Genomic DNA, 221830 nt, shown 5'->3' with positions numbered 1-221830 from the left:
TTCAGCTTGTCGAACAGCACCACCTTCTGGGCATTGTTGCGCGCCTCGACCGAGTGCAGCAGCACCGGCTCGAAACCGACATCGCCGGCGGTGCGGATCAGTGCCCGCACATCCTTGGGGAAACACGAGCCGCCATAACCCAGCCCGGGATAGATGAAGTGGTAGCCGATACGCGGGTCCGAGCCGATGCCCTTGCGCACCTCCTCGATATCGGCGCCGAGCAGTTCGGCCAGGTTCGCCATCTCGTTCATGAAGCTGATCTTGGTCGCCAGCATGCAGTTGGCGGCGTATTTGGTGAACTCGGCCGAGCGCACGTCCATCACGATCATCTTCTCGTGGTTGCGGTTGAACGGTGCATAGAGCTCGCGCATCACCTCCTCGGCCGCTTCGCTGTCGGTGCCGACGATGATGCGGTCGGGCTTCATGCAGTCGGCGACCGCCGAACCTTCCTTCAAAAACTCCGGGTTGGAGACGACGTCGAAGCTTAGCTCCTCCCGGCCTCTCTGTTTCAAGGCCACCGCAATCGTCTCGCGCACCTTGTCGGCGGTGCCGACCGGCACCGTCGACTTGGTCACCACGATCTTGGCACCCGCCATCTCGCGGCCGATGGCATCGGCCACCGACAGCACATATTTGAGGTCGGCCGAGCCGTCCTCGCCCTGCGGCGTGCCGACCGCAATCATCTGGATCGCGCCATGGCGCACGGCCATCGAAGCGTCCGTCGTGAAGACGATACGCCCCGCCGCGTGGTTCTCGCGCACCAGCGCCTCCAGCCCCGGCTCGAAGATCGGGATGAAACCCTGGTTCAGCCGCTCGACCTTGGCCGCATCGACGTCGACACAGACGACATCATGACCGACCTCGGCCAGAACAGCCGCCTGAACAAGACCGACATAGCCAATCCCAAATACCGTGAGGTTCATCCAGTCCGTTCCTGTCTGTTGATGATGTCGAAGCGCGGCTGAACCGCGCCTGGGTATCTGCCCGTCATTTCAGGGTGCACGCGACCGAGCCCTCGAACTGGCAAGCTTCGCCCGGGGCGGTGAAGGCGACGCGATCGACCGCCATGCTCACCGGCTTGCCGGGATCGGTGAACTCGCCCATCCATTCGCGCAGCGTGCCGGTGCCCCACAAGCTGAAGAATATCTTCTGCGGGTTGCTCGGCAGCTGGGTAGGATCGGTCACCTCATGCACCAGCTGGCCGTTGACATACCAGCGCAGCCGCTCCTTCTCCCAGACGAAGGCATAGTCGTTGAAACCCTGGTCGGCGCCGCCGGGCACGTCGACAAGCTTCTCGTCATTGGACTTGCCGCCGACATAGGCGTTGACCTGCACCTTCGAGGGATCCTTGGTCAGGACCTCGAAGTCGATCTCGTCATGCGGCTTTTTGTGCACCGGGCCGATATAGGTGAAAAAGGCGGCATTCAGGCCCGAGCCGGTACCTGTCTTCATCCGCGCCTCATAGGTGCCGTAGCCGAAACGTTCCTTGGTCTGCACCTCGCCGCAGGAATAGTCGCGGTTCTTCAATGGCTTCTTCTCGAAGCTCAGGACCAGATTGCCGTCGGCAACCTTGACCTGGTTCTTCGACCAGGTGCAGTTCTGGTGCTTGCCGTTGTTCCAGCCGTCCGAGATGAACCAGCGCGAAGCGGTCAGCGTGTCGAAGGTCTCAACGAAGGACTTGCCGGTGGCCTCCTGCGCCACGGCACCACCCGACATACCCAGCAGGCCGGCAAGTGTGACCGACACTGCCAACGCAGCGGTACTGCCGAGAGGTCGGCACGCGCTGTAGTCCCTAACGTTCGCGTTCATAGGTCATCCTTGTGTCTTCGCGCCTCCCGCCCGGAAACCGCATTGCCACACCGGCCGGAGATGCTCCCAGCCGGACGAAATCCTCCCATCCTCCCTGATGTCAGGCCCTGTCGCCTCGGGCCTAGAACTGGCGCAGGGCCTCCCCTTGCGCCAAACGTGCCGATGATTCCTCGTCGGTCTCGCGACCTTCATCGGCAAAAATGTCCAGCGAATGACGAAGCCCAGCGACGAAATCCTTTTGCCGTCCGAGCGCCTCGATCCGTCTCAGACAGGCCTTGAGCGATTCTGTCATCTGGTCCATCTCACGCGCCCGCAGCACGGAAACCGCTGAATTTTCCATGGCTTCGACAAGGAAAGCAGCATTGGCCGAGACCGCCTCGTAGCGGTTGCGGATGCCGGTTCGTTCCGCCTCGATGCCGGCGGCGAGTTCGTCCAGCGCCCGCGACAGCTGGCCGAAGCGCGCCTCGTCGGTCTGCCGGTCGCGGTCGGGGCTGCGGGTGCGGAATGCAAAGATCGATGCCATGCGCCCTACCCCGCCTTCGCGGCCGAGCCGGCCATCAGGTAGCGTGGACGTGCAGCGCCACTTTCCATCGCCGACGGATTGCGACGGCGCAGCAGCTCGAGCTTGTCGAATGCCGCCCCTTTGGTCACGGCCGACAGGTTCGTCGGCGAGGCGAAGGCAAAGCCCATCGCACCGGAAAGCCCGCCACTGGCCTTGAGATCGAGGAAATGTCGCAGCCGATATTTGTCGCGCACATGCCGCTCATGGCGGCGCAGGACACGTCGCTGTCCGGCTGTCAGACCGGCAAGCGCCAGAAGATCGAGATCGGCATCGGCCAGCCGCCTCAGGTCCTCGGTACGATGCTGGCCGCTCAGCGAATTGGACCGGACCACCGCGCAATAGCCGCAGGAGCGGATCAGCTTGAAGCAGGCACCGAAAGCCAGGGCCCGGGCATAGAGCGCATAATCCTCGCCGAGGCGCAGCTGCTCGTCATAATGCAGGCCGTGCTCTGTGAGCATGGCGCGCCGCATCACCGGCTTGAGAAAACCCAGCTCGCCGCGCCGGGCGCCGCGCCGGGAAATGTTGCCGGCGACGAAGCCGACAAGGTCGAGCTCGGTCGGATCGGCTGCGAACTGCTCGATGCTGCCCGACAGCACGTCGCGCACCGAGGCGTGTTCGGCAAAGACGATGTTGTCGGCGACGAGATCCCAGTCATCGCCGTCCACGAGCTTCGCGAACCGTCCCGGCAGGAAGAAGTCGTCGGCGTCGAGAATGCTGATCAGCGGCGCCCTGGAGTGGCGTATTGCCATGTTACGGGCAAAGGACGGGCCGCGATTGACGTCGAGCCGCAGCACCAGAAGCCTGCCGCTGCCGTCATCGGCGGCGCGCGCCACCGCCTCGGTCGCATCGGTCGAAGCGTCGTCCACGACGACCACCTCGGCCACCTCCGGCTCCAGCAGAGCGGAGGCAATGGCCGTCGTGATCGTTTCGGCTGCGTTGCGCGCAGCAATGATGACACAGACGTCGGTTCCGCTCACGTCGGTTGCCTTTCGTCATAGCCCGCCGACGCAAGAGCTATATTGCACCTGCTAACAAGGGAACCCCAACTTTTGTTACGGCGATTCACGGGAGGCGCTACGGGCACCGGCAACCGCCATCGGCAAGCCGCGGCTTTCCAAGGGCTGCAGGCAGCTTCGTCCGATCACATATGACGGTTTCATCACACCGAGACCGCCAAGGCCGCCTTCGGATTGGCAGCGTCGCGTCTTGCTTACATATACGGGCAGGACGGCAGCGATTCTGCCGGAACAGGCGGCCGCTCACGCCGATCTTGTCGGTCTAGTGAGCGCTGCCTTTCGGGGTCAGGTCGTCGGCTGGAACAGTGGCGGTACCTTCAGCCGCGGTCTTCGACTTGCCGGTTTCCACCGGTTTCGGCCCGGCGCGCGCCACCATTGCCAGCACGACGAGAAAGTATCCGACCTGAAGAACAACCGCGCATATCACCGCGCGCAGCAAGATCGTGCCCCAGCCGGCAGCATCCATGTAGGACCACAACGCCACGACAGCGATGACCATCGCCATGCCGAACACGAATTTGGGTAAAGTCATGTCAGCTGATCGTCAGGCCGGAGGCATCGGCACTGATTTCGTCGCCATGTTGCTTGCAACTCCCCTTGCCCTGAAAGCTTCCGCCCGTGTCCGTTCCTTCGTTTTATTTTGATGCCGGCGCGGCCCCAGCCGGTCGGCGCGAAGAACGTCATTCCACTATATTGACCCGCCCAACTGTCAGCAAGCGGAGCCTCTTGGAGAGCGAGTCTAGACGGCAAAGATGAATGCTGCATTGCACCGTCCGGCGATGCCCCAAGTCGAAACGATTTTTGCCTTTGATGGCGTTATTTCAGAAATTTCTGCGATATCAGCCGCCTGTAACAATATGCTCGTATCTCTTGACGCACTTTGTTCGACTAAACAGCAGCATGACGAAGATATAATTCCAGGCATTTCCACCTGATGGACTGGATTGATTCTGCATACGCATTAATCTTGAGGACACAAAACTGTCGCAATGGACTCTTTTTGTGCAGGCCATGCACGGTTCTTGGACATCTACTGGCGCAAATATTTCACGCGTCAAAAAAACGTGTGTTGCGGCGCAGCATACCAATCCTATCCTGACACGGGGCGATTCTGGGGCGATTTATCGACCAATTGGAGTTGCAGCATGAGGGATCTAGCCAAGTCGAGCAGCTTGGAGTTTCCACATATGGCCGCCGACCTTCCTCCGCTCGGTGGCGTGGCCAAGCGCGGATTCGACATCGTCGGTGCCGGTCTCGGCATCGTCGCGCTGAGCCCGTTGTTCCTGCTCATCGCACTACTGGTGAAAGTCTCCGACGGCGGCTCGGTCTTCTACGGCCATCGCCGCATCGGCCGCGGCGGCCGTATCTTCCAGTGCCTCAAGTTTCGCACCATGGTTCGAGACGGCGATGCAGTTCTGGCCGCTCATCTGCGCAACGATCCTGAGGCGCGGGCCGAGTGGGAGGCAACGCGCAAACTCAAGGACGATCCGCGCGTGACCCGCGTCGGCACCGTGCTGCGCAAGCTCAGCCTCGACGAGCTGCCGCAGATCATCAACATCCTGCTCGGCGACATGAGCATCGTCGGCCCGCGCCCGGTGGTCCGCGACGAGCTCGAATACTACGGCAAGGCCGTCGTCTTCTACCTCAAGTCCCGGCCGGGTCTCACAGGACTGTGGCAGGTCAGCGGCCGCAACGACGTCTCTTACGACAGCCGCGTGGCCTTCGATCGTCACTATGTCGAGAACTGGTCGCTCGTCGAAGATATCCGCATCATCCTGAAGACGGTTCCGGCCGTCTGCATGTCGCGCGGCAGCTACTGATCCTGCCGCAATCGGGCTGCGCCGGCGCGCGCGGCCACTCCCAGCCGCGCATCCCCGGAGATGTCGCGGCACAGGAATGGACGATACCGTTGAACACCATCAGCACTCCCAAGCGCGCAAAGCGCCTGCTCGGCATGGGCGCCGCGCTCTGTCTTGCCCTCGCTTTCGCGACAACCCTGGCCGCAGCCGAGGACTACAAGCTCGGCACCCAGGACAAGCTGACAATCCGCGTCGTCGAATGGCAGACCGTCGAAGGCGCCTTCCGCGACTGGTCCTCGGTCAGCGGCGACTACACGGTCGGCCCCTCCGGCAAGCTGTCGCTGCCGTTCGTCGGTGAGACCGAAGCCGCGGGCAAGACGACGGCCGAGATCGCCGAGACCATCGGCAAGACCCTGCAGGACAAGTTCGGCCTGTCCGATCGCCCCGAGGCTTCGGTCGAGGTCGCGCAGTTTCGCCCGTTCTACATCTCCGGCGACATCCAGAGCCCCGGTCAATATGCCTATGCGCCCGACCTCACCGTGCTCAAGGCGGTCAGCATCGCCGGCGGCATGCGTCGCGGCGCCGACGGCGCCCGCACCGAGCGCGACCTCATCAACGCCGAAGGCAGCCACGCCGTGCTGTCCGACGAGCAGCTCCGCCTGATTGTGACGCAGGCGCGCATCGACGCCGAACTCACCGGCAAGACCGAATTCGCCGCCCCAAAGGACATCGCCTCCTTGCCTGGGGTGGACGGCATGGTCGCCAACGAGACCGCCATCATGGCCTCGCGCCAGAAGAAGCTCACGCTCCGGCTGCAGGCGCTCGACAACCTCAAGGGCCTGCTCGAAAGCGAGATCGTCTCGCTCGGCCAGAAGGCCGAGACGCAGAAACGCCAGGTCGAACTCGCCAGAAAGGAACTCAGCGGCATCGACACGCTGGCGCAGAAGGGGCTCGTCGTGAACACACGCGTGCTGTCGACCGAACGTTCGATCGCCGAGATGGAAGGCAAGATCCTCGACCTCGAGACCGCCACGCTGCGTGCCAAGCAGGACGTCAGCAAGGCCGAGCAGGAAGCGATCGATCTCAGGAACAACGCCGAATCCGAACTCGCCGTCGAGCGCCAGAAGACTGTCGGCGAGCTCAATGCGGTGACGCTCAAGCTCGGCATGCAGAAGGGACTGATCGCCGAAGCCGGCGGCACGGCGTCCGCGGCAGCCGGCATCGAGCAGCCGACGTCCTTTGTCCTCGTCCGCAAGGGCAGCGATGGCAAGAGCAAGGAAATCACGGCTGCCGAGGACACGTCCATCCTGCCCGGCGACGTGATCAAGGTCGTGCGGTCGGGTAGCCCGCTCGTCCAGTAGTTGATCGGGTCAGACGCGATGCGGATCAGCAAGTCGTCACTGGTCGAACCCGGCCGCAACACGCTCTACGGCGCGTTCGCGGTCGCCGTCTCGTTCTTCGTCTTCGCCTATTCCTTCCGCATCGGCCAGATCTCGATCCTGATGTATTACGCGGTGTGGCTGCCGCTGGTGCTGGTCGACTACCGTTTCACGCTCGGCCGCCTTGCCCGGTCGCCGCAACTCCTGGCCTTCGCGTTCTTGGCATGCCTGTCCTATTTTTGGTCAGACGCGCCTGACGTCACCTTGCGCGCAGCCCTCCAGTACCTCACACATGTCGTCTGCGCCGTTATCGCCGCCCGTGTCATCGATGCGCGCACCTTGTGCATCGGCGCCATCGCAGGCATCGCCGTCATTCTCGGTTATTCGATGCTGCAGGGCGGCTATGTCTACGACGCGCTCGACGGCAGCTACAGCTTCGTCGGCGCCTTCGGCTCCAAGAACCAGCTCGGCTTCTACGCCTCGCTGGGCGTGCTGCTGGGCTGCTATTTCGCGCTGTTCCTGACCCGCAGCCGCATCGCTCGCCTCCTTGCGCTCGGCGTCGTCGCCCTTTCGGCCGCGTCGCTGGTGCTGTCGCAATCGGCGACATCGATGCTCGCCACGCCCGCGGCCATAGCCATGGTCGTCGCCATCGCCGGACTGGAGGCATTCTCGCCGATACATCGCCGGATCTTCTTCGCCGCCGGCCTCGCGCTTGCCGGCACGGCAGTGCTGGCCGCCCTCAATTTCGGCGCGGCCGACATGGTGCTCGGCGCCTTCGGCAAGGATTCGACGCTGACTGGCCGCACCTATCTCTGGCAGCAGGGCATCGATGCGGCGGCCAACACGCCGCTGCTCGGCGTCGGCTATGCCGCCTACTGGGTGCAGGGCTTTTCCGAGGCCGAGCGGCTGTGGAACGAGTTCTACATCCCCGCCCGCACCGGCTTCCACTTCCACAACACCTATATCGAGGCGCTGGTAGAAACAGGCTATGTTGGCGCGGTCATGATCGTGCTGCCGCTGCTCGCCATCCTCAGGCTCTGCATCGCGCGCCTTTTGTCCGACGGCGACTGGACCGAAGCCCTGCTGCAGACCGGCCTGCTCGCGCTCTTGGTCATTCGCTCGTTCTTCGAGGTGGATATCCTCCAGCCCTACGTCATCGGCTCGTTCCTGCTCTACTACTGCTGGGCCCGCGCCAAGGAGCCGGCGGCGCTGCGACGGCCCGCTTCGGCAGCGGACTGGCGCCCGCCGTCGCCTTCGATGCCGTCGAACGGCATCGGTCCAGGCATCCAGGCGTAACGCAGCCTGCCCGCACCAGCCTTCTGTCAAATCCTGGTCGACGTCATGGAACTGTCGGTCGTTTCGGGAATTGAATCAGCTGATATCGCTGGAGCCGACATCATGCCGACACCACTTCAACCGCAACGCCCCGAAAAAGGCGAACAGCGCATAGAACTTTATTTCGTCGCGGCCACGATGCTGGCGATGGCAACAACGATGCTCCACACCAACGCCACTGCTTTTGTCCTGGTGCTGCATCTGTTGCAGTGACCAGCGTCCCCAGTTGTCGGCGTCCAGGCACCGAACCGGCCTTGCAATGCAACTGCCGCCCAACAGGCAGTATCGGCGGACGCGGTCGTTGCGTGGCACGCCCTGATCTCAGGAGTCATCGATGGATTGGACAGACTGGTTCTATCTTGCCGTGGTGTTCGGGGCGTCGAGCGCAGTGCTGTGGATGATGGGCGCCTGATCGGCGACACCCGGCTTTACTCTCTGCCAGCACCTGCCGTCCGACGTCACCCGAAACGGCATTTTCGCGGAACCGAAACCGGCCCGGTCGGTTTGTCACCTGGGCGGCGGCCAGAAATTTGAGAGGCCAGGAATTCGAGAGGAAAGAGATGAAACATGCACATGCTATCGCGATCCTGATCGCGTCGGCAACGCTGGCGGTACCCGCCGCCGCCGAGGACGCCGCCAAGCCGGCTGCGCAGCTGGATAGGTCCACGACGGCCAGTACCGGCGCAATGGCCGATCTCGCAACCGTCATGTCGGCCATCGAAGCCAGCCGGAGCACTGCAACCGCGATCCAGGCCATGACGACCGTCGGCAGCGTCCGTGTCGTCAAGGTTTCCGACATCGTCAGCCCCGGCGACAAGCAGGCACTGGACAAGGCCGTGTCGGACAACGAGGCCGATATCACCGGCGTGCAGGCCGCGATCATGGCCAACAGCGCGCTGAAAAAGCAGATCGACGCCAACACGGTCGACACCTCGGCCATCTTGGCCGCCAGAATCGCCGAAGATGGCGCGGTGACGGTCTTCGTCAGGTAGCAAAGCTGGCCGGGACCATGCGGCGTTGGCCCGGTGGCGTGATGTGCCGGGCCACGCTGGCCAGCCGACCCGGAAAATCTTGATCCAGCTGATTTTGTCCGCCCGCCCGTCCGCAAACTGCGCTATGCAGCGCGTGTCGGCTGGCGCGATCCGGACCGGCGCCGCAACAGGTGCATTCGCCCGCCCCGATGACATCCCAGACCGCCACGGCACCTGAACAGCGTTTCGCCGCCTTCCGCCATGGCGCGTTCTCGCGCTACTGGGTGGCTCGCTTCCTGGGTACCTTTTCGACGCAGATCATCTCGGTCGGCGTCGGCTGGCAGGTCTATGACCTGACACGCGACCCTTTCGACCTCGGCCTCGTCGGCATCATCCAGTTTGCCCCAGCGTTGCTGCTCGTGCTTGTCACCGGCGTCGTGGCCGACCGTTTCGGCCGCAGGCTGATCATGGGCCTGTCCGCCCTGGTCGAGGCCGCCTGTGCGGCGGCACTGCTGGCGCTGACCTACCACGGCCTTGCAAGCCCGTTGCCGATCTTCGCCGTGCTCGTCGTTTTCGGCATTGCGCGTGCCTTCTTCGGTCCGGCCTCGGCGTCGTTGGTCGCCAACCTCGTGCCATCAGAGGACTTCGCCAACGCGGTCGCCTGGAACTCGTCGGCCTGGCAGACCGCGACGATCGTCGGCCCGGTCGCCGGCGGCCTGCTCTACGGCCTGTCGCCCGAGATCGCCTATGGTGCGGCCGCCGTCCTGATGCTGGCATCGACGGCGTTGATCTTCTCCATCCCCAGGCCGGTCCAGCGCAGCGAGACCGACAAGCCGTCGGTCGAGACGCTGTTCGCCGGCTTCCGCTATATCTGGGGCGAAAAGGTCGTGCTCGGCGCCATCTCGCTCGACCTCTTCGCCGTGCTCCTGTCCGGCGCCGTGGCGTTGCTGCCGGTCTATGCGCGCGACATTCTCGACCTCGGGCCGTGGGGCCTCGGCCTGCTCCGCGCCGCCCCCGGCGTCGGCGCCATCATCGTCGCCGTCTGGCTCGCCGGGCACCCGATCCGCGACCATGCCGGCAAGGTCATGTTCGTCTTCGTGGCGCTGTTCGGCGTCGCCACGGCGGTCTTCGGCATCTCGACGATCCCCTGGGTCTCCATATCGGCACTTGCGCTGCTCGGCGCCACGGACATGGTCAGCGTCTACATCAGGGAAACGCTGATCCAGCTGTGGACGCCCGACCATGTCCGTGGTCGCGTCAACGCGGTCAACGGCGTCTTCGTCGGCGCCTCCAACGAACTCGGCGAATTCCGCGCCGGCACCATGGCCGCTCTGATCGGCACCGCGCCCGCCGTCGTCTTCGGCGGCATCGGCGCCATTGCCGTTGCCGGCATCTGGGCCTGGACGTTCCCTGCCTTGCGCAAGGTCAGGCACCTCGACCGGCACGTCTGACCTTTCCATTGCCCGGTTGCTTTGCCGGCGTTGCAAACGTCGCAACGTATTCATACATTCTTCTACATCGGTCAGGGGATCGCGATGCTTGCCCCGCCTGATCACCGCAAGAAGAACACTGCGCGAGCCCTCAGAATAGTTCGGAATGACCATGTCCAATGTGAATGACAACGACCTCGCCTTGATCAACAAGCTGATCACCGAAGTCGAGCGCTCGCAGAACGAACGCTCGGCGGACGATTTCCTCGCCCTGTTCCGTCCCGACGCCGTCTGGGTCACCGCCTTTGGTCGGCGGTTCAGCAACAAGGCCGAGATTTCCGACTTCGCCCGCAAGGTGTTGACCCCTGACCTGGGCGACCAGTATGCCCGCTACGACGTCGCTCATGTCACGATGCTGAGCCCCGACGTGGCCGCGGTGAATGTCCGCCAGCGCCCGATCCACAAGGACGGCACGCCTATCGAAGGCGAACTCGAAGGTTCGCCGCTCTATGTGCTGGTCAAGGAGAACGGACGCTGGATGGTCGGCGCCGGACAGAACACCAAGGTACAGGCAGCGGCAATCGACACCCAGCAGAGCGAAATCGACGCCCGCGAGGGCAAGAAGTAAGCCTCAGCCCTTGGCCGGTTCGCCGAAGATCCTGACCAGGAATTCGTCGAGCCAGCGCTTGAGATGCATGTCCCAGATCAGCCGGCCGCCGAGATGGTCGCGGCCGGGCTGGGCGCCTGGCAAGACGAAGCGTTCGGCGCCGCGCACCACCCAGCGCTGCATCATCACCCGCGTCAGTTCGGCATGGAACTGGATGCCCCAGGCATTGTCGCCATAACGGAAGGCCTGATTGGGATAACTCTCCGACGACGCCAGCAGCACGGCATCCCCAGGCAGCGAAAAGCCCTCGCGGTGGAACTGGTAGACCATCTCGGGCCAGTGCATCAGCTTGCGGCCTTCCTCGGTCGCCTTGATCGGATACCAGCCGATCTCGACAAGCCCCTCGCCATGCCCTTCGACCTTGCCGCCGAGATGATTGACCAGCATCTGGGCGCCGAGGCAGATGCCGAGGAACGGACGGTTTTCCTTGAGCGGCACCGCCAGCCAGTCGGTCTCGCGTCGAACGAACTCATCCTGGTCGTTGGCGCTCATCGGGCCGCCGAAGACCACGGCGCCGGCATGCCCGTCGAGCGTGTCGGGCAAGGGATCGCCGAGCGGCGGCCGGCGGATGTCGAGTTCGAAGCCGTTCTCGATCAGCACATGGCCGACGCGGCCGGCACTCGAATGCTCCTGATGCAGCACCACCAGTATCTTGGGTCGCGCCTTGCCCGGCATTTACAGCTACTCGTCCGCTTCGGGTCCGATCTGGCGCTGCGCCTTCTGAGCCGCCTTACGCTTGGCCTCGACGCGGTCGCGGCTTTCCACGCCGATCAGTTCGGCGATGCGCCAGATGGTGTTGTCCTCCATCTCATGCAGCTCGCCGTCGGCATAGACGATTTCCCACATCATGCCGATGAAGTCCTTGCGCGCCTGGTCGTCGAGGTTGCGCTTGAGCACGCTGGTGAAGGCATAGAGATCGATCGCTTCGTTGTCGGCCTGTTCGCCGGCCTTGACCAGCCGGTCGAGCTCGGCGCCCGAAATGCCGTAGCTCTGGCTCAGCAACTGCTTGACCCGCTCCCATTCGACGTCCTGCCGGTCGCCGTCGGCGTCCATGACATGGTACATCAGCGCCGCCGCGGCAACGCGCGGATCGTCCTCGCAGCTCGCCTTGGACCCTGCCGCCGGCAGGTCCTTCAGAAACGAAATCATGCGTTCGAACATCGTCGGTTCCTGTTTGGGCCAAGCCTAGATCTAGGGTCGAGCTGAAATCAAAACAAACGGAACCGCTTCTGGGCGTTTTCCCGCTCCACTTCCGGATCGACGCCGGGGTCGTCGGGCAAGCGGATCGGTTCGGCCATGTCATCCTCGTCGGTCAGGGTCGCGCCGTCGGTCGCCGGCGGCACCGCGCGCGGGGGCACGGGCTGCACTGCCGCAGTCTCCTGCGCCACCTCGTCCTCGACGATCACGTCGACGATGTCGTCGCCGGCGGGCTGCGCTGCCGGAATGCTAGGGATCGACACCCGCTCGTTCGGCTCGTCGTCCTGCTCGATCAGGTGGCCGAGCCGCTCTTCCGGCGCCTTCCATTCGAAAGCGTCGAGCCGGCCGGTGACGGGTGAGAACGGCGCCCAGCGTTCGGAGACCACGCCGTCCGCCACCCAGGCCGGGTCGCGCGGCGCGCGCACGGCCCGCGACAGCCACTGTCGCACCTTGCCCTGGTCGCCACCTTGGGCTTCCTCGATGTCGGCGAGCAAAAGATAGGCACCCTCGCGCGGCTGCATCCGTGCGGCGGCCTCGGCCTCGGAGCGCGCCAGCTTGTAATCCTGTGCTTCCAGTGCCGCCCGCGCCACGGCGAGCGAGGATTCCGGATGGTTCTGCTTCAGCGATTGCAATTTCTTTGCCCGCGCCAGCCGGTCGAGCACGGCATCGCCTGGGCGACCATGGACGTAGAGCTCGGCGATGTCGGGCAGCGGTTCCGCCTTCCACGCCGTCTCCAGCACCTTCGAGCCCTTGCGCACGTCGTTCTGGCGGAACAGCGCCTTTGCGGCAATTGCAGCCGCCGGACCGAAACCGGGCCGCAGCCGATTGGCCTCAAGCGCTGCGGTCCGCGCCGCATTGAAATCGCCTTCGAACAGCGACATCGCCTTGGCGGTCAAAAGCACCGCGCGCTTGTTGTTGGCAACGTCGCGCTCGATCTGGCGCGTCGACTTCTGCGCGTCGATCAGCGCCAGCGCGCCGTCCCAGTCGCCGCGTTCGCACTTTTCCTCGAGCGTCGAATCCGCCGCCCAGCCGAGCTGCGGCGCAAGGCCGGCGGCGCGGCCGGCATAGTGGCGTGCAGCGGCCCGGTCGCCGAGCCGTTCGGCTTCGAGATAGAGCCCGCGCAGGCCGAGCAGCCGCATCTCGGGATCGTCCAGCATCGCCTCGAACTTCTGCCGCGCCGTGTCGTGGTCGCCCTCCAGCAGCGACGCCTGGGCATCAAGCAGCAGGATCAGCGGCTCCTGGTCGGAGTTGATCAGCTTGGCGGCTTCCTTGTTCTTCTTGCGCGCAAGTGCGGCGTCGCCCGCTCCGGCGGCGATCATGCCGGTCGACAGCGCCTGATAGCCGCGGTCGCGCCGGCGGGCGCGAAAATGCCGGGCGATGGTGAAAGGGCTATTCCAAACCGCTTTGGTGAGCCACCAGGTCAACATCGTTGCCGCAACGATCGCGGTGATCGCCACCGCTGCCACCATCAGGCTGACCTTGTACTGGTAGCCGCTGAAGGTCACGACCATGTCGCCGGGACGGTCGGCCAGCCAGGCAAAGCCCAGCCCGAGCGCAAAAACGATGGCCAGATAGAACAGGATACGGATCATCTGGCGTCCCTCATGCCTTCATCGCGCCGGCGACAAGCTTGTCGACCAGCGTTTCGACATCTAGCCGCGCCTTAAGCTTGGCAACGAAGTCGGCGCCCGCAGCCTTCGCCGTCTCGGGCAGCGTGTCATATTCGGCCAGCGCCTTGGCGAAATCGCCCTGGTTGACCGCCACCTCCATGCGCGCCACCGTCTCCGGCACGCCGGTGCCCTCGACCGCCCCGATCGGCCGCACCTGAACCAGTTGCTCGGCGCTCGACACCAGCCGTTCGAGGATGCCGGCATCCTCGTTGACCGGCTTGGCTGCAGCGATCATCGCATTCGCCGCCGCATCGGTTTCGGTCACGATATCGGCGCGTGTCGGCACGCCCTTTTCGGCATGAGCCCTCAGGGCCGCCAGTTCCGGCGCCTCCGGGGAAATCGCGGCGAAAGTTTCGAGCTCGGCGCCGAAGCCCGCGCCCCGGTCGACAGCCGCCTTCAACGCCGAAGCGGCGATCGCCAGCGCGATCTTGGGCTGCGACGCCTGTGCGTCGACCTTCGAAGTGAGCGCGGAGATGGACTGCTCCAGCGTCGCGATCTTGCCGTCATCGACCGTCGCCGCCTCGCCCGCCGACTTCAGCGCCGCGTCAAGGCCGCTGACGCGCTCGGTGAGTGCTGCGATCTCGCTCGAAGCGCCGTTGTTCTGGCTGAGCGAGGCCACGGCAGTTTCAACCTGCGCGATGCGGCCGTCGAGCGTGGCAAGGGCCTCATTCGACCCGGCCTGGCCGGCCGTCGCTTTCAGCGCCTCGATGTCCGACTTCACCTGCTGGACGGCAGCGGCGAGGCCGTCGACGTCACCCTTCAGCGCCGCACCGCCATTGGCGGCAGCACCGAGATCGGCCAGCTGCGACTTCAACGAGGCGATTTCGGCCTGCATCTGTCCATTGTCACCGGTTCCGGTACCCGGCGCACCCAGCACGCCGGCATATTGCAGCCCACCGGCCACCAACAGCGCGATCACGCCGCCGGCCAGGCCCGGCAACAGCCCGGATGCTGATTGACGATTCGATGATGCAGCCGAGGCTGCATCACTTGTAGCCCGCGACCCGGCCGAACTCGACGAAGCAGCACGCGACGGCGCCTCGGCCTTGGGCGTTTCGGCCGGCTTGTCGTTTTCGAAGCTGTAGTCATAGGAGGCATAGGCGCTGTCTGCCTTCGCCGCCGTCTCCTCAGACGGCGTCTCTGCCGAGGTCAGGGCTTCTTCGCCGGCCGTCGCTGCGACCGCCTCCGTCTCAGCGTCAGGCTTGGCGGCCTCTTCTACGCGCGACACCGCGCCCGGCTCCAGTTCGATCGTCACCGGATCGCGATGCGTCTTCGAATGGCGCGTCTTCGGCGTCTTGACCATGCTGGGGGCTCCGCGATTTCGTTGGCATAAATCCCGCGGCAGATGCGGGTTCGAAGATCAAAAACCAGTAACACCCACCGTCCCGCGAAAAAAGGCCGGTTGATGGCAAGTAGCCTTTCCGTCAGTCGGGATCGCCGAGAAGCGCCAGCAGCGCATCCTCATTGGGATCGCGCGCGACCTCGACCCTGATCCCGCCGACCAGCGCCGAAGCGATGCGGCCGGACAGGCAAAGGCAACGCGCGTTGCGCATCAGGAAATCCGCCTCGGCGTGCATTTCCATCAGCGAACCGAAGGCGGCTGCGGCGCGCGCCGAGTAAACGAGCACGGCGTCGATTGGTTGCCCGCCAAGCTGCTGGCGCACGAAGGAAGGGGCCGGATTGAGCGCGACTGTGTCATAAGTTTCGATCGGCACTACCCGCACCCCGTTGATGCCGAGACGACGTTCGAAGTCCGGCATCCGTACCCGGCCGCACAGATAGACAACCGTCGCCTTGCCGAGTTCGATTGCTATCATGTCGGCGAGCGCGGCAGCGTCGCCAGGACCTTCGTTGACGGAGTAGAAGCCGGCTTTGCGCGCGCTTTCCGCGGTCCTTGCGCCAACGGCGTGACAGGGCAGGCCCCGCAGTCGCTCGACAAGCCCGCTCGGCGCGTGTCGCAATGCGTTAGCGCTTGTCACCGCGATCGCCGTCGCGCCGGACGGGACGCTTTCACGCGCCACCGGCAGCGGTCGCGTTTCGGAAAGTGGCAAAAGCACAGGCTCGAAGCCGAGCGCCTCGAGGCGCCGCGCGGTGCGGGTTGCGCCGGGTTCCGGCCTCGTCACCAGCACCCGCTGTGCCATCTAGCTCCATCCCTCGAAGAATGTGGTGCCGGCCCGTGCCCGCACCTCGTCGCCGGCATTCCGGCCGATCTCGGCGGCATCCGCCGCCCGGCCGTCGGCCTTGGCCTCGTGCCACAGCGTACCATCCGGGGTCAGGATAAGCCCGGCGAAAGACAGCCTGTCGCCGTCGATCTCGGCATATCCGGCGATCGGCGTGCGGCAAGAGCCGTCGAGTGCGGCCAGAAACGCCCTTTCGCAGGCCAGAGCCTGCCCGGTCGGCTTGTGATCAATCGCCTGGAGCATGTTGGTGACAGCAGTATCGCCAATGCGGCTCTCGATGCAGATGGCACCCTGCCCGGGGGCCGGCGGGAAGGCGTCGAGCGCCATCAGATCCGTGATGACCTCTTCGAGCCCAAGCCGGCGCAGACCGGCATTGGCGAGGATCGTGCCCTCGGCCACCCCCTCGTCAAGCTTCCTCAGGCGGGTCTGCACGTTGCCGCGGAACATCACCACGTCGAGGTCGGGCCGCATGCGTCGGATCAGCGCCTGTCGCCTGAGCGACGAGGAGCCGACGACGGCACCTTGCGGCAGTTCCATGATGCTGGGTGCCGCGCGGCCGATGAACGCATCCCTTGGGTCCTCGCGCGGCAGGAACGCCGACAATTCGAGCCCGTCGGGCAGCTGCGTCGGCATGTCCTTGGACGAATGCACGGCGATGTCGATCTCGTCGGCATACATCGCCTCTTCCAGTTCCTTGGTGAACAGCCCCTTGCCACCGGCGAGCGACAGTGGCCGGTCCTGGATGCGGTCGCCGCTGGTCGAAATCGTCACGATCTCGAATGCCTCTTCCGGCAGGCCGTGCGCTGCCATCAGCCGCGCACGCGTCTCGTGCGCCTGGGCGAGCGCCAGCAGGCTGCCGCGGGTTCCGATTCTCAAGGCTCTAGTTTGCATAGCGCTTGGTCCGTGATAACCCCGCGCTGGCGGGGCGGTCCCGTACCTCCTATCTAGGAAATTACCACCGGGCAATCATGCAGGGTAGCGACCAATTGATCCGTGTTCTTGGCATCGAGACAAGCTGCGACGAAACCGCGGCCAGCGTCGTTGCGCTCGAATCCGGGCAGCCGCCGCGCATCCTGTCGAACACGGTATTCAGCCAGATCGACGAGCACGCGGCCTTTGGCGGCGTCGTGCCGGAGATCGCCGCGCGCGCCCATGTCGAGGCTCTCGACGGCATCGTCGAGGCGGCGCTCGAGGATTCCGGCGTTGCCCTTGAAGACATCGACGCCATTGCCGCCACGGCCGGTCCCGGCCTCGTCGGCGGGCTGATCGTCGGGCTGATGACGGCCAAGGCGATTGCCGCTTCAGTGGGCAAGCCGCTGATCGCCATCAACCATCTCGAAGGCCACGCGCTGACGGCGCGGCTCACCGACGGCCTCGCATTTCCCTACCTCTTGCTGCTCGTCTCCGGCGGCCACACCCAGATCGTCCTGGTCAAGGGCGTCGGCGACTATCAGCGCTGGGCGACCACCATCGACGACGCGCTCGGCGAAGCCTTCGACAAGACCGCCAAGATGCTGGCCCTGCCTTATCCAGGTGGCCCCAATGTCGAAAATGCAGCCCAGTCGGGCGACGCTTCACGCTTTGTCTTCCCGCGCCCGATGAAGGGTTCGGCCCAGCCTGATTTCTCCTTCTCCGGCCTCAAGACCTCGGTGCGCCAGGCAGCAACATCGGTGGCACCCCTCAGCGACCAGGACGTCGCCGACATCTGCGCCTCCTTTCAGGCAGCCGTCACTGATACGCTCGGCGACCGTGTCAAGCGCGCGCTGGCCCGCTTCCGTGACGAGTTCCCCGACACCGCAGCCCCGGCCCTCGTCGTCGCCGGCGGGGTCGCCGCCAACAAACAGATCCGCGCCATGCTGGAAAAGCTCTGCGCCAAAAACGGCTTTGCCTTCATCGCGCCACCGATGGCGCTGTGCACCGACAATGCTGCAATGATCGCCTGGGCCGGCATCGAGCGCCTGCGCGCCGATCTCGTCGAACCCAACGCATTCGATTTTGTACCGCGCTCGCGCTGGCCGCTGGACAGCGTGTCAGCCCCGGTCGTCGGTTCCGGCAGGCGGGGAGCCAAGGCATGAGCGCATACAAGGTCACGGTTCTCGGCGGCGGCGCCTGGGGCACGGCACTTGCGCTCGCCATGCTGCGCGCCGGCCATGCCGTCACGCTCTGGGCCCGCGACACAGACAGCGTCACGGCGATCGCCAAGGGCACCAACCCACGCTATCTCGCCGGCATCGTCTTCGAGACAGGCATCGCCGCCACAACCGACCTTGCCCAGGCGCTTGCCGGCACCGATTGCGTGCTGGTCGTCACCCCGGCACAGGCCCTGCGCAGCGTGCTGACCGAGGTCAAGCCGCATATCGCCGACGATGTTCCGCTGGTGCTCTGCGCCAAGGGTATCGAGCGCGACACCGGCCGCCTGCTGTCCGACATCTCCAGCGCAATCTTGCCCGACAATCCCGTGGCCGCACTGTCCGGCCCGAGTTTCGCCACCGACGTCTCGCGTGGACTCCCCACCGCCGTCGTCGTCGCTGCCGAAGACGAGGCGCTGGCCTCGGCTCTGGCGGTGCGCTTCTCGGCAGCCAACCTGCGCTGCTATTCCAGCGACGACCTGATCGGTGTCGAAATCGGCGGTGCGCTGAAAAACGTCTTTGCCATCGCCGCCGGTGCCGTCACCGGGGCCGGTCTCGGCGCCTCGGCCCAGGCAGCGCTGGTCACCCGTGGCTTCGTCGAACTGCGCCGCATCGGCGCCGCCTTCGGCGCCCGCCCCGAAACGCTGATGGGCCTGTCCGGCCTCGGCGACCTGATGCTGACCTGCTCGTCGGTGCAATCGCGCAATTTCGCTTATGGCGTGGCACTCGGCAAAGGCGAAGAGCTTGCCGGCCGCCCGCTCGCCGAAGGTGTCGCCACTGCCCACATCGCCGCCCGCATCGCCCGTGAGCGTGGCCTCGACGCGCCGATCATCGAGGCGGTCGCTGCCCTGCTCGACAATGCCATTACCATCAACGAGGCCGTCGCCGGGCTGATGACCCGCCCGCTGCGCGCCGAAGCCGACTGAACGTCCAAATCGAGAGGGACAACATGCTTTTCGCACTGATCTGCAAAGACAAGCCGAACCATCTCCAGGTCCGCCTCGACGCACGGCCCGACCATGTCGCCTTCCTCAACGACCTCAACGCCAAGGGCGCGCTGAAATTCGCCGGCCCCTTCCTTGATGCCGACGGCAAGCCGGATGGTTCGCTCGTCGTCATCGAAGCCGCTGACGCGGAGGCTGCCCAGGCAGTCGCCGGCACCGACCCCTACGCCAAGGCCGGCCTGTTCGAGAGCGTCCAGATCCGGCCGTGGAACTGGGTCTTCAACAACCCGGCCAGCGCCTGACCACAAGCCAAGAGGGGACGAGATGAGCGAGAAGAAATACTGGCTGTTCAAATCCGAGCCGTTCAAATTCTCCTTCGAGATGCTGAAGGCCAAGGGCAAGGAAGGCACGCAGTGGGACGGCGTGCGCAACTACCTCGCCCGCAACAACATGCGCGCCATGCAGATCGGCGACCTCGGCTTTTTCTACCACTCCAATGAGGGGCTCGAAGTCGTCGGCATCGCCGAGGTCTGCGCGCTCGCCCATCATGACACAACGACTGAAGACCCGCGTTGGGAGTGCGTCGACATCCGCTACCACAGCCCGGTCCCCAAGCCGGTGACCCTTGCAGACGTCAAGGCCAATCCGAAGCTCGAAAAGATGGCGCTTGTCACCTCGATGCGCCTGTCGGTCCAGCCGGTGACCGCTGACGAGTGGCAGGAAGTCTGCCGCATGGCCGGGCTCGACAAGGCGCCGTGACGACGGCTTCCCCGACACACCTGACATCAGAGGGTGCCGCAAGCTTCATCCGCGCCAACACGGCGCTGATGCGGCCGCCGCATGTGCCCGAAGTCGCGCTCCATCTCGCCGACGAAGCGCATGACCTCTGGCACCGTACCGAGGAAGAGCTGTCCGAGATCGGCCTGCCGCCGCCCTTCTGGGCCTTCGCCTGGGCAGGCGGCCAGGGTCTGGCGCGCTACGTACTCGATCACCCCAAGACTGTTGCCGGCAAGCGCGTGCTCGACTTTGCCTCCGGCTCGGGTCTCGTCGCCATCGCTGCGATGAAGGCGGGGGCTGCAAACCTTACAGGCGCCGACATCGACCCGTTCTGCGAGACGGCGATCCGGCTGAATGCCGAGGCCAATGCCGTTGAGGTCGGCTTCCTCGGCGCCGACCAGGTCGGGCGCGACGACGGCTGGGATGTCGTCCTCGCCGGCGACGTCTTTTACGAAAAGCCTTTCGCCGACCGGCTCGTGCCGTGGTTCGAAGCGCTTCGGTCCCGCGGCGCCGACGTGCTCGTCGGCGACCCCGGCCGCTCCTACCTACCCAAGGACCGGCTGCAAAAGCTCGCCACCTACGAGGTGCCGGTCACCCGCGCCCTCGAGGACGCCGAGGTCAAGCGCACCACCGTCTGGCGATTTGCCTGAACCGAGCTCCCTGCGATCGTCATCCCGGGCGATCGGGTCCGGATAACCCTACGCTGCGCTCCGGTTTCCGGGATGACGTGAATCGACGCACTCAAATCTCCGTCTTCGCCGCCTCCTCGATGATCCAGTCTCGGAACGCCCCGATGCGCGGGTCGCCCTCCGACGTCTTGGGATAGACCAGGAAATAGGCGAACTCACGCGACACCCGGATGCCCAGGTCGAATGGCCGGACCAGCCGCCCCTCCGACAGGTCGTTGGCGACCATGGCGAAATCGGCAAGCGCCACGACGCTGCCGTCGATCGCCGCCTGTACCGCGTCCGACGAGGTGGTGAAGACGATGGCGCGGCTGTCGTCGAAATCGTCGACGCCGGCAGCTGCCATCCACATCCGCCAGTTCGGCCAGGTCACGCCCTGCTGCGACCACTCGATATGCACCAGTGTGTGGTGGAACAGGTCGCGCGGCACCTTGAGCGGCGGCCCGGATGCCAGGAGCCGCGGGCTGCACACCGGGATGATCATGTTGTCGAACAGCCGGTCGGCGCGCAGGCCGGGATACTTGCCCATGCCGAAGCGGATCGCCACATCGACATCGTCGAGGTCGAAGTCGCGCACCTCGTAGCTGATGTCGAAACGCAGCTCGATGTCGGCATGCAGCTTGCGGAACCCGTCGATGCGTCGCATCAGCCATTTCGAGGCGAATTGCGCGTCGAGCGTCACCTTGAGCAGCGCCGTGCCGCGGCTGAGCTTGCGCGCCCGCGACACCGCGCGGTTGAGCACGTCGAGCGCATCGACCGAAGCGTCGACCAGCGCCGATCCTGCCTCGGTCAGCCTGATGCTCCGACTGGTGCGGGTGAACAGGGTGACGCCGAGCTGGTCCTCGATTTCCTTGATCTGGTGGCTGACCGCAGCCGGCGTCAGGCCGAGCTCGTCGGCGGCGCGGGTGAAATTCAGATGCTTGCCTGCGGCCGCCAGCGTTCGCAAAGCACGTGTCCCAGGTACGAAGCGCATTGCCGGATCTTCAAATTTGGTTTGATGGTCGAGAAAGAACTACTCGTTTCTCTTTTGCCTTTCAGCACTGCATCATGAGCCCAGTTCAACCAATGTCAAACCGGATTTGATGTCCGGACGAAACGGAAATGACCATGTCCACCGCTGTCTTGAGAACCACCTTTGTCCAGCCGTCGCGGCTGCAGCCGGTTTTCGACTGGCTTCGCCAGATGCGGGCAGCACTCAACGTGCCGGCGCCGCAGGATGCGGCCGAGCTGTCGGACCATTATCGCCGCGACACCGGTATCGCCCAAAAGGATATCGCCAGGGCCGTCGATGCGGATCTCGGCCGTCTCGGCCTGCTCGACATCGGCTGGCAGCAGCCCCGCCGCCTGAACCGTCACTGATTCCCATCTCCCAAGCTCACTCTGGGAGCACGCTCGGCCCGAGGATCATGTCTCCCGATCTTCGGGCCGCTTTCTGTGCAGTGACTAGCGCACCACCTTCAGCACGGTCCGGCGCGACAGTTGCGGCAGAAGCCGCGCCATCACCTGCGCCGTGACCGCGACGCAGCCTTGCGTCGGCGTGAAACCCGGCCGCGCCAGGTGGAAGAAGATAGCGCTCCCGCGCCCGCGCCGGCGGGGCCGGATGTTCCAGTCGAGCACCAGGCAAGCATCGTAGAGGTTGTCGTCGCGCTTCATCCGCTCATGGCTGGCGCCGTAAGGTATCTTCACCGGCCTGTTGTAGTTGCGGTTGTCCGGCACCTCGCACCAGCCGAGATCGGCGCCGATCGGGCTCATAGGCAGGCGGCTCTGCCCCGCCACGAACTGGTCGCGGCGGAAATAGCCCATCAACAGCCGCATCGACGCCAGCGGCGTGCCGCCGTCGCCCTCGCGCTTGCTCGCGGTGATGCCGCCGCGCCCCAGCGCGCAGGGAAACACCAGCCCGCCGACCTGCATCAGCCCCTTGGTCGGGTCGCCGGGCTTGGCCCGCACGACGATTGTCGAAATGCCATTTCGCAAAAATGCACCCGCCCCAATTACGCCTTTGATTTTTCTTGTATGATCGCCTTGCGGAACAAATCACTACCGCTGAAAGTTGTGGCGATCAGCTTCCGCATTCGATTGCCGCGGTCAACTGAATACTGATTTTGAAACAACGGATTGATCCATGACCTCACGCACCATCCTCATCGTCGACGATGACGACGATCTGCGCAGCACATTGGTCGAACAGCTGGCGCTTTACGAGGAGTTCGAAGTCCTTGAGGAAGCGACGGCGGCCAAGGGCGTCAACGCGGCGCGCGCCGGCCTCATAGACCTGCTGATCATGGATGTCGGCCTGCCCGACATGGATGGGCGCGAGGCGGTCAAGATCCTGCGCAAGGGCGGCTACAAGGCGCCGATCATCATGCTGACCGGCCACGACACCGATTCCGACACCATCCTCGGCCTCGAAGCCGGCGCCAACGACTATGTCACCAAGCCGTTCCGCTTCGCCGTCCTGCTCGCCCGCATCCGCGCCCAGCTGCGCCAGCACGAGCAAAGTGAGGACGCCACCTTCTCGGTCGGGCCCTACACGTTCAAGCCGAGCCAGAAGCTTCTCATCGACGCCCGCGGCGGCAAGGTCAGGCTGACCGAAAAGGAAGCCTCGATCATCAAATATCTCTACCGTGCCGACCAGAAAGTGGTCACCCGCGACGTCCTTCTCGAGGAAGTCTGGGGCTACAATTCGGGGGTCACGACGCACACGCTGGAAACCCATGTCTACCGGCTGCGCCAGAAGATCGAGCGCGATCCTTCCAATGCTGAAATTCTTGTGACAGAAAGCGGCGGATACAAGCTGGTCCCCTGACTGGTTTGCTGAATCGCCCCAAAATCAGCTTTGGTTTTCGGGGGGATAAGCGGAATATGTTGTTAGTTTGGAACGGGGAACCGGCTAACAACGGGAGGGGAGCCAGTCTGAGAAGTCGGGGACATAATGGCGCTGGATGACGACATCCGCATCCTGTCCGGCGTGAGGCTGTTTGAGGGCTTCACACAAGAACAGCTGCGTTTGCTGGCCTTCGGTGCGGAGAATGTGAACCTCCCCGCCGATCGCAAGCTCTACCGCGAGGACGACGAGGCCGATTCGGCCTATGTCGTGATATCGGGACGTATTGCGCTTTACCGCGAGACCGACGGCGTGCGCGCCGATCTTGGCTCCGCCGGGCCCGGCTCGATGCTTGGCGAGCTCGCCCTCATCGCCGACACCAGGCGCCTGACCAGTGCCGCTGCCGCCATCGATTCGGAAATCATCCGGCTAAACCGCAAAATGTTCCACCGCATCCTCGAGGAATACCCCGAACTCGCAGAGCGGCTGCACCAGCACATCCTCGAAGACCTCCAGGACATGATCGCCCGCATCGAAAGCATGGCGCCGCGATTCGGGAAGTAGTCGGCCAGCCGTCAATTCATTTCGGCCAGCTGGGCACGGCCGGATCGGGCCAGGCCGAGCCGAAAAATGATGTATTTCGAGGACCGGAGCGGAGCGGACATTCAGATCCGTGAGCACCGGAAGCGCAGAAAGCCGCCACTTGCAGGCCGGCCTCACCAGAATCCCTCAGTCGAGGTCGAAGCGCGCTATGACTGGCACATGATCCGACGGCCGTTCCCAGCCGCGGGCGGCGCTCAGGATGTCGATGCCGGCAAGCTTGGGCGCAAGATTGGCCGAGGACCAGACGTGATCGAGCCGTCGGCCGCGGTTGGAGGTCTCCCAGTCCTTCGCCCGATAGCTCCACCAAGTGTAGATCTTCTGGTCGTCGGGCACGTTGAGCCGCATCAGATCGACCCATTCGCCGGCCTTGCGCATCGCCTCGAAACTCTCGGTCTCGACCGGCGTGTGGCTGACGACGTTGAGCAGTTGCTTGTGCGACCAGACGTCGTGCTCCAATGGCGCGATGTTGAGGTCGCCGACCAGCACCGAAGCCGAACCTTCGTCATGGTCGGCGCGGATGGCGTTCATCTCCGAAACGAAGCCGAGCTTGTGGCGGAACTTCGGATTGATCTCGACATCCGGCTCGTCGCCGCCGGCCGGAACGTAGAAATTGTGCAGCGTCACCTTCTTGCCGCCGGCCTCGAAGCGCACCGACAAATGCCGACTGTCGTCGATCTCGCAGAACCGCCGCTTCTCCACGATCTCCAGCGGCCGCCGCGCCACAGTGGCAACGCCGTGGTAGCCCTTCTGGCCATGGAAGGCGATGTGCTCGTAGCCTGCCTTGCGGAACGCCGCCGAGGGAAACTGGTCGTCGGGACACTTGGTTTCCTGCAGGCACAAAACGTCAGGCGCCTGCTCGCTCAGCAGCCGCTCGACCAGCGGCATGCGCAGGCGCACGGAGTTGATGTTCCAGGTGGCGATGGAAAAGGGCATGGCAGGTTCCGGCAACAGGTTGCGGCGGAACCTGCCAGCACGGACCTGCGATGACAAGGCACGATGCCCGATGCGGCGCCCGTGCCGCCGATGTCCACAACTAAGCCGGGCAGTCCAGCGAATGAGGCCGCGCACCTAGCTTGCCGCGCCAGATGGCCGGCAAGGTAGAGTTGGCGGGCAGCCTGTTAGTCGCCCTTCTTCTGCGCGTTCAGCTCGCGATTGAGCTTGTAGTCGATCTTGAACGTATCGCCCGGGAAGGAACCGCCCTGCTTGACGTTGAACACCATGACGGTGGTGTCCTTGCCCTGGGCGTCGGTGATCGTCCACTGGCGCAGTTCGTAGGTCTTGGGGTCGAACATCATGGTGATGGTCGAATTGCCGAAGACCTGCTTGTCCGACAGCTTGATGGTGGTCAGGTCGTCCTCTTCGGTGACGCTCTTGACCTTGTTGCCGCTGAGGTCGATGCGCTCGTCGAGCAAAAGCTTCAGCGGCGTTTTCGACAGCGGATAGAGGTCGGAGGTGCGCATCTTCGAGTTGAGGATGACCACCGACTGGCCGTCGGAAATCACCTTGAAGTTCGACGGTGCCTCGTAGTTGAAGCGGATCTTTCCCGGACGCTGCAGGAAGAACTTGCCGCCGGTCTGTTCGCCGCGCGGACCAAACTGCACGAACTCGCCCGACATCGAGCGCACGCTCGAGAAATGATCGGCGATGCGCTGGGCGGCATCGGAGCCTTGTGCCTGTACCGGGCCATTGAAGGCCACCAGCGGCGTCGCGGTCAGCGCGATCGCGGCCGCGAAGCCGAGCAGGCGTCGGCGGGTCGGAGTGCGGATATCGTTCATGCCGGTTACTCTCTCATTCAAGTTCGACGGTTGTATCGGCACTTAGTAGGGCTGAAGTTTGACATGGTTCACGGCCTCGCGCACTGAACGCGAAAACGTGATCGCCAGTTCCCCGATCCTACATCTTGTCGTCTTCCGTCGGCACCAGAATCTCGCGCTTGCCGGCATGATTTGCCGGACCGACGATGCCCTCCTGCTCCATCCGCTCGATGATCGACGCCGCGCGGTTGTAGCCGATGCCGAGGCGGCGCTGGATGTAGCTGGTCGACGCCTTGCCGTCACGCAGCACCACCGATACCGCCTGGTCGTAGGGATCGTCCGAATCCTCGAAATTGCCGCCACCGCCATTACCGCCGCCCTTGCCCGACGGCTCGTCCTCGTCCTCGCCGTCATCCTCGGTGATGGCGTCGAGATATTCCGGCACGCCCTGCAGCTTGAGATGGGCAACAACCTTCTCGACCTCGTCGTCGGCGACGAACGGGCCATGGACGCGCTGGATGCGGCCGCCGCCGGCCATATAGAGCATGTCGCCCATGCCGAGCAGCTGTTCGGCGCCCTGCTCGCCGAGAATGGTGCGACTGTCGATCTTCGACGTCACCTGGAACGATATGCGGGTCGGGAAGTTGGCCTTGATGGTGCCTGTGATGACGTCGACCGACGGACGCTGGGTCGCCATGATCACGTGGATGCCGGCCGCGCGCGCCATCTGCGCCAGGCGCTGGACCGCACCTTCGATGTCCTTGCCGGCGACCATCATCAGGTCGGCCATTTCGTCGATGATGACTACGATGTAGGGCAGCGGCGCCAGATCGAGATTTTCGGTTTCGTAGATCGCCTCGCCGGTCTGACGGTCGAAGCCGGTCTGCACCGTGCGCGAGATCTGCTCGCCCTTCTTTTCCGCCTGGCTAACGCGCGCGTTGAAGCCGTCGATGTTGCGCACACCGACCTTGGACATCTTGCGGTAGCGGTCTTCCATCTCCCGCACCGTCCATTTCAGCGCCACCACGGCCTTCTTTGGATCGGTGACGACAGGGGTCAGAAGATGTGGGATGCCGTCATAGACCGACAGTTCCAGCATCTTCGGATCGATCATGATCAGGCGGCATTCCTGCGGCGTCATCCGATAGAGCAAGGACAGGATCATGGTGTTGATGGCGACCGACTTGCCCGAGCCGGTGGTACCGGCGACCAGCACGTGCGGCATCTTGGCGATGTCGACGATGACGGCCTCGCCATTGATCGTCTTGCCAAGTGCCAGCGCCAGCTTCGACTTGGTCGTCTCGAAGTCGCGGCTCGCCAGAATCTCGCGGAGATAGACGGTTTCGCGCTTGGCGTTCGGCAGTTCGATGCCGATCGCATTGCGCCCCGGCACCACCGCGACGCGGGCGGCAATCGCGCTCATCGAGCGGGCGATGTCGTCGGCGAGGCCGATGACGCGACTCGACTTGATACCGGGCGCCGGCTCCAGTTCGTAGAGCGTGACGACGGGGCCGGGACGGACATGGATGATCTCGCCCTTGACGCCGAAATCTTCGAGCACGCCTTCCAGCAGCCGCGCATTCTGTTCCAGCGCATCCTTGGAAAGCGAGGCGTCACGCACGACGTTCTTGGGCTCGGCCAGGAAATGCAGCGACGGCATCTCGAATGTCTCGGTGCCGATCAGCGTGGTCTGGGCCTCGCGCTGGACACGGGCTCCTGGTGCCGGCCGGGGGGCAGGTGCTGCGACACGCACGGCGGGAGATCCAGCCTCCGGCGAGCGGAAATTCTGCACCTGGGCATTGGCGCCCCGGCGCTCTGATGACACCGGCGGCATGTCCATGTCGTCGTCGTCACCGAAGACATCCTGGTCGTTGGGGTCTATCGAAACCGTCCGCTCCGACACCATCTGGGCAAAGAATTCAGGTTCGACGCGGGCGCGGCCGCCTGTCGTAACGCGCTGCTCGGCGCGCTCGGCCGATTCGACGCGCTCGGCCGCCTGCCGCCAGGCGCTCTCGCGCTTGACCGGCGGCAGGTCGTAGCCTTCCAGCTCGCGCCGCTTGGCGGCGCGACGGCGCATCCATGCCCTGGCCGACAACCACCAGTGGGCGATGGCGCCAAGCGCCAGCACGCCCTCGTTTTCGTCCTCGTCCTCGTCGTCGAAGCTGGCGAAGTCCTGCTCGCGCATGTCGGGCTTGGGCTTGGGATTGACCACTGCAAAGCCGTTCTCGCGGTTGAGCAGGCCGGCGCCGAAGGCAAACAGCCAGATCGCCGGCGCAATCAGCAACACGCCAATGACGGTGGCGATCAGCCCGGTTGGATAGCCGCCGATGAACAGCCCCGGCACCTTGAGCACCATGTCGCCGAACACGCCACCGAGGCCGGTCGGCAGCGGCCAGGTCGGCGGTGCGCCGACACAGCCGGCAATGGCCGCGCCAAGAAGTGCCGAGCCGAACCAGACCAGGCCGCGCTTGGGCATGCGGTCGACGCCGCGCGCGGTGACGAACAGCACGCCCCAGATCACCGCCGGCATCAGGGCAGCGACCGAGGCAAGGCCGAAGAACTGCATCGCGAGATCGGCGAACACCGCACCCGGATACCCCATGGCGTTGGTGACGGGATTGTCGGTGGCATGGCTGAAGCTCGGGTCGGCGACATTCCAGGTGCCGAGCGCCGCCAGCCCGAAGGCCACGAAGGCAAACAGGCCCAGACCCGCCGCGCGGCCTGCCTGCCGTCGCGCGAATGCCTGAATGCCGTGCCCCGTCTCGGTCAGCGCGAGCGGTGAGGAAACCCCAGAACGCATGCCTCGTCCCCGTCCATTGATGCCGTGGCCCGCATGCGGACGCATGGCGGGCAGATTCGTTTGCCAGACTATCGGGGCGAAGGTTAAGGCGGCATTAAGGTTAAGCCATTGTTCACGCAACAGCCCCTTGGACGCTTCCGCGAGCGGCGGCAAACAACGCGTCACTCCTCCCCGGCATAGGCATTTTTGATGCAACCATCCTGTCTCCGTGGCGTTGGGTCTGCCGGAAGGGACCAGAAACGAGGAGAAAGAAATGAGAAAGCTCATTTTGGCTTTGGGTGCGGCAGCCTTGATGGCTGGCGCCGCTTGGGCAGCTTCGGCCGACGGCGTGGTCAAGGAGTTCAACAAGGACACCCGCGTGATCACGCTCGAGGACGGCAAGACTTACACCGTCCCGGCTGACGTGGCACTTCCCGCCGATCTGGCGGCAGGCATGAAGGTATCGATTACCGTTGCCGATGACGATGCCACCAAGGTGACCGCCGTCATGACGTCGGCGATGTAACGACCCCGACCTGGCTCGCAGAAACCCCGTCCAGACAGGGCGGGGTTTTTGCATTTCCGGTTCAAAACAGGCTTGCCGCAGAGACCGCAGCGCCATAGTTTTCCATATTAGGAAAACCTAATGGAGGCAGCGATGAAGCACCATAGCATCGAGCAACTGCAGGCCTTCGCAGACATCCAGCCGCTCAGCCCCTATCTGCCGATGACGCGTACCGAGCGTCTCGAGCGCTGGGCGCAACTGCTCGAAGATCAGCCGGAACGGCGCCTCGGCACACTTTCCGGCACCGAATACGCGCCGCGCGCCGAACGGCTCGCCATGCGCGTACCGGGCTCGCCTATTACCGTTGCATTCGAGGACCCTGCCTTCCGGGCAGCCGGCCTTGAAGACGACAGCTACGGCGCAGCCAAGCGCTTCTTCGAGCTGTCCGACCGGCAGCTGCACAACATCGTCTGCTACTGCCATTTCGGCGATGCGGTCAGGGGTGCAAGTGCCGCCCGCCGTGTCCGGGCAGCGATCAGCATGTGGACGCGCATCCGGGCATTCTTCGCCTGAAGGCGCGCAAGGCACTCCAGAATCCAGCCAAGGGCCCGGCTGGCTCGGGCCCCGGTGGACGCTACGCCTGCTGCCATCGGGTAGACACATTAGCATGTACACATATAATCGATTGACCAGGTAACGACCCGGATCGCGCGACGTACCTCCGTCGCTTTGCCCCCTCGGATTCAAGCCAGGAGCCAGATGCCGACAGGATTGAGATTCTTCGACGCCACCTACTATCCCGTACCCAAGAGTGGCAGCAGCAGCGTCAAGTACCTGCTCATGCAGGTCGCCGGCGCGCATCAGGCGCTCGACAATCCCGACGACGACGTCCACCACCACCTCGGCACCAATCTGGTCGATCCGTTTCGCCCGATGCACAATGCCGACGCCAAGCCCTTCACCATCGTCAGGGACCCGGTCGAGCGGCTGCTGTCGGCCTATTCCGACCGCGTCGTCAAAGCCGGCCTGCTGACGTCAGATGAAGCCGACAGCCCGCTGGCCCGCGAGCTCGGCCTGTCGCTCGAACCGGACCTCGAGACCTTCATCCTCAGGGTCGAGGACTATTGCCGCATCTGCGCCGACGTCCGCTTTCATGTCGCCTCGCCGCGCTACTTTCTCGGCAGCAACCTTTTCCTCTTCGACCGGGTGTTCAAACTCGAGAAGATCGACCAGGTCGCGGCCTATATCAGCGAGATCGTCGGCCAGGATGTGTCGATGCCGCACATCCACGTCTCGAGCGGCCAGGCCAGCCCGTCCGACCTGTCGCCGGCAGCACTCGCCAAGGCGCTGCGCTTCTGCCGCTACGATTACGCCTTCCTCGTCGACCTCTACGACGCCGGCCGCTGGGGCACCATTCCGCGCGGCACGCGCCGCGATCCATCGACACTGAGCGTCTATCGCGACCCGGCGAAATATGAGGGCGACAGCTATCCCCGCACGCCGCGCAACCTGCGCAATTTCCTGAGCAAGCGTCCGCTCGATCCGGCATTGCCCAAGGCCGACTAACAACTCCAGACAAAAAAGGAGGCCCGGATTGCTCCGGGCCTCAAAGCGCAGCTGCCTTGAGGGCGGCCACGACGGGATTAGGGAGGATGTTGCGCGGCCAGGGCGTCGGCCGCGCGCGCCGGAGCACGATCCCTAGGGGGAGGACCGCGCTCCAACAGGCATCAGGAGTGGTAGGCCACTTCACCATGCGAGGTCAGGTCGAGGCCCTGGCGTTCGGCTTCGACGGTCGGGCGCAGGCCGACGAGCAGATCGACCAGCTTGTAGAGTACCAGCGAGCCGATGCCGCACCAGATGACGGTCACCGAGACAGCGAGGAACTGCGTCCAGACCTGGCCGCCGATCGACATTTCGCCATAGCCGATGCCGCCGAGCGCCTTGGCGTTGAACACGCCGGTGCCGATGGCGCCGACAATGCCACCGACGCCGTGGATGCCGAACACGTCGAGCGAGTCGTCATAGCCGAGCTTGATCTTCACCACCGCCACGAAGAAGTAGCAGATCACCGAGGCGATGGCGCCGAGTGCGATGGCGCCGACCGGACCGACGAAGCCGGCGGCAGGCGTCACCGCGACGAGGCCGGCAACCATGCCGGAAGCAGCACCCAGCATCGACGCCTTGCCGCGGGCAACCACTTCGATGATCACCCAGGCGAGGATCGCGCCGGCAGTGGCGGTGAAGGTGTTGATCATCGCAAGTGCCGCACCGCCATTGGCTTCGAGGTTCGAGCCGGCATTGAAGCCGAACCAGCCGACCCACAGGATCGAGGCGCCGACCATGGTCAGCGTCATCGAGTGCGGGGCCATGTTGTCCTTGCCGTAGCCCGTGCGCTTGCCGATCACCAGGGCGCCGACCAGGGCGGCGATGCCGGCATTGATGTGCACGACGGTACCGCCGGCGAAATCAAGTGCGCCCCAGCCATAGATCAGGCCATCCGAATCCCAGACCATGTGGGCGATCGGAAAATAGACGACCGTCACCCACAGCGCGACGAACAGCAGCACGGCCGAGAACTTGATGCGTTCGGCAAAGGCGCCGACGATCAGCGCCGGCGTGATGCAGGCAAAGGTCATCTGGAAGACGATGAAGACGTATTCGGGGATGACGATGCCCTTGGTGAAGGTCGCCGCCATGCTCTCGGGCGTCACGCCGGCCAAAAATGCCTTGCCGAGGCCGCCCCAATACGGGCTCGGCGCGTCGCCGAAGGCCATCGAGTAACCCCAGAACGTCCAGATCACGATCACCAGCGCCACGATCATCGTGCACTGCATCAGCACCGACAGCATGTTCTTGGCGCGCACCAGGCCGCCATAGAACAGCGCCAGGCCCGGCAGTGCCATGAACAGCACCAAGAGTGACGAGGTCAGCATCCAGGCGACGTCGCCCTTTTCCATGACGTCGGCGGGCGCCGGCGCGGCCGCCGCGGCATCTGCCGCCGCAGGTGCGGCTTCCTGGGCGAAGGCTGCGACCGTTCCCAGGGCGGTCAGTGCGAGCGTGCCGACAAGGGCCGTCCGCGCCGCCGTCTTCAATGAGGTTGGAATTTGCATTGAGGTCTCCATGAGAATTGGTTGGCCTGCTCAGAGCGCGTCGGTGTCGGTTTCGCCGGTACGGATGCGCACGGCCTGGTCGATGCCGAAGACGAAAATCTTGCCGTCGCCGATCTGGCCGGTCTTGGCGGCCCCGGTGATCGCCTCCACGGCCTTGTCGACGAGGTCGGTCGAGACGGCGACTTCGATCTTGATCTTGGGCAGGAAGCTCACGGCATATTCGGCGCCGCGGTAGATCTCGGTATGTCCCTTTTGCCGCCCATAGCCTTTTACTTCGGTGACGGTCAGGCCCTGGATGCCGACATTGGTGAGCGCTTCGCGCACCTCGTCGAGCTTGAACGGCTTGATGATGGCCATCACGATTTTCATCAGGTTTCACCCCTTTCTGATGCGGGTCCCCCGCGTTGCAGACGTCGCCAGCGGACCCGAAGACCACCGGTGAGTGACCAAGGCTATTCAAGCTCCATGCCAGTTTGCCCCAGCACAAGCCAACCATTTGAAATTTAATGAAAATGCGCTGCGCGCAGACGACATCCTTCGCAGGTGCAGCAAAGCACCTGCTCACAAAATGTGCAAAATAGCCAAAATGCCTATTTCGTAGGCTTTGTCCGCAGGCGGATCAGCCCCTCTTGTGCCACCGAAGCGACCAGCGTGCCGTCCTGGGCATAGAGCGCGCCGCGCGTGAAGCCGCGCGAACCCGAAGTCGAAGGGCTGTCCTGGGTGTAAAGCAGCCAGCCGTCGAGCGCATGCTCGCGATGGAACCACATCGCGTGGTCGATACTCGCCGCCTGGATGTCGGGATCGAAGATGCCACGGCCATGGGCAAAGGTTGCCGTATCGAGCAGCGTCATGTCGGAAAGATAGGCAAGCACCGCACAGCGCAGTGCCCGGTCGTTCGGCACCGGGCCGGTCAGGCGGATCCACACCTTCTGCAGCGGCGGCAGCTTGTCACGGCTGGAATAATGCTCGGCATAGACCGGCCTCAGCTCCAGCGGCCGTTCCTTGGCCCAGAACAACCTGATCTGCTCGGGCACATGGGTGGCCTCGGCCAGCAGCTCGCGCTGCGACTTGAGCTCTTCCGGCGGCGGCACGTCGAGCGGCATCGGCATCTGGTACTCCAAGCCCTGCTCCTCGACCTGGAACGACGCTTCGAGCGAAAAGATCGCGTGGCCATGCTGGATCGCCACCACGCGCCGCGTGGTGAAGCTGCCGCCGTCGCGGATGCGGTCGACCTCGTAGATGATCGGCACGGTGATGTCGCCGGGGCGCATGAAGTAGCCGTGCAGCGAATGCACGTGCCGGTCCGGCTCGACGGTGCGCTGTGCCGCCACCAGCGCCTGGGCGATGGTCTGGCCGCCAAACACGCGTTGCCACTGAACCTGCGGGCTGCGACCACGGAACAGGTTGTGTTCCAGCTTCTCGAGATTGAGAATGCTGAGAAGCTCTTGTATTCCGGCCGGCATGCTTTTCCCCTTTTCGGGACGAAGTATTTCCGGTTTCCAGCAGGAAGCCCCCGTCGAGTCAAGGCGGGAAGCCTAGCCGTAAAGGACGCCGCCATGGTCACGCGCGAATCTGACGACAAGAAATCGACACAGCTCGACGTGCTCGTCGCCGGCGCCGGTTATGTCGGCCTCGCCACCGCCGTTTCGATCAAGCAGGCACGACCCAATCTGCACATCGCCATCGTCGACGCGGCTCCCGCCGAGGTCTGGCGCAAGGACGGCCGCGCCTCGGCCATCGCGGCTGCTGCCTGCCGCATGCTCGACCAGCTCGGCTGCTGGGAAGAGATCGCACCCGAGGCACAGGCGATCACCGACATGATCATCACCGATTCGAAGAGTGCCGATCCGGTCCGTCCGGTGTTCCTCACCTTCGACGGCGAGATCGGCGCCGGCGAGCCCTTCGCCCACATGATCGAGAACCGGCTGCTCAACGGCGCCCTGCGCCGCCGCGCCGCCGAGCTCGGTATCGACATCATCGAAGGCGTCGCCGTCCAGGCCTTCGAGGCCGGCACCGCCGGGGCCAAGGTCCATCTCGCCGACGGTATCAGCATCGACACGCGCCTTCTCATCGCTGCCGACGGCGTCAACTCCAGGCTGCGCGACATGGCCGGCATCAAGACCGTGCGCTGGGAATACGGCCAGTCCGGCATCGTCTGCACCGTAATCCACGAGCGCCCGCATGGCGGCCGCGCCGAGGAGCATTTCCTGCCGGCCGGCCCCTTCGCCACGCTGCCGCTCAAGCCGACCAAGGACGGCACCAACCGCTCCTCCATCGTCTGGACCGAACGCACCGAGGACGCCGACAAGCTGGTTGCGGGCGACCCGTTCGTCTTCGAGATAGAGCTCGAACAGCGTTTCGGCCTGAAGCTCGGCGAGATCCGCGTCGAGGGCAAGCCGCGTGCCTGGCCGCTCGGCCTGACCCTGGCGCGCGCCTTCGTCGCTTCCCGCTTCGCGCTTGCCGGCGACGCCGCCCACGGTATCCACCCGATCGCCGGCCAAGGCCTCAATCTCGGCTTCAAGGATGCCGCAGCGCTTGCCGAAACCATCGTCGAGGCCGATCGCCTGGGACAGGACATCGGCGCGATCGACGTGCTCGAGCGCTACGAGCAATGGCGCCGCTTCGACACCGTGCGCATGGGCATCACCACCGACGTGCTCAACCGGCTGTTCTCCAATGACATCGCGCCCGTCCGTGCCATCCGCGACATCGGCCTCGGCCTCGTCGACCGCGTGCCCCGGCTCAAGGACTATTTCATCCGCCAGGCCTCAGGCCTGACAGGCGAAACCCCGCGCCTGCTCAAGGGCGAGGCGATCTGACGGCGGCAGTTCGCCATCCAGCCAGCTACAGCATCAAGCACCGGGAATGTCGTAGATCGGCCTGACCTCGACCTTGCCCATCGCCGCCAGCGGGATGTTCGAGGCGATCTCCAGGGCCTCGTCCTGGTCGGTCGCCTCGATCATCACGAAGCCGATCAGCTGTTCCTTGGTCTCTGCGAACGGCCCGTCGGTCACCAGCCGCTTGCCGGCGCGTCGCGTGACCGTCTTCGCCGCCCTCACCGACTGCAGCGCCTCGGCCGCGATCAGCTTGCCTTTGGCTTCGAGATGCCTGTCATAGGCCAACGAGTCTGTGTCGAGCTTCTCTTTCTGTTCAGGCGACAGCGTCCCGAACAGGCCTTCTTCGAGATAGACAAGGCAGGCATATTTCACGGTTGATCTCCCTGGGTTGACCTTACGCCACAAGGACGCAGCTGGCGAAGACAAGCAGACACTTCGGCGCAAGACTTTTTTCGCGCGATGTTTGCTTTCCCGACGACGGAACGCTGGCGGGTACGCCGGGCGGCGCTATAGTCTCACCCGGTTGCCGCACCTGGCCCCGTCAGAAATCATGGAGAACGTCATGAACCACAGCGCCAACGCCGTCTGGAAAGGCAATCTGAAGGAAGGCTCGGGAACGCTCGACACCCAGAGCGGCGCGATCAAGGGCCAACCCTATTCGTTCAAGGCCCGCTTCGAGGACGAAACCGGCAAGTCCGGCACCAACCCCGAGGAGCTGATCGCCGCCGCCCACGCCGGCTGCTTCGCCATGCAGCTGTCGCACTTCCTCGCCGAAAACGGCACGCCCGCCGACAAGCTCGACGCCAAGGCGGTGGTGACGCTGATCCCCGGCACCGGCATCACCGAGAGCGCGCTGACGCTTGTCGGCACCGTGCCCGGCATCGACAATGCCAAGTTCCAGGAACTCGCCACCAAGGCCAAGGAGAACTGCCCGGTTTCCAAGGCGCTCGGTGCGATCAAGGTTTCGCTGACCGCCAGCCTCGCCTAACGACACTCTGGGCGCCGGTCAGGCATCGGCGCCCTCGCCGCCTCAGGCGGCCAGTCCATCCGCCCGCACCTCGGACGGCGTCGCGTCGAAGCGGCGGCGAAACACCCGGTTGAAGTACGACAAATCGTTGAAGCCCGCCTCATAGGCGATGTCGGTGATGCTGCGCTGCGCCCACAGCGGGTCGGCCAGCATGCGGTGCGCTCGCTTCAGCTTCTGGCCGAGCGCGAATTCGGTGAAGGACAGCCCCTCGCTCTCGAACAGCTTCCTGACATAGCGCGGCGACAGCTTGTGCTCGGCCGCGATCGCCTCGGCCGACAGTCCGCGCAGGTCGCCGCGCGCCGAAATGTCCGACTTGATTGCCGCCAGCCTGGCGGCTCGCAGCCCACGCCCCAGCGCCACCTGTTCGGCGTCGCGCTCGGCTCCAAGCGTCAGCGCGGTCAGGTCGAGCAGATGGCTCGCCACCATGCGCGCCATGTTGCCCGGCAGCGGCTCGTCCAGCTTCTGCAGCGCCGTGGCATAGGTGATCAACAACTGCATCGGCCCTTGGCTGATCGGAATCGGCCGCATCATCATTGCGGAGACGTCGCCGAGCAGCGGCTGCAGCGCTTTCCTGTCGAAGCGCAGGTTGACATAGGTGAAGCCCGGCCGCGTGATATTGGCGCCGACCCGCCCACCGGGCACGAACATCGCGCAACCCGGACGGATGCTTTCGTCCTGGCCGCCGACCTGCATGTGGCTGCCGCCCGACAGAGCGGCGAGCAGGATCACATCGTCATTGTCGATCATCTCCTTGCCGATGCCGACCTTGATCGGCGACGCCGAGCCGGTGGCGATGCCGACGCCCGGCAGCAGCCGCACCCGCATGTCCATGTGGACGGGCGCACCTTCCAACGGCTCGAGATCGGCATTGAGGATGGTGCGGCCATAGACCTCGCGCAGAACGGCAAGCCGCTCCTGCGCGGGGAGGTCGTCTGTCAGCACGCGAAAGGAGGCATTCTGCCCGTCAGGATTCGTCATTGGTCTACTCAACGATACACAACCAAAGCGGGCAGACACTCCTTCTATTTCGCGCGGATGAATAGGTCAAGCCCGTACCGCCGAAACCCTGAGAATGGGCCGCGCAGTCCAAGAACGGCACTGCTCGCCCGTCTAGTTTGCGCTCGCGAATCGAAGTGGTCAGTCCAGCGAACGAGGTAACGGACATGTACCGCCTGCAAGTCTGGAAGACGCTCGCGGCTCTTGCCGCGGCCGGCTTCAACCCGCGCGCTTTCCTCGCCCCCATGGCGCTCGGCGGCAAGCTCCCCGAACCGGCTGACAAGCGGCAGCCGAAGGAGAACAGCGAACCGGAGGCCTGATCCGCAAGGACAGGTCCTGAAACGCCGGCGCTCAACGCCGGCGGCTGACGGAGTCTGGCTGCAAGGAGTGCCAGGGCAGTGGCATTCCGACCAGCCGGCAGGCCGGGCGCGTGGGGGCAGACCCGCGTCCGGCCACCCTCCTTCCGCGCACTCCGTGTTTTGCGTTTGTTGCGCGGCAAAGCGGCACCGCGCAACGGGCAGTCGCGCGGCGCCCCGTCTTCGAAACCAAAAATCGCCGAAAATGTTTAACTTTCGAGGGGACCAGCGCACCCGGGAGGAACCCTCATGCTGAACGTCCTTGAACCGCGTCATCCGCAGCCATCGGTCGCGACGACGCTCGAAATCACCGACATCACCGCAGACGTTCGTCATCTCCAAGGCTTCGACCATCACGAGCAGGTCTGGCTCGGTCGCGACACGGCACGCGGGCTGACCGCGATCGTCTCGGTCCACACCACCGTTCTCGGGCCCGCCCTCGGCGGCACGCGCATCTGGCCGCACACAAGCTTCGAATCCGGCATCATCGACGCGCTGCGCCTGTCGCGCGGCATGACCTTCAAGTCGGCCATCGCCGGCCTGCCGCTCGGCGGCGGCAAGGCGGTCATCATCGCCGACGCCAAAACCGAAAAGACGCCGGCCATGCTCGAGGCCTATGCCGAGATGCTTAACACGCTTCAGGGCCAGTACATCACCGCCGAGGACGTCGGCATGACGCTCGCCGACGCCGACTTCCTCGCCGAGCGCGCGCCCAATGTCAGCGGCACCACCAAAGGCGGCAGCGGCAACCCCTCGCCCTTCACCGCCGAAGGCACTTTCGTCGGGCTCAAGGCGGCCCTGCGCCACCGCACCGGCAGCGACGATCTTGCTGGCGTCCGCGTCGCCGTCCAGGGCCTTGGCTCGGTGGGCTGGTCGCTGTGCCAGAAGCTCCACACCGAAGGTGCCGTCCTGACAGTCTGCGATCTCGATGCGGTCAGAACCGCCCGCGCCGCCGAGACCTTCGGCGCAACCGTCGTGTCAGGCGATGCGATCATCGCAGCCGACGTCGACATCTTCGCGCCCTGCGCACTGGGCGGCATCCTGTCTGCCGACACCATTCCGCTGCTCAAGGCGAAGATCGTCGCCGGCGCCGCCAACAACCAGCTGGCTACCGCCGAGGACGGGCAGCGCCTCGTCACGCGCGGCATCCTCTATGCCCCCGATTACGTCATCAATGCCGGCGGCGTCATCAACGTCGCCGCCGAGATGGGCGATGGCGGCTACGACGTCGCAACCGTCACCCCGCGCGTCGCCCGCATCGCCGACACGCTGTCGGCCATCTTCCAGCGCGCCGACAGCGAAGGCCGCACCACCGACGCCGTCGCCGAGGCTATGGCCCGGGAGATCGTCGAAGCTGCGAGGAAGTAGGCCATTAGCTCCCTTCTCCCCGTTGGCGGGGAGAAGGTGTCGGCAGGCGGATGAGGGCTGGCCCTCGCAGGCACCGCCCAAAGCAAAGACGGCCCGGCTGCTTCCGCAACCGGGCCGTTCTCCTTCACAACGTCAGACTGTCAGGTCATTCGCCCGGGGCGAGCCTGTGGGTCCATTCGCGCCAAAACGCATCAAGCAGTCGTTCACTGCCAGGACGACGCTCCTGCACCCCATCCTTCCAAAACTGCATTCGTGGGAATTCCGCTGTCAGAAACGCACGTATAGGCAGGGGTATTGGGCCGTTGCCAAGTTCGCGCGTTTCCGCTTTGCGCGCCATCAACTCATTGATGGTATCCAAGACCGATAGCTCCAGCGGCACGCCCGCGCACAGACTCGGGAAGTTCATCGGCGCAATCACGGAATTTGGGTTCTCTTCCAGCCACTTCAGCGCCATGAGCGGACGCAGGGCGTAAAAAAGCTTCTTGAGCGGCACATCCTCCTCGGCAGACAGGAAGCGATCGAGGTGGTTCGCCGCAAGGTGGTAGTAGTGCCTAGCTGTCAGACTGCGATCCGCCACTTCGCCGGCAATCTCCAGGAAGGCCGCACGAAAATCGGAATTGCACTGATAGACCAAGGGCGATGTCAGCCACTCGACCACCACCACATTGCCTTTGAGAAGGAGTTTCAGCGCCTTGGACAGCTCCCAACCATTGACGTCAAGGATCGGAGTGAGCGGCGTTTCGATGACATCGCGTTCGGGGAACAGCGTGAAAGTCTCGCTGACTGCCCGGACAAACACGAATCGGCAGTCGTAGTCGCTGTCTGGCGACGGAAAACCCCAGGCTCGACTTCCGCTTTCGACGGCCAACGGGATCGATACGTTGTGATGACGTTTGATGTCGGCCAAACGGCCGTCGATCTCGGCTACAATTGTCCGATCCATCGATGTTGGAAAATGCCGATCGATCAAACCTGCCACCCCACGCGCCGACTATAGCCGAGCGCTATAGCAGGTCTCAGGGATCAAGGTCGATCGTTCCCGCCTTGGCCTATGCGCCGACCGCGTCGAGCCGCGCCTTCAGCGCCGCCACTTCCTCTTCCAGCAGCCGGACGCGTTCCTCGAGTTCCGAGACAACAGGTGAGGCGCTCGGTGCTCGGCTCGTCGCGACGATCGCGGCAGCCTCGACATCGCCTGACAAGAGATGGGCGAAGCGATCCTCGCGCTGGCCGGGGGCACGGCCGATTTCCTTGACCAGCGCAGGCCTGCGGCCGATCAGCATGTCGAGCTCGCTGCGCACGGCGTCGGCATCGGCGAAATTCGCCATGCGCTCGGTGCGAGCGAGCAACTCGTAGACGGTCTGGGGACCGCGCAGCAAAAGCATGCCGATCAGCGCGCTCTGGTTGCGCGTCAGCGAGAATTTCTGCGCCATCTGGTGTTCGTAGCGCTCAACGCGCGAAGCGAACTGCTGCTTCGCCAGTCCCTTCGACTGCAACGTGCCAAGCGTCCTGACGATGTCGACCATCTCAAGGGCCATGACTGGCTCGCGCGAGGTCTTCTGATTGGCCGCAGCAACCAGCGCATTCGACGTCATCGGATAGACGTCAGGCGTCAGTTCCTTCTTCTCGATCAGACAGCCGAGCACGCGCGCTTCGGCCGGGGTGAGATGGGGAAGATCCGTGTCCGTCATATCAGCTATCGCCTCAAACCCGGCGTTCAACCATCATCTTCCTTATTTCGGCTGCCGCGCCGGTACAGGCGCGCAACCAAAACCGATCGACGAAACTAAACGCGCCTCTCCACCATCATCTTCTTGATCTCGGCGATCGCCTTCGCCGGGTTCAGACCCTTGGGGCAGGTCTGGGCACAGTTCATGATCGTGTGGCAGCGATAGAGCCGGAACGGATCCTCGAGATTGTCGAGGCGCTCGCCCTTGGCTTCGTCTCTGGAGTCGATCAGCCAGCGATAGGCCTGCAGCAGCACGGCCGGGCCGAGATAGCGATCGCCGTTCCACCAGTAGCTCGGGCACGAGGTCGAGCAGCAGGCGCACAGGATGCATTCATAGAGGCCGTCGAGCTTCTGGCGGTCCTCATGGCTTTGCAGCCATTCCTTCGCCGGCTCGGGCGATACCGTCTTCAGCCACGGCTCGATCGAGCGGTGCTGGGCGTAGAAGTTGGTGAGGTCGGGCACCAGATCCTTGACGACCGGCATGTGCGGCAGCGGGTAGATCTTCACCGCGCCCGAAATGTCGTCGCAGCCCTTGGTGCAGGCCAGCGTGTTCGAGCCGTCGATGTTCATCGCGCAGGAGCCGCAGATGCCTTCGCGGCAGGAGCGGCGCAAAGTCAGCGTCGGGTCGATCTTGTTCTTGATGTAAAGCAGCGCGTCCAGCACCATCGGGCCGCAATCGTCGACATCGACGAAATAGGTATCGATGCTCGGGTTCTCGCCGTCGTCGGGCGACCAGCGGTAGATCCGGTACTCGCGCAGATTGGTCGCACCCTCCGGCTTCGGCCAGGTCTTGCCCTGCTTGATCTGCGAGTTCTTGGGGAGTGTTAGTTCGACCACGATCGGTTCCTCACAGCTTGGCACGCAGTTCCTTGCGGATGACGAGCTTGAGCCCGCTCCACACGGCATCCACGGCACAGACCTTTACGTCCACCAGCCCAGTCGGCAGCACGACGTCGCGAATGACATCCTCGGTGATGTCGGTGGCGATCTTCGCTGCCTTCTTGGGCCAGGAGATCCAGACAGCGCCGTCGGGCGCGATCATCTTCTTGAATGTCTCGACATGACCTTCGAGATCGGCGCGCTTGCCGGTGAAGGCATGAACGATGTCATGCCGCTCGCCCGTTGCGCCAAGGGCTGCCCAGTCGGTCTGCGCCACAGCCGCGAAGTCGCAGGCAGTTGCCAGCCCCCGGAGATCGCCAGGCAGGTTCACGAAGACCACGCTCTGGCCGTCCTTGAGGCCGAGCTTGGCCGCAAGCGGCACAGCCGAATAACCTGCATCGGGCAAGGTCGCGGCCATCATGCCTGCACCGCCAGCCGACGCATCTGCTGGCCGACATCGACGGGCGACCATGGCGCCATGTAGAGCCCGAACAGCGACAGCGGCGAACCATGCATGGCGTTGAGCCAGAGCTGGATCCTGAGCCTGCCGCGCACCAGCCCCTGCTGAAGGAAATGGAATGGGTCACGCCGTTTGACGTGGCGGTGCGGCGTCCTGAGCTCGCCCATCGTCGTGTCGGCACCGGCCTGTGCGATCAGCCAGGGCGAAGTGTGCATCACGTCGCAGCCATGCAGCCCGGCATTGGAAATGAAATCGTCGACCGGCACGGCCAGCTTGCCGGCCCTGGCAAGCAGTTGCCCGGCAGCCTTGCGCGTCACCAGATAACCGGCGCCACCCGAAGACGGGCGCAGCGAACGCACCAGCTTCGCAGCCCCCAGGTCGGACACCGGCACGGACAGCCTGCCGCCGCTGCGGACGATGCCTTCCATCTTGACGATGTCGAAGGCGATGCCGCTGGCAAGGAGCCGGCGCATCGTCTCGGCGAAACCGTCGAGCGGTACCGCGTCGTCTTCCAGGATCACCGCGTGGTCGTGGCCGGATTCCAGGAACGCCTTCAGCGCCAGCATGTGGCTGGCAAAACATGCTTCCTCGACCAGCGCAAACATGCGGTTGCGCAGCGGATTCCAGCCGATGCCGTTGGGCGGCATATCAAGCTTCTGGCCGCGCACCGCCAGCACCTCGTCGGGGTTGCGCACATCGACTGCGGCGACACGTTCGAGCGGCCAAGGCATCGAGCCGAACAGCCGCTGGATTTCCGCCCAGCGATGCGGCGATCGGTCGAGATTGATGGCGAAGAAAGCGAGTTCGCTCATCGCCGGCACTCCCGGCGCCAGTTCTCCCAGCGCCAATGCTCCAAGCGCCAATTCTCCAAGCGCTTGTCGGCGCGCGCGCAAGCGAGGACGGCCGTTTCAGGCCCTCCAGCTTGTCTTGCGCAGCGCCGCGTCTCGACCATGGCTCAGTACACCCGCGCCTTGGGTGCGATCTTGGCCAGGGAGATGCCGCCGTCTTCTTCCTTGAGCAGCGGCTCGGTGTGCACCGGCCGGTAGGTCAGCGTCACTTTGCCGTCCTCGGCGACGTGGGCCAGCGTGTGCTGGCGCCAGTTTTCGTCGTCACGGGCCGAGAAGTCCTCGCGGGCATGCGCGCCACGGCTTTCCTTGCGTGCTTCCGCGCCATAGACGGTTGCGATGGCGTTCGACATCAGGTTTTCGAGCTCCAGCGCCTCCACCAGGTCCGAGTTCCAGATCATCGAGCGGTCGAAGACCTTGATGTCCTTCATCTCGCCCCAGATCTCGGAGATGCGCTTGCAGCCCTGCTCCAGCGATTCCTGGGTGCGGAACACGGCAGCGTCCTCCTGCATCGCCTTCTGCATCTTCTCGCGCAGCACTGCCGTCGGCGTGCCGCCATTGGCGTGGCGCAGGCGGTCGAAACGATCCATGATCTTCTCGACCGAAGCGGCGTTGGGCGACGGGATCGGCGCGTTGCGGTCGACGACCTGGCCGGCGCGGATGGCGGCGGCGCGACCGAACACCACGAGGTCGATCAGCGAGTTGGAGCCGAGACGGTTGGCGCCATGCACCGAAGCACAACCGGCCTCGCCGACGGCCATCAGGCCGGGCGACACGCGGTCCGGGTTCGCCTTGGTCGGATTCAGCACCTCGCCCCAATAGTTGGTCGGGATGCCGCCCATGTTGTAGTGCACCGTCGGCAGCACCGGGATCGGCTCGCGGGTCACGTCGACACCGGCGAAGATCTTCGCCGACTCGGAAATGCCGGGCAGCCGCTCATGCAGGACCGCCGGATCGAGGTGGTCAAGATGCAGGAAGATGTGGTCCTTGTTCTTGCCGACGCCGCGACCGTCGCGGATCTCCAGCGTCATGCAGCGCGAAACCACGTCGCGCGATGCCAGGTCCTTGGCCGATGGTGCGTAGCGCTCCATGAAGCGCTCGCCTTCGGAGTTGACGAGATAACCGCCCTCGCCACGCGCGCCTTCGGTGATCAGGCAGCCCGAACCATAGATGCCGGTCGGGTGGAACTGCACGAACTCCATGTCCTGCAAAGGCAGGCCGGCACGCGCGGCCATGCCGCCGCCGTCGCCGGTGCAGGTATGGGCCGAGGTCGCCGAGAAATAGGCGCGGCCGTAGCCTCCGGTCGCCAGCACCACCATCTTGGCCGAGAAGCGGTGGATTGTGCCGTCGTCGAGGTTCCAGGCCACGACACCGGTGCAGGTGCCATCCGGCTCCATGATCAGGTCAAGGGCGAAATACTCGATGAAGAACTGCGCGTTGTTCTTCAGCGACTGGCCGTAGAGCGTGTGCAGTATGGCGTGGCCGGTGCGGTCGGCGGCAGCGCAGGTGCGCTGCACGGGCGGGCCGTCGCCATAGTTCATCATGTGGCCGCCGAACGGCCGCTGGTAGATCTTGCCCTCTTCAGTACGCGAGAACGGCACGCCATAGTGCTCGAGCTCATAGACCGCAGCCGGCGCTTCGCGCACCAGATACTCCATCGCGTCGACATCGCCGAGCCAGTCGGAACCCTTGACGGTGTCGTACATGTGCCACTGCCAGGAGTCGGGGCCCATGTTCTGCAGCGAGGCGGCGATACCGCCCTGAGCCGCAACCGTGTGCGAGCGGGTCGGGAACACCTTGGTGATGCAGGCGGTCTTCAGCCCCTGCTCAGCCATGCCGAGCGTGGCACGCAGGCCGGCACCGCCGGCACCGACGACGACGACGTCGAACTTGTGATCGACATAGGTATAGGCGGAAGCTCCGCTGGTTTTGCCGTCCTTGGCCACCGTTTCAGCCTCCAAATGCAAGTTTGAGCAGGGCGAAGAGAGAAGCGACGCCGACAGCTACGGTAAAGAAAGTGTTGAGCATGATGAGCGTCACCTTGAGCAGCTCGCCATGCACGTAGTCCTCGATCACCACCTGCATGCCGAGGCGCATATGGTAGAGGCCCGAGACCAGCACCAGCGCCAGCACAAGCGACACCAGAGGATTGGCGAACGAGGCGCGCACGGTGGCGAAATCGGCACCGTTGAGCGCGATCAAGAGGCCAACGAAGAACAGCATCAGCGGAATGTTGGCGACCGCCGTCAGGCGCTGGCGCCAGAAATGTTCGGTACCCTCGCGGGCCGAACCCAGGCCGCGAACCTTGCCGAGCGCGGTGCGCATGTCGTTGTTCGAGCCGCTCATCCTACGCTCCCCGCACCATGTAGCCGACGATCCAGACCGCCGCCGTCAGCACCACAGAACCGACGAGCGTCGCCCAGGCGAACCTGGAGGCGGTTTCCTTTTCGAGCGCAGCACCGGTGTCCCAGACCAGGTGACGAATGCCGCCCAGCATGTGCAGCATCAAGGCCCAGGTGTAGCCGAGCAGCACCAGCTGGCCGATCCAGCTGCCATAGACCCAACTGACGAAGTCGAAATACTCCTGCGACGTCGCCGCCGCGATCAGCCACCAGGCGACCAGCAGCGTGCCGAAATACAGCGCGCAGCCGGTGATGCGGTGCAGGATCGAGGTCGTCATCGTCACCGGCGGACGATAGATGCTCAGGTGCGGCGACAAAGGCCGCGCACGCGATGTGGCTTGGGTGGCTTGTGATTTGCTCATGGCTCCCCCGGTCTGCATCCGAGCGTGGCTATGTTTGAATACGGCGCCGTCGCACCGTTTTGCGACGTCGGACTGCGCGCTTTCTAAAGCTCTTTTTGCACCGCGTCAAAGTCAGAAAACCGTTCTGGCGCACCTATTTAGTCGCATCACGGCTTCAATCGATTGAACAAATGCCGCCACTACCCCAGTGGGTGAGTCGTCACCAGACGTGCCGATGAAACAGGCAATGACGGCATCCCCCATCGGGACGATATCAGGCTACCCGTTCGTTGGCTTGGACATGCTGCAGGCATATCAGCGCAACAGAAAATTAACCATGTTTGTTAATCTTTTCCGTCCAAGCAGACGCCAAGCCTTAACAATGATTAAGAAACGGTTAATCTCCGGTTCGATCGAACAGGGAGATTTGCCCGATGCGTCCCGCACTGGCTTTGACCACATTTGCGTCTTTCATGCTTGCCGCCGGCGTCGCGCTGACCTCTCCGGCCGCCGCAGGAGGCAGCCACGACCGCGTCTATGCCGATTCGTTCGGCAACCTGATCGTCGAGAGCACCACCGGCTACAAGCGCATCATCGTCGGCGAGGGCGCTTCGGCCCGCAAGCTCGCAGCCTACACCGGTTCGACCGGACCGAAGGTCGTCTATCTCGACGGCCCCAGCGCGCAGCGCCACTGCTACCGCCCGCCCATGCTGCTCAAGGGCCGCAGCTACATGTATGGTTTCTCCGAAGGTGAAATCCCGCAGCCCGGCCTGGTCTGCCGCTGAAACTGCGCGGCTACCGGCTCGGCGGTTTGAGGCCGAACGGCACCACGGTCGAGTCCGAAAACAGCTGCACCGCGCCCCACACCCGAACGCAGTCGCGCCCGTCCTTCTTGGCTTCGTAAAGCGCTGAGTCGGCCCGCACCATCAACTGGTCGATGCTTTCGCCGGCCACCAGTTCGGCGACACCGAAGCTTGCGGTAAAGCGGCAGTCGTCCGGCAGGCCATCGATCGGCATGCCGGAGAATGCCGAGCGCGCGCCTTCGGCGAACAGCCGCGCCGAGGCCAGATGCGCGCCCGGCAGGATGATCGCGAATTCCTCGCCGCCGATCCGGCCGGCGACGTGATGACCGGCCATCGATTCGCGGATGAACTGGGCAAATGCTTCGATGACACGATCGCCCGAGGCGTGGCCGTAACTGTCGTTGATCGACTTGAAGTGATCGAGGTCGGAGATGACAAGCGTGATCGGCAGGCCCTGGCGCACCGCGTCGCGCATCGCGCTGGCCGCCCGGCGCTGGAAGCCGCCGCGGTTGAGCAGGCCCGACAACGCGTCGGTCTCCGACTTCTGCGTCGCGTCGAGCAGGATGTCGCGCACCAAAATCACCAGCAGCATCAGCGCGATCGACAGCGCGAACACCGTGCCCAGCGCCTGCGAGATCATCGCATAGGTGCTCTGCAGATAGTGATGCGGATCGGCGCCCGGGCCGCCGACGGCGAGCGCTAGATAAGGCTTGGAGAAGAACTGCAGCGCGCTGGCGAAGAGCACGCCCGCCAGCACGTAGTCGAACTGGCTGAGCTGCCGGCGCGAGCGCAGTATTGTAGCGGCACCGACGGCTTGGGCGATCGCATAAGGCGTCTGGTAGGTCATCATCCGCAGCAGCGAATCGCGGGCGAAGCCCTGCGTGGCAAACACCGCCAAGGTCGTCACGACGAGAAACGCCGCCATCGGGCCCCATGCAGGCTGCGACTCGTAGCGGGTCGCCAGCCCGACATTCATGACCATCAGCGTGGCCAGGAAGGCGACGAAGTTGGCGGTGACGATGAACCGCGTGTCTTCGAACATAGGGATCGCGAACTCGGTCCCGATATAGACGATGCCGGCGAGGTAGCAGAGCGCGAACCAGCGCGCCGAGTTGCGACGCCCGTCATAGATGGCGATCGACATGAAAGCGCCGGCCAGGAGGCCGGCAACAAACACGTTGATCGCAAGTATGAACTCGGCGCCGGTCATCGTCGACTGCAATCTCCTTCGCGCGGATGACACCACAGCCCGGCGAAAAAGACGTTAACGCAAGGGCCGAAATACCGGTCATCCCAGAGGCTTGAGACAAAAAAGCGGCGAAGCATGTGCTCCGCCGCCTTGTCTGTTTCTGCTGCGGCCCTGAGGCCGCCGTCGTCAGTGCCAGTCGCGGATGTCGACGAAGTGGCCGGCGATGGCAGCGGCCGCAGCCATGGCCGGCGACACCAGATGGGTGCGGCCCTTGAAGCCCTGGCGGCCCTCGAAGTTGCGGTTCGAGGTCGAGGCGCAGCGCTCATGCGGCTTGAGGCGGTCGTCATTCATGGCGAGGCACATCGAGCAGCCCGGCTCGCGCCAGTCGAAGCCAGCCGCCACGAAGATCTTGTCGAGGCCTTCGGCTTCCGCCTGTTCCTTGACCAGGCCCGAGCCCGGCACGATCATCGCGCTCACCGTCGAGGCGACCTTGCGGCCTTCGACGACCTTGGCGACGGCGCGCAGGTCCTCGATGCGGCCATTGGTGCACGAGCCGATGAAGACGCGGTCGACCGAAATGTCGGTGATCTTGGTGCCGGCGGTCAGGCCCATATAGTCGAGCGCGCGCTTCTTGGAGTTGCGCTTGGTCTCGTCCTCGATCGCCTCGGCATCCGGCACCACGCCGGTTACGGCGACCACGTCCTCGGGCGACGAGCCCCAGGTAACGATCGGCGGCAGCTTGGCTGCGTCGAGCACGATGACCTTGTCGAAATGCGCACCTTCGTCCGAATGCAGCGTCTTCCAGTAGTCGAGCGCCATCTCGAAGGCCTTGCCCTTCGGCGCGCGCGGCTTGTCCTTGACGTAGGCGTAGGTCTTCTCGTCAGGCGCGATCAGGCCGGCGCGGGCGCCGCCTTCGATCGACATGTTGCAGATCGTCATGCGGCCTTCCATCGACAGGGCACGGATCGCCTCGCCAGCATATTCGATGACGTAGCCGGTGCCGCCGGCGGTGCCGATTTCGCCGATGATGGCAAGCACGATGTCCTTGGCGGTCACGCCTTCCGGCAGTTGGCCGTCGACACGTACCAGCATGTTCTTGGCCTTCTTCTGGATCAGCGTCTGGGTCGCCAGGACGTGTTCCACTTCCGAGGTGCCGATGCCGTGCGCCAATGCACCAAAAGCACCATGCGTCGAGGTGTGGCTGTCGCCGCAGACGATGGTCATGCCCGGCAGGGTGAAGCCCTGCTCGGGACCGACGATATGGACGATACCCTGGCGCTTGTCGTTCTCGGAGTAATACTCGACGCCGAAATCGGCCGAGTTCTTGGCCAGCGCCTCGACCTGGATGCGGCTTTCCTCGTTCTTGATGCCGTTCTTGCGGTCCGGCGAGGTCGGCACGTTGTGGTCGACCACGGCGAGCGTCTTCTCGGGATGACGGACCTTGCGGCCGGTCATGCGCAGGCCTTCGAAGGCCTGCGGGCTCGTCACTTCGTGCACGAGGTGACGGTCGATGTAGAGCAGGCAGGTGCCGTCTTCCTGGCGGTCGACGACGTGGTCGTCAAAGATCTTGTCGTAGAGGGTACGCGGTGCGCTCATGGCTTTGGATCCGTCGATATGAAACTTGGGAAGGCTAAAGGGCGCGCCAAAGGCCCGTCGGCTCGGCGCAGGCGACTAGATAAGTCGGCTGGTCAACGCGCCTGAAATCCGGGCAAAGAATCGCGACGGCAGGCGCTTGTGGTCCTGCAGCACGAAACCCTTGTAGGCCGGATCTCCAAAGAGTGCTTCCATAAGCGGCTCAATACCAATCTTTTGACGTTCCGGCAATCGCAAGCTCCGCCTGGCCCAAGCGGCAAGATGGCGGAGCGTCCACGGATGCCCGCAAGCAGCTATACGATGCGCGCCAGCGCAGCCTCGCCGCGGCGCAGCCCATGCCGGTCGGCCCAGCCTGAAACAGCGGCAGCAATCGCTTCCGGCTGGTCTTCCGGCGCCGCATGCCGGGCTGGACCGCAGTTCTCGATCTCGAGGCTGGCAATGTTGTCGGCGCACCACCGGATCATCTCCTCCCCGATCATCAACGTCTCCATCGAACCTTCGAAGGTTAAGAGCAGCTTCGGCACGCCGCCGCTCGCCGCCAGCCAGCGGTCATAGGCCTCGATGCGGGCAATCACATCGGCTGGCTCGCCGTCGATCGGCATGGCGCGTGGCCAGGCGAGCAGTGGCCGCCGGCTTTCGCGGGTCGGATAGGGCTTGCGATAGACGTCGAGATCCCCGTCGCTCAGCCCATTGAGCACGGTGGCGCGCAGGGCGAACTCTATGAAGAAGTTCTCGTCCAGCACCTTGGCCTCGCCGGTGCCCGCGCCGCGAAGTGCCTCATAGCGTGGCCGGGCGCTTTCGGCGAAGTCGGCCCAGCTCATCGGACGCACGATCGTCTCCATCACGGCGATGCCGCGCACCCGCCCGGGATGGCGCGCGGCCCAGTCGAAGGCCAGCGCCCCGCCCCAGTCGTGACCGACAAGCACCACCTCCTCCAGCCCCATCGCCTCGAACCAGGCGTCGAGATAGCGGGCGTGATCGTCGAAGCTGTAGGCAATGTCAGGTTTGCCTGAACCGCCCATGCCGATCAGGTCGGGCGCAAGCCGGCGCACGCCGTCGCCCATGCCGGGAAGCACGTTGCGCCACAGATAGGACGATGTCGGGTTGCCGTGCAGGAACACGAACGGCACGCCGTGCCCCACATCCACATAGGAGATTGTCGAGTCGAGTACGCTGATTGCAGGCATCTGGCTTTCCTTCCCGTCGCTCAAGTAGTAAGGTGCCTGTCTAATATCAATTAGTCAGGCACCTGTCCATCTTGAAAGAGACGATCCCGGAAAATCCGCCGCTCGGCCTGTTGCTGCGCCTGGTCCACCAGCATTGGACCCAGGCCGTCGACACCGCCCTCGACGCTGCCGGATTCGGCGACATTCGTCCGCCGCACGCCAACGTCTTCACCTTCACCCCATCGCAAGGCATCCAGGTCAGCGAACTGACCAAGCTCGCCCATGTCCGCAAGCAGACGATGGCCCAGGCGGTGGAGGAGCTGGAGAAGCTTGGTTATGTCGAGCGCCGACCCGATCCCAACGACCGCCGCGGCCGGCTGGTCTTCCTCACGGAACGCGGCAAGGCCGTGCGCCCCATCGCCGCCGCCACAGGGCGCAAGGTTGACGAGCGCTGGGCCGAACTGACCAGCCCGCAAGAGATGGAGGCGTTGCGGCAGGCGCTGCGGCTGCTGTTCGAAAAGGTGCGCGACGACGTGACGACCCGCCCAGGCGATGAGACGAAGGCTGACTAGCCGGCCTTGCCCTTGCCCGGGCTATGCGCACCCGGCTTTTCGTCGCGTTTGTCCTCGCTGAGGTCGAACTTGACCTCGAAGCGGTGCAGCAAGCCGAGAACGCACAGTGCGAGCAGGGTGACGAAGGCCGCGATCTGCCAGAGCCCAAGGCCTGCGGCGAGGCCGATGGCGCCCGCCAGCCACATACCGGCACCCGTCGTCAGCCCCTGCACCTCGCCCCTGCTGAAAAACACCACGCCCGCGGCAAGGAAGGCGACGCCGGCGGTCACCGCCTCGACGACGCGGATCGGATCGACCTTGGCGCCGTCCTTCAGCACCTCCGGTCCGAACATCGGCGCATGCACGATCTCGATGGTCAGCAGCGCGAAGGTTGCCGCCGCCACACAGACGAGGATATGTGTCCTCAGACCCGCCGGCCGGTTGCGCCATTCACGCTCGAAGCCGATGGCCGCGCCGAAGACGGCAGCCAGCAGCATGCGCGCGACGATGACGGGAAACGAGGTGTAGGTCGGATGGCCGAATTCTTCGACGAGCTGTTCCATGGGGGCCTCATGATTGGTTCGGCTCCCAACGCGCCATGGCAAGGGTGGTTCCTCGCCCGGAACAGCCCGCTTCGCTCAGAACGGCTTGATGATCACCAGCCCGACAATGCCGAGCAACAGCAGGCCGACCAGCCAATGCAGCTTCAGCACGATGCCGGCAGGCTTCGCCAGCCTGGCGCCTGCGAGCTGCCGCAACTGGCCCGACAGCACGCCATGCAGGCCCGACATCGCCACGACAAGCGCCAGCTTGGCGTGCAGCCAGGCGTCGCCGAAAGAGCCGAGGTCATAAGCGAGATAGAGCCCCAGCGCCCAGACGATCATCATCGCCGGCGTCGACAGCATCGAGAAGCCGGCGCGCAACTGCGCCGCCTGCCGCGAATCGATGCCGCCATTCCGGGCCATGTGCGACAATGCCAGCGGCACTGATATCATGCCTGACAGCCAGACCACCATCGCCACGACATGCAGAGACTTGATGACGAGATAGCTCATTGCCCTGCCGTCTGGTTGGCCGCCCTGGCGGCGAGGAAGCGATCATTGATGAAGGTGCCGAAGGGCACGAGGCAGGCGAGGCCGGTGCGCAGCATCTCCCTGAGCGACCAACCACCGCCGGAGAAATTGTCGACTAGGCACACGACGTAGAAGACGAAGGCGAGGCCGTGGACCGGCCCGGCCGCGCTGACGATTGCGGGATAGCCGGCCAGATGTTTCATCGGGACAGCAAACAGCACGAGGAAAAGCAGCGTGCTTCCCTCGAACAGGCCCGCGAAGCGCAGGCGGGAGAGTGGATTGGAGAGGATCTTGCGAATGGTTTCCATGCCGCGAGATTTGTCCGCGGCCGTGCCGCTCGCAATCGTCCATCCGGTCGCAGAGGCCGAATGACGCGCGACATCTCAGACAACCCTGAATATATACGCCTTGACCAGCACATCCGGTTCGGCCACGGCAAAGGCCCGGAAAGCAGGGCTCTCCTCGACCGCCTGCCATCTTCCGGTCGCCACAAGTTCAGTGAACTTATCCTGGAAACCGCCCGCTTCCAGGACCACGTCGCGGACGGTGAAGATGACGAAGCCACCCGGCCGCGTGATCCGGACCAATTCGTCCAGGCTCGATGCCGGCGCATGGCCCGCCGTGAACACGCCGGTCGAGAAGACGGCGGCGAAATGCCGGTCGGCCCAAGGCAACGGACCGCCGAGTGCGGCCTGCGTCAGCGCGCTGTGGCCGCCGCGTGCCCGCGCCAGTTCGAGCATTTCCTCGGAGAAGTCGAGCCCTTCGATGTCGTCATATCCAAGCGCCTGGAGATACGGCCCCGACAGTCCGGTGCCGCAACCGGCATCGAGCAGCGGTCCTTCGCCCTTGGGCACGTGCCGCGCCACCCACGCCGCGATCACGAAGGGCAGGCAGTATCCCAGCGCCGCTGTCTCGGTGTCGTAGCCGTTCGCCCAGGCCGCATAGGCCGCCGCCAGCTGCATTTCTGTCTCTGCCGCATAGACCATGTCGAGCGCAGTCTTGTCGGCACCTCCGGTCATGGCGTGAAATCCCTGCGCATCCGCCGCTCCAGCGCCCGCAGGCTGAGCGACAGCCCGACGGTCAGGAGCAGGTAGACATAGGCTACGATAGAGTAGGTCTCGAAGAAGCGGAATGAGCCCGAGGCATAGACCTTGGCCATCTGGGTGATGTCGGCGACGCCAAGCACCGACACCAGCGAGGAATCCTTCACCATGGCGATAAAGTCGTTGCCATAGGGCGGCAGGATGGTCCTGAATGCCTGCGGCCAGACAATCAGCCGAAAGCGCTGGGTGCGCGACAATCCCAGCGCCTTCGCCGCCTCGATCTGGCCGACATCGACGGCCTGGATGCCGGCGCGGAAAATTTCGGCGATGAAGGACGAATAGGCGATCGTGAGTGCAATGATCGCCCGCCACAGCAGCGAGAAGTCGCGCACCTGCATCGGCTCGACCAGCCCCGCCGATTGCAGCGGTAGCGTCACCCAGTTCCACGCCACGACGAAGGCCGGCGCGCCGACGAAAGCGATCCAGAACAGCAGCACCAGGATCGGCAGGCCGCGAATGATCTCGACATAGAAACGCGAAACCTGACGCAGCAGCTTGGAATTCGACAGCCCGAGCAGGGCGATGAGCAGCCCGAGCGCCGAGGCCATGGCGAAGGCGACGATGGTGACGAAAAGTGTTACCCAAAGCCCTTTGACGAGGGTCGACAGGATCTGGCCGTAGACGTCGCTGGCCGCGATGGTCACCGCCGAAACCACACCGATCGCCACGGCAGCCACCAGCCACCACGGGAAATCGTCCTTCTTGACCCGGTACTGGCTCATGCTGCGTCCTGCCGCGGCCCGGCAAAAGAATGCGGCAGCGTCTCGAACTGGTCGAGCAAGGCGACCACCCGGCGACCGCCCGCCGTCAACGAATAGACGACGCCGCGCGGGAAAGCTGAAACTGCGTCGCGCTCGACAAGGCCGCGTCTCAACAGGCCGTCCAACCGCTCCGACAGCACCTTGGCGGTGACCCCGGGCAGCCGTGCCATCAGGTCGCCATGCCGCTTCGCGCCCACCGACAGCTGCCACAACACCAGCGCGTTCCAGCGATGGCCGAGAAAAGAGAGCCAGTCTTCTACCGGACATAGCTCCGGCCGTCGCGGCATCGGCACCTCGCGCTCGCTGGTCGCGGTCATCTCTGCACTCATTCGGGGTACCCGTTTGGATAGCTCTGCAAGGGCGTGTTCTGGTCGCCGAAACAGGAGAAAGCCAATGTCATCAAAAGTCTACCGGCCGGCCGACATGAACGAAACTTTTGCCGCCATCCGCAACAGCGGCGATGTCGAGGCTCTGCTTGGGCTCTACGAGGAAGATGCCCGCCTGCTGGTCGATGCCGGCGGCGAGGGCTTTGCCGGCAAGGCCGCCATCGCCGAAGAACTTGAGCGGCTCGTGCGCATGCCCGGCACGATGAGGTCGCAAAACACCTTCTGCGTCGAGCATGGCGACCTGGCGCTGCTGCGCGCCGATTTCGCGATCGTCGATGACGAAGGCCGCCCCCTCTATTTCGGCTTCACTGCCGAGATCGTGCGCAGGCAGGCCGACGGCACGTGGCTCTATGTCGTCGACCACGCCGGCGCCAGCCGCTACCGAGCCTAGGCTCGACCAACAGTTTGCCGTCTCCGCCAGATGGAGGAGACGGCAGCGCAATCACTGCCCCATCTTGTAGTCGAGGAACCACTTCTTGTTCAGCTTGTCGAAGGTGCCGTCAGCCTTCAGCGCCGCGATCGCCTGGTTGATCGGAGCGACGAGGTCCGAGCCCTTCTTGAAGATGAAACCGAAATCCTCGCTGCCCAGCGGCTCGCCCACCACCTTGAGCTTGCCTTCCGAGGCGTCGACATAACCCTGGGCGGCGACGCTGTCGGTCAGCACGAGGTCGACGTCGCCGGCCTTGAGCGCCTGCACGGTAGCGCCGAAGGTCTCGAACAGCTTGATGCGCGGGTTCTGCTCGTTGCCGTCGAGGATCTCGTAGACGGCGGTGTAGAAAGGCGAGGTGCCCGGCTGCGCCGCGATCAGGCCGTCCTTGAGCGCACCGAAGCTCTTGGCGTCGGTGAAGCGGCTCTCGTCTGATCGCACCAGCATGAACTGCTGTGACCGCATATAGGGGTCGGAGAAGTCGACCTTCTCCTTGCGCTCGTCCTTGATGGTGATGCCGGTCATGCCGATCTGGTACTGGCCGTCCGAGACCGCCTGGATCATGGCGTCCCACGAGGTGTTCTGGTACTCGATCTTGACGTTCAGACGCTTGGCGATCTCGTCCATGGCGTCGTACTCCCAGCCGATCTGCTTGCCGGTCTTGGGGTCGATGAACTGCAGCGGCGGATAGGCATTTTCGGTCACCACGACGACCGACTTGCCGCCAAGATCCGGCAGGCTCTGGGCCATGGCGGCCAAGGGCAGAAGCACGACAGCCAGCGCGCCGGCCAGCGACAGTTTGAAATTAGACATGATGCGTTCCCCGAAACGAGAAGACCGGCGGCGCCGGTCGATTTGCGCCAGACTTTAGCCGTCCCAAGCGTGCTTGCAAGCATGGACGATGCGCTGGCACAGCCGAATGCACTGTATCTGTTTCGCTTTTGGCCCGTTTGCGAAACAACCCCCGGCCTCAGCCACCCGGCTGGTAAATCAGCAGATGCTCGTCATGAAACACGCCGTCGACGAGAAGCGCCCTCGGCTCGACGCCGTAGCTGACGAATCCAAGACCGAGATAGAGCCTGAGTGCCGGCAGATTGTCGGCGATCACATGGGCATGCAGTGCAAGGCCGCGTTCGGTCGCATGGTCGATCACCTGCCGCACCAGCGCCCGGGCGGAACCCGTGCCGCGCCAGACCGGATCGACATAAACGCCGAACATCGCGCCCTTGTGCCGTGTCTTGCGCCGCTTGTCGCCGATGAAGGTCGCGACGCCGACGAGCTCGCCATCGCCAAACACGCCATACACCGCATCGGGTTCGGCAAGGCTGATCCGCGCCTCGAAATCGGCGTCGGTCAGGTGCGCCTCGTCTTCCGGGCTCGAGCTGAAAGCCAGCGGCGCGTTTTCAAGCGCAGCAAACCGCAGCTTGCGATAGGCAGCGCCCTCGCCCGGTATAAGCCGACGCACGACGAAATCCCGCGAACTCACCACCAACAAATCCTCCTCAAACGCAAAAGGGCGGCCGAAGCCGCCCTTTCGAAATCAAGTCCGGAAATTACTCGGCTGCGGTCTCGGCGGCGGCTTCAGCTGCCTTGGCGGCCTCGGCTGCTGCCTTCTTCTCGGCGGCTTCCTGAGCGGCCTTCTCGGCGGCCAGCGCCTGGGCTGCGGCAACCTTCTCGGCTTCGATACGGGCCTTCTCGGCGACCAGTGCGGCACGCTCGGCGTCGTTCAGCTTGCGGGCGCGGACGCCGGTGTTCTCGGTGATACGAGCCGACTTACCGCGACGATCGCGCAGGTAGTAAAGCTTGGCGCGACGCACCTTGCCGCGACGGACGATCTCGACGCCCTCGATCATCGGCGAATAGACCGGGAACACGCGTTCCACGCCTTCGCCATAGGAGATCTTGCGGACGGTGAAGTTTTCCTGGAAGCCCGAGCCGGCGCGAGCGATGACGACGCCTTCATAGGCCTGGACGCGGGTACGCGAGCCTTCGGTGACGCGCACCTGGACGCGCACGGTGTCGCCCGGCTGGAATTCCGGCAAGGTGCGCTTGGCTTCGATCTTGGCGGCCTGTTCGGCCTCGAGCTGGCGGATGATATCCATCTCAAAAATCCACTTCTTGTTCTTCCGACAGCCAGAGCGCCCAACGCTCGCCTTGCAGTTCCAAATGACCGCTTGGGTATGCCTTCTTCCCTTGCGGGCCTTCTGGCAGGGGCGACTACACCGTCACTGTTGACGGGTCCGGTCGATTATTCGTCCGGTTCGGGCGGGCACATAGCGCTATTTCGGCCATTTGTCACGCCTTTGCCGCTTCTTTTTTACGCGCCTTGCGTGCAGCGCTCCAGCGAAGGATGGCGGCCGGCGGCCACAAAGCCAGTTTCACCGAGGCACTGGACAACGTGCCTTGCCTTCCCTGCGTCAGCTTCCTAGAGAGCAACGAACGCAAACCACCTCTCAGGCAGCCCGTGTCCCTCGTCACAATTGGCATCCTCTTCCTCGCCGGCTTCCTATCGGGAGTCGTCAATGCCATCGCCGGCGGCGGCACCTTCCTCACTTTCGGCGCCATGACCATGCTCGGCGTCCCGCCGATCTCGGCCAACGCCACCTCGTCGATCGCCCAGTTCCCCGGCTACATCACGTCGACCTGGGCCTACATGGCCGACATCAGGCAGATGTGGCGCGGCGCCGTCGCCTTTGCCATCATTTCGGCCGTTGGCGCGCTGGCCGGAGCGCTCATCCTGCTCTCGCTCGACAATGTCGCCTTCGGTGCGCTCGTGCCGTGGCTTCTGCTCGCCGCCACCGCCCTCTTTGCCGCCGGCCCGTGGCTGCGCCCGAAGAAGCTCGCCGCGCGCGCCGCTGATGCACCGGCCTCGCTCGCCGGCCGCATCGTTCAGTTCTTCACCTCGATCTATGGCGGCTTCTTCGGCGCCGGCATGGGCGTGATGATGCTGGCCACCCTCGGCCTCACTGAAGGCGGCGACTACCACCGCCTCAACGCGCTGAAGAACATGCTCTCAATCGTCATCGCCGCGGTTGCCATCATCATCTTCGCCTCGGGCGGTGTCGTCGCCTGGACCCATGCCGCGATCATGGTGCCGGGCGTCGCGCTCGGCGGCTACGCCGGCGTCTGGACCGCCCGCCGCGTCCCCCAAGCGCTCGTACGCACCTTCGTCGTCGCGGTCGGGCTGTTCCTTGCGTTTTATTACTTTAGCAAAGGCTAAATCAGGCTGACTATCTTAGCAGCTCGTCGTGATAGATATCGAAGTCGATTGAAATCCTGCGCTGGGACAGAAAGTTCAGCGTTTCTTTATCGAGATTGAAACCTTGGTTGTAACCAGACAGCCAAAGGCAGCACGAGACTTCGACAGCGAACCTGTCAGCGAGCGCTGACCAATCAACGTTGGGAAGCAGTTTGTCAAAAAGCGACGCTATCGCCCCGTCGATATCGTCCGATCCCGCCTCGGAGATTTTCCAATAGCCAACCCTTTTTTTGGTCGGCTTTGCCTTCTCCGAAATCTTGACGAGGTCCCCCTTCTTCCAGGAAGTTCTCGGCTCGCACCCCAACAGGGCGGTTATTTCATTGGGATCAAGGCCTTCGCCTGTCAGGTTCAAACTAACCTGAGAGCGGATTTCACCGACGTAGCTTTCCTTAGTGCCCATGCTACGCAGCAGATCCGGCCGCCGCTCTTTGGTCAGCTTCTCTGCCTCGGCGCGGCGCCATTTGGCGATCTTGCCGTGGTTGCCCGAGGTCAACACCTCCGGAATGGCTCGGCCCTCGAATTCCTGCGGCCTCGTATAGTGCGGATGCTCCAGCAGCCCGCCCTCGAAACTCTCTTCCTCGCCCGACACGTCGTTGCCCATCACGCCGGGCAGGAGCCGCACGACCGCGTCGAGCAACACCAGTGCCGCCGGCTCGCCACCCGAGAGAATGAAGTCGCCGACTGAAATCTCTTCCAGCTCGCGTGCGTCGATCACGCGCTGGTCGACGCCTTCGAAGCGCCCGCACAGGATCACTGCACCCGGCCCCGCGGCCAGTTCACGCACCCGCTCCTGCGTCAGCGGCTTGCCGCGCGGGCTCATCAGGATGCGCGGACGTTCGTCACCCTCGGGCGAAGCGTCGTCGATGGCCTTGGCGATGATGTCGGCACGCAGCACCATGCCGGCGCCGCCACCGGCCGGAGAATCGTCCACGGTCCGGTGCTTGTCGGTGGCGAAGTCGCGGATCTGCACCGCCTCCAGCGCCCAGTCGCCGCGCTCCATCGCCCTCCCGGCCAGGGACAGCCCCAGCGCGCCCGGAAACATTTCCGGATAAAGCGTGAGCACGGTTGCTCGGAACATCAGCGATTGCCCCCGGCGTCCTTCGGGCCGCGCGGCCGTTTGTCGAACTCGCCATCGGAGGGTGCGTCTTCGTCGTCCTCGTCATCGACAAGTCCGGCCGCCACAGTGTCGATGGCCACGAAGCCGCCTGATACATCGACGACCGGCACCGCGGCCTGGGTGAACGGGATCAGCACGCCCTTGCGGCCCTGGTACTGGATTTCCAAAATGTCGCCGCCGCCATAATTCTGCACGGCAAACACCTTGCCCACCGGTGCGCCGGTTTCATCGCGAACCTGAAGGCCGACCAGGTCGGCGTGATAGAACTCGCCCTCGTCACCATCGTCGGGCAGCGCCGAACGGTCGACGAACAGCTCCGTGCCCGTCAGCGCCTCGGCCGCGTTGCGGTCGGCCACGCCCTTGAAACGCACCACCACCACCTCGTTGGCAGGCCGGATCGCAGCGATCTCGAAAGCGCGCCCGTCCTTGGCATAGAGCGGGCCGTAGTCGGCCAAAGCCAGCGGGTCGCCGGTGAAGGTCTTGACCCGCAACTCGCCCTTGATGCCATGGGCGGCGCCGATCACGGCCATCTGGATAGGATTTTGGGGTTTGGCCATCGCCTGCTTCACTGCTTGTCAACTTCACGCGTTCAACACTGCCATATTCCAATCGGACGCCCGCTGCCAATGCAGGAATTCCTCATCGCCGCAAAACCCGACCTGCAATCAGCCCGCGAAGGCTGGCTGAAGGCGCTTGCCGGCGAACGTCGCCTCTCGGCAGCAACGGTCGATGCCTATGAGCGCGACACACGCCAGTTCCTGCAGTTCCTGACCGGCCATAATGGCGGCCCACCCGGCATTTCCGACATCAGCGACCTGCGCCCGGCCGACCTGCGCGGCTTCCTTGCCTCGCGCCGCGCCGACGGCGCCGGTGCCCGCACGCTCGGGCGCGGCCTTGCCGGCGTTCGCTCGCTGCTGCGCTTCCTCGAACGCCAGGGCCTGGTCAATGCAGCCGGTTCGTCGGCCCTCAGGGCGCCGAAGCAACCGAAATCGCTGCCCAAACCGCTGACCGCGGTCGATGCCAGGCGTGTCGTCTCGGTGGGCGAACAGCTCGCCGAAGAACCATGGATCGCCGCGCGCAATGCCGCCGTGCTGACCCTGCTCTATGGCTCAGGCCTGCGTATTTCCGAAGCACTCAACCTGTCCGGCGCGGAACTGGCCTCGCCTGCCGACACCGTGCTGCGCGTTTCGGGCAAGGGCGGCAAGACCCGTCTCGTGCCGGTTCTATCAGTTGCACTCCAGGCCGTCGCCGAATACCGCAAGCTCTGCCCCTACCATCTCTGCGCTGGCGGCGCCCTGTTTCGCGGCGCGCGCGGCGGCCAGCTCGATCCGGCAATCATCCAGCGCGAGATGCGCAAGATGCGCGCAGCACTCAACCTGCCCGATACGGCAACCCCGCATGCTTTGCGCCATTCCTTTGCCACCCACCTGCTCGGCCGAGGCGGCGACTTGCGCACCATCCAGGAACTGCTCGGCCACGCCAGCCTGTCGACGACCCAGATTTACACCGGCGTCGACACGGCGCGGCTGCTGGAAATCTACGAAGCCGCCCACCCGCGTGCCTGACGCCTCGTCCGAAAGTCGCCCCCGATTTCCGGAGCATATTTCGCCTGCAACAGCTCTTGCGGCTCGACAATTGTCACCACCGCATTAACCGTTTTGCCGTTTTTGACCGTTACACCAGCAGCATGACACGTCTCGCTGCCATTGCCGATCGCACCTCGCTGTTGTCGTTGAAGCTGCTTGCAGCACTCAACATGCTGTTCTTCATCCTGTTCTTCGCCATCGCCTTCCTGCTCGCCGGCAAGGCACATGCCGAGGCGCCTGTTTGCACTGGCTCCGACATGCTGGCCGAGTTGCAGAAGAGCGACCCGGCAGCGCTCGCCAGGATCGAAACCGAGGCCAGGGACACGCTCAACGGCCAGGGCCTGTTGTGGAAGCTGGAAAAGCCCGGCCAGAAGCCGTCCTGGCTCTACGGCACCATGCATGTCACCGATCCGCGCGTCACCGTGCTTGAGCCGGCGGCGCAAAAGGCCTTCGACGGATCGCACACGCTGGTCATCGAAACCACCGATGTGCTCGACCAGCAGGCGATGGTCGCCGGCCTGATGAAACAGCCCGAATTGATGATGTTCACCGATGCGACGACATTGCCGTCGTTGCTGTCGGCAGAGGAAGCAAAGATCGTCAATACGGCGCTGGAAGCGCGCGGCATCCCGCCGGCAAGCGTGACCAAGATGAAGCCGTGGATGCTGTCGGCGATGGTCGCCCTTCCAGCCTGCGAGCTCGCCCGCAAGTCCGGCGGCGCGCCGGTGCTCGACATCCTCTTGGCCCAGCAGGCCAAGGCGGCCGGCAAGCAGGTCAATGGCCTCGAAAGTGCGGCCGACCAGCTCTCGGCGATGGCGTCGCTGCCGATCGAATTCCATATCAAGGGCCTCGTCGAAACCCTCAAGCTCGGCAACCGCATGAACGATGTCATCGAAACGATGGTCGTGCTCTACCAGCGCGGCGACACCGGCATGTTCTGGCCGCTGTTCCGCAATGCGCTGCCGAGCTCAGCCGGCGACGAGACCAGCTATGCCGCCTTCGAGGAAGCGATGGTGACGACGCGCAACAAAACCATGGTCGAGCGCGCCGGGCCGCTCGTCGGTCCGGGCGACGCCTTCATGGCCGTCGGCGCGCTGCACCTGCCCGGCCCGGACGGGCTGGTCGAGTTGTTCCGCAAGGCCGGTTACACCGTGACGGTGGCCGACCGCTGACAACTGCTTCTAAGGCTTGGCAGCCCGCGCCAGCATGGCCGGAACGATGATCCTGTGGAACGGCAGGACAATGGTGAGATAGGTTCGGCCGAGCCAGTTGTGCGGCTTGACCAACGTTGTTGCGCTGACCTCCTGCCGGCCCCCACCAAGCTCTGTCAATTCGACAACCAGCCTGAAATCGAGATGGTGGTCGTCCAAGCCAAGCACCATCCGCTGCCCGGACTGGCTCAGCACAGGGAACATCCCCTTCCGTTCCAGCTCCGGCGCAAGGTCTTCGTCGCGAGTCTTCAAGCCGAACGGCCTGACCATCACGTTGCGCAGCGTCATCAGTGCCCCGATCCAACTCGGCCGATGGCGGAACACCCGCTCGGCCGCAGTCCCGACGTCAAGACGCTGGCCATGCACCACAACGGTAAATTTGTCGGCGAAACTCGCGCCGGGCAATATTTGCGCGGCATCGGGAAAGACAGGCACCACTGGCATGTTCTTGGCCTCTGCTCATTGCAACCTGACCGAGCCTATTCCTGTTTGATCGCCTTTGGAGCGTGGCGAAACGACGCCGCCGGAACGTTCGTTTCGAAATTTTCACGTCAAAGTGAAACCGAAACGGCCTTCGCGCGTTGATTGCGATGTTCACGCAACGATTGCGGAGCGCAGCTGAGGGAGATCTCAATGGTGAACAATCCAGATCCAGGACGCCCGGCCGGCCAGTCGAGCATGGGCAGCACGTGGCTGATAGCCATCATCGTCGTGCTGCTCGCCGCGGTGGCCTATTACATCTTCGGTCCCAAGACCGCCGAAGCTCCGGCACCCGCCGAGCCACCGGCAGCGACGGCCCCGGCACCAGCTCCGGCCGAACCTGCTGCTCCGGCACCGTCGGGCACGATGGCGCCCGCGCCTGCTGAACCGGCCCCCGCGCCGGCACCTGCCGAGCCTGCACCCGCACCGGCCACTCCGGCTCCGGCCGAGCCAGCGCCTTCGGGCGGCGGCACAACGGCTCCGGCCCCGGCACCTTCCGGCGGCTAAGGTACCAGCTCAAATGCAAACGGCCCGCTCATCGAGCGGGCCGTTTCAATTTGGTTCGAAACGAACTGCGGACCGAAGCGATCCAGCGGTTCTTACATGTGGATCGGCTTGAAGAAGGTGGCGAGTGCCGCTTCCTTCACAGCTTCCGACATCGTCGGGTGCGCATGGCAAGTGCGGCCGAGATCTTCCGACGAGCCGCCGAATTCCATCAGCACCGCCGCTTCGTGGATCATCTCGCCGGCGCCGAAGCCGACGATGTGCACGCCCAGCACCCTGTCGCTGTCCTTGTCGGCCAGCACCTTCACGAAGCCGTCGGTGTGCAGCATGGCGCGCGCCCGGCCGTTGGCGGTAAACGGGAACTTGCCGACCTTGTAGGCAACGCCGGCCTTCTTGAGCTCGTCTTCGGTCTTGCCGACCGAAGCCACTTCGGGGCTGGTGTAGACCACACCGGGGATGACGTCGTAGTTCACATGGCCGGCCTGGCCGGCGATGATCTCGGCAACCGCCACGCCCTCGTCCTCGGCCTTGTGTGCCAGCATCGGGCCGACGACGACGTCGCCGATGGCATAGATGCCGGCAACGTTGGTGCGCAGATGGCCGTCGGTCTTGACCCGACCACGCTCGTCCATCTCGACGCCGGCTTCCTTGAGCCCCAGACCGTCAGTGTAGGGCCGACGGCCGGTGGCAACGAGCACGACATCGGCCTCGATGGTCTCAGTGTCTCCTCCCTTTACCGGCTCGAAGGTCACCGTCGCGCCCTTCTTGGCCTTGGCGACACCCGTCACCTTGGAGCCGAGTTTGAACTCGAAGCCCTGCTTGGCCAGCATGCGCTGGAACTGCTTGGCGACGTCGCCGTCCATGCCGCCCAGGATGGTGTCGAGATACTCGACAACAGTCACCTTGGCACCGAGGCGCGCCCAGACCGAGCCGAGCTCGAGGCCGATGACGCCGCCGCCGACAACCACCAGATGAGCAGGCACCTTCTCCAGCGACAGGCCGCCGGTGGACGAGATGATCACCTTCTCGTCGAACTCGACATTGACGCCCGGAATGCCGGCGACGTCGGAGCCGGTGGCGATGACGATGTTCTTGGTCTCCAGTTCCTGGGTCTTGCCGTCGGCCCCGGTCACGCCGACCTTGCCGGCGCCCAACACCTTGCCGATGCCCTGGAAGCTTTCGATCTTGTTCTTCTTGAACAGGAACGACACGCCGTTGACGTTGGCAGCGACGGTCGCATCCTTGTGCGCCATCATCTTCTTCAGGTTCATCTTCGGCGTGCCGACCTCGACGCCGAGCGCGTCGAAGGAATGCTGCGCCTCGGCCAGCATTTCCGACGCATGCAACAGCGCCTTGGAGGGAATGCAGCCGATGTTGAGGCAGGTGCCGCCGAAGGTCGCGTTCTTCTCGACCACGGCGACCTTCAATCCGAGCTGCGCCGCCTTGATGGCGCACACATAGCCGCCTGGGCCCGAGCCGATTACGACGACGTCATATGCCATTGTTCTTTCCTTCTTGCCTGGGGCGGTCAGCGACCGCCGCTCACATTCAAAATCGAGCCCGTCGTATATGATGCCTCATCCGACAAAAGCCAGATGACGGCACGGGCAACTTCTTCCGCCTTGCCTTCGCGTTTCATCGGCACGAGCCCGCGAATGGCGGCGATCCGGTCGGGCTGACCGCCCGACGCGTGGATTTCAGTGTCGATGATGCCGGGACGCACCGCGTTGACGCGCACGCCCTCGGTCGCCACTTCCTTGGCAAGCCCGATGGTCAAGGTGTCGATCGCGCCCTTGGAGGCGGCATAGTCGACATATTCGCCGGGCGAGCCGAGCGAGGCGGCCGCCGACGAGATGTTGACGATGGCGCCACCCGCGCCACCATGCAGGCTCGACATGCGCTTCACCGCCTCGCGGGCGCACAGGATCGAGCCGACGACGTTGATGCGCATCATGCGCTCGAGTCTGAAGGCGCTCATCTCGTCGACGCGCGCCTTCATGTCGACCACGCCGGCATTGTTGACGAAGGCGTCGAGCCGGCCATAGGCGCGGTCAACCTCGGCGAACATGGCGAGCACGTCGGCCTCGTTACCGACATCGCCCTTGATGGCGATGGCATCGCCGCCTGCCGACTTCAGCTCGGCCACCAGTGCTGTGGCCGCGGCAGCGTTGGACACGTAGCTGAACGCCACGCGATAGCCGGCCTTGGCCGCCAGCCTGCAGATGGCGGCCCCGATACCGCGGCTGCCGCCTGTGACCAGCAGGACTTTTCCCTGAGCGCTCATTCCTGGCACCCCTTCAGCTCGAACACGTCCCACGGCACTTTGGAAAAGCCTTGGGGACCATAGGCTGCAGATGTCCTGAGCCCGTGGCCCAGGTCGGAGAAGATAAGTTTCTTCGGCGCGGCCGCCGCGATGCGCTCGCGCGGCAGAAGCCCGACATTGCCCTGCTCGTCGACGCTGTAGATCACGCCCTGCCACACCGTGCAGGCTTCGATCTCCTCGCCGGTCACGTCGCCTTCCGGGCACTGATGCATCAGCATGCCGTTCGGCCGCGCCACGTCCTGCGACCACATCACCACGCCGTCGAGCACGATGGAATTGTCCATCACCATCTTGAAGCTGTTGGTCACGGTTGCCGATTCCAGCGTCGGCCGGAAGTCGATCTCGGCGGCACCGTCGCGGTCGCCATAGACGGCAAGCTCGATCGGGCATGCCGCTTGCGCCACCGTCGCCGACAGCACTGCAACAGCCGTGATCAGTGCCTGAAGCCGCATCAGCCGGCCTGCACGGTCGCGAGCTTCACGCCAAGCCCGATGAAGATCATGCCGGTCACCTTGTTGAACCAGCGGCCCCAGGCGACGAAGCGCTCGCGCACCGAGGCCATGGTGAAGAACATCGACACGCCAACAAACCATGTAATCAGCACCACGGCCATCAGCAGCCCGTAGACGCCCTTCACCGCGGCGGGCGTCTCGTGGCTGACCATCGCCGTGAACAGCGGCAGGAAGAACAGCACCGCCTTGGGGTTGAGCGCATTGGTGACGAAGCCCGTCAGGAAGCAGCGCACAGCAGAAATCTCCCGGGTCTCACTTGCGCCCGCCTGCACCTCGACCGACGCCATCTCCATCGGCCCGGCACGCAGCGCCTTGATGCCGAGATAGAGCAGGTATGCGGCACCGGCCCACTTGATCAGCGAAAACAGCAGCAATGACTTCGACACTATCAGCCCGATGCCGAGGATGGTGTAGCTGACATGAAACAGCAGCGACACGCCGATGCCGAAGCTGGTGATGATGGCGGCGCGGCGGCCATGCACGATACTCTGGCGCACCACCATGACGAAATCGGCACCCGGCACCACCATCAGCACCGAGAACACGGCCAGCAGGCCGGCAAATTCGAACGCATATTGCGTCATGCCTTGTCACTCCCCGACTGCGCGCCCAGTGATGCATTGCCCAAGGGCGCATTGAACGCCCAGACATGACCGAACGGATCCTGGATCTTGGCGTAGCGTGCGCCCCAGAACATGTCGTCTGGCTCCATCACAGTCTTCGCACCAGCCGCCACCGCCCGCTCGACCGCCTGGTCGACCTGGCCGGGCAGCTTCAAATTGATGTTGACGGTCATGCTGGCGCCGCCGCGGGAGAGCGGCGACAACACATCGCCGCCGAATTCGGGAAACTCGTCATGCAGCATCACCTCGCTGCCGAACATGGCGAGGTTGGCATGCAGTACGCGCACGCCGTCATCGGCCATCTGCTCGAAGGTCTCGACGGCATCGAACGCCTTTTCGTAGAAGGCGATCGCCTCCTTGCCGTCCTTGACGCACAGATGCACCTGGATTGCGGGAATGTCTGGTTCGAAAGCCATGCGACCGTCTCGTTTCGGTTTCTTCAGGCGGCAATGTTACGTCATCAGGCGCACGACCATCAGGACCAGCCCGGCGATCGAAACGAACCAGACGAGCGTACGCAGCACCGGAATTCCGCCCACGTACAGCAAGGCATAGACAAGGCGGGCGACGATCCACATCACGGCGCCGACGGCACCCAGTTCGCCCGTCTTGCCTGTCACCGCCAGCGCCAACGCCAGCGCGATGAAGGCGGGATAGGTCTCCAGCATGTTGTTGAGCGACCGGATCAGACGCCCCGAAACGATGCTCTTCGGCGCGCGGCCGTCGTCACGCGAACTGAGCAGATACTTGATGCTGAAATCGCCCGACAGGTCGAGCGAAAGCGCCTGCACCAGTATGTGCGCGATCAGCAGCACGACACTCCAGCCCAGAACCCAGATTTCAGTCGATGCTGCTGCGGCTTCCATCACCACTACCGCCCTCGAAGCGCAAGATAGCTGATCAGTACGGCGTCTCCGGCCGCTGGCAAGTCCGGCATTAGCTCAGGAAAGCAAAGGGGCCCGGTCAGCCGAGCCCCTTGAAGCCTTTTTCGATCAGAGGTCGAGAACCAGACGCTCCGGATCTTCCAGGCTGTCCTTGACGCGGACCAGGAAGGTCACGGCTTCCTTGCCGTCGACGATGCGGTGATCGTAGGACAGTGCAAGATACATCATCGGGCGGATGACGATCTGGCCGCCGACAACGACCGGACGGTCCTGGATCTTGTGCATGCCGAGGATGCCCGACTGCGGTGCGTTCAGGATCGGCGTCGACATCAGCGAGCCGTAGACGCCGCCGTTGGAGATGGTGAAGGTGCCGCCCTGCATGTCGGCGACCGACAGCTTGCCATCGCGCGCGGCGAGACCGAGGCGACCGATTTCCTTCTCGATCTCGGCGATCGACATCTGGTCGGCATCGCGCACCACCGGAACCACCAGGCCCTTTTCGGTGCCGACGGCAACGCCGACATGGGCGAAGTTCTTGTAAATGATATCGGTGCCGTCGATCTCGGCGTTGACGGCCGGGATTTCCTTCAGCGCATGGGTCACCGCCTTGGTGAAGAAGCCCATGAAGCCGAGCTTCACGCCATGCTTCTTCTCGAAGATGTCCTTGTACTTGGTGCGCAGCGCCATCACCGCGCTCATGTCGACCTCGTTGAAGGTGGTCAGCATGGCAGCCGTCGACTGCGCTTCCTTGAGGCGGCGCGCGATCGTCTGGCGCAGCTTGGTCATGCGCACGCGCTCTTCGCGCGGAGCGTCTTCGGTTGACGAGGGAACGCGTGCCGCAACCGGTGCGGCGGCAGCGGCCGGTGCCGCGGCGGGCGCCGAAACGCCCTTGGCAATGGCTTCGAGCACGTCGCCCTTCAGCACCTGGCCGCGCTTGCCCGAACCGGCGACCTGGTCGACCGACAGGTTGGTCTCAGCCAAAAGCTTGGCAGCAGCCGGTGCCGGCGGCATCTTGCGCTCTTCGATCGGGGGCGAGCCGGCAACCGATGCGGTCTGCGCTACGGCTTCCTTGACGGTCGATGCCGCGTTCGGGGCCGACGCCTGGGCGACAGCCGCGGGCTTGGCAGCAGCCACGGCGCCATCGCCGGCACCGATGGTGCCGAGCAGCGCACCGACGCCGACGGTTTCGCCTTCCTTGACGGTCAGCTCGACCAGCACGCCGGCGGCAGGCGCCGGCACTTCGATGGTGACCTTGTCGGTCTCGAGCTCGACCAAAGGCTCATCTGCGGCGATCACGTCGCCGGCCTTCTTGAACCACTTGCCGATGGTTGCCTCGGAAACGGATTCACCGAGGGTAGGGACACGGATTTCGGTAGCCATTTTTTTGCCTGTCCGTTCTTTGTTTATTCGCCGAGGGCGTCGTCGAGGAATGCCTGGAGCTGCGCCAGGTGCTTGGACATCAGGCCCGTCGCCGGGGAGGCGGCAGCCGGACGGCCGGTGTAGCGCACGCGCTGGTGCTTGGCGTCGATATGGGCGAGCACCCATTCCAGATACGGGTCGATGAACGACCACGCGCCCATGTTCTTGGGCTCTTCCTGGCACCACACCATCTCCGCGTTGCGGAAGCGGCTGAGTTCGGTGATCAGCGCCTTGGCCGGGAACGGATAGAGCTGCTCGACGCGCAACAGGTAGATGTCGTCGATGCCGCGCTTCTCGCGCTCCTCGTAAAGGTCGTAATAGACCTTGCCAGTGCACAGCACGACGCGGCGGATCTTCGAATCCTTGACCAGCTTGATCGGCTGATCGCCGAGATACTGGGCGTCGTCCCACAACAGACGGTGGAACGAGCTCTCGCCCGAGATCTCCGACAGCGAAGACACGGCACGCTTGTGGCGCAGCAGCGACTTCGGCGTCATCAGGATCAGCGGCTTGCGGAAGTCGCGCTTCAGCTGCCGGCGCAGGATGTGGAAGTAGTTGGCCGGCGTGGTGACGTTGGCCACCTGCATGTTGTCTTCGGCGCAGAGCTGCAGGAAGCGCTCCAGGCGCGCCGAGGAGTGCTCCGGGCCCTGGCCTTCATAGCCGTGCGGCAGGAGGCAGACGAGGCCCGACATGCGCAGCCACTTGCGTTCGCCAGACGAGATGAACTGGTCGAACACCACCTGGGCGCCGTTGGCGAAGTCGCCGAACTGCGCTTCCCACAGCGTCAGCGCCTTGGGCTCGGCGAGCGAGTAGCCATATTCGAAGCCGAGCACGGCCTCTTCCGAGAGCATCGAGTTGATCACCTCGTAGCCGGCCTGTGCCGCCGACAGGTTGTTGAGCGGGATGTAGCGGTTTTCGTCACGCTGGTCGTAGAGCACGGTGTGGCGCTGCGAGAAGGTGCCGCGCTCGGAATCCTGCCCCGACAGACGGATCGGATTGCCGTCGAGCAGGATCGAGCCGAACGCCAGTGATTCCGCCGTTGCCCAGTCGATGCCTTCGCCCGATTCGATCGCCTGGCGGCGGTTTTCGAGGAAGCGGCCGATGGTGCGATGGACCTCGAAGTCCTTCGGCACTTCGGTCAGCTTCTTGCCGATTTCCTTCAGCGTCTTGACCGGCACCGCGGTCTTGCCGCGGCGCTGTTCGTCCTGGTTGTCGGCCGTGCGCATGCCCGACCAGGCGCCGTCAAGCCAGTCGGCCTTGTTGGGCTTGTAGGCCTGGCCCGCCTCGAACTCGGCTTCGAGGAAGCCGCGCCAGTCGGCGCGCATCTTGTCGAGCTCGGCCTGGTTCATCAGGCCTTCGGCCATCAGCTTGTCGGCATAGGTCTGCACCGTGGTCTTATGGGTGCGGATGTTGCGATACATGATCGGCTGCGTGAACGCAGGCTCGTCGCCTTCATTGTGGCCGAAGCGGCGGTAGCAGAACATGTCCACGACGACCGGCTTGTGGAACTTCATGCGGAACTCGGTCGCGACCTTGGCCGCGAACACCACCGCTTCCGGATCGTCGCCATTGACGTGGAAGATCGGCGCTTCGATCATCTTGGCAACATCGGACGGATAGGGCGACGAGCGCGAGAAGCGCGGGTTCGTCGTGAAGCCGATCTGGTTGTTGATGATGAAATGCAGCGTGCCGGCGACGCGATGGCCGCGCAGGCCCGACAGGCCAAGGATTTCGGCGATCACGCCCTGGCCGGCGAATGCAGCATCACCGTGCAGCAAAAGCGGCATCACCTTGGCGCGCTCTTCCTGCGGCACGATCTCGCCACGGGCGCGGCCGAACAGCTGGTCCTGCTTGGCACGGGCCTTGCCCATCACCACGGGATCGACGATCTCGAGATGCGAGGGGTTGGCGGTCAAGGACAGGTGGACCTTGTTGCCGTCGAACTCGCGGTCAGACGAGGCACCGAGATGGTACTTCACGTCGCCCGAACCCTCGACGTCGTCAGGCGCGTAGGAGCCGCCCTTGAACTCGTGGAACACGGCGCGATGCGGCTTGGCCATGACGTTGGTCAAAACGTTGAGGCGGCCGCGGTGGGCCATGCCGAGCACGACTTCCTTGAGGCCGAGCGAACCGCCGCGCTTGACGATCTGCTCCAGCGCCGGGATCAGCGACTCGCCGCCGTCGAGACCGAAGCGCTTGGTGCCCTTGTACTTGACGTCGATGAACTGCTCGAAGCCCTCGGCCTCGATCAGCTTCGACAGGATCGCCTTCTTGCCCTCGGGCGTGAACTCGATCGCCTTGTCCGGTCCCTCGATACGGGCCTGGATCCAGGCCTTCTCCTCGGGGTCGGAGATGTGCATGAACTCGACGCCGAGCGTCGAGCAATAGGTGCGCTTCAGGATCTCGAGCATCTCGCGGATGGTCGCGTATTCGAGGCCCAGCACATGGTCGATGAAGATCGGCCGGTCATAGTCGGCGGCGGTGAAGCCATAGGCCTCCGGCGACAGCTCGTTGTAGTCCTCGAGCGGCTTGGCGATGCCAAGCGGGTCGAGATTGGCGTGCAAATGGCCGCGCATGCGGTAGGCGCGGATCATCATGATGGCGCGGACGGAATCGCGCGTCGCCTGCAGCACGTCGGCCTTGGACGGCTCGGCGCCGGTTGTGGCGACCGCCTTGTCCTTGACCTTCTTCTCGATCAGCTTCTCGACCATGCCCCAGTTGCCGTCGAGCGCGGACACCAGTTCGCCATTGGCCTGCAGCGGCCAGCTCGGCGTCGACCACGAAGCGCCCTTGGCGTTCTTGCGGATGTCGCCGGCGTCGTCCTTCAGCGCGCCGAAGAAGTCGCGCCACTCCTGGTCGACCGCTTCAGGGTCGTCGAGATAGGCGGCGTGCAGCGCCTCGATGTAGTCGGCATTGCCGCCATAGAGGAACGAAGTGAGGGAAAATTGGTCGTTGGCCTGATCGGATCGTGCCATCTTTGTCCTGCGGAGCCTCTGGCCCCGTCTCCTGTTTCAAAAGGGAGTAGGGGAGTAAGGCAGCAGGGCATCAGGTTCGATAACCTTGCTGCCCCATTGCCTACTCCCCTATTGCCTTAGCCCTTGATCGCCTCGACCAGTGTGGTGCCGAGACGTGCCGGCGACGGCGACACGCGGATGCCCGCTGCCTCCATCGCCGCGATCTTGTCTTCCGCGCCGCCCTTGCCGCCGGAGATCACAGCACCCGCATGGCCCATTGTGCGGCCTTCCGGTGCGGTGCGTCCGGCGATGAAGCCGGCCATCGGCTTCTTGCGGCCGCGCTTGGCTTCGTCGATGAGGAACTGCGCTGCGTCCTCCTCGGCCGAGCCGCCAATTTCGCCGATCATGATGATCGACTTGGTCTCGTCGTCGGCCAGGAACATCTCGAGCATGTCGATGAATTCCGTGCCCTTGACCGGGTCGCCGCCGATACCGACTGCCGTCGACTGGCCGAGACCGGCATTGGTGGTCTGGAACACCGCTTCATAGGTAAGCGTTCCAGAGCGCGAGACAACGCCGACCGAACCCTTGCGGAAGATGTTGCCCGGCATGATGCCGATCTTGCACTCGTCCGGCGTCACGATGCCGGGGCAGTTCGGGCCGATCAGGCGCGACTTGGAGCGGTCGAGGCGCGCCTTGACCTTGATCATGTCGGTGACCGGGATGCCCTCGGTGATGCAGACGATCAGTGGGATCTCGGCGTCGATCGCCTCGATAATCGCAGCCGCAGCACCTGCCGGCGGGACATAGACCACGGACGCATTGGCGCCGGTCTTTTCCTTGCCTTCGGCAACCGTCGAGAAGATCGGCAGCGGCACGGAGCCGTCCCACTTCTCGCCGCCCTTCTTGGGGTGGATGCCGCCGACCATCTTGGTGCCATGATAGGCCAGCGCCTGCTCGGTGTGGAACGAACCGGTGTTACCGGTCAGGCCCTGCACCAGGATCTTGGTGTTCTTGTCGATGAGAATGGACATTGGCTCAGTTTCCCTTCACCGCAGCGACGATCTTCTTCGCCGCGTCGTCGAGGTCGTCGGCCGAGATGACGTTCAGCCCGCTCTCGTTGATGATCTTCTTGCCCAGCTCGACATTGGTGCCTTCGAGGCGCACCACCAGCGGAACCTTGAGGCCGACTTCCTTGACCGCGGCGATCACGCCCTCGGCGATGACGTCGCACTTCATGATGCCGCCGAAGATGTTGACCAGGATGCCTTCGACAGCCGGATCGGCAGTGATGATCTTGAACGCCGCCGTCACCTTCTCCTTGGAGGCACCGCCGCCGACGTCGAGGAAGTTGGCGGGCTCCGCACCGTAGAGCTTGATGATGTCCATCGTGGCCATCGCCAGGCCGGCGCCGTTGACCATACAGCCGATGTTGCCGTCGAGCGCGACATAAGCGAGGTCGTATTTCGACGCCTCGATCTCCTTGGCGTCCTCTTCGGTGGTGTCGCGCAGCTCGAGCACGTCGGCGTGGCGGAACAGCGCGTTGTTGTCGAACGACACCTTGGCGTCGAGCACGCGCAGGCGGCCATTCTTCATGACGATCAGCGGGTTGACCTCGAGCAGGCTCATGTCCTTCTCGACAAACGCCTTGTAGAGGATCGGGAACAGGCTCTCGCCGTCCTTTGCCGCCTCACCCGAAAGCTTCAGCGCCGAGTTCAGCGCCTTGAGGTCGTCAGATGTCACGCCCTTTTCCGGGTCGATCGCAACGGTGATGATCTTCTCCGGCGTGTCGTGGGCGACAGCCTCGATGTCCATGCCGCCTTCGGTCGAAACGACGAAGGCGATACGGCCGACCGAGCGGTCGACCAGGATTGACAGATACAGCTCGCGGTCGATGTCGGCGCCGTCCTCGATGTAGAGGCGGTTGACCTGCTTGCCGGCCGGGCCGGTCTGCTTGGTCACCAGCGTGTTGCCGAGCATTTCCTTGGCAAACGCGACGACTTCCTCGACCGACTTGGCGAGGCGCACGCCACCCTTGGCATCAGCCGGCAGTTCCTTGAACTTGCCCTTGCCGCGGCCGCCGGCGTGGATCTGGCTCTTCACGACGTAGAGCGGGCCCGGCAGCGCCTTGGCGGCAGCTTCGGCTTCCTCGATCTTGAACACCGGCACGCCGTCAGCGACGGGAGCACCGAAACCCTTGAGCAATTGCTTGCCCTGATACTCGTGGATGTTCATGCCCGTTGTCCCTTACTTCTTGGCGAGGTTCGGCGCGATGGCGACGCAGGCCTCGCACAGACCCTTCACCGCTTCGACCGACTTCTCGAACATCTTCTGCTCGGCCTTGTTGAAGTCGAGCTCGATGATGCGCTCGACGCCACCGGCGCCGATCACCACGGGAACGCCGACATACATGTCCTTGACGCCATACTGGCCCGACAGGTGCGTCGCGCAGGGCAGCACGCGCTTCTTGTCCTTGAGATAGGCTTCGGCCATCTGGATCGCCGACGAGGCCGGCGCATAATAGGCCGAGCCGGTCTTGAGCAGGCCGACGATCTCGCCGCCGCCCTTGCGGGTGCGCTCGACGATGGCGTCGAGCTTGTCCTGGCTGGTCCAGCCCATCTTGACCAGGTCCGGCAGCGGAATGCCGGCAACGGTCGAATAGCGCACCATCGGCACCATGTCGTCGCCGTGGCCGCCCAGCGTCATCGCCGAGACGTCTTCGACCGAAACCTTGAACTCTTCCGACAGGAAGTAGCGGAAACGCGCCGAGTCGAGCACGCCGGCCATGCCGACGACATGGCTCTTCGGCAGGCCCGAGAACTTCTGCAACGCCCACACCATGGCGTCGAGCGGGTTGGTGATGCAGATGACGAAGGCCTTCGGGGCATACTTCTTGATGCCGGCGCCGACCTGTTCCATGACCTTGAGGTTGATGCCGAGCAGGTCGTCGCGGCTCATGCCGGGCTTGCGCGGCACGCCGGCGGTGACGATGCAGACGTCGGCACCCTCGATGCCGGCATAGTCGTTGACGCCGGTGTAGCGCGAGTCGAAGCCGTCGACCGTCGAGGATTGCGCGATATCGAGACCTTTACCCTGCGGGATGCCTTCGGCAATATCGAACATGACCACGTCGCCGAGGTCCTTGAGGCCAACCATATGGGCGAGCGTGCCGCCAATCATGCCGGAGCCGATGAGGGCTATCTTGTTGCGTGCCATGAAGGAATTTCCCTTTGCCTGTAACGACGCCGTGGCGGCGGGGTGGATTAGGTTTGGGCCAGAGAGGCCGCGGAAATGCAGCCAGAAATAGCGGCTCGCAATAGCTCCATGGCCAAAAAAATTCAACCGATTATTTTGACCTCAACTTTTTCAATCGGTTAGAAACAACGGGATTTACGTAAACGTCAAAGTTTTGTGACGACTTTACGAAGAAATGGTGAAGAGTACGATGCCTCCCATCGAGATCCGCAGACTCGGTCCTGGCGACGAACGCCTGCTCGACACCGTCGCCGCAGACGTCTTCGACGAGCCGGTCGACCCGCTCCGCCTGAAGGCCTGCCTCGCCTCCCCGGGCCATCTGCTCTTCGTCGCCCTCGATGATGGCCAGGTTGTGGCGCAGGCAGCCGGCATGATCCACCACCACGTCGACAAGCCGTCGGAACTCTATGTCGACGAAGTCGGCGTCTCGCCCGCCTGGCAGCGCCGCGGCATCGCCAACCTGCTGATGGACGCGCTGTTCAACGCCGGCCGCGAAGCCGGCTGCGAAGAAGCCTGGCTCGGCACCGAACCCGACAACCTCCCCGCCCGCGCCCTCTATGACGGGCGCAAGGAGCCGGCCGAGCCGGTGGGGAGCTTTGTGATGTATCTCTACGATCTTGGGGAAGGATCGAAATAAGTGGAGCGTCGATGACGGCCTGACCTTCGTTTTGGCGGGGCCTACGGAAGAGAGCGGGATAGGATCCTCACGCCTTCACGCTCCGGCGATGCCGCTGGCCTGGTTTCCATCGTCTCGTTCCTTCGCACCCCCCTCTGCCCTGCCGGGCATCTCCCCCACAAGGAGGGAGACTAGTCTCTCCGCTGCCGGCGCTCATTCTGCAAGATTGCTGGAAATGCTCTTGCAACGTCAATGGTAAGGCAAGGCGCGGATGAAGGCATGATCTCCCTCCTTGTGGGGGAGATGGCCGGCAGGCCAGAGGGGGGTGCGAAGGATCATGACGCCGAAGATTAAGCTTCATAGGCACCACGATCAGGCTCAGCCGCCGCTCTGGGCGCGCAACCGTCATCTGCTGCATCGGGAATGCAAAGACGTAGTACCATGGGACAAGTCGCCGATCCCGCGCATGGGACCCTTGCACTACGGGGCGACGGCAGGCCGCACAGAGCGGCACATAGGGAACGCTGAGAAGGGTCAGAGACACGCGGCATGGCCCGATGCTGCCCGCCGCGATGAAGGCCAAGACCGCTGCGACCGGCCGTCGAACACGATCCAGCCCCTGAACATCCAGAAACTGCAGCCGATCGCGTCGCCGACCCATCTGGCGGCCAAGTGGCTCCTGCCCGGCGCCCCTGGACCGGGAATACGTCTATTGCAAACAGCACCTGCAAAAAACCGCCGGAGCTTTCGCCCCGGCGGTGTTTCACATGAATCGCTGCGAAAACTTACGCGGCGAGGTCGCGCAGAACGTACTGCAGGATGCCGCCGTTCTTGAAGTAGTCGAGCTCATCAAGGGTATCGATGCGGCAGAGGATCGGAACGTCCTTCACCGAACCGTCGGCGAAGGTGATCTTGGCCACCATCTTCTGGCGCGGCTTGATCGTCTCGAGGCCGTCGATCGTCACCTGCTCGTCGCCCTTGAGGCCGAGCGTCTTCCAGCTGGTGCCCTCTTCGAAGGTGAAGGGGATCACGCCCATGCCGACCAGGTTCGAGCGGTGGATACGTTCGAAGGACTGGGCGATGACGGCGCGGACGCCGAGCAGGTTGGTGCCCTTGGCAGCCCAGTCGCGCGACGAGCCGTTGCCGTACTCGACGCCGGCGAAAATCACCAGTGGCGTACCTTCGCTGCGATACTGCATGGCGGCATCGTAGATCGGCATCTCTTCCTTGGACGGATAGTGGAAGGTGTAGCCACCCTCGCGACCGTTCTCGCCCAGCATGTGGTTGCGGATGCGGATGTTGGCAAACGTGCCGCGCATCATCACTTCGTGGTTGCCACGACGCGTGCCGTACTGGTTGAAGTCGGCAACGCCGACGCCGTTGTCGGTCAGGTACTTGCCGGCAGGTGAAGCCGCCTTGATGGAACCAGCCGGCGAGATGTGGTCGGTGGTGATCTTGTCGCCGAACAGGCCGAGCACGCGCGCGCCCTGGATCTTGCCGATCTGGCCCGGCTTCGAGCCCATGCCGACGAAGTAAGGCGGGTTCTGCACATAGGTCGACTTGTCGTCCCAGGCATAGGTCTGGCCTTCCGGCGCCTTGACGTTCTGCCAGTTCTCGTCGCCCTTGAAGACGTCGGCATATTTGCGGGCAAACAGCTCGCGGGTGACGTTTTCGGCGATGAACTGCTCGATCTCGACATTGGTCGGCCAGATGTCCTTCAGGAACACCGGCTTGCCGTCACGGTCCTCGCCGATCGGCTCGGAGGTCAGGTCCAGGGTCACAGTGCCGGCGAGCGCGTAAGCGACCACCAACGGCGGCGAGGCCAGGTAGTTGGCCTGCACGTCGGGCGACACGCGGCCTTCGAAGTTGCGGTTGCCCGAGAGCACGGCCGCGCCAATCAGGCCCTTGTCGTTGATGGTCTTGGAGATCGGCGCCGGCAGCGGGCCGGAGTTGCCGATGCAGGTCGTGCAGCCGAAGCCGACGAGGTTGAAGCCGATCTGGTCGAGCTCCTTCTGCAGGCCCGACTTCTCGAGATACTCGGCAACCACCTGCGAACCGGGAGCCAGCGAGGTCTTCACCCACGGCTTCTGCTTGAGGCCGATGCGGTTGGCATTGCGGGCCAGAAGGCCGGCGCCGATCAGCACGCTCGGGTTCGAGGTGTTGGTGCAGGAGGTGATCGCAGCGATCACCACGTCGCCATGGCCGAGGTCGAACTTTTCACCCTCGACCGCATAACGCTTGGCGGTGTCGACGGTTTTCTTGTACTCGGCTTCGAGCGCGGTCGCGAAGCCCGAGGCGATGCCTTCGAGCGGGATGCGGCCTTCGGGACGCTTCGGGCCGGCCATCGATGGAACGACTGACGCCATGTCGAGCTCGAGCAGGTCGGTGAAGACAGGATCGGCCGACGAAGCGTCGCGCCACATGCCCTGCGCCTTGGAGAACTCCTCGACCAGTGCAATGCGGTTTTCGGCGCGGCCCGACATGTTGAGATAGCGAATGGTCTCGGAATCGACCGGGAAGAAGCCGCAGGTCGCGCCATATTCCGGCGCCATGTTGCCGATGGTGGCACGGTCGGCCAGCGTCATGTTGCTGAGACCGGGGCCGAAGAACTCGACGAACTTGCCGACGACGCCCTTCTTGCGCAGCATCTGGGTGACGGTCAGCACCAGGTCGGTGGCGGTGACGCCTTCCTTGAGCTTGCCGGTCAGGCGGAAGCCGATGACCTCGGGCAGAAGCATCGAGACCGGCTGGCCGAGCATCGCGGCCTCAGCCTCGATGCCGCCGACGCCCCAGCCCAGCACGCCCAGGCCATTGACCATGGTGGTGTGCGAGTCGGTGCCGACGCAGGTGTCGGGATAGGCGGTCGTCACGCCGTCCTCGGTGTTGGTCCAGACCGTCTGGGCGAGGTATTCGAGGTTGACCTGGTGGCAGATGCCGGTGCCGGGCGGCACGACGCGGAAGTTGCGGAACGCCTGCTGGCCCCACTTCAGGAACTTGTAGCGCTCTTCATTGCGCTCATATTCGAGCTCGACATTGCGGGCAAAGGCCAGCGGGGTGCCGAATTCGTCGACGATGACCGAGTGGTCGATGACGAGGTCGACCGGAACCAGCGGATTGATCTTCTCAGGGTCGCCGCCCAGGGTCTTGATACCGTCACGCATGGCGGCAAGGTCGACGACGGCCGGAACGCCGGTGAAGTCCTGCATCAGCACGCGGGCCGGGCGGTAGGCGATCTCGACGCCGGCGGTGCCCTTGTCGACAAGCCAGCCGGCAACCGCCTGGATGGCGTCCTTGGTGACGGTGCGGCCGTCTTCGTTGCGCAGCAGGTTTTCCAGCAGCACCTTCATCGAATAGGGCAGCTGCGAGATGCCGGTCAGGCCGTTCTTTTCGGCCTCGATGAGGCTGTAATAGACATAGTCCGTGCCTGCAGCGGTGAGCGTGCGGCGGCAATTGAAACTGTCGAGTGATTTGGACACGTGCGATCCATCCTTGTCTGTTCAGCCTGAAAGGGAACGGACTCCGATGGGCATGCAATCACGCGCAAAGGTGCGGGTACGGCCATTTCCGCTGTCCGGTCCCAAGCAACCCGAGCCGTTCAAGGCGGCGCGTGCGCTGGTTCGGCGCAAATTCTGTTTCCATGCCGACCGCTGGCATGGTCGAGTGGCATATAGAGAATTTATTGGAATAGTTCTAGACGGAGATTCGCCTATTTTGCTGCGACGCAAAGCGGCAGCGAGATGGTTTCGGCGACGGGGGAAGAATGCGGCTGATCGCCGAAAATCTCAGCGGTGAACGGGGTGGCGAGCCGGTTTTCGAAGACATCGGCTTCACGCTGGAGAACGGCGAGGCGCTGATCGTCACCGGCCCCAACGGTTCGGGCAAGTCGACCCTGCTGCGCGTCATCGCCGGGCTTTTGCCGCATGCATCGGGACGAATCGGCATCGAGGGCGGCGGCGAGGAGTTTCCGACCGTTGCCGCAGCCTGCCACTATCTCGGTCATCAGAACGCAATGAAGGCCGCATTGACGGTTCGCGAGAATCTCAAATTCTGGCAAAGCTTTGCGGGCAGTGGAAAGCTGGGCATTGCTGACGCCCTGGACGATGTCGGCCTCGGCGGCCTCAGCCACCTGCCCTTCGGCTACCTCTCCACCGGCCAGAAGCGCCGTGCCGCGATCGCCAAGCTGCTCATCAGCCACCGCCCGGTCTGGCTGCTCGACGAGCCGACTGCAGGTCTCGACAAGGCGTCCGACGCGCGCTTGGCAGGGCTGATGCGGGATCATTGCGCGGCGGGCGGAATCGTCGTCGCCGCGACCCATCTGCCGCTTGGGCTGGAGGGGGTGAAGGCGCTGGAGATGGGGCGGGTGCATGTCTGAAAACGCTGCCCTTCTTCCCACCCCCCTCTCCGAACAGATCAACGGAAGGCAGCTCCCATGCTAGCCCTCTACCTTCGCGACCTACGCATGGGCGTCCGCGCCGGCGGTGGCGCCTTGACGGGCGTGCTGTTTTTCCTCGCCGTCATCGTCACCATCCCCTTCGGCGTCGGGCCCGATCTCAACCTGCTTGCCCGCATCGGCCCGGCAATTCTCTGGATCGGCGCGCTGCTGGCCAGCCTGCTCGGCCTCGACCGGCTGTTCCAGGCCGACCGCGAGGACGGCTCGCTCGATCTTCTGGTGCTCAATGCCGACCGCCACATGCTGGCGCTGACGGTGCTGGTCAAATGCCTGGCGCACTGGACAGCAAGCGTGTTGCCTCTGGTTATCGCAGCCCCCCTGCTTGGCCTGTTCATGAACATGGAGCTCATCGGCATCGGGGCCGCGGCACTCACCTTGCTCGTCGGCACGCCGGCCATCGTCTTCATCGGCGCGACGGGTGCCGCCGTCACCGTCGCCCTGCCGCGGGGCGGGCTGCTGATCTCGGTGCTGGTGCTGCCGCTGGTCATCCCGGTGCTGATCTTCGGCGTCACAGCAAGCTACGGTGCTGTCAACGACCCCGACCCGTTCACCCCGCCGTTCCTGATTCTTTGCGCATTGACGATGTTCCTCGCCGTCATCGGCCCATTGGCGGCGGCGGTTGCGCTTCGCTCGGGCACCGACTGATCACGTTTCCTTCAACCGCAACGGTGCGGCGCGGCGTCCGATTGCGCAGCGGCAGCCTCGCCGCTAAGTGAATGACATGCTCGGAAACAGCGACATGACCACGTCTTGCCAGGGTGCCCGATGAGCGCGCATGCCCTCTATGTCACCGCGGCATATGCCGTTTCGGCGATTGCCATCGTCGGACTGGTGCTGTGGATTCTTGCCGACCAGCGCGCGCGCAAGCGCGAGATGGCCGAACTTGAGGCCGCCGGCCATCGCCGTCGCTCGGACAAGGCCAAGGCATGAGCACAGACAGCCAGAAGCCGACGGCGCGGCCTCGCAGGCTTATGGTTCTGCTGCCGCTGCTGATTTTCATGGGCCTCGCCGGCCTGTTTCTGGCGCAGCTGCTGTCCGGCCGCGACCTCACCGCGGTGCCCTCGGCGCTGATCGGCCAGATGGCGCCAGAGACAGACCTGCCGCCGCTCGAAGGCATGCAGGTTCCCGGGCTGAACTCAGCCGACTTCGCCGGCAAGGTCACGCTGGTCAATGTCTGGGCGTCGTGGTGCGCGCCATGCCGCGAGGAACACCCGGTGCTGCTCGAACTGTCGAAGGACCAGCGCTTTTCCATCGCCGGCTTGAACTACAAGGACAAGCCCGAGAATGCCCGTCGTTTTCTCGGCGACCTCGGCAGCCCCTACAAGGCGATCGGCGTCGACCAGAACGGCCGCACGGCGATCGACTGGGGTGTCTATGGCGTGCCGGAGACCTTCCTTCTGGGCAAGGACGGCAAGGTTGCCTTCAAGCATGTCGGACCGCTGTCGCCGGAGGCGGTAAGCACGACACTCATGCCCGAAATCGAGAAGGCACTGGCGGCGCAATAGACCGGATCGGGGCCGGCTCGCGCACCACGTGCGAATCATCAAGATTTCAACTACGTTTTCATACAACCGCTGGGGAGAGGCGCGCCGTGAGGGCGCGACCGGTGGCTGTTGGGGGAGACGTCAATGCAAGACAGTTCCGCGCTCATCATTTTTCTGCCGCTCGCGCTCGGCGTCATCATGCTCGGCCTCGGCCTGTCGCTGACGACGGAGGATTTTCGCAACGTCCTGCAAAAGCCCAAGGCGGTGATCGTGGCGCTGTTCTGCCAGACCGTCATCCTGCCGCTTGCGTGTCTCGGCCTGGTCTACGTCTTCGGCCTCGAACCGGCATTGGCTGTGGGCATGATGCTTTTGGCGGCAAGCCCCGGCGGCACCTCAGCCAATCTCTACAGCCACCTGGCCGACGGCGACGTGGCGCTCAACATCACGCTGACGGCGATCAATTCGGCGCTGTCGATCGTGACGCTGCCGCTGATCGTCAACTGGTCGCTGATGCATTTCATGTCGGGCGACCATGCGATCCCGCTGCAATTCGCCAAGGTGATGCAGGTGTTCGTCATCGTGCTCGGCCCCGTGCTGATCGGCATGTGGCTGCGCAGCCGCTTCCCTGATTTCGCCGAACGCATGGCGCGGCCGGTGAAGATCTTCTCGATGCTGTTCCTGTTCGCCGTGGTTGCCGTGGCGCTCGTGCAGGAGTGGGAAACGCTCAAGGCCTGGGGACCGATCGTCGGCCTGGCAGCCCTTGCCTTCAACCTCGTCAGCCTCGGCGTCGGCTATTTCGTGCCCCGCGCCGCCGGCGTCGAAAAACGGCAGGCCACCGCGATCGGCATGGAGATCGGCATCCACAACGGCACGCTGGCAATCGCCATCGCGCTGAGCCCGCTGCTGCTCAACAACGCGACAATGGCGGTTCCGGCAGCGATCTACGGGCTGATCGCCTTCATCACCGCAGCGATCTTCGGCTACTGGCTGAAGCGGTCGCATGGCCGCGCGACTGCGACGATGCCGGTGCACTGAGGCCGCCGCGTGGCCCACGATGCTGCAAACGAAAAAGGCGCTTGCGGCATCCCTTGAGGGTGCCCCTGGCGCCTTGTCGCAACGGCCGGTCAAAAGCCGGCCGGACATTTCTCGCTAGGAATCAGCCGTAGACCTGCTTGTAGGCCTGGAACAGCATCTCGCTGCGGTCGGCGCGCATATCGGCCAGGTCGCGGCTCGAGAAGCCGTCGATTTCGGCAACGAGGCGCTTGTACTGCTTGCGCTTGGCGGCGCTCTGGCGCGCGCGGGTCAGAAGGTTGTCGAACAACATCTTGCGTTCCTTTCGTCTGCCGCCCGATGCGGCTTGAACCGACCTCCCTGATCGATCCGAACATGACATAGGAACCGTTGCGCTGCAAAATAAGATGCTGCAACGCAGCAATGCACGGCGCGCATAACGAGTTAACGAGTGCAAACAAAACTGGAAAACGCCGCCAACCTGTCCCGCATCAATGCAATGCTAGCCGCGTCAGCAAGGATCTCGTCAATCTCCTGCGGTCTCTTGCCGAGCAGCGTAATGGTCAGGTCTTGCCCGTCAAAAAGGTCGAAGGACATTGTTTTCATGATCTCGGCAAGGGCAGCGCGGGCAAATTGCGACCGCGGCGAGGCATGAACCTGCATCGCCGGCTTGCCGACGACGGCGTCACGTGAAACCAGCCAGTCCAGCGCATTCTTCAGTCCGCCCGGCACCCCATGGGCGTATTCAGGACAAGAGACGATCACTCCGTCGGCTCGCGTAACGGCAGCGATGAGCGCCGTCACCTCCTGCGGTGTGCGTTCACCCTCGTCATCGGGATTGAAAATCGGCAGGTGGCCAAGCCCGTCATGGACGCTGACATGGCATCCCGGTGGCGCATTGCGCGCCAGGGCGACAACAAGCGCAGTGTTGGTAGAGGCAGCCCGCTGGCTGCCGGAAAGGGCGAGAATATTGATCAAGGCAAGGCCGCCAGCGTCGGACGATTCGTGTCCGGCGAAAGCTACCACATGCTCTTGCGATAGGACTCGTCCAGCGAGCGGTCGAGCGTCTCGGCATTGTCGGCGAGCACCAGCTGGTCGCGGAGGATCTGGCCGAGCGTAGGCAGGCTGGTGCGGTCGGGCCATGTGCCTGATACCCACAGCTCGGAACGCATGAACGCCTTGGCGCAATGCATGTAGACAGCCTTGATCGCAACCACCATGACGGTGACCGGCAGCTTGCCTTCGGCGGCGAGCCGTTCGCACAACGCCGGATCGGCGGTCAGGCGCGCATCGCCATTGATACGCAGTGTCTCGTTCATGCCCGGTATCAGGAACAGCAGGCCGACAGCGGGATTGACGATGACGTTTTCCAGCGTGTCGAGCCTGTTGTTGCCGGGCCGGTCGGGAATGGCGATGGTGACATCGTCGAGTATGGCGACGAAACCCGGCTTGTCGCCCTTGGGCGTGACGTCGGCGTTGCCCTTGTCGTCGGACGAACCGATCAGCACGAACGGGCTGCGCGCCAGGAAGCCCTTGGCGTGATGGTCGAGGCGGCGGAGCTCCTTGCGCACGGCGCCATCACCCGGCGCGCGATAATGTTGACGCAACGCCTCGCGGTCGGTGATGAACTCCATGATGCCCTCTTACTTATGGTCTTCCAACGAATGGCGCATGATGAGCGGCATCTGGCTGAAAGTGAAGAGCAAGGTTATAGGCATGATGCCCCAGACCTTGAAAGCCACCCAGGTGTCGGTCGTAAAGGACCGCCAAACAACCTCGTTGACCAGAGCAAGAAACAGGAAGAACAGGCCCCAGCGGAAGGTCAGCTTGCGCCAGCCTTCGGCATCGAGGCGAAAGGCCGATGCAAAGACATAGCCAAGCAACGACTTGCCGAAGACAAGGCCACCCAGTAGCACGACACCGAAAAGCGAATTGATGATCGTTGGCTTCATCTTGATGAAGATGTCGTTCTGCAGATAGAGCGTCAGCGCGCCGAATATGAAGACAACGACGCCCGAGACCAGTGGCATGATCGGCAGCGAGCGGGTCAGCAGCCAGGAAGCCGCCAGCGCAACCGCCGTGGCAACCATGAAGAGGCCTGTGGCGACGAAGATCGGCTTGCCAAGCTCTGCCAGTATCGGGAAGTGCGACGCCAGCCACTCGCCGCGCGCGTTGGCGAAGAAGAACACGACCAGCGGCCCGAGCTCCAGCGCCAGCTTGAGCAGCGGGCTGACGTCTTCCTTCTTGGTTTTCGGGTCCGACGGATCGCGTTCGAGGATAGGTGCATTCATGGATCAGGCGACTCCTGCGATCGCCTTGGCGAAATCGCTTGCCGAAAAGGGTTCGAGATCGTCGACCTGCTCGCCGACGCCGATGAAATAGACCGGCAGCTTATGTTTGGCGGCGATTGCGACCAAAATACCGCCGCGCGCCGTACCGTCGAGCTTTGTCATCACCAGCCCGTTCACACCTGCGACATTGCGGAAGATCTCGACCTGATTGAGCGCGTTCTGGCCGGTGGTGGCATCGACAGTCTGCAGCACCGTGTGCGGGGCTTCGGGATCGAGCTTGCCGAGAACGCGCACGATCTTTTCGAGCTCGGCCATCAGTTCGGCCTTGTTCTGCAGGCGGCCGGCGGTATCGATGATCAGCACGTCGGATCCGGCGGCCTTGGCCTGCTCGAAGGCATCGTAGGCGAGACCGGCGGCATCAGCGCCGAGCTTGGTGGCGATGACGGGCGACTTGGTGCGTTCACCCCAGATCTTCAGCTGCTCGATGGCCGCAGCGCGGAAGGTATCGCCGGCGGCGAGCATGACAGACAGCCCGCCTTCGGTGAGCTTGGCGGCCAGCTTGCCGATGGTGGTGGTCTTGCCGGTGCCGTTGACGCCGACGACCAGGATGACATGCGGCTTGTGCGACAGGTCGAGCTCCAGCGGAAGCGCCACCGGCTTCAGCACCTTCTCGACCTCGACCGCCATGATCGAGCGGACCTCGTGGTCGGAAACGTCCTTGCCATAGCGGCTCGCCGCCAGCGCGTCGGTGACCCGAAGCGCGGTCTCGACGCCGAGATCGGCGCGGATCAGCACGTCTTCGAGGTCCTGCAGCGTGTCTTCGTCCAGCTTGCGCTTGGTGAAGATGCCGGCAATGTTGCCCGACAGTTCCTTGGATGAGCGCGACAGGCCCTGGCGCAGGCGCTGGAACCAGCTCTGGCGCGGCGCGGGCGCCGCCACTTCGACGATTTCGGCCTTTTGCTCGACCTTCTTCTGGACGGTGACCTTGCCGGCCGAGGGTTTCGGCTCAGGCGCAGAGGAAGCCTGTACCGGTTCAGCGGGAGCGGGAACGACAACAGGTGCAGGCTTGCGCAGCGCTGCTACCGGCTGCGCTTCCTCGGCTGCCATCGCCACAGGCACAGGCGCTTCGGCTGCGATCGGCGCAGGCTCCTCGTCGACTGGCTCGACGGGACGTGGTTCAGCCACAGGTTCCGGCGGTACAGAGGCAGGCGCCTCGATGACGGGCTCTTCGACAACCGGCTCCGTTTCAGGGGCACGCATTGTCGGCTCGGGCGCAGAGGGCACCGGCTGAGCCGGAACTTCTTCGGGCAACTCCGGCGTGGACGGCTCAACCGGCGGCAGCGGAACCTCCGCCGGCGTTGGCTCCGGCTCGACCGGGCTCGGCGCAGGCACGGGCTGTTCGGCTGGCTTTTCCGGCTCGACAGCAGGTTCTTCCTGCGGAACGGGCTGCGGCCCGGGCTCGATCGGTACCGGCTGTTCGGCCGGCTTTGGCTCCGGCACCACTGGCGGCGTCGGCGGCGTTTCTGGAGCCGGCTCCGGCGTCGGCTCTTCGATCGGAACGGCCGGTGTCTCCCCGGCAACAGGCGTTTCCGCTGCGGCCGGCACCTCTTCCGCCGGCTTCAACGCTTCCAGAGCGTCAAAATTCAGCGGCGGCAGAACCTCGTTCTCGGCCGGCTGCTCGACAGCCTCCTTCTTGCCGAAGGAGAAAACTTTCTTGATGAACCCGAATGCCATGCGGTCGCTTTCGTCAGGCCGCGCGCGCGGCGGCCGGTGCCGCTGTCAGCCGCTCGCCGTCATGTCCGGCGATGTCGACTTCCATGATTTCACCCGCCATGCCCCTGTCGATCGCAACGAGCGTAAAACCTTCCGTCCGGCCGAGCCCCTCGCGCTCGACAAGCACCTTCTGGCGCGAACCCTTGAGGCTTTCGAGATGGTGCGTATAGGCGACGTCGCCGGCAGCGCGCAGGCGGGCGGCGCGCAGCTTGACGATGTCGCGACGAACCTGCGGCATGCGCGCGGCGGGCGTGCCCTCTCGCGGGCTGAACGGGAAAACGTGGAGATGGGTCAACCCACACTCCTCGACGATGCGGATCGAATTCTCGAACATCTCGTCGGTCTCGGTCGGAAAACCGGCAATGATGTCGGCGCCGAAGACAATGTCGGTGCGAAGCTTGCGCACATCGGCGCAGAACTGGATCGACTGGTCGCGCAAGTGGCGGCGCTTCATGCGCTTCAGGATCATGTCGTCGCCCGACTGCAGCGACAGATGCAGATGCGGCATCAGCCGGCTCTCGGTAGCGACCGCTTCGAGCAGGTCCTCGTCGGCCTCGATCGAATCGATCGAGGAGAGACGCAGGCGGCGAACGTCGGGAACCTGGCGCAGAATGGTCTTGACCAGCTTGCCCAGTCGCGGCGCGCCCGGCAGGTCGGCGCCATAGCTGGTCATGTCGACGCCCGACAGCACCACCTCGGCATAACCGTTGCCGGCCAGGCGCTTGATCTGCTCGACCACCGCGCCCATCGGCACCGAGCGCGAATTGCCGCGGCCATAGGGAATGATGCAGAAGGTGCAGCGATGGTCGCAGCCGTTCTGCACCTGGACGAAGGCGCGTGCGCGGCCTTCGATGGCATCGACCATGTGGCCAGCCGTCTCGCGCACGGAAAAGATGTCGTTGACGCGGGCCTTCTCGAAATCGTTGACGCCGAAGTCCGGCAGCGCCCGGTAATTGTGCGCCTTGAGCTTTTCCTCGTTGCCGAGCACGAGGTCGACCTCGGCCATGTCGGCAAAAGCCGCCGGGTCGGTCTGGGCGGCACAGCCGGTGACGATGATGCGTGCGTCAGGGTTCTCGCGGCGCGCCTTGCGGATCGACTGCTTGGCCTGGCGCACCGCTTCGCTCGTCACTGCGCAGGTGTTGAATATGACCGCGCCGCCCTTGAGTTCTTCAAGGCCTGCGGCCTTGGCCTCGCGCTTCATCACCTCGGATTCGTAGGTGTTGAGGCGGCAGCCGAAAGTTACGATGTCGACCGCCATCAGGCGACGTCCTGCTGATCGCGACGCCAGGCGCCGGTCGCCGGATTGAAGCTGCCGGAGAATTCCCACTCGGCGGGACCGGTCATGACGACATGGTCGTCGTTGCGCCAGTCGATCTGAAGCGTACCGCCGCTCGGCACGGTGACTGTCACGCTACGGCCGGTACGGCCGGTGCGCGCGGCTGAGACGGCAGCAGCACAGGTGGCCGAACCGCAAGCCAAGGTCAGGCCGGCGCCACGCTCCCAGGTGCGCAGGTTGAGCGTCCCGGGCGAGGTCACCTGGGCGATCGAGATGTTGGCACGCTCGGGAAAGATCGGATGGTTTTCGAGCAGCGGGCCGAAACGGTCGAGATCGTAGGACCAGACGTCGTTGTCGACCCAGAAAATGGCGTGCGGGTTGCCCATCGAGGCGACCGAGGGCGAATGCAGCACAGGCTGGTCAATCGGCCCGATCTGCAACTCGATGGCGCGGGTGTCGCGGAATTCTTCCGCCAGCGGGATGTCCTGCCAGCCGAAGCGGGGAATGCCCATGTCGACCGAGATCGAGCCGTCCTCATGCTCTTCGGCATTGAGGATGCCGGCGACAGTCTCGAAGGTGAACACCTTCTGTCCGGTCTCGGCGGCCAGCGCCTGGACGACGCAGCGCGTGCCGTTGCCGCAGGCCTGGGCATGGGTGCCGTCGGAGTTGATGATCTCGATGTAGTTCACGGTGCCCGGGGTGCGCGGGTCGTGGATCGCCATGATCTGGTCGAACTTGGTCGCCGGATCGGCGGCAAGCGCAATCGCCGCGGCAGGCGTAACGCGGTCCGCGCGACCGCGCATGTCGGCAACGATAATGTCGTTGCCGAGCCCGTTCATCTTGGCGAAAGGGGCCTCAATGGCCATGGTCGGTAAGTCTCGCGGCTGTTTGGGGCCTATATGGCGGAAACATCACCGAATTACCAGTCTCGCGGCACGTTGGCCTATTGAGACAATTTTGCAACAATTTCATACGCAAACCCTATTTTAACCATATCAGGTTGAAATTCTGCCAACTTCGCCGCTTTAGAGGCGAATTGTCGATCGCGCGGGGGCGCCCCCAGAACTGCCCCACGGAGGGAATGCAATGGCTTTTTCGAAAACCGGCCTGCTGGCCGCATCGCTGGTGGCGCTTCTGGCTGCAGCTGGCTGCAACAGCACGCGCCTTTCCTCGATGGACACCCAGCCGGCCCCGCTGCCCGCGGCGCCCGCCGGCACTGTCACCAGCGGCCAGCTGCCGCCGCCCTCGGCACCAGGCGCCGCCGCAGGTGCTTCGCAATTTCCGGCCGCGCCGGCACAGACCCAGGTCGCGGCCCTGCCCGCCGACGGTGGCGCTGCCGCCGCCAACGCACCCGACATCACCGCAACCAGCGTGGCTGGGGTGTGGAGCGCGTCGGTTTCCGGCCAGAGCTGCAAGGTGGCGACGCCGCAGACCAAGTTCGGCCAGGGCTTCCGCGCCGGCCCGCTGCGCTGCCCGGCTCCGATCGATGGCGTCAAGTCGTGGAACGTCGCTGGCAAGCAGCTGACGCTGTTCGATGAAAGCGGCTCGCCGCTGGCCAGGCTCTATCAATCGGGCGAAGGCCGCTTCGACGGCCAGACCTCGAACGGCCTGCCGATTTCGCTGAACCGCTGACATCTCGGCAGCCAGAGTAAATCATGCACGTTCGTGACGGCCTGCAGACTCATGTGACCGTCAGGCAGCGTTATGACCACCTGGTCGAGAGCGGCAGCATCCGCAGCGACCAGGCCCAGCTTCCGATCGTGGCCGCACTGGACCGGCTGATCGACGAGATTTCCGAGAAGAGGCTGGCGCGCAAGTCGAGCGCGCTGGGTTGGCTGTTTGCCCGGCGCAAGCCGCAGCACGAACACGTCAAGGGCCTCTACGTCCATGGCGGCGTCGGCCGCGGCAAGACCATGCTGATGGACATGTTCTTCGAGCTGGTGCCGGTCAAGCACAAGCGTCGCGTCCATTTCAACGACTTCATGGCCGACGTGCACGACCGCATCCAGAGGCAGCGGGCGGCGCGCAAGAACGGCACCTCGCGCGATGACGACCCGATCCCGCCGGTGGCGGCGGCACTGGCCGAGGAGGCCTGGGTGCTGTGCTTCGACGAGTTCTCGGTCACCGACATCGCCGACGCGATGATCCTGTCGAGGCTGTTTTCGGCGCTGTTTGCCCAAGGCGTGGTGCTGGTCGCCACCTCCAACGTCGCGCCGCGCGATCTTTATCGCGACGGGCTCAATCGCCAACTGTTCCTGCCCTTCATCGGTATGCTCGAGCAGAACACCAACGTGCTCAACCTCGATGCCGACACCGATTACCGGCTGGAGAAGCTCGATCGCGTGCCTGTCTATATCAGCCCGCTCGGCGAGGCTGCCGACAAGGCGATGGACAAGGCCTGGGCCAGGATGACCCATGGTGCCGCAGCTGAGGCGGCCACCGTCGCGGTCAAGGGCCGCAAGGTCGCCGTGCCGGCGGCCGTTCCCGGCTGTGCGCGCTTCGGCTTCGCCGATCTCTGCGAAAAGCCGCTTGCGGCGCGCGACTATCTGGCGATCACCGCACACTACAAGACCATTTTCGTCGACCATGTGCCGGTTCTGGCAGAAGCCAATCGCAACGAGGCCAAGCGCTTCATCCTCTTGGTCGACACGCTCTATGACCAGCAGATCAGGCTGGTGATCAGTGCCGCCGCCACGCCCGACAAGCTTTATGTCGGAAAGCGGGGACACGAGGCCTTTGAGTTCGACCGGACGTCGTCGCGGCTTATCGAGATGCAAGGCGCCGAATGGCTCGACGGCTGGGCCGAACGGCACGCCGAGCCGGCAGCTTCACTGGCCGGGTAAGGCACCGTCCGCCGTCAAACGTGCTGGATTTTCATGAACTGCCCGCGCTGTACGTGGCCTGCCGTAGCGTGTCGTCGCGGCAAGCAGCACGCCGAGCATCAGCCCATCGAGCATATGCCACATGAAATGCGTGCCGATCGGCATGGCGTCGCAGACCAGCGGGTCCATGACCCGGCAGGTGACGGCGCCGAGGAAGATGACGGCGGCGGCGATGTTGTACCAGCCGGCACGGCTGCCGCTGGCGATGACCACCCAACCGAAGAAGATCAGCGCCAGGAACGGCGGCAGGTAGCCGCTAGTGCCGTTTGAAGCTGTGCGCAGCCAGTCCGGCACCATGTAGGTGACGAACCCGACAGCGACATAGAAAGCAAAGAAGATCACCAGCGCTTTCGGCCATCCCATGCCGGCGAAGCGGCGCAGGTTGAACAGCGAATAGACCAGCGTGAAACCGGCGATCGGGACGATGTCGCCCCATTTGGTCGCCTCGTTGGCAAACGTATGGAACAGCGTCGAGCCGATGCCGATCGCCACCACCCACCAGCCCAGCACCTCGACGAAAGTGCCGGCATCGCGCCGCCGTGCCTCGTAGACGCCCCACAGGCCGGCGAGGAAAAAGGCGAGATTGCTTGCGGCATTGAACGGCTCGGCCCACAGACCGATGTCAGTGCGCTCGCAATAGAGATCGAGATGTTGGCTGAACTGTTCCAGCATCACCTTGCCTCACCACAGCCCAATTCTACCGCCGCCAGCCAATTTTCATAACGGTAATTTGTCCCGACAGCCTGACGCAGCGGAAACTTCACTTGTTGATAATTTCACCGCAACGTGACTTCCCGTTGAATGGCGCTTCTGCCACATATTTCAGCAACTACAAAAAGGCCGGTTTCGCTGGCTGAGGATCTGGATCGGTCATGGAGTTTCGCAGATATTTTCGGCTGGCGGCCGTGGCGCTGGCCTTTGCCGGGTTTACCGGAGCAACGCATGCCGACTCGACAGCCAAGGCACCCGTGCGCCCGCTCGGCGTCATCGAACTCTTCACCAGCCAGGGCTGCAATTCCTGCCCGCCGGCCGATGAACTGTTTGCCAAATTCGCCGCCCAGGACGACATGGTCGCGCTCGCCTATCACGTCACCTACTGGGATTATCTCGGCTGGCAGGACGAACTCGGCAGCAAGGACAACACCGACCGGCAATATGCCTATATGCGTGCCTTCGGCGCGCGCTCGGTCTACACGCCCCAGGCCGTCATCAATGGCCGCACCCACGTAAACGGCGCCAAGGGCGAGGATGTGAATGGCGCGCTCGCCAACCTCGCCGAGACCGGCCAGGGCATGAATGTCGACCTCAAGGTGACCGACAATGGCGATACCTTCACCATCGAGGTCGGCGCCGCCACCGGCCCGGCCAGCCCGGCCCATGTGGTGATCGTGCATTATCAGCCGCCGCAGGTCGTCGACCTGCAGAAGGGCGAGAACAAGGGCCGCAGCGTCACCTACTGGAATGCCGTCACCGACCTGCACACCGCTGGCATGTGGCACGGCCAGACGCAACGGTTCGAGCTGCCGAAGAGCGAAGTGGAAAAGAAGGGCGGCTGCGCCGTGCTGTTGCAGGCTGTCGGCAAGGATGGCGTACCGGGCCCGATTCTCGGCGCGGCTGTCGTGCGCAAGCCGTCGAAGACGGCGCTGTAGATGCAAAAAAGCCGACGCAGGCTTGTGGCCAGACGTCGGCTTCAGATTTTGGGATCGTCGCCCTCGTCCTGAAAAGGAACCGAGGTTGGTTCGATCCGACTCTAGCCCGTGGGCGGGGGGCTTGGGGTTTACGAGCCGGTGCCGGACCGAACCGTCTCAGGCAACACGGGTAAATTCGTCGGACAATGGGGCGCCAGCGCGGATAAAAAACGGCAGGAATGTGGCGAGTCATCACCAATTCCGACAGTCTGTTTCGCAAACGTTACCGCTGCGGCAAGCTACCTTACACTCTTCATACAGGTGTTACTTGTTGCATTTCGGGTGCGAATGCGCGATTCTTTAGCCGAGGTCATGTTCTGCAAGGGAACGATTGATGACTGATCGCGGTGCTGGGGCGGAGGATGGCGAGCCATCCGCGGTTTTGATCCCGCTCCATGAGGCCCGTCGGGAGCGACAAGAACTCCCGGTGGCATTCGAGAGACGGGAACTCGACCAGATTCTCAGGCTCTATGGACGCATGGTTGCCGCCAATGAATGGCGCGACTACGCCATCGACCATCTCAGCGACCGCGCCGTCTTTTCGGTATTTCGCCGCACCAGCGAAACGCCGCTATTCCAGATCGTCAAGGATCCCAGGCTCGCCCGCAAGCAGGGCGCCTTCTCGGTCATCGCCGCCGGCGGCCTGATCCTCAAGCGCGGCCACGAATTGGCCCGTGTGCTCGGCGTCTTCGACAAGCGCCTGAAGGTGGTGGAAGCCTAAAGTCGTCTCGACCGGTGCGCCAAGCGCGAGTTGCAGCGCATCGGGCCATGATGCCGCGATGCTTGCGCCAGAGACCGAATCCCGCTCCCCGGCCCTTTCCTCGATGCTATCAATACCGCGACTGAATGCGGAACAAGCCAATGGGCGCCAAGAAGACAGAACCGGCCGCCATTCTCATCCGGCCGGCAACCACTGGCGATTCGCCGTTGCTGATGAAGGCGATCATCGGCCTTGCCGCGCATGTCGGTGAGGCTGACGGCATCGCCTGCACGGAAGACGACATCCGGCGTTTCGGCTTTGGCGAAAAGCCGGCCTTTGAAGCGGTCATCGCCGAGATCGACGGCGCTTTCGCTGGCATGTGCCTGTTCTTTCCGATCTTCTCGACCTGGTATGGTCGTCCGGGCGTCTTCGTGCAGGACCTGTTCGTCGACCAGCAATTCCGCAGCTTCGGCATCGGCGAGCGGCTATTGCGCCATGTCGCCCGGCTTTGCCGGGACAGAGGCGGCGTCTACATCAGGCTCGCGGTCGATGAGGACAATGCGCGGGCGCATCCCTTCTACACCAGGCTCGGCTTTGCCTGGACGAAGGACCAGAGGTCCTACATTGCCGGCGGACCGACATTCCAGGCGCTGAGCCAAACGACGGGGGAGCCGGAATGAAAACCTTCTATGCCGAGGAGCAGAAGCGGCACGACCCCAAGGCGTTCCTGTCGATGGGAATGCAAAAGCCCAATCCGGAACAGCCCGAACGCGTCGAGCGCCTGCTGGCGGGCTCCCGGGCGGCCGGCTCGACGATCCATCGCCCGGCCAGCTACGGCCTCACCCCGATCGCTGCGGTCCACACGCCCGAATACATCGAGTTCCTCACCCACATCTTCGAGCGCTGGCAGCGCATGGAGGGCGCTTCCGCCGAGGTCATTCCCAACGTCCATCCTTTTGCCCGCAACGGCAGCTACCCAGCGGGTGCGGCCGGCCAGGCCGGTTACCACATGGCCGACACCGCCTGCCCGATCTCGGCAGAGACCTTCGACAGCGCCTGCTGGAGCGCATGGAGTGTTGTCGCCGCCACAGAGGCTGTGATGTCGGGTGAACCGGCGGCCGACGCGCTGTGCCGCCCGCCCGGCCATCATGCCTTTGCCGACGTCGCCGGCGGCTTCTGCTTCTTCAACAATTCGGCCATCGCCGCGCAGCGGCTGCGGGCGACCGCCTCGCGCGTCGCCATCCTCGATGTCGACCTTCATCACGGCAACGGCACGCAAGGCATCTTTTACGCGAGACCGGACGTGCTGACAGTGTCGCTGCACGCCGATCCGAGCCGCTTCTACCCGTTCTTCTGGGGCCACGCCGACGAGCGCGGCGAGGCTACCGGTCTCGGCTACAACCTCAACCTGCCCTTGGCGCGCAAGTCGGGCGATACCGAGTTCCTGGAGGCGCTCGGCCACGCCGTCAGCCGCATCCGGGCCTTTGCGCCCGACGCGCTTGTCGTGGCACTCGGGCTCGATGCCTTCGAAGGCGACCCGTTCGGCGGCCTGTCGGTGACGACATCGGGCTTTGCGCGCATCGCCGAGGCGATTGCCCAGCTAAGGTTGCCGACTGTCATCGTCCAGGAGGGCGGCTATCTCTGTGACGCGCTCGGCGACAACCTGACCGCCTTCCTCACCGGTTTTTCCGGCGCGAACTAGTTAGCGCGCCGCGCGAATGCTCCAGGCGCGGTAGAACAACAGCAGCGCATAGGCGAGCATCAGGATCATGGCGATGCGCAGCAGCGTTTCAGCGCTTGAAAGCGGCACGAACATCAGCGCCAGGCCAAAGGCGGCATAGACCGCGCCGCCGACAAGTGTCGGCCACAGCCGCGTCTGCCGCTCGCTATCGAGAAAGCTCGACGCCATCTCGATCAGGCCGACGAGCAGCGCCAGCAGGCCGACGATCCATGTCAGCGCCGACAAGGTGAACACGCTGGTCAACAGGCCGCTGGCGACGACGATCGCGCCCGCGGCGATCGACAACAGGTTGCGGACCAGCCCGAGCGTCTGGCCGGTCGTGCGTGGCGGCGAGCGGTCGAGCGTCACCAGGCCCAAAATGCCGTCGACGAGCAACAGCCCGCCGCCGACCAGCACCAGCAATTGCACCGCCTGGGACGGATAGAAGAAGGCGACCAATGCCGCCGCCGCGATCAGAACTCCCCGCAACGCCGTCAGCGTCGCGTCGAACCGCTTGGTCTTGCCGTCGGCCATGCCCTGCTCCTGCTTAGACTGAGACAACCATTTGTCGAAGAAATGCGCGCGGTTCGCAACCGTGATGCTGTGATAGCCTTCCCGCGGCGGACAGCTCGCGGGCAGCGCGTACACCGCGACCTGATGCGCGTACCGCGTGAATAAAAGCCTGCTTAGATTAGGAATTTCTTTCATCTTTCGGGAGGAGACTTAGCTACGGCCTGACCAGACAGTCTTGGCGGGCATGGGGGCGTGGCAATGTTCAAGGTCATTTCCTGTCTTGCTTACGAGCATGACTATTCGTTCGTCGTGGTCGCCGCGATCGTCTGTATTGCCGGCGCGGCCATGACTATTCGGCTTTTCGAGCGTGCCTCTCGTCTCTCGGCCAGTGCCCGCTCCTCTTGGATCATGCTTTCCGGCATCGCCTGCGGTGCCGCGATCTGGACCACACATTTCGTTGCCATGCTTGGCTTCCAACTGCCGTTCGAGGCAGCCTTCGACCCGCTTCTGACCATCGCCTCGCTGCTCATCGCCATCGCCTTCACCGCCGCCGGACTGCATCTTTCAGCGAGCCCGCCCAATGGACTGCCGGTCGAGACGGGCGGCGCGGTGATCGGCGCGGGTGTGGTTGCCATGCATTTCACCGGCATGCGCGGCTTCGAGATCGCCGGCCGCATCGAGTGGGATGCCGGTCTCGTCGAGGCCTCGATCCTGTTTGCCGTAGCCTTCGGCGCACTCGCCATGCATCTGGCGGCGCGGCAGCGCATTCGCTACGCCAAGCCGCTCTCGGTGCTGGCTCTCGTGCTTGCCATCTGCGCCATGCATTTCACTGCCATGGGCGCTGCCACCATTGTGCCCGATCCGTCGGTTCCGGTGCCGACAAAGGTGTTGTCGAGCGAGTTCCTCGCCGTTCTGGTGCTCGCCACCATGGCGATCATCGCCGGGCTGACGCTTTACGTGATGGACGCCAAGTCGCAGCGCGAACTGGTCGACAGCTTCCGCCATGCCGCCCAGCACGACCCGCTGACCGGCCTGCCCAATCGCGCCTTTCTGTCCGACAACCTGCCCGGCATGCTCAAGCGCAGTGCTGCCGCCGGCAAGGAAGCCGCTGTCATCGTGGTCGACCTCGACCGCTTCAAGGAGATCAACGACGTCCACGGCCACCACGCTGGTGACCTGCTGTTGCAGACGGTGGCCAACCGGCTGAAGATCCTGACCGGCCCCGGTGAACTGGTGGCGCGCGTCGGCGGCGACGAGTTCATCGCCGTCAAGCAGGACATTTCGAGCAAGGAAGAAGTCGATCGCTTCGTCATCAGGCTGATTTCCGGTGTGCTCGACCCGATCCAGAACAAGTCCAAGACGTTGTCCGTCGGCGCCAGCATCGGCATCAGCCTGTTCCCGCACCACGCCAGCGACGCCGACGAGCTGATCGGCGCGGCCGACCTTGCCATGTACCGCGCCAAACGCGCCGTAACAGACAAGGTCTGCTACTACGACCGCTCGATGGACGAGGGCCGGCGCGAGCGCAGCGCGCTCGCCATGGAACTGCGGCACGCACTGGAGCGCGACGAGTTCGAACTCTATTACCAGCCGCAGCTCGACATGAAGACTGGCGAGGTCACCGCCTATGAGGCGCTGCTGCGCTGGCATCATCGCGAACGCGGCATCGTTGCGCCGGAAGAATTCATCCCCATCGCCGAGGAGAATGGGTTGATCATCCCAATCGGCGAGTGGGTGCTGAAGACCGCCTGCGCCGAGGTTGCCGGCTGGCGCAAGCCCTACAAGATCGCCGTCAACATCGCCGCCGCCCAGCTGGTGCAGGCCGACCTGACCAAGGTTGTGCATGAGACGCTGCTTTCGACCGGCCTTGCGGCCTCGCGGCTGGAGCTCGAGATCACCGAGGCCAGCATCATCGAGGACCGCGACCGCGCCCTGCACGTGGTGCGCCAGCTCAAGGCGCTCGGCGTGACCATCGCCATGGATGATTACGGCGTCGGCTATTCCTCGTTGTCGACGCTGCAGATCTTCCCCTTCGACAGGGTCAAGATCGACCGCTCCTTCGTCGAGGACGTCAGCAATGACAGCGCAGCCGCGGCGATCGTGAGGGCAACGATCCTGCTCGCCAACGACCTGCGCATCCCGGTTCTGGCCGAAGGCGTGGAAAAGCGGGAAAGCTTCGAGTTCCTGCGCGCCGAAGGCTGCACCGAGATGCAGGGCTTCCTGTTCGGCCGGCCGTTGCCGCTGTCTGAGATTGCAAGCCTCGTCGGTCGCAACGAAGCTCCCGGCAACATGCGCTCGGAACTCCAGCGGTCGAGCGCGGCCTGAAGCCTGTCAGGCCTCAGCGCGCTTCCGGCCGTGGCGTGTAGCCGTCGGACTGGATGACAGGCAGGTGCGTCCAGGCGTCGTTGGCCATGCGCATCCAGGCACCGGCGGCAAGCGCGCCGCCATCGACAAGGATCGTCGTGCCCGACACCCAGCCTGACAGCGTGTCCGACGCCAGGAACAGTGCGGCACCCGCCGAGTCCGAACCCTCGCCAAAGCGGCCAATGGGGAACCAGCGCTTGAGGTGCTCGAGATTTTCCTTGGGCACGCGCGGCGTCGCCACGATCTGCGCCGAATTGGTGGTCTCGGGCGCAATGGCGTTGACGCGGATGCCATGCTGGCCAAGCTCGACGGCGAGGCTCTGGGTGAAGCCGGTGACCGCTGCCTTGAAGGCCGAATAGACAACCGTCATCGGGATGCCGCGGAAGGCCTCGATGGTCGAAACGTTGATGATGCTGCCGCCTTGCCCACTTGCCCGCATCAGCGGGATCGCCGCCTTGCTGACATGGAACATGTGCAGCAAGTTGACGTGGTAGAGCGCGTTCCATTCGGCCTCGGTCGACTGCTCGAACGGCGTCTTGAAGCCGAGATAGTCGCCGACATTGTTGACCACCACATCGAGCCGGCCGAAGCTGCCACGCACCGCTTCGACAAGGCGCGCCACGTCATCCGCCTTGCGTACGTCGGCTTCGACGACGAGGTGATCGGGGCCCAGCGTCTCGCGCATCGATGTCACCCGAACGGGGTCGATCTCGGCGACAGCAACCTTCATGCCGGCGCGCGCAAAGAGTTCGGCCGTGGCGCGGCCGATGCCAGCGCCGCCGCCGGTTACCAGCGCGACTTTGCCGGCGAGGCCAAGGATGGAGATTTCGTCGGGCATCTTAGTCTCCGCAGTCGATGGTTCCGGCGCCGGCAGCTCAGCTCGCCGCGTCCTGCGCCTCATATGTGTGGGTGCCGACCACCACCAGCTCGCGGCGCGCAACGCGCCATCCGTCAGGGGTGCGGACGAAGCGATCCTGGTAGCGGATGGTCATCTCGTAGCAGAGGTAGCGGCCGGCCGGATCGCGGAAATAGTGTCGTGCGATGCAATATGTCTCGCCTTCGGCACCGCCCTCGACCGGCCTGACCGCCTGATTGAGCACGGCATGGAAGGTCTTGAGATAGCGGCCGGCGACCATCGCTGGAATGCCGCGCAGTTGGGCGAGACCCTCGAAGGTCCCACGCGGCGCGATGACCGCGCCATCAGCGGTGAACTGCGCGGCGAGCAGGTCGCCATCGCCAGTGTCGACGGCATAGGCATAGCGCTCCGACACCCGCCGCAGCGCCACTTCCATCAGCAGATCCGCCTGATTGTCGGCCATGACGTCCTCCCCGGAGAAGCGCTACCGGCCCGAGACCTGCGCGAAGACCTCGCGCAGCGCCCGCTGCACGTCGTTGCGGCGATAGCCGAGCAGCTTGGTCTCCTCGGCCTCAGGCTCGTAGGCGAGGATGTTGCCACGGCCCGGAACGATGAACATGTCGGGCAAAAGCGGGTGCTCCTCATTGCGCTCCTCGACCCGGTGCGGATTGCCGACGGCGTCGAACAGCGACTGGAAATACTGCTGGAACGTCAGGTTCTCGTCGCCGACCAGATAGGCCTTGCCGCTCTCGGCGCGCTGGAAAGCTCCCCAGATGGCTTCCGCCAGCGACTGCACCGACATGTAGTTTGTGCCGCCCGGCGGCGCGAAGATCGGCATCTGCGTCTCGCCGCGCGCATAAGCCATCAGCGTCTCGTAGCGCTTGGTCGGCAGACCCTGGACATAGCCGACGATCGACGGCGGGTTGAGCGTCGAGACGTTGAAGTCGGCGGTCGCAAGCGCACGCACGCCTTCGTCGGCAAGGCTGCGGCCACGCACATAGGCGTTTGTCTCCACCAGGTTCGGCATGACCTGGTGATAGTAGCTGCCGATGTGGACGACGCGACGGACGCCGGCCTTGCGCGCCAGCTCGACGAAGGTCGGCACGCCCTCGATCTGCATCTTGGTCCAGAACTCGTTCTCGTCGACGCCCTTGGGCAGGTGGCGGATGTCGTTGCCGGCGGCAAACAGGATGCCGTCGAATGGCGAGAGGTCGGCAGCCGAGAAATCACCCTTGGTGTAGTCGCCATAGATGGTCGGATAGGCCGCCATCGGGGTCGTCTCGGGTGCCGGCTTGCGTGCCGCCAGCACCACTTCGTTGCCTTGAGCCTTGAGGTAGGCGGCGGTGTGGCCGCCGATCATGCCCGTTCCGCCAATGATGAGGATTTTCATGCGCGCGCTCCCGGGCATCTGCAAAAAAGATGGCCGGACGATAGGCAGCGTCACGGGTACGGCATCGTCCGTATCGACTACCAGCCGGTGGCAGGACGAATGGCGACCGCGCCGTCCAGAGTGACCACCTGCCCTTCCGCCATGTCGATGTCGATGGCGACGGCCCATATGCCCGGCGCCGGCAGGTCGAGGCTGTCGATTCGCCAGGTGCCGTCGCCGGGCTTGTAGGCGTCGGCCTTGATTTCGGTCGAGCCGGACTGGCTCAGCCGCAGCACGACGCCGCGCGCATCGAGCGGGCCGAAATCGCCAGTCATCACCATGATCGAGGCGCTGACGGCGCCGGCATGGCCGGGGCTGAGGGCAAAGTCGGCCATGGCCACCGGCGTATGGATGTGAATTGCTGCAGGCTCCGCCGCCTCGACGGCCAGAACGCGCGGTGGCGGCGTGAAGCGGAAGCCGGCAACGAGACCGAGGATCGCGACCATCAGCAGCGTCTCGACCAGGATGCTGCGCACCAGCAGGCGCTGTGCCCCACGCTGCTCGGCCAAGGCCGGTTTCGTCAGCTGCCAACGGTTGAAACCGGCGAGCGCAAACAGGGCGAAAGCCAGCACCAGCTTCGCCGACAGCAGCAGCCCGTATCCGGTATGCCAGAGCGCGGGAACTGCCTCGACCTGGATGACTGTCAGCACGAGACCGGCGGCGACCAACGCCGCAACCACATAGGGAATGGCCACCGAAAACCGTCGCAGCGCCAGCTCGGCGCTTTCTCCACCTTCGCGCCCGCAAAAGGCCAGCGGCAGCAACGCCCCGGCCCAGAAGGCGATGCCGGTCCCATGGACAAACACCATCGGACGCGTCAGCCATTGCGGGGTTGCGGCACTGGCATGGCCGCTCGCGGCCAAGGCGGTGCCGACGCCGACGAGGCCGGCAAGCGACAGCCAACGGGCCAGGCTGGCATCGCTGGCGAGTGCCAGCAGCGCCAGCGACAGGGCGATGAAGGCGATAGCCGCGGTGAAGGCATAGCTGGTCGCAGCCGCCGCCTGCCAGCCCATGCCCTGACCGAACAATGCGAGCGGCGCGCCGAGCGCATCGAGCCCTTGCAGCCCGAAGGAGACGGGTGCTGCGACAAGGCCCGCAACGAGCAGCGCGCCGATGACACCGACACCGGAGTGCTTGCCGGGCATGAGCCAGGCGAGCGCGAATGCGCCACCGACGCCAAGGAACAGGCCGAGATAGAGCACCAGCTTGGCGCTCCAGATGGCAAGTCGCATCGACGTGTCGTTCAGCTCAGGTGCAGCGGGAGGCGTGACACTCGGATTGCCGACCGAAAAGGACAACACGCCCGCCACAGGGTGCCCGTCGGAAGAGACGACGCGCCAGGACAAAAGGTAGGTGCCTTCGGCCTTCCAGCCCGGCCAGGCAATCGCCAGGTCGGCGCCATTTGCCTTGGCTGTCAGGCGCGTTTTGGTGCCGTCGGGGCCAATCAGCTCGGTGACCAGCGGCGCCACAGTCTCGCTGAAACCGAGCAAGAGCTCGGCGGGGGCTGCCTGCACCACCGCACCTTCGACAGGCGTCGAGCGCAGTAACGAGGCATGAGCACGTGCGACCGACGTCGTGCCCAGAAAGGCACTGGCGGCCATGATCAGGCCGCACAGGAAAACGAGCAGGCGCGCGCTGTCGCCAACAATGCCGCCCCCGGTCAGGCAAGGAAAGCGCGCGCCCATGATGTCAGTGGCCCGAATGGTCCTGGCTCTGGCCGCCGATCTTGTCGGCCTGGAACTCGACGGTCACCGTACCGGCCTTTTCGAAGGTCAACGTGCCGGAGAACTTGTCGCCTTCCTTGACCGGCGCCTTCAGGCCGATGAACATGATGTGGTAGGCGCCCGGCTTGAGCGCGACCTCGCCGCCGGCCGGGATTTCGAGGCCGTCGGTAATCTGGCGCATCTTCATCACGCCTTTGGCGTCTACCGCCATCTCGTGAATCTCGGCCTTTTCGGAAACGTCGGACTGGATCGAAACCAGGCGGTCGGCCTGGCTGCCGTTGTTCGTGATGGTCAAATAACCGGCAGCGACCTTGGCGCCGGCCGGCGTAGCGCGCGACCAGGGGTGGCCGATCTCGAGATCGCCCGCCTTGAAGCCATGGGCGAGCATCTGCTGGGTCGAAGCGAAGAGCAGCAGCAGCGCAAAGACGGCGATGCCGATACGCTCCTCGAAGCTGCGGAAAAGCGGGCGCGAAAAGGCGCGAGCGGAACGGGTCATGGAAAACTCCGGATGTCTAAGGCGCCGGCACATGCGGCGCAGGGTCTGTCGAGATATGCGAATTCGTCCGGCTGCAGCTATGCGGCAGCCGTCTCAGACCAGTGGTGGCGGCGCGCGCGGATTTCCGGGGTCGTGCTCCGGCGCTGTCGCCGCATCGGGTCTGAGCGCCAGAAAGACGGTCTTTGTCTCGATCTGGCGCCCGAGCAGAAGACCAGCGCCATCGGGCGGCATCACCGCGAGCGGCGAGACCATGTTGCAGCCAAGCGTGCAACATGCGGTCAAGGCAGGATGTTCGCTCTTGGCCGGTGCGGTGTGGCCGCTTGCCGAGGTGATGCAGAGCGGGTTGCCGAAAATGTCGAGCGGCGGCGTGCCCTGGCCGAGCGCCACGGCACCCGCCACCGTCTGCAGGACGAGCATCAGCGCCGCGACAAGCGCGACCCCGAACCCAAATCCCTTGCGGCGAAATCCGACCAAGCGTCGCGACCTTTTCTTTTCGGGGCCACTGATAGCATCGATGGCACGAAAGCGAAAATGGACCACGCTGCGACAAATTCTTTGTTCGAGCGAACGCCCGTCTCTCCCGTCGGCCATCGTCGCATCGGACGATGGCCTTCATTGCCATCACCGGTACGACTTGCAGTCGAGCGCGGGAGAATACGCATGAAGGCTGGCATATCGGGGTTGCGCGACGTCTGGCGCGGCGGCGTCGCCACCTGGGAATGCGACGAAATGGGCCATATGAACACGCGCTTCTACGTGGCGCGCTGCATGGAGGCCATCACCATGCTGTTCGGCCGGTCTGGCCTGCCCCGCCTGTTGGCGGTCGGCTCGGAGACGACATTGGCCGTCAGGACCATGCATATCCGCTTCCTGCGCGAGGCGCGGGCCGGAAGCTCGATGCACATCTCGGCGGGGTTCGCCGCCATAGGCAACGGCACGGCCGACATCGTTGCCATGATGTTCGACACAGCCTCGAATGATTGCGCCGCGACCTTTCGCATCCGCCTTCATCATGTCGCATCGACGGACGGCAGCGGGCGGCCATGGCCTGAGACCTTCGCCAATCATATTGCGACCGAGCTCACCGAGACGCCGAGGCTGGCAATGCCGCGTGGCACAGGCGATCTTCCCACGATGATATCCGCATCGGGCGTGCGGGCCGAACAACTCGGCCTGCATCGGCTCGGCCAAGGCGCTGTGCCGCATCAGGCCTGTGACCCCTGGGGCAGGATGCTGCCTTACGCCTTCGTCGGCGCCATGGCCGACAGCGTCCGCAACATCATCACGCCGCTGCGCGAGGCCTGCGCCCGCCACAGCGACAGGACTGGACCACATTTCGGTGCCGCAGCACTCGAGTTCCTGATCGGCGTGGACGGCCTGCCCGCAAGCGGCGACTGCTGGGAGGTGCGCTCCGGCCTCGCCCGCGTCGACGGGCGGACCATGAACATCGTCAACTGGATGCTCGACCCGTTCTCCGGAAGGCCGTTCGGCTCGATGGAGGTTGTGGCCATCTGCTTCGACCTGGAAACGCGCAAGCTTCTGCCCATCGCGCCGGCAGCACAAGCGGAGTTGGCGGGATGGACAATCCCCGACCTGACACTCTGAACCGCAAGCGGAAACGCCGCCCGCTTCTGCGGACGGCGCTTGAAATCACGTGGCTGTGGCGTGGCCGATGCCAGCGCCGCAACCGGTGTCGGCTTGCTCAGTCGATGTCGAAGCTGACGCCCTGGGCCAGCGGCAGCGCCTTGGAGTAGTTCACCGTGTTGGTGGCGCGGCGCATATAGGCCTTCCAGGCGTCCGAGCCGCTTTCGCGGCCGCCGCCGGTCTCCTTCTCGCCGCCGAACGCGCCGCCGATCTCCGCACCCGAGGTGCCGATGTTGACATTGGCGATGCCGCAGTCCGAACCCTCGACCGACAGGAAGCGCTCGGCTTCCTGTAGGTCGAGCGTGAAGATCGACGACGACAGGCCGGCGCCGACCGCATTGTGCAGGTCGAGCACAGCATCGAAGTCGGAATACTTCATCACATAAAGGATCGGTGCGAAGGTCTCTTCCAGCACCGGACCTGTCTGATCAGGCATCTCGACCAGTGCCGGCTTGACGTAATAGGCGCCGTCATGGCCCTGGTCGACGCGCATGCCGCCGGTGATCTCGCCGCCGGCCTCGGCCGCGTGCTTCAGCGCCTTCTGCATGCCGTCGAAGGCGGCCTTGTCGATCAGCGGGCCGACGAGGGCCGAGCTTTCCAGTGGGCTGCCGACCGAGACGCTCTGATAGGCCTTCTTCAGCCGCGGCACGAGCTGGTCGTAGACGCTGTCATGGACGAACAGGCGGCGCATGGTGGTGCAGCGCTGGCCGGCGGTGCCCATGGCGCCGAAGGCGATGGCGCGCAGCGCCATGTCGAGATTGGCCGAAGGGCAGACGATGCCGGCATTGTTGCCGCCGAGTTCGAGGATGGCGCGGGCGAAACGTTTGGCCAGGCGCGGGCCGACGTCACGGCCCATACGGGTCGAGCCGGTGGCCGAGACCAGCGGCACCTTGGGGTGGTCGACAAGCACCTCGCCGATGGCGCGGTCGCCGATCAAAAGCTGCGACAGGCCTGCGGGCGCATCAGCGCCAAAACGTTTTGCCGCACGTTCGAAGATCGCCTGGCAGGCAAGGGCGGTCAGCGGCGTCTTTTCCGACGGCTTCCAGACCACCGAATTGCCGCAGACAAAGGCCAGGGCTGCATTCCACGACCACACCGCAACGGGGAAGTTGAAGGCCGAGATGACGCCTGTGACGCCGAGCGGATGCCAGGTTTCCATCATGCGATGGCCGGGACGCTCGGTGGCAATGGTCAAACCATAGAGCTGGCGCGACAGGCCGACGGCGAAGTCGCAGATGTCGATCATCTCCTGGACTTCGCCGAGGCCCTCGGAGGTGATCTTTCCGACCTCGATCGAGACCAGGCGGCCGAGATCGGCCTTTGAAGCGCGCAGCTCCTCGCCGAGCAGGCGGACAAGCTCGCCGCGCTTCGGCGCCGGCACGTTGCGCCAGGCTTTGAAGGCGGCATCGGCGCGGGCAATTACGGCTTCCGCCTCGGCTGATGAGATCGACTTGAGCGCGCCGATCTGGTCGCCCGTCACCGGGCTGCGCACGATCAGGTCGCCGCCGGTGAAGGCAGCTGACGCAACGCCAAGCCGCTCCAGAAGAGCGGCGGTTTCGCTGGTCATGTTCATGCTGAATTCCTTTCCTCGTTCCTCACCCGCCCCGGGGCCGTTTGCGCGTGTGTTCGCGTCGTCGGTCGGGGCATTATCGCTTCGTTTCTCGACGGCCTTTGACGCAAGACGCTTGGCAATGGCTATAGCCTGATCGACCACCTCAGCGCCACATCGGCGATCGCTGTGAGCGTGCTGTCCGGCGAATTGGCCAGACATGATCCAGCGCCACGCGGTACGCGCGGCGAAGCTGACATCGATGTGAGGGAGGCTGAAAAAAACAACACCCGCCGGGGGAGGAGGTCCGGCGGGTGTCGTATTTGTGGCCAGCGTCTGGGAGGAGGTAGGCGCTGACCTATTCGTCGGAAACCTGGGAGGAGGTAGGCCCGACAAATTCGATGACTGATATCTAGCTCCGCTGCGTATCGATTTAAAGTGTTGATATTGCATAGGAGCTTTGCGTTTTGTGCAATGCAGCAAGAGGCGCCGCGCTGCACAATCTTGCGGACGCTGCGTAAGCAGCCCTGATAGGGGAACCTTGCGCAACCGCCACGGTTAAAGGGGCGACGGCAGGAAGGCCATGGTCGACTATCGGGCAGCGCGCCTTAACATGGTGGAGTACCAGATCGCCCGGCGTGGATTGACCGAGCCGGCGGTGCTGGAGGCCATGGCCGCGGTGCCGCGTGAGAAATTCGTACCCACGGCCCTGCGCGACCGCGCCTACGACGATACCGCCCTGCCCATCGCCCACGACCAGACTATATCGCAACCTTATATCGTCGCGCTGATGGCCTGGGCGGCGGAACTCGAGCGCGGCAACAAGGTTCTGGAGATCGGCACCGGCTCGGGCTATGCGGCGGCCGTCATGGCCAGGCTAGCCGGCCGCGTCGTCACCATCGAGCGCATCGCTTCGCTGGCCGACAGCGCCAGGGCTCGGCTGAACAAGCTCGGCCATGCGAATGTACAAGTCATCGCGGGAGACGGCTCGGCCGGCTGCGAGGCCGAGGCGCCGTTCGACGCCATTCTCTCGGCAGCGGGTTCACGCACCGTGCCGTCGGCGTGGAAGGAACAGCTTGCGATAGGCGGACGGCTGATCATGCCCTTGGGCCCGTTCGGCGACCAGCAATTGGTCAAGATCGTGCGCAACGGCGAGAACGACTATGCGCGGAAGACGCTCGTGGCCGTGCGTTTCGTGCCGCTTCTCGGCGGCACGGGCTGACGGCTCAGCCCTTGCCGCCTTTGGCGACGAAGCGCCGTTCCGGCATCGAGCCCGGATCCGGCGGCAGTGTCGCGCCGCCATTCAGCGCCAGTTGCATGAACACGGTGTCGAGCCAGCGGCCATGCTTGTAGCCGGAGCCTTCCATGCGGCCGGTGTAATGGAAACCGAGCCTTTCATGCAGCTGCACCGAAGCGCTGTCGGCATGGCCGTCGCCGATGACGGCGATGATCTGTCGAAAGCCGAGAACAGTTGATTCGTCGATCAGCGCCTGCATCAGCGTCTTGCCGATGCCGGCGCCCTTGGCTTCCGGCGCAACATAGATCGAATCCTCGACAATGAAGCGATAGGCAGGGCGCGCACGGAACGGGCCGGCATAGGCATAGCCCAGAATGACAGCGTCGCGCTCGGCGACGAGGTAGGGATAACCGGCATCCGTCAGGCTGTTGTAGCGCTCCCCCATCTCGGCGCGCGAGGGCGGATCGAGCTCGTAGCTCGCCGTGCCGTTGAGGACCGCGTCGGCATAGATTTCGGTGATCCGGTCGAGGTCGTCAGGCAGCGCGTGCCGAATCTTCATGCTCATTTTTTAGGCAATCCATTCTTCTGCCTCCATTAGAGCAAAGCTCCGAACAAATGAAAAGGGCGGCCATTGGCCGCCCTTCGAAAGTCTGATGGTCCAGCTGATTATTCGCGGTTGCCCAGGAACGACAGCAGGAACGAGAACAGGTTGATGAAGTCGAGATAGAGCGTGAGCGCGCCCATGATCGCCTTGCGGCCGGAGACGAGCACGTCGTCGCCGTCGAAATACATCTCCTTGATCTTCTGCGTGTCGTAGGCGGTCAGGCCAGCGAACACCAGCACGCCGATCGCCGAGATGGCGAACTGCAGGGCCGGCGACTGCAGGAAGATGTTGACCACCATCGCGATCAGCAGGCCGATCACGCCCATGGTCAGGAACGTGCCCATGGCGGTCAGGTCACGCTTGGTCGTGTAGCCGACAAGCGAGAGCGCACCGAAGGCGGTCGCGGTGATGAAGAAGGTCTGGACGATGCTGGCGCTGGTGTAGACCAGGAAGATCGACGACAGCGACAGGCCCATCAGGCCGGCGAACACCCAGAACGCGGTCTGCGCGCCGGAAACGCTCATCGACTGGATGCGGGCGCTCAGGAAGAACACCATGCCGAGCGGAGCCAGCATGACGACCCACTTCAGCGGCGAACCATAGAGCGCAACGCCGAGGCTGGTCAGCATCTTGCCGTTGCCCATCGTGGCGACGGCGGTGGCCGGATCGTTGGTGGTCGCCAGCGTCATGGTGCCCAGCGCTGCAAGACCGGTGATGACCAGGCCGAGCGCCATAAGGTTGTAAACCTTGAGCATGTAGGCGCGCAGGCCTTCGTCGATCGACGCGTCGGTGCGGCTGCCTGCCGTCGCCATGCGCGTCTGGTAGTTTCTAAAGTCGGACATGGTTTCCTCTGTTGCTTCTGCCCCGTCGGGTGTCAGGCCGAGACCCAGGCGCCGCTGGCGGGACTCCAGCATGCCTCCGCCGAAATATGATGTTTCTTTCAGACCTAAACAAGGCCTGTAACGCCTTGAAACCGGCTGTGAGCGCACAATCTCATACAAATGTCGTTGAAGTCCAGCCCGCGCAACGGCATTTCGTCATTCGCTGCGCAGCACCGGCGCCGCCTTGTGGCCGAGCACCCGCCAGGTGCCGACCAGACCGAAGCCGACGGTCAGCACCAGGGCAAAGACGATCGTCGCAACCGCCACCTCCGGCAGGAAGGACGATGGCAGCGTCATGATTCGCGCGACGACGAACCAGGCCGCGACCCCGCCGGCGGCGAGCGCGAAGATGGCGGTGGCGAGGCCGATCAGCATGTATTCCAGCGAAAACGCCGATATCAACGTCCGCCGCGTCGCACCGAGCGTCTTCAGGATGACCGCGTCATGGACCCGGGCACGGTTGCCGGCGGCAAGTGCGCCGGCCAGCACCAGCACCGAGGCGATCAGCGCCACGCCGGCAGCGGCACGGATCGCAGTACCGAGCTGGGCGACCAGCCGGTTGACGACGTCGAGCGCGTCCTTCACCCGCACGGTGGTGATTGCCGGATAGCTGCGCGTCACCGCGTTCAGGATCTTAGCCTCGTCGGCAGGGACAGCCTTGTCTTCGGTCAGCGTCGCCAGCCAGCTGTGCGGCGCACCGGCGAAGGTGTTGGGTGAAAACACCATGACGAAGTTGATGCCCATCGATTCCCACTGCACTTCGCGGAAATTGGCGATCTTGGCCGTGACGTTGCGGCCCAGCACGTTGACGGTGACCATGTCGCCAATCTTGAGGCCGAGTTCGCCCGCCTCTTGTGCCGAGAATGACACCAGCGGCTCGCCCGAATAGTCGGCCGGCCACCACGTGCCTTGCGACAGCGTCGAATTCTCCGGCAGGTTCTTGGCATAGGTCAGGCCACGGTCGCCGCGCAGCACCCAGGCGCCTTCCGGCGGTACGTTGAGTTTCTGCACGTCGGTGCCGTTGAGCGCCATGACACGGCCGCGCAGCATCGGCACCCGCACCAGCTTGCCGCCGGGCGCCTCTGTCGCAACCAGCCTGGCAAAGTCGTCGACCTGGTCAGGCTGGATGTCGACGAAGAAGAAGTTCGGCGCCCGCTCCGGCAGGCTGCCTGATATCTGGCGGCGCAGATTGCCGTCGATCAGCGCCAGCGTGACGAGAAGCGTCAGCCCGAGGCCGAGCGACAGCACCACGGACGGCGTCAAAGCGCCGGGGCGGTGGATGTTGCCGACGGCGAGCCTGAGCGCGGTCGAGCGCACACGCGGGCTTTTCCGCGCCAGCCACTGCACCGCAACGGCCACGGCGCGCAGCACCAGAAACGAAAAGATCGTCGCTCCGACAAAAATGGTGGCGATGCGGCGGTCGCCGGCGAACCAGATCGCGAGCGCCGCGAGTATGGCGGCGATGCCCAAAGCGGTTGCGATGTAGACTAGCCGCGGCAGGCCCCGACCTTCAAAACCCATCTCGCGGAACAGCGCGGTGGCCGGCACGTCGCGGGCACGGCCGAGCGGCAGGATGGCGAAAGCAAGCGTCACCAGGACGCCGAACAGAGCGGCCATGGCAAGTGCCGCCGGGTAGACGCCGGCTTCGGCCGGCACCGGGATGACCGACTGGAGTGCTGCGCTCGCCGCAAACGGCATCAGCGCGCCGAGCGCCAGGCCGATGGCGATGCCGAGACCTGCAATAAGCAGGATCTGGATGAGATAAACTGTCAGTACGAAGCCGCCCGAGGCGCCCAGGCTCTTGAAGGTGGCAATGACGCCACGCTTGCCGTCGAGATAGGCGCGCACGGCATTCGCTACGCCAACACCGCCAACGACCAGTGAGGTCAAGCCGACCAGCGTCAGGAACTGGGTGAAGCGTTCGATGTTGGCCGACAATGCCGGCGCGGCATTGGTCCTTGTCCGCACGCTCCAGCCAGCCTCGGGGAATTCGGCATTCGCCCGCTCGCGCACATCAGCCACTTCGGCTTCGCTGGTACCGACAGGCATGCGCAGCTTGTAGGCGTGTTCGACGAGACTGCCGGGCTGGATCAGTCCGGAAGTGCTCAACCCTTCCATCGACACCAGCAGGCGTGGCGCAAAGCCGAAGCCGTCGGAGACCGCGTCAGGCTCGGTGACAAGCTTTGCCCGGAGTTCGAAGGTCGCGCTGCCGAGCTTGATGCGGTCGCCAAGCTTGAGGTTGAGCCGTTCGAACAACAGATCGGGGGCCACCGCGCCGAAGATGCCCGAGCGCTCGGCAAAGAGTTCGGCGCGGGGCAGCGCCGGCTCCGTCACCAGTTGGCCGTAAAGCGGATAGGCGTCGTCGACCGCCTTGGCTTCGACAAGCGACTGGTCGGAACCGTCTTCCAGCCGCGCCATCGAGCGCATGCCGGCATTGTGCGAGACGGTGCCGAGGCTTTCGAGGAAGGTCTTTTCCTTGTCGGTCGCCTCGCGCTGGATCAGCTGGAAACGGATGTCGCCGCCGAGCAGCGCCTGACCCTCGCTGGCAACGCCGGCGGTAATCGCCCGCGCCACCGAATTGACGCCGCCGATTGCCGCCACGCCGAGCGCGATGCAGGTCAGGAAGATCAGGAAGCCGCGCAGGCCGCCACGCATTTCACGCGCGGCAAAGCGGAAGGCGAGAGGCAGGTCCTTCAGCATGGGAGCACCTGCGATCCGAATGCCTCATTCCGCAACGCTGGCGCTCTACGTTGCCCCCCTCTGCCCTGCCGGGCATCTCCCCCACAGGGGGGGAGATTGGAGGCGGCGTCCTTGCCGCCGTTCTTGCGGCCTCGAATATTGGCTGAGACGACGGCGAAGGCTGATCTCCCCCCTTGCGGGGGAGATGGCCGGCAGGCCAGAGGGGGGTGCTCAGAAGCGAAAATCATGCCCGGACTTTCTCGGCCAGAGGCGCAATTGTCGCCGTCTCGATCCGCCCGGAGCGCATCGCCACCTGCCGGTCGCAGCGCGCGGCGAGTGCTGGATCGTGCGTCACCAACACCAGCGTCATGGCGCGTTCGGCGGCCTTGGCGAACAGGAGGTCGGCGATCTGCCGCCCTGTCGCCTGGTCGAGATTGCCTGTCGGCTCGTCGGCGATGAGGATGGCAGGCTCCGGCGCCAGCGCACGCGCAATCGCCACGCGCTGCTGTTCGCCGCCCGAAAGCTCGCCCGGATAGTGCGTGACGCGGTCGGCGAGGCCGACGGCCGCAAGCTCGCGTTCAGCGATGGCAAAGGCGTCGCGCTTGCCGGCCAGTTCGAGCGGCACGGCGACGTTTTCCAGCGCGGTCATGTTGGGGATCAGATGGAACGACTGGAAGACGATGCCGATGTTGCGGCCGCGAAACGCCGCGATCTGGTCCTCGCTGCGGCCGTTGAGCAGCTCGCCGGCGATCTTGACCGTGCCGCCATCGACACGTTCGAGTCCGGCCAGAACCATCAGCAGCGTCGATTTGCCGGAACCGGAAGGGCCGACGATGCCGGTGGCCTCGCCGGCGGCGACATCGAGGCTCACGCCCTTCAGCACATGCACTGAAGAAGCCCCCGTCCCAAGCGTCAACGACACGTCTCTCAGTTCGATGACTGCTTCTGTCACGGCAAATCTGTCCTATATGAAAATCTAAGAGGCGTGAATTTTTCCGTCATATGGGTTTTGAAACATGGCATTGAAACATCTGACCTTCGCATTCCTTGCCGTCTCTCTGGCCTTTTTCACGACCATTGCCCCGGTTTGGGCCGAACCATTCAAGATCGTCGGCTTTGGCGACAGCCTGATGGCCGGATATGGCCTCAATCCCGGCGAGAGCTTTCCCGAAAAGCTCGAAAAGGCGCTACGCAACAATGGTCACGATGTCGTGATTACCAATGCCGGCGTCTCTGGCGACACCACAAGCGGCGGCCTGTCGCGGCTCGACTGGTCCGTCCCCGACGGAACGCAGCTGGTCATACTGGAGCTCGGCGCCAACGACATGCTGCGCGGCATCGACCCGGCGCTCGTCGAGCAGAACCTCGACAAGATGCTTGCCCGGCTCCGGGAGCGAAAGATCGAGGTGCTGCTGGCCGGCATGGTTGCGGCGCCAAATCTCGGTCACGCTTATGGCGAACAATTCGGCACGATCTATCCGAGGCTGGCCGAGAAGTACGGCGTGACGCTTTATCCGTTCTTTCTCGATGGCGTCGCCGGTGATCCGAAACTGCTTTTGGAGGACGGCATGCACCCGACAGCAGAAGGTATCGACCGCATGGTCGCAAAGGCGCTGCCGACTGTCGAAAAGGCAGTTGCCGGCAAATGAACGTCGTCATGCATCGTTGCAACACATCCGATTTCGTTGCGTGGTCGAAACAGCAGGCGCTGAACAAAGCCCTTGCCCGGCGCAGCGATCGATGATTCGCTGAGCCCTACGAACTGCGATTCGAGGAAGGGAGCCTGGCCATGCCGCGACTTTTCACCGCCCTCGAAATTCCGCGTGATGCCGCCTTATCGCTGTCGCTGCTCAGGGGCGGCCTGTCAGGCGCCCGCTGGATCGACGTCGAAAACTACCACCTCACCTTGCGTTTTTTCGGCGACATCGAAGGCCACGTCGCCGACGAGATCGTCGAAGCACTCGACCGTGTCGACCGTCCGAGCTTCCAGCTCACGCTTTCGGGTGTCGGCGCCTTCGGGCAGAAAAAGCCGCATGCGGTCTGGGCCGGCGTCACACCGTCGCCGGAGATGAACGCGCTGCAGGCCGAAATCGAGCGCATCAGCAAGCGCCTCGGCCTGCCGTCGGATCCGCGCAAGTTCACCCCGCATGTCACGCTGGCGCGGCTCAGGAACACCAGCCCGCTCGATGTCGCACACTATCTGTCAGCGCGCGGCAACTTCGCCACCGTGCCCTTCCGTGTCGGCCGCTTCGTCTTGATGTCGTCGCGCGACTCGGTCGGCGGCGGCCCCTACATCGTCGAGGAAGCCTGGCCGCTGAATGGCGTCGACGCCCGCGCTGCCAGCCGGTCGGCAAGCGCCTCCGAAGCGTCGCGGATCATGCGGTAGACCGCAGCGAAGCCGTCTTCCCCGCCGTAATAGGGATCGGGCACGTCGCGTGGTCCACCCACGGCCTGGCCGATGAAAAGCTCGACACGCTCGGCCAAGCTCGCCGGCGCAAGCGCCCGGAGATCGTCGACATTGGAGCGATCCATGCCGAGGATCAGGTCGAAGCGCTCGAAATCGCGCGCCACAACCTTGCGGGCCTGCTGGGCGGTGATGTCGATGCCATGCTCGGCCGCAACCGCGATCGACCGCGGATCGGGGGCCGAACCCGCGTGCCAGCCGCCCGTGCCAGCCGAGTCGATTGTGTATTCGCCATCTAGCCCGCGCTCGGTGAGCACGGCCCGAAACACACCTTCGGCAAGGGGCGAACGGCAAATGTTGCCGAGGCAAACGAACAGAATTGATTTTACCGGCTTCTCGCTCATCGATCCCGCGCTATGCTGGTGAACACTTCGCATATCACGGGAGCATGAAATGGCCAGAGAGAAACTTGGACAGCAGGAGCTGAAGGCAGCGCTCGACGCGCTCGGCGGCTGGACACTCGCCGCCGACGGGTTGTCGATGTCGCGCAGCTTCGTGTTCAAGAACTTCAGTGAGGCCTTCGCCTTCATGACCCGCGTCGCCATGGCGGCAGAACAGCTCGACCACCACCCCGATTGGTCGAATGTCTACAAGACGGTCGACGTCACGCTGAACACCCACGACGCCGGCGGGCTGACCGAGCTGGATTTCAAGCTGGCCAAGCGCATGAACGGCTATTTCGGTTCCTGAGGCCGGCATCTTGCAGAGGGGACCGAACCTTCCCACATCTTTGATCGCGCATTGGCACCGAAACCGGAACCGGTTTCCGGCAAGCGTGAGAAGATAGAGTTCGGGCAAAGGAGATTGTCTGGATGGTGAAGTTTCCCGGCTTTGACAGCTTTCGCGGCGGCGTGAACGGCGCTCCGGCAAGCGAAGCCGAGGTGCGCGAGAAGTTCTGGCGCACCGCCAAGCGCGCTGCCCGCCACGTGCCTTTCATGGAAGAGGTGGTGGCGGCCTATTATTGCGCGCTGGACAAGGACACGCCGCTGCGAGCCAAAGGTATCCTGTTGGCGGCGCTCGGCTATTTCATCCTGCCGGTCGACACCATTCCCGATGTCATACTGGGCCTCGGCTTCACCGACGACATCGCCGTGCTGACCGCTGCGATCACGGCGGTCCGGGCGCACATGACACCGGCCCACCGCCTTGCCGCGAAGGAAGCGCTGTCACAGGACCAATGACAGCGCTGCCCGCTTGTTTCATCCTGAAACGAAAAGTCAAACTCTTGCCGTTTTCGTGGTTTTCAACCACGTCAGGGACAAGGTGCCCGTCCACGATGGGCAGTTCGGCGGGGTTCCATGCGATGAATGTCCTTTCTGAAAAGCATTCACCCTTTGGTAACCCAGATTAAATCAAAATGAAGCGAACGGGCGGGCGCGCAGTCGGCCTGCCCCGCTCCATTTGAACTACAGGAAAAACGATGCGCGGTTTGATAGCTACAATTTCGGGTCTGGTGCTTGCAGTGTCGGCAATGCCGGCGCTCGCCCAGTCGGCGACCAAGATCGGCCAGCACAACGCCTGGGGCACCTACAGCTACCAGGCGCAGAACGGCAAGGTCTGCTACGTGCTGACGGTGCCGACCGACAAGCAGCCGTCGACGCTCGACCATGGCGACATGTTCTTCTTCGTCAGCCAGCGCCCCGGCCAGAAGGTTTCCTTCGAGCCGCAGTTCATCGCCGGCTACAATTTCCAGGAAAACTCCAAGGTCACCGTCACCATCGGCGACAAGTCGTTCTCGATGTTCACCAAGGGAAAGTCGGCCTGGGTCGAGAACGCAGCCGAGGAACCTGCCCTGATCAGCGCCATGAAGGGCGGCTCGGACATGAAGGTCTCGGCCAAATCAGGCCGTGGCAACCCGACCAATTACGTCTTCTCGCTCAAGGGCATTTCGGCGGCGCTGACGTCGATCACCACCTGCAAGTAAGCGCAGACGCAAGACAGGTTTTCGAAAGCCGGGCGGCCCGATCGCCCGGCTTTTTTGCGACAGGAGCCGGGGTCTGCAGATGCACAGGATCATTGACGGGACCAGTAGCCAGCTCGACCGGGCCGCGATCATCTGGGCGCGGGCGACGGCGGTGCGCGACAACGATCCTGATGTGGCGACGCTCGACGAGGCGCGGCCGATCATTTCGCGGGTGCTCGCCAGCTCGGAGCGGGCTCTGCTCGCCATCGCCGAGGCCACCAATGGGACCGCTGTTGCCTTCGGTGCCATTGCGCCGATGCCGGGAGATGGCAACGTGGCGGAACTGCACTATTTCGGCGTCGACCCGGACCATTGGGGCAAGGGCGCGGCAGTCGAATTGCTGGCCGGCATCGCAGCGCTGCTGCGCGAGCGCGGCTTCGATGCGGCCGAACTCGCGGTCTATTCGGACAATGAGCGCGCCGTCCGGCTTTACGAACGTCTCGGCTGGCGGCGCCTGGGCGAACCGGTGCCACACCAACGCAGCGGCCGGCCAGAGCAGCGCTACCGCCTGGTGCTCCGCCCAACCGCCTGAAACATCTTCGGCCTAAGACACGGCCGGCCGGCTCAGCGCATCAAGCAACCCCGAGGCCCATTGCGGCGCGATCAGCCAGATCGCCAGTACGGCAATGGCGACCGCATGCGCGATGACAATTGTGTAGAGCCGCGATCGGAACGGCTCCTTGCGGGTCTTGTGTCGGAACAGGTGCTGGGCCGACAAGGCACCCAGGCTGCCACCGGCGAAGGCGAGCCAGAGCAGGGTTTTCTCGGGGATGCGCCGGCCGCCGGCGCGGGCCAGATACTTGTCGCGCCAGAAGGCAGCGAACGCCGCAAGATTGACGACGAGCGCCACCAGGACAACGTTAAGGATGTTGCTCATCGGGCCAGCATCCCAGCCATTGCCTAACAGACTGCAAAGCTGCGGCACAAATGCATGGCCGCCAAAACGTGACGCAGCGCCAGACCTGTGATATGTCGCGCCAAAATCCTACATTTTCCGATATCTACAGCTAGCTGAGCCCGAATGACCCTTTCGCTCGACCTTACCACCGATGCTACCCGTGACGCGTTGCGCGCCCGTGCGGCCGCGCCCGTCAAGGGCGAACTGATCGGCCTCACCCGCGAGGAGCTTGCCGAAGCGCTCGTTACGTCAGGCGTCGTCCCCGAACGCCAGGCCAAGATGCGTGTCCAGCAGCTCTGGCACTGGCTTTATGTCCGCGGCGTCTCCGACTTCGCCGACATGTTCAACATCTCCAAGGACCTGCGCGCCGAGCTCGCCAAGCACTTCACAATCGCGCGGCCGGAGATCGTCGAGGAGCAGATTTCCTCGGACGGCACGCGCAAGTGGCTGTTCCGTTTCCCGCCGCGAGGCGCCGGTCGCCCGGTTGAAATCGAGACCGTCTACATCCCCGAGGAAGGCCGCGGCACGCTGTGCATCTCGTCGCAGGTCGGCTGCACGCTGACCTGCTCGTTCTGCCACACCGGAACCCAGAAGCTGGTGCGCAACCTGACGGCGGAAGAGATCCTGGCGCAGCTGATGACGGCACGCGATCGGCTCGGCGATTTCCCCGACCGCGACACGCCCGCCGGCGCCATTGTTCCGGCCGAGGGCCGCAAGGTCTCCAACATCGTCATGATGGGCATGGGCGAGCCGCTGTACAATTTCGAGGCGGTCAAGAAGGCGCTGCTGATTGCCTCCGATGGCGACGGGCTGGCGCTGTCCAAGCGCCGCATCACGCTGTCGACCTCGGGTGTCGTGCCGGAAATCTTCCGCACCGGCGAGGAAATCGGCGTCATGCTGGCGATCTCGCTGCACGCCACCAATGACGACCTGCGCGACCTGCTGGTGCCGATCAACAAGAAGTACCCGCTCAAGGAGCTGGTCGACGCCTGCCGCAACTATCCCGGCCTGTCGAACGCCCGCCGCATCACCTTCGAATATGTGATGCTGAAGGACGTCAACGACAGCCTCGAAGATGCCAAGGCGCTGGTCAAGCTGCTCAAGGGCGTGCCGGCCAAGATCAATCTGATCCCGTTCAATCCATGGCCCGGCACCAACTATCAGTGCTCGGACTGGGAAACGATCGAGAAGTTCGCCGACTACATCAACAATGCCGGCTATGCCTCGCCGATCCGCACCCCGCGCGGCCGTGACATCCTCGCCGCCTGCGGCCAGCTCAAGTCGGAATCCGAGCGCATGAAGAAGAGCGAGCGCCTGGCGCTCGAGGCGATGATGATCGCGGGACACGGCGAGGCGTGAGCCGCGTCCTCGTCTATCTCGGCAAATTCGCCCACATGGTGCTGGGCTATGCCGCGGCGTCCATTGCCGCCAGCGCCTTCCTCAACGTTGTGTTCCTTGGCGTTGCGGGCCTGATAGCCACCGACATACCGCCCGAGGTAGCCAGCGGCTCGATGGTCTTCACCATTCCGTTCATCGCGCTGTTCGTCGCCTATTTCGGCTTCGTGCCGGCAGTCGTCGTCATGCTGCTCGCCGAATTGCTCGGCAAGCGCGACTGGCTGTTCTACGCCCTTGCCGGCGGCTTCGTGGCGCTGGTCTTCATAGGCGTCGCCTACCAGAGCGGCGACGGCGGCTTCGCCTATCGCGATCCGCTCTGGCCGGTGTCGATCATCGGCAGCGGTTTGGTCGGCGGCATCGCCTACTGGTTCGTTACCGGCCGCTTCGCCGGCGCGCTCAGGAATACCCCTACTTCGCCTGCGCCGTGAGGATCTTCAGCGCGAAGGCCGAGAACACCCCTGCAAACAGATAGTCGACGATGCGCGTCACGCGCGGACTCTTCTTGAGCAGCCCGGCGAATTTGTCGGCGGCAATCACCATCGGCGCCGTCACCGGCAGCGACAGGACGATGAACATCGCACCGAGGAAGAACAGCTTGCCCGGCGCGTTGGTGTCGTGGGCCGAGACGAACTGCGGCAGGAACGTCATGAAGAACAGGATGATCTTCGGGTTGAGCAGATTGATGCCGAGGCCGGTGGCCCAGTTCTGGAACACAGAGCGCGGCGCACGCTTGGTGGTGTCGGGCGAAAACGCCGAACCCTTGGTGATCGCCTGGAAGGCGAGCCAGACCAGGTAGCCGGCACCGACGACCTTGAGCGCCATGAAGGCTTGCGGCGAAGCGACGATCAGGGCCGAGAGGCCAAGCGCCACCAGCGTGGTGTGGATGACGATGCCGGTCATCGCGCCTGCCATGCAGGCAAAGCCGGCCTTGCGGCCTTCCGACAACGCGCGGCCGACGAACAGGGTCATGTCGGGTCCGGGCGTGATCGCGATGATGAAGGTTGCGATCGCGAACTGGATGATGGTCGACCAATCGGGAATGAAGGACATAATCGGGCCGCCGGGTCTGCCTGGAAGGCAAGGGTTGTGGGGATTTTCCGGCAATAGCCCTAATCGCACCAATTCGGCGCTTCAACCGGAAAATAGCAGGCCAGAGCAGGGCACCGGCCTGACAAATGAATATGAAAGACGGACCGCCGGGCCGAATGGCCCGGCGCTACACCTCGGCGTGGCTCAGCTGTCGAAGTAGCTCTGCGTGCCGTGCGCCTCGATCGCCTCAGCGAGACGGCCGAGCGCATGCACATAGGCGGCTGTCCGCACCGAGATCTCCTTCTTGCTGGCGACGTCCCAGATGGCGCGGCCCTCGCGTTCCATGATGGCGCGCAGCCGGTCGTGAATCTCCTCGATCTGCCAGTAGAAGCCCTGGCGGTTCTGCACCCATTCGAAATAGGAGACGGTGACGCCGCCGGCGTTCGCCAGGATGTCGGGCAGCACGACGATGCCCTTCTTTTCCAGGATGGCGTCGGCTTCCGAGGTCACCGGACCGTTGGCGAGCTCGAGCACGATGCGCGCCTTGACGCTGTCGGCGTTGTCGACGCGGATCATGTTTTCCAGCGCCGACGGCACCAGGATATCGCAGTCGACGCCGACGAGCGCGTCGCCGGCAAGCAGCTCATGACCGTGTTGACCGGCGGTCGAGGTCACCGAACGGGCGCTGTTCTTGGCCGCAAACAGGCGGTCGAGGTCGAGGCCGTCGGATGCATGCACGGCACCTTCCGAATCCGACACGGCAATGATCTTGTGGCCGTCCGAGGCAAGCAGGCGGGCGATATGCTGGCCAGCATTGCCAAAGCCTTGCACGGCAATGCGCAGGCTGCCCTTGAGCCCGAGTTCGTCGGCGAGGTGCCGCACGAGATAGAAGCCGCCTCGCGCGGTGGCGTCGCCGCGGCCGAGCGAGCCGCCCAGCGCCAGCGGCTTGCCGGTGATGACGGCGGGCGAAGCCTGACCGACGATCTGGGCGTACTCGTCGGCCATCCAGCCCATGATCATCGAGTTGGTGTAGACGTCTGGTGCCGGGATGTCGCGGTCGGGCCCGATGATGCGGGCGAAGGCCTGCATGTAGGCACGCGACAGGCGCTCCAACTCGGCTTTGGACAGCTTGCGCGGGTCGACCTGCACAGCACCCTTGCCGCCGCCATAGGGCAGGTTCATCACGGCGCATTTGAAGGTCATCCAGAACGCCAGCATCTCGACCTCGTCGGCGGTCGATTCCGGATGGAAACGGATGCCGCCCTTGGTCGGGCCACGGGTGTCGTCATAACGGCAGCGCCACGAGAGGAACGATTTTCGCGAGCCGTCGTCCATGCGGATCATCAGCCGTGCCTTGGTCGTCTCGCGGGCGAACTTCAGTTTCTCGATCACGTCGGCGTCGACGTTCAGGTGTTTTGCCGCCTCGTCGAGGCGCACGAGTGCATGATCAAGAAGACTGCCTTCTGTCATAATGAGTATGTCCTGTGATTGGATTGGCAATGTGATGCACGGCTCATCGACCGCACCCGACCCGCCTGCACAAAAAAGCGCCAGCGCACAACGTCCAGCCAGAGCCAATCACTGCCGCTGCGTCAGCCCCGGCGGCAGCCGAGGGCGGTCAACCCCTCATATCGAGCCTGTTTGAGGACCGTGGCGGCCGATTCAGGCGCGAGTGGTCCAGGCATGGCTTAGTGTTGGTCCTGGATAGGGCTTCCCCAGCGGAACCGCGGCTTCGACCCATCGGGTGCCCGTTGGCACATGTTGACTCCCCTCGCCCGGCATCCTTCAACTGCCTTCCACTTACAGGAGTGAGTAATGCAGGCAGTATTCGACGGTCACAACGACGTCCTTTTCCGGTTGTGGCAGAACGCCGCCAAGGGCGCCGATCCGGTGGCCGAGTTCATCGACGGCACCCGCCAGGGCCACATCGACATGCCGCGCGCCGCAAAGGGCGGCCTCGCCGGCGGCCTCTGCGCCATTTACATCACCTCGGCCAGCATGCCCGACGAGCAGCGCGACGAAAACGGCCACTACGCCATTCCGCTGTGCAAGCCGCTCGAACGCGCCCCGTCGCTCGACATTGCGCTCGACATGGCCTCGATCGCCTTCAGGATCGAGCGCGCCGGCGGCTGGAAGATCTGCCGCACAGGCGCCGACATCGACGCTGCGCGTGCCGAAGGCAAGTTTGCAGCCGTGCTGCACATGGAAGGCTGCGAGGCGATCGACGCCGATCTCGCCGCACTCGACGTGTTCTATGCCGCCGGCCTGCGCTCGCTCGGCCCTGTCTGGAGCCGCAACACCGTCTTCGGCCATGGCGTGCCCTTCGCCTTCCCGTCGAGCCCCGACACCGGCCCCGGCCTGACCGAAGCCGGCAAGAGGCTGGTCAAGGAATGCAATCGCATCGGCATCGCCATCGACCTTGCCCACATCACCGAGAAAGGCTTCTGGGACGTGGCCAAGCTCAGCGACCAGCCGCTGGTCGTCAGCCACTCCAACGCTCATGCGATTACGCCGATCAGCCGCAACCTGACCGACAAGCAGCTTGCAGCGGTGCGTGAGAGCAACGGCCTTGTCGGCCTGAACTTCGCCGTCACCATGCTGCGCGAGGACGGGCTGAAGAGCGTCGACACGCCGCTATCGGACATGATTCGCCATATCGACTATCTCGTCGAACATGTCGGCATCGATGGCGTGGCGCTGGGTTCGGACTTCGACGGCGCCACCGTGCCGGCCGAGATCGGCGATGCCGCCGGCCTGCAGAACCTCGTTGCCGCCCTCAGCGGCGCGGGCTACGGTGACGACGATCTGGCGAAAATCTGCCGCGACAACTGGCTGAGGGTCTTGCGCTCGGCCTGGCACGAAACGGCAGCCTAACAACAAATAATCGTCAACTTGGGGAACTGAAAAATGATGCTTGGTAAAATGAACGGACACTTCTGTCTGATGCTTGCCGGCGCCGCTCTGTCGGCGATGGTCTTCGCGGCGCCGGCACTTGCGGCGACGCCGGCCGACACGCTGGTCCAGGCATGGGCCATCGACGACACCATCACGCTTGACCCGGCAGAGTCCTTCGAGCTCAGCCCGGCCGAATTCCTCGGCAACGCCTATGACATGCTGGTACGTCTCGACATCAACGACACCACCAAGGTGCGTCCCGGCGTCGCCGAAAGCTGGACCGTCTCCGACGACGGCCTGACCTACACCTTCAAGCTCAAGTCGGGCCTGAAGTTCGCATCGGGCAATCCGATCACCGCAAAGGACGTCGCCTGGTCGTTCGAGCGCGTGGTCAAGCTCGACAAGAGCCCGGCCTTCATCCTCACCCAGTTCGGCTTGACCAAGGACAACGTCACCGAGAAGGCCAAGGCCGCCGATGACAGTACCTTCGTCTTCACCGTCGACAAGTCCTATGCGCCGTCCTTCGTGCTCAACTGCCTGACCGCCACGGTCGGTGCCGTGATGGACAGCAAGCTGGTGCTCGAGCATGTCGCTCCTGTTACACCGACCGACGAGTACAAGTTCGACAACGACTTCGGCAATGGCTGGCTGAAGACCGGCTACGCCGGCTCGGGTCCGTTCAAGATCCGCGACTGGCGCGCCAACGAGATCCTCGTGCTCGAACGCAACGACAACTATTATGGCGACAAGCCGGCGCTTGCCCGCGTCATCTACCGCCACGTCAAGGAAAGCGCGACCCAGCGCCTGATGCTCGAAGCCGGTGACATCGATGTTGCCCGCAACCTCGAGCCGGGCGATCTGGAAGCCATTTCGAAGAATGCCGAGCTGGCCACGACGAGCGCGCCGAAGGGCACCGTCTACTACATCAGCCTCAACCAGAAAAACCCGAACCTGGCCAAGCCTGAAGTACGCCAGGCGCTCAAATATCTGGTCGACTATGATGCCATCGGCTCGACGCTGATCAAGGGCATCGGCGAAATCCGCCAGACCTACCAGGCCAAGGGCGTGCTCGGCGCACTCGATTCCAACCCGTTCACCTTCGACGTCGCCAAGGCCAAGGAACTGCTGGAAAAGGCAGGCCTGAAGGACGGCTTCTCGGTCACCATGGACGTGCGCAACACCCAGCCGGTGACGGGCATTGCCGAATCCTTCCAGCAGACGGTCGGCCAGGCCGGCGTGAAGGTCGAGATCATCCCCGGCGACGGCAAACAGACCCTGACCAAGTACCGTGCCCGCAACCACGACATGTATATCGGCCAGTGGGGCATGGATTACTGGGATCCGAACTCCAACGCCGAGACCTTCACCTCCAACCCGAACAATGCCGACGACGGCACGGTGAAGACGCTGGCCTGGCGCAATGCATGGGATGTGCCGGAGCTGACCGAAAAGACCAAGGCAGCCTTGCTGGAACGCGACAACGACAAGCGTGCGACGATGTACAAGGAACTGCAGCAGGCAGCCCTCGACACCAGCCCGTTCGTGCTGATCTTCCAGCAGACCGAGGTCGCCGGCCTGCGCGGCAACGTCAAGAACTACAAGCTTGGACCGAACTTCGATTCGAATTTCGTCGCCCCCGTGACCAAGGAATGATCCTTTACGGCGCCGCGCGTTCTCCGGAACACGCAAAGCGACGCTGTAGCCATTCGAGTCTGCGCATGACATCCGCAAGGGGCCGTGCGCAAAAGGATCGGACCATTGAGCACTGCTGATACACAAACGCCCGCGAGGCGCGCCAACAGGCGCGCCTCCACCATTCTCAAGGCGGTCGCCAGTTTCGCGGTGATCGTGGGGACCACCTATCTCGGCCTTCTGGCCGTCACCTTCTTCATCGGCCGGGTCGTGCCGATCGACCCCGTGCTCGCCATCGTCGGCGACCGGGCGCCAGCTCACGTCGTCGAGCGGACGCGCGAGCAGATGGGCTTCAACCTGCCCTACTACCAGCAGTTCTATCTCTACGTGAAAGGCGTGCTGTCAGGTGACTTCGGCACCTCGGTGCTGACCACCAATCCCGTCATGTCCGACATTCGCCGCGTCTTCCCGGCAACGATGGAACTCGCCACCGTCGGCACCATCATCGGCGCAGCCCTTGGCATCCCGCTCGGCGTGCTCGCCGCGGTCAAGCGCGGCAGCCTCGCCGATCAGGTCGTCCGCATCATCGGCCTGATCGGCTATTCGGTGCCGATCTTCTGGCTCGGGCTGCTGGCACTGCTGGTGTTTTATGCCCGCCTCGGCTGGACTGCCGGCCCCGGCCGCATCGACGTGGTGTTCGAATACACCTTCACGCCGATCACCGGCTTCTATCTGCTCGACGCGATGCTCAACCGCGACTGGGCAGCCTTCAAGGACATCTTCGCCCACATCATCCTGCCAGCGTCGTTGCTCGGCTATTTCTCGCTCGCTTATATCAGCCGCATGACGCGCTCCTTCATGCTGAACGAGCTGAGCCAGGAATACATCGTCGCCGCCCGCGCCAAGGGCCTGTCGGAAACCCGCATCATCTGGGGCCACGCACTGCGCAACGCCGCCGTGCCGCTGGTCACCGTCATTGCCCTTTCTTATGCCGGCCTGCTCGAAGGCTCGGTCCTGACCGAAACCGTCTTCGCCTGGCCCGGCCTCGGCCTCTACATCACCAACTCGCTGCAGAACGCCGACATGAACGCGGTGCTGGGCGGCACGATCATCATCGGTTCGGTGTTCATCGCGCTCAACCTGCTCTCCGACCTGCTTTATCGTCTGCTCGACCCAAGGACGCGCATCCGATGAGCGACACGACCATGACCCGCCGCGAATGGCTGCTCACCGACCGACCGCAATCGCGCCTGCAGGCGCGGCTCGGCCGCGCCTATGTGACCTGGCGCCGCTTCACCGCCAACCGGCTTGCCGCGATCGGCCTCGGCATTATCCTTCTGCTGCTGTTTGTTGCCGCCTTCGCGCCACTCCTGGCGCCGCATTCGCCCTATATTGGCGACCTCAAGAACGCCCGCCTGCTGCCGGCGAGCTCCACCTACTGGCTCGGCACCGACGACCAGGGCCGCGACATCCTTTCACGCCTGATCTACGGCTCGCGTCTGACCTTGCAGGTCATCGTGCTGGTGGCGATCATCGCAGCGCCGATCGGCCTCCTGGTCGGCACGGCGGCCGGCTATGCCGGCGGCTGGATCGACGCGGTGCTGATGCGCATCACCGACATCTTCCTCGCCTTCCCCAAGCTGGTTCTGGCCCTGGCATTCGTCGCAGCCCTCGGGCCCGGCATCGAGAACGCCATCATCGCCATCGCGCTGACCTCGTGGCCGCCCTATGCCCGCATCGCTCGTGCCGAAACGCTGACCGTGCGCAATTCCGATTACATCGCAGCGGTGAAATTGATGGGTGCCTCGCCGATGCGCATCGTGCTCCGCCACATCATGCCGCTATGCATCTCTTCGCTGATCGTCCGCGTCACGCTCGACATGGCCGGCATCATTCTGACCGCCGCCGGTCTCGGCTTCCTCGGCCTCGGCGCCCAGCCGCCGCTGCCGGAATGGGGCGCGATGATCGCCTCGGGGCGCCGCTTCATCCTCGACCAATGGTGGGTGGCGGCAGCACCAGGTGCTGCGATCCTCATCGTCAGCCTTGGCTTCAACCTGCTCGGCGACGGCCTGCGCGACGCACTCGACACACGCAGCGGTGGCCAATGAGCACGTTGCTGCATGTCGAAAATCTCCGTGTCTCCTTCCCCACACGCACCGGTGTGGTCGAAGCGGTGCGCGGCGTATCCTTCGCGCTCGGCCAGGAACGGCTCGGCATCGTCGGCGAAAGCGGTTCGGGCAAGTCGCAGACCGGCCGCGCGATCATGGGGTTGACGCCACAGCAAGCCGAGATCGGCGCCAGAAGGCTTGAATTCAGCGGCATCGACCTGCTCAAGGCCTCCGTCTCCGAGCGCCGGGCGCTGCGTGGCAACCGCATCGCCATGATCCTGCAGGATCCGAAATATTCGCTCGATCCGGTCATGACCATCGGCCGCCAGATCGTGGAGACGCTGCGGACGCATGAAAAGGTCAGCAAGTCGGCGGCCCGCGAGCGCGCTCTCGACATGCTCGCCGCCGTCCAGATTCGCGACCCGAAGCGGGTCTACGACCTCTACCCGCACGAGGTCTCGGGCGGCATGGGCCAGCGCGCCATGATCGCCATGATGCTGATTGCCGGGCCGGAACTTCTGATCGCCGACGAACCGACCTCGGCGCTCGACGTCACTGTCCAGCTCGACATCTTGCGCATTCTAGACCGGCTGGTGATCGACCGCGGCATGGGCCTGATCTTCATTTCCCACGACCTGCGCCTGGTCTCGACCTTCTGCGACCGCGTCATCGTCATGTATGCCGGCAAGATCGTCGAGGAACTCAAGGCCTCGGAACTGTCGCAGGCGAAGCATCCCTACACGCAAGGCCTGCTCAACTGCATGCCCAAGATCGGCGCCGACCGGCACCCGCTGCCCGTGCTCGACCGAAAGCCGGAGTGGCTGCTGTGACCCCTGCTCTCTCGATCGACAAACTGCGTGTGGTCTACGACGATTTCGTCGCGCTGAAGGACGTCAGCGTGACCGTGGCGCAAGGCGAATCCTTCGGCCTCGTCGGCGAATCCGGCTCGGGCAAATCGACGCTGCTGCGCGCCGTCGCCGGTATCGCGCCCGTCTCCAGCGGCACCATCGACGTCAGCGGCAAGCGGTTGGGCAAGCTCAGGGACAAGGAATTCTATCGTCAGGTGCAGATGGTGTTCCAGGACCCGTACGGTTCGCTGCACCCGCGCCAGACCGTCGACAGGTTGCTGCTCGAACCGCTCGACATTCACGGTTTCGGCGACACCGAGAAACGCATCCAGCGCGCGCTCGACGAGGTCGGCCTCGGCTCCGGCTTCCGCTTCCGCTACTCGCACCAGCTCTCGGGCGGCCAGCGCCAGCGCGTGGCGATCGCCCGTGCGCTGATCCTCGAACCGTCGATCCTGCTGCTCGACGAGCCGACATCGGCCCTCGATGCTTCGGTGCAGGCCGAAGTGCTCAACCTGCTCGAACAGGTGCGCCGCGACCGCAAGCTGACCTTCGTCATGGTCAGCCACGACCTCGGCGTCATCACCCACATGTGCGAGCGGCTGATGGTGATGCAGGGCGGACAGGAGGTCGAACGGCTGCAGGCCGGCGACCTCGCCACGCGAAACGTGGCGCAGGACTACACGCGCAACCTTCTCGTTGCGAGCGAAGGTTTCGTCCGCGACGCCTAGGGTGTTACGGAAATGCGGAAGTCCGTTTTCCGCATTTCCGCGAAAGGCGAAAGGCGAAAGGCGAAAGGCGAAAGGCGAAAATGTCAGATGGACAGCTTGCGCGCGCAAGCACTTGCCTGCAATTCTGGACTGGAAACTATGGCGTTCAGGTGCGGCCGCCCCGCATCCGCAACCCGCATCTCAGGTGACAAAAATGCTCCTTGGCATCGATCCGCTGCTTGGCCCCGACGTGCTCTACGTGCTCCGCGCCATGGGCCATGGCGACGACCTTGTTATCGCCGATGCCAATTTCCCGGCCGATGCGATGGCGAGGCAGACCGTCTTCGGCCGGCCACTGCGCATCGACGGCGACATCGTCAGCGTCATGAAGGCGGTGCTGTCGGTGATGCCGGTCGACACTTTCGTCGACGACGCCTTCGGCCGCATGGAAGTGGTCGGCAAGCCGGACGAGATCCCCGAGGTGCAGCGTGAGGTCGGCAAGCTGATCGAGGGCACGGCCACCAAGATGGTCGGCATCGAACGCTTCGCCTTCTACGAGCGTGCCAAGAAGGCCTATGCCGTCATCCAGACCCAGGAACGCCGCTTCTATGCCGACTTCGCCGTGCGCAAGGGCGTGGTACCGCCGGGGGGATGAACCGCGTCTTCGGCGCAGGTCTAGGAGAGCCAGAACTTTCCCTGAAAGGGGCGCAGCCGCCCCCTCAACCGCCTGCCGGTACGTAGCATCGAGCTCTGCGCTACGCAGCGCCAAAGCAACGTCCAACCCGCGCCTACGACAGCGACAGCTTGGCCGCGACGTCCTTGAGCAATGCCAGCGTCTGGTCAATGTCGGCCTGCCTGTCGTCGATCCGCAGGATGTAGGGGCAGGTCAGCACGGCGATGGCGTAGCCGTCCGGCGAGAGGATCGGCACCGAGATGTCGTCGATGGCGCGCATCTGCTGGCTCGGGCCGACGCGGTGGCCGAGATCGCGATAGCCGGTCAGGATCGGCTCCAGCTTTTCACGTGCACTTGCCTGCCTGGTGCCTTCCCAGCGCGCAGCTGCCTCGGATTGCGAATGCGGGTCCTGGAAGGCGAGCAAGATATGACCCGAGCTGGTGGTCAGGAGATCGATATGGGCGCCGATGCGGATGCCGAATTCCCAGTTGCCGGGCGGGCTGGCATGCGCCACCACGATCGCCGCGTCGCGGTCGGGCGCTACCAGATGACATGACTGGCCGGCAGCCACCGAAAATGCATCCATCAAAGGCTGAGCCCGCGCCACCAACCGCCTTATCGGCGGATGCCGATGGGCGAGGATGAAAAGCTTCATGGTCAGCGCGTAGCGGTCGCCCTCTGGTGAGCGGCTGACAAAGTCGCGCGCCACCAGACGTTCGAGCATGCGGTAGACCTCGCTTGGCCCACGTCCCATCGCCTCACCGATCTCGGCCCGGGTCAGGCCACCCGGTTGCTCCGAAAGCAACTCGAGAATGTCCAGGCCCTTGTCCAGTGCCGGTGCGCGGTAGCGCTCGTCCTTGTCGACGCTATTGGCGGTCTTTGCCGGCCCTTTTGGCATGACGCGAGATCCTCCCTGTCGACCGGCCCCACGATTCCCCATTGCAAGGTCGGTTCATTTATGAATAGTATGTTCGTATATAGACAGAAGCGCAAGCAGTTTGCTGGGAGGAGCGACGGTTATGCGACTAAGCGGGAAACGCATTTTCATTTCCGCCGCCGCTCAGGGCATCGGCCGCGCCAGCGCGCTGGCCTGCGCCAATGAGGGCGCCCATGTCATCGCCACCGACATCAATGACGACGCGCTCAAAGCGCTTTCGACCGAGCATAAGAACATCGAGACCCATCGTCTCGACGTCCGCGACGGCAAGGCCGTGGCAAGCTTCGCCGCCGGCCAGGCGCCGCTCGACGGGCTCTTCAACTGCGCCGGCTTCGTCCACAACGGCACCATCATGGACTGCAGCGACGAAGACTGGGACTTCAGCTTCGACCTGAACGTCAAGAGCATGTACCGCACGACCAAGGCGTTCCTGCCCGGCATGCTCGAACGCGCCGAAAAGACCGGCGCCGTGTCGATCCTCAACATGGCCTCCATGGCTTCGTCGATCAAAGGCTTCCCCAACCGGCTGCTCTACGGCGCCACCAAGGCGGCGGTCATCGGCTTCACCAAGGGCATGGCCGCCGACTATGTGCGCCGCGGCGTGCGCTGCAACGCGCTCTGCCCGGGCACAGTCGACACGCCGTCGCTGCGCGGCCGCATCGCTGCTGCCGCCGACCCGGTGCAGGCCGAAAAGGACTTCATCGCCCGCCAGCCGATCGGCCGGCTCGCCACGGTCGACGACATAGCACCACTGGTCGTCTATCTCTTGTCCGACGAGTCGCGCTTCGTCACCGGCCAGGCGGTCCTGGTCGACGGCGGCGTCACCATCTAGGCGGAGCGGCGGCCATGATCGAAAGGATCGACGGCCACTGCCACTACTGGACGCTCCAGCGCGGCGACTATGGCTGGCTGACATCAGACGCCGCCGATCTCCAGCCGATCTACCGCGACTTCGGCGCGGCCGAGATGCGCCCGCTGGCGGAAGCCGCCGGCATCGCCAAACGCATCCTGGTCCAGGCAGCCCCGACGGAAGCCGAGACGCAGTTCCTGCTCGACCAGGGCCGCGACGACAAGGCTGTTGCCGGCGTCGTCGGCTGGGTCGACCTGTCCTCCACCGACAGCGTTGCCACGCTCGATCGCTTCGCTGCCGATCCCCTGTTCAAGGGCGTCCGGCCGATGTTGCAGGATCTCGACGATCCCGACTGGATCGCCACCCGCCCGCACCTGGACGCTATCGCAGCACTCAAGCGGCTCGGCCTGCGTTTCGACGCGCTCGTGATGCCGCAGCATCTTCAGGCGCTCGGGCGTTTCGTCGAGGCACATCCCGAGCTCCCCGTCGTCATCGACCATGCTGCCAAGCCCGCCTTCGCCGCTTCTGCCGACGATCCGCGCCATGGCATGTGGCGGTTCGGCATGGCCGAGCTGTCGGGGCACACGCAGGTCTATTGCAAGCTGTCTGGCCTGCTCACCGAATTGCCCGCGGAGCGCCGCGCGACGTCCAAGGCCGCGGCTGAAGCGCTGCACCCGGCGATCTGCAGCCTGCTCGACTGGTTTGGGCCGGATCGCCTGATCTGGGGGTCGGACTGGCCGGTGCTGACACTGGCCAACCCCTTCGCCTTCTGGGACGAGGTCACGGGCCGCCTGCTTGACGGCCTTGGCCAACGCGAGCGCATGGCGATCCTGGGCGGCACCGCCGCCCGCTTCTACGGCATCGCGGGAGGTCGCGCATGACCGCTCTCGTCGTCATGAAGGACATCGGCAAGTCGTTCCCCGGCGTGCGCGCCCTGCACAATGCCCAACTCGAGCTGCTGTCAGGCGAAGTGCATGCCCTGATGGGGGAGAACGGCGCCGGCAAGTCGACGCTGATGAAGATCCTCGCCGGCATCTACCGCCGCGATGCGGGTGAGATCCTGCTCGACGGCAAGCCGGTCGAGATCAACTCGCCGCGCCAGGCCCAGGATCTCGGCATCGGCATCATCCATCAGGAGCTCAATCTGATGCCGCATCTGACAGCGGCGCAGAACATCTTCATCGGCCGCGAGCCACGCAAGGCCGGCGGCCTGCTGCTCGACGAGGCGAAACTCAACGCTGATACCGCCGAGATCTTTGCCGCGATGCATCTGAAGCTCGACCCGCGCACCCCGGTCGGCGGGCTGACCATCGCACGCCAGCAGATGGTCGAGATCGCCAAGGCGCTGTCCTATCGCTCGCGCGTGCTGATCATGGACGAGCCGACGGCGGCCCTCAACGACGCCGAGATCGCGGAGCTCTTCGCCATCATCGCCAGGCTGAAGGCCGAGGGTGTCGGCATCGTCTACATCTCGCACAAGATGGACGAGCTGAAGCGCATCGCCGACCGCGTCACCGTCATGCGCGACAGCGAATATATCGGCACGGTGCCGGCTGCCGAGACGCCAGTCGAGAAGATCATCTCGATGATGGTCGGCCGCGCGCTGACCGACGAACGGCCAGACATTCCCGACCACTCGGGCTCCGAAATAGTGCTCGAGGTCAGGAACCTCAATCGCGGTACGGTCATCCGCGACGTCAGCCTTTCTGTCCGCAAGGGCGAAATCCTCGGTTTCGCCGGCTTGATGGGCGCCGGCCGCACCGAAGTGGCGCGCGCCATCTTCGGCGCCGATCGCCGTGACAGCGGCGACATCTTCATGCATGGCAAAAAGGTCGACATCCGCATCCCGCAAGACGCCGTGCGTGCCGGCATCGGCTACCTCTCCGAGGACCGCAAGCATTTCGGCCTCGCCACCGGCATGGACGTGCGCAACAACGTCGTGCTGGCCAGCCTTGCGCGCTTCGCCGGCCCGGCCGGGTTGCTCAGGGAAGGCGCCATGCACGATGTCGCCACCCGCTACATCGACCAGTTGGCGATCAAGACCCCGTCGGACCGGCAGGAAGTGCGCCTGCTGTCGGGCGGCAACCAGCAGAAGATCGTCATCGCCAAATGGCTGCTGCGCGACTGCGAGGTGCTGATCTTCGACGAGCCGACGCGTGGCATCGACGTCGGCGCCAAAAACGAAATCTACAAGCTCTTGAATGCGCTGGCCCAGCAGGGCCGCGCCATCATCGTCATCTCCTCCGAACTGCCGGAGGTGCTCCGGCTCAGCCATCGCATCGCGGTGATGTGCGAGGGGCGGCTGACCGGCATCTTGCCCGGCGGCGCCAGCCAGGAGGAGATCATGCATTTGGCGACGCTTCGCGGCGATGCCGCCAACCAGAACAAGCAAAAGACGGCAAAGGGAGAGGCCAAATGAGTGCTGCAGCATCCACGGCGAGCACCTCTGCCGTTTCGCGATTTTCCGGCGCGCAACACCGGCTGCTCGCCTTCGCCAGCCTGATCATCCTTGTCGCGGTGTTCAGCTTTGCCTCGCCCAATTTCATGCAGACGTCCAACATCATCGCCATCCTGCAGGCGACGTCGGTCAACGGCGTGCTGGCGATCGCAGCAACGCTGGTCATCATCACAGGCGGCATCGACCTGTCGGTCGGCACGCTGATGACCTTCTGTGCGGTGATTGCCGGCGTGGTGCTGACCTTCTGGGGCATGCCGCTCGGCCTCGGCGTGCTGGCCGCGATCCTGGCGGGGGCTGCCAGTGGCACGCTGTCCGGAACGTTCGTCGCCAAGCTCAAGATCCCGCCCTTCATCGCCACGCTTGGCATGATGTTGATCCTCAAGGGCTTGTCGCTGGTGATCTCGGGCACGCGCCCGATCTACTTCAACGGCACGCCCGGCTTCACCCAGATCTCGCAAGGCTCATTGATCGGCTCGGTCATCCCGAGCCTTCCGATCCCCAACGGCGTGCTGATCCTGTTCCTGGTCGCCATCGCCACCAGCTTCGTCCTCGAGCGCACCATTTTGGGCCGCTTCACCTTTGCGCTCGGCTCCAACGAAGAGGCGGTCAGGCTTTCCGGCGTCAACACCGACCGCTGGAAGATCGCGGTCTATGCGCTGGCCGGCTCGATCTGTGGCATCGCCGGCCTGCTGATCGCCTCGCGGCTCAACTCGGCCCAGCCCGCGCTCGGCCAGGGCTACGAGCTCGATGCGATTGCGGCGGTTGTCATCGGCGGCACCTCGCTGTCGGGCGGCCGCGGCACCATCATCGGCACGCTGATCGGCGCCCTCATCATCTCCGTGCTCGCCAACGGCCTGCGCATCCTCTCGGTCGCCCAGGAATGGCAGACCGTGGTCACCGGCTCGATCATCATTCTCGCCGTCTACACCGACATTCTGCGGCGCCGCAGGCTTTGAGCAAGCTTGCTTCGCGCAGCGCCGGGGTGCTGCGCCAACATCAAGAAGAGAGCGAAAGCGCTCCACCAGCAGAGTTCAACAACCAAGGTTCAATCGGAGGAAACATGTTCACCAGACGCACAGTGATTGGCGCTCTCAGCGCCATGACGATCCTCGGCTACGGCTCGACCATGGCAATGGCCCAGGACAAGATGTACATCCCGCTGATCTCCAAGGGCTTTCAGCACCAGTTCTGGCAAGCGGTGAAAGCCGGCGCCGACAAGGCTGCCGCCGATCTCGGCGTCGAAGTCACCTTCGAAGGCCCTGACTCGGAAACCCAGGTCGACCGTCAGATCGACATGCTGGCCGCAGCGCTTGCCAAAAAGCCGGCGGCGATCGCCTTCGCCGCCCTCGACAGCCAGGCGGCTATCCCGCTGCTGCAGCAGGCCAAGGACGCCAAGATCCCGGTCGTCGCCTTCGACTCGGGCGTCGACAGCGACATCCCGGTGGCCACAGCCTCGACCAACAACATCGCTGCTGCTGCCCTTGCAGCCGACAAGATGGCCGAGCTGATCGGCGGTGAAGGCAAGGTAGCCCTGGTCGTCCACGACCAGACCAGCCGCACCGGCGTCGACCGCCGCGACGGCTTCGTCAATCGCATGAAGGAAGCCCATCCGAAGGTCGAGATCGTCGCCATCGAATATGGCGAGGGCGATCATCTCAAGTCGACCGAAATCACCAAGGCGATCCTGCAGGCCAACCCCGACCTCAAGGGCATGTTCGGTGCCAATGAAGGCTCGGCCATCGGCGTCGTCAACGGCGCCAAGGAGCTCGGCCGCCAGCTGGTGATCATCGGCTACGACTCGGGCGCCCAGCAGAAGGCGGCGATCCGCGACGGCCAGATGGCCGGCGCCATCACCCAGAACCCGGTCGGCATCGGCTACAAGACTGTCGAGGCAGCCGTGAAGGCGGCAAAGGGCGAAGCCGTCGAAAAGAACATCGACACCGGCTTCTACTACTACGACAAGTCGAACATCGATCAGCCCGAAATCGCAGCGGTGCTGTACGACTGATCCTGTGCAACTCTAGCGGAGGCGGTCCGCCGCCTCCGGCTTTTTCCAATCAAGGTGACATCAGATGAAACTGCTCCGCTACGGCCCCAAGGGCAACGAGAAGCCCGGCATCCTCGACAGATCAGGCCGCGTCCGCGATCTCTCGCGCCACGTCGACGACATCGCCGGCGACGTTCTGACGCCCGAAGGCCTCGCCCGCCTGCGCGCCCTCGATATCGAGACGCTGCCGCTGGTAGCCGGCACGCCTCAGCAGGATCTGCGTCTCGGCGCCTGCGTCGGCCGCATCGGCAAGTTCATCTGCATCGGCCTCAACTATGCCGACCATGCCGCCGAAACCGGTGCAGCCATCCCCGCCGAACCGATCGTCTTCAACAAGTGGACCTCGGCCATCGTCGGTCCCAACGACGACGTCGAAATCCCGCGCAATTCGGTCAAGACCGATTGGGAGGTCGAGCTTGGCGTCGTCATCGGCAAGCCCGGCCGCTACATCGACGAGGCCGACGCCATGTCCCACGTTGCCGGCTATTGCGTCATCAACGACGTTTCCGAACGCGAATTCCAGACCGAGCGCGGCGGCACCTGGGACAAGGGCAAGGGTTGCGACACCTTCGGCCCGACCGGCCCCTGGATGGTGACCGCTGACGAGATCGCCGACCCGCAGAACCTCAAGATGTGGCTCGATGTCGATGACAAGCGCTTCCAGGACGGCTCGACCAAAACGATGATCTTCTCGGTGCAGCAGGTCGTATCCTACCTCAGCCGCTTCATGAGCCTGCAGTCCGGCGACGTCATCTCGACCGGCACCCCGCCCGGCGTCGGCCTTGGCCAGAAACCTCCCGTCTATCTCAAAGCAGGCCAGACGATGACTCTTGGCATCGAAGGCCTGGGCAGCCAGAGGCAGCGCGTTATCGCTGCCTGACCCCTTTGGAGCGGGAGGCGTCTCCCAGGCAATCCTTCCGCTCTCGTTTCAGCCGCACGAACTTGCCCTCGAGGCTCCCAGCCTTTCGGGATCGTGCCCAGAGGACCCACACCATGACCAGAATCATCGACATGCGGGTGCTCGACCTGCGTTTCCCGACGTCGCAGCATCTCGACGGTTCCGACGCGATGAACCCGGACCCCGACTATTCGGCGGCCTATGTCATCCTGAAGACCGACACGGCAGGGATCGAGGGTCATGGTCTGACCTTCACCATCGGCCGCGGCAACGAGATCTGCTGCGCGGCGATCGAGGCGATGCGCCATCTGGTCGTCGGCCTGGAGATGGACAAGGTGGCCGCTGACATGGGCGCCTTCTGGCGGCACGTGACGTCGGACAGCCAGTTGCGCTGGATCGGCCCCGACAAGGGCGCGATCCACCTGGCCACCGGCGCCGTCGTCAACGCCGTCTGGGACATCTGGGCGAAGATGGTTGGCAAGCCGGTGTGGAAGCTGGTCGCCGACATGTCGCCGGAAGAACTCGTGCGCTGCATCGACTTCCGCTACATCACCGACTGCATCACGCCCGAGGAAGCGCTCGCCATGCTGCGCGAAAAAGAGCCGGGCAAGGCCGAGCGGATCGCGACCCTCGAGCGCGAGGGATATCCCTGCTACACCACCTCGGCCGGCTGGCTCGGTTATGGCGACGAGAAGCTGCGCCGGCTGTGCCAGGAAGCGGTCGACGCCGGCTTCAACCACGTCAAGCTCAAGGTCGGCCGCGACAAGGCCGACGATATCAGGCGCCTGCGCATCGCGCGTGAGGTGCTCGGCCCAGACCGCCAGCTGATGATCGACGCCAACCAGGTCTGGGAAGTCGGCCAGGCCATCGACTGGGTACGCGACCTCGCCTTTGCCAAGCCGTGGTTCATCGAAGAGCCGACCAATCCCGACGACGTCGAGGGCCATCGCAAGATCCGCGAGGGCGTCGCCCCGGTCCAGGTCGCCACCGGCGAGATGTGCCAGAACCGCATCATGTTCAAGCAGTTCATCATGCGCGGCGCCATCGACGTGGTGCAGATCGACTCCTGCCGCCTCGGCGGCGTCAACGAAATCCTCGCCGTGCTGTTGATGGCGGCGAAATACAATCTGCTCGTCTGCCCACACGCCGGCGGTGTCGGCCTGTGCGAATATGTCCAGCACCTGTCGATGATCGACTACGTCTCAATCGCCGGAACCCGCGAGGGCCGTGTCGTCGAATATGTCGACCACCTGCATGAGCACTTCAAGGAACCCTGCGTGGTGCAGCACGCCGCTTACATGCCCCCGTCCGCGCCCGGCTTCTCCATCGAGATGAAGCCGGCGACGCTCGAAGACTTCCAGTTCCGCGGTTGAGGGAAACGACAATGGACCTGGGGCTGAAGGACAAGATCGTCATCGTCACCGGCGGCGGTGCCGGCATCGGCGGCGCGGTCACACTCGGTCTCGCTGTCGAAGGCGCCATTCCGGTCATCTTCGGCCGCAGCCCACTGGCCGAGGATTTCGCCGCGAAGCTCAAGGCCGTTTCGCCGCGCTCGCTGTTCGTCCAGGTCGAGCTGATGCACGATCCCGAGATCGGCGCAGCTGTCGAGCAGGTGGCAAAAACCTTCGGCCGCATCGACGGGCTGGTCAACAATGCCGGCATCAATGACGGCATCGATCTCGAGGCCGGTTCGGATGCTTTCCGCGAGTCGCTCGAACGCAACCTGATCCACTACTACACCACCGCCCATCACTGCCTGCCGTGGCTGAGAAAATCGCGCGGCGCGATCGTCAACGTCTCGTCCAAGACCGCACTCACCGGCCAGGGCAGCACCAGCGGCTACACCGCCGCCAAGGGCGCCCAGCTGTCACTCACCCGTGAATGGGCCGCCGCCCTGCGCGGCGATGGCATACGCGTCAACGCGGTCATCCCGGCCGAGGTGATGACGCCGCTCTACGAAAAGTGGCTGAAGACATTCGACGATCCGGAAGCACGGCTGGAAGAAATCACCCGACGCATCCCGCTCGGGCAGCGCATGACGACGTCGGAAGAGATCGCCGACACCATCATCTTCCTGCTCTCCGACAAGGCCAGCCACACCACCGGCCAGTGGCTGTTCGTCGACGGCGGCTATACCCATCTCGACCGCGCATTGGACTGAACGCGGCTAAAGCACCGGCCCGAGCATGGCGATGGCGTTGTTCCAGATCTGGCGCGGCCGGCTCCACTTGGCGACCATGCGGTCGCTGATGGGGATGGACGACTCGATATAGCTCTCCTGCCGCTTCCGCACCTCGCCGGTAACGCGTGCGTCGTGCAGCAGGATATTGTTCTCGAAATTCAGCTCGAAGCTGCGCCGGTCGAGATTGGCCGAACCGATCAGCGTCACCTCGCCATCGACCGTCAGCGTTTTCGCGTGCAACAGGCCGCCTTCATATTCGTGGATGTTCACGCCGGCATCGAGCAGTTCGCGATAGTAGCTGCGGCTTGCCGCCGCGACGATCCAGGAATCGTTGCGCCGGGGAAGGACGATGGTCGTTTCGACGCCGCGGTGGCCGCAAGCGCACAGCGCCGCCTGCAGCGGCTCGTCCGGCACGTAATAGGGTGTCGAAATGACGAGCTCGCGCCGTGCGGCGTTCATCAGCGCGATGAACATTTCGGGCATCGCCGAATAGCGCACGGCAGCACCCGTGCCGATGACCTGCGCCGTAAAGCCGGGTTGCGCCGACGGCAGCGGCTGGCGCATCAGCGGGCTCAGGTCCTCCTTGACCTGCGCCATCCAGTCGCTGGCAAACAGATGCTGGTTCTGAAGCACGACCGGGCCCTCGAAACGCATCATCACGTCAACCCAGGGCGCGTACTTCGCCTTGATGGCAAAGGCCGGATCGGCGCAGTTCTGGCTGCCGCAATAGGTGGTCTTGTTGTCGATAACGACGATCTTGCGGTGGTTGCGCATGTCGACTCGCCCCTTGAGCGGGCGCAGCAGCGCGATCCCTACCGGCAGGGCGCGCGCCAGCCTGACCTTGGCTGAAGCCATCTCGCGCCAGTGCGGCGACCGGATCAACCGGCGCGAGCCGATGTCGTCGACCATCACCCGGCACGTCACGCCGCGCATCGCCGCGCGCTTGACCGCCTCGACCATCTTCACGCCGTTGCTATCGGGCAACCAGATGTAGAATAGCAGGTGCACATGATCGGTGGCCGCATCGATGTCGGCGATGATCGCATCGATGGCAGCATCGGAACCAGGCAAGAGGTGAGCCCGGTTTGCACCGACCGGCGCATAATTGCTGATCGATTCGCCGACACGAAACAGCGGCGCGTAGGGCTCCGGGACGCTTGGCTGCTCGCGCCCGTCGAGATCGGTCGTGTTGATCGTGGCAAGCGAGGGCAAGCGCTGGAGCGCGTCGCGCAGCCGGGCGATACGGCGGCTGCCGACATTGGTATCACCGAACAGGATGTACGCGACAACGCCGACCACCGGCGCAACGACGATGACCACGATCCAGGCCAGCCGCGAGGCCGGCTCGCGATGCGGGCGCAGCAGCGCCCGCACGAGATAGACGATCTGCAGGCAGATGGTCAGGTTGACCAGGGCCCAAGCTAAATAGGCGGAAGCGCTCATGTTTGGGGTGGCCCTCCAGACAGTAGGTTCAACCGATAACAGATAATTCGATGCGGGAGCCATAACCCTTGCTCTCGGGGAGAGCGACGGAAGGCCCGGACACGCCGGCAGGCAATTTGTTGCCAAGGCGCTCATGCCGTGCAATGTGCAATGCCAAGAGCGCCAGCCCCGCTCAGCCAATTGCCGGGGAGTTGTCAGTGCACAAGAAGGTGGACGGGCTGTCGTTCGAGACGTCAGCGTCTGATTTGACGCTGCGCGGGCTTTCGCTCAGCGAGCTTGCACCCGAGCCGGTGACCTACCCGCTCGTCTCCTTCATCATCCGAAACTGGAACTACGCCCGCTTCGTCGGATCGGCGATCCGCTCGGTTCGCCATCAGACCTATCCCAATTTCGAAGCCATCGTCGTCGACAATGGCTCGACCGATGACAGTCGACGCGAGATAGAAGCGGCGATCGGGGACGACCCGCGGTTTCGCACGATATGGCTCGACGAAAACCTCGGCGCACTCGCAGGGGCATTGAAAGGCCTGGATGTCGCACGCGGCGATTTCGTCACCTTCGTCGATTCCGACGATTATCTGCTTGCCGACTTTACCGCCATGCATGTCCAGACGCATCTGGCGCTGCCACGGAGCGTCGCCTTCACATCGAGCGCGGTGATCGAGATCGATGCGACTGGCGCGGCATTGGGAACCGGTCTGAGGGGATCGCAGCCCGACACGCGTAAGGGCAGTCTGCGGCGCTCCTTCCTGGTCGTCCGTTTGTCTGAGGTTTCCGGTCCGCAGTTCGACCAGCTCGACGACAGCGTCGTTGCCCATCCACCCACCGAAAACGGCTGGCTGTGGTCGCCGGGCACATCAAACATGTTCCGCCGTTTCCTGCTCGAAACCATCCGCCCGCGCGCCAAATCAGACGTCATGTTCGGGCTTTCGGTCGACGGCCATTTCTGCCGGCTCGCCCATGTATTTGCCGGATCGGCCACGATCGCCATGCCGCTGTCGGCCTATCGGCTGCACGGTAACAACTTCTTTGCCGGCAATCCGACCCTGGACGGGGCCGTGAACGTCTCCGGCCCCGCCAGGAGATTCTTCCCCGCGCGCCGCCGCGAAGCGATGCGTGTTCTCGTCGAAGACGCGGCGTCGCTTTCGGCGAGCATGGGGGCATGGCGCTTCTGGTCCGCGATTGCCCAGGTTCTCGACAGCGACGGCGTCACTTCGGTTCAGGTCTTCGAAGCGCCCGAAGCCCAGGCCATCATCGTTGAGAACCTGCCTGCGCTGTTCGCGACCTTCGGCAAGTGGGACACCTTGCGCAAGCTGCGGCAGCTGATGTCGAGAAGCGCATTGAAGGCTATTCTCCGCGCCGCCGGCCTGAGCCCCGCTGCCTATGCACCGCGCATGGTCGGCATCGAGCTGTCGATGCTCGAAGCCAGGCTGAGGCGCAAGCGTCGCGCCAAAGCTGCACGGCGGAATCCAAGACCCTAAGGACGCCGTCCCGTGAAAGCGTGGCGGCCAATCTCAAGCGGGCACCGGAGACAAGACCCCGCAACCTGTCGGCAACAGTCCAAGCACGCGTTCCATGGCGCAAGGGATCGGCGCGATGATCGGCGTGTCGAACATCGGCTGCAGTTGTTCGGCCGCCTGGCCGAGCGGGCCGCCGCCGATGATGACGGCCTCCGCTCCATCCAGCTCGATGCATTCGCGTACAGCCTCGGCCAGCGACTGCCCGAGAAGCTTTTCGTCGCCGGCAAGCGCGATCGGATCACCCGCCGTGCAGCGGATGCCGGCATAGAGATGGTCGAGGCCAAGATCACGGGCACGACCCGCAATCGCCTCGACAAGATCCGGCGTCGTCGTCGCGACGCCGAACCGCCGCCCGTCGCGCGCGGCCTCGATCATCGAGGCCTCGCAGATGCCGACGACTGGCACGTCGACCCGTTCCCTCAGTGCCGCCAGTCCAGGATCGCCAAAGGCGCTGACGATGATGCCCCGGCAGTCCTGGCCATGGCTGGACCCGATCTCGATGACCTGGTCGGCCGCAGCTTCAAACTGCGGGCCGTTGACGATCATCGGCGGGTTGCGGGTAGCCGTGGCAATCGCCACGGCTACCCGTCCTGCTGCAGTCTTGCGCGCGATGGCATGCATCATGTCGCTGGTTGCCTGCGAGCTGTTGGGATTGATCAACAGGATATGTGACGTCATGCTCATCGTTACGCTCTTGCTTGCGCCTGCCGGGTCGACACTTCGGGTGTCTCGACCTCGGCCGGCTGGGTCAGGTCTTCCATCAATATGCCATAGGTTTCGGGGCCCATCTGGATGCAGAAGGCACTCGCGCTTCGTCAAACGGCTGGGTTATGACAACTACGAAGAAGTCCGGCGCCATGCGCGCGAGGAAAAGCAGACCGGCTCGCGCCTGTTCCTGACGACCTCGACGGATACTGCCGGGGTGCAATCGCTGGGCGCCCATATCGCTCAAGGCATCGCCAACATCGAAGGCACCTTCGCCACCATCACCTACAGCCAGATCGACGCCGCCGTCGAAGCGATGCTGGCCAGCCGCAAGATCTGGGTGCTCGGCTTCCGCAGCAGCCACCCTTTCGCCGACTACTTCCAGTGGCAGATAACGCAGGTGGTGGAAAACATCGTCGCCATACCGGGTGGCGGGGCAGACGCTGGGCGAACATCTCGTCAGCGTCGGCAAGGACGACGTTGCAGTGGTATTCGGGTTGCGCCGCCGCATCGCGCGCATGGAAATGGTGCTGTCGGCGATCGAGAAAAGCGGCGCGAAACTGCTCTACATCACCGACGAAGGGGTGCCCCACCGCCCGGGTGCGGCCTGGCATTTCCGCTGCCAGACACTCGCCCCGGGCCCGCTGTTCAACCACGTCTCGGCGATGGCGATCTGCCACCTGCTCGCCACCCGCGCCATCGAACGGTCGGGCGCTGCGGGCGGACCCGCCTCAGGGGCATCGAGACCATCGGCGACGCGCTTGAGGAACTGTAGTCTTCAGCCTGCCGGCATGCGGTCGCGTACATGCCGGAGGAACAACGACAGAAGTTCGGCCTGGGTGGAGATGGCAAGCCTCTCATAAGCATGCTTGCGATGGGTCTTGACCGTGGCGCGCGAGATGTCGAGGTGAGCCGCGATCGAATCCGAAGAATGCCCGCGCAGCACCAGCACCACCACCTCGCGCTCGCGGTTGGTCAACAGCTCGGCGCCGAAGCTTTCATAGGCCGCCTCCGCCCAACCGGCATCGATGGAATGCCGCTTGGCCGCATGCCGCGCCTTGATGCGTTGCCAGTGCTGGCGAAAGCTCGTCTCGATCAGCGGCAACAGGCCGTTGAGCCTCTCGACAGCCGCGTCGTCGAAGCTCCCGGGCCGGGCGCTGTAGATGCCGATCTCCGTCGTCTCGCCATCGTCGAGGGTCACTGCGATGTCGATCTCCTCGAGCCCGCGCGGCCAGTCGCGGGTGACGTAGCCGATCTCCTCCGTCTCCGCGATGATGATTTCATAGGAGCGGTAGACCTCGCTCTGCAGATAGTGGTCGGGCGCGAGATCGCGGACGCGGTAGACGCCCGAAGCGATTCCCTTGAGATGGCTCTGGTAGAACGGATTGAGGATATAGGTCTGCGCCAGATATTGCTTCAGCCCGTTGCGCGCCCGCTCGCCCTTGAAGTCGTCATGGATATGCAGCGGCGGGCGGCTGCCGCGATAGACGACGATGGCGATCATGTCGAAGGCGACGTGGCTGCGGATCCAGGCGGCCAGGACCGACGGAAACCGCGGAGCGCCGATGGCGCCGACCAGTTCCGCCACATCGCGATAGTCGTCCTGCGGCATACGCTTGCTGCGTCCCCTTATGTGCCGGCAACCTCCTCCCCTGGGAGGATGGCTTGCCGTGGCGATCCTGACTAACACTGCTCACCGACACAGTGGCATGCCGTGGCACGGGAGAGCGCGAAGATGAACTACGCCAGGATGGTAATCGAAAAGGAAGCGCCGGAGGAATATGGCTACGACCGTATTCGCTACAATCTCTCGGAGAGCTCGATTGCCGACCAGAAGCTGTCCGAGATCGGCCTGTCTCTGCCCGACCTGACGCTGTTCTACGGCGAACATCGCGGCGACAAGGCCTTGCGCGAGTTGATCGCCGGCCAGGATGCCGGGCTCTCTCCCGACCATGTGCTGGTCACCGCCGGTGCTGCCGGCGCGCTGTTCATCATCGCCACCAGCCTGCTGTCGGACAAGGATCACCTCGTGGTGGTGCGGCCCAACTACGCCACCAATATCGAGACGCCTCGCGCCATCGGCTGCGCCATCAGCTACATCGACCTCGACTTCGACAACGGCTTCGCCGTCGATCTTGCCGAAGTGGCGGCTGCCCTGCGGCCCAACACGCGCTACATCAGCGTCACCTGCCCGCACAACCCGACCGGCACCATCATGAGCCGCGCCGACCTCGACGGGCTGATCGCCCTTGCCGAGCACCACGGCTGTTACCTGCTGGTCGACGAGACCTATCGCGACCTGAGCTACGGCCAGCGCCTGCCCGCCGTCGCCTCGCTCAGCCCGCGCACCATCAGCGTCTCGTCGCTGTCCAAGGCCTATGGCATCCCCGGCATCCGCATCGGCTGGCTGGTTACCCAGGACGCCGGGCTCTACGAACGGTTTCTCGCTGCCAAGGAGCAGATCGGCATTTGCGGCAGCGTCATCGACGAGGCGATCGCACGTGCCATGCTGGAACGCCGCGACGAGTTCCTCGGCGCGCTGATGCCCGAGATGAAGGCGCGGCGCGACATCGTCCAGCAATGGATCGACCGTGAGCCGCTTGTCGACTGGGTCCGGCCGGAAGGCGGCGTCGTCGGCTTCCCCCGGATCGATGTCGGTCCCGATTTCGACCTCGACCGCTTCTACAGCGGCCTGCTCGAAAAGCACGGCGCCTATGTCGGCCCCGGCCATTGGTTCGAAATGCCCAAGACCTATTTCCGCGTCGGTTTCGGTTGGCCGACAACAGCGCAACTCAGGGGCGGGCTCGAAGCCATCTCCGCCGCCCTGCGCGAGCAGAATTGAGCGACATCCTGGTCACGGGATGACGACGGCACCGAAAGTTGCCGAAGCACCTGCATTTCCATCGCGCGGCTGCGGTCAGCATCACGTTCGCGGACGATGGCGACAGTTTGGCTTCGGCATCGACGAGGCCGCGATCGAGGCCCGCCGACACCAATCAGACATCGGTACTCGTCGGTGGACGCCACGCTCGGGGCATATTATGCCGTGGTGCATGCGCGCTCGAGCGTCGACGCCGTCCTTGCCTGGCAAGAGCCAGTTCGAAAACGCAGGATGAAACGGCCGCTGGCGCGAAAACAGAAAACAATACCGGGCCATGCCCGGCGAGGAGACATCGAGATGCATTGCCGGATCATTGGCGCACCCATTCAGGAAGGCACCGACCGTAGGGGCTGCGACATGGGACCAAGCTCGCTCCGGACCGCAGGCCTTGTCGAGGCGCTTGTCGAACTTGGCCATTCCGTTGCCGACATGGGGCAAGTCGTGCCAGTGCCGGGGCCGGCGCTGGAGCACCCGAACAAGGCGCTGAAAGCCCTGCCCGCGATCGCGGCCTGGACGGTGGCCCTGGCCGAGGCGGCCTACCAGATCAGCGCCGACGCCATGCCGATCTTCCTCGGCGGCGATCACAGCATCTCGGCAGGCACCGTCAGCGGCATTGCCCGGCGCGCGGCCGAACTCGGCAAGCCGCTGTTCGTGCTCTGGCTCGACGCCCATCCGGATTTCCACACGCTCGACACCACCACCAGCGGCAATTTGCACGGCGTGCCGCTTGCCTATGCCAGCGGCCTGTCCGGTTTCCAGGGCTATTTTCCCAAGCTTCAGGCCAATGTCAGCCCCGAGCGCATCTGCGCGCTGGGCATTCGCAGCGTCGACCCGGCCGAGCGTGTCGCGCTTGCCGAGGCGGGCGTCACCGTCCACGACATGCGCGCCATCGACGAGCATGGCATCGCGCCACTGCTGCGCGCCTTCCTGGAGCGTGTGGCGGCCGAAGGCGGCATGCTGCATGTCAGCTTCGACGTCGACTTCCTCGATCCGGCGATCGCGCCCGCCGTCGGCACCACAGTGCCCGGTGGCGCGACCTTCCGCGAGGCACATCTGGTGATGGAAATGCTGCATGACAGCGGCCTGGTCACCAGCCTCGACCTTGTCGAACTGAACCCCTTCCTCGACGAACGCGGCCGCACCGCAACGCTGATGGTCGACCTGACGGCGAGCCTGATGGGCCGCCGCATCATGGACCGTCCGACCAGGAGTTACTGACCATGACCGAAAAACTGAATGTCGTTCCCTTCGTCAGCGTCGACCACATGATGAAGCTTGTGCTGGCGGTCGGCGTCGAGCGTTTCCTGACCGAGATGTCGGCCTACATCGAAGAGGACTTCCTGCGCTGGGAGCAATTCGACAAGACCCCGCGCATCGCCTCGCACAGTCATGACGGCGTCATCGAGCTGATGCCGACGAGTGACGGCCACCTCTACGGCTTCAAATACGTCAACGGCCACCCCAAGAACACCCGCGACGGCCGCCAGACGGTAACCGCATTCGGCGTGCTCGCCGATGTCGGCAACGGCTATCCGATGCTGTTGACCGAGATGACCATCCTGACGGCGCTGCGCACCGCGGCCACCTCGGCGGTGGCAGCCAAATATCTCGCGCCCAAGGGCGCCGACACCATGGCCATCATCGGAAATGGCGCCCAGTCGGAATTCCAGGCCGTGGCGTTCAAGGCGCTGCTTGGCGTCAACAAGCTCAGGCTCTACGACATCGACGCCTCCGCCTCGCAGAAATGCAAGGCGAACCTTGCCGGCATGGGCTTCGACATCGTCATTGCAGACAACGCGCAGGACGCGGTGGAAGGTGCCCAGATCATCACAACCGTCACCGCCGACAAGCAGCTTGCGACCATCCTGACCGACAACATGGTCGGATCAGGCGTTCACATCAACGCGGTCGGCGGCGACTGCCCCGGCAAGACCGAGCTGCACAAGGATATCTTGCTGCGCTCCGACATCTTCGTCGAGTTCCCGCCGCAGACCCGCATCGAGGGCGAGATCCAGCAATTGGCTGCCGATCACCCCGTCATCGAGCTGTGGCAGGTCATGGCAGGCAAGGCGCAGGGCCGCAACTCCAGCGCACAGGTCACGCTGTTCGACAGTGTCGGCTTTGCCATCGAAGATTTTTCCGCTTTGCGTTACGTCAGGGACAAGCTGATCGACACCGGCCTGTTCGAGGAACTCGACCTTTTGGCCGACCCCGACGAGCCGCGAGACCTGTTCGGCATGCTGTTGCGCGCCGCCAAGGCATCGGCCGTCTAGCTGGGATCGTAACCTCGCCAAGCAGACCGCAAGGCGTTCGGCGCCACTGGCCTTGGTCTGTCGAGGGCTCATGCCAGCACGCCATCTTGTACGTTGGGCCCTGTAGAGGCTGTGCTGGGTTCTGGATCGGCCGCGTGGCAACCGCGCTGATGATTCTGTCGCGCTTCGAGCGCCTGACGCGAATCCAGCGGCCGCGGTGACGATACGGACATTTGCCGTGGAGCCATTCGACCGTACTTCGAGAACAAGCTGCATTGAAGCGTCGCGGTCTTACCGCCTTCCAGAAACGACGAAGGCCGCGGTGAAACCGCGGCCTTTTCGTGGGATATTTGGAGCGGGTGAAGCGATTCGAACGCTCGACCCCAACCTTGGCAAGGTTGTGCTCTACCCCTGAGCTACACCCGCTCGCCGCGGCTCGTCGCCGCAACGGCTGCTATATGGCCGAAGCTCGCGGCGAATGCAACAGGGAAAAACCGCTCTGTCTTGAACTTTTTTCGCGGCGGCTGAAAATCCCATGTTTCCCCTCGGGAAGCTCTGCGTCAGCGCTATGCCGGACTTGTGCAGCAAGCCGGCTTTGCCCATAAACCTCGCGCAACGGCAATTCCCGGAAGCTGCGATGACCGCCTCGATGACACCCAAGACCCGCGCCGAACTGCTCGCCTATCTGGCTGGGCTCGGCATTTCAGTGACCACCCACGACCATCCCCCGCTCTACACCGTCGCCGATTCGCAGGCGCTCCGCGGCACCATATCAGGCGGGCACACCAAGAACCTTTTCCTCAAGGACAAAAAGGACAACTTCTTCCTGGTCACCGTGGACGAGGAGGCGAGCGTCGATCTCAAGCAGATCCACCAGCTGATCGGCGCATCAAGCCGCGTCTCCTTCGGCAAGCCCGAGGCGCTCATGGAGCTGCTCGGCGTCGTGCCCGGTGCTGTCACGGTCTTCGGGCTGATCAACGACACCTCAGCCAGGGTGAAGCTGGTGCTCGACAGCGCGCTGATGGAAAACGCCGTCATCAACGCCCACCCGCTGACCAACGAAGCGACCACGTCGATTGCCAATGCCGACCTGCTGCGATTCGTCGAGGCAACCGGCCATGATGCTGTTATCTTGAAAGTCTCGGGCTGATCGCCACATGGTGGACGGACAGCCGCTGGGCCCGATCGCCGGCACAACATAGCGAATACCGGAAGAGTGAAGATGAGCAACGAAAGCAATCCCTTCGGCGGCATGGCCGGCCAGTACGCCACCAATGTGCAGTTTGGTGCAGCACCGGCCAATGGGGCCGCACCGGTCGCCGACCTCATCAAGGACACGACGACGGCGGCCTTCAGCGCCGACGTGATCCAGGAATCGCGCAAGCAGCCGGTGCTGGTCGACTTCTGGGCACCCTGGTGCGGCCCGTGCAAGCAGCTGACTCCGGTCATCGAGCGCGTCGTCCAGGCTGCCGGCGGGCGGGTCAAGCTGGTCAAGATGAATATCGACGACCATCCGGCGATTGCCGGCCAGCTCGGCATCCAGTCGATTCCCGCGGTTATCGCCTTCAAGAACGGCCAGCCGGTGGACGGCTTCATGGGTGCAGTGCCCGAAAGCCAGATCCGCGATTTCATCGACAAGATCGCCGGCAAGGATGGCGGCCAGCCGCAGATCGCCGAGGCGCTTGCGGCAGCAGCCGAAGCGCGCGAAGCTGGCGACCTGCAGACTGCGGTACAGATCTATGATGCCGTGCTCGAACAGGTGCCCGACAACATCGACGCCATCGCAGCGCTTGCCGACATCCTGTTCGAGGCAGGCGATGTAGAAGGCGCGAACGAGGTGCTGGCACGCGCGCCCGACGACAAGAAATCCGCTGCGGCACTGGTTTCCGTCCGCACCAAGATGGCGCTTGCCGAAGAAGCGGCAGCGCTTGGCGATTCCGCCGAGCTCGAGCGCCGGCTGGCGCTGGATCCCGGCGATCACCAGGCGCGTTTCGATCTCGCCATGATCCAGAACGCCAAGGGCCAGCGCACCGAGGCTGCCGACAACCTGCTGGCCATCGTCAAGGCGGACCGGACCTGGAACGACGACGGCGCCCGGGCACAATTGCTCAAGCTGTTCGAAGCCTGGGGCTTCACCGACGAGGTGACGCTTTCGACGCGTCGCAAGCTTTCGTCGCTGCTGTTTTCGTAATCGAGCAGCGCCGCGGCCTTGCGTTTGGTTGCAACAACCCCAGATGAGTAGCAGCTGAGGACAAGATGCAGGCAGGAAACGCGCATTACCGGCTCGACAGCGATCTGCCGACAACACTGGCGGTGTTCCCGCTGACGGCGGCCTTGCTGTTGCCGGGCGGGCGCATGCCGCTCAACATCTTCGAACCGCGCTACCTCCAGATGATCGACGACGCGATGGCCGGCTCGCGGCTGATCGGCATGATCCAGCCCTCGCTCGACGGCAATCTGCGACCGGACGGCGAACCGGCGCTCTGCCCGGTCGGCTGCATCGGCCGCATCACGTCGCTCGCCGAGACGGGTGATGGCCGCTACCTGATTTCGCTGCAAGGCGTCTGCCGCTTCCGTATCGTCCAGGAGCTGGTGGTCAAGACGCCGTTCCGGCAGTGCAGGATCACCTCGTTTGCGGCGGATCTCGGCGAGGACAAGGCCGGCGCGGAAGTCGACCGGCCGGCACTGCTCAAAGCCTTCCGCACTTACCTCCAGGCCAACGAACTCGAGGCCGACTGGGAGAGCGTCAGCCGCGCCGACAACGCCATACTGGTCAACGCGCTGTCGATGATGGCGCCCTATGGCGCTGCCGAAAAGCAGGCACTTCTCGAAGCTCCCGATCTCAAGACCCGCGCCGAGACGCTGATCGCGATCACCGAAATGGCGCTGGCTCGCGAAAACGAGGATTTCGGATCGAGCCTGCAATAGGCAACGCTGCCGGAGAGCCGGAAATGGTCGAGACCAACAAACGCGACATCGACGTCAAGCTGCTCGAACTTTTGGCTTGCCCGCTGACCAAGGGGCCGCTGAAGTGGGATGCCGAACGCGGTGAACTGGTCTCCAGGCTGGCAAAGCTGGCTTACCCCGTACGCGACGGCATTCCCGTCATGCTGCCCTCCGAGGCACGGCAGATCGGCGACCGGGAACCCGGCCCGAGCACCTGATACGCGACCTTCCTTGCCCTTCGAACCCGGGACAGGATTGCGCGCCCCTGCTGCGGGCCGATTCCACATCACACAATGAACGCTTCGCCCGGCACCTCGAGAGAGATTTGCCCGCCAGCTTTACCACGCGCGGACGTGCTTCCCGTCGGCACGCCGCCGGCCGATACATCGCAAGTGAATGATCGACGCACACGCCTTGCCGCCCGGCACGGTTCGCCATTTGCCTGCGCTCTTCCACCCCCATCCGCTATTGAAAGTTGCGGCCCTTGGGCATGACGTTGCTCGCCTTGCGGGCCAGCGTTTCGTAGCTCTGCAGCATGCGCGGGTCACGTGCGGCCTTGTCGGCGGAACTGGCCCGTCCCTCCGCAATCGGCCGGTTGCTTTGGTCGGCAGTTACCTGCAGTTCCTCCGACATCGTCGCCAGCCAATGCGTGCAGTCCTCCATATTGTCGGCAACGATATGGATGACACCGGATTCCTTCTGCAGCTTGCCGGTGACGCGGATGAACTTCGATCCCATGATGACAGGCCGGAAGCGCTCGAAGACACGTGCCCAGACGACGATGTTGGCGATCGAATGCTCGTCTTCCAGCGTGAGGAAGATGGCATTGCCTTTACCCGGTCGCTGGCGAACCAGCACCAGCCCGGCGACGGAGACCCGCCGCCCGTCGGGTACATCACCGAGCCGGGCATTGGGTGTAATGCCGGCACGGTCGAGATGGTGCCTGAGGAAGGCCACCGGATGCGCCTTCAGCGACAGGCCGAGCGAGCGGTAGTCGTGAATGACATGTTCGCCGAGCGGCATTGACGGCAAGTGTGTTTCTGGTTCGTTGTCGCCCAGTTGCACTTCGGGACGGTCGAACAGCGGCAGCATCTCGGCGGCACTCTTGCCATCGAGTGCCCGCACCGCCCACAGCCCCGCCCGCCTGTCGACGCCGATGGAGCGGAAGGCGTCCGCCTGGGCGAGAAGCTCGATCTCGCCGACATCGAGCCCAGAGCGCAGCCAGACATCGCGCACCGAGACGTAGCCCTTGCCACGCCGCGCAGCAAACTGCTCCATCCTGGCTTTGCTCAGCCCCTTGATCTGGCGGAAGCCGAGCCGGACGGCATGGCTGGTCCTGATGACATCCCGCATTTCGGCGTGGCGTTGCTGGATGCGTTTTGGGTCGAAGCCCGAACGCTCGAGCGTACAGTCCCAGACGGAATGGTTGACGTCGATCTGACGAATTTCGACGCCGTGATCCTGTGCATCGCGCACCAGCTGTGCCGGCCGGTAGAAGCCCATCGGCTGCGCGTTCAGGATCGCCGCGCAGAACACGTCTGGATAGTAGGCCTTGAACCAGCATGAGGCGTAGACGAGCAATGCGAAGGCCGCGGCATGGCTCTCGGGAAAACCGTACTCGCCAAAACCCTCGATCTGCTTGAAGCAACGCTCGGCGAAGTCGCGCTGGTAGCCCCTGTCGACCATTCCCTGGATCATGCGGTCGCGGTAATTGCCGATCGTGCCGGTGCGCTTGAAAGTCGCCATCGCGCGCCTGAGCTGGTCGGCCTCGCCGGGCGTGAAGCCGCCGGCGACGATAGCGATCTTCATTGCCTGCTCCTGGAACAACGGCACGCCCAGGGTCTTGCCCAGGATGTCCTCAAGCTCCGGTTTGGGAAAGCCGTGCGCTTCCTTGCCCTGTCGGCGCCTGAGATAGGGATGCACCATGTCGCCCTGGATCGGGCCGGGACGGACGATCGCCACTTCGATGACAAGATCGTAGAATTTGCGTGGCCTCAGCCGCGGCAGCATCGACATCTGCGCCCGGCTCTCGATCTGGAAGACGCCGAGCGTGTCGGCCCGGCAGATCATGTCATAGACCTTGGGGTCCTCCGGCGGCAGCGTCGCCAGCTCGAACGGACGGCCATGTCGGTCACGCTCGTCGTAATGCGCCTCAAGCAGGTTGAAGGCCTTGCGCAGGCAGGTCAGCATGCCCAGCGCCAGAACATCGACCTTCAAGATGCCGACGGCGTCGAGGTCGTCCTTGTCCCATTCCACCATCTTGCGCTCGTCCATCGCCGTCTTGACGATCGGCACGATCTCGTCGAGCCGGTCCCTGGTGATGACGAAACCGCCGACATGCTGGGACAGATGGCGCGGAAAGCCCATGATCTCATTGGCGCGGTCGATGACATGCCGGGTCACCGGGTCCGCCTTGTCGAGGCCGCCGGCCGTCGCTTCCTTCTCGCCCAGTTCCGACGAATACCAACCCCAGATCGAGCCGGACATGGCGCCCCTGACGTCATCCGACAGACCCATCGCCTTGGCGACTTCGCGCAGCGCCGAGCGACCGCGATAGGTGACGACGGAAGCCGCGAGCGCGGTGCGCTTGGCGCTGTATCTTTCGTAGATGAATTCGATCACCTCGTTGCGCCGCTCGTGCTCGAAGTCGACGTCGATATCCGGCGGCTCGCCACGTTCCTCCGAAATGAAGCGCTCGAACAGCACATCGACGATATCCGGTCCGACATCGGTGATGCCGATGCAGAAGCAGATGACAGAATTGGCAGCGGAGCCGCGCCCCTGGCAGAGGATGCCCCTCGAACGGGCGAACTTCACGATCTCGTGGACGGTGAGGAAATAGCGGGCGTAATTGAGCTTTTCGACGATGTCGAGCTCATGCCGGATGATGCCCTGAACCTTTTCCGAAACGCCGTCCGGGTAGCGCTTTTTGGCACCCTCCCAGGCCAGCCGTTCCAATTCCGCCTGCGGTTCGAGACCGGATTCCGTCGGTTCGTCGGGGTAGTTGTATTTGAGCTCGCTCAGCGAGAAATGCAGGCTTTCGGCAAAGCGCAACGTCTCGGCCAGGGCCTCCGGGTGGTTGCGGAAAAACCTTGCCATATCGACAGGCGGCTTGAGGTGGCGTTCGGCATTCGCCTTGAGCTCGAAACCGACCTCGGCAACAGGCACGCTGAGGCGGATTGCCGTCAGCACATCCTGCAGCGGGCGCTGGTCCGGTGCATGGTAGAGCGCATCATTGGTCGCCATCAGCGGTATGCCTGCCATGGCGGCCATGGTAGCGGCCTGCTCGATCCTGAAGCGGTCGTCCCCACCGAAATTCGGAGCGACCGCGAGCCACAAGGAAGTGCCGAAGCGCTCCTTGAGACTGCGCAGAAGCGCAACGTCATCTTCCCTGGCGACCGCGACGTCGGGCAGGATGGCAAGCGACAGCAGGTCGCCCCACTCGAAAAGATCTTCCCGATAGAGAAGCGGCGCACCCTTTTCGCTCTCATCCCGGGCATTGGCCTGGGTAAGCATGCGGCACAGATGTCCCCAACCTTTGCGATCCCTGGGGTAGGCGAGCATGTCGGGCGTACCGTCGGCGAAAATCAGGCGGCATCCCGGGTGGTAGGCCAGCCCTTCCGTCTCCGCCATCTTCCACGCGCGGACGACACCAGCCACCGTATTGCAATCTGCAAGGCCGATGGCCGAAAGCCCCAGGAATTTCGCCGCGATCACCAGCTCTTCCGGAGCGGAAGCCCCGCGCAGAAAGGAGAAATTCGACTGGATGCCGAATTCGGCATAGCTGGCAGCGACGACCATGTTCATGCAAAGACCCCGTGCAGGAACCAGCGCGGCACCGCCTGCGCATTGTAGAGGCCCTGCCGGTAGAGCCAGTAGCGGCGGCCCTCGGCGTCCTCGATGCGGTAATAGTCGCGCGTCGGCGCATCGGCCGCCTGGCGCCACCATTCGGGCGCGATGCGCTCGGGCCCTTCCGCCCGCGCCACGCGATGCAACGCCCGGCGCCAGCGGAAATTGAGCGGCGGACCATCGGGAATCTCGGTCGCCGGAACATCGATTGGTTCAGGCTGCCGGAACAGGCGAATGGGGCGGTCGGGCAACCGGAGCCGCCTGGTAGCTTGCTGCGCCGCCCTGGCAGGACGCTCGGCTCCGTCCTTGCGGGCCTCTTCCTGGGCATAGGGCCGGGCGGAGGCGGCACGTTCCGGCAAATGGCTCTCGACCGGGATCGCTTCGAGCACCGCAGCTTCGCCAAGGCGTGCACTGATGCGATCGGCAAAGATCGCCAGTTCTTCGCCGCCATCCTCCACCACCTCGCCGGCAAGATCGGCCTGGCGCGCCTCGAAGCGGGCCGTCGACAGGGCAGAGAGACGCACGAGGTCGAAGCCGTAGCCGGCATCGATTGTCTCGCCGAGTGCCGCCAGCCGCTCATGAAACAGCCGGCGCACCAGTACCGGCTCGCGGATGGGGCGTGAGGCCCCGACAGTTATGCGGCTGACCATGCCGTCGACCCTGAACAGCAGCAGTTCGAGCGCGCGTGCGCCCTCTTCCCGGCGCTCGAGATCGACCTTGAGGGTGGCAGCAAGCAGGCCGATCAGCCGCTCGATGTCGTCGATGAGCGACAGCGGGTCGGCGAGATGGCGCTCGACCGAAAGCGGGGCGACAGGAAGGCGCGGTGAGATCGCCTCCTCGAGCCGACCCAACGCCTGGTCGAGGCGCTCGATGAGCTCTGCCCCGAAGCGACGGACAAGTGGCGCGCGCGGCCCGTCCATGATCGCGCCGACGCTGCGCAGCCCGACGCTTTCCAGGCTCGCCTTCGTCCTGGCATCGATCCTCAGCGCCGACAGCGGCAGGCGCGCGAGAAATTTGCGTTCGTTGCCCGGGGCCAGGATTTGACCCGTGGCAAAACGTGCCGTTGCCCATGCAGCACCAGGCGTCGAGGCAAGACCGGGGCGCACGTCGAAACCCTGGTGGAAAAACCGCGCCATCAGATCGGCAAGCAGCGCCTTTTCGCCGCCGAAGAGGTGAGCGCAGCCTGAAATGTCCAGGAACAGTCCGTTTTCACCGTCGATTGCGACAAGCGGCGTGTAGCGGTCGCACCAGTCGGCAAGTCCTTCGAGCAACCGGCGGTCGGCCTCGGGATCGGCTTCGACGACATCGATGTCGGGGTGCATGGCGCGCGCCTCGGCGATGCCCATGCCCGGCTTCAAGCGAAGCGCCTCAGCCCGTGCGTCGAGGCCGGCGATGCGCTGGGTGTTGTTCTCGCGGTGGCTGATCACCAGCGGCTTCAACGGCTGCGGGCTTGAACGCCAGGACCGCCCCAGCCTGCGCCGGAGGATGCGTTCGGCCGCGAGATGGGGAAACCACAGCGATACGATTCTCTGGGCTTCGTTCTGCGAGGGTGCGTGCATCGAGGTTCCATTCCAGAATGAAGCTGCCGGGAAGAGCCGTGCGGCTCTTGCCAATCTCGACAGCGAAGGCGGGAGCTGCGATCGAACCGGCCAGCGGCCCGAGAAGCGTTTGCCGCAAGGTGGCCGGCGCCGGCGAGACGACCAGCCGGACGGGGGCTGCCGTTGGTTCCGGCTCGGCCGACTGGCGCAGCAGGAGGACGGGCCGGCCGCTGTCCTGCGCCCGGCGGTGCAGGCGCCGCGTCGCCGTGAGGTCGACAATGCGCGGGTTGCCGCGCAATTCGACGACGACGGCTGCTATCTCCTCGATGCGGGCTGCTTCTTCGGCGATCCACAGCACGTCGGCGGCCTTCGGCGCCTCGGCAAGCAGCAGGCTTTCGGCCGGTATGCCGAAGAAGCTGGCGAGGCCCGGTGCGTAGGGCAACCCTGCCTCGCGGAACATCTCTGTCGTACCGACCCACAGCACCAGGTCGCTGGGCCGCGACCGCTCCTTCAGCATGCCGCTGACGAGCGCCAGCGCCAGCCCCGCGGCAGCCCCCGCATTGCGGGTTTCGGTGCCATGGATCTCGGTCAGCGCCGCCTTCGGCAGGCCGCCGCCAAGCACCTCGTCGAGCCGCTCGACACCGGTCGGCAGGAAGAAGTCACGCGCCGAGGCGTGGCCGTTGCGGCGGACCAGCAGCCCCGCGACCGGCTGGCCGTCGGCAGGCAAGACCAGCCTCTCAGCCAGTGTTCCCTCGATCTTGGCTATCTTCTGACGCAAGGCAAAAACGACATCCCGCGCCACGGCGCTGGTCGCCATGTCGATCTGCTTTCCCTGTTGTTCCTGTTATGTTCCTATAGATTCCAGAGGCGCCCTGGAGAGTCAAGCCGATTCAAGGAGAATTTATTCCTCTCCTCTCCTTCTGCTGTCGCCGCTAATTTGGCGCCCGAGCGGCAAAGGCCTCGTAAGCGCGGCGGCAAAGGGCTATATGCCCCCCAAAAGGACAAAGAATGGCCCGCATTTACAAGACCCGCGCCTGGCACGACCAGCTTTCGCCCTCGATCGAGGAGATGGAGCTTCTGGCGCTCGAAGCCTATGCGCATCTGCCGGAAGAGTTTCGCCAGCTGACCGGCGAGGTCGTCATTCAGTTGGCCGAATTCCCGACCGACGAGATCATGGACGACCTGTCGCTGGAAACGCCGTTCGACCTGCTCGGCCTGTTCGAGGGCCGCGGCATCGCCGAGCGCTGGAACCCACAGACTGGCGAGGGCCCCAACCGCGTCACGCTCTACCGCCGCGCCATTCTCGACTACTGGGCCGAGAACGAGGAGACGCTGGGCGACATCGTCACCCATGTGCTGATCCACGAGATCGGCCACCATTTCGGCCTGTCCGACGAGGATATGGAGCGGCTGGAGGAAGCCGCCGAATAGCGGCAGAACCTGAGATCAGTAGTCGCCGAGCTTGATGTCAGGCGTGTATTCGGCGCCCTCGACATCCTTCACCACCGCCTGGCCGCAGCGCATCGTCCTGGTTTCGGCGTCGAAGGAATAGGTCGGCGAGCCGAACAGGTGCCAGCCCTTGTTCACCGCAGCCGTGACCTTGTGGCAGAAGGTGGCGTCGTCAGGGCCGGTCAGGAAGCGGTAGAGTTTCATGGCGGTGTCCCTTTCAGTGCCTGAGGCTTTCGAGCTGCGCTGCCCGCGCCAGAAGCCGCTCGGCCTCCGCAAGGTGCAGCCTTTCGACCATCTTGCCGCCGAGCGAGATTACACCTGAGGACGTATTCTCAGGAAGCGCGAAGGCATCGACGACGGCGCGCGCTTCGGCAAGTGCCTCGACCGACGGCGAGAACGCCGCATTGGCCGGGCCGATCTGGGCCGGGTGGATGACGGTCTTGCCCGAGAATCCCATGGCGGCGGCCTCGCCGCATTCGGCGGCGAAGGCATCGAGATCGCGGAAATCGTTGGACACGCTGTCGAGCATGTCGATCCCCCCAGCTCGCGCGCAAAGCACCATCTGCATCAGCCAGGGCTGGACATAGCGGCGGTCCGGCGTGAGCTTGACGCCGGTGTCCTTGGCGAGGTCGTTGAGCCCGGCGATCAGGCACGACAGCCGTGCCGAAGGATCGCGGCCGAGCTCGGCGATGGCCGCGAGATTGACCAGCGCCCGCGGCGTCTCGATCATCGCCCAGAGCTTGAGCGTGTCGGGGGCGTCGGCCTCGTCGAGCACGTCATTGGCTTCCAGCAGGTCACGCGGCGTCTCGATCTTGGGCAGCACAACGCCATCGGTGGCCCAGCCGCTGGCGGCAGCAAGATCGTCCGCCCCCCACGGACTTTTCAGCCCGTTGATGCGCACGACATATTCACGCGCGCCTGCCGGCCGTTCGGCGAAGAATTTTGCCAGCCTGTCGCGCGCCGCGGCTTTCTGCTCGGGCAGCACGGCATCTTCCAGGTCGAAGATGACGGTGTCGCAGGCAAGCTGCGCAAGCTTGGCGATCGCCTTTTCGTTGGTGGCGGGCACGAACAGCACCGAGCGGCGCGGGCGGGGCAGGGAATGTTGCATCTGGTCTTCTTGCCCGGCAATGCTGGCCCTTGCAAGTCCTTGCCGGACGACGGCGTAACTGCTTTTGTCCTCCATCACAGACAGACGGGAACACTCCATGGCACGCCACGACGTGGTCATCACAGGCGGCGCGATCGTCGGCAGCTCGATCGCCTATTATCTGCGCGAGGAGGGTTTTACCGGCTCGATTGCCCTGATCGAGCGCGACCCGCAATTTGCCCATGCCGCGACCACTTTGTCCTGCGCCTCGATCCGCCAGCAATTCTCGATCCCCGAAAACATCCGCCTGTCGCAGTTCACGCTTGGCCTGTTCCGACGGCTCAAGGAGGAGTTCGGCCCTGACGCCGATATCGGCTTCCGCGAGGGCGGCTACCTCATCCTCGCCGGCGACAACGGCCTGCCGATTCTCAAGGCCAACCACGAGGCCCAGATGGCCGAGGGCGCCGACATCGTGCTCGAGGATGCCGAGCAGCTGGCGAAGCGCTTCTCCTGGATCTCGACCGAGGGTATTTCCGCCGGCGCCTATGGCCGCACAGGCGAAGGCTGGTTCGATGCGCATGCCATGCTCGGCCTGTTCCGCAAGGCGCTGAAGACCAAGAACATCGACATGATCACGTCGGAGGTCACGGGCATCGAGCGCTCAGGCAACCGCGTTACGGCAGTGACGCTTGCCACCGGCGAGCGGCTGGAAACCGGCACGCTGTTCAACGCCGCCGGGCCGAACGCCGGCAAGGTCGCCGCCATGGCCGGTCTCGCTCTGCCGGTCGAGCCGCGCAAACGCAACGTCTTCGTCTTCGAGGCGCGCGAAAAATTCGCCGACATGCCGCTGATGGTCGACCCCTCCGGCGTCTATGTCCGCCCCGAAGGTTCGGTCTACATCACGGGCGGGGCCGAAAGTGAGGATGGCGAGTTGGCTGCCGACCCCACGGATTTCAACCCCGACTGGGGGCTGTTCGAGGAGGTGATCTGGCCGGTGCTGGCCACCCGCGTGCCGGCCTTCGAGGCGATCAAGGCGACGCAAGCCTGGGTCGGGCACTACGACTACAACGCGCTCGACCAGAACGCCGTCATCGGCCCGCATCCCGAGGTTCAGAACTTCATTTTCGCCAATGGCTTCTCCGGCCACGGCCTGCAGCAGGCGCCGGCGGTCGGCAAGGCGCTCGCCGAGCTCCTTGTCCATGGCACCTACCGTACCATCGACTGTTCGGCCTTCGGCTACCAGCGCATCGCGGAAGGGCGAGCGTTCCGCGAGCTGAACGTGATCTAGGTAGGATCCTCAAGCAGCTTCACCTACGAGACAGCGAACGAACGTCCGGATTTATCGGAGATTCATAATATTATCGAGAGCTAATTTGAAAATATCGCAGAGCCTGCGTACCGAGCGGGTCAGATTTCATTAAGTCTTTCTCAGATACGAGACCACTTTTCCTTGTCAAGAAACTGCAATTGGCGTCAATGTAACGAATCTCAGGCAGTGCATACAGGGAATTGGAATGAAGCAGTCTTGCGCGAACGGGGGCGCACCGGGTACCCAATCAACCAGCAAATACAAACTTCTTTCAGGCGTCTGCATTGCCGCTTTGGCAATGGGGGGAACACTTCCCGCGGCAAGGGCAGCGAACTTCGTCGCCTCGAACCAGACGGAACTCTACCAGGCGATAGCGGACGCCCAGGCGAGCCCTGATGCAGCATCGACAATCATGCTGACATCCAGTTTCCAGATCACCAGCCCGCCTCCCGCGATCGCCGGAAAGGCGATCACGATCGCCACCGGCGCCAATACGCTCTCCTACAGTTCGGCTGCGGTCTTCAACGTCGCGAGCGGCGCGAGCCTGACGCTCTCAGGCCAGATCCAGGGCACTGGCAGCCTGAACACGGGTTTGCTTTCGAAGGTCGGCGGGGGCGAACTCATCATCAACGAGGCCGCTGGCTCCGGCATTACGACAATCAGCATCAACGATGGACACACGCTCATCTCTGGCGGCAGCGACGTCACATTCGGCTCTTCCGCCGGTGGAACCGTGTCGCAATTGGATATTGCCGGCGGGGACGGCCAAGTGGCGAGCCTGACGTTGTCAGGTCAGGGCACCCGGCTGGTCGCGACAGGCACCGACCCGAATGACTTGAGCGGCGGCGCGGGAAGCCAATCGACCCTGACCATCGAGAATGGCGCCGTTTACACGACGACGGGGGGCATAAGGGTTCACACGCCAGGCTCGCAAGGCACGGCCACCATCAACGTCATGGGCGAAGGCTCGACGCTGGAAGCCGGCGGCTTCACGTCCACTAACGGCACCAGCTACATCTACGTTCGCGACGGCGGCGTGGTCGACATCACCGGCAACACCTCCTTCGGCGGCGTTGGAAACCTCAGCTTCAACACCGCACTGGTCACAGCTGAGGTGTCCGGCGAAGGATCCCGATGGGACTCGGGCTCGACGATAGCAATGTACCAGGGTTCGCTCTCGATCCTGGACGGCGGCGTCATGACCGGGACGGCCGTGAACATCTCCACCAGCCCAGGCGGCGTCCTCCCAAATTTCAGTGTCCTTGTTTCCGGGGACGGGTCGGTGCTCAACGGGACCGCGGTCACTCTCGGAACCAGGGGCAAGGGTGCCCTGACCCTTGCCGATGACGGCAGGGTGGTAGTGAACAACGGCAACTCGGCCCTTGTCGTCGGTAGCGTGCATGCCAGCAGCCACGCAGCGCTGAACATCGGCGGCGCGGTTGGCCAGGCGGCGACCGGTGCCGGAACGCTCCAGGCGTCGGCGATAACCCTCGCGGCCAGTGCCGAGATCAACTTCAACCACACCGAAACCGGCTACATTTTCGACCTGCCGATCAACGGCAGCGGCGCCATCAACCAGCTCGCCGGCCGCACCATCTTCAACGCCAACCAGACCGGCTTCAACGGGCTGACCAGTGTCCATGGCGGCATGCTCGTCGTCAACGGCGTCCTCGGCGGCATCATGGATGTGCGCGGCGGCGTCCTGGCAGGCGTGGGCTCGGTCGGAAACACCGCTAACTATGCCGGCGGCACCATTGCGCCCGGAAACAGCATCGGCACGCTGACTGTCGCCGGCAACTACACGAGCAATGGCGGCACCCTGCTGATCGAGGCCGTCCTCGGCAACGATGCCTCGCCCACCGATCTTCTCGCCATAACAGGCAACTCGATCCTCGGAACCGGTGCGACCAGAATCTTCGTCACCAATCTCGGCGGCGCCGGAGCGGAAACGACCGGCGACGGTATCAAGATTGTCGACGTGGCGGGCACATCCGCCGCCGATGCCTTCGTGCTGGCTGGTCCGGCGATCGGCGGGGCCTATCTCTACGGCCTGTTCCAGAACGGCATCGCCGATCCCACAGACGGCGACTGGTACCTGCGCATGACCGATACGCTGGCGCCGACGGTGCCGGTCTATGAGAACTATCCGATCGTCTTGCTTGGCTTGGCCGAGCTGCCGACGCTGCAGCAGCGCGTCGGCGACCGCTACTGGCCCGGGGCGAGTGAAGCGACGGATAGCGCCGGAGGTGAGGCCGGCCCGCGCAATTTCTGGACGCGGATCGAAGGCGCGCATGGCCATGTCGAGGGCGTTTCGACCACTGGCACCTCCTATGACAGCAACCGCTATCTCGTACAGGCAGGCATTGATGGCTTGTTCGCCGAAACCGGCTCAGGCAGGCTGATCGGCGGCATCAATGCGCAATATGGCCGGGTCAACGCCGACATCGGCTCCAGCCTCGGCAACGGCACCAATGCGACAGTTGCCTATGGCGGCGGCGCGACGCTGACCTGGTATGGCAGCAACGGCATCTATGTCGACGGACAGGCCTCTGTTAGCCGCCTGTCGAGCGACGTTGCCGCCGACACCGTCGGCAAGCTCGTCGACGGCAATCAAGGCCTTGGCTATGCCTTCAGCATCGAAGCCGGCCGCAAGCTGTCGGTCGGCGGCACCTGGTCGGTGACCCCGCAGGCCCAGCTTGCCTACACCTCCGTCGATTTCGACGATTTCGCCGATCCGTTCGGCGCCAAGGTGTCGCTGGTGGCCGGCGACAGCCTGAAAGGCCGGATCGGCCTGGCGCTGGACTATGACGCAGGCGGCGGCGCGAGCCGCAGCCATGTCTATGGCATCGCCAATCTTACCTACGAATTCCTGGACGGAACGGCGGTCGACGTGGCGGGTACCAAGGTCGCGTTCGAGCCCGATTCCTTCGGCGCGGAACTCGGCATTGGCGGCACCTACCGCTGGGCCGGAGGCAAATACGCCCTCTACGGCGAAGCGCTGGCTTCGACCAGTTTCGAGGGCAGCAACGGCTTCAAAGGTACGGTTGGCTTCAACACGGCGTTCTAGGTTTCAAGACCGCAAATGCCCGGCCCGCCGCTCGGCGGGCCTTTTCGTTTCACCGTCTTGAGGGCTAATCCGCAATCTGCCCAAACTGCGACGTATAAGCAGGCGATTGCAGATATTGGCGCAAAACCAACCTGGCGCCCCCTTACGCCCTTTCCTCCCACACCTTCGCCAGCTCCACGATCGTCGTCACCGCCTTTTCCATGTCTTGGCGGCTGACCCATTCCAGCGGGGAGTGGAAGGCGTGGCCGCCGGCGAAAATGTTGGGGCAGGGCAGGCCCATGAAGGACAGGCGCGAGCCGTCGGTGCCGCCGCGGATGCTGCCGCGCAACGGCTCCATGCCGGCGCGGCGGACGGCTTCGAGCGCGTTGTCGACGATCTCGGGATGGCGGTCGAGCACCACCTTCATGTTGCGGTACTGCTCCTTGACCGTGAAGCTGTAGGTCGAGCCGGGATAGGCCTTCATCACGTCCTTGACGATGTCTTCGAGCAGCTTTTCCTTGGCGACGAGGCCAGCTTCGGTGAAATCGCGCACGATCAAGCTGAGCGAGGCCTTTTCCATCGAGCCCGACAGCGCAGTGGGGTGGAGGAAGCCTTCGCGGCCCTCGGTGGTTTCGGGCGAAAGCTCCTTCGGCAGCCGGTCGACGATGGCGCCAACGATCTTGATGGCGTTTTCCATGCGGCCCTTGGCGAAGCCGGGATGGATGGCGACGCCTGAAATGGTGATGTCGACGCCGTCGGCCGAAAAGGTCTCGTCCTCGATGTGGCCAGCGGTCTCGCCATCCATGGTGTAGGCGAATTCAGCGCCGAGCTTGGCGAAATCGACCTTGTCGACGCCGCGGCCGATCTCCTCGTCGGCGGTGAACAAAAGCTTGATCGCACCATGCTTGATGTCGGGGTTGGCAACGAGGAACTGTGCCGCCGTCATGATCTCGGCGATGCCGGCCTTGTCGTCGGCACCGAGCAGCGTGGTGCCGTCTGTTGTGACGATGTCGTTGCCGATCTGGTTTTTCAGCTCGGGGTGCTCGGTGACCCGGATGACCTGCTGCGGGTCGCCGACAAGCTGGATGTCGCCGCCGGCATAGTTGCGCAGGATCTGCGGCTTGACGTTGGTGCCGGTGAAATCGGGCGCGGTGTCCATGTGCGAACAGAAGCAGATGACCGGGATCTGCTTTTCGGTATTGGCGGGCACGGTGGCGTAGACATAACCATGCTCGTCGAGATGGGCGTCGGTGAGGCCGATCGCCAACAGCTCCTCGACGAGCAGGCGGCCGAGGTTCTTCTGCTTTTCGGTCGAGGGCTGGCTCGGCGAGCTCGCATCGGACTGGGTGTCGATGACGACATAACGGAGGAAGCGATCGAGCACCGTGTCGGTGGTGGCGGTCCTTGTGTCGGTCATGGCAGGCTCCAATGCATCGAGGATGCCCTGCTATAGCCGCCCCGGCGGGTGCCGTGAACGGGTTTCGCACCTGTTGAGGCGGCTGTCCGCGCGATCGCGGCTGTCTGGCCCAAGCCGCGCCCGGCGGGGCCGGGCGCTTCAGGCAACGATGGCTGCGTCTCAGAAAGGCACCGCACTGTTGTCGACGACGGCCGGGATGACGATACCCCAGTCATCCTCGTGCAGCTCGTGGCCGCCGCCGGCGACGGCGAGATATGTAGAGCCTGGAACCGCATCGGCGATCGCCTTGCCGTGGACGACCGGGAAGATCGGGTCGGCGGTGCCATGAATGACCACAAGCGGCGCCTCCAGTCCGGGAAGCTTGCCCTTCAAGGTCTCACCGCCCTCGAGCATGAAGTGATTGGTGGCCGAAAGATATCCGCCTGAGCGGTCGTGGTCGCGCTCGATGAAGGCAAGCGTCTTCACCGCGTCATGCGCATGTGCTGTGCTTGCGATCACCCGGGCCTCGCTGGCGATGAATGCGGTCGCCTGGGCGCGGTTCGACCAGTCGACGTTTTCGCCCGTCGCGGCATGCTCCATATAGGCCGGTGTCGGCGGCGGCAGGTCGAGATCGAGGCCGATGGGCGTCGTCGACAGCAACGTCAGCGAAGCGACGCGGCTGGGCGCCGACAACGCCAGGATCTGGGCGATCATGCCGCCGAGCGACATGCCGACGACATGGGCCTTTTCGATGCCGTAGCCGTCGAGCACGGCGATGGCGTCCTTGGCCATGTCGTCCATCGAATAGGGTGGCTTGCCAGGCGGGAATTTGGTCGACACGCCGGTGTCGCGGTTGTCGTAGCGGATGACATAGCGGCCGCTGGCGGCGATGCGGCGGCAGAACTCTTCCGGCCACCACAGCATCGAGGCCATCGCCCCCATGATCAGCAGCACGGGCGGCGCCGACGGGTCGCCGAATGCCTCCGTGGCGATCTCGACGCCATTGGAACGGACGGTCTTTGTGGTGGTTTCGCTGGCCATCGCCTGACTCCCCTGGGTTGCTCCCAAAACGGCGAGCGCTGCTGCGGAGAGCAGGAAGCGGCGCCGGCTGGTCGTGTTGATGTGATCTGGCATTTCGATCTCCTCGCGCCCGCTGGGCGGCTTGGACGGACACTAGGGACGTCGAAGTCGGATCGCGAGAGCGATACTGGACAAAAACGAGGCATACGTGCCACTGATGGCACATGAAAACCCAGGCCGAACCCCTCCGCATCAGCCTGCTTGCCTTGCCGCAGACGACACCGGCGGCGGTATACGGGCTGTTCGAGGTGCTGTCGGCGGTGGGCTCGATCTGGGACCGGCTGACCGGGCAGCAGACCAGGGCGCGGCCCATCTCAGCCGAGATCGTGGCACGAAGCAAGGAGGCGTTCACCTGCGCCATCGGCACACCGATCCAGCCGCATGCGACATTCGCCGACACAGAGAATACCGACGTGGTGATCGTCACCGACCTGGCGCTGCCGCTCGAGGGTGGCGCGGCGCTCGGATGGGGCGATGAGATGGAATGGGTCCGGGCGCAGCTGTCCGCCGGCGCCACCATCTGCTCGGTGTGCACAGGCTCGATCTTCCTCGCCGAGGCGGGGTTGCTCGACGGCAAGGACGCAGCCTCGCATTGGATCGCCGCCGACATCTTCCGCGACAACTATCCCCTGGTGCGATTCCGGCCCGAGCGCATCGTCTGCGACATGGACCCTGAGGGACAGCTGATCACCACCGGCGGCGCGTCGTCCTGGGAAGACCTCGCACTGCACCTGATCGCGCGCTACAGCGGCAGGGAGGAAGCAGCGCGCATCGCAAAAGTGTTCCTGCTCGGCGACCGCAGCGACGGCCAGTTGCCTTTCGCCGCGATGGCCAAGCCCAGGCGCCACGAGGATGCGGCAATCGGCAACTGCCAGCTCTGGATCGCCGACAATTACGCCTGCGCCAATCCGGTGACGCGCATGGTCGCCGAAAGCGGTCTGCCCGAGCGCACCTTCAAGCGCCGCTTCAAGGCGGCGACCGGCTACACGCCTGTCGATTATGTGCAAAGCCTGCGTATCGAGGAGGCCAAGCAGATGCTGGAGGCCACCGCTGACGCGACGGACGAAATCGCCGAGACAGTCGGCTACGAGGATCCGGCGTTCTTCCGCCGGCTGTTCCGGCGCCATACCGGCATTACGCCGGCGCAATACCGGCAGCGGTTTCGCCTGAAGCGGTTGTAGCGGCCACCCGGCCCTTCCCTTCACCCATTCCCGCCGTCATCATGCCGCGCGGACCACTCTGCGAAGGAGCGACGCATGGACTTCATGCGACTGCTGAAATCGATCGAGGAACTGCTCTACGAGGTCGTGTCGTGGCTACTGTTTTACCCGCTGACGATGTGGCGAGCATTGCGCGACCCCGACAAGATGATGCGCTATGCCAATGTCGAGCTGTCCGACGAGGTGGACGAGCAGTACCAGGACACGATGAGCCCGCCGATGTTCCTGCTGCTGACGCTGCTGATCGTGCATGGCCTGGAGCTCGGCTTCATCAGCGATCGTTCCTGGGTGGCGCCGTCGATGCTCGCCAGCGACTCCAACCTTCTGATCTTTCGGGCCGTCGTCTTCAGCGTTTTCCCGCTGCTGATGGCGGTGAAGCTGTTGCGCTTTCGCGGCGCCCGGATCGACAGGGCAACCTTGAAGCCGCCGTTCTACAGCCAGTGTTATGTCGCGGCACCCTTCGCCCTCGGCGTCAGCCTGGCGGGCGTGGTGTGGCGCGTCCACAACAGCACCGCGAGCGTCGCGGCACTGCTGCTGTTGGTCGTTGCCATCGTCTGGTACGTGGCGGTGGAAACGCGCTGGTTTGCCCGCAATCTCGACCTTGGTCTCGGCCGCGCGCTGCTCAGCGTCGTTGTCAGCGTGCTGCAAGGCGTGGCAGCCATGCTGATCGTCGGCACGGCCATCGCCCTGACGCAGGCGCCAGGGACGTAACGCAACGGCCATCGCCGTCGCGGCATGCCCCGGCGACCGCCACCCCGCGGCGTGTTGCCCGCGACGGTTCGTTATCGCATCGATTGCAATCTGGACATGAGACCAGCCTCGACGTCGAGGCTGGGAATGGCATCAACGGCAGGGTAGCCGATGTCCTTCATCTGCTCCGGGCTGAGTGCCGCGATGATCCGCCTGCTCTGGGCACGGCGATACCACATCTCGGCTGCCGCGATACGGCGTGCAGTGGCCTGGAGGAGCCGGATCGTCAGATCCGCCGTCTGATGTCCGTGGCTGGAATGCACTGAGTAAGCCATCTCGGCCTCCCGTCTCCTGACATGACCCGGCGAGCTTGCCATGCAGGCGTGAGTCCAGCGTGTTCGACGCGTGAACGAGACGTCTAATGCGGAAACACTCCCGCTTGATCTCGATCAATGCGGGAAGTCGCGTTGCCGCGCAGATAGAGCGCTGCGGTCGGATGCAGCGCGGGGCGAGGGAGGACGAATGGCGGATATGGACACCTACGCGAGGCGACCGGCTAGGCCGCCGGAAGTGCGCGCACTGACCGTAGCCGACATCAGGCAGAGCCTGGCGGAGGGCGCCGCCGACTTCGCCCGGAGCCCGCGCATCGGGCTCGCTATTGCGCTGGTCTTCGTGGTGATCGGCTTGGCAATTACAACGTCCCTGCTGGTGCTGCACGCCCCATGGCTGATCTATCCGTTCGCGATCGGCTTCCCGCTGGTCGGGCCCTTCGCCGCCGTCGGATTCTATGAGGTAAGCCGCCAAATGGAGGCCGGGCATAAGCCAACGCTTGGACAGGTCCTCAACTTGATCTGGGCCCAGCGCCGACGCGAAGTGTCGTGGATGGCTTTCGTCATGCTGTTCGTGTTCTGGGTCTGGATGTACCAGATCAGGCTGCTGATGGCGTTGATTCTCGGCCGCATGTCCTACGCCACGCTCGACCGCTTCGCCGATCTTGTGTTGACCACCAACCAGGGCTGGATCTTCCTCGGTATCGGCCATATCGAGGGCGCGGCACTGGCGCTGGTACTGTATTCCATCACGGTCATCTCAATCCCGATACTGCTCGACCGCGAAATCGACTTCGTCACCGCCATGCTGACATCGATCCGCGCGGTGCTGGCGAGCCCGCTTGTCATGCTCGGCTGGGGCCTGGTGGTGACGGTTGCGGTGCTGGCAGCCTGCTTGCCCTTTTTTCTCGGCCTCCTGGTGGTGCTGCCGGTGCTGGGCCATGCTACCTGGCATCTTTATCGCCGCGCGGTAGTTTAGCGTACTTGTCCCTCATCCTTCGACAGGCGCAGGATGAGGGAGCGCACGACGTGGATCGTCAGTTCCAGGCAGCACCCGCGACCTGGCGGACCGCGGCGTTGAGGCGGTTCCAGACATTGATCGCCGCAATGCATAGCAGCAGCGCCGAAATCGCCTTCTCGTCGAAGTAGCGCGTCGCCTCTTCCCAGACGTCGTCCGTCACCGGGTCGGACTTGTCGGCGATGCGGGTCACGGCTTCCGTCAGCGCAAGGGCTGCGCGCTCGGCCGGCGTGAACCAGGGCGTGTCGCGCCAGGCGGCGGCGGCGAAGATGCGGTCGTCCTTCTCGCCGAGCTTCCTGAGTTCGAGCGAATGCATGTGAACACAGACGCTGCAGCCGTTGATCTGGCTGGCGCGCAAATGGACCAGCTTGCGCGTCACCTCGGGCAGGCCGTCCCTCTCGGTCGCCTTGTTGAGCGCAAACAGCGCCTGCATGGCATCGGGAAGCAGGATGGCGGGGTTGGTCATACGAGCTTGCATGTGAGTCTTCCTTGTCGGGTTCGGGTCCATTCGATCTTGACGGCGCCGGCCCCGCGACAGTCTCTGTCACATCGGCCGGGATTCGTTCGTCATGGCCTTGACGGAACAGCAGCAGGGAATGTGACCTATGAACGAAGAAATTTTTCTGGCCGAAAAATTCGCCGAGAAGCGCGGGCATCTGCGCGCCGTCGCCTACCGCATGCTAGGCGCGGCCAGCGAGGCCGAGGACGCGGTCCAGGAGACCTGGCTGCGCCTGGCGCGCACCGACACCGACGACATCGACAATCTCTCGGGATGGCTGACGACGGTGGTGGCGCGCGTCTGCCTCGACATGCTGCGCCGGCGCAAGTCGCGGCGCGAGGAGCAGCTCGACACCGAAGGGCCCGACGAAATTGCCGACGATGCCCCTGCCGTCGATCCCGAACGCGAGCTGGCGATGGCCGACGCCGTCGGCCTGGCACTGCTGGTGGTGCTGGAGAAATTGGCACCGGCCGAGCGCATCGCCTTTGTGCTGCACGACATGTTCGACCTGTCCTTCGATGACATCGCCCCCGTCGTCGAGCGGACGCCGGTCGCGGCGCGGCAGCTGGCGAGCCGGGCCCGGCGCCGGGTCCAGGGCAGCGACGAGGCGCGCGCGCCCGACCGGACGCGTCAGCGGCAGGTTGTCGACGCGTTTCTCGCGGCATCGCGCGGCGGCGATTTCGCCGGCTTGCTTGCCGTGCTCGATCCCGACGTCGTGTTCCGCGCCGATGCCGTCGCCGCACATCTCGGTGCCGTTGCCGAACTGCGCGGCGCGCAGGCCGTGGCGCAAAGCTTCAAGGGCCGGGCGCAGGGCGCGCTGCCGGCGCTTGTCGACGGCGCGATCGGCCTGTTGGTCGCCCCGATGGGCAAGCTCCGTGTCGTGCTGATGCTCAGGCTCAACGGCGACAGGATCGTCGGCATCGACGCCGTCGCCGATCCGGAGCGGCTGGCACAGCTGAATCTGGCTTTGCTCGACTAGTCAGTAGAACCCTGCCTTCCAAAGATCGGTGGGCCGAGCGTGCCACAAGGCGCGCAGCCGATGCCGACGATCCGCCAAAACCCATCACTTTCCCGCAACATGGGCACTCTTGCCTTGCTGCCGCCGGATCGCGGGCGCAGAATTACGGGGCACGGCGGATGAGGAGGCCTTTTCTCTGAGCGGAGGAAAGCTCCATGAACGACCTGAACCTCACGACCCTTGACGGCGGGCTGGCAATGGTGAGCGCGCCTGTCCTCGATGCTTTCGCAGCAAGCCTGCGCGGCCAAGTGCTGAATGCCGGCGATGCCGGCTATGACGAGGCGCGTACGGTCTGGAACGCCATGATCGACCGTCGCCCCGGCCTTGTCGTGCGCTGCGTCGGCGCCAGCGACGTTATCGCCGCAGTCAAGTTCGCGCGCGACAACAAGCTGCTCGTCTCGGTACGCGGCGGCGGCCACAACATCGCCGGCAGCGCCGTGTGCGACGGCGGCATGATGATCGACCTGTCGCAGATGAGGTCGGTTCGCGTCGACAGGGTGGCGCGGCGAGCCTGGGTCGAGCCGGGTGCCATCCTCGCCGACGTCGACAAGGAAACGCAGGCGTTCGGCCTTGCGGTGCCGACCGGCATCAACTCGACGACGGGCATTTCAGGGCTAACGCTGGGCGGCGGCTTCGGCTGGACGACACGCAAGCTCGGCCTGACCATCGACAATCTGCTGTCGGCCGACGTGGTGACTGCGGATGGCGAGCTTGTGCGGGCGAGCACCGCCGAGCATCCCGACCTGTTCTGGGCGATACGCGGCGGCGGCGGCAATTTCGGCGTCGTCACCGCCTTCGAGTTCAAGCTGCATAAGCTCGGCCCGCAGGTGCTGTCGGGGCTGGTCGTGCACCCATTCGACGAGGCCAAGTCGGTGCTACGGCAATATCGCGAAGCGCTCGAGGACGCGCCCGACGAGCTGACCTGCTGGACTGTGATGCGGCAGGCGCCGCCGCTGCCGTTCCTGCCGGCGCAATGGCACGGCAAGGAGGTGCTGGTGCTGGCGATGTGCTGGTGCGGCGAGCTCGAGGCCGGCGAGAAGGCGACCGCTGCCTTGCGCGGCATCGGCCAGCCAATCGTCGACGTCGTCGGGCCGAACCCGTTCGCCGGATGGCAGATGGCGTTCGATCCGCTGCTTGCGCCCGGCGCGCGCAACTACTGGAAGAGCCACGACTTCATCGATCTGGAAGATACCACCATCGACATGCTCGACAGCGCGATCCGTGCCTTGCCGGGGCCGGAATGCGAAATCTTCGTCGGCCATGTCGGCGGCGCTGCCGGGCGGGTGGCGACCGATGCGACGGCATTTCCGCAGCGCAATTCGCACTTCGTCATGAACGTGCATGCGCGCTGGCGCGAAGCGTCGATGGACAAGGCCTGCATCGGCTGGGCCCGCAACATCTATGAAGCGACGCGGCCGCAGGCTGTCGGCACCGCCTACATCAACTTCATGCCGGCTGATGAGGCCGATCGTGTCGAGGCGGCTTATGGCGCCAACTACACCAGGCTGCTCGAAGTGAAGCGCAAATACGACCCCGACAACATGTTCCGCATGAACCAGAACGTTCACGCCAAGAAGACGCGCAAGGCGGCGTGACGCGTTTCTGTCGGCGGTGCTGAGAGCCCACGTCACGGACGTGCTCGACGAGGCCCCCACGCTGGATCCCTCCCCAAGAAAGGGGAGGGATAGGTCGGCGTTGCGCCTGCCTTTTCTCGGCCAAGCTTGACGGGCTCTCTCATTCTATATAACCCTTCAGTTATAGAATGAGAGAGCAGCGCCATGACCCCGTCCGAACGCCTTGACGCGACCTTTACCGCACTGGCCGATCCGACACGGCGGGCGATCCTGGCGCGACTGATGAGGGGCGAGGTTTCGGTGATGGAGCTGGCCGAACCCTTTGCCATGAGCCAGCCGGCGATTTCAAAACATCTCAAAGTGCTGGAGCGCGCCGGGCTGATCTCGCGCGGCCGCGACGCCCAGCGCAGGCCTTGCCGCATCGAGGGCGAGGCGCTGGCAGAAGTGACCGGGTGGCTCGATGAGTACCGAAAGGTCTGGGAGGGCAACTACAAGCGTCTCGACGCGCTGCTCGCTGATCTGCAGGCGAACCAGGGCAAAGCCTGAAGCGGAAGCGAGGAGAAGAAACGACGATGAGCCACAGACTGGAAGTGACGACGCCGAGCGACCGTGAGATCGCCATGACGCGTGTGTTCGACGCGCCGCGCGAGTTGGTGTTCGACTGCTGGACGATTCCCGCGTTGCTGAAACGCTGGATGACGGGACCGGACGGCTGGTCGTTTGCCGTCTGCGAGATCGACCTCAGCGTCGGCGGCACGTATCGCTTCGTCTGGCGCCATGACGACGGCCGCGACATGGGCATGACCGGGACCTATCGCGAGATCGCCCGGCCGGAAAGAATCGTCAGCGTCGAGCTGTTCGACATGGACTGGACCGACGGCGAGGCGCGCTCGACCCTGGTGCTGACCGAAAGGGACGGCCGCACCATTTCGGTCAACACCGTGCTCTACAGCTCCCGCGAGGCCAGGGACGGCGCGATCGCCATCGGCATGGCCAGGGGCGTCGAGGCCGGATACGACAGGCTCGACGGGGTGCTGGCCGAGCAAGTGGCAGCGCGATAGCTCGGGGGCTGACGGGCGACGGTCGCTCAGCGGCAGACCCGGCGATAGATGTTGCCGTAGAGCTCGATCTGGCAGTTCGACTTCATCACCGGAATTTCGGGCCGCTGCATCTGCGGTATCACGATCTGGCGGTCCTGCTCACGCAGCCGCTGCTGCTCGGCCTGGAAATCGGCGCGGCCCTGCCGGCTTTGCAGGATCTGCAGCTCGTTGATGCGCCCTTCGCGGGCAAGCTGGTTTTGGTCGGGCTGGCCGGGCAGGTCGATGGCATGCGCCTGCATTGCGCCGGCAAGCAGAATGCCGGCCACCATCAGAGCCCGTTTCGATCTCGCCATCTTCGCCACCAGCACATTTTCCACGCGAAACAACCGCGCCTCACGAAGGTAGTGCGCCTATCCGCCGAAACAATGGCATTAGCCTGTGCGCGACTTATCGGCGAGGAAATCGATGAAAGCGCGGATGCGCGCGGCAAGGTGACCATGGCCGGCGAAAACGGCGTGGATCATCTCTATGTCCTCGGGGTTGTAAGCTTCGAGCACCGGCACTAGCGTGCCGGCGTCGATGTCGGCCTGGACCTGGAAGCGGCCGCTGCGGATCAGGCCGACGCCGTCGAGGCAGAGCCGGCGCAGGCTTGGGCCGTTATTGGCAAGCAGGTTGCCGCCGATGCGCTGTGCGAAGGTCTCACCGGTTGCCGGGTCGCGAAACATCCATTCGTCGCGGTTGCGCAGGAAGTTGAAGCGCAGGCAGTTGTGGCCAACCAGATCGGCCGGTCTTTCCGGCACGCCATGCCTTTCCAGATAGGCAGGCGAGGCAACGACGACGCGGCGGATTTCCAGAATCTTGCGCGCCTTCAGCGATGAATCGCGCAGCTTGCCGGACCGGATCGCGACGTCGGCGCGCTCTTCGTAGAGGTCGATGACGCTGTCGGTCAGCGACAGGTCGAGTTCGACCTCGGGATAAAGCGCCAGAAACGCGGCGATGTGGGGCACGACGTGGCTGGCGCCGAAAGCGACCGAGGCGCTGACCCTGAGCAGGCCGCGCGGCACCGCGTTGGCGCCTCCGGCGACGATACGTTCGGCCTCCTCGATCTCGCCGAGGATGCGGGCGGCGCGCTCGAGATAGACTTCACCTTCCGGGGTGAGCTGCAGGCTCCGCGTCGAACGCACGACTAGGCGGGTGCCCAGCCTGTCCTCGATGCGCGTGATCAGCTTGCTGACCGCCGAAGGCGACAGGCCGAGCTGCCGGCCGGCGGCGGAGAAGCTCTTCAGCGAGACGGCCCGGACGAAGACCTCCATCTCACCGGCGCGATTGTCCATGACTGGCCTCTTGTGAATCAAATTCACAAGTATTCGTCCATCATCGCGCATTATTGCGCAAGTGCCCTTGCCCCATATGCAGCCCACGGATCAACCGCGGCGCAGGCCGCCCATTCAACTCGGGAACGGTGCACGACATGCCCCTAGCCATCTTCGCGCTCACCATCGCCGCCTATGCGATCGGCACGACCGAATTCGTCATCGTCGGGCTGTTGCCGACGGTGGCCCAGGATCTTCACATCACTCTGCCGCTCGCCGGCCTGATCGTCAGCGTCTACGCGCTGGGCGTCACTTTCGGCGCGCCAGTGCTGACGGCGCTTACCGGCCGGATCGAACGCAAGCCCCTGCTGCTCGGGCTGATGGCGCTGTTCGTCGTCGGCAACACGGCAGCGGCGCTGAGCCCCAGCTACGAGCTGTTGCTTGTCGCGCGCGTGCTGTCGGCCTTTGCCCATGGCGTGTTCTTCTCGGTGGGCGCCACCATTGCCGCCGATCTGGTGCCGGAAAACCGCCGCGCCTCGGCGATCGCCATGATGTTCATGGGCCTGACGGTGGCGATCGTCACCGGTGTGCCGCTCGGCACTTTCATCGGCCAGACCTTCGGCTGGCGCGCCACCTTCTGGGGCGTCTCGCTGCTCGGCGTCATCGCCTTCGTCTCCATCGCTGCCCTGCTGCCCTCGACCCTCAACAAGGCCGCACCGTCCAGCCTGCTCGACCAGGTCCGCGTGCTCGGTTCCGGCCGGCTGCTGCTGGTGTTTGCGATGACCGCGCTCGGTTATGGCGGCACCTTCGTCACCTTCACCTATCTCGCCTCGATCCTCGAACAGATCACCGGCTTCCAGGCTTCGAGCGTCAGCCTGATCCTGGTGCTCTACGGTCTCGCCATCGCCATCGGCAACATTGCCGGTGGACGCATCGCCGACCGCAACCCGGTCAAGGCGCTGACGGTGCTGTTTGCATTGCAGGCTATGGTGCTGGTGCTGTTTTCCTTCACCGCGCTTTCGCCCGTGTGGACGCTGGCAACGCTGGCAGCACTCGGCTTCCTGTCTTTTGCCAATGTGCCGGGCCTGCAGCTCTACGTCGTGCAACTGGCCAAGGAGCATCGCCCGGGCGCCGTCGACGTCGCCTCGGCGCTCAACATCGCCTCTTTCAATCTCGGCATCGCACTGGGCGCCTGGATCGGCGGCTTGGTTGTCGCCTCGCCGCTCGGCCTTGGCGCCACGCCATGGGTGGGTGCTGTGCTGGTGGCCGGTGCCTTCGTGCTGACGGTATGGAGTGGCGTGCTCGACCGGCGCCAGGAACCGCTGTGCCAACCGGCTTAAGTTGATTGACCGGTTTCAGTGCCGACCTACCTAAGGGGCGGAGCCATCCGTCCGAATTTCCCACCGCCCCCAATTTCCTCTCAAGGAGAACATCATGAAATTCGTTACCGCCAATGGCGCGACAATCCCTGCCCTGGGCTTCGGCACCTTCCGCATGCCCGGCGCAGAAGTCCTCGAAGTGGTGCCTGAAGCGATCCGCAAGGGCTTTCGCCACATCGACACCGCCCAGATCTATGGCAACGAGGCCGAAGTCGGCCAGGCTATCGCCGCCTCGGGCGTGGCACGTTCGGACATCTTCCTGACCACCAAGGTCTGGGTCGACAAGTACCAGCGCGATGCCTTCGTCAGATCGGTCGACGACAGCCTGAAGAAGCTCCGCACCGACAATGTCGACCTGCTGCTGCTGCATTGGCCGAACGACGCGGTGCCGCTGGCCGAGCAGATCGGCGTGCTGAACGAGGTGAAAAAGGCCGGCAAGGTACGCCATATCGGCGTCAGCAACTTCAACACCACACTGATGGCCGAGGCAGTGAAGCTGAGTGACGCCAAGCTGGTGACCAACCAGGTCGAATACCACCCCTATCTTGACCAGACCGCGGTGCTCCAAGCCGCGCGCAAGGCCGGCATGTCGGTCACCGCCTACTACGCCATGGCCGACGGCAAGGTGATCTCCGATCCCGTGCTGAAAGCGATCGGCGCCAGCCACGGCAAGACTGCAGCTCAGGTGGTGCTGCGCTGGCTGGTGCAGCAGGACAGCGTCGTGACACTGACCAAGACGTCGACGCTGTCGCGCCTGCCCCAGAATTTCGCCATCTTCGATTTCGACCTGTCGGCGGACGAGATGGCGGCGATCCATGCCCTGGCCACACCTGGCGGGCGCATCGTCAGTCCCGGCGGGCTGGCCCCAGTGTGGGACAAAGCCGCCTGAACAGGGGCCGCCTGAACAGGGGCCGCCTGACCTCCGGCCTCCGGCCGCGCCCTCATTGACGGCGCGCCTTGTACTTCCTATCTGAGGGCGGTCAAGGGCGGGGAGCCCCTGCCGCCCGCAGCCGCAAGGCCCCGGTGAAGCTTCCCTTCATAAATTTCGTTTCCCTGTCGATGCGACGGCCGAAGCGGCAATGCGGGCTCCCGACTTTCACCACGCCGTTCGCGCATCGCGAAGGAGCGAAACCATGACCACAGGTCCCGACTACAAAACCAATGCCCGCAGGCTGCGCGACGCGCTGGCCAGCGAAGGCATCGCCATCAGCCACGCCAAGGCGCTTGAACTCGTCGCCCGTCAGGAAGGCGTGCGCGACTGGAACACACTGGCCGCGCGTCCCAAGGACACCAGGGCCGAAGAGACCCCGGGCGGCGTCCCCTTCGCCGTCGGCGAGACGGTGTCGGGCACCTTTAACGGCAACCCGGCGAAGGGACGCGTCATCGGCCTAGAGGAGACGATCAAGCCGGATCTCTGGCGTGTCACCGTCGCCTTCAATCCGCCGGTGGACGTGTCGACGTCGAAGCTGTTTTCGTCGGAGCGACGCCGCATCCAGATGGTCGTCGGCGCCGACGGTCGTTCGCGTCGGTTGACCGGCACCGAAACAGGCGTGATGGCGCTCAGCCGCGCCTGACCTCATTACCCTCTCCGCACTCAAGCGGCCGTGGATCGTCGACACGATCCGCGGCCGTTTTCGTTTGCGTCGGCGCGTCGATCGCCGACCAGGATCAACGCTGAGTCACCTCGGGCACCCTGAGAACAACTATCTGGACAAATTTAAATGCAAATGCAAATATCTTGCTGAGGAGGACGGAGGAGGCACAAGGGTAGGATCGAGATTTCGCGCTCGCGCATCGGCAACGATGGCGTACACGGAACACTTGCCCGAAACCCTCGTACGCGAACGAAGCAAAGCACGGATCGCCAGATTCAGAGGCAGCCAACATGGCCAGCCACGGAAAGTGCGGTGGTGCCGGCGGCGGACAGAACCCGTCGCTCGCCATATGCCCATGCATACTTACAGGCTTGAAGCAGCGACATGTGACTGGCGACTGGATCGCCTGTCAGCGTCGATCGATCAAAGGGAGGAAGAAAATTGGCATTCTCTAAACTAGCGGCCGGCATGGCCATGGCATTTGCCCTCGCGCTCTCGGCACCGGCCAGCGCCCAGGAAAAGCTCGTCGTCGGCGCCTACCCGGCCAATCCGCCATGGGAGTTCAAGACCGAAAGCGGCAGCTTCGAGGGCTTCGAGATCGATGTCGCGACAGAGGTCGCCAAGCGCCTGGGGCGTCCGGTCGAATTCCAGGACATGGGTTTCCAGGCGCTCTTCGCCGCCTCCAGCTCGGGCCGCATCGACTTCGCCGTGTCATCGATCTCGGTCAATAACGAGCGCCTGCAGAACCAGTCCTTCACCCAGCCCTATTATGACGGCGACGGCACGGTCATCGGCCGCGAAGCGTCCGACATCACCGGCCTAGACGGGCTGAAGGGCAAGGTCATCGGCGTCGTCGCCGGCACGACGGGCGAAGCCTGGGCCAAGGAAAACACCGAGAAACTCGGCCTCGCCGAAGTACGCAGCTACAACGCCCAGCAGGACCTTCTGCTCGACATCCAGGCCCAGCGCGTCGATGGCGGTGCCGGTGAACTCGCCGGCTTCCAGTATGCCATGACCAAGACGCCGGGCTTCAAGGTGCTGGTGCGCATTCCGACCGGCGAGCGCTTCGCCATGATGGCGCGCAAGGACCATCCTGCCATCGTCGCCGCCAACGACGCCGTCTCGGCGATGAAGGCCGACGGCACGATGGCCGCGATCCACAAGAAGTGGTTCGGCGTCGAACCGGACGCGGGCACCAGCACGACAACCTCGATGCCGCTGCCCAAGGCCGAGTGAGCCGACGGCTCGACCCGCAAACCGTTGAAACGACGCTGCGGCCCCCCAAGGCCGCGGCGTCCCGCGCCCGGACCTCGCCATGGACCTGATCACCACCTTCTTCAACTGGGACATACTGGTCCGCAGTTTTCCGATGCTCATGCGGGGTGTCGGCAACACCATTCTTCTCGGCGTCGCCAGCATCGTCTTCGGCGGCGCGGCCGGGCTGCTCGTCTGCCTGATGCGGCTCTACGGGCCGAAGCCAGTGCGCTACGTCGCCATCGCTTATGTCGATTTCCTCAGGGCGATGCCCATCCTGGTGCTGCTGATCCTGATCTATTACGCGCTGCCCTTCGTCGGCATCCGCTTCTCGTCTTTCACCGCAGCGACGCTGGCACTGTCGCTGGTGCTCTCGGCGTTTACCGCGGAGGTCTGCCGCGCCGGCATCGAAAACGTGCCGAAGGGCCAGTTTGAGGCGGCCTCTGCGCTGGGCATCGGCTTTTGGACGACGATGCGCACGGTGATCCTGCCGCAGGCGCTGCGTGTCATCATCCCGCCGCTGACCAGCAACTGCGTCTCGATCTTCAAGGACACGGCGCTCGCCTCGGTCGTCGCCATGCCCGACCTGTTGAAGCAGGCGACGGACGCACAGGCGCTGATGGCCAACCCGACCCCGCTGATCGGTGCTGCAGCACTCTATCTCGTCTTCCTGCTGCCGCTGGTCAGGCTGGTGAGCTTCCTCGAGGAACGCGGCAAGCGCCAGATGACGGCGCGCTGAGCCCGCGAAAGCAAAACGGAAATCCGCACCATGACAACGCCAGACGGCTCCGCCTACTTCCTCTACCATTCGATCGGCATGTATCCCGGCAAGGCCGAAGCCATGACGGCTGGGTTGTCCGAATTCGCCGCCAGCTGGGGCGCCTTCGACGACGGTCAGTGGATGCGGGCGCTCGGCAAGCGCCAGCGCTTCATCGACCTCTGGAGCGATCTGATCGGAGCGCCGAAGGGAACGCTGACCTCGGCTGAGAACGTCACCACCGCGCTCTACAGCCTGATCGGAGCGCTTTCAGCCCATCATCTTGCCGGTCGCCGCGTGCTGGTGACGGCAGACTGCTTTCCGAGCCTGCATTTCTTGCTCGCCGGTCTTGCGCCGCGCTTCGGCTTCACGCTCGACACCGTGCCAATGCGGGACGGCGAAAGCTGGGTGCAGGACGACGACGTCATCGCGTCATGGGGCGCGGACGTCGGCCTGGCGCTCCTGACGCAGGTGACCTCGACTTCTTCGCACCGCTGCGACCTCGACCGGTTTGTGGCCCATGGCCGAGAGATGGGCAGCCTCGTCGGCGTCGACATCACCCAGGGCGTCGGGCTGATCCCGTTCAACGTCGACGCACCGGCGGTCGATTTCACCCTGTCGACGAGCCTCAAATGGCTCTGCGGCACGCCAGGCGCCGGCATCATCCATGTCGCAGAGCCCTTGCTCAGGGAATGCCGGCCCGAACTGCGCGGCTGGTTCAGCCAGGACAACATCTTCTCCTGGGATCTCGACGCCTTCGCCTATGCGCCGGATGCCCGTCGCTTCGACCACGGTACGCCGTCGGCACTGGCCTGCATCGGCTCGGTGCCGGCGCTGGAATGGCACGCGGCGCAGGACAAGACAGCACTGCTCGCGCACAACCGCAAGCTCGGCGCCGCGATCATCGCCAAGGCCGACGAGATGGGCCTGACGCTTGCCAGCCCGCGCGACGAAACGCGGCGCGGCGGCAGCATCATGCTGCGCCTGCCCGAGCAAACCGACACGGCGACGATCGTCAACGGCCTGCGCGAACATGGTGTTTTCACCGATTGCCGTGGCCGCATCCTGCGCCTGTCGCCCGGCACCGTCACGACGGAAGCTGGTATCGCGCGGCTGTTCGCCGGGCTGGACGCGCTGTTGTAGTCGGCCGACGCACTGGACGGGAGCCGGCCGGCTTGCTTTGATGCCCGCTTGGGCGGAGGCAAGCGATGGACCAGCACCCCAAGAAGCACCACGCCGGATGGCATCTGACCTCGCTTGCACGTGGCATGCGCGATGCGTTCGCCGATCCGCAGGTCCGCACCCTGCTGGTCGTCACCTCGACACTCGTCGCCGTTGCGTCCGTCGTCTACGTCTGGATCGAAGGCTGGAGCTATCTGGACGCGATCTACTTCTCGGTCATGACGCTGGCTACCGTCGGTTATGGCGATCTTGCGCCGCACACGGCACTCGGCAAGCTCTTCACCATCTTCTTCGCTCTGGTCGGCATCGGCCTGTTTGTCGTGCTGTGCTCATCCGTCGCCAAGCAGATCATCTTTCGCGTCACGGACGACGAAAACGAATAGAACGCGACAGCGTCAGTGAGCCACCGGTTTCGGCGCCAGCATGCCGCCGGCATAGCCGAACAGCGCGCCGACGCAGAGCGGCCCGAACAGCGCCGGGTCGACGATGAACAGCATGATCAGCACCGCCGCGATCGGTCGGCCGAGGCCCGCCGCGGTGGCGGCTCCCATGCCCGCCGCGATCGCCACCGACACCTCCATGCCGGGTATCACGGCAAGCGCTGCCGCCCCTGCGGCGGCACCGGCGAAAATGAGCGGGAACATTGCCCCGCCGAGCCAGCCGGTCGACAGGCAGATGCTCAGTGCCAGCACCTTGAGCACACCAAGTAGGAGCAACACCGCCATGCCGACGCCGCCCGCCCAGGCCAGCATCGGCTCGATTTCATGGTGTCCTGAAAACCTGAGGATCGGGAACGCCATGGCGAGCAGGCCGAACATGGCTCCGCCGATGACCGGCTGCCAGAAGGGCCAGGGCGCGCGGATCTCGACCGCGCGCTTGAGCATCGGATGCAGGAACAGGAAGGCCATGCCGATGGCGGCGCCGAGGATCGCCGGAACGATTGCCATCAACAGGTCGGTACCGTCGCCTGCAGGCGCATAGGCCGGCAGCGCGAGGCGGTGCAGACCGCCGTCGAACAGCAGACGGCCGGCAAGCAGGAAGCCGAGCAGGCCGCAAAGGGCGGCGAGCAGGAGCAGGGCGCGCGGTGCCTGTGGCTTGTCGTCGGCGTAGGCAGCTCCGCCAAGAGGCGAGCCGAACAGGCCAGAGAGCGCGCCGGAGACACCTGCCTCGCCGATCACACGCTGGTCGGCATGGCTGCGGCCAAGCACGATGGCAATTGCCGCGGTCATTTCGGCAACCACGGCCAGCAGCCCGGCCTCCGGCCCGATGGCGCCACCGAAGCCGACCGCGACGATTGCCGCAAGCGCGATGAACAGTGCCTTGCGCCTGTGCAGATGGACCGGATCCTGCGCTTCGGCGATCTGCTGGTCGAGGTCGGGGCTGGGGCCGTGCAGCCGGGTCAGGCCGATCAGCGCACCACCGGCGACAGTCACCAGCGGAATGTACCAGATGGCATCGCTGATCGACCAGACCGCATGGCTGACCTGCTGCATCAGCCACAGCGTCAGCGCCGCTGATATGCCGGCGAGCAGGCCGACACCGGCGGCCAGCAGCACCAACCTGATCACCTGCCGATTGCTCATGCCTGGCCCCTCTCCGTCATATGCGGTCCTTGCTAAAGAAGCCATTCGATCGGCAGCCAGCCGAACACCGTCACCATAAGCCGTTTGAGCGCCGAGGCGTTCGGTTCGTCGTGGACGGTGACAACGGGCTTGCCGGGTTCGTTCTTCGACCATTGCATGCCGTCATCCGGGCCAAGCGAGACCCTGTAGGATCCCTCGGCGACTTTGGTATCAAAACCTTGCGACATCGCCTTGGCGATGGTCGGGCTGCCGATCAGGAAGCCCATCTCGCAATTGAGCAGGGCCGAGCGCGGGTCGAAATTGAACGAGCCGATGAAGACCCGGTCGCCATCGGCGGCGAAGGTCTTGGCGTGCAGGCTGGAGCCGGAGGAACCTGTGAGGTTGAGTTCCTCTTCGCCCCGGACGGCATCGGCCATCGGCTTGAGCTCGAACAGCTCGATGCCGTCTTCCAGCATCTCACGGCGATATTTCGAATAGCCGGCATGGACCATCGCAACATCCGTGGTCTCGAGCGCATTGGTCAGGATCCGCACCTTGGCACCGCCCTTCACCAGATCGGCGAAGTAGTCGACGCCAGGTTTGCCCGGCACGAAATAGGCGGAAACCAGGTCGAGGCCCTGCCGCACCGGCCCGACCACCTGGGCAAGCCGGCTGATCATCAGCTGGTCCTTGCTTGCCTTGCCTTCTCCCTTGATCGGGTCGTCGACCACCAGCTTGACGTCGACCCATTCGAGGCCAAGCCCACCGCTGCGCAACCTGTTGTAGGCCGGCGCATCCGGCCGGACGAAATCGGCTGCGGCAGGGCGCTTCGCAGCCTCGTCGGTGCCCTGGACGAACGCCTCCAGCGTGCCGGCGGACGGATCGACGATCTTGTCGGCGGCAAACACAGACGCGCTGTTCCAGTAGAGGTCGAAAGCCGTCGACGTGTCCTGGACCACGGCACCGGCGCCCAGCACGTCAAGGTCGAGATAATAGGTGCCGTCGCCGACCTTGAAATACTCGTCGCCGATGTTGCGCCCACCGACGATGGCGGCGAGGCCGTCGACGATGAACGACTTGTTGTGCATGCGCCGGTTCATGCGGAAGAAGTCGATGGAATAGCCAAGCAGCTTGGGCGAGCGGATCATCGAGGGATTGAACAGGCGGATGTCGAAATTGGGCTGCGCGTCGAGGGCTGCCACTGTCGGGTCGAGGCCAGGAATGCCGTTGTCGTCGAGCAGCAACCTGATGCGGACGCCGCGCTTTGACGCCTCATAGAGCGCCCGGAGCAGCAGCCGGCCGGAGGTGTCGTCGTGCCAGATGTAGTACTGCACGTCGATCGAACGCTGAGCGATGCCGGCGAGGAACAGCCGGCTGGCAATGGCGTCGTGACCGGCGGCGATCGGCACGACGCCGCTCTTGCCGGGATTTTCGGCGCTGCCTTGCGCGACCATCGCGGCAAGTGCGCCCTCGGTGACTGGCGGCAGGGCCGTCTCGACGGGCCTGTCCTTGATCGACGGCAACGGGAAGATCATACGGGCAACAAGGATGGCTACGGCTGCAGCCAGGAGCAGGACAAGGACTGCCTTGATCATTCTCATTCGGCCAGTCCCTCGCCTGGTAGCAGGATCATGCGCGCATCACACAGACATCCCCGCCAGTTAAAGCGCGCGCATGCACCCGATGACAAGCCGCGGTTGCAATGAAGCGGCATGACAGGCCGCGCAAACGGGATTCGTCACAGGGCGAAGACTGTTACCCGGATGGGTGCGGAGTTTCGGCTCAGACTTGCGGAGCCGTCCCGAAGCGCGGCGACGAATTACGGATCGGGATGCACAGCGGACGCTGATGCACCGGATCCTCGATGACGCGGCAGCTGATACCGAACACATTCTCGATCAGCGCTTCCTGCATCAACTCTGCCGGCGCACCATCGGCGACCAGACCGCCTTCTTTCATGAACACCAGACGGTCGGCGTAGCGCGCTGCGAGATTGAGGTCGTGCAGCACCAGGACCACGGTGCGGCCATGCTCGCGGTTGAGGCGGCTGACGAGATCGAGGCAGTCGATCTGATGGGCCATGTCGAGATGGTTGACCGGCTCGTCGAGGCAGATGATGTCGGTTTCCTGCGCCAGCACCATGGCGATCCAGACACGCTGCAACTGACCGCCCGACAGCGAGCCCAGCCGCCGCTCGGCAAGATGCGAAACGCCGGTGCCGAACATCGCCGCCTGGATGGCGTCGGAATCGGCAGCACTCCACGGCTGCAGCATGGTCTGGTGCGGATAGCGGCCGAGCCGGACGAGTTCCTCGACACTCATGTCGTCGGGGGCCGACGGGCTCTGCGCCAGAAGGCCGATATGGCGCGCCAGCTCCTTTTCCTTGAGGCCTGATATTGGCAGGTCACCGAGCCGGATCTCACCCGATTTCGGCTGGTGGAGCCGACGGATGGCGCGCAGCAAGGTCGACTTGCCGCAGCCGTTGGGCCCGGCGAGCACGGTGACCTTGCCCCTGGCAATGTCGAGGTCGACGGCGCTGACCGCTGTCGCCGCCCCATAAGCGATGGTGAGCGCCTGGACGCTGATGGCCTTATCCATTGGTGCTTCCCCTGCGCAGCACGAGGTAGAGGAAATAGGGCGTGCCGATCACCGCCGTCACGGTGCCGGCGGGCACCTCGGTCGGCGCGAACAGCACGCGTACGATGAGATCGGCGCCGATCAGCATGATGGCGCCCAACAGGAAGCTGGCGGCGATGCCGGCAAGCACCGGGCGTCCGACGATCAGCCGCGCCAGGTGCGGCGCCATCAGGCCTATGAAGCCGACGCCGCCGGCGAAGGCGACGGCAAGCGCGGTCAAGGCGGAGGCCAGTGCGAAGATCAGGATACGGAACACCGGCAGGTTGAGGCCGAGTCCGCGCGCCGAGACCTCGTCGAGGTCGGTCGGCGGCAGCCGCCGCGCCACCGCGACGACGCCGACCATGGCGATGGCGAGCCCGATGGCCACGACCTGGACCTCGCCCCAGTTGATCTCGTTGACCGCACCGGCAAGCCAGCGGCTGGCCTGGGTGGTGCGGTAGATCGGCCCGACGATCATCAGGATCAAAGTCGCGGCTTTGCAGACAGCGCCTACGGCGATACCGAACAGGAGCAGCCGCACCGCCGACGAGGCCTGCTGGCCGGAGAGCAGGAACACCGCCGCGATAGCCAGGCTTGCGCCGATCATCGCCGCCACTGGCTGCCAGACGATCGAGGTGACGAGCGAATTGCTCTCGTCCGAGAGCAGCGCGAGGAAGATGACCACGCCCAGTCCGGCACCGCCGATGACGCCGAGCACGCCTGGTGAAGCCAGTTCGTTGCGCGTCACCTTCTGCAGCAGATAGCCGGATACCGCCATGGCGCCGCCGGCGAGCGCGGCAATGGCGACGCGCGGCGCGCGCAACTGAAACACCACGACACGCTCGCCGCGCGTGCCCTCGCCCATCAGGATCTCGACGATGCGACGCGGATCGATCCAGGTCGAACCGAAGCCGATGCCGCACAACGCAAGCACGACTGTGACGACCGCAATGATTGCGACGAATATCCAGGCGCGGCGATTGACGCGGGCCAATGCCGGCGACAGGCGTGGAGCGACAACACTCATGCCGCGCGCCTTCTGAGCAGGACAAGAAGCAGGCAGCCGCCGACGATCGCGGTGACCGCGCCAACGGGTGCCTCGCGCGGAAAGATGACGAAACGGGCGACGATGTCGGCAAGCGTCGTGTAGACCGCGCCGACAAGAGCTGCTGCCACGATTTGAAGACGATGCTCGAGGCCGACAAGCGCGCGCGCCGCATGCGGCACGACGAGGCCGACAAACAGGACCGGACCGGCCATGGCCACCGAGGCGCCACTGAGCAAGGCAACCGCAACGAAGCTCAGTCCGCGCACGGCGCCGAGCGGCACGCCGAGCCCGCGCGCCGTGGAATCGTCGGTCTGCAGGATGTCGAGCGAACGGGTGAGGTAGAAGGCGATGCCGCCGCCGATCAGCACGAAGGGCAGGCCGTTGAGCCCCAGGCTGAGCTTGCGGTCGGCAAATGAGCCGGCGAGCCAGAACAAGAGCTGGTCGAGCATCGTCTCGTTGACCGTCAGCACGACGTTGACGAAGCTGTCGAACAGGCCGGCGAAGGTGACGCCGACGAGCACGATCCTGAGCGGCGAGATGCCGCCGGCGGCGGCAGCGAGACCAAAGACCAGCAGGCTGGTGGCCAGCGCACCCGCGGCGGCGGCCATCGACAAGCCAGGCAAGGATGCGACGCCGAACAGCCCGCTTGCCATGACCACGGCGAAAGCGGCACCGGCATTGAGACCGAGCGTGTCGGGCGAAGCGATGCGGTTGCGCGACAGGGTCTGGACCAGCACGCCTGATATGCCGAGGGCTGCGCCGACAAGCGGCGCCATCAGCGCACGCGGCAGACGGAGATCGCGGATCACGACATGCGCCTCGCTGCCGTCGAAGGCGGTCACTGCGCGCCAGATCTCGCCGGGCGAATAGAGGCGATAGCCGATCGCCAGGCTGAGATACATCAGGATCAGCAGCATCGCCGCAAGCCCTGAGAACAGCGCGCGCCGACCGATGCGCTGATGCACTCGGATGCTCGTGTTCGACGAAGCGAGGGGCACGCGGCAGCCTTAATATGAGCTTGACAGTCAGGGTTTGTTCTGACCCTTTGCCAAACCTTCTTGCTCCCGTCAAGTTTGGAGCCATGACCATGAAGCTCATCGCCAAAGCCGCACTCGGCCTCGCACTGGCCGCTTTCGCCGCCAGTTCCGCCTTCGCCCACGAAGTGAAACACGCCATGGGCGTGACCGACGTGCCCGAGAATCCACAGCGCATCGTGGTGCTGACCAACGAAGGCACCGAAGCCGTGCTGTCGCTGGGCTTCAAGCCTGTCGGCGCCGTGCGCTCCTGGACCGGCTCGCCCTGGTACAGGCACATCGTCGAAAAGATGGACGGCGTCGAGGTTGTCGGCGAGGAATCAGCCGTCAATCTCGAGCTCATCGCCGGCCTTCAGCCGGACCTGATCCTCGGCAACAAGACGCGCCAGGAAAAGATCTACGATCAGCTATCGGCGATCGCGCCCACCGTCATGTCCGAACGCCTGCGCGGCGACTGGAAGGTAAACTTCGCCCTTTATGCCGACGCGCTCGGCAAGAAGGCCGAAGGCGAGGAACAACTCAAGGCCTTCGACGACAAGGCGACCAAGCTCGGCGAGGCACTCGGCGACAAAAAGGCCGAGAAGGTGTCGTTGATCCGCTTCATGCCGGGCCTGACCCGCATCTACTACAAGGACACCTTTCCCGGCATGATCTTCAGCCAGATCGGCATCCAGCGTCCCGCCGTGCAGGACAAGCCGGGCTTCGCCGACGACGTCACCAAGGAACGCATCCCCGAATTCGACGGCGACCACCTGTTCTACTTCGTCTACGAGACCGGCAACGGCAAGGCGAGCAAACAGTCGGAAGAGTGGCTGTCCGAGCCGCTGTGGCAGAACCTGCCGGTGGTCAAGGCCGGCAAGGCCATCGCGGTGGACGATGCGGTGTGGAACACCGCAGGCGGCGTGATCGCCGCCAATCTCCTGCTCGACGACATCGCCCGCGTCTACGGCGTGACGCCGACGAAGTAACCGGCACCGGGCTTCGCGCCGCCGCGCATGATGCCCACGGCTTCTTCCCCAACGTCGAAACGCTTTGATTCCCGGCCAAGCTTGTGTAAAGCGGGGCAAGCCAAAATCCCCGCAACAGCCAGACGGGCAAAAGCCATGGAAAAATTCACCAAGCTCACGGGCGTCGCCGCCCCCCTGCCAATCGTCAATGTCGACACCGACATGATCATCCCCAAGGATTATCTCAAGACGATCAAGCGCACTGGCCTTGGCACCGGGCTTTTCGCCGAGATGCGCTACAATGAGGACGGTTCGGAGAACCCCGACTTCGTGCTCAACAAGCCGGCCTATCGCAAGGCCGAGATCCTCGTCGCCGGCGACAATTTCGGCTGCGGCTCGAGCCGCGAGCATGCGCCATGGGCGCTGCTCGACTTCGGCATCCGCTGCGTGATTTCGACGTCGTTCGCCGACATCTTCTACAACAACTGCTTCAAGAACGGCATCCTGCCGATCACCGTCAGCCAGGAAGACCTCGACAAGCTGATGGACGACGCCTCACGTGGCGCCAACGCCACCGTTTCGGTCGATCTTGAAGCCAAGGAGATCCGCGGCCCCGACGGCGGCGTGGTCACCTTCGACCTCGACGACTTCCGTCGTCACTGCCTGCTCAACGGCCTCGACGACATCGGCCTCACAATGGAGAAGGCCGCGTCGATCGACAGCTACGAAAAGAAGGTCGCCGAGAGCCGCCCCTGGGCCTGATCGCTCGGCTTCATATCTCAGAGTTTCGAAAGCCCCGTTCCGCAAGGTTCGGGGCCTTTTTTCATCTCCGGCCGGAATGCATTAGCGGCTGCGCAAATGCTGGCCCAGCCACCTGAAGCTGACAGGCCAACTGGGGCATGCCATTGTCCCGCCTCGGGATTCGGGGCATGCGCACGACAGGGCCTCGGCACATCGCTCACGCCCGGACAATGGAGCGCCGCATGAAACCATCCACCCTCTTCGCCACCGCATCGATCGCGCTTTTGCCGAACCTTGCCATCGCCCAGGACAGCGAGCCGCAGACCATTCCGTTCGAAGGCGGCAATTTCACCATCGTCGAAAACGCCGAGGGCGAGAAGGTGCTTGCCTATGAGGGCAAGGAACTGGCCAGGAACTATGTCGCCTTCCACGACCGTACGGTCGAGGTGAGCGATACCAACGTCGCCATTTTCGCGGTCGGCGACGGCGGCAACGCCTGCAGTCCCGAAACTGTACTTGCCTGGAAGACCGAGGCGGGCATCCAGTCGACGACCATCGGCGCCGGCAAATGCGATACGCCGTCGCCGGCGGTGACGGCGTACAACATCTTCTTCATCCCCTATCCGCTCCCCGGCGAGACTCTGCCGGTCACGACATGGGATCCGGAAAGCGGCCTGACAATGCACGGCAATCTCGCTTACGCGCCGCAGCCGGGCACCGACTGGTCCGATCTGACGCCGAAGACATACGAGGACGGCATCGTCGCGGCCTTCAAGAACGAGGCGGTCTACAATGCTGCTCAGCAACTGCTCGGCGACGACTTGCCTGGCTTCGCCACCAGCCTGCTGATCAATGGCGGCACGGAACCGTTGCCGTCAGGGGCCTTCTACGCCAGCGGCTGTGTCCCGCATGCCTGCGGTGTCAGCGACGGTTTCATAGCGATCGATGCCAAGGCCAGGAAGCTTTATCTGGCACAGCAGACGGAGGCTGAGCCCAAGGCCTGGCCGGCACTGGCGACATGGCCGGCCGAGTTTAGGGACGCCCTGACCAAGGCGCTGGCAAACGAATGAGGGAGAGGTGACAATGCGCAAGCTGATTTCGACAGGATCGCCCTTCGAGAAGACCGCGGGCTACTCGCGCGCCGTGGTCCAGGGCGACTGGTGCTTCGTCTCGGGTACGACGGGTTACGACTACGCCACCATGACCATGCCCGACAGCGTGGAAGCACAGACGCGCAATTGCCTGGCGACCATCGCCAAGGCGCTTGACGACGGCGGCTTCGAAATGGCCGACGTGGTGCGCGCGCATTACTACATCACCGACCAGTCCTATGTGGATGCAGTGTTCCCGATCCTCGGCGAGACCTTCGGCGACATCCGCCCGGCGGCGACGATGATCGTCTGCCAGCTCAACAAGCCGGAGATGAAGATCGAGATCGAAGTCACTGCACTGAAGCGTCCGTGACCGCGAAGGGGGGCCGCTTGCGCATCCTATCGCTGAACGGCTGGGGCGGCAGGCTCGGCGAGGAGCTCGTCGCCTATGTCAGCAGCACGGATCCCGACCTTTTCTGCCTCCAGGAGGCGACCAGAACGCCCGCGGCGACGTCGCCGTGGCTGGTCTATCGCGACGGCGGCGGCGAGCTGTTGCAACGGGCCAACCTTTTTGGCGAGGTCGCCGACGCCCTGCCCGGCCACCAGGCCTTTTTCTGCCCAGCCGCGCGCGGCCCGCTCTATGACAGCGACCGGACGCTGCGGTCGGAATGGGGACTGGCAACCTTCGTCAGGCGCTCGCTGCCGATCATCGGGCAGTTACAGGACTTCATCCACGGCGCCTTCTCGGCCGACGACTTCGGCGAGCACCCGCGCTCGCGCAACGCCCACGCGGTAAGACTGCATGACTATGTGACCGGCAACGCTGTTCTCGTCGCCCATCTCCACGGCCTGCGCGAACTCGACGGCAAGGGCGACACCCCGGCCCGCGACGCGCAGACTGCAAGGCTTGTCGAGCTGATCGGCAGGATCCGCCGCAAGGGCGACCGCCTCGTCGTCTGCGGCGACTTCAACGTGCTGCCGGAGAGCCGGATGCTCACCGAACTACGCAGCATCGGGCTGACGGATCTGGTGACACAGGGCGGCTTCACCGACACCCGCACCTCGCACTACCTGAAAGCGCCACGCTTCGCCGACTACATGCTGGTCAGCGACAACGTCGATGTGCGCAACTTCGAGGTCGTGGGCCAGCCCGAAGTCTCCGACCACCGCGCCCTGCTTCTGGAGATCGGCTAGATGATCCGGATAGGAATCCGGTCAAACAGGCGCCGGCGGAGCCATTTGCGCGCTCTGGAGCGTCCTTTCCTGCTTGCACCGGCGCCCCTCCAAGGCTAGCAAGACCGCGGTTCACGCATCTTTCGGAAAGGCTTTCCATGGCGACGCGCAATCTTCTTCTCCTGCCCGGCGACGGCATCGGCCCCGAGGCCATGGCCGAGGTCCGCAAGCTGATCACCGCAATGAACGAGAAACTCGGCAGCGGCTTCACCACCGAGGAGGGTCTCGTCGGCGGCTCGGCCTATGACGCGCATGGCCAGGCGATCTCGGATGCCGACATGGCCAAGGCGATGGCGGCGGACGCGGTGCTGTTCGGCGCAGTCGGCGGCCCGAAGTGGGATGCCGTGCCTTACGAGGTGCGCCCCGAGGCCGGCCTGCTGCGCCTGCGCAAGGACATGGAGCTGTTCGCCAACCTGCGTCCGGCGATCTGCTACCCGGCGCTCGCCTCGTCGTCTTCGCTGCGCCAGGAAGTTGTCGAGGGCCTCGACATCCTGATCGTGCGCGAGCTGACCGGCGGCGTCTATTTCGGCGAACCCAAGCAGATCATCGACCTCGGCAACGGCCAGAAGCGCGGCATCGATACCCAGGTCTACGACACCTTCGAGATCGAGCGCATCTCGGGCGTCGCATTCGAACTCGCCCGCACGCGCCAGAACCGCGTGACGTCGATGGAAAAGCGCAACGTCATGAAGTCGGGCGTCTTGTGGAACGAGGTGGTGACCGCCACCCACAAGGCCAAGTATTCCGACGTCAAGCTCGACCACATGCTGGCCGATGCCGGCGGCATGCAGCTTGTGCGCTGGCCCAAGCAGTTCGACGTCATCGTCACCGACAATCTGTTCGGCGACATGCTGTCGGACGTCGCAGCCATGCTGACCGGCTCGCTCGGCATGCTGCCTTCCGCCTCGCTCGGCGCGCCGGACGCACTGACCGGCAAGCGCAAGGCCCTCTACGAGCCCGTGCACGGCTCGGCCCCCGACATCGCCGGCAAGGGCATCGCCAACCCGATCGCCATGATCGCGTCGTTTGCCATGTGCCTGCGCTACTCGTTCAACATGGTGGCCGAGGCCGACCGCCTCGAGGCGGCGATCGCCGCCGTGCTGGAAGACGGCCTGCGCACCAAGGACATCATGTCCGAAGGCAAGACCGAGGTCGGCACGACCCAGATGGGCGACGCCATCATCACGAAGTTCTTCGCCTGATACCAGGTCGAAGAAACCAAAACGGCGCCCACGCGGCGCCGTTTTCTTTTGCGCTTCTGAAGTTGCCCTATCCGACAGGGACGTAAGGCGGCGGAACGTTCACCCCAACCGGCACCGGGCCCCATTTGTTGTCGTGCTTCTGGGACGGAATCAAAGTGAACACGAAGATGATCAGGCTGCCGACATAAGGCAGCAGGATCAGCAGATAGAACCATCCCGACAGACCGAGGTCATGAATACGGCGGATGGTGACGGCGATGCTGGGCAACAGCGTTGCCAGGATGAACAAGCCTGGCAGCACGAAACCGACAATCGGTTCCGCATCGAGATTGCCAAGTGCGCCATCGATACCGAAGCCGATCGCTGCCAGCGCGACAGCGGAAAGCGTCCAGAACAGATAGTAGCCCCAATATTCCTTACGCCGGGCGCGGGCGCGGAAGTTCACATAGTCGGTGGTCAGCGCGCGCCGGAAATACGACCACAGCCCGGTCGTTGCGACCACGCCGCTGTAGGCGGCTCCCTCCTGATCGGATCCGCGGCGGCCGAACTGGGGTACCGATGTTGCGGCAGCGGGCGCCGCAGCAGCCATTTGCGCAGCGCCGACCTGGGCGTGGATTACAAACACGTCACGGGCCTGACTGCCGCTCGGTTGAAACTCGATCTCGGTGCCCTTGCCCGGAATCGCCGTGCCCCTCAAATCCTCGCGGGCAAAGGTGTAGCGGTTGCCGTCGACCGCGGCGGCGAAGCCGAAACCCTGAGCCTGATCGTAATGCAGTACTTCGCCGCGCATCTGTCGCCTCGTGAATTGCCAACCAGACAGTGTTCCAACTTGCCCTGGGCCGCAAGCTCCAGGGGTAGCCGGCGCAGGTCATCGAGCTCGCCGCCAAACGTTGCCCTCACGCAACGCTCGCGGCGCGTTGATTAGCCGGTAACCATATGTTGACTGTGAAATGTTCAACTCGTGTTACCCTTTCGATAGGCAAAGGGCATGGGGTAAGGAACTGTGATTCGGGTCGATAGACCTCGAGATCCATCGTCGAACAGATGGCGTCGCGGCGCCGCCAGGCCGCCTCCCCTGACGCCGGTTTCCACGATGCGAAGCTTCTGGGGCCTGATGCGGGCCTACTGGTTCTCGGATCGCTGGAAGGAAGCCTGGGGGCTGACGCTGGTGATCGCGCTCCTCACCGCACTTTCCAGCAAGGCCAGCGTCTGGATGGCCGAGGCTTCAGGCGAATTGGTCAATTCGATCGCCTTCTTCCATGACCCGGCCAACATGGCGCCCCTGGCGTCGCTGCTGACCAGTGCCGGCACATTGCTTCTTCTCGTCGTCATCAAGGATGCAGGCTTCATCGGCATCCGGCACCTTTTCTCCACCACTTTGCATCGCAAATGGCGCGGCTGGCTGAACAACCGCTTCAACGCCGCCTTGCTCGACGCCAACCACACCCATTTCCACGTGCAGCACAACGCAAGCGCCGGCGACGGCCCGGGCACGGCGCCCGACAACATCGACCAACGCGTCCAGGATTCGATCAAGGGCATGACCGGCGGTGCCATCGGCCTCGCCATGGGTGTGATGGGCGTCACCACCTCATTGTTCTTCGTCGGGCAGAAGCTGCTCGAAACCTCGACCATCGTTCCTGGCCTTGAATTTCTCGGCCCCTATGGCAGCGTCATCCTGGCCTTTGCCGCCGTTGCCGCCTACGTGCCGCTCAACACCTATATTGCCATGAAGCTCGGCGGCATGATGGAGCGTCTCAGCATCCGCATGCAGCAGGCCGAGGGCAGCTATCGCGGCGAGCTGACGGTGCTTTTGCGGCGCAGCTTCCATGTCGCGGCATCGCACGGCGAAAACGTGCAGCGCTCGATGCATGACCGCCTCTACGTCGACATCGACAAGACCTGGTCGCGCCTCAACATCGTCAATGCCGGCTACATGTCGTTCGAGTCGATCTATGGCTTCATCGCCGCGCGCATCGTCGCCTATGGGCCGGGGCTGGTGCCCTACATGCACGGCCACATCAACCTGAAGGGCTACATAACAGGCGCCGAACTGGTGAACTCGCTGATCAGCCAGTGCTCGTGGTTCATCCAGGTGATGCCGGCGATCGCCACGCTCAGAGCCAACAGCGAACGTGTCACCGATCTCGCCAAGGCGATTGAGAACGTGCAGCGGCCGCCGTCATTCTATGCCGCGACTGGAAAGTCCGAGTTCAGCTATGGCAGCCAGAACGCGCTGTTCGGCCTGACCGTCCGCAATCTCGAACTGATGCACCAGGGTGTTGAAGCCAGCCCCTTCCTGACCGTCACCAACCTGCGCTTCCGCCGCGGCGAATGGACCTTCGTGTCGGGCCAGTCCGGCTGCGGCAAGACCTCTTTGGTCAAGGCGATCAACGGACTGTGGCCATATGGCCGCGGCTCCATCGACTTTCCCGACGGCATCAGGTCGTTCTATGCCACCCAGGACGTCAAGCTGCCACAGGTTTCGCTCAAGCAGCTGGTCTGCCTGCCCGACCACCCAGGCAACCATTCCGAGGCGAAGGTGGCGGTGGCCATGCACAAGGCCGGCCTTGGCGACCTGATCGATCATCTCGACGACGAAACCCGCCAGGGCAAGAGCTGGGATCAGCTGCTGTCGGGCGGCCAGAAGCAGAAACTGGTCGCGGCCCGCATCCTGCTGTTGCAGCCGGGGCTTTTGTTCCTCGACGAGGCGACCGCTGCCCTCGATCTCGAGGCCAAGATCGCCTTTCATCAGGTGATCAAGGACAATTGCCCCGATGTCACCGTCATCAGCGTCATGCATGAGGCCGTGCCGCCAAAATCGGCGCAAGGCGTCGAGTTCTACGACAGCATCCTCAGCATTTCAGACGGCATCGGATCGAAGAAGGCACTGGCCAGCCTGCCGGCCGAACTCACCACGCTTTTGGCCCAGCCGCAGCAGCCGGAGGAAGAATGGCCGCCGCTCAGGTTCCCGCGCGTCAAGCTGAAGGAGAAGTAGAACGCGCTCGCGTTACAGGAATCCGATGAAGCGGCCGCACAACAGGACCGTGCACCAGATCACCACCGACATCACAGCAAGCGGGCGCCGCAACGAAGACCATCGACGCTGCTTGTCGCTTTCGATCGCAGCGAACAGGGCAAAGGTTGCACCTGCCAAGGCGATAAGCCCCATCTTGCCGAGGAAGACCGGCATTCCGGCATAATACGACGCCCGCACGGAAAACAGGGCGAGGCCGCTCAGCACGGCGAGGCAGAAGGCCATCAATGCCAGCCGCCGCAGCAACATGACAAAGGGGCGTTCCGGCAGGCTGCCGAAGGCGCCGAGGATGCGCAGATCGAGAAGCGCGACCGACGTCAGCAAAGCGCCTATCGCGGCAATGTGCACTGCGTTGACGACCGGATAGGCGACAAACGAGGTCTTCAGTTGCCTGACCAAATCCCATTGTTCGACTGCCTGCAGGGGCTCCACCGTACAATCCCGGTCAGCTCGGCGGCACGCGGTCCGCATAGACGTCATAGGTCTTGCCGTTGATGATGATCCGGACGGCTTTCATGCGCTTTTCGGTTTCGTCGCGCGAGCGGTTGCCGATGGCGACGACCTCGTCACCCTTCTTGGCGACCTCATCGGTGAAACCGGCGGCAATGGTCCGCGCCGGCGGCGCCAGCTCCACGCGCCACAGCTCGCCTTCGACGTCTACGTCGAGCGTCGCATGCGGGTTGCCGATGTAGATGTCGGCGATCACGCCCTTGAGCTCGAAGAAGCCGTCCTGGGTCCAGGACCAGCCGTGATGAGCAAGTGCCGGCAGCGCAAACAACGCAGCCACGGCAAGGGTCGCGGCGAGGGAGATGCTTTTCGGCAGGACTTCCATCTGGGGTTCCTCCGTCAATCGATCCGCGCAGAAGCCTAGGTGGCAAGCGACAAAGGTCAAATCACATCAGCCGGAGCCCACCGGTCCCCGATTGACTCTCCATACAAACCGGATAAAAGCGGCGGCGAACAGGGATCCCTCCGATGCGCGGCCTCTTGATGGCGCTTTTCGCATTCGACTTTCCCGGCCACGACAGAGATCGTGCCGGGCGCGGAGCCGTTTCCCTGCTTTCGACCAAAACCATGGCCAAAACCACCACCACCAAAATGGTGTGATTTCCCTTGGCCTGCTCACCCTCTCCCGGGTCCGGCCCGGGGGATGAAGCCCGCAACGGCCAGCGGGTTTTCTCCAAAAAGCGAGCGGAGAGGGACAGGAGATTTTCGATATGGGATTCAAGGTTGCAGTCGTCGGCGCCACGGGCAATGTCGGCCGGGAAATGCTCAACATCCTCGAGGAACGCGGCTTTCCGGTCGATGAGGTCGTGGCGCTTGCCTCGCGCCGTTCGCTCGGCACCGAGGTTTCGTTCGGCGACAAGACGCTGAAGGTCAAGGTTCTCGACACCTACGACTTTTCCGACACCGACATCTGCATCATGTCGGCCGGCGGCAACATCTCCAAGGAGTGGTCTCCGAAGATCGGCAAGCAGGGCTGTGTCGTCATCGATAACTCGTCGGCCTTCCGTTACGACCAGGACGTGCCGCTGATCGTTCCGGAAGTGAACCCCGACGCGATCTCCGGCTTCACCAAGAAGAACATCATCGCCAACCCGAACTGCTCGACTGCCCAGCTGGTTGTGGCGCTGAAGCCACTGCATGACGCCGCGACCATCAAGCGCATTGTCGTTGCCACCTACCAGTCCGTTTCCGGCGCCGGCAAGGAAGGCATGGACGAGCTGTTCACCCAGACGCGCGCCGTCTTCGTCGCCGACCCGGTCGAAGCCAAGAAGTTCACCAAGCGCATCGCCTTCAACGTCATTCCGCACATCGACGTCTTCATGGAAGACGGCTCGACCAAGGAAGAGTGGAAGATGGTCGCCGAGACCAAGAAGATGCTCGATCCCAAGATCAAGCTGAGCGCCACCTGCGTGCGCGTGCCGGTGTTCATCGGCCACTCGGAAGCCGTCAACATCGAGTTCGACAAGCCGATCACCGCCGATGAGGCACGCGATATCCTGCGCGAGGCGCCAGGCTGCCTGGTCATCGACAAGCGCGAGGACGGCGGCTACGCCACCCCGCTCGACTCGGCCGGCGAAGACGCGACCTACATCTCGCGCATCCGTGAGGACCAGACCGTCGACAACGGCCTGTCGATGTGGATCGTCTCCGACAATCTGCGCAAGGGTGCTGCCCTCAACGCCGTCCAGATCGCCGAGCTTCTTGTCGAGCGTGGCCTGATCTCGCCGAAGAAGAAGGCGGCCTGACACCAATGCCCGATGTCGTGCTGCGTCCGGCCGAGGCCGAAGACGCACACGACATCGCCCGCATCCTGAGGGCGGCACTCGCCGCCTTCAACTGGATGCCCCAGCTGCATACACCCGACGAAGACCTGTATTTTGTCAGGCACGTCCTCCTCGCCGAGCAGACCGTCACCGTCGCTACGATCGAGGACAGGATTGTCGGCTTTGCCGCCACCAAGAATGAGTGGATCGAACAGCTCTATCTCGATCCCGACTGGACCGCTCGCGGCATTGGCGCCCGGCTTTTGAACCATGTGACGGCCGCAATGACTCACGTGAAACTTTTCTGCTTCGAAGCCAACGCAGGCGCGTGCCGTTTCTACGAGCGCCACGGCTTTGTTGCCGACGCCTTCGGCGACGGCTCGTCCAACGAAGAAGGCTTGCCCGACATTCTCTACGTCCGCCGCGGCATGCCGGCGGCTCGGCCACAATCCCCTCAAGGTTGATTCCGGACATTGCTACGGTAGACTGGGTCCGTCGCAGGGAGGCAGCGGGGCTGAGGTACCGGAGGCAGGACGATAGCGCGCGATAGTCTAGCCAGCGACAGCAGCCGTCAGGACGGCGTGCACCGGCCGCTGCGGATCCTGATGACAAATGCCGTGCTGACCGGGCGCAGCGGCACCGAAACGCTCGTCCGCGACACGGTGCTGGCACTGCGGCGGCGTGGCCATTCGGTAACCGCGTTTGCGCCGATCACAGGCCCTGCAGTAGCGGAAATCCGTGCCACGGGTTCGCCGGTGGCAACATCGCTGGCGGCGCTCGAAGCGCCCGACATCATTCACGGCCATCACACCGGACCAACCATCGCCGCCCTAACGCGCTTTCCCGGGACGCCCGCAATCTACGTCTGCCACGACTTCAGCAGCGAGATCGACGCGCCCCCCATTCATCCCAGGATCAGCCGCTATGTCCATGTGCGGGCCGCATTGCGCGGCAGGCTGGTGGACGAATGCGGGATCGCTGCGTCGAAGGTAAGGTTCTGGCCGAACACCATCGACCTGCAGCGCGTCGGACCTGCTGCCCCGGCTCCCGCGAGGCTGGCAACCGCTGCAATCTTCGCCCACCCCGGGACCATTCGCTTTACCGGTATGATCGCCGAAGCCTGCCAGCGCCATGGCATTGCCTTTCGCGGCGAGCTGGTCGGCAAGGCAGCGGACGACGTGGTCAAGCGGCTGGGCGGCACGGATCTGGCATTCGCCAGCGGCCGAATGGCGCTCGAAGCCATGGCGCGGGGCTGCACCGTGATCAATGTCGACCGCTTCGGCGTTGGCGGCTTGGTGACGACGGACAGGTTTGACGGTTTTGCCGCCGTGAACTTCGCCTATGGCGCATTGTCCGACGCAGCATCGCCCGAACTGCTCGACCGCGAAATTGCCGCCTACAGGGCGGAAGATGCCATTGCGGTCACCCAACGCGTGCGGCGTGACTTCGCCAGCGAAAAGGGCGCCGAGCAGATCGAGGCGATCTACCGCGATGTGCTGGCGGAAAAGCCCTGGCCGAGGCGGGAGCCGAACGAGGACGAACGCGCCATGGCCGCGATCATCGAACGATTTCTGCAGCAGAAGCAGATCTACGACCGCAGCTTCGTCAGAATGCGCGAGGGTCTTGGCCCAAGCGAGGAACTGCAGTTCCAGCTCGGCGAGCTGTGGAGCAAGACAGCCGAGCTTGCGGACGAGGTCCGCCGGCTGAGGCGGGGCGGCATTCTCCGCAGGCTGGTCGACAAGCTGACCGGGCGAACCTACGAGAACTGACCCAAGTTTTGCGCCTCCCCATTGGGCGGCGGGGCCGGCTGCCTTATCGGACAAATCAACGCAATCGCTATTCATCTCGTGATTGGAGATGACACCGGCAGGCCCGGCGGCGCACTATCTTTTGGAAACAGGTACCACGCCGCATGATCGTTCGCCCGCGCACAAACCTTTTGAAGCTGTTCTTCGTCATGCGCGGCTCCGTGGTGCCCCGCATCCTGCCGCAGATTCTCGGCTTCGCGCTCTATGGCGCCGCGGTGGTCGCCGCCATCAAGCTGCTCAAGCTCGATCTCGGCGACGCCGGCGTCGCACCCTTCGCGCTGCTGGGCGTCGCGCTCTCCGTCTATCTCGGCTTCCGCAACAACGCCGCCTATGACCGCTGGTGGGAAGCCCGCAAGTTATGGGGCCAGCTCGTCTTCGAAATCCGTAACCTGTCGCGCGCTGCAACAGCGATGATCTCCGACCGCGACGAACTCAGGCCGCTCCTGATGGATTCGCTCGCCTTCTGCCATTTCCTGCGCGGCGAACTGCGCCGCGTCGACACCAGGGAAGCGGCTCGCCCATTCATCGGCGATGCCGTCGACGAAATCCATGCCGCGACCAACAGGCCTGACGCAGCGATGCGGCGGATGGGCGAGAAGATCGGTGCGCTCAAGCGCGCGAAAGTGCTGGAGGCGATGGACTATCGCATCCTCGACGAGCGTCTGGCGGCGATCTCGGCGCTGCAGGCCGGCTGCGAGCGCATCATGGGCACGCCCCTGCCCTTCGCCTACACGTTGCTGCTGCAGCGCACCGCCTACATCTTCTGCCTGCTGCTGCCCTTCGGGCTGGCGGGTTCGGCCGGCTGGGTGACGCCGCTGTTCACGGCGCTGATCGCCTACACATTCTTCGGCCTCGATGCGCTCTCCGAAGAACTCGAAGACCCCTTCGGCATGGAAGCCAACGACCTTGCCCTCGATGGCTTGTGCCGGGTCTGCGAGATCTCGGTGTTCGAGGCGCTGGGCGAAACACCGCCACCGATGCTGCCGGCGGAGAATTTTTATTATTCCTGAGCTAGCCCGGTCCGGGCCTTGGCATCGGGGGCGCTCGCATCGATGCCCTCCCAATAGTCCATCGTCGCCGCCTTGCCGTAGCCTTCGCCGGTCAGGCGGACGCTGACGCGGCCTGATTCCGGGTAGACGATGACATCGTTTGGATTGCGCTCGCCGATGATGAGATAGCGGCACGGCGCATCGGTGTGGTTGAAAAACGCGTGCCCGACCTTCTGGCCGGCGGGAAAGCAGACATAGTCGCCTGTCTTCATGACATAGTTGCGCGCACCGAGCTTCAGTGTCAGCGCGCCCTCGAGGATGTAGGCATGCTCCTCCTCGAGCATGTGATAGTGCGACGGGTTCTTCTCCTTGCCTGGCACGAGTTCCTCCAGCGCGACGCCGACATGGTCGCCGCCGCCAAAGCTGGACAAATGGCGGAAGCTCGATCCGAAGCGCTCGCCATGAGAGAAGACCTCGAGTGGCGCCGCTTCGGCGGCAAAGGGCTCGGAGATGCCGTCAGCGTTGAGTGCGGATATCTTCTCGGGCATGGCATTTCCTCCGGCCACCTCGCTGCAGCTTAGGTGGCGCGGTCATCCGGTTCGGTCAAGCAGTCGCCCCTAAGCCACCTGAACCTTGTTGCCACGATAGCTCGCGATGATGTTGGCCGCTCCTGCCCCGTCGACCGGCGGGCTGAACAGGAATCCCTGGATCTCGCCGCAGCGCTCCCGCCGGAGCAGCTCAAGCTGGGCGCCTGTTTCAACGCCTTCGGCCGTCGTGTCGATGCCGAGATTGGCGCCAAGGCCGATGATGGCGCGTACGATCGCCATCGATTCACGGCTCGAGCCGATATCGCGGACGAAGGAACGGTCGATCTTCAGCCGGCTGAATGGAAAGCTCCGGAGGTAGCTCATCGATGAGTACCCGGTGCCGAAATCATCGAGCGCGATGCGCACGCCGATCTGCTTGAGCTGCTGCAGGACGGCGAGATTGGCGCCTGTGTCGGCCAGAAGAACGGATTCGGTGATTTCGATCTCGAGCCGCGACGGGTCGAGCCCCGACCGCGCAATCGCCTGGCCGATGGTCTGCGCGAATTGACCCTGCCGGAACTGCACAGCCGACGCGTTGACAGCGATGACGAGGTCGTCCGGCCAGGTGGCGGCACGCCGGCAGGCCTCGTCGAGCACCCAACGCCCGATCGCCTCGATCATGCCGGTCTCTTCGGCGAGTGGAATGAATTCCGCAGGCGAGACCATGCCGCGCCTGGGATTGCGCCAACGTACAAGTGCTTCGAAGCCGCGCAGCGCACCCGTCTTCACCGAAATGATCGGCTGGTAGTGCAGCTCGAGTTCGAGATCGAGGTCGGCGCAGCGCAGCTCCAGTTCAAGCTCGCGGCGATCGCGCATTTCGGCGTCCATCTCCGGTTCGAAAAAATGGAACGCGCCTTTGCCGTCGCGCTTCGAGCGATAGAGCGCCAGGTCGGCGCATTTGAGCAGCGTGCCGGCGTCGCGCGCATCGGCCGGCGCGATCGCAGCACCCAGGCTGGCGCCGATCGACAGCTTGTGGCCCTCATAGGCGTGCGGCTCGCTGATCGCCTGGATGATGCGTTTGGCAAGCGCCTGGACATCGGCGCGGCTGAGCGCGCCGCGCAGCAGGATGGCGAACTCGTCGCCACCGAGCCGGGCGACGAGGTCGCTGCGGCGCAGAAGCGTGCGGATGCGGGATGCCGTCTCGACCAGCAGGGAATCGCCGGCGGCATGGCCGAGCGTGTCGTTGACCGCCTTGAAGTCGTCGAGGTCGACAAGCAACAGCGCGAAAGGCTGGTGGCCGGCGACGGCAGCGCCGACGGCCTCCTCGATCTCCTGCGAGAAGGTGGTGCGGTTGCCGACGCCTGTCAGCGGATCGTGGTGGGCGAGGTAGGAAATGCGATCCTCGGCGCGCTTGCGCTCGGTGATGTCGACGATTGTCGACAACGTCGCCGGTGCGGTGCCGACCTGAATGTTCCTGGCATATTCGATGACATCGAGCTCGCTGCCCGCCGCCGTGCGGTGACGCACGAAGCGCTCGCCCGTCGCCGGCAGGTCGGCGACACCGGGCTCCAGATCGGCGATGCCGAGCGCCAGGAACTCGCCCCGGCCTCGGCCATAGAGATTGAGCGCTGCGGTGTTGACGTTCAGGAACGCGCCGCCATCGGCCTGGCGCACATACATCGGGACCGGGTTGTCGTCGAACAGCGAGCGAAACAGCGTTTCGCGGTTGCGGATCTCGCGTATGTCGGTCAGCGTCACCGCCAGCAGGCCGTCGGTTTCAGCGACGCCGACCTGCAGCGAGACGGTTTCGCCGCCAAGCTGGTATTCCAGTTCGAGCGACGGCGCAGCGACACCATGCGCACGGGCGACGCCGCATTCGTCGAGCAGGCGCGACAGCCCGCAAGCGGCATTCGCCTGCGACAGCAGCCTGAATCGCATGTCTTCGGCCGAGACCCCGAGAAGGCGCGCTGCGGCGTTGTTGATGCTGAGGACCTGATAGTCCCGTGCCTCGCCACCGGCGGATTCGAGCGCGCTGAGCGCTAATATACCTTCGTCGGTCGAGTTGATGAGCAGCCGGGCCAGGTCGATCTGGCTCCTGCGCGGCCGCGCGAAGATCAGGAAATACTCGCCCGGCCAGCGGCACGACAGCGGCAGCGCCAAAACCTCGACGGTGGAGACCATGCCGTCGACGATCGAGCGGCACAGCGCCAATTGCGGACGCGCCGCCAGGCGGGCCAATTCGATCGCGCCCGATATGGCGCGCTGGAAAGCGAAAGGCAGCACCGACAGCACCGCCGCGGGCACGCTGAGGCCGGCAATCGCGCCGAAGCGCGGGCCGGCGCGCAGGATGAAGCTGTCCGTGGCGGGCTGGAGACGAACAACCGCCATCTCGTCGGCGAAGCGGCCGACGCTGCCGAGCGCCAGCTCTTCATAGGGCGGCAAGGCGCCGTCGATGCAGGCCGCCTGCCAGCGCCGCAGAACCAACCTGACGTCGTCGAACTCGGTGTCGACCCCAGCTGACAGGTCCGCGGCGCACCTTGCGACCGGCTGCTCCGCCGCACCACCCGGCATTTCCGACGGAAGCGCCCGATCCCTGTCCCAAGCTCGCATTGCCAAAAGCATCCGGTCACCTGTCAGCCTGACACCGCCCGGACCAGATCAGCCCGGTCGCAGGCACGTCGCATCGATTGTCGGCATGCCGAAGCCCCCCTCGGCCGACAGCGTGGCCTCATGCCTGCGCGGCGTGCCGCGCGCTGTCAGGGGCAAGCTATCCGCTGCCGCCTTACCGCCTGCTTAAGCCGAATGTCACATAAGTGTCATGTACTTAGGGGCAGCAGCGGTGGCGCGGGCGGGGCCAGGTCCCTGTCGCCGAAACGGCTGAAACACGCCCCGAAAAAGCAAAACGGCGGACCTTTCGGCCCGCCGTTGCTTGTTTCGCCGATAAGGCGAAAAATTACTCGGCCGAAGCTTCAGCCGGGGCAGCAGCTGCAGCCGCGATGGCGGCAGCGGCGTCGTCCTGGGCCTTCTTCAGGGCAGCCAGACGCTCCTGGGCCTTCTTGCCCGGCTCACCCTTGGTCGGGTTCGAACGAGCATCGCGCTTCACGATGCCTGCCTCGTCGAGGAAGCGGGCAACGCGGTCGGTCGCCGTGGCGCCGTTCGACAGCCAATGCTTGGCGCGATCGGCGTCGAGCTTCACGCGGTCACCGTCCTTGGGCAGCAGCGGGTTCCAGGCACCGATTGCCTCGATGAAGCGGCCATCGCGCGGGCTGCGGGCGTCGGCAACGACGATGTGGTAGTAGGGGCGCTTCTTCGAGCCGGCGCGGGCCAGGCGGATCTTAAGGGACATTGTCTTACTCCTGAATAGTTCTGTCTTGGGTTGTTCTTGGTCTGCTTTATGTTCCGCCGTCAGGCGGAGGTAGTCTTGTCTGACGCGCCGTTGTGTTCGGCAGCCAGCATTTCGTGGTGACGGATCACCTCGCGGATGATGAAGTTCAGAAACTTCTCCGCGAAATCGGGATCGAGATGGGCGTCGTCGGCCAGGCGGCGCAGGCGCGCGATCTGGGTCTGCTCACGCGCCGGATCGGCCGGCGGCAGGCCGTGGGTGGCCTTGAGCACGCCAACTGACTTGGTGCAGCGGAAGCGCTCGGCCAGCATGTGGATCAAGGCTGCGTCGATGTTGTCGATCGAAGCGCGCAATTCCTGAAGCTGTGCCTGCGGGGTGATGTCGGTCATCGCGCTCCTCACTTCTTCTTGCCAAGGCCGGGCAGGCCGCCACCGAGACCGGGAAGCTTCATGCCGCCGGGCAGGCCGGGAAGGCCACCGCCGCCGAGACCAGGCATGCCGCCCGGAAGACCCTTGAGCCCGCCACCGAGGCCTGCGGCTTCGGCCTGCTTCTGCAGGGCTTCGAGCTGCTTGGGATCCATCTTGGACAGGTCGGGCATGCCGCCGCCAGGCATCATGCCGCCGAGGCCCATCTTGGAAGCCAGGCCGCCCATCATGCCGCGCATGAGGCCGCCGCCTTTGCCCTTGCCGCCCATCGCCTTCATCATGTCGGCCATCTGGCGATGCATCTTGAGCAGCTTGTTGATCTCGGCGGCGTCGGTGCCGGAGCCGGCCGCAATGCGCTTCTTGCGCGAGTGCTTGAGGACGTCGGGATTGGCGCGCTCGGCCTTGGTCATCGACGAGATGATGGCGAGCTGGCGGCCGAACATCTTGTCGTCCAGGCCCGCCGCGGCCATCTGGTCCTTCATCTTGCCCATGCCCGGCATCATGCCCATGATGCCACCCATGCCGCCCATCTTCTGCATCTGGCCAAGCTGGTCGGCGAGGTCGTTCAGGTCGAACTTGCCCGACTGCATCTTCTTGGCCATCGCCGCGGCTTTTTCCGCGTCGATGGTTTCGGCAGCCTTCTCGACCAGCGAAACGATGTCGCCCATGCCGAGGATGCGGTCGGCGATGCGCTTGGGATAGAACTCCTCCAGCGCATCCATCTTTTCGCCGACGCCGATCAGCTTGATCGGCTTGCCGGTGACGGCGCGCATCGACAGCGCAGCACCGCCGCGGCCGTCGCCGTCCATGCGGGTCAGCACCAGGCCGGTGATGCCGACGCGGTCGTCGAAATTCTTGGCGAGGTTGACGGCATCCTGGCCGGTCAGCGAGTCGGCGACGAGCAGGATTTCGTGCGGGTTCGACACCTTGCGGATGTCGGCCATCTCGACCATCAGCGGCTCGTCGATATGGGTGCGGCCGGCCGTGTCGAGGATGACGACGTCGTGGCCGCCGAGCTTGGCCGCCTGAACGGCGCGCTTGGCGATGTCGACCGGCGACTGGCCGGCGATGACGGGAAGGGTCGCGACCTTGGTCTGCTCGCCGAGCTGGCGCAGCTGCTCCTGCGCGGCCGGGCGGCGCGTGTCGAGCGAGGCCATCAGGACCTTCTTGCCCTGGCGCTCGGTGAGGCGCTTGGCGATCTTGGCCGAGGTGGTGGTCTTGCCCGAACCCTGCAGGCCGACCATCATGATGACGACCGGAGCGGGCGCGTTGAGGTCGACGGCTACGCCTTCGGCGCCAAGCATTTCGACAAGTTCGTCATGGACGATCTTGACGACCATCTGCCCGGGTTTGATCGACTTCAGGACGGCGGCGCCGACGGCCTTCTCGCGCACCTTGTCGGTGAACGAGCGGACGACTTCCAGCGCCACGTCGGCTTCGAGCAGGGCACGGCGAACCTCGCGCAGGGCTGCCGAGACATCGGCCTCCGACAGTGCGCCACGGCCGGTCAGGCCGTTAAGGATTGATCCAAGCCGCTCTTGCAGCGATTCAAACATTCGACTTCCCTTCTCTCAGCCAACCGGTGTCGAACCGAGAGGTAATGCCTCTGCGCGCCTGAACCAAACCAAAAAGCACCCGGGGGCGCATTGCGCTGCCGGGTGTTGGCCTCCGGGATCGTTTGGTACCTCTAAGGGTGTCCCGGTCGGCCGCTCGGAGTGGAACTCGTCGCGGAATTTGACGGCTGTAGACAGGAAAATGCCGGGCGAGTCAAGGCAAGGGCCCGAGAACGGCGATTGTTGGCGGATTCTCGGACGAAAATCAGTGGCTGTTAATACTTCCCTGCCATTATATGCGCCATCCGGGGGGATACATGTACTATTTTAGAGTCTTCTACCACCATGTGTGATCATCGGGTTGATCCGCATAAATGTATGGACGGTGGTGACTTCATGACCCCGACCGCAGATGCCTCGCCGCTTGCCGGCTTTGTCGAGAATATCGAATTCGCCCTGGTGGTCATCGATGCCAGCCGCAACATCTCCTTCGTCAACAAGTCGGCCGAGCGCATGTTCGGCTACGACAAGGCCGAACTCGTCGGCGAAACCCTCGATCTGATCATTCCCGCGAGACTACGCGGCGCCCACAATGCCGGCATCGCGCGCGTCGCCGCCGGCACTCCATCCAAGCTGAGCGGCAAGACCGTCGAGGTCTCGGCACTGCGTCGCGACGGCAGCGAATTCCCCATCGAACTGTCGCTGTCGGTCTGGGATGGGCCCAACGGCGTTTCCATGGGCGGCATCATCCGCGACATTTCCGAGCGCAGGCAGCGCGACATGCGCCTGTATCGTCTGGCGCATCAGGACACGCTGACTGGCCTGCCCAACCGCTTGCAGTTCGACATGCAGCTTGAGGATGCACTTGAGAGAGGCGAGGCGACCGGACTTTTGCTTGTCGACCTCGACGGCTTCAAGAAGGTCAACGACACGCTCGGCCACGCCACCGGCGACACGCTTTTGCAGGCGCTTGCCGTGCGCCTGCCCGCAGCGCTCGACGCCAATGCCATGGTGGCGCGGCTAGGCAGCGACGAGTTTGCGGTGCTGTTGCGCGGTATCGACAGGCCGGCGGCGGTCGCTGCCGCCGCCAACAGCCTGCTGCATTCGTTCGAACAGCCCTTCGAGATCGGCGACCACTTTCTCAAGCTCGGCGTCAGCATCGGCGGCGCGGTTGCGCCCCGCGATGGCGGTGACTCGGAAGAGCTGATGGCCAGCGCCGATCTGGCGCTTTACCGCGCACGGCAGCAAGGCGGCAGCTATCGCATATTCGAGCCGGGCATGCGCAACGCCGTGGCCGTACGGCGCGCGCTGCAGGACGAGTTGCTGCGCGCCATCAGGGCCCGGGAATTCGTGCTGCACTACCAGCCGCAGGTCTGTCTGGAGAGCGGCAGGGTGATGGGCGCCGAGGCGCTGCTGCGCTGGAACCACCCGTTACGCGGGCTGCTCGCGCCCGCCGATTTCCTTGCCGTGCTCGAAACGCATTCCGGCGCGCTGACGGTGGGCAACTGGATCCTTGATGAGGCCTGCCGACAGTCGGCCGCGTGGCGGGCTTCAGGCTTTGCCCCCATCACGATGGCCGTCAATCTGTTTGCCGTTCAGGTCAACGCCGGTAACCTGGCCGAAACCGTGACGTCGACGCTGTCGCGTCACGGTCTGCTCGCCGACGCGCTCGAACTCGAGGTCACCGAAACCATCGCGCTCGATTATGAAGAGCGTACTCTGGAGCCGTTCCGCAAACTCGGCAAGGCGGGCGTCGGCCTCGCCTTCGACGATTTCGGCACCGGCCACGCAGCACTCAGCACGATCAAGCGTTTTCCCCTCACGGTGCTCAAGGTCGACCGCAGTTTCATCCGCGATATGCTGCGCGATCCGCAGGACGCGGCAATCGTGCGCGCGGTGCTCGGCATGGCCGGTGACATGGGGCTGTCGGTTATCGCTGAAGGCATCGAGACGCGGGCACAGGAGGCGGCACTCTACGCCATGGGCTGTCGCGTCGGCCAAGGCTATCTCTATTCCAAGGCGCTGCCGGCTGCAGAGTTCGAGCAAATGCTGAAGCGGGCGGAACATGCTTCCGAGACGTCGATCACGCCACTCTAGGACCGGCCGCCGGACAGCTTGCCCGGCGGCCTCCAAGGCTATCGGACCACGTAGACCACGCGCCGCGTCGACGGTTCAACCAGCACCGGCTGGCCGTTCACATTGACATAACGATACTCGTAGTCGGGTATCTCGGTCAGTTCGACCGTATCAGGCAGGCCGGCACCCACCACGACCTCGCCGTCGAGATAGACCGGCTCGACCCGATGGTCGGTCACATAGGTACGAACCGCCCCGGGCGGCTCGATGGCCGGCATCACTTCACCAGCGACGATCGCCCCTGTCGTGCCGTCGATGACAACGTCACCGGCGCCACCGGCAGCCGGCGGATCAACGACAATCACGCCGGAATCGACCGGACGCGCCGAAAGCACGATCTGCTGGCCGCCGAAATCGCCGACGAGATAATCGGAGTAAACCCAGCCATCACCGCCGGAATCGGCGACGCTGCACCATTTGCTGCCTTCAAGGCAGCCGCGAAGCGTAGTGCCCTGTCCGGCACCGATGACGCCGATGACCGGATATTGCGGCCCAGGGCCGGCGCGGACGTTGAGATCGGTCGCAGCCTGCACGGCAACGTCGGCAAATGACGGGCCGGAGAAGGCGAGAAGCGCCCCCGCGATGGCGGGCAACAACAGTTTCGTTTTCATCTTTTCGCTCCGTTTTCCTGGTCCCTCAAGGTGCCGAAACGGAGCCGACAGTCATCGGTTCCTGACGAAATGGCCCGGAACGCTCACGAATTGTAGCAGATTGACGTTCGCTAAGCTGATGTCCTCCAATGTGTCGCCAGTTGCGAAGCGACCTGTCCTGCCACCGCTTCGCCCGACAGCCGGGCCCCACCGCAGGTCTGGATCAGCGGCCCCGCAAGATGCTCGCCGGCAAAGAAGATGCGCTCGCCGAGCGGCTGCATCAGGACCGACCGCGCCTCGGAACGACCGGGACGCGCAGCGGCATAGGCGCCCCTGACATAGCGTTCGCCGCCCCAATTCGTCATCATCGCCCGGCCGACATGCTTGCGCGTGTCGTTGCCGAAGATCTCGCACAGCCGGTCGGTGGCGAAATCGACGCCGGCTGCCTCGCCGGCTGCCGACAGCTCCCAGGCGAAATCGCCGCCGACGAAGCCAACCATCAGGTCGAGATCGAAGGGAAAGCTGAGGAAGTAGATGTCGTGACGCGCGGACCGCTCGACGAGCAGGTCATCGAAGGGTTTGAGACCAAGGCGGCTGCCTTTGATTTCGACGGGCAGCTTGGTCAACATGCCCATCGGCAGGTCGAAAAACGCCGTCATATAGTGTTCCGGCAGCGCGGGCGAAAAGGCGATCTCCTCGAAGGCCAGCACCGCCGGCGATGCCGTCACGATCGCAACCCCGGCACGCAGCACGCCGCGATCGGTGTGGCAGCTGACGCCTGCACCATCCCAGTCGATCCGTCGCACCGGCGTGGCAAGCTCGACCGGAACATCCGCGCCGAAACGCGCGACCAGTGCGCCATACCCTTCCCGGGTGAAGTAATTGGGATCGAGATCGGCGGCATTCCTGAAGTCGGCGATCGAAATCTCGTCTTCGTCGGCGCCGAAATCCATCGGTCCGCAGAAGGTGGCGGCGGCACGCGACGAGCGTCCCTTGGCCAAGAGCGCGCCAAGCCGGTCGTCGGGGTCGGCGTGACTTTCAAGCAAGGCCGCCATGGCGGCATCCGCCTGTTTGACCTCCGCTTCCTCGGCCTCACTCGCCTTACGGTTGCGATAGTAGAGGTGATCAATGTTCATGTCGTGATGATGCATGGTCCAGCCGGCGGCCTCGGCTTCCGGGAAATAGGGGTTGCGATCGGCGGCGTGCAACCAGGCGCAACCGATGTCGAAGGGCACACCGAAGTGTTTGCTGCTGGTCCAGGCACGCCCCCCTATACGATCCATGGCTTCCAGCACTTTGAAGCTAAGTCCTGCGGCACGCAGGACTTTTGCCGCCGAAAGGCCGGCGGAACCGGCGCCGACGATCACAACATCGACATCATCCATGTTTTTTCCCCGCTCTCGCCATATTCACCGCTTGATCCTATGCGAGAATTTTGCCACCTGCCATTGCAGGCAGACGGGGACGTAAACGCCTTCTTAATGCTAAAAAGCGAGCGTTGGGCTGGCAACACCCCTCCCAGGGACATTTGGTTCAGGCATCAGGAGAACGGCATGGCATTGACTGCCAAGGTGAAGACTTTTGCTGCGGCCTCCGCCATGCTGGCGGTTTCGGCAGGCAGCTCAATTGCGGCGGAATGCGGCAACAACGCGGGCGGCTTCGAAGCATGGAAGGCGGCATTTGCCGACCAGGCGGCGGCGAACGGCATCAAGGGCAACGCGCTGAGCGCTCTCGCCAAGACGACCTATGCCACCAAGACGATCTACGCCGACCGCAACCAGAAGAGCTTCAAGCTCTCGCTCGACCAGTTCATGGCCAAGCGCGGCGGCAAGGCGATTGCCTCCAAGGGCAAGACGATCAAGAAGCAGAACGCGGCGCTGTTCCAGAGCATCGAGGCGCGCTATGGCGTGCCGGCCGGCCCGCTGATCGCGATCTGGGGCATGGAGACCGGCTTCGGCGGCTTCATGGGCAACCAACACACGCTGTCGGCGGTCGCCACGCTCGCTTATGACTGCCGCCGTTCGGAATATTTCACCGACCAGCTCTACGCAGCGCTCAAGCTCGTCCAGAGCGGCACGCTGGCGCCCAACGCCATCGGCGCTGCTCATGGCGAAATCGGCCAGACGCAGTTCCTGCCGGTCAACGTGCTGAAATACGGTGCTGACGGCGACGGCAACGGCAAGATTGACATGGTCCGCTCCAAGGCCGACGCGCTGGCCTCGACCGCCAACTTCCTGCGCGGCCACGGCTGGAGCGCAGGCGGCGGCTACCAGCCCGGCCAGGCCAATTTCGGCGCACTGCAGGGCTGGAACGCAGCCAGCGTCTACCAGCAGGCAATCGCCATCATCGGCGCCGAGATCGACGGCAACTGACGCCTGACGACCTGACACAACCCTGTCAGGAGACATTTCCGAGGCACTGGCAAAGCCAGGGCCTCGGACGCAAAATGACAAGAGCCCGGTGGCGACGCCGGGCTTTTTCAATGCGGACGAGGATCTTGTCATGAACAGCCAGAGCGGCCTGCCCGCCGATCTCTCGCGCTTCGGCAATGTCGAAGGCTACAGCCATTACCCAAAGACCGTGACACCGGGGTTGCCGGCACCCGCCGGCGGCGGCCTGCTGAAGTGGTACGACATCGCGGAAGCCGCGACGCCGGTGACACGCGACACCAGTGCGCTGGCACAGCGTTTCCTGGCGGCGGAGACGGCAACCGGGCGACTCAAGCTCAAGGGCGAGCTCGGCTTTGTCATCCTGCACCGCTGCGGCGGCGATTTTCATTTTCTGCTGGTGAGTTCGTGGCGCAATGCCAACGAGATGTGGGAAACGGTCTACGCCAAGACATCGGACGCCCCCGATTTCTCGCTGTTTCCGCTGCCCGGCCCGCACCGCGCCACCTTCTGTGTCTGGGAGCTGGCCGCAGTGAACCACGAGCGGCTGGCCTTCAGCCGGTACCTCTATTCAGCGCGCGACGAGGCGGCCAAGCGGGCGTATCTCGAGGATTATTACGAAGGTGGGGCGTGAGTCTTTCATTCTCCCCGCTTGCGGGGAGAATGTGGCCCAAAAGGCTGAATAAGGGGCAGCGCGTAATTCTGAGAGGCTTGTCTGCCTGCCGGCATCTTCTCCCCGTAGAACGGGGAGAAGAAAAAGCTCGTCATTGCCGGTTACGCGCGGCGAGCGTGCGCAGGCGCAAGGCGTTGAGCTTGATGAAGCCGGCGGCGTCCTTCTGGTCGTAGGCGCCCTGGTCGTCCTCGAAGGTGACCAGCTTGTCGGAATAGAGCGACTTCGCGCTCTCTCGGCCGATGACCATGACATTGCCCTTGTAGAGCTTGAGGGTGACTTCGCCCTCGACGTCCTTCTGGCTGAGGTCGATCGCTGCCTGCAGCATCTGGCGCTCGGGCGAGAACCAGAAGCCGTAATAGATCAGCTCGGCGTAACGCGGCATCAGCTCATCCTTGAGATGCGCGGCACCACGGTCGAGCGTGATCGATTCGATGGCGCGGTGCGCCTGAAGCAGGATCGTGCCGCCCGGGGTCTCGTAGACGCCGCGGCTCTTCATGCCGACGAAGCGGTTCTCGACCAGGTCGAGACGGCCGATGCCGTTGTCGCGGCCGTAGTCGTTGAGCTTGGCCAGCAGCGCCGCCGGTGACAGGCGCTCGCCATTGATCGAGACGGCATCACCCTTTTCGAAGCCGATCTTGATGATGGTTGCCTTGTCAGGCGCAGCCTCGGGCGAAATGGTGCGCATGTGCACATATTCGGGTGCCTCGACGGCCGGATCTTCCAGTACTTTGCCCTCGGAGGACGAGTGCAAAAGGTTGGCATCCACGGAGAAGGGGGCCTCACCCTTCTTGTCCTTGGCGACCGGGATCTGGTGCTTTTCGGCGAAGTCGAGCAGGTCGGTGCGGCTCTTGAACGACCAGTCGCGCCACGGTGCGATGATCTTGATGTCGGGATTGAGCGCATAGGCCGACAGCTCGAAGCGGACCTGATCGTTGCCCTTGCCAGTGGCGCCGTGGGCGATTGCGTCTGCACCGGTCTTCCTGGCGATATCGACGAGGTGCTTGGAGATCAGCGGACGAGCAATCGAAGTGCCGAGCAGGTAAACGCCTTCATAGACGGCATTGGCGCGGAACATCGGGAAAACAAAGTCGCGGACGAATTCTTCGCGCACGTCCTCGATGAAGATCTCCTTGATGCCCAGCATCTCGGCCTTCTTGCGCGCCGGCTCGAGCTCCTCGCCCTGGCCGAGATCGGCAGTGAAGGTGACGACCTCGGCGTTGAGCTCGGTCTGCAGCCACTTCAGGATGATGGAGGTGTCGAGACCGCCGGAATAGGCGAGCACGACCTTCTTGACGTCTTTCCACTTGGACATTTGAGCACGGCACCTTTTGCAAGCGGCCGGCTGGGGCCGCGTTTCCCGGGCTTTCTAAGCAGGAACGGGCAAGCGGGCAAGGGCGATCATGCCGCTGCGATAGCAGCGTGATCGCCCAGGCTTGCTCACTTGCGCTTCATCGCCTCGAGCAGGGCCGCGCCGAACGCACCTTGCTGGTCCGCCTTGTTTGGCTGCGGCTTCGATGACGCGAACTTCATGTCGCGGCTCTTGGCGGGAGCGGCCGAGCGGGGCGCCGGCTCGCCGCCATCCTTGCGCATGGTAAGCCCGATGCGCTTGCGCGCAATGTCGACCTCGACGACGCGGACTTTCACCACGTCGCCGGCCTTCACCACCTCATGTGGGTCCTTCACGAACTTGTCGGCCAGCTGCGAGACATGGACGAGGCCGTCCTGATGCACGCCAATGTCAACGAAGGCGCCGAAAGCGGCGACGTTAGTGACGGTACCTTCGAGCAGCATGCCGGGCTTGAGATCCTTGATGTCGTCGACGCCGTCGGCGAAGGTCGCGGTCTTGAAGCCCGGACGCGGGTCGCGACCCGGTTTTTCCAGCTCGGCGATGATGTCGCGCACCGTCGGCAGGCCGAAACGTTCGTCGACGAAGGCGCGCGGATCGATCGCCTTAAGCGCTGCACTGTCACCCATCAGCTGGCGCAGGTCACGGCCGCAGGACGCCACGATCTTCTTGGCGACGCCATAGGCTTCAGGATGGACGGACGAAGCATCGAGCGGCTCCTTGCCGTCACGGATGCGCAGGAAGCCGGCGCATTGTTCGAAGGCGCGCTGGCCAAGGCGGGGAACCGACAACAGGTCGCGACGTGTGGCGAAGGCGCCCGAGGCGTCACGGTAGGCGACGATCGACTCGGCCAGCGACGGCCCGAGACCGGAGACACGAGCGAGCAGGGGGGCAGAGGCGGTGTTGAGGTCGACACCGACGGCGTTCACCGCATCCTCGACCACCGCTTCGAGCGAACGTCCGAGGCGATACTGGTCGACGTCGTGCTGGTACTGACCGACGCCGATCGACTTGGGCTCGATCTTGACCAGCTCGGCGAGCGGATCCTGCAGACGGCGCGCAATCGATACGGCACCACGCAGCGACACGTCGAGATTGGGGAACTCGGCCGCGGCCGTAGCGGAGGCCGAATAGACCGAGGCGCCGGCCTCGCTGACAATGACCTTTGTCGGCTTGGGTGCCGGCATGTCAGTCAGCATGTCGGCGACGAGGCGCTCGGTTTCGCGGCTGCCGGTGCCGTTGCCGATGGCGATCAGCTCGACCTTGTGGCGGATGATAAGCCGGGCCAGTTCAGCCTGGGTTCCACGCACGTCGTTCTTCGGCGGGAAGGGGTAGACCGTGGTGGTGTCGAGCACCTTGCCGGTGGCGTCGATGACCGCAACCTTGACCCCGGTGCGGATGCCCGGATCGAGGCCCATGGTGGCGCGCGAGCCGGCAGGGGCGGCGAGCAACAGGTCCTTGAGGTTGCGCGAGAACACGCGGATCGCCTCTTCCTCGGCCGCCTCGCGCAGGTCGCGCATCAGGTCGAGCGACAGCGAAAGCGACAGTTTCACGCGCCAGGTCCAGCCGGCGACCTGCATCAGCCACTGGTCGCCGGGCAGGGTCGATCCAATCTGGTAGGCGGCGGCGATCATGCGCTCGACCGGCTTGACCGGCGAGGTGTCGTCGGCATCGATCTCGAGGTCGAGCGTCAGCACGTCCTCGTTGCGGCCGCGCAGCATGGCGAGCGCCCGGTGGCTCGGCACGGAGGCCCAGCGCTCGGAATGGTCGAAATAATCGGAGAACTTGGCGCCGGCGTCCTGCTTGCCGTCGACGACGCGGGCACGCATGACGGCGCGTTCCTTCATGTGGGTGCGCAGGCGGCCGAGGAGATCGGCGTTTTCCGAAATGCCCTCGGCGACGATGTCGCGCGCGCCTTCCAGCGCCGCCTTCACATCGGCCACTTCGCCGACGACGTAAGGCACGGCGAGCTCAGCGGGCACTTTCGAACGGTCGGCGAGGATGGCTTCTGCCAGCGGTCCAAGCCCGCGCTCCCTGGCGATTTCCGCTTTGGTGCGGCGCTTGGGCTTGTAAGGCAGGTAGATGTCTTCGAGCTCGGCCTTGGTGGTGACGGTGGCGATGCGGATCGCCAGCTCGTCGGTCATCTTGCCCTGGCTGGTGATGGATTCGACGATGGCAGTGCGGCGCGCCTCGAGTTCGCGCAGATAGGCGAGGCGTTCGGAGAGATCGCGCAGCTGGGTGTCGTCGAGGCCGCCGGTGACTTCCTTGCGGTAGCGGGCGACGAAGGGAACGGTCGCACCCTCGTCGAGCAGCCCGACGGCAGCTATGACCTGCTCGGCCTTCGCATTGATCTCGGCTGCAATGATCGCAGCGATTTTCCTGATGTCGCCAGCCATGGAATCCTGGTGCCTGTTGTACGGGTGCGCGAACATAGTGACTGCCGGGCGGAACGCCAAACGACCATTTTCCCGCGCCGTCTCAAGCTCCACAGAAAAGCGGCAGGGCTGCGGCAATCGGCGCGGCAAACGGATGGAATTTTGGCAGGCATCTTCGCAGCTTCCGCGTATCTTCCCGGGAAAGCGCCCTCAGGAGCAAATCAATGAAATTCGACCGGTTTCTGTTTGTCGCAGCGGCGCTGTGCGGCGCAGCCGGCGTGGCGCTGTCGGCGGCGGCCAGCCATGGCGGCAGCGCAAATGTCGCCACTGCGGCTAATTTTCTGCTGTTTCATGCGCCTGTACTGATCGCTCTGTCGCTGATGGCAGCCCACAGCCGCACCCTGCACGTCGGAGCAGCCATTCTACTCCTGTCAGTGTTGCTGTTCTCAGGCGATCTCCTGGCGCGCGACTATCTGGGCCAACGCCTGTTTCCCTTCGCCGCCCCCTTGGGCGGCACCGGCATGATCCTGGGCTGGCTGACGCTGGCGGTTGGCGGGCTGACGGTCCGCCAAGACGGCTGATCCTCAGCCGATTCGATAGGGAAGGGGGTGACGGACGTCCTTGTCGATTACCAGCCGGCGCTTGAGCGGCGGCACGGCGCGCTGGAGGCAGTTGGTGCGCTCGCAGATGCGGCATGAAATGCCGATCGGATCGAAGGCGGTTCTGCTACCCAGCTCCAACCCGTCGGCATAGACAAAATCCTGCGCGTAAGTGACCTCGCAGCCAAGCGCGATGGAATAGCGCCGGTGCGGCGCGTTGAAGCCGCCGCCGCCCTTGGAGATTTCCGTGGCGATGCAGAGATATCGCGCGCCGTCGGGCGTCTCGGCCAGCTGGCGGATGATCCGGCCCGGCGTCTCGAAGGCCTGGTGCACGTTCCACAGCGGACAGGCCGCGCCGAAACGAGCGAACTGCAGCTTGGCGGCACTGTGGCGCTTGGTGATGTTGCCGGCGCGGTCGATGCGGGCAAAGAAGATCGGCACGCCCTTGTGCCCCGGCCGCTGCAGCGTACTGAGGCGGTGGGCCACCTGCTCGATCGAGGCGCCGAAATGCGCGGCCATCAGCTCGAGGTCGTGGCGCAGCTCCGCCGCCGCGCGCATGAAGGCCTGATAGGGGAGGGTCAGCGCGCCGGCGAAATAATTGCGCAGCCCCATCTTGCAGATTTCCTGCGCCTCGCTGGTACGGAATTCGGCCGAACGAGCGATCTGTGCCACCTCGGCCTCCATCTCCATCTCGGCGATCTGGAAGGCGATCTGGAAGCTGCGGGTGGCCAGAGGCGAGTAGGGGTTGAGGAACAGCACCCCCGACTTGGCGTCGAAGCGCCTCAGCGCATCGTCGTCGGCATCGGCGCGGGCGATGCGGACGCCGTGCCGGCTGTCCAGATGCCCCGCCATCGCCGCATAACTGTCGCGCTCGCCGATGCCGAGCTCCCCGGCCAGCCGCTCGGCCGCCACGTCGAGCGCGTGGATGTAATTGTCGACGAAATGGAAGAAGTCGCGCACTTCCTCATAGGGCGTCGGCTCGGAGGCCGATGTGCCGCGCCCCAGTGTGTCGTCAAGGCTCGCCAGCTGCTCGGAATTGCGGCGATAGGCTTGATGGGCCGAGATCAGCGCCCGGGCGAAGCCCGGCGCGTTCTGCGTCATCAGCTTCAGTTCCTGCAGGTTGGGCGCGTAGTTCTCAAAGATCGGATCGGACAGTGCCTCCGTCAGCGCCGACAGCAGCCGGTCATTGTCGCCCTGCGAAATCTCCGAGATGTCGATCTGGAATTTTTCGGCGAGCGCGAGCAGCACCGAGGCGGAAACCGGACGCTGGTTGTTCTCGATCTGGTTGAGATAGCTGGTCGAGATGCCGATGCGCTCGGCGAAGCTCGCCTGCGTCGCCTTGTTGGCCTCGCGCAGCTCGCGCACCTTGCGGCCGATATAGAGTTTGCGGGTCGCCATGTTTGCAAATTCGCAATTTACATTTCTCGAATTTGTATATTACGCTTTTGCACACTTTCAACTGTTTTCCTGCGCGCGCCATGGGGCTATTGCGCCAACTTCGCTGCTTGCCGCTGACGCGGCGAGAGGCCATTGTTTTTCAACCTCGTAGCGCGGGAGAAAGCCCCATGACGCTCTACCAGACCGTTGCCGACAGGCGGACCAGCCGGCTCAGCACAATGGACATCGTGGCCGTCGTCGCGGGCTCGTTGCTTTTGACCGCCTCCGCCAAGATCCAGGTGCCGTTCTACCCCGTTCCCATGACCATGCAGACGCTTGTCGTCATCGGCCTCGGCCTGGCGCTCGGCCCGGTACGTGGCACTGCTGCCGTTGCTCTCTATCTCGCGCAGGGCGCTCTTGGCCTGCCGGTCTTTGCCGGCACGCCCGAAAAGGGCATCGGCCTCGCCTACATGACGGGCCCGACCGGCGGTTATCTCGCCGGCTACCTGCCTGCCGCAGTACTCGCCGGCTGGCTCGCCGAGCGCGGCTGGGACCGCAACGCTGCCACCGCCATGCTGGCCGCACTGCTTGCCGGAGCCGTCATCTATGTGCCCGGCCTGCTCTGGCTCGGCAATGTCGTCGGCTGGGACAAGCCTGTGCTGGCCTTCGGCCTCTACCCCTTCATATCAGGCGACGTCATGAAGGCCGTGCTTGCCGCGATCGCCTTCCCCGCCGCCTGGAAATGGCTTTCTCACAAGGGCATGAACTGATGCGCGCCGTACTCGAACAACTGGAAGCCCGCCGCGCCGAGGCCCGCCTCGGCGGCGGCCAGAAGCGCATCGATGCCCAGCATGCCAAGGGCAAGCTGACGGCGCGCGAACGCATCGACGTGCTGCTCGATGAAGGCTCCTTCGAAGAGTTCGACATGTATGTCACCCACCGCACCACCGATTTCGGCATGGCCGAGCAGAAGGTGGCGGGTGACGGCGTCGTTACCGGCTGGGGCACCATCAACGGTCGCCTGGTCTATGTCTTCAGCCAGGACTTCACCGTGCTCGGCGGCTCGCTGTCGGAGACGCACGCGCAGAAAATCTGCAAGATCATGGACATGGCGATGCGCAACGGCGCGCCCGTCATCGGCCTGAACGACTCCGGCGGCGCCCGCATCCAGGAAGGCGTCGCTTCGCTCGCCGGCTATGCCGACGTATTCAAGCGCAATGTCGATGCCTCCGGCGTCGTGCCGCAGATCTCGGTCATCATGGGGCCCTGCGCCGGCGGCGCAGTCTATTCGCCGGCCATGACCGACTTCATCTTCATGGTGCGTGACTCGTCCTACATGTTCGTTACCGGCCCGGACGTGGTGAAGACGGTCACCAACGAGATAGTCACGGCAGAAGAACTCGGCGGCGCCCGCACGCACACCGCGAAGTCCTCGGTTGCCGACGGCGCCTACGAAAACGACATCGAGGCGCTGGAGCAGGTCCGCCTGCTGTTCGACTTCCTGCCGCTCAACAACCGCGAGAAGCCGCCGGTACGGCCGTTCCACGACGACCCGAGCCGGCTGGAGATGCGGCTCGACACGCTGATCCCCGACAGCGCGACCAAACCCTACGACATGAAGGAGCTGATCCTGGCGATCGCCGACGAGGGCGATTTCTTCGAAATCCAGGAAGCCTTCGCCAAGAACATCATCACCGGCTTCATGCGCATCGAGGGCCAGAGCGTCGGCGTGGTCGCCAACCAGCCGATGGTGCTGGCCGGCTGTCTCGACATCGATTCATCGCGCAAGGCTGCGCGTTTCGTCCGTTTCTGCGATGCCTTCTCGATCCCGATCCTGACCTTGGTCGACGTGCCGGGCTTCCTGCCTGGTACCGCCCAGGAATATGGCGGCGTCATCAAGCATGGCGCCAAGCTACTCTTCGCCTACAGCCAGGCCACCGTGCCGATGGTGACGCTGATCACCCGAAAAGCCTATGGCGGCGCCTATGACGTCATGGCCTCCAAGCATATCGGCGCCGACATCAACTATGCCTGGCCGACGGCGGAGATCGCCGTGATGGGTGCCAAGGGCGCGACCGAGATCCTCTATCGCTCCGAACTGGGCGACGCCGGCAAGATCGCCGAGCGCACCAAGGAGTACGAGACCAACTTCGCCAACCCGTTCAAGGCAGCCGAGCGCGGCTTCATCGACGAGGTGATCATGCCGCACTCGTCGCGCCGCCGCATCGCCCGCGCTTTCGCCGCCCTGCGCGGCAAGAAGCTCGATGCGCCGTGGAAGAAGCACGACACGATACCGCTGTGAGCAGGACAAACATGTTCAAGAAAATCCTCATCGCCAATCGTGGCGAGATCGCCTGCCGGGTCATCAAGACGGCCCAGAAGCTTGGTATCGCAACGGTCGCGGTCTATTCCGACGCCGACCGCGAGGCCTTGCATGTGAAGATGGCCGACGAGGCCGTCCATATCGGACCGGCACCATCGAACCAGTCCTACATCGTCATCCAGAAGATCATCGACGCGATCAGGCAAACCGGCGCCGATGCGGTGCATCCCGGCTACGGCTTCCTGTCGGAGAACCCGAATTTCGCCGAGGCGCTGAAGGGCGAGGGCGTCGCCTTCATCGGTCCGCCGCCGGTTGCCATCGAAGCGATGGGCGACAAGATCACCTCGAAGAAGATCGCGGCCTCCGCCGGCGTCAACACCGTGCCCGGCCATATGGGCCTGATCGAGGATGCCGAGGAGGCGGTCAAGATCGCCAATTCGATCGGTTATCCCGTCATGATCAAGGCCTCCGCCGGCGGCGGCGGCAAGGGCATGCGCATTGCCTGGAACGACGCCGAGGCGCGCGAGGGTTTCCAGTCGTCCAGGAACGAGGCCAAGTCCTCCTTCGGCGACGACCGCATCTTCATCGAAAAATTCGTTACCCAGCCGCGTCACATCGAGATCCAGGTCCTGGGCGACCAGCACGGCAACCTTGTCTATCTCGGTGAGCGCGAATGTTCGATCCAGCGCCGCAACCAGAAGGTCATCGAGGAGGCGCCGTCGCCCTTCCTCGACGCCGCCACCCGCAAGGCAATGGGCGAACAGGCCGTGGCGCTCGGCAAGGCCGTCGGCTACTTCTCGGCCGGCACGGTCGAGTTCATCGTCGACGGCAACAGGAACTTCTACTTCCTCGAGATGAACACCCGCTTGCAGGTCGAGCACCCGGTGACGGAATTGATCACCGGCATCGACCTGGTCGAGGAGATGATCCGCGTCGCCGCCGGCGAGAAGCTTCGCTTTGCGCAAGCCGACGTGAAGCTTAACGGCTGGGCCGTCGAAAGCCGCCTCTATGCCGAGGATCCCTACCGCAACTTCCTGCCGTCGATCGGCCGGCTGACCCGCTACCGCCCGCCGGTCGAGGGCAAGCGCGACGACGGCACCATCGTCCGCAACGATACCGGCGTCTTCGAGGGCGGCGAAATCTCGATGTATTATGATCCGATGATCGCCAAGCTCTGCACCTGGGCGCCGGATCGCCTGATGGCGGTCGAGGCGATGAGCCGGGCGCTGGACGATTTCGAAGTCGAAGGCATCGGCCACAATCTGCCGTTCCTCTCGGCGGTCATGGACCAGGAGCGGTTCCGCTCCGGCGCGCTGACCACCGCCTACATCGCCGAGGAGTTCCCCGACGGCTTTGCCGGCGTGGCACCCTCCGAGTCCGATGCCCGCAAGCTTGCCGCGGTGGCGGCACTTATCAACCAGTCCGTCCAGCGTCGCGGCACCCAGATCTCTGGCTCGCTCGCCAACCACCAGCGTCCCGTCGGCGCCGACTGGGTGGTCACCCTTGCCGGCTTCACCCTGCCGCTCCATGTCAGGGACGGAGCCGACGGCATGATGGTCGAATTCGACGACGGCACCACACTTGCGGTGTCGAGCGACTGGCTGCCAGGCCACCCGCACGCCAACTTTGCCGTCGATGGCACGTCCATCGGCGTGAAGGTGTCGCGGTCGGGCACAGGCTGGCGCCTGCGCTGGCGCGGCATGGACGTGGTGACCCATGTGCGCAGCCCGCGCGTCGCCCAGTTGGCCAGGCTGATGCCGGTCAAGCTGCCGCCGGATACCTCGAAGATGCTGCTCTGCCCGATGCCGGGCGTGGTGACGTCGATCCTCGTCAAGCAAGGCGACACCGTCGAGGCCGGCCAGTCGCTGGCAACCGTCGAGGCGATGAAAATGGAAAACGTGCTGCGCGCCGAGCGCAAGGGCACGGTCAAGCGCGTGGCGGCGACAGCGGGCGAAAGCCTCGCAGTCGACGAGCTGATCATGGAGTTCGAGTGACCAGAGAGAGTATCCGGGAAGACGCGAAGACCGCCGCCTGCCTTTTCGGCGGCCTCTTTGGCGCAATCCTGTCTCAGACAGCCTACGTTGCGAGCTGGGGTCTCCATACGCCCGGCCTCCAGTTGCTGGTCGGTGTGCAAACACCTGGCGGCGCGCCATATGTCATCCATCTTTTCAATGCGATGGTATGGGGTATCTGGGCGGCTGCCGGTTTCTCGATTGTCACGAAACTTGTCTATGGCTACGTCAGTATCCGCAGGATCGCTCTGCTCTGCCTCGCCGGCGAGATATTCATCGCGACCGGCGGTTGGCTCGTTGATACGGGGACACTCTCCTTCAACGCGCACACCAATACGATTCTCCTGATCTATCTGCTGGCGGGTTTTCTGGTTGTGCGGGACTGGGCCGCTGGCCCGCGCAACAAGATGGCGCTCGCCGAGTTGCCGAATGGAAGCAGCACATGACCGACAAACCAACAATCGATTCCTGGAAAAAACTCGCCGAGCGCGAGATCAAGGCATCGCCCGACACGCTGACCTGGAACACGCCTGAGGGCATCGAGGTCAAGCCGCTCTACACGGCGGATGATCTCCAAGGCATCGGCCATCTCGGCACGCTGCCGGGCATCGCGCCGTTCCTGCGCGGTCCACGCGCCACCATGTACACCGGCCGCCCCTGGACGATCCGGCAATATGCCGGCTTCTCCACGGCGGAGGCTTCCAACAACTTCTACCGCAAGGCGCTCGCCGCCGGCCAGCAGGGCGTGTCGGTCGCCTTCGACCTCGCCACCCATCGCGGTTATGACTCGGACCATCCGCGCGTCGAAGGTGACGTCGGCAAGGCCGGCGTGGCAATCGATTCCGTCGAGGACATGAAGATCCTGTTCGACGGCATCCCGCTCGAGCAGATCTCGGTGTCGATGACCATGAACGGCGCTGTCATCCCGATCCTCGCCAATTTCATCGTCGCGGGCGAGGAACAGGGCGTGTCGCGCGAGAAGCTGTCGGGGACCATCCAGAACGACATCCTCAAGGAGTTCATGGTCCGCAACACCTACATCTACCCGCCCGAACCCTCGATGCGCATAGTTGCCGACATCATCGAGTACACGGCCAGAGAGATGCCGAAGTTCAACTCGATCTCGATCTCCGGCTACCACATGCAGGAGGCCGGTTCGACGCTGGTGCAGGAACTTGCCTTCACCCTGGCCGATGGGCGCGAATATGTTCGTGCGGCGCTGAAGAAGGGGCTCAATGTCGACGACTTCGCCGGCCGGCTGTCCTTCTTCTTCGCCATCGGCATGAACTTCTTCATGGAGGCGGCAAAGCTGCGGGCGGCGCGCTTGCTGTGGTCGCGCATCATGACCGAGTTCGAGCCGAAGAAGGCCTCGTCGCTGATGCTGCGCACGCACTGCCAGACCTCCGGCGTGTCGCTGCAGGAGCAGGATCCCTACAACAACATCGTCCGCACCGCCTTCGAGGCGATGTCGGCGGCCCTCGGCGGCACGCAGTCGCTGCACACCAACTCCTTCGACGAGGCGATAGCACTTCCAACCGAGTTTTCGGCCCGTATCGCCCGCAACACCCAGTTGATCCTGCAGCATGAGACCGGCGTGACCAAGGTCGTCGACCCACTCGCCGGCTCCTATTATGTCGAGGCCCTGACCAACGACCTCGCTGAGAAGGCCTGGGCGCTGATCGAGGAGGTCGAGGCGATGGGCGGCATGACCAAGGCTGTCGCGAGCGGATTGCCCAAGCGGATGATCGAGGAGGCGGCGACCCGGCGCCAGGCCGCCGTCGACAAAGGTGACGAGGTCATCGTTGGCGTCAACAAGTACCGCCTCGAGCAGGAAGATCATCTCGATATCCTTGAGATCGACAATTCCGCCGTGCGCCTGTCGCAGATCGCCCGTATCGAGCGCACCCGCCGCCAGCGCGACCCGAAGCGCGTCGCCGAAACGATTGCCGCGCTGGAACAGGTCGCTCGCTCAGGTGAAGGCAACATCCTTGCCGCGGCCGTCGACGCGTCCCGCGCCCGTGCCACGGTCGGCGAGATTTCCGATGCCATGCGCCGCGCCTTTGGCGACCATGCGGCGGTGCCGGAAGTGGTCGAAAACGTCTATGGCAAGGCCTATGACGACGAGCCGGAATTCCAGACGTTGGTGTCGCGGCTCGAACAGTTTGCCGGCTCACTGGGTGAAAAGCCGCGTGTCATGGTGGCCAAGCTCGGCCAGGATGGCCACGATCGCGGTGCCAAGATTATCGCCTCGGCCTTTGGCGACATCGGTTTCGAGGTCATTGCCGGGCCGCTGTTTCAGACGCCGGGCGAAGCCGCAGACACGGCGATCGCCTCCAGGGTCCACGTCGTCGGCATGTCGTCGCTGGCGGCCGGCCACAAGACGCTTGCCCCACAGCTTGTCCAGGCTCTCAAGGCCAAGGGCGCTGCGGATATCATCGTGGTGGTCGGCGGCGTCATTCCGCGGCAGGATTATCAGTACCTGCTTGACCATGGCGTGTCGGCGGTCTTCGGACCCGGCACCAATGTGCTCGACGCCGCCCGCGCGGTGCTCGACCTGATGGAAGGCAAGCGCCGCAACCAGTGAGCGCCGCATCAGACAAAAGAGCCCGCTCGCGCGGGCCCTTTCTTTGCCGGTGTTATGACGCCTTGCGGCCGATGGAGACGTATTGGATGCCGTGGCGGGCGACGACTGCCGGGTCATAGAGGTTGCGGCCGTCGAAGATGACGGCGGTCTTGAGCTGGTCGCGGATCAGCTCGAAGGACGGCGCCCTAAAATTCTTCCACTCGGTGGCGATCAAGAGTGCATCGGCGCCGCGCAACGCCGC

Annotated in this window: 229 protein-coding genes, 1 tRNA gene and 2 pseudogenes (2 of these 232 cut by a window edge); 115 read left to right on the top strand and 117 right to left on the bottom strand. The window is 64.3% G+C overall.

All coding sequences use genetic code 11. The features are described from left to right. The 5 genes from H5P29_RS05910 to H5P29_RS05890 form a co-directional block, all read right to left on the bottom strand. Nucleotides 1-923: the 5' portion of a UDP-glucose/GDP-mannose dehydrogenase family protein gene (locus H5P29_RS05910; protein WP_067956191.1), read on the bottom strand. Its footprint begins 409 nt before the window's first position; 923 of the gene's 1332 nt are visible here — the first part of the coding sequence; the start codon lies at nt 921-923; its stop codon lies beyond the left edge, outside the window. A 64-nt stretch (nt 924-987) separates the two neighbouring features. After that, nucleotides 988-1809 (bottom strand): glycoside hydrolase family 16 protein, encoded by an 822-nt coding sequence (locus tag H5P29_RS05905; protein WP_154386712.1) that lies wholly within the window; start codon nt 1807-1809, stop codon nt 988-990. A gap of 121 nt (nt 1810-1930) precedes the next feature. Next, nucleotides 1931-2332, bottom strand: coding sequence for a hypothetical protein (locus H5P29_RS05900; RefSeq protein WP_067956188.1), 402 nt, complete (start codon nt 2330-2332; stop codon nt 1931-1933). Nucleotides 2333-2337: 5 nt separating this feature from the next. Beyond that, nucleotides 2338-3348, bottom strand: coding sequence for a glycosyltransferase family 2 protein (locus H5P29_RS05895; protein ID WP_067956187.1), 1011 nt, complete (start codon nt 3346-3348; stop codon nt 2338-2340). A gap of 301 nt (nt 3349-3649) precedes the next feature. Beyond that, the gene (locus H5P29_RS05890) at nt 3650-3919 is read right to left on the bottom strand and encodes an exopolysaccharide production repressor protein (protein ID WP_067956186.1); all 270 of its coding nucleotides are present in this window, start codon (nt 3917-3919) and stop codon (nt 3650-3652) included. 220 nt (nt 3920-4139) lie between these two features. Between H5P29_RS05890 and H5P29_RS05885 the strand changes: the two genes are divergently transcribed. The 8 genes from H5P29_RS05885 to H5P29_RS05850 all read left to right on the top strand — a co-directional run bounded on the left by H5P29_RS05885 (nt 4140) and on the right by H5P29_RS05850 (nt 10929). Continuing rightward, the gene (locus H5P29_RS05885) at nt 4140-4322 is read left to right on the top strand and encodes a hypothetical protein (protein WP_154386713.1); all 183 of its coding nucleotides are present in this window, start codon (nt 4140-4142) and stop codon (nt 4320-4322) included. Between the two features lie 210 nt (nt 4323-4532). Next, nucleotides 4533-5207 carry a sugar transferase gene (locus H5P29_RS05880; RefSeq protein WP_154386714.1) on the top strand — a complete coding sequence of 225 codons (675 nt, stop codon included), beginning with the start codon at nt 4533-4535 and terminating at the stop codon, nt 5205-5207. An 89-nt stretch (nt 5208-5296) separates the two neighbouring features. Then, nucleotides 5297-6547, top strand: a complete 1251-nt coding sequence (locus H5P29_RS05875) for a polysaccharide biosynthesis/export family protein (protein WP_312870922.1) — start codon at nt 5297-5299, stop codon at nt 6545-6547. Nucleotides 6548-6565: 18 nt separating this feature from the next. Continuing rightward, a complete protein-coding gene (locus H5P29_RS05870; protein ID WP_154386715.1) occupies nt 6566-7861 on the top strand; it encodes an O-antigen ligase in 1296 nt (431 codons plus the stop codon). A gap of 45 nt (nt 7862-7906) precedes the next feature. After that, a complete protein-coding gene (locus H5P29_RS05865) occupies nt 7907-8113 on the top strand; it encodes a hypothetical protein (protein ID WP_067956179.1) in 207 nt (68 codons plus the stop codon). Between the two features lie 347 nt (nt 8114-8460). Then, complete coding sequence (locus H5P29_RS05860; protein ID WP_067956177.1) at nt 8461-8892, top strand: hypothetical protein; 432 nt, start codon at nt 8461-8463, stop codon at nt 8890-8892. 188 nt (nt 8893-9080) lie between these two features. Beyond that, nucleotides 9081-10322, top strand: a complete 1242-nt coding sequence (locus tag H5P29_RS05855; protein WP_154386716.1) for an MFS transporter — start codon at nt 9081-9083, stop codon at nt 10320-10322. Nucleotides 10323-10473: 151 nt separating this feature from the next. Then, nucleotides 10474-10929: an SgcJ/EcaC family oxidoreductase gene (locus H5P29_RS05850; RefSeq protein ID WP_210252529.1), complete on the top strand. Its 456-nt coding sequence runs from the start codon at nt 10474-10476 to the stop codon at nt 10927-10929. Nucleotides 10930-10932: 3 nt separating this feature from the next. Here H5P29_RS05850 and H5P29_RS05845 read toward each other — a convergent pair whose 3' ends face one another. From H5P29_RS05845 to hemC, 6 genes are all read right to left on the bottom strand, one after another. Beyond that, the gene (locus H5P29_RS05845; RefSeq protein ID WP_067956171.1) at nt 10933-11643 is read right to left on the bottom strand and encodes a glutamine amidotransferase; all 711 of its coding nucleotides are present in this window, start codon (nt 11641-11643) and stop codon (nt 10933-10935) included. Between the two features lie 6 nt (nt 11644-11649). Further along, nucleotides 11650-12129 (bottom strand): TerB family tellurite resistance protein, encoded by a 480-nt coding sequence (locus H5P29_RS05840; RefSeq protein WP_154386718.1) that lies wholly within the window; start codon nt 12127-12129, stop codon nt 11650-11652. A 47-nt stretch (nt 12130-12176) separates the two neighbouring features. After that, nucleotides 12177-13757 carry a heme biosynthesis protein HemY gene (locus H5P29_RS05835; RefSeq protein ID WP_067956168.1) on the bottom strand — a complete coding sequence of 527 codons (1581 nt, stop codon included), beginning with the start codon at nt 13755-13757 and terminating at the stop codon, nt 12177-12179. 10 nt (nt 13758-13767) lie between these two features. Further along, nucleotides 13768-15138 (bottom strand): COG4223 family protein, encoded by a 1371-nt coding sequence (locus tag H5P29_RS05830; protein ID WP_154386719.1) that lies wholly within the window; start codon nt 15136-15138, stop codon nt 13768-13770. 121 nt (nt 15139-15259) lie between these two features. Next, nucleotides 15260-15976, bottom strand: coding sequence for a uroporphyrinogen-III synthase (locus tag H5P29_RS05825; RefSeq protein WP_154386720.1), 717 nt, complete (start codon nt 15974-15976; stop codon nt 15260-15262). After that, the gene (gene hemC / locus H5P29_RS05820; protein ID WP_154386721.1) at nt 15977-16906 is read right to left on the bottom strand and encodes a hydroxymethylbilane synthase; all 930 of its coding nucleotides are present in this window, start codon (nt 16904-16906) and stop codon (nt 15977-15979) included. A 98-nt stretch (nt 16907-17004) separates the two neighbouring features. Here hemC and tsaD point away from each other — a divergent pair, with 98 nt between their 5' ends. The 5 genes from tsaD to H5P29_RS05795 all read left to right on the top strand — a co-directional run bounded on the left by tsaD (nt 17005) and on the right by H5P29_RS05795 (nt 20515). Then, the gene (gene tsaD / locus H5P29_RS05815) at nt 17005-18090 is read left to right on the top strand and encodes a tRNA (adenosine(37)-N6)-threonylcarbamoyltransferase complex transferase subunit TsaD (protein WP_182574061.1); all 1086 of its coding nucleotides are present in this window, start codon (nt 17005-17007) and stop codon (nt 18088-18090) included. Continuing rightward, nucleotides 18087-19070, top strand: a complete 984-nt coding sequence (locus H5P29_RS05810) for an NAD(P)H-dependent glycerol-3-phosphate dehydrogenase (protein ID WP_154386723.1) — start codon at nt 18087-18089, stop codon at nt 19068-19070. Before tsaD ends, H5P29_RS05810 begins: the two co-directional genes overlap by 4 nt. 23 nt (nt 19071-19093) lie before the next feature. After that, nucleotides 19094-19390, top strand: a complete 297-nt coding sequence (locus H5P29_RS05805) for a YciI-like protein (RefSeq protein ID WP_154386724.1) — start codon at nt 19094-19096, stop codon at nt 19388-19390. Between the two features lie 22 nt (nt 19391-19412). Next, nucleotides 19413-19847 (top strand): EVE domain-containing protein, encoded by a 435-nt coding sequence (locus H5P29_RS05800; RefSeq protein ID WP_154386725.1) that lies wholly within the window; start codon nt 19413-19415, stop codon nt 19845-19847. Between the two features lie 68 nt (nt 19848-19915). Beyond that, on the top strand, nt 19916-20515 hold the full coding sequence (locus tag H5P29_RS05795; protein WP_154386770.1) for a methyltransferase: 600 nt from the start codon (nt 19916-19918) through the stop codon (nt 20513-20515). A gap of 91 nt (nt 20516-20606) precedes the next feature. Here the strand turns inward: H5P29_RS05795 and gcvA are convergent, their stop codons facing one another. Beyond that, on the bottom strand, nt 20607-21524 hold the full coding sequence (gcvA, locus tag H5P29_RS05790; protein ID WP_067956146.1) for a transcriptional regulator GcvA: 918 nt from the start codon (nt 21522-21524) through the stop codon (nt 20607-20609). Nucleotides 21525-21658: 134 nt separating this feature from the next. Between gcvA and H5P29_RS05785 the strand changes: the two genes are divergently transcribed. Further along, nucleotides 21659-21910, top strand: a complete 252-nt coding sequence (locus tag H5P29_RS05785) for a hypothetical protein (protein WP_246670868.1) — start codon at nt 21659-21661, stop codon at nt 21908-21910. 84 nt (nt 21911-21994) lie between these two features. Here H5P29_RS05785 and H5P29_RS05780 read toward each other — a convergent pair whose 3' ends face one another. Then, nucleotides 21995-22462, bottom strand: coding sequence for a L,D-transpeptidase (locus H5P29_RS05780; RefSeq protein ID WP_154386771.1), 468 nt, complete (start codon nt 22460-22462; stop codon nt 21995-21997). A 211-nt stretch (nt 22463-22673) separates the two neighbouring features. Between H5P29_RS05780 and H5P29_RS05775 the strand changes: the two genes are divergently transcribed. Both H5P29_RS05775 and H5P29_RS05770 read left to right on the top strand, forming a co-directional pair. Beyond that, nucleotides 22674-23357 carry a response regulator transcription factor gene (locus H5P29_RS05775; protein ID WP_067956144.1) on the top strand — a complete coding sequence of 228 codons (684 nt, stop codon included), beginning with the start codon at nt 22674-22676 and terminating at the stop codon, nt 23355-23357. A gap of 126 nt (nt 23358-23483) precedes the next feature. After that, on the top strand, nt 23484-23939 hold the full coding sequence (locus tag H5P29_RS05770; RefSeq protein WP_067956143.1) for a cyclic nucleotide-binding domain-containing protein: 456 nt from the start codon (nt 23484-23486) through the stop codon (nt 23937-23939). A gap of 165 nt (nt 23940-24104) precedes the next feature. On the opposite strand, the gene H5P29_RS05765 is transcribed toward H5P29_RS05770, so the two are convergent. The 3 genes from H5P29_RS05765 to H5P29_RS05755 all read right to left on the bottom strand — a co-directional run bounded on the left by H5P29_RS05765 (nt 24105) and on the right by H5P29_RS05755 (nt 28532). Next, nucleotides 24105-24911, bottom strand: a complete 807-nt coding sequence (locus H5P29_RS05765; RefSeq protein ID WP_067965952.1) for an exodeoxyribonuclease III — start codon at nt 24909-24911, stop codon at nt 24105-24107. A gap of 185 nt (nt 24912-25096) precedes the next feature. Further along, on the bottom strand, nt 25097-25753 hold the full coding sequence (locus H5P29_RS05760) for an outer membrane lipoprotein carrier protein LolA (RefSeq protein WP_067956142.1): 657 nt from the start codon (nt 25751-25753) through the stop codon (nt 25097-25099). 118 nt (nt 25754-25871) lie between these two features. After that, nucleotides 25872-28532 (bottom strand): DNA translocase FtsK, encoded by a 2661-nt coding sequence (locus H5P29_RS05755; RefSeq protein WP_067956141.1) that lies wholly within the window; start codon nt 28530-28532, stop codon nt 25872-25874. 253 nt (nt 28533-28785) lie between these two features. Here H5P29_RS05755 and H5P29_RS05750 point away from each other — a divergent pair, with 253 nt between their 5' ends. The 3 genes from H5P29_RS05750 to H5P29_RS05740 all read left to right on the top strand — a co-directional run bounded on the left by H5P29_RS05750 (nt 28786) and on the right by H5P29_RS05740 (nt 30582). Further along, entirely contained in the window at nt 28786-29037 is a 252-nt protein-coding gene (locus H5P29_RS05750) for a DUF1344 domain-containing protein (protein ID WP_083948380.1), read from the top strand. A 132-nt stretch (nt 29038-29169) separates the two neighbouring features. Beyond that, complete coding sequence (locus tag H5P29_RS05745) at nt 29170-29589, top strand: hypothetical protein (protein WP_067965950.1); 420 nt, start codon at nt 29170-29172, stop codon at nt 29587-29589. A 186-nt stretch (nt 29590-29775) separates the two neighbouring features. Further along, nucleotides 29776-30582: a sulfotransferase family 2 domain-containing protein gene (locus H5P29_RS05740; protein ID WP_067956139.1), complete on the top strand. Its 807-nt coding sequence runs from the start codon at nt 29776-29778 to the stop codon at nt 30580-30582. 161 nt (nt 30583-30743) lie between these two features. Here H5P29_RS05740 and H5P29_RS05735 read toward each other — a convergent pair whose 3' ends face one another. From H5P29_RS05735 to H5P29_RS05725, 3 genes are all read right to left on the bottom strand, one after another. After that, complete coding sequence (locus H5P29_RS05735; protein WP_154386726.1) at nt 30744-32126, bottom strand: ammonium transporter; 1383 nt, start codon at nt 32124-32126, stop codon at nt 30744-30746. A gap of 30 nt (nt 32127-32156) precedes the next feature. Continuing rightward, a complete protein-coding gene (locus tag H5P29_RS05730) occupies nt 32157-32495 on the bottom strand; it encodes a P-II family nitrogen regulator (RefSeq protein WP_055975214.1) in 339 nt (112 codons plus the stop codon). A 221-nt stretch (nt 32496-32716) separates the two neighbouring features. Then, the gene (locus H5P29_RS05725; protein WP_067956138.1) at nt 32717-33589 is read right to left on the bottom strand and encodes an acyl-CoA thioesterase II; all 873 of its coding nucleotides are present in this window, start codon (nt 33587-33589) and stop codon (nt 32717-32719) included. 93 nt (nt 33590-33682) lie between these two features. Here H5P29_RS05725 and H5P29_RS05720 point away from each other — a divergent pair, with 93 nt between their 5' ends. Beyond that, a complete protein-coding gene (locus H5P29_RS05720; RefSeq protein ID WP_154386727.1) occupies nt 33683-34945 on the top strand; it encodes a ubiquinone biosynthesis hydroxylase in 1263 nt (420 codons plus the stop codon). 33 nt (nt 34946-34978) lie between these two features. On the opposite strand, the gene H5P29_RS05715 is transcribed toward H5P29_RS05720, so the two are convergent. Continuing rightward, nucleotides 34979-35335, bottom strand: a complete 357-nt coding sequence (locus H5P29_RS05715) for a YciI family protein (RefSeq protein ID WP_067956131.1) — start codon at nt 35333-35335, stop codon at nt 34979-34981. A 190-nt stretch (nt 35336-35525) separates the two neighbouring features. Here H5P29_RS05715 and H5P29_RS05710 point away from each other — a divergent pair, with 190 nt between their 5' ends. Next, nucleotides 35526-35951 (top strand): OsmC family protein, encoded by a 426-nt coding sequence (locus tag H5P29_RS05710; protein WP_154386728.1) that lies wholly within the window; start codon nt 35526-35528, stop codon nt 35949-35951. Between the two features lie 42 nt (nt 35952-35993). Here H5P29_RS05710 and H5P29_RS05705 read toward each other — a convergent pair whose 3' ends face one another. Then, entirely contained in the window at nt 35994-36968 is a 975-nt protein-coding gene (locus H5P29_RS05705) for a helix-turn-helix domain-containing protein (RefSeq protein WP_154386729.1), read from the bottom strand. 185 nt (nt 36969-37153) lie between these two features. On the opposite strand from H5P29_RS05705, the gene H5P29_RS05700 reads away from it, so the two are divergent. Together H5P29_RS05700 and H5P29_RS05695 are read left to right on the top strand one after the other, a co-directional pair. Further along, nucleotides 37154-37306, top strand: coding sequence for a hypothetical protein (locus tag H5P29_RS05700; RefSeq protein WP_169808298.1), 153 nt, complete (start codon nt 37154-37156; stop codon nt 37304-37306). Nucleotides 37307-37591: 285 nt separating this feature from the next. Next, nucleotides 37592-38710 carry a Glu/Leu/Phe/Val dehydrogenase gene (locus tag H5P29_RS05695; protein ID WP_154386730.1) on the top strand — a complete coding sequence of 373 codons (1119 nt, stop codon included), beginning with the start codon at nt 37592-37594 and terminating at the stop codon, nt 38708-38710. A 145-nt stretch (nt 38711-38855) separates the two neighbouring features. On the opposite strand, the gene H5P29_RS05690 is transcribed toward H5P29_RS05695, so the two are convergent. The 8 genes from H5P29_RS05690 to sdhC all read right to left on the bottom strand — a co-directional run bounded on the left by H5P29_RS05690 (nt 38856) and on the right by sdhC (nt 45384). After that, nucleotides 38856-39689 carry a nucleotidyltransferase domain-containing protein gene (locus H5P29_RS05690; RefSeq protein ID WP_154386731.1) on the bottom strand — a complete coding sequence of 278 codons (834 nt, stop codon included), beginning with the start codon at nt 39687-39689 and terminating at the stop codon, nt 38856-38858. Between the two features lie 70 nt (nt 39690-39759). Further along, nucleotides 39760-40398, bottom strand: a complete 639-nt coding sequence (locus H5P29_RS05685) for a YceH family protein (protein WP_067956125.1) — start codon at nt 40396-40398, stop codon at nt 39760-39762. Between the two features lie 95 nt (nt 40399-40493). After that, nucleotides 40494-41273, bottom strand: a complete 780-nt coding sequence (locus H5P29_RS05680) for a succinate dehydrogenase iron-sulfur subunit (protein WP_067956123.1) — start codon at nt 41271-41273, stop codon at nt 40494-40496. 10 nt (nt 41274-41283) lie between these two features. Next, nucleotides 41284-41733 (bottom strand): DUF3052 family protein, encoded by a 450-nt coding sequence (locus H5P29_RS05675; RefSeq protein WP_067956121.1) that lies wholly within the window; start codon nt 41731-41733, stop codon nt 41284-41286. Then, the gene (locus tag H5P29_RS05670) at nt 41733-42587 is read right to left on the bottom strand and encodes a glycosyltransferase family 25 protein (RefSeq protein ID WP_067956119.1); all 855 of its coding nucleotides are present in this window, start codon (nt 42585-42587) and stop codon (nt 41733-41735) included. Before H5P29_RS05670 ends, H5P29_RS05675 begins: the two co-directional genes overlap by 1 nt. Nucleotides 42588-42730: 143 nt before the next feature. Next, nucleotides 42731-44566, bottom strand: coding sequence for a succinate dehydrogenase flavoprotein subunit (gene sdhA / locus H5P29_RS05665; protein WP_067965943.1), 1836 nt, complete (start codon nt 44564-44566; stop codon nt 42731-42733). A 4-nt stretch (nt 44567-44570) separates the two neighbouring features. Further along, the gene (sdhD, locus tag H5P29_RS05660) at nt 44571-44966 is read right to left on the bottom strand and encodes a succinate dehydrogenase, hydrophobic membrane anchor protein (protein ID WP_067956118.1); all 396 of its coding nucleotides are present in this window, start codon (nt 44964-44966) and stop codon (nt 44571-44573) included. Between the two features lies 1 nt (nt 44967). Further along, entirely contained in the window at nt 44968-45384 is a 417-nt protein-coding gene (gene sdhC / locus H5P29_RS05655; protein WP_067956116.1) for a succinate dehydrogenase, cytochrome b556 subunit, read from the bottom strand. Nucleotides 45385-45797: 413 nt separating this feature from the next. Here sdhC and H5P29_RS05650 point away from each other — a divergent pair, with 413 nt between their 5' ends. Next, nucleotides 45798-46148, top strand: a complete 351-nt coding sequence (locus H5P29_RS05650) for a hypothetical protein (RefSeq protein WP_067956114.1) — start codon at nt 45798-45800, stop codon at nt 46146-46148. Nucleotides 46149-46158: 10 nt separating this feature from the next. On the opposite strand, the gene H5P29_RS05645 is transcribed toward H5P29_RS05650, so the two are convergent. The 3 genes from H5P29_RS05645 to H5P29_RS05635 all read right to left on the bottom strand — a co-directional run bounded on the left by H5P29_RS05645 (nt 46159) and on the right by H5P29_RS05635 (nt 50135). Then, nucleotides 46159-47376 carry a GGDEF domain-containing protein gene (locus H5P29_RS05645; RefSeq protein ID WP_154386773.1) on the bottom strand — a complete coding sequence of 406 codons (1218 nt, stop codon included), beginning with the start codon at nt 47374-47376 and terminating at the stop codon, nt 46159-46161. A 165-nt stretch (nt 47377-47541) separates the two neighbouring features. After that, nucleotides 47542-48951, bottom strand: a complete 1410-nt coding sequence (leuC, locus tag H5P29_RS05640; RefSeq protein WP_067956110.1) for a 3-isopropylmalate dehydratase large subunit — start codon at nt 48949-48951, stop codon at nt 47542-47544. 290 nt (nt 48952-49241) lie between these two features. Further along, nucleotides 49242-50135: a haloalkane dehalogenase gene (locus tag H5P29_RS05635; protein WP_067965941.1), complete on the bottom strand. Its 894-nt coding sequence runs from the start codon at nt 50133-50135 to the stop codon at nt 49242-49244. A gap of 71 nt (nt 50136-50206) precedes the next feature. On the opposite strand from H5P29_RS05635, the gene H5P29_RS05630 reads away from it, so the two are divergent. Further along, the gene (locus H5P29_RS05630; protein ID WP_154386734.1) at nt 50207-50686 is read left to right on the top strand and encodes a MarR family winged helix-turn-helix transcriptional regulator; all 480 of its coding nucleotides are present in this window, start codon (nt 50207-50209) and stop codon (nt 50684-50686) included. Here H5P29_RS05630 and H5P29_RS05625 read toward each other — a convergent pair. The 6 genes from H5P29_RS05625 to H5P29_RS05600 form a co-directional block, all read right to left on the bottom strand. Next, nucleotides 50683-51228, bottom strand: coding sequence for an MgtC/SapB family protein (locus H5P29_RS05625; RefSeq protein WP_067956109.1), 546 nt, complete (start codon nt 51226-51228; stop codon nt 50683-50685). The genes H5P29_RS05630 and H5P29_RS05625 overlap by 4 nt on opposite strands. 75 nt (nt 51229-51303) lie before the next feature. Then, nucleotides 51304-51720 (bottom strand): CopD family protein, encoded by a 417-nt coding sequence (locus tag H5P29_RS05620; RefSeq protein ID WP_067956108.1) that lies wholly within the window; start codon nt 51718-51720, stop codon nt 51304-51306. Continuing rightward, nucleotides 51717-52046: a DUF3817 domain-containing protein gene (locus tag H5P29_RS05615; protein ID WP_154386735.1), complete on the bottom strand. Its 330-nt coding sequence runs from the start codon at nt 52044-52046 to the stop codon at nt 51717-51719. Before H5P29_RS05615 ends, H5P29_RS05620 begins: the two co-directional genes overlap by 4 nt. Nucleotides 52047-52121: 75 nt before the next feature. Beyond that, complete coding sequence (locus H5P29_RS05610; protein ID WP_154386736.1) at nt 52122-52757, bottom strand: class I SAM-dependent methyltransferase; 636 nt, start codon at nt 52755-52757, stop codon at nt 52122-52124. Then, on the bottom strand, nt 52754-53563 hold the full coding sequence (locus tag H5P29_RS05605; protein WP_154386737.1) for an amino acid ABC transporter permease: 810 nt from the start codon (nt 53561-53563) through the stop codon (nt 52754-52756). The genes H5P29_RS05610 and H5P29_RS05605 overlap by 4 nt, the downstream gene beginning before the upstream one ends. Next, nucleotides 53560-53919 (bottom strand): helix-turn-helix domain-containing protein, encoded by a 360-nt coding sequence (locus H5P29_RS05600; RefSeq protein WP_246340652.1) that lies wholly within the window; start codon nt 53917-53919, stop codon nt 53560-53562. The genes H5P29_RS05605 and H5P29_RS05600 overlap by 4 nt, the downstream gene beginning before the upstream one ends. 76 nt (nt 53920-53995) lie before the next feature. Here H5P29_RS05600 and H5P29_RS05595 point away from each other — a divergent pair, with 76 nt between their 5' ends. Continuing rightward, complete coding sequence (locus tag H5P29_RS05595) at nt 53996-54379, top strand: nuclear transport factor 2 family protein (RefSeq protein WP_246340653.1); 384 nt, start codon at nt 53996-53998, stop codon at nt 54377-54379. A gap of 51 nt (nt 54380-54430) precedes the next feature. Here the strand turns inward: H5P29_RS05595 and H5P29_RS05590 are convergent, their stop codons facing one another. From H5P29_RS05590 to rplS, 3 genes are all read right to left on the bottom strand, one after another. Beyond that, nucleotides 54431-55228: a basic amino acid ABC transporter substrate-binding protein gene (locus tag H5P29_RS05590; protein WP_067956101.1), complete on the bottom strand. Its 798-nt coding sequence runs from the start codon at nt 55226-55228 to the stop codon at nt 54431-54433. Nucleotides 55229-55385: 157 nt separating this feature from the next. Continuing rightward, a complete protein-coding gene (locus H5P29_RS05585; RefSeq protein WP_185910257.1) occupies nt 55386-55904 on the bottom strand; it encodes a GNAT family N-acetyltransferase in 519 nt (172 codons plus the stop codon). A 64-nt stretch (nt 55905-55968) separates the two neighbouring features. Further along, nucleotides 55969-56517: a 50S ribosomal protein L19 gene (gene rplS, locus H5P29_RS05580; protein WP_067956097.1), complete on the bottom strand. Its 549-nt coding sequence runs from the start codon at nt 56515-56517 to the stop codon at nt 55969-55971. Between the two features lie 362 nt (nt 56518-56879). Between rplS and H5P29_RS05575 the strand changes: the two genes are divergently transcribed. Continuing rightward, complete coding sequence (locus H5P29_RS05575; RefSeq protein WP_185910256.1) at nt 56880-57635, top strand: sulfite exporter TauE/SafE family protein; 756 nt, start codon at nt 56880-56882, stop codon at nt 57633-57635. Between the two features lie 10 nt (nt 57636-57645). Here the strand turns inward: H5P29_RS05575 and H5P29_RS32430 are convergent, their stop codons facing one another. The 3 genes and pseudogenes from H5P29_RS32430 to rimM form a co-directional block, all read right to left on the bottom strand. Beyond that, the gene (locus H5P29_RS32430) at nt 57646-58074 is read right to left on the bottom strand and encodes a DUF4279 domain-containing protein (RefSeq protein WP_246670871.1); all 429 of its coding nucleotides are present in this window, start codon (nt 58072-58074) and stop codon (nt 57646-57648) included. A gap of 6 nt (nt 58075-58080) precedes the next feature. Then, nucleotides 58081-58755 (bottom strand): annotated as a pseudogene (gene trmD, locus H5P29_RS05570) (tRNA (guanosine(37)-N1)-methyltransferase TrmD); the annotation flags it as partial. Then, nucleotides 58752-59348 (bottom strand): ribosome maturation factor RimM, encoded by a 597-nt coding sequence (gene rimM, locus H5P29_RS05565; protein WP_067965934.1) that lies wholly within the window; start codon nt 59346-59348, stop codon nt 58752-58754. The pseudogene trmD and the gene rimM, both read right to left, overlap by 4 nt. Nucleotides 59349-59417: 69 nt before the next feature. Between rimM and H5P29_RS05560 the strand changes: the two genes are divergently transcribed. Next, entirely contained in the window at nt 59418-60356 is a 939-nt protein-coding gene (locus H5P29_RS05560) for a tyrosine recombinase XerC (protein ID WP_154386741.1), read from the top strand. 122 nt (nt 60357-60478) lie between these two features. Next, entirely contained in the window at nt 60479-61549 is a 1071-nt protein-coding gene (locus tag H5P29_RS05555) for a TraB/GumN family protein (RefSeq protein ID WP_154386742.1), read from the top strand. 9 nt (nt 61550-61558) lie between these two features. Here the strand turns inward: H5P29_RS05555 and H5P29_RS05550 are convergent, their stop codons facing one another. Continuing rightward, entirely contained in the window at nt 61559-62032 is a 474-nt protein-coding gene (locus H5P29_RS05550; RefSeq protein WP_154386743.1) for a DUF2867 domain-containing protein, read from the bottom strand. A gap of 189 nt (nt 62033-62221) precedes the next feature. On the opposite strand from H5P29_RS05550, the gene H5P29_RS05545 reads away from it, so the two are divergent. Next, nucleotides 62222-62575 (top strand): hypothetical protein, encoded by a 354-nt coding sequence (locus H5P29_RS05545; protein ID WP_083948376.1) that lies wholly within the window; start codon nt 62222-62224, stop codon nt 62573-62575. A gap of 92 nt (nt 62576-62667) precedes the next feature. Here the strand turns inward: H5P29_RS05545 and lpdA are convergent, their stop codons facing one another. The 11 genes from lpdA to mdh form a co-directional block, all read right to left on the bottom strand. Beyond that, on the bottom strand, nt 62668-64074 hold the full coding sequence (gene lpdA, locus H5P29_RS05540) for a dihydrolipoyl dehydrogenase (RefSeq protein WP_154386744.1): 1407 nt from the start codon (nt 64072-64074) through the stop codon (nt 62668-62670). A gap of 26 nt (nt 64075-64100) precedes the next feature. Beyond that, complete coding sequence (locus H5P29_RS05535; protein ID WP_154386745.1) at nt 64101-64856, bottom strand: SDR family oxidoreductase; 756 nt, start codon at nt 64854-64856, stop codon at nt 64101-64103. Further along, on the bottom strand, nt 64853-65347 hold the full coding sequence (locus H5P29_RS05530; protein WP_067956089.1) for a hypothetical protein: 495 nt from the start codon (nt 65345-65347) through the stop codon (nt 64853-64855). The genes H5P29_RS05535 and H5P29_RS05530 overlap by 4 nt, the downstream gene beginning before the upstream one ends. Further along, on the bottom strand, nt 65347-65991 hold the full coding sequence (locus tag H5P29_RS05525; RefSeq protein WP_067956088.1) for a LysE family transporter: 645 nt from the start codon (nt 65989-65991) through the stop codon (nt 65347-65349). Before H5P29_RS05525 ends, H5P29_RS05530 begins: the two co-directional genes overlap by 1 nt. Further along, nucleotides 65988-66446, bottom strand: a complete 459-nt coding sequence (locus H5P29_RS05520) for a VOC family protein (protein ID WP_067956086.1) — start codon at nt 66444-66446, stop codon at nt 65988-65990. The genes H5P29_RS05525 and H5P29_RS05520 overlap by 4 nt, the downstream gene beginning before the upstream one ends. A gap of 36 nt (nt 66447-66482) precedes the next feature. Continuing rightward, nucleotides 66483-66896: an MAPEG family protein gene (locus H5P29_RS05515; RefSeq protein ID WP_154386746.1), complete on the bottom strand. Its 414-nt coding sequence runs from the start codon at nt 66894-66896 to the stop codon at nt 66483-66485. Between the two features lie 126 nt (nt 66897-67022). After that, nucleotides 67023-68294 carry a 2-oxoglutarate dehydrogenase complex dihydrolipoyllysine-residue succinyltransferase gene (odhB, locus tag H5P29_RS05510; protein ID WP_154386747.1) on the bottom strand — a complete coding sequence of 424 codons (1272 nt, stop codon included), beginning with the start codon at nt 68292-68294 and terminating at the stop codon, nt 67023-67025. A gap of 23 nt (nt 68295-68317) precedes the next feature. After that, nucleotides 68318-71308, bottom strand: coding sequence for a 2-oxoglutarate dehydrogenase E1 component (locus tag H5P29_RS05505; protein ID WP_154386748.1), 2991 nt, complete (start codon nt 71306-71308; stop codon nt 68318-68320). 116 nt (nt 71309-71424) lie between these two features. Then, nucleotides 71425-72321 carry a succinate--CoA ligase subunit alpha gene (sucD, locus tag H5P29_RS05500; RefSeq protein ID WP_115730175.1) on the bottom strand — a complete coding sequence of 299 codons (897 nt, stop codon included), beginning with the start codon at nt 72319-72321 and terminating at the stop codon, nt 71425-71427. Between the two features lie 4 nt (nt 72322-72325). Continuing rightward, a complete protein-coding gene (sucC, locus tag H5P29_RS05495; RefSeq protein ID WP_154386749.1) occupies nt 72326-73522 on the bottom strand; it encodes an ADP-forming succinate--CoA ligase subunit beta in 1197 nt (398 codons plus the stop codon). A 12-nt stretch (nt 73523-73534) separates the two neighbouring features. Beyond that, a complete protein-coding gene (gene mdh, locus H5P29_RS05490) occupies nt 73535-74503 on the bottom strand; it encodes a malate dehydrogenase (protein WP_115730173.1) in 969 nt (322 codons plus the stop codon). 229 nt (nt 74504-74732) lie between these two features. On the opposite strand from mdh, the gene H5P29_RS05485 reads away from it, so the two are divergent. After that, a complete protein-coding gene (locus tag H5P29_RS05485) occupies nt 74733-75179 on the top strand; it encodes a GNAT family N-acetyltransferase (protein WP_067956076.1) in 447 nt (148 codons plus the stop codon). Nucleotides 75180-75943: 764 nt separating this feature from the next. Here the strand turns inward: H5P29_RS05485 and acnA are convergent. Beyond that, nucleotides 75944-78634: an aconitate hydratase AcnA gene (gene acnA, locus H5P29_RS05480; protein WP_067956075.1), complete on the bottom strand. Its 2691-nt coding sequence runs from the start codon at nt 78632-78634 to the stop codon at nt 75944-75946. Nucleotides 78635-78918: 284 nt separating this feature from the next. Here acnA and ccmA point away from each other — a divergent pair, with 284 nt between their 5' ends. The 5 genes from ccmA (at nt 78919) to H5P29_RS05455 (ending at nt 82127) form a co-directional block, all read left to right on the top strand. After that, nucleotides 78919-79530, top strand: coding sequence for a heme ABC exporter ATP-binding protein CcmA (gene ccmA / locus H5P29_RS05475; RefSeq protein ID WP_154386751.1), 612 nt, complete (start codon nt 78919-78921; stop codon nt 79528-79530). Nucleotides 79531-79587: 57 nt separating this feature from the next. Beyond that, complete coding sequence (ccmB, locus tag H5P29_RS05470) at nt 79588-80253, top strand: heme exporter protein CcmB (RefSeq protein WP_067956070.1); 666 nt, start codon at nt 79588-79590, stop codon at nt 80251-80253. A gap of 120 nt (nt 80254-80373) precedes the next feature. Then, a complete protein-coding gene (gene ccmD, locus H5P29_RS05465) occupies nt 80374-80538 on the top strand; it encodes a heme exporter protein CcmD (RefSeq protein WP_067956069.1) in 165 nt (54 codons plus the stop codon). Continuing rightward, on the top strand, nt 80535-81113 hold the full coding sequence (locus tag H5P29_RS05460) for a DsbE family thiol:disulfide interchange protein (RefSeq protein WP_154386752.1): 579 nt from the start codon (nt 80535-80537) through the stop codon (nt 81111-81113). Before ccmD ends, H5P29_RS05460 begins: the two co-directional genes overlap by 4 nt. A 123-nt stretch (nt 81114-81236) precedes the next feature. Then, nucleotides 81237-82127, top strand: a complete 891-nt coding sequence (locus H5P29_RS05455) for a bile acid:sodium symporter family protein (RefSeq protein ID WP_154386753.1) — start codon at nt 81237-81239, stop codon at nt 82125-82127. A 121-nt stretch (nt 82128-82248) separates the two neighbouring features. Here H5P29_RS05455 and H5P29_RS05450 read toward each other — a convergent pair whose 3' ends face one another. From H5P29_RS05450 to dapF, 7 genes are all read right to left on the bottom strand, one after another. Further along, nucleotides 82249-82416 carry a hypothetical protein gene (locus H5P29_RS05450; RefSeq protein WP_154386754.1) on the bottom strand — a complete coding sequence of 56 codons (168 nt, stop codon included), beginning with the start codon at nt 82414-82416 and terminating at the stop codon, nt 82249-82251. A 131-nt stretch (nt 82417-82547) separates the two neighbouring features. Continuing rightward, nucleotides 82548-83081: an NADPH-dependent FMN reductase gene (locus H5P29_RS05445; RefSeq protein WP_154386755.1), complete on the bottom strand. Its 534-nt coding sequence runs from the start codon at nt 83079-83081 to the stop codon at nt 82548-82550. Nucleotides 83082-83122: 41 nt separating this feature from the next. Further along, nucleotides 83123-83737 (bottom strand): pyridoxamine 5'-phosphate oxidase family protein, encoded by a 615-nt coding sequence (locus tag H5P29_RS05440; protein ID WP_154386756.1) that lies wholly within the window; start codon nt 83735-83737, stop codon nt 83123-83125. Nucleotides 83738-83746: 9 nt separating this feature from the next. Continuing rightward, on the bottom strand, nt 83747-84394 hold the full coding sequence (locus H5P29_RS05435; RefSeq protein WP_067956052.1) for a septation protein A: 648 nt from the start codon (nt 84392-84394) through the stop codon (nt 83747-83749). Between the two features lie 3 nt (nt 84395-84397). Further along, entirely contained in the window at nt 84398-86128 is a 1731-nt protein-coding gene (gene ftsY, locus H5P29_RS05430) for a signal recognition particle-docking protein FtsY (RefSeq protein WP_154386757.1), read from the bottom strand. Between the two features lie 13 nt (nt 86129-86141). After that, the gene (mtaB, locus tag H5P29_RS05425) at nt 86142-87425 is read right to left on the bottom strand and encodes a tRNA (N(6)-L-threonylcarbamoyladenosine(37)-C(2))-methylthiotransferase MtaB (protein ID WP_154386758.1); all 1284 of its coding nucleotides are present in this window, start codon (nt 87423-87425) and stop codon (nt 86142-86144) included. Then, the gene (dapF, locus tag H5P29_RS05420; RefSeq protein WP_067956046.1) at nt 87425-88309 is read right to left on the bottom strand and encodes a diaminopimelate epimerase; all 885 of its coding nucleotides are present in this window, start codon (nt 88307-88309) and stop codon (nt 87425-87427) included. Before dapF ends, mtaB begins: the two co-directional genes overlap by 1 nt. Nucleotides 88310-88529: 220 nt before the next feature. On the opposite strand from dapF, the gene H5P29_RS05415 reads away from it, so the two are divergent. Both H5P29_RS05415 and zapE read left to right on the top strand, forming a co-directional pair. Continuing rightward, nucleotides 88530-89075 carry a protease inhibitor Inh/omp19 family protein gene (locus tag H5P29_RS05415; protein WP_067956044.1) on the top strand — a complete coding sequence of 182 codons (546 nt, stop codon included), beginning with the start codon at nt 88530-88532 and terminating at the stop codon, nt 89073-89075. Nucleotides 89076-89098: 23 nt separating this feature from the next. Next, nucleotides 89099-90286, top strand: coding sequence for a cell division protein ZapE (gene zapE, locus H5P29_RS05410; RefSeq protein WP_067956042.1), 1188 nt, complete (start codon nt 89099-89101; stop codon nt 90284-90286). Here the strand turns inward: zapE and H5P29_RS05405 are convergent. After that, a complete protein-coding gene (locus tag H5P29_RS05405; protein WP_154386759.1) occupies nt 90272-90997 on the bottom strand; it encodes a ceramidase domain-containing protein in 726 nt (241 codons plus the stop codon). The two genes, zapE and H5P29_RS05405, sit on opposite strands and share 15 nt — an antisense overlap. A gap of 200 nt (nt 90998-91197) precedes the next feature. On the opposite strand from H5P29_RS05405, the gene H5P29_RS05400 reads away from it, so the two are divergent. The 4 genes from H5P29_RS05400 to H5P29_RS05385 all read left to right on the top strand — a co-directional run bounded on the left by H5P29_RS05400 (nt 91198) and on the right by H5P29_RS05385 (nt 94415). After that, nucleotides 91198-91974, top strand: a complete 777-nt coding sequence (locus H5P29_RS05400) for a thioredoxin family protein (protein WP_154386760.1) — start codon at nt 91198-91200, stop codon at nt 91972-91974. Between the two features lie 373 nt (nt 91975-92347). Further along, complete coding sequence (locus tag H5P29_RS05395) at nt 92348-92734, top strand: DUF2794 domain-containing protein (protein ID WP_067956035.1); 387 nt, start codon at nt 92348-92350, stop codon at nt 92732-92734. A gap of 140 nt (nt 92735-92874) precedes the next feature. Further along, complete coding sequence (locus H5P29_RS05390) at nt 92875-93393, top strand: GNAT family N-acetyltransferase (RefSeq protein WP_154386761.1); 519 nt, start codon at nt 92875-92877, stop codon at nt 93391-93393. After that, nucleotides 93390-94415, top strand: coding sequence for a histone deacetylase family protein (locus H5P29_RS05385; protein WP_154386762.1), 1026 nt, complete (start codon nt 93390-93392; stop codon nt 94413-94415). Before H5P29_RS05390 ends, H5P29_RS05385 begins: the two co-directional genes overlap by 4 nt. On the opposite strand, the gene H5P29_RS05380 is transcribed toward H5P29_RS05385, so the two are convergent. Further along, complete coding sequence (locus tag H5P29_RS05380) at nt 94416-94967, bottom strand: DUF308 domain-containing protein (protein ID WP_067965929.1); 552 nt, start codon at nt 94965-94967, stop codon at nt 94416-94418. 237 nt (nt 94968-95204) lie between these two features. On the opposite strand from H5P29_RS05380, the gene H5P29_RS05375 reads away from it, so the two are divergent. After that, the gene (locus H5P29_RS05375; protein WP_154386763.1) at nt 95205-97271 is read left to right on the top strand and encodes a bifunctional diguanylate cyclase/phosphodiesterase; all 2067 of its coding nucleotides are present in this window, start codon (nt 95205-95207) and stop codon (nt 97269-97271) included. 13 nt (nt 97272-97284) lie between these two features. Here H5P29_RS05375 and H5P29_RS05370 read toward each other — a convergent pair whose 3' ends face one another. From H5P29_RS05370 to H5P29_RS05345, 6 genes are all read right to left on the bottom strand, one after another. Continuing rightward, the gene (locus tag H5P29_RS05370; RefSeq protein ID WP_154386764.1) at nt 97285-98148 is read right to left on the bottom strand and encodes an SDR family NAD(P)-dependent oxidoreductase; all 864 of its coding nucleotides are present in this window, start codon (nt 98146-98148) and stop codon (nt 97285-97287) included. A gap of 37 nt (nt 98149-98185) precedes the next feature. After that, complete coding sequence (locus H5P29_RS05365) at nt 98186-98629, bottom strand: nuclear transport factor 2 family protein (RefSeq protein ID WP_067956027.1); 444 nt, start codon at nt 98627-98629, stop codon at nt 98186-98188. Nucleotides 98630-98650: 21 nt separating this feature from the next. Next, nucleotides 98651-99556, bottom strand: a complete 906-nt coding sequence (locus H5P29_RS05360) for an NAD-dependent epimerase/dehydratase family protein (RefSeq protein WP_067956025.1) — start codon at nt 99554-99556, stop codon at nt 98651-98653. Nucleotides 99557-99633: 77 nt separating this feature from the next. Continuing rightward, a complete protein-coding gene (locus tag H5P29_RS05355; protein WP_154386765.1) occupies nt 99634-101280 on the bottom strand; it encodes a copper resistance protein CopC in 1647 nt (548 codons plus the stop codon). Between the two features lie 4 nt (nt 101281-101284). Then, nucleotides 101285-101815: a copper chaperone PCu(A)C gene (locus H5P29_RS05350; protein ID WP_067956022.1), complete on the bottom strand. Its 531-nt coding sequence runs from the start codon at nt 101813-101815 to the stop codon at nt 101285-101287. Nucleotides 101816-101908: 93 nt separating this feature from the next. Further along, nucleotides 101909-102289, bottom strand: a complete 381-nt coding sequence (locus H5P29_RS05345; RefSeq protein WP_154386766.1) for a hypothetical protein — start codon at nt 102287-102289, stop codon at nt 101909-101911. Nucleotides 102290-102475: 186 nt separating this feature from the next. Between H5P29_RS05345 and H5P29_RS05340 the strand changes: the two genes are divergently transcribed. Then, nucleotides 102476-103420 (top strand): thioesterase family protein, encoded by a 945-nt coding sequence (locus tag H5P29_RS05340; protein WP_067956018.1) that lies wholly within the window; start codon nt 102476-102478, stop codon nt 103418-103420. Nucleotides 103421-103517: 97 nt separating this feature from the next. Here H5P29_RS05340 and H5P29_RS05335 read toward each other — a convergent pair whose 3' ends face one another. Beyond that, complete coding sequence (locus H5P29_RS05335) at nt 103518-105032, bottom strand: aldehyde dehydrogenase family protein (protein ID WP_185910255.1); 1515 nt, start codon at nt 105030-105032, stop codon at nt 103518-103520. Nucleotides 105033-105591: 559 nt separating this feature from the next. Here H5P29_RS05335 and H5P29_RS05330 point away from each other — a divergent pair. Continuing rightward, the gene (locus tag H5P29_RS05330; protein ID WP_067956017.1) at nt 105592-106230 is read left to right on the top strand and encodes a protein-L-isoaspartate(D-aspartate) O-methyltransferase; all 639 of its coding nucleotides are present in this window, start codon (nt 105592-105594) and stop codon (nt 106228-106230) included. Nucleotides 106231-106234: 4 nt separating this feature from the next. Here H5P29_RS05330 and H5P29_RS05325 read toward each other — a convergent pair whose 3' ends face one another. The 4 genes from H5P29_RS05325 to H5P29_RS05310 form a co-directional block, all read right to left on the bottom strand. Continuing rightward, complete coding sequence (locus tag H5P29_RS05325; RefSeq protein WP_154386302.1) at nt 106235-106810, bottom strand: GNAT family N-acetyltransferase; 576 nt, start codon at nt 106808-106810, stop codon at nt 106235-106237. Between the two features lie 101 nt (nt 106811-106911). Continuing rightward, nucleotides 106912-107691 (bottom strand): Bax inhibitor-1/YccA family protein, encoded by a 780-nt coding sequence (locus tag H5P29_RS05320; RefSeq protein ID WP_154386301.1) that lies wholly within the window; start codon nt 107689-107691, stop codon nt 106912-106914. A gap of 195 nt (nt 107692-107886) precedes the next feature. Then, the gene (locus tag H5P29_RS05315) at nt 107887-110430 is read right to left on the bottom strand and encodes an ABC transporter permease (protein ID WP_154386300.1); all 2544 of its coding nucleotides are present in this window, start codon (nt 110428-110430) and stop codon (nt 107887-107889) included. 223 nt (nt 110431-110653) lie between these two features. After that, a complete protein-coding gene (locus H5P29_RS05310; RefSeq protein ID WP_182574022.1) occupies nt 110654-111361 on the bottom strand; it encodes an ABC transporter ATP-binding protein in 708 nt (235 codons plus the stop codon). Nucleotides 111362-111425: 64 nt separating this feature from the next. Here H5P29_RS05310 and H5P29_RS05305 point away from each other — a divergent pair, with 64 nt between their 5' ends. Continuing rightward, nucleotides 111426-112058 carry an arylesterase gene (locus H5P29_RS05305; RefSeq protein WP_185910254.1) on the top strand — a complete coding sequence of 211 codons (633 nt, stop codon included), beginning with the start codon at nt 111426-111428 and terminating at the stop codon, nt 112056-112058. Nucleotides 112059-112198: 140 nt separating this feature from the next. Next, nucleotides 112199-112795, top strand: coding sequence for an RNA 2',3'-cyclic phosphodiesterase (gene thpR, locus H5P29_RS05300; RefSeq protein ID WP_067956007.1), 597 nt, complete (start codon nt 112199-112201; stop codon nt 112793-112795). Here thpR and H5P29_RS05295 read toward each other — a convergent pair. After that, nucleotides 112699-113217 carry a low molecular weight protein-tyrosine-phosphatase gene (locus H5P29_RS05295; RefSeq protein ID WP_067956006.1) on the bottom strand — a complete coding sequence of 173 codons (519 nt, stop codon included), beginning with the start codon at nt 113215-113217 and terminating at the stop codon, nt 112699-112701. The two genes, thpR and H5P29_RS05295, sit on opposite strands and share 97 nt — an antisense overlap. A 49-nt stretch (nt 113218-113266) precedes the next feature. Here H5P29_RS05295 and H5P29_RS05290 point away from each other — a divergent pair, with 49 nt between their 5' ends. The 4 genes from H5P29_RS05290 (at nt 113267) to H5P29_RS05275 (ending at nt 115368) form a co-directional block, all read left to right on the top strand. Continuing rightward, the gene (locus tag H5P29_RS05290; RefSeq protein WP_067956005.1) at nt 113267-113563 is read left to right on the top strand and encodes a 4a-hydroxytetrahydrobiopterin dehydratase; all 297 of its coding nucleotides are present in this window, start codon (nt 113267-113269) and stop codon (nt 113561-113563) included. A 122-nt stretch (nt 113564-113685) separates the two neighbouring features. Beyond that, a complete protein-coding gene (locus H5P29_RS05285) occupies nt 113686-114054 on the top strand; it encodes a YkvA family protein (RefSeq protein WP_154386299.1) in 369 nt (122 codons plus the stop codon). Between the two features lie 239 nt (nt 114055-114293). Then, nucleotides 114294-114797, top strand: coding sequence for an invasion associated locus B family protein (locus H5P29_RS05280; protein WP_067956001.1), 504 nt, complete (start codon nt 114294-114296; stop codon nt 114795-114797). 79 nt (nt 114798-114876) lie between these two features. Beyond that, nucleotides 114877-115368: a GNAT family N-acetyltransferase gene (locus tag H5P29_RS05275; RefSeq protein WP_154386298.1), complete on the top strand. Its 492-nt coding sequence runs from the start codon at nt 114877-114879 to the stop codon at nt 115366-115368. Between the two features lie 12 nt (nt 115369-115380). On the opposite strand, the gene H5P29_RS05270 is transcribed toward H5P29_RS05275, so the two are convergent. After that, nucleotides 115381-115713: a DUF1294 domain-containing protein gene (locus H5P29_RS05270; protein ID WP_067955997.1), complete on the bottom strand. Its 333-nt coding sequence runs from the start codon at nt 115711-115713 to the stop codon at nt 115381-115383. A 144-nt stretch (nt 115714-115857) separates the two neighbouring features. On the opposite strand from H5P29_RS05270, the gene rlmN reads away from it, so the two are divergent. Both rlmN and H5P29_RS05260 read left to right on the top strand, forming a co-directional pair. Then, on the top strand, nt 115858-117093 hold the full coding sequence (rlmN, locus tag H5P29_RS05265; protein ID WP_067955995.1) for a 23S rRNA (adenine(2503)-C(2))-methyltransferase RlmN: 1236 nt from the start codon (nt 115858-115860) through the stop codon (nt 117091-117093). After that, nucleotides 117090-117557 (top strand): hypothetical protein, encoded by a 468-nt coding sequence (locus tag H5P29_RS05260; protein WP_182574028.1) that lies wholly within the window; start codon nt 117090-117092, stop codon nt 117555-117557. Before rlmN ends, H5P29_RS05260 begins: the two co-directional genes overlap by 4 nt. On the opposite strand, the gene H5P29_RS05255 is transcribed toward H5P29_RS05260, so the two are convergent. Together H5P29_RS05255 and H5P29_RS05250 are read right to left on the bottom strand one after the other, a co-directional pair. Further along, nucleotides 117538-118179 carry a LysE family translocator gene (locus H5P29_RS05255; protein ID WP_067955991.1) on the bottom strand — a complete coding sequence of 214 codons (642 nt, stop codon included), beginning with the start codon at nt 118177-118179 and terminating at the stop codon, nt 117538-117540. The two genes, H5P29_RS05260 and H5P29_RS05255, sit on opposite strands and share 20 nt — an antisense overlap. A gap of 183 nt (nt 118180-118362) precedes the next feature. Then, nucleotides 118363-119628, bottom strand: a complete 1266-nt coding sequence (locus H5P29_RS05250; RefSeq protein WP_067955989.1) for a Glu/Leu/Phe/Val dehydrogenase — start codon at nt 119626-119628, stop codon at nt 118363-118365. 345 nt (nt 119629-119973) lie between these two features. Between H5P29_RS05250 and H5P29_RS05245 the strand changes: the two genes are divergently transcribed. The 7 genes from H5P29_RS05245 (at nt 119974) to H5P29_RS05215 (ending at nt 127003) form a co-directional block, all read left to right on the top strand. After that, nucleotides 119974-121032 carry a dipeptidase gene (locus tag H5P29_RS05245; protein ID WP_154386297.1) on the top strand — a complete coding sequence of 353 codons (1059 nt, stop codon included), beginning with the start codon at nt 119974-119976 and terminating at the stop codon, nt 121030-121032. Nucleotides 121033-121068: 36 nt separating this feature from the next. Continuing rightward, complete coding sequence (locus H5P29_RS05240) at nt 121069-122706, top strand: ABC transporter substrate-binding protein (RefSeq protein WP_083948721.1); 1638 nt, start codon at nt 121069-121071, stop codon at nt 122704-122706. A 105-nt stretch (nt 122707-122811) separates the two neighbouring features. Continuing rightward, nucleotides 122812-123879, top strand: a complete 1068-nt coding sequence (locus H5P29_RS05235) for an ABC transporter permease (protein ID WP_154386296.1) — start codon at nt 122812-122814, stop codon at nt 123877-123879. An 11-nt stretch (nt 123880-123890) separates the two neighbouring features. Then, complete coding sequence (nikC, locus tag H5P29_RS05230) at nt 123891-124793, top strand: nickel transporter permease (protein ID WP_067965920.1); 903 nt, start codon at nt 123891-123893, stop codon at nt 124791-124793. Beyond that, entirely contained in the window at nt 124790-125623 is an 834-nt protein-coding gene (locus H5P29_RS05225; protein ID WP_067955980.1) for an ABC transporter ATP-binding protein, read from the top strand. Before nikC ends, H5P29_RS05225 begins: the two co-directional genes overlap by 4 nt. After that, nucleotides 125620-126369, top strand: coding sequence for an ABC transporter ATP-binding protein (locus H5P29_RS05220; RefSeq protein WP_067955977.1), 750 nt, complete (start codon nt 125620-125622; stop codon nt 126367-126369). Before H5P29_RS05225 ends, H5P29_RS05220 begins: the two co-directional genes overlap by 4 nt. Nucleotides 126370-126562: 193 nt before the next feature. Further along, nucleotides 126563-127003: an RbsD/FucU family protein gene (locus tag H5P29_RS05215; protein ID WP_067955975.1), complete on the top strand. Its 441-nt coding sequence runs from the start codon at nt 126563-126565 to the stop codon at nt 127001-127003. Nucleotides 127004-127136: 133 nt separating this feature from the next. Here the strand turns inward: H5P29_RS05215 and H5P29_RS05210 are convergent, their stop codons facing one another. Next, a complete protein-coding gene (locus H5P29_RS05210; protein WP_154386294.1) occupies nt 127137-127919 on the bottom strand; it encodes an IclR family transcriptional regulator in 783 nt (260 codons plus the stop codon). Nucleotides 127920-128040: 121 nt separating this feature from the next. Here H5P29_RS05210 and H5P29_RS05205 point away from each other — a divergent pair, with 121 nt between their 5' ends. The 8 genes from H5P29_RS05205 to H5P29_RS05170 all read left to right on the top strand — a co-directional run bounded on the left by H5P29_RS05205 (nt 128041) and on the right by H5P29_RS05170 (nt 136372). After that, nucleotides 128041-128790: an SDR family oxidoreductase gene (locus tag H5P29_RS05205; protein ID WP_067955972.1), complete on the top strand. Its 750-nt coding sequence runs from the start codon at nt 128041-128043 to the stop codon at nt 128788-128790. A 14-nt stretch (nt 128791-128804) separates the two neighbouring features. Further along, entirely contained in the window at nt 128805-129689 is an 885-nt protein-coding gene (locus H5P29_RS05200) for an amidohydrolase (protein WP_154386293.1), read from the top strand. Next, a complete protein-coding gene (locus tag H5P29_RS05195) occupies nt 129686-131227 on the top strand; it encodes a sugar ABC transporter ATP-binding protein (protein ID WP_154386292.1) in 1542 nt (513 codons plus the stop codon). Before H5P29_RS05200 ends, H5P29_RS05195 begins: the two co-directional genes overlap by 4 nt. Then, on the top strand, nt 131224-132222 hold the full coding sequence (locus H5P29_RS05190; RefSeq protein ID WP_154386291.1) for an ABC transporter permease: 999 nt from the start codon (nt 131224-131226) through the stop codon (nt 132220-132222). Before H5P29_RS05195 ends, H5P29_RS05190 begins: the two co-directional genes overlap by 4 nt. Nucleotides 132223-132326: 104 nt before the next feature. Beyond that, a complete protein-coding gene (locus H5P29_RS05185) occupies nt 132327-133274 on the top strand; it encodes an ABC transporter substrate-binding protein (RefSeq protein WP_154386290.1) in 948 nt (315 codons plus the stop codon). Nucleotides 133275-133338: 64 nt separating this feature from the next. Continuing rightward, complete coding sequence (locus H5P29_RS05180) at nt 133339-134193, top strand: fumarylacetoacetate hydrolase family protein (RefSeq protein ID WP_154386289.1); 855 nt, start codon at nt 133339-133341, stop codon at nt 134191-134193. A 113-nt stretch (nt 134194-134306) separates the two neighbouring features. Then, nucleotides 134307-135584: an L-fuconate dehydratase gene (locus H5P29_RS05175; protein ID WP_154386288.1), complete on the top strand. Its 1278-nt coding sequence runs from the start codon at nt 134307-134309 to the stop codon at nt 135582-135584. 11 nt (nt 135585-135595) lie between these two features. Then, complete coding sequence (locus H5P29_RS05170) at nt 135596-136372, top strand: SDR family oxidoreductase (RefSeq protein WP_154386287.1); 777 nt, start codon at nt 135596-135598, stop codon at nt 136370-136372. 6 nt (nt 136373-136378) lie between these two features. Here the strand turns inward: H5P29_RS05170 and cls are convergent, their stop codons facing one another. Further along, complete coding sequence (gene cls / locus H5P29_RS05165; protein WP_154386286.1) at nt 136379-137836, bottom strand: cardiolipin synthase; 1458 nt, start codon at nt 137834-137836, stop codon at nt 136379-136381. A 197-nt stretch (nt 137837-138033) separates the two neighbouring features. Between cls and H5P29_RS05160 the strand changes: the two genes are divergently transcribed. Continuing rightward, nucleotides 138034-139317, top strand: coding sequence for a glycosyltransferase family 2 protein (locus tag H5P29_RS05160; RefSeq protein ID WP_182574037.1), 1284 nt, complete (start codon nt 138034-138036; stop codon nt 139315-139317). Nucleotides 139318-139350: 33 nt separating this feature from the next. Here H5P29_RS05160 and H5P29_RS05155 read toward each other — a convergent pair whose 3' ends face one another. After that, nucleotides 139351-140034 carry an aspartate/glutamate racemase family protein gene (locus tag H5P29_RS05155; RefSeq protein ID WP_154386311.1) on the bottom strand — a complete coding sequence of 228 codons (684 nt, stop codon included), beginning with the start codon at nt 140032-140034 and terminating at the stop codon, nt 139351-139353. 127 nt (nt 140035-140161) lie between these two features. Here H5P29_RS05155 and H5P29_RS05150 point away from each other — a divergent pair. Then, nucleotides 140162-140836 (top strand): annotated as a pseudogene (locus H5P29_RS05150) (MurR/RpiR family transcriptional regulator); the annotation flags it as partial. Between the two features lie 3 nt (nt 140837-140839). Here H5P29_RS05150 and H5P29_RS05145 read toward each other — a convergent pair. Then, nucleotides 140840-141673 carry a helix-turn-helix transcriptional regulator gene (locus H5P29_RS05145; protein WP_154386284.1) on the bottom strand — a complete coding sequence of 278 codons (834 nt, stop codon included), beginning with the start codon at nt 141671-141673 and terminating at the stop codon, nt 140840-140842. A 123-nt stretch (nt 141674-141796) separates the two neighbouring features. On the opposite strand from H5P29_RS05145, the gene H5P29_RS05140 reads away from it, so the two are divergent. From H5P29_RS05140 to H5P29_RS05130, 3 genes are all read left to right on the top strand, one after another. Beyond that, on the top strand, nt 141797-142903 hold the full coding sequence (locus tag H5P29_RS05140; protein ID WP_154386283.1) for an aminotransferase class I/II-fold pyridoxal phosphate-dependent enzyme: 1107 nt from the start codon (nt 141797-141799) through the stop codon (nt 142901-142903). A gap of 336 nt (nt 142904-143239) precedes the next feature. Next, nucleotides 143240-144160, top strand: coding sequence for an arginase (rocF, locus tag H5P29_RS05135; protein ID WP_154386282.1), 921 nt, complete (start codon nt 143240-143242; stop codon nt 144158-144160). A 2-nt stretch (nt 144161-144162) separates the two neighbouring features. Beyond that, entirely contained in the window at nt 144163-145215 is a 1053-nt protein-coding gene (locus tag H5P29_RS05130; RefSeq protein WP_154386281.1) for an ornithine cyclodeaminase, read from the top strand. Between the two features lie 330 nt (nt 145216-145545). Here the strand turns inward: H5P29_RS05130 and H5P29_RS05125 are convergent. After that, nucleotides 145546-145620, bottom strand: a tRNA-Gly gene (locus tag H5P29_RS05125). Between the two features lie 211 nt (nt 145621-145831). Between H5P29_RS05125 and H5P29_RS05120 the strand changes: the two genes are divergently transcribed. From H5P29_RS05120 to H5P29_RS05105, 4 genes are all read left to right on the top strand, one after another. After that, nucleotides 145832-146344: a prolyl-tRNA synthetase associated domain-containing protein gene (locus tag H5P29_RS05120; RefSeq protein ID WP_169808296.1), complete on the top strand. Its 513-nt coding sequence runs from the start codon at nt 145832-145834 to the stop codon at nt 146342-146344. A gap of 72 nt (nt 146345-146416) precedes the next feature. Beyond that, nucleotides 146417-147385, top strand: a complete 969-nt coding sequence (trxA, locus tag H5P29_RS05115; protein WP_067955945.1) for a thioredoxin — start codon at nt 146417-146419, stop codon at nt 147383-147385. Between the two features lie 65 nt (nt 147386-147450). Continuing rightward, entirely contained in the window at nt 147451-148122 is a 672-nt protein-coding gene (locus H5P29_RS05110) for an LON peptidase substrate-binding domain-containing protein (protein ID WP_154386280.1), read from the top strand. A gap of 23 nt (nt 148123-148145) precedes the next feature. Next, the gene (locus H5P29_RS05105; protein WP_067955941.1) at nt 148146-148358 is read left to right on the top strand and encodes a Trm112 family protein; all 213 of its coding nucleotides are present in this window, start codon (nt 148146-148148) and stop codon (nt 148356-148358) included. A 247-nt stretch (nt 148359-148605) separates the two neighbouring features. Here the strand turns inward: H5P29_RS05105 and H5P29_RS05100 are convergent, their stop codons facing one another. From H5P29_RS05100 to H5P29_RS05090, 3 genes are read right to left on the bottom strand one after another with little or no spacing between them, the layout of a single operon-like run. Beyond that, nucleotides 148606-151947, bottom strand: a complete 3342-nt coding sequence (locus H5P29_RS05100; RefSeq protein WP_154386279.1) for an error-prone DNA polymerase — start codon at nt 151945-151947, stop codon at nt 148606-148608. Beyond that, entirely contained in the window at nt 151944-153416 is a 1473-nt protein-coding gene (locus H5P29_RS05095) for a DNA polymerase Y family protein (protein ID WP_185910252.1), read from the bottom strand. The genes H5P29_RS05100 and H5P29_RS05095 overlap by 4 nt, the downstream gene beginning before the upstream one ends. Next, a complete protein-coding gene (locus tag H5P29_RS05090; protein ID WP_154386278.1) occupies nt 153358-154344 on the bottom strand; it encodes an ImuA family protein in 987 nt (328 codons plus the stop codon). The genes H5P29_RS05095 and H5P29_RS05090 overlap by 59 nt, the downstream gene beginning before the upstream one ends. 191 nt (nt 154345-154535) lie before the next feature. Between H5P29_RS05090 and H5P29_RS05085 the strand changes: the two genes are divergently transcribed. Further along, nucleotides 154536-154958 carry a metallopeptidase family protein gene (locus H5P29_RS05085; RefSeq protein ID WP_067955935.1) on the top strand — a complete coding sequence of 141 codons (423 nt, stop codon included), beginning with the start codon at nt 154536-154538 and terminating at the stop codon, nt 154956-154958. Nucleotides 154959-154973: 15 nt separating this feature from the next. On the opposite strand, the gene H5P29_RS05080 is transcribed toward H5P29_RS05085, so the two are convergent. Then, nucleotides 154974-155180, bottom strand: a complete 207-nt coding sequence (locus H5P29_RS05080) for a DUF1737 domain-containing protein (RefSeq protein ID WP_067955933.1) — start codon at nt 155178-155180, stop codon at nt 154974-154976. 13 nt (nt 155181-155193) lie between these two features. Then, nucleotides 155194-156084: a CoA ester lyase gene (locus H5P29_RS05075; protein ID WP_154386277.1), complete on the bottom strand. Its 891-nt coding sequence runs from the start codon at nt 156082-156084 to the stop codon at nt 155194-155196. Between the two features lie 97 nt (nt 156085-156181). Between H5P29_RS05075 and H5P29_RS05070 the strand changes: the two genes are divergently transcribed. Both H5P29_RS05070 and H5P29_RS05065 read left to right on the top strand, forming a co-directional pair. Continuing rightward, nucleotides 156182-157351, top strand: a complete 1170-nt coding sequence (locus H5P29_RS05070) for an FAD-binding oxidoreductase (protein WP_154386276.1) — start codon at nt 156182-156184, stop codon at nt 157349-157351. 319 nt (nt 157352-157670) lie between these two features. Next, nucleotides 157671-160439 (top strand): autotransporter outer membrane beta-barrel domain-containing protein, encoded by a 2769-nt coding sequence (locus H5P29_RS05065; RefSeq protein WP_182574046.1) that lies wholly within the window; start codon nt 157671-157673, stop codon nt 160437-160439. Nucleotides 160440-160581: 142 nt separating this feature from the next. Here H5P29_RS05065 and pepT read toward each other — a convergent pair whose 3' ends face one another. Both pepT and H5P29_RS05055 read right to left on the bottom strand, forming a co-directional pair. Next, on the bottom strand, nt 160582-161835 hold the full coding sequence (gene pepT, locus H5P29_RS05060) for a peptidase T (protein ID WP_154386274.1): 1254 nt from the start codon (nt 161833-161835) through the stop codon (nt 160582-160584). A gap of 159 nt (nt 161836-161994) precedes the next feature. Beyond that, nucleotides 161995-162855: an alpha/beta fold hydrolase gene (locus tag H5P29_RS05055; RefSeq protein ID WP_154386309.1), complete on the bottom strand. Its 861-nt coding sequence runs from the start codon at nt 162853-162855 to the stop codon at nt 161995-161997. Between the two features lie 203 nt (nt 162856-163058). Between H5P29_RS05055 and H5P29_RS05050 the strand changes: the two genes are divergently transcribed. Together H5P29_RS05050 and H5P29_RS05045 are read left to right on the top strand one after the other, a co-directional pair. Next, the gene (locus tag H5P29_RS05050; RefSeq protein WP_154386273.1) at nt 163059-164075 is read left to right on the top strand and encodes a GlxA family transcriptional regulator; all 1017 of its coding nucleotides are present in this window, start codon (nt 163059-163061) and stop codon (nt 164073-164075) included. Nucleotides 164076-164150: 75 nt separating this feature from the next. Further along, entirely contained in the window at nt 164151-164825 is a 675-nt protein-coding gene (locus H5P29_RS05045) for a permease (protein ID WP_154386272.1), read from the top strand. Between the two features lie 71 nt (nt 164826-164896). Here the strand turns inward: H5P29_RS05045 and H5P29_RS05040 are convergent, their stop codons facing one another. Further along, complete coding sequence (locus tag H5P29_RS05040) at nt 164897-165139, bottom strand: DUF1127 domain-containing protein (RefSeq protein WP_182574047.1); 243 nt, start codon at nt 165137-165139, stop codon at nt 164897-164899. A gap of 187 nt (nt 165140-165326) precedes the next feature. Between H5P29_RS05040 and H5P29_RS05035 the strand changes: the two genes are divergently transcribed. Beyond that, nucleotides 165327-166112, top strand: a complete 786-nt coding sequence (locus H5P29_RS05035; RefSeq protein WP_067955918.1) for a DUF2189 domain-containing protein — start codon at nt 165327-165329, stop codon at nt 166110-166112. Nucleotides 166113-166170: 58 nt separating this feature from the next. Here H5P29_RS05035 and H5P29_RS05030 read toward each other — a convergent pair whose 3' ends face one another. Further along, complete coding sequence (locus H5P29_RS05030) at nt 166171-166629, bottom strand: carboxymuconolactone decarboxylase family protein (protein WP_154386270.1); 459 nt, start codon at nt 166627-166629, stop codon at nt 166171-166173. Nucleotides 166630-166756: 127 nt separating this feature from the next. Here H5P29_RS05030 and H5P29_RS05025 point away from each other — a divergent pair, with 127 nt between their 5' ends. The 4 genes from H5P29_RS05025 (at nt 166757) to H5P29_RS05010 (ending at nt 170303) form a co-directional block, all read left to right on the top strand. Next, complete coding sequence (locus H5P29_RS05025) at nt 166757-167629, top strand: sigma-70 family RNA polymerase sigma factor (RefSeq protein ID WP_154386269.1); 873 nt, start codon at nt 166757-166759, stop codon at nt 167627-167629. A gap of 194 nt (nt 167630-167823) precedes the next feature. Beyond that, nucleotides 167824-169263 carry an FAD-binding oxidoreductase gene (locus H5P29_RS05020; protein WP_154386268.1) on the top strand — a complete coding sequence of 480 codons (1440 nt, stop codon included), beginning with the start codon at nt 167824-167826 and terminating at the stop codon, nt 169261-169263. A 183-nt stretch (nt 169264-169446) separates the two neighbouring features. Next, nucleotides 169447-169788 (top strand): helix-turn-helix transcriptional regulator, encoded by a 342-nt coding sequence (locus tag H5P29_RS05015; RefSeq protein WP_154386267.1) that lies wholly within the window; start codon nt 169447-169449, stop codon nt 169786-169788. 26 nt (nt 169789-169814) lie between these two features. After that, nucleotides 169815-170303 (top strand): SRPBCC family protein, encoded by a 489-nt coding sequence (locus tag H5P29_RS05010; protein WP_067955911.1) that lies wholly within the window; start codon nt 169815-169817, stop codon nt 170301-170303. A 26-nt stretch (nt 170304-170329) separates the two neighbouring features. Here the strand turns inward: H5P29_RS05010 and H5P29_RS05005 are convergent, their stop codons facing one another. Beyond that, nucleotides 170330-170635, bottom strand: coding sequence for a hypothetical protein (locus tag H5P29_RS05005; protein WP_246670831.1), 306 nt, complete (start codon nt 170633-170635; stop codon nt 170330-170332). A gap of 78 nt (nt 170636-170713) precedes the next feature. Further along, nucleotides 170714-171616, bottom strand: a complete 903-nt coding sequence (locus H5P29_RS05000; RefSeq protein WP_154386266.1) for a LysR family transcriptional regulator — start codon at nt 171614-171616, stop codon at nt 170714-170716. Nucleotides 171617-171753: 137 nt separating this feature from the next. Here H5P29_RS05000 and H5P29_RS04995 point away from each other — a divergent pair, with 137 nt between their 5' ends. The 7 genes from H5P29_RS04995 to H5P29_RS04965 all read left to right on the top strand — a co-directional run bounded on the left by H5P29_RS04995 (nt 171754) and on the right by H5P29_RS04965 (nt 178145). Next, nucleotides 171754-172935 (top strand): MFS transporter, encoded by a 1182-nt coding sequence (locus tag H5P29_RS04995; protein WP_154386265.1) that lies wholly within the window; start codon nt 171754-171756, stop codon nt 172933-172935. Nucleotides 172936-173029: 94 nt separating this feature from the next. Then, nucleotides 173030-173863, top strand: coding sequence for an aldo/keto reductase (locus H5P29_RS04990; protein WP_154386264.1), 834 nt, complete (start codon nt 173030-173032; stop codon nt 173861-173863). A 244-nt stretch (nt 173864-174107) separates the two neighbouring features. Then, complete coding sequence (locus H5P29_RS04985; protein WP_067955901.1) at nt 174108-174548, top strand: glyoxalase superfamily protein; 441 nt, start codon at nt 174108-174110, stop codon at nt 174546-174548. 489 nt (nt 174549-175037) lie between these two features. Then, a complete protein-coding gene (locus tag H5P29_RS04980) occupies nt 175038-175805 on the top strand; it encodes an ABC transporter substrate-binding protein (RefSeq protein ID WP_083948362.1) in 768 nt (255 codons plus the stop codon). A gap of 79 nt (nt 175806-175884) precedes the next feature. Next, complete coding sequence (locus H5P29_RS04975; protein ID WP_067955897.1) at nt 175885-176562, top strand: amino acid ABC transporter permease; 678 nt, start codon at nt 175885-175887, stop codon at nt 176560-176562. Nucleotides 176563-176592: 30 nt separating this feature from the next. Further along, a complete protein-coding gene (locus H5P29_RS04970) occupies nt 176593-177723 on the top strand; it encodes an aminotransferase class V-fold PLP-dependent enzyme (protein WP_154386263.1) in 1131 nt (376 codons plus the stop codon). 65 nt (nt 177724-177788) lie between these two features. Beyond that, complete coding sequence (locus tag H5P29_RS04965; protein WP_067955894.1) at nt 177789-178145, top strand: potassium channel family protein; 357 nt, start codon at nt 177789-177791, stop codon at nt 178143-178145. Nucleotides 178146-178157: 12 nt separating this feature from the next. Here the strand turns inward: H5P29_RS04965 and H5P29_RS04960 are convergent, their stop codons facing one another. The 5 genes from H5P29_RS04960 to H5P29_RS04940 form a co-directional block, all read right to left on the bottom strand. After that, nucleotides 178158-179345: a chloride channel protein gene (locus H5P29_RS04960; protein WP_185910251.1), complete on the bottom strand. Its 1188-nt coding sequence runs from the start codon at nt 179343-179345 to the stop codon at nt 178158-178160. 32 nt (nt 179346-179377) lie between these two features. After that, nucleotides 179378-180925, bottom strand: coding sequence for a phospholipase D family protein (locus H5P29_RS04955; protein ID WP_246670829.1), 1548 nt, complete (start codon nt 180923-180925; stop codon nt 179378-179380). 181 nt (nt 180926-181106) lie between these two features. After that, nucleotides 181107-181922, bottom strand: coding sequence for an ABC transporter ATP-binding protein (locus H5P29_RS04950; RefSeq protein WP_067955888.1), 816 nt, complete (start codon nt 181920-181922; stop codon nt 181107-181109). Further along, nucleotides 181915-182967, bottom strand: a complete 1053-nt coding sequence (locus H5P29_RS04945; protein ID WP_154386261.1) for an iron ABC transporter permease — start codon at nt 182965-182967, stop codon at nt 181915-181917. The genes H5P29_RS04950 and H5P29_RS04945 overlap by 8 nt, the downstream gene beginning before the upstream one ends. Next, nucleotides 182964-183953, bottom strand: coding sequence for an iron ABC transporter permease (locus H5P29_RS04940; protein ID WP_246787019.1), 990 nt, complete (start codon nt 183951-183953; stop codon nt 182964-182966). The genes H5P29_RS04945 and H5P29_RS04940 overlap by 4 nt, the downstream gene beginning before the upstream one ends. Before the next feature lie 122 nt (nt 183954-184075). Between H5P29_RS04940 and H5P29_RS04935 the strand changes: the two genes are divergently transcribed. Next, nucleotides 184076-184990, top strand: coding sequence for an ABC transporter substrate-binding protein (locus H5P29_RS04935; RefSeq protein WP_067965905.1), 915 nt, complete (start codon nt 184076-184078; stop codon nt 184988-184990). On the opposite strand, the gene H5P29_RS04930 is transcribed toward H5P29_RS04935, so the two are convergent. Next, nucleotides 184966-185127: a hypothetical protein gene (locus H5P29_RS04930; RefSeq protein WP_154386260.1), complete on the bottom strand. Its 162-nt coding sequence runs from the start codon at nt 185125-185127 to the stop codon at nt 184966-184968. The two genes, H5P29_RS04935 and H5P29_RS04930, sit on opposite strands and share 25 nt — an antisense overlap. Here H5P29_RS04930 and leuD point away from each other — a divergent pair. The 5 genes from leuD to leuB all read left to right on the top strand — a co-directional run bounded on the left by leuD (nt 185126) and on the right by leuB (nt 189236). Beyond that, complete coding sequence (gene leuD, locus H5P29_RS04925) at nt 185126-185731, top strand: 3-isopropylmalate dehydratase small subunit (RefSeq protein ID WP_154386259.1); 606 nt, start codon at nt 185126-185128, stop codon at nt 185729-185731. The two genes, H5P29_RS04930 and leuD, sit on opposite strands and share 2 nt — an antisense overlap. A 221-nt stretch (nt 185732-185952) precedes the next feature. After that, entirely contained in the window at nt 185953-186780 is an 828-nt protein-coding gene (locus H5P29_RS04920) for a hypothetical protein (RefSeq protein ID WP_246670828.1), read from the top strand. A gap of 13 nt (nt 186781-186793) precedes the next feature. Then, the gene (locus tag H5P29_RS04915; RefSeq protein ID WP_067955882.1) at nt 186794-187174 is read left to right on the top strand and encodes a RidA family protein; all 381 of its coding nucleotides are present in this window, start codon (nt 186794-186796) and stop codon (nt 187172-187174) included. A gap of 17 nt (nt 187175-187191) precedes the next feature. Then, the gene (locus H5P29_RS04910; RefSeq protein WP_067965904.1) at nt 187192-187995 is read left to right on the top strand and encodes an endonuclease/exonuclease/phosphatase family protein; all 804 of its coding nucleotides are present in this window, start codon (nt 187192-187194) and stop codon (nt 187993-187995) included. A gap of 137 nt (nt 187996-188132) precedes the next feature. Continuing rightward, nucleotides 188133-189236 carry a 3-isopropylmalate dehydrogenase gene (gene leuB / locus H5P29_RS04905; RefSeq protein WP_067955881.1) on the top strand — a complete coding sequence of 368 codons (1104 nt, stop codon included), beginning with the start codon at nt 188133-188135 and terminating at the stop codon, nt 189234-189236. A 67-nt stretch (nt 189237-189303) separates the two neighbouring features. Here the strand turns inward: leuB and H5P29_RS04900 are convergent, their stop codons facing one another. Continuing rightward, the gene (locus tag H5P29_RS04900) at nt 189304-190026 is read right to left on the bottom strand and encodes a DUF805 domain-containing protein (protein WP_067955879.1); all 723 of its coding nucleotides are present in this window, start codon (nt 190024-190026) and stop codon (nt 189304-189306) included. 303 nt (nt 190027-190329) lie between these two features. On the opposite strand from H5P29_RS04900, the gene H5P29_RS04895 reads away from it, so the two are divergent. Further along, entirely contained in the window at nt 190330-192234 is a 1905-nt protein-coding gene (locus H5P29_RS04895) for an ABC transporter ATP-binding protein/permease (RefSeq protein ID WP_067955877.1), read from the top strand. 12 nt (nt 192235-192246) lie between these two features. Here H5P29_RS04895 and H5P29_RS04890 read toward each other — a convergent pair whose 3' ends face one another. Both H5P29_RS04890 and H5P29_RS04885 read right to left on the bottom strand, forming a co-directional pair. Then, the gene (locus H5P29_RS04890; protein ID WP_067955875.1) at nt 192247-192705 is read right to left on the bottom strand and encodes a hypothetical protein; all 459 of its coding nucleotides are present in this window, start codon (nt 192703-192705) and stop codon (nt 192247-192249) included. Nucleotides 192706-192718: 13 nt separating this feature from the next. Continuing rightward, nucleotides 192719-193105 carry a DUF6152 family protein gene (locus H5P29_RS04885; protein ID WP_067955873.1) on the bottom strand — a complete coding sequence of 129 codons (387 nt, stop codon included), beginning with the start codon at nt 193103-193105 and terminating at the stop codon, nt 192719-192721. A 143-nt stretch (nt 193106-193248) separates the two neighbouring features. Between H5P29_RS04885 and H5P29_RS32795 the strand changes: the two genes are divergently transcribed. From H5P29_RS32795 to H5P29_RS04865, 5 genes are all read left to right on the top strand, one after another. Beyond that, nucleotides 193249-193380 carry a hypothetical protein gene (locus H5P29_RS32795; RefSeq protein WP_256438667.1) on the top strand — a complete coding sequence of 44 codons (132 nt, stop codon included), beginning with the start codon at nt 193249-193251 and terminating at the stop codon, nt 193378-193380. A gap of 110 nt (nt 193381-193490) precedes the next feature. Further along, nucleotides 193491-194525: an aspartate-semialdehyde dehydrogenase gene (locus H5P29_RS04880; protein WP_067955871.1), complete on the top strand. Its 1035-nt coding sequence runs from the start codon at nt 193491-193493 to the stop codon at nt 194523-194525. A gap of 5 nt (nt 194526-194530) precedes the next feature. After that, a complete protein-coding gene (locus tag H5P29_RS04875) occupies nt 194531-195007 on the top strand; it encodes a GNAT family N-acetyltransferase (RefSeq protein WP_067955870.1) in 477 nt (158 codons plus the stop codon). Between the two features lie 141 nt (nt 195008-195148). Further along, nucleotides 195149-196312, top strand: coding sequence for a glycosyltransferase (locus H5P29_RS04870; RefSeq protein ID WP_154386258.1), 1164 nt, complete (start codon nt 195149-195151; stop codon nt 196310-196312). 143 nt (nt 196313-196455) lie between these two features. Further along, on the top strand, nt 196456-197361 hold the full coding sequence (locus H5P29_RS04865; protein ID WP_067955866.1) for a bestrophin family protein: 906 nt from the start codon (nt 196456-196458) through the stop codon (nt 197359-197361). On the opposite strand, the gene H5P29_RS04860 is transcribed toward H5P29_RS04865, so the two are convergent. The 5 genes from H5P29_RS04860 to ffh form a co-directional block, all read right to left on the bottom strand. After that, on the bottom strand, nt 197352-197888 hold the full coding sequence (locus H5P29_RS04860; RefSeq protein WP_154386257.1) for a cupin domain-containing protein: 537 nt from the start codon (nt 197886-197888) through the stop codon (nt 197352-197354). The two genes, H5P29_RS04865 and H5P29_RS04860, sit on opposite strands and share 10 nt — an antisense overlap. Before the next feature lie 69 nt (nt 197889-197957). Continuing rightward, complete coding sequence (locus tag H5P29_RS04855; protein ID WP_185910250.1) at nt 197958-200477, bottom strand: bifunctional diguanylate cyclase/phosphodiesterase; 2520 nt, start codon at nt 200475-200477, stop codon at nt 197958-197960. A 343-nt stretch (nt 200478-200820) separates the two neighbouring features. Next, on the bottom strand, nt 200821-201213 hold the full coding sequence (gene rpsP, locus H5P29_RS04850; RefSeq protein ID WP_154386255.1) for a 30S ribosomal protein S16: 393 nt from the start codon (nt 201211-201213) through the stop codon (nt 200821-200823). 59 nt (nt 201214-201272) lie between these two features. Continuing rightward, nucleotides 201273-201599, bottom strand: a complete 327-nt coding sequence (locus H5P29_RS04845) for a chorismate mutase (RefSeq protein WP_067955860.1) — start codon at nt 201597-201599, stop codon at nt 201273-201275. Between the two features lie 8 nt (nt 201600-201607). Further along, complete coding sequence (gene ffh / locus H5P29_RS04840) at nt 201608-203191, bottom strand: signal recognition particle protein (RefSeq protein WP_154386254.1); 1584 nt, start codon at nt 203189-203191, stop codon at nt 201608-201610. A gap of 393 nt (nt 203192-203584) precedes the next feature. Between ffh and H5P29_RS04835 the strand changes: the two genes are divergently transcribed. Next, nucleotides 203585-205285: a bifunctional diguanylate cyclase/phosphodiesterase gene (locus H5P29_RS04835; RefSeq protein ID WP_154386253.1), complete on the top strand. Its 1701-nt coding sequence runs from the start codon at nt 203585-203587 to the stop codon at nt 205283-205285. A 38-nt stretch (nt 205286-205323) separates the two neighbouring features. Here the strand turns inward: H5P29_RS04835 and H5P29_RS04830 are convergent, their stop codons facing one another. After that, complete coding sequence (locus tag H5P29_RS04830; protein WP_067955852.1) at nt 205324-205935, bottom strand: DUF1236 domain-containing protein; 612 nt, start codon at nt 205933-205935, stop codon at nt 205324-205326. A 110-nt stretch (nt 205936-206045) separates the two neighbouring features. Beyond that, the gene (locus H5P29_RS04825; protein WP_154386252.1) at nt 206046-207299 is read right to left on the bottom strand and encodes an NAD(P)/FAD-dependent oxidoreductase; all 1254 of its coding nucleotides are present in this window, start codon (nt 207297-207299) and stop codon (nt 206046-206048) included. A gap of 168 nt (nt 207300-207467) precedes the next feature. Between H5P29_RS04825 and H5P29_RS04820 the strand changes: the two genes are divergently transcribed. Both H5P29_RS04820 and H5P29_RS04815 read left to right on the top strand, forming a co-directional pair. Continuing rightward, complete coding sequence (locus tag H5P29_RS04820; protein ID WP_067955848.1) at nt 207468-208286, top strand: lytic transglycosylase domain-containing protein; 819 nt, start codon at nt 207468-207470, stop codon at nt 208284-208286. 130 nt (nt 208287-208416) lie between these two features. Beyond that, entirely contained in the window at nt 208417-208935 is a 519-nt protein-coding gene (locus H5P29_RS04815) for a hypothetical protein (protein WP_154386251.1), read from the top strand. 130 nt (nt 208936-209065) lie between these two features. Here the strand turns inward: H5P29_RS04815 and H5P29_RS04810 are convergent, their stop codons facing one another. Continuing rightward, nucleotides 209066-210286 (bottom strand): argininosuccinate synthase, encoded by a 1221-nt coding sequence (locus H5P29_RS04810; protein WP_067955844.1) that lies wholly within the window; start codon nt 210284-210286, stop codon nt 209066-209068. 125 nt (nt 210287-210411) lie between these two features. After that, the gene (locus tag H5P29_RS04805) at nt 210412-212715 is read right to left on the bottom strand and encodes a Tex family protein (protein ID WP_154386250.1); all 2304 of its coding nucleotides are present in this window, start codon (nt 212713-212715) and stop codon (nt 210412-210414) included. Between the two features lie 203 nt (nt 212716-212918). Between H5P29_RS04805 and H5P29_RS04800 the strand changes: the two genes are divergently transcribed. Next, entirely contained in the window at nt 212919-213275 is a 357-nt protein-coding gene (locus tag H5P29_RS04800; RefSeq protein ID WP_154386249.1) for a DUF423 domain-containing protein, read from the top strand. 3 nt (nt 213276-213278) lie between these two features. Here H5P29_RS04800 and H5P29_RS04795 read toward each other — a convergent pair whose 3' ends face one another. Next, the gene (locus tag H5P29_RS04795) at nt 213279-214691 is read right to left on the bottom strand and encodes a short-chain fatty acyl-CoA regulator family protein (RefSeq protein ID WP_154386248.1); all 1413 of its coding nucleotides are present in this window, start codon (nt 214689-214691) and stop codon (nt 213279-213281) included. A 167-nt stretch (nt 214692-214858) separates the two neighbouring features. On the opposite strand from H5P29_RS04795, the gene H5P29_RS04790 reads away from it, so the two are divergent. Genes H5P29_RS04790 through scpA form a run of 5 tightly spaced genes read left to right on the top strand, consistent with a single transcriptional unit; the run spans nt 214859 to nt 221589 of the window. Continuing rightward, nucleotides 214859-215440 (top strand): biotin transporter BioY, encoded by a 582-nt coding sequence (locus H5P29_RS04790; RefSeq protein ID WP_154386247.1) that lies wholly within the window; start codon nt 214859-214861, stop codon nt 215438-215440. Further along, complete coding sequence (locus H5P29_RS04785; protein WP_067955836.1) at nt 215440-216972, top strand: acyl-CoA carboxylase subunit beta; 1533 nt, start codon at nt 215440-215442, stop codon at nt 216970-216972. The genes H5P29_RS04790 and H5P29_RS04785 overlap by 1 nt, the downstream gene beginning before the upstream one ends. 11 nt (nt 216973-216983) lie before the next feature. Beyond that, nucleotides 216984-218987 (top strand): acetyl/propionyl/methylcrotonyl-CoA carboxylase subunit alpha, encoded by a 2004-nt coding sequence (locus H5P29_RS04780; protein ID WP_154386246.1) that lies wholly within the window; start codon nt 216984-216986, stop codon nt 218985-218987. Next, nucleotides 218984-219451: a hypothetical protein gene (locus H5P29_RS04775; protein WP_154386245.1), complete on the top strand. Its 468-nt coding sequence runs from the start codon at nt 218984-218986 to the stop codon at nt 219449-219451. The genes H5P29_RS04780 and H5P29_RS04775 overlap by 4 nt, the downstream gene beginning before the upstream one ends. Beyond that, the gene (gene scpA, locus H5P29_RS04770; RefSeq protein ID WP_067955833.1) at nt 219448-221589 is read left to right on the top strand and encodes a methylmalonyl-CoA mutase; all 2142 of its coding nucleotides are present in this window, start codon (nt 219448-219450) and stop codon (nt 221587-221589) included. Before H5P29_RS04775 ends, scpA begins: the two co-directional genes overlap by 4 nt. Before the next feature lie 52 nt (nt 221590-221641). Here scpA and H5P29_RS04765 read toward each other — a convergent pair whose 3' ends face one another. Beyond that, nucleotides 221642-221830: the 3' end of a UDP-glucose/GDP-mannose dehydrogenase family protein gene (locus H5P29_RS04765; protein WP_185910249.1), read on the bottom strand. The gene runs 1239 nt beyond the window's last position; only the last 189 of its 1428 coding nucleotides appear in the window; its start codon lies off the right edge, out of view; it ends in the stop codon at nt 221642-221644.

It is taken from the genome of Aminobacter sp. MDW-2 (assembly GCF_014250155.1).
Lineage (GTDB): Bacteria > Pseudomonadota > Alphaproteobacteria > Rhizobiales > Rhizobiaceae > Aminobacter > Aminobacter ciceronei.
The sequence above is the reverse complement of the archived record's forward strand: the minus strand, read 5'-3'. Positions and strand labels throughout refer to the sequence as shown.

Excerpts from the sequence above, each read along its gene's own strand:
- thpR (WP_067956007.1), top strand. The coding sequence starts at position 112,199 with ATGCCGCGACTTTTCACCGCCCTCGAAATTCCGCGTGATGCCGCCTTA.
- H5P29_RS04795 (WP_154386248.1), bottom strand. The coding sequence starts at position 214,691 with ATGGCGACCCGCAAACTCTATATCGGCCGCAAGGTGCGCGAGCTGCGC.
- H5P29_RS05355 (WP_154386765.1), bottom strand. The coding sequence starts at position 101,280 with ATGGGCGCGCGCTTTCCTTGCCTGACCGGGGGCGGCATTGTTGGCGAC.
- H5P29_RS05030 (WP_154386270.1), bottom strand. The coding sequence starts at position 166,629 with ATGCAAGCTCGTATGACCAACCCCGCCATCCTGCTTCCCGATGCCATG.
- H5P29_RS05530 (WP_067956089.1), bottom strand. The coding sequence starts at position 65,347 with ATGCGGCTTCAGGCACTGATCACGGCTGTTGCAGTGCTGTCGGCGACG.
- H5P29_RS05025 (WP_154386269.1), top strand. The coding sequence starts at position 166,757 with ATGAACGAAGAAATTTTTCTGGCCGAAAAATTCGCCGAGAAGCGCGGG.
- H5P29_RS04935 (WP_067965905.1), top strand. The coding sequence starts at position 184,076 with ATGAAGCTCATCGCCAAAGCCGCACTCGGCCTCGCACTGGCCGCTTTC.
- H5P29_RS04920 (WP_246670828.1), top strand. The coding sequence starts at position 185,953 with ATGAAACCATCCACCCTCTTCGCCACCGCATCGATCGCGCTTTTGCCG.
- H5P29_RS04880 (WP_067955871.1), top strand. The coding sequence starts at position 193,491 with ATGGGATTCAAGGTTGCAGTCGTCGGCGCCACGGGCAATGTCGGCCGG.
- H5P29_RS05120 (WP_169808296.1), top strand. The coding sequence starts at position 145,832 with ATGACCGCCTCGATGACACCCAAGACCCGCGCCGAACTGCTCGCCTAT.
- H5P29_RS05385 (WP_154386762.1), top strand. The coding sequence starts at position 93,390 with ATGAAAACCTTCTATGCCGAGGAGCAGAAGCGGCACGACCCCAAGGCG.
- ccmA (WP_154386751.1), top strand. The coding sequence starts at position 78,919 with ATGCGGCTGATCGCCGAAAATCTCAGCGGTGAACGGGGTGGCGAGCCG.
- H5P29_RS05045 (WP_154386272.1), top strand. The coding sequence starts at position 164,151 with ATGGACTTCATGCGACTGCTGAAATCGATCGAGGAACTGCTCTACGAG.
- H5P29_RS05175 (WP_154386288.1), top strand. The coding sequence starts at position 134,307 with ATGACCAGAATCATCGACATGCGGGTGCTCGACCTGCGTTTCCCGACG.
- H5P29_RS05055 (WP_154386309.1), bottom strand. The coding sequence starts at position 162,855 with ATGGCCAGCGAAACCACCACAAAGACCGTCCGTTCCAATGGCGTCGAG.
- H5P29_RS04845 (WP_067955860.1), bottom strand. The coding sequence starts at position 201,599 with ATGACCGACATCACCCCGCAGGCACAGCTTCAGGAATTGCGCGCTTCG.
- cls (WP_154386286.1), bottom strand. The coding sequence starts at position 137,836 with ATGAGCGCTTCCGCCTATTTAGCTTGGGCCCTGGTCAACCTGACCATC.
- H5P29_RS05900 (WP_067956188.1), bottom strand. The coding sequence starts at position 2,332 with ATGGCATCGATCTTTGCATTCCGCACCCGCAGCCCCGACCGCGACCGG.
- H5P29_RS05730 (WP_055975214.1), bottom strand. The coding sequence starts at position 32,495 with ATGAAAATCGTGATGGCCATCATCAAGCCGTTCAAGCTCGACGAGGTG.
- H5P29_RS05315 (WP_154386300.1), bottom strand. The coding sequence starts at position 110,430 with ATGCTGAAGGACCTGCCTCTCGCCTTCCGCTTTGCCGCGCGTGAAATG.
- sdhD (WP_067956118.1), bottom strand. The coding sequence starts at position 44,966 with ATGAGCGGCTCGAACAACGACATGCGCACCGCGCTCGGCAAGGTTCGC.
- H5P29_RS05020 (WP_154386268.1), top strand. The coding sequence starts at position 167,824 with ATGAACGACCTGAACCTCACGACCCTTGACGGCGGGCTGGCAATGGTG.
- H5P29_RS05645 (WP_154386773.1), bottom strand. The coding sequence starts at position 47,376 with ATGACCGGCGCCGAGTTCATACTTGCGATCAACGTGTTTGTTGCCGGC.
- H5P29_RS05600 (WP_246340652.1), bottom strand. The coding sequence starts at position 53,919 with ATGACCGCGACCAGCGAGCGCGAGGTGCCGATGCCGCGACGGCCGGAG.
- H5P29_RS05270 (WP_067955997.1), bottom strand. The coding sequence starts at position 115,713 with ATGAGCAACATCCTTAACGTTGTCCTGGTGGCGCTCGTCGTCAATCTT.
- H5P29_RS04855 (WP_185910250.1), bottom strand. The coding sequence starts at position 200,477 with ATGCGAGCTTGGGACAGGGATCGGGCGCTTCCGTCGGAAATGCCGGGT.
- H5P29_RS05190 (WP_154386291.1), top strand. The coding sequence starts at position 131,224 with ATGAGTGCTGCAGCATCCACGGCGAGCACCTCTGCCGTTTCGCGATTT.
- H5P29_RS05170 (WP_154386287.1), top strand. The coding sequence starts at position 135,596 with ATGGACCTGGGGCTGAAGGACAAGATCGTCATCGTCACCGGCGGCGGT.
- H5P29_RS05405 (WP_154386759.1), bottom strand. The coding sequence starts at position 90,997 with ATGCTGGAACAGTTCAGCCAACATCTCGATCTCTATTGCGAGCGCACT.
- zapE (WP_067956042.1), top strand. The coding sequence starts at position 89,099 with ATGCACGTTCGTGACGGCCTGCAGACTCATGTGACCGTCAGGCAGCGT.
- H5P29_RS04965 (WP_067955894.1), top strand. The coding sequence starts at position 177,789 with ATGGACCAGCACCCCAAGAAGCACCACGCCGGATGGCATCTGACCTCG.
- H5P29_RS05250 (WP_067955989.1), bottom strand. The coding sequence starts at position 119,628 with ATGACAGAAGGCAGTCTTCTTGATCATGCACTCGTGCGCCTCGACGAG.
- H5P29_RS04875 (WP_067955870.1), top strand. The coding sequence starts at position 194,531 with ATGCCCGATGTCGTGCTGCGTCCGGCCGAGGCCGAAGACGCACACGAC.
- H5P29_RS04825 (WP_154386252.1), bottom strand. The coding sequence starts at position 207,299 with ATGGATGATGTCGATGTTGTGATCGTCGGCGCCGGTTCCGCCGGCCTT.
- H5P29_RS04995 (WP_154386265.1), top strand. The coding sequence starts at position 171,754 with ATGCCCCTAGCCATCTTCGCGCTCACCATCGCCGCCTATGCGATCGGC.
- pepT (WP_154386274.1), bottom strand. The coding sequence starts at position 161,835 with ATGACCGACACAAGGACCGCCACCACCGACACGGTGCTCGATCGCTTC.
- H5P29_RS05670 (WP_067956119.1), bottom strand. The coding sequence starts at position 42,587 with ATGAGCGAACTCGCTTTCTTCGCCATCAATCTCGACCGATCGCCGCAT.
- H5P29_RS05620 (WP_067956108.1), bottom strand. The coding sequence starts at position 51,720 with ATGAGCTATCTCGTCATCAAGTCTCTGCATGTCGTGGCGATGGTGGTC.
- H5P29_RS04870 (WP_154386258.1), top strand. The coding sequence starts at position 195,149 with ATGACAAATGCCGTGCTGACCGGGCGCAGCGGCACCGAAACGCTCGTC.
- H5P29_RS04800 (WP_154386249.1), top strand. The coding sequence starts at position 212,919 with ATGAAATTCGACCGGTTTCTGTTTGTCGCAGCGGCGCTGTGCGGCGCA.
- H5P29_RS04930 (WP_154386260.1), bottom strand. The coding sequence starts at position 185,127 with ATGGCTTTTGCCCGTCTGGCTGTTGCGGGGATTTTGGCTTGCCCCGCT.
- H5P29_RS05625 (WP_067956109.1), bottom strand. The coding sequence starts at position 51,228 with ATGGAACAGCTCGTCGAAGAATTCGGCCATCCGACCTACACCTCGTTT.
- H5P29_RS05705 (WP_154386729.1), bottom strand. The coding sequence starts at position 36,968 with ATGACGAATCCTGACGGGCAGAATGCCTCCTTTCGCGTGCTGACAGAC.
- H5P29_RS05330 (WP_067956017.1), top strand. The coding sequence starts at position 105,592 with ATGGTCGACTATCGGGCAGCGCGCCTTAACATGGTGGAGTACCAGATC.
- H5P29_RS05280 (WP_067956001.1), top strand. The coding sequence starts at position 114,294 with ATGCGCGGTTTGATAGCTACAATTTCGGGTCTGGTGCTTGCAGTGTCG.
- H5P29_RS05595 (WP_246340653.1), top strand. The coding sequence starts at position 53,996 with ATGTCATCAAAAGTCTACCGGCCGGCCGACATGAACGAAACTTTTGCC.
- H5P29_RS04915 (WP_067955882.1), top strand. The coding sequence starts at position 186,794 with ATGCGCAAGCTGATTTCGACAGGATCGCCCTTCGAGAAGACCGCGGGC.
- H5P29_RS05275 (WP_154386298.1), top strand. The coding sequence starts at position 114,877 with ATGCACAGGATCATTGACGGGACCAGTAGCCAGCTCGACCGGGCCGCG.
- dapF (WP_067956046.1), bottom strand. The coding sequence starts at position 88,309 with ATGGCCATTGAGGCCCCTTTCGCCAAGATGAACGGGCTCGGCAACGAC.
- H5P29_RS04980 (WP_083948362.1), top strand. The coding sequence starts at position 175,038 with ATGGCCATGGCATTTGCCCTCGCGCTCTCGGCACCGGCCAGCGCCCAG.
- H5P29_RS05560 (WP_154386741.1), top strand. The coding sequence starts at position 59,418 with ATGCAGGAATTCCTCATCGCCGCAAAACCCGACCTGCAATCAGCCCGC.
- H5P29_RS04865 (WP_067955866.1), top strand. The coding sequence starts at position 196,456 with ATGATCGTTCGCCCGCGCACAAACCTTTTGAAGCTGTTCTTCGTCATG.
- H5P29_RS04945 (WP_154386261.1), bottom strand. The coding sequence starts at position 182,967 with ATGAGTGTTGTCGCTCCACGCCTGTCGCCGGCATTGGCCCGCGTCAAT.
- H5P29_RS05185 (WP_154386290.1), top strand. The coding sequence starts at position 132,327 with ATGTTCACCAGACGCACAGTGATTGGCGCTCTCAGCGCCATGACGATC.
- leuD (WP_154386259.1), top strand. The coding sequence starts at position 185,126 with ATGGAAAAATTCACCAAGCTCACGGGCGTCGCCGCCCCCCTGCCAATC.
- H5P29_RS05830 (WP_154386719.1), bottom strand. The coding sequence starts at position 15,138 with ATGGTCAAGACGCCGAAGACGCGCCATTCGAAGACGCATCGCGATCCG.
- H5P29_RS05395 (WP_067956035.1), top strand. The coding sequence starts at position 92,348 with ATGACTGATCGCGGTGCTGGGGCGGAGGATGGCGAGCCATCCGCGGTT.
- H5P29_RS05080 (WP_067955933.1), bottom strand. The coding sequence starts at position 155,180 with ATGAAACTCTACCGCTTCCTGACCGGCCCTGACGACGCCACCTTCTGC.
- H5P29_RS05440 (WP_154386756.1), bottom strand. The coding sequence starts at position 83,737 with ATGGAGTTCATCACCGACCGCGAGGCGTTGCGTCAACATTATCGCGCG.
- H5P29_RS05775 (WP_067956144.1), top strand. The coding sequence starts at position 22,674 with ATGACCTCACGCACCATCCTCATCGTCGACGATGACGACGATCTGCGC.
- H5P29_RS05145 (WP_154386284.1), bottom strand. The coding sequence starts at position 141,673 with ATGCCGCAGGACGACTATCGCGATGTGGCGGAACTGGTCGGCGCCATC.
- H5P29_RS05615 (WP_154386735.1), bottom strand. The coding sequence starts at position 52,046 with ATGGAAACCATTCGCAAGATCCTCTCCAATCCACTCTCCCGCCTGCGC.
- H5P29_RS05725 (WP_067956138.1), bottom strand. The coding sequence starts at position 33,589 with ATGCCGGCCGGAATACAAGAGCTTCTCAGCATTCTCAATCTCGAGAAG.
- H5P29_RS05370 (WP_154386764.1), bottom strand. The coding sequence starts at position 98,148 with ATGCCCGACGAAATCTCCATCCTTGGCCTCGCCGGCAAAGTCGCGCTG.
- H5P29_RS05685 (WP_067956125.1), bottom strand. The coding sequence starts at position 40,398 with ATGACGGACACGGATCTTCCCCATCTCACCCCGGCCGAAGCGCGCGTG.
- H5P29_RS04785 (WP_067955836.1), top strand. The coding sequence starts at position 215,440 with ATGCGCGCCGTACTCGAACAACTGGAAGCCCGCCGCGCCGAGGCCCGC.
- H5P29_RS05590 (WP_067956101.1), bottom strand. The coding sequence starts at position 55,228 with ATGTCTAATTTCAAACTGTCGCTGGCCGGCGCGCTGGCTGTCGTGCTT.
- H5P29_RS05435 (WP_067956052.1), bottom strand. The coding sequence starts at position 84,394 with ATGAATGCACCTATCCTCGAACGCGATCCGTCGGACCCGAAAACCAAG.
- lpdA (WP_154386744.1), bottom strand. The coding sequence starts at position 64,074 with ATGGCATATGACGTCGTCGTAATCGGCTCGGGCCCAGGCGGCTATGTG.
- H5P29_RS05340 (WP_067956018.1), top strand. The coding sequence starts at position 102,476 with ATGAAGGCTGGCATATCGGGGTTGCGCGACGTCTGGCGCGGCGGCGTC.
- H5P29_RS04860 (WP_154386257.1), bottom strand. The coding sequence starts at position 197,888 with ATGCCCGAGAAGATATCCGCACTCAACGCTGACGGCATCTCCGAGCCC.
- H5P29_RS05840 (WP_154386718.1), bottom strand. The coding sequence starts at position 12,129 with ATGTTCGAACGCATGATTTCGTTTCTGAAGGACCTGCCGGCGGCAGGG.
- H5P29_RS05225 (WP_067955980.1), top strand. The coding sequence starts at position 124,790 with ATGAGCACGTTGCTGCATGTCGAAAATCTCCGTGTCTCCTTCCCCACA.
- H5P29_RS05090 (WP_154386278.1), bottom strand. The coding sequence starts at position 154,344 with ATGGCGACCAGCGCCGTGGCGCGGGATGTCGTTTTTGCCTTGCGTCAG.
- H5P29_RS05535 (WP_154386745.1), bottom strand. The coding sequence starts at position 64,856 with ATGAGCGCTCAGGGAAAAGTCCTGCTGGTCACAGGCGGCAGCCGCGGT.
- H5P29_RS04900 (WP_067955879.1), bottom strand. The coding sequence starts at position 190,026 with ATGCGCGGCGAAGTACTGCATTACGATCAGGCTCAGGGTTTCGGCTTC.
- H5P29_RS05105 (WP_067955941.1), top strand. The coding sequence starts at position 148,146 with ATGGTCGAGACCAACAAACGCGACATCGACGTCAAGCTGCTCGAACTT.
- H5P29_RS05100 (WP_154386279.1), bottom strand. The coding sequence starts at position 151,947 with ATGAACATGGTCGTCGCTGCCAGCTATGCCGAATTCGGCATCCAGTCG.
- sucC (WP_154386749.1), bottom strand. The coding sequence starts at position 73,522 with ATGAACATCCACGAGTATCAGGGCAAGCAATTGCTCAAGGGTTTCGGT.
- ffh (WP_154386254.1), bottom strand. The coding sequence starts at position 203,191 with ATGTTTGAATCGCTGCAAGAGCGGCTTGGATCAATCCTTAACGGCCTG.
- H5P29_RS05545 (WP_083948376.1), top strand. The coding sequence starts at position 62,222 with ATGGTGAACAATCCAGATCCAGGACGCCCGGCCGGCCAGTCGAGCATG.
- H5P29_RS05755 (WP_067956141.1), bottom strand. The coding sequence starts at position 28,532 with ATGCGTTCTGGGGTTTCCTCACCGCTCGCGCTGACCGAGACGGGGCAC.
- H5P29_RS05650 (WP_067956114.1), top strand. The coding sequence starts at position 45,798 with ATGCGTCCCGCACTGGCTTTGACCACATTTGCGTCTTTCATGCTTGCC.
- rocF (WP_154386282.1), top strand. The coding sequence starts at position 143,240 with ATGCATTGCCGGATCATTGGCGCACCCATTCAGGAAGGCACCGACCGT.
- H5P29_RS05800 (WP_154386725.1), top strand. The coding sequence starts at position 19,413 with ATGAGCGAGAAGAAATACTGGCTGTTCAAATCCGAGCCGTTCAAATTC.
- H5P29_RS04990 (WP_154386264.1), top strand. The coding sequence starts at position 173,030 with ATGAAATTCGTTACCGCCAATGGCGCGACAATCCCTGCCCTGGGCTTC.
- H5P29_RS05360 (WP_067956025.1), bottom strand. The coding sequence starts at position 99,556 with ATGAAAATCCTCATCATTGGCGGAACGGGCATGATCGGCGGCCACACC.
- H5P29_RS05295 (WP_067956006.1), bottom strand. The coding sequence starts at position 113,217 with ATGAGCGAGAAGCCGGTAAAATCAATTCTGTTCGTTTGCCTCGGCAAC.
- scpA (WP_067955833.1), top strand. The coding sequence starts at position 219,448 with ATGACCGACAAACCAACAATCGATTCCTGGAAAAAACTCGCCGAGCGC.
- rlmN (WP_067955995.1), top strand. The coding sequence starts at position 115,858 with ATGACCCTTTCGCTCGACCTTACCACCGATGCTACCCGTGACGCGTTG.
- H5P29_RS05255 (WP_067955991.1), bottom strand. The coding sequence starts at position 118,179 with ATGTCCTTCATTCCCGATTGGTCGACCATCATCCAGTTCGCGATCGCA.
- H5P29_RS05550 (WP_154386743.1), bottom strand. The coding sequence starts at position 62,032 with ATGCCAGTGGTGCCTGTCTTTCCCGATGCCGCGCAAATATTGCCCGGC.
- sucD (WP_115730175.1), bottom strand. The coding sequence starts at position 72,321 with ATGTCCATTCTCATCGACAAGAACACCAAGATCCTGGTGCAGGGCCTG.
- H5P29_RS05635 (WP_067965941.1), bottom strand. The coding sequence starts at position 50,135 with ATGCCTGCAATCAGCGTACTCGACTCGACAATCTCCTATGTGGATGTG.
- H5P29_RS05350 (WP_067956022.1), bottom strand. The coding sequence starts at position 101,815 with ATGACCCGTTCCGCTCGCGCCTTTTCGCGCCCGCTTTTCCGCAGCTTC.
- nikC (WP_067965920.1), top strand. The coding sequence starts at position 123,891 with ATGACCCGCCGCGAATGGCTGCTCACCGACCGACCGCAATCGCGCCTG.
- H5P29_RS32795 (WP_256438667.1), top strand. The coding sequence starts at position 193,249 with ATGCGCGGCCTCTTGATGGCGCTTTTCGCATTCGACTTTCCCGGCCAC.
- H5P29_RS05770 (WP_067956143.1), top strand. The coding sequence starts at position 23,484 with ATGGCGCTGGATGACGACATCCGCATCCTGTCCGGCGTGAGGCTGTTT.
- H5P29_RS05710 (WP_154386728.1), top strand. The coding sequence starts at position 35,526 with ATGAACCACAGCGCCAACGCCGTCTGGAAAGGCAATCTGAAGGAAGGC.
- H5P29_RS05195 (WP_154386292.1), top strand. The coding sequence starts at position 129,686 with ATGACCGCTCTCGTCGTCATGAAGGACATCGGCAAGTCGTTCCCCGGC.
- H5P29_RS05335 (WP_185910255.1), bottom strand. The coding sequence starts at position 105,032 with ATGAACATGACCAGCGAAACCGCCGCTCTTCTGGAGCGGCTTGGCGTT.
- H5P29_RS05140 (WP_154386283.1), top strand. The coding sequence starts at position 141,797 with ATGAACTACGCCAGGATGGTAATCGAAAAGGAAGCGCCGGAGGAATAT.
- H5P29_RS05005 (WP_246670831.1), bottom strand. The coding sequence starts at position 170,635 with ATGGCGAGATCGAAACGGGCTCTGATGGTGGCCGGCATTCTGCTTGCC.
- rpsP (WP_154386255.1), bottom strand. The coding sequence starts at position 201,213 with ATGTCCCTTAAGATCCGCCTGGCCCGCGCCGGCTCGAAGAAGCGCCCC.
- H5P29_RS05795 (WP_154386770.1), top strand. The coding sequence starts at position 19,916 with ATGCGGCCGCCGCATGTGCCCGAAGTCGCGCTCCATCTCGCCGACGAA.
- H5P29_RS05240 (WP_083948721.1), top strand. The coding sequence starts at position 121,069 with ATGCTTGGTAAAATGAACGGACACTTCTGTCTGATGCTTGCCGGCGCC.
- leuC (WP_067956110.1), bottom strand. The coding sequence starts at position 48,951 with ATGAGCGCACCGCGTACCCTCTACGACAAGATCTTTGACGACCACGTC.
- H5P29_RS05885 (WP_154386713.1), top strand. The coding sequence starts at position 4,140 with ATGAATGCTGCATTGCACCGTCCGGCGATGCCCCAAGTCGAAACGATT.
- H5P29_RS05750 (WP_083948380.1), top strand. The coding sequence starts at position 28,786 with ATGAGAAAGCTCATTTTGGCTTTGGGTGCGGCAGCCTTGATGGCTGGC.
- H5P29_RS04815 (WP_154386251.1), top strand. The coding sequence starts at position 208,417 with ATGAACAGCCAGAGCGGCCTGCCCGCCGATCTCTCGCGCTTCGGCAAT.
- H5P29_RS05825 (WP_154386720.1), bottom strand. The coding sequence starts at position 15,976 with ATGGCACAGCGGGTGCTGGTGACGAGGCCGGAACCCGGCGCAACCCGC.
- H5P29_RS04780 (WP_154386246.1), top strand. The coding sequence starts at position 216,984 with ATGTTCAAGAAAATCCTCATCGCCAATCGTGGCGAGATCGCCTGCCGG.
- H5P29_RS05555 (WP_154386742.1), top strand. The coding sequence starts at position 60,479 with ATGACACGTCTCGCTGCCATTGCCGATCGCACCTCGCTGTTGTCGTTG.
- H5P29_RS05460 (WP_154386752.1), top strand. The coding sequence starts at position 80,535 with ATGAGCACAGACAGCCAGAAGCCGACGGCGCGGCCTCGCAGGCTTATG.
- H5P29_RS05455 (WP_154386753.1), top strand. The coding sequence starts at position 81,237 with ATGCAAGACAGTTCCGCGCTCATCATTTTTCTGCCGCTCGCGCTCGGC.
- H5P29_RS04985 (WP_067955901.1), top strand. The coding sequence starts at position 174,108 with ATGACCACAGGTCCCGACTACAAAACCAATGCCCGCAGGCTGCGCGAC.
- H5P29_RS05610 (WP_154386736.1), bottom strand. The coding sequence starts at position 52,757 with ATGACCGGAGGTGCCGACAAGACTGCGCTCGACATGGTCTATGCGGCA.
- H5P29_RS05505 (WP_154386748.1), bottom strand. The coding sequence starts at position 71,308 with ATGGCACGATCCGATCAGGCCAACGACCAATTTTCCCTCACTTCGTTC.
- H5P29_RS05450 (WP_154386754.1), bottom strand. The coding sequence starts at position 82,416 with ATGTTGTTCGACAACCTTCTGACCCGCGCGCGCCAGAGCGCCGCCAAG.
- H5P29_RS05760 (WP_067956142.1), bottom strand. The coding sequence starts at position 25,753 with ATGAACGATATCCGCACTCCGACCCGCCGACGCCTGCTCGGCTTCGCG.
- H5P29_RS05765 (WP_067965952.1), bottom strand. The coding sequence starts at position 24,911 with ATGCCCTTTTCCATCGCCACCTGGAACATCAACTCCGTGCGCCTGCGC.
- H5P29_RS05215 (WP_067955975.1), top strand. The coding sequence starts at position 126,563 with ATGCTCCTTGGCATCGATCCGCTGCTTGGCCCCGACGTGCTCTACGTG.
- H5P29_RS05285 (WP_154386299.1), top strand. The coding sequence starts at position 113,686 with ATGGTGAAGTTTCCCGGCTTTGACAGCTTTCGCGGCGGCGTGAACGGC.
- H5P29_RS05835 (WP_067956168.1), bottom strand. The coding sequence starts at position 13,757 with ATGATCCGTATCCTGTTCTATCTGGCCATCGTTTTTGCGCTCGGGCTG.
- odhB (WP_154386747.1), bottom strand. The coding sequence starts at position 68,294 with ATGGCTACCGAAATCCGTGTCCCTACCCTCGGTGAATCCGTTTCCGAG.
- H5P29_RS05780 (WP_154386771.1), bottom strand. The coding sequence starts at position 22,462 with ATGCAGGTCGGCGGGCTGGTGTTTCCCTGCGCGCTGGGGCGCGGCGGC.
- H5P29_RS04820 (WP_067955848.1), top strand. The coding sequence starts at position 207,468 with ATGGCATTGACTGCCAAGGTGAAGACTTTTGCTGCGGCCTCCGCCATG.
- leuB (WP_067955881.1), top strand. The coding sequence starts at position 188,133 with ATGGCGACGCGCAATCTTCTTCTCCTGCCCGGCGACGGCATCGGCCCC.
- H5P29_RS32430 (WP_246670871.1), bottom strand. The coding sequence starts at position 58,074 with ATGGGCACTAAGGAAAGCTACGTCGGTGAAATCCGCTCTCAGGTTAGT.
- H5P29_RS04975 (WP_067955897.1), top strand. The coding sequence starts at position 175,885 with ATGGACCTGATCACCACCTTCTTCAACTGGGACATACTGGTCCGCAGT.
- H5P29_RS05805 (WP_154386724.1), top strand. The coding sequence starts at position 19,094 with ATGCTTTTCGCACTGATCTGCAAAGACAAGCCGAACCATCTCCAGGTC.
- H5P29_RS05855 (WP_154386716.1), top strand. The coding sequence starts at position 9,081 with ATGACATCCCAGACCGCCACGGCACCTGAACAGCGTTTCGCCGCCTTC.
- H5P29_RS04960 (WP_185910251.1), bottom strand. The coding sequence starts at position 179,345 with ATGAGCAATCGGCAGGTGATCAGGTTGGTGCTGCTGGCCGCCGGTGTC.
- rplS (WP_067956097.1), bottom strand. The coding sequence starts at position 56,517 with ATGGATATCATCCGCCAGCTCGAGGCCGAACAGGCCGCCAAGATCGAA.
- mtaB (WP_154386758.1), bottom strand. The coding sequence starts at position 87,425 with ATGGCGGTCGACATCGTAACTTTCGGCTGCCGCCTCAACACCTACGAA.
- sdhC (WP_067956116.1), bottom strand. The coding sequence starts at position 45,384 with ATGAGCAAATCACAAGCCACCCAAGCCACATCGCGTGCGCGGCCTTTG.
- H5P29_RS04835 (WP_154386253.1), top strand. The coding sequence starts at position 203,585 with ATGACCCCGACCGCAGATGCCTCGCCGCTTGCCGGCTTTGTCGAGAAT.
- H5P29_RS05485 (WP_067956076.1), top strand. The coding sequence starts at position 74,733 with ATGCCTCCCATCGAGATCCGCAGACTCGGTCCTGGCGACGAACGCCTG.
- H5P29_RS05205 (WP_067955972.1), top strand. The coding sequence starts at position 128,041 with ATGCGACTAAGCGGGAAACGCATTTTCATTTCCGCCGCCGCTCAGGGC.
- H5P29_RS05210 (WP_154386294.1), bottom strand. The coding sequence starts at position 127,919 with ATGCCAAAAGGGCCGGCAAAGACCGCCAATAGCGTCGACAAGGACGAG.
- H5P29_RS04810 (WP_067955844.1), bottom strand. The coding sequence starts at position 210,286 with ATGTCCAAGTGGAAAGACGTCAAGAAGGTCGTGCTCGCCTATTCCGGC.
- H5P29_RS05390 (WP_154386761.1), top strand. The coding sequence starts at position 92,875 with ATGGGCGCCAAGAAGACAGAACCGGCCGCCATTCTCATCCGGCCGGCA.
- H5P29_RS05000 (WP_154386266.1), bottom strand. The coding sequence starts at position 171,616 with ATGGACAATCGCGCCGGTGAGATGGAGGTCTTCGTCCGGGCCGTCTCG.
- H5P29_RS05365 (WP_067956027.1), bottom strand. The coding sequence starts at position 98,629 with ATGGCCGACAATCAGGCGGATCTGCTGATGGAAGTGGCGCTGCGGCGG.
- ftsY (WP_154386757.1), bottom strand. The coding sequence starts at position 86,128 with ATGGCATTCGGGTTCATCAAGAAAGTTTTCTCCTTCGGCAAGAAGGAG.
- trxA (WP_067955945.1), top strand. The coding sequence starts at position 146,417 with ATGAGCAACGAAAGCAATCCCTTCGGCGGCATGGCCGGCCAGTACGCC.
- H5P29_RS05085 (WP_067955935.1), top strand. The coding sequence starts at position 154,536 with ATGGCCCGCATTTACAAGACCCGCGCCTGGCACGACCAGCTTTCGCCC.
- mdh (WP_115730173.1), bottom strand. The coding sequence starts at position 74,503 with ATGGCACGCAACAAGATAGCCCTCATCGGCTCCGGCATGATTGGCGGC.
- H5P29_RS05245 (WP_154386297.1), top strand. The coding sequence starts at position 119,974 with ATGCAGGCAGTATTCGACGGTCACAACGACGTCCTTTTCCGGTTGTGG.
- H5P29_RS05515 (WP_154386746.1), bottom strand. The coding sequence starts at position 66,896 with ATGGAAGCCGCAGCAGCATCGACTGAAATCTGGGTTCTGGGCTGGAGT.
- H5P29_RS05305 (WP_185910254.1), top strand. The coding sequence starts at position 111,426 with ATGGCATTGAAACATCTGACCTTCGCATTCCTTGCCGTCTCTCTGGCC.
- H5P29_RS05720 (WP_154386727.1), top strand. The coding sequence starts at position 33,683 with ATGGTCACGCGCGAATCTGACGACAAGAAATCGACACAGCTCGACGTG.
- ccmB (WP_067956070.1), top strand. The coding sequence starts at position 79,588 with ATGCTAGCCCTCTACCTTCGCGACCTACGCATGGGCGTCCGCGCCGGC.
- H5P29_RS05130 (WP_154386281.1), top strand. The coding sequence starts at position 144,163 with ATGACCGAAAAACTGAATGTCGTTCCCTTCGTCAGCGTCGACCACATG.
- H5P29_RS05415 (WP_067956044.1), top strand. The coding sequence starts at position 88,530 with ATGGCTTTTTCGAAAACCGGCCTGCTGGCCGCATCGCTGGTGGCGCTT.
- H5P29_RS05180 (WP_154386289.1), top strand. The coding sequence starts at position 133,339 with ATGAAACTGCTCCGCTACGGCCCCAAGGGCAACGAGAAGCCCGGCATC.
- H5P29_RS05015 (WP_154386267.1), top strand. The coding sequence starts at position 169,447 with ATGACCCCGTCCGAACGCCTTGACGCGACCTTTACCGCACTGGCCGAT.
- H5P29_RS05785 (WP_246670868.1), top strand. The coding sequence starts at position 21,659 with ATGTCCACCGCTGTCTTGAGAACCACCTTTGTCCAGCCGTCGCGGCTG.
- H5P29_RS04895 (WP_067955877.1), top strand. The coding sequence starts at position 190,330 with ATGCGAAGCTTCTGGGGCCTGATGCGGGCCTACTGGTTCTCGGATCGC.
- H5P29_RS05890 (WP_067956186.1), bottom strand. The coding sequence starts at position 3,919 with ATGACTTTACCCAAATTCGTGTTCGGCATGGCGATGGTCATCGCTGTC.
- H5P29_RS05740 (WP_067956139.1), top strand. The coding sequence starts at position 29,776 with ATGCCGACAGGATTGAGATTCTTCGACGCCACCTACTATCCCGTACCC.
- H5P29_RS05865 (WP_067956179.1), top strand. The coding sequence starts at position 7,907 with ATGGAACTGTCGGTCGTTTCGGGAATTGAATCAGCTGATATCGCTGGA.
- H5P29_RS05290 (WP_067956005.1), top strand. The coding sequence starts at position 113,267 with ATGGCCAGAGAGAAACTTGGACAGCAGGAGCTGAAGGCAGCGCTCGAC.
- H5P29_RS05035 (WP_067955918.1), top strand. The coding sequence starts at position 165,327 with ATGGCGGATATGGACACCTACGCGAGGCGACCGGCTAGGCCGCCGGAA.
- H5P29_RS05040 (WP_182574047.1), bottom strand. The coding sequence starts at position 165,139 with ATGGCTTACTCAGTGCATTCCAGCCACGGACATCAGACGGCGGATCTG.
- H5P29_RS05880 (WP_154386714.1), top strand. The coding sequence starts at position 4,533 with ATGAGGGATCTAGCCAAGTCGAGCAGCTTGGAGTTTCCACATATGGCC.
- H5P29_RS05070 (WP_154386276.1), top strand. The coding sequence starts at position 156,182 with ATGGCACGCCACGACGTGGTCATCACAGGCGGCGCGATCGTCGGCAGC.
- H5P29_RS05605 (WP_154386737.1), bottom strand. The coding sequence starts at position 53,563 with ATGAGCCAGTACCGGGTCAAGAAGGACGATTTCCCGTGGTGGCTGGTG.
- H5P29_RS05110 (WP_154386280.1), top strand. The coding sequence starts at position 147,451 with ATGCAGGCAGGAAACGCGCATTACCGGCTCGACAGCGATCTGCCGACA.
- H5P29_RS05050 (WP_154386273.1), top strand. The coding sequence starts at position 163,059 with ATGAAAACCCAGGCCGAACCCCTCCGCATCAGCCTGCTTGCCTTGCCG.
- H5P29_RS05320 (WP_154386301.1), bottom strand. The coding sequence starts at position 107,691 with ATGTCCGACTTTAGAAACTACCAGACGCGCATGGCGACGGCAGGCAGC.
- rimM (WP_067965934.1), bottom strand. The coding sequence starts at position 59,348 with ATGGCCAAACCCCAAAATCCTATCCAGATGGCCGTGATCGGCGCCGCC.
- H5P29_RS04970 (WP_154386263.1), top strand. The coding sequence starts at position 176,593 with ATGACAACGCCAGACGGCTCCGCCTACTTCCTCTACCATTCGATCGGC.
- H5P29_RS05520 (WP_067956086.1), bottom strand. The coding sequence starts at position 66,446 with ATGGCTTTCGAACCAGACATTCCCGCAATCCAGGTGCATCTGTGCGTC.
- H5P29_RS05065 (WP_182574046.1), top strand. The coding sequence starts at position 157,671 with ATGGGGGGAACACTTCCCGCGGCAAGGGCAGCGAACTTCGTCGCCTCG.
- H5P29_RS05010 (WP_067955911.1), top strand. The coding sequence starts at position 169,815 with ATGAGCCACAGACTGGAAGTGACGACGCCGAGCGACCGTGAGATCGCC.
- H5P29_RS05905 (WP_154386712.1), bottom strand. The coding sequence starts at position 1,809 with ATGAACGCGAACGTTAGGGACTACAGCGCGTGCCGACCTCTCGGCAGT.
- H5P29_RS04950 (WP_067955888.1), bottom strand. The coding sequence starts at position 181,922 with ATGGATAAGGCCATCAGCGTCCAGGCGCTCACCATCGCTTATGGGGCG.
- H5P29_RS05810 (WP_154386723.1), top strand. The coding sequence starts at position 18,087 with ATGAGCGCATACAAGGTCACGGTTCTCGGCGGCGGCGCCTGGGGCACG.
- H5P29_RS05400 (WP_154386760.1), top strand. The coding sequence starts at position 91,198 with ATGGAGTTTCGCAGATATTTTCGGCTGGCGGCCGTGGCGCTGGCCTTT.
- H5P29_RS05850 (WP_210252529.1), top strand. The coding sequence starts at position 10,474 with ATGTCCAATGTGAATGACAACGACCTCGCCTTGATCAACAAGCTGATC.
- H5P29_RS05870 (WP_154386715.1), top strand. The coding sequence starts at position 6,566 with ATGCGGATCAGCAAGTCGTCACTGGTCGAACCCGGCCGCAACACGCTC.
- H5P29_RS05695 (WP_154386730.1), top strand. The coding sequence starts at position 37,592 with ATGCTGAACGTCCTTGAACCGCGTCATCCGCAGCCATCGGTCGCGACG.
- ccmD (WP_067956069.1), top strand. The coding sequence starts at position 80,374 with ATGAGCGCGCATGCCCTCTATGTCACCGCGGCATATGCCGTTTCGGCG.
- H5P29_RS05375 (WP_154386763.1), top strand. The coding sequence starts at position 95,205 with ATGTTCAAGGTCATTTCCTGTCTTGCTTACGAGCATGACTATTCGTTC.
- H5P29_RS05860 (WP_067956177.1), top strand. The coding sequence starts at position 8,461 with ATGAAACATGCACATGCTATCGCGATCCTGATCGCGTCGGCAACGCTG.
- gcvA (WP_067956146.1), bottom strand. The coding sequence starts at position 21,524 with ATGCGCTTCGTACCTGGGACACGTGCTTTGCGAACGCTGGCGGCCGCA.
- H5P29_RS05325 (WP_154386302.1), bottom strand. The coding sequence starts at position 106,810 with ATGAGCATGAAGATTCGGCACGCGCTGCCTGACGACCTCGACCGGATC.
- H5P29_RS04885 (WP_067955873.1), bottom strand. The coding sequence starts at position 193,105 with ATGGAAGTCCTGCCGAAAAGCATCTCCCTCGCCGCGACCCTTGCCGTG.
- H5P29_RS05380 (WP_067965929.1), bottom strand. The coding sequence starts at position 94,967 with ATGGCCGACGGCAAGACCAAGCGGTTCGACGCGACGCTGACGGCGTTG.
- H5P29_RS05675 (WP_067956121.1), bottom strand. The coding sequence starts at position 41,733 with ATGGCCGCGACCTTGCCCGATGCAGGTTATTCGGCTGTGCCGCTTGCG.
- hemC (WP_154386721.1), bottom strand. The coding sequence starts at position 16,906 with ATGCAAACTAGAGCCTTGAGAATCGGAACCCGCGGCAGCCTGCTGGCG.
- H5P29_RS04830 (WP_067955852.1), bottom strand. The coding sequence starts at position 205,935 with ATGAAAACGAAACTGTTGTTGCCCGCCATCGCGGGGGCGCTTCTCGCC.
- H5P29_RS04790 (WP_154386247.1), top strand. The coding sequence starts at position 214,859 with ATGACGCTCTACCAGACCGTTGCCGACAGGCGGACCAGCCGGCTCAGC.
- H5P29_RS05075 (WP_154386277.1), bottom strand. The coding sequence starts at position 156,084 with ATGCAACATTCCCTGCCCCGCCCGCGCCGCTCGGTGCTGTTCGTGCCC.
- H5P29_RS05200 (WP_154386293.1), top strand. The coding sequence starts at position 128,805 with ATGATCGAAAGGATCGACGGCCACTGCCACTACTGGACGCTCCAGCGC.
- H5P29_RS05700 (WP_169808298.1), top strand. The coding sequence starts at position 37,154 with ATGTACCGCCTGCAAGTCTGGAAGACGCTCGCGGCTCTTGCCGCGGCC.
- H5P29_RS05155 (WP_154386311.1), bottom strand. The coding sequence starts at position 140,034 with ATGACGTCACATATCCTGTTGATCAATCCCAACAGCTCGCAGGCAACC.
- H5P29_RS05525 (WP_067956088.1), bottom strand. The coding sequence starts at position 65,991 with ATGACGCAATATGCGTTCGAATTTGCCGGCCTGCTGGCCGTGTTCTCG.
- H5P29_RS05845 (WP_067956171.1), bottom strand. The coding sequence starts at position 11,643 with ATGCCGGGCAAGGCGCGACCCAAGATACTGGTGGTGCTGCATCAGGAG.
- H5P29_RS05735 (WP_154386726.1), bottom strand. The coding sequence starts at position 32,126 with ATGCAAATTCCAACCTCATTGAAGACGGCGGCGCGGACGGCCCTTGTC.
- H5P29_RS04955 (WP_246670829.1), bottom strand. The coding sequence starts at position 180,925 with ATGAGAATGATCAAGGCAGTCCTTGTCCTGCTCCTGGCTGCAGCCGTA.
- H5P29_RS04805 (WP_154386250.1), bottom strand. The coding sequence starts at position 212,715 with ATGGCTGGCGACATCAGGAAAATCGCTGCGATCATTGCAGCCGAGATC.
- H5P29_RS05745 (WP_067965950.1), top strand. The coding sequence starts at position 29,170 with ATGAAGCACCATAGCATCGAGCAACTGCAGGCCTTCGCAGACATCCAG.